At 42.2% G+C, this 193,208-nt stretch carries 146 protein-coding genes and 6 pseudogenes (1 of these 152 cut by a window edge); 82 read left to right on the top strand and 70 right to left on the bottom strand.

The window, feature by feature from the left end; all coding sequences use genetic code 11:
- Nucleotides 1–2,873: pseudogene (gene hrpA, locus D3222_RS02930) on the top strand (ATP-dependent RNA helicase HrpA) (its annotated part extends 889 nt beyond the left edge of the window); the annotation flags it as partial.
- Nucleotides 2,874–3,000: 127 nt separating this feature from the next.
- On the opposite strand, the gene D3222_RS24940 reads toward hrpA, so the two are convergent.
- From D3222_RS24940 to D3222_RS02940, 3 genes are all read right to left on the bottom strand, one after another.
- Nucleotides 3,001–3,138, bottom strand: coding sequence for a hypothetical protein (locus tag D3222_RS24940; RefSeq protein ID WP_157975277.1), 138 nt, complete (start codon nucleotides 3,136–3,138; stop codon nucleotides 3,001–3,003).
- 330 nt (nucleotides 3,139–3,468) lie between these two features.
- Nucleotides 3,469–3,747, bottom strand: a complete 279-nt coding sequence (locus D3222_RS24945; RefSeq protein ID WP_157975278.1) for a hypothetical protein — start codon at nucleotides 3,745–3,747, stop codon at nucleotides 3,469–3,471.
- Nucleotides 3,748–4,309: 562 nt separating this feature from the next.
- Nucleotides 4,310–5,596 (bottom strand): hypothetical protein, encoded by a 1,287-nt coding sequence (locus D3222_RS02940; RefSeq protein WP_118984783.1) that lies wholly within the window; start codon nucleotides 5,594–5,596, stop codon nucleotides 4,310–4,312.
- A gap of 341 nt (nucleotides 5,597–5,937) precedes the next feature.
- Here D3222_RS02940 and D3222_RS02945 point away from each other — a divergent pair, with 341 nt between their 5' ends.
- Complete coding sequence (locus tag D3222_RS02945) at nucleotides 5,938–6,114, top strand: CcdB family protein (RefSeq protein WP_118984784.1); 177 nt, start codon at nucleotides 5,938–5,940, stop codon at nucleotides 6,112–6,114.
- Between the two features lie 247 nt (nucleotides 6,115–6,361).
- Here D3222_RS02945 and D3222_RS02950 read toward each other — a convergent pair whose 3' ends face one another.
- The 4 genes from D3222_RS02950 to D3222_RS02965 all read right to left on the bottom strand — a co-directional run bounded on the left by D3222_RS02950 (nucleotide 6,362) and on the right by D3222_RS02965 (nucleotide 11,405).
- Nucleotides 6,362–7,354, bottom strand: a complete 993-nt coding sequence (locus D3222_RS02950; RefSeq protein WP_118984785.1) for a fimbrial protein — start codon at nucleotides 7,352–7,354, stop codon at nucleotides 6,362–6,364.
- A 19-nt stretch (nucleotides 7,355–7,373) separates the two neighbouring features.
- Nucleotides 7,374–9,914, bottom strand: coding sequence for a fimbria/pilus outer membrane usher protein (locus tag D3222_RS02955; RefSeq protein ID WP_118984918.1), 2,541 nt, complete (start codon nucleotides 9,912–9,914; stop codon nucleotides 7,374–7,376).
- Between the two features lie 37 nt (nucleotides 9,915–9,951).
- Nucleotides 9,952–10,626 carry a fimbrial biogenesis chaperone gene (locus D3222_RS02960; protein WP_118984786.1) on the bottom strand — a complete coding sequence of 225 codons (675 nt, stop codon included), beginning with the start codon at nucleotides 10,624–10,626 and terminating at the stop codon, nucleotides 9,952–9,954.
- A 248-nt stretch (nucleotides 10,627–10,874) separates the two neighbouring features.
- Nucleotides 10,875–11,405, bottom strand: coding sequence for a fimbrial protein (locus D3222_RS02965; RefSeq protein ID WP_118984787.1), 531 nt, complete (start codon nucleotides 11,403–11,405; stop codon nucleotides 10,875–10,877).
- 719 nt (nucleotides 11,406–12,124) lie between these two features.
- Between D3222_RS02965 and D3222_RS02975 the strand changes: the two genes are divergently transcribed.
- A complete protein-coding gene (locus tag D3222_RS02975) occupies nucleotides 12,125–12,967 on the top strand; it encodes an alpha/beta fold hydrolase (protein WP_118984789.1) in 843 nt (280 codons plus the stop codon).
- Between the two features lie 230 nt (nucleotides 12,968–13,197).
- Here the strand turns inward: D3222_RS02975 and D3222_RS02980 are convergent, their stop codons facing one another.
- Nucleotides 13,198–14,589 (bottom strand): amino acid permease, encoded by a 1,392-nt coding sequence (locus D3222_RS02980; RefSeq protein WP_118984790.1) that lies wholly within the window; start codon nucleotides 14,587–14,589, stop codon nucleotides 13,198–13,200.
- Between the two features lie 864 nt (nucleotides 14,590–15,453).
- On the opposite strand from D3222_RS02980, the gene stlD reads away from it, so the two are divergent.
- A complete protein-coding gene (stlD, locus tag D3222_RS02985) occupies nucleotides 15,454–16,611 on the top strand; it encodes a beta-ketosynthase StlD (protein ID WP_118984791.1) in 1,158 nt (385 codons plus the stop codon).
- Between the two features lie 79 nt (nucleotides 16,612–16,690).
- Nucleotides 16,691–16,933 (top strand): stilbene biosynthesis acyl carrier protein StlE, encoded by a 243-nt coding sequence (stlE, locus tag D3222_RS02990; RefSeq protein WP_036775642.1) that lies wholly within the window; start codon nucleotides 16,691–16,693, stop codon nucleotides 16,931–16,933.
- A gap of 200 nt (nucleotides 16,934–17,133) precedes the next feature.
- Here the strand turns inward: stlE and ydgH are convergent, their stop codons facing one another.
- Complete coding sequence (gene ydgH / locus D3222_RS02995; RefSeq protein ID WP_118984792.1) at nucleotides 17,134–18,087, bottom strand: DUF1471 family protein YdgH; 954 nt, start codon at nucleotides 18,085–18,087, stop codon at nucleotides 17,134–17,136.
- 387 nt (nucleotides 18,088–18,474) lie between these two features.
- Between ydgH and pntA the strand changes: the two genes are divergently transcribed.
- Together pntA and pntB are read left to right on the top strand one after the other, a co-directional pair.
- Nucleotides 18,475–20,004 (top strand): Re/Si-specific NAD(P)(+) transhydrogenase subunit alpha, encoded by a 1,530-nt coding sequence (pntA, locus tag D3222_RS03000; protein WP_118984793.1) that lies wholly within the window; start codon nucleotides 18,475–18,477, stop codon nucleotides 20,002–20,004.
- Between the two features lie 10 nt (nucleotides 20,005–20,014).
- Nucleotides 20,015–21,403 (top strand): Re/Si-specific NAD(P)(+) transhydrogenase subunit beta, encoded by a 1,389-nt coding sequence (pntB, locus tag D3222_RS03005; protein WP_118984794.1) that lies wholly within the window; start codon nucleotides 20,015–20,017, stop codon nucleotides 21,401–21,403.
- Between the two features lie 412 nt (nucleotides 21,404–21,815).
- Here the strand turns inward: pntB and D3222_RS03010 are convergent, their stop codons facing one another.
- Nucleotides 21,816–22,841: a HoxN/HupN/NixA family nickel/cobalt transporter gene (locus D3222_RS03010; RefSeq protein WP_118984919.1), complete on the bottom strand. Its 1,026-nt coding sequence runs from the start codon at nucleotides 22,839–22,841 to the stop codon at nucleotides 21,816–21,818.
- A gap of 364 nt (nucleotides 22,842–23,205) precedes the next feature.
- Here D3222_RS03010 and D3222_RS03015 point away from each other — a divergent pair, with 364 nt between their 5' ends.
- The 7 genes from D3222_RS03015 to D3222_RS03045 all read left to right on the top strand — a co-directional run bounded on the left by D3222_RS03015 (nucleotide 23,206) and on the right by D3222_RS03045 (nucleotide 28,794).
- The gene (locus tag D3222_RS03015; protein WP_118984795.1) at nucleotides 23,206–23,508 is read left to right on the top strand and encodes an urease subunit gamma; all 303 of its coding nucleotides are present in this window, start codon (nucleotides 23,206–23,208) and stop codon (nucleotides 23,506–23,508) included.
- A 91-nt stretch (nucleotides 23,509–23,599) separates the two neighbouring features.
- A complete protein-coding gene (locus tag D3222_RS03020) occupies nucleotides 23,600–23,989 on the top strand; it encodes an urease subunit beta (RefSeq protein WP_118984796.1) in 390 nt (129 codons plus the stop codon).
- 84 nt (nucleotides 23,990–24,073) lie between these two features.
- A complete protein-coding gene (locus D3222_RS03025) occupies nucleotides 24,074–25,789 on the top strand; it encodes an urease subunit alpha (protein ID WP_118984797.1) in 1,716 nt (571 codons plus the stop codon).
- A 75-nt stretch (nucleotides 25,790–25,864) separates the two neighbouring features.
- Nucleotides 25,865–26,461 carry an urease accessory protein UreE gene (ureE, locus tag D3222_RS03030; protein ID WP_118984798.1) on the top strand — a complete coding sequence of 199 codons (597 nt, stop codon included), beginning with the start codon at nucleotides 25,865–25,867 and terminating at the stop codon, nucleotides 26,459–26,461.
- Nucleotides 26,458–27,144, top strand: coding sequence for an urease accessory protein UreF (locus tag D3222_RS03035; RefSeq protein WP_118984799.1), 687 nt, complete (start codon nucleotides 26,458–26,460; stop codon nucleotides 27,142–27,144). Before ureE ends, D3222_RS03035 begins: the two co-directional genes overlap by 4 nt.
- 52 nt (nucleotides 27,145–27,196) lie before the next feature.
- Nucleotides 27,197–27,832, top strand: a complete 636-nt coding sequence (gene ureG / locus D3222_RS03040) for an urease accessory protein UreG (RefSeq protein ID WP_011146430.1) — start codon at nucleotides 27,197–27,199, stop codon at nucleotides 27,830–27,832.
- On the top strand, nucleotides 27,829–28,794 hold the full coding sequence (locus D3222_RS03045; RefSeq protein WP_118984800.1) for an urease accessory protein UreD: 966 nt from the start codon (nucleotides 27,829–27,831) through the stop codon (nucleotides 28,792–28,794). The genes ureG and D3222_RS03045 overlap by 4 nt, the downstream gene beginning before the upstream one ends.
- A gap of 64 nt (nucleotides 28,795–28,858) precedes the next feature.
- Here D3222_RS03045 and uspE read toward each other — a convergent pair whose 3' ends face one another.
- From uspE to D3222_RS03065, 4 genes are all read right to left on the bottom strand, one after another.
- Complete coding sequence (uspE, locus tag D3222_RS03050; protein ID WP_118984801.1) at nucleotides 28,859–29,803, bottom strand: universal stress protein UspE; 945 nt, start codon at nucleotides 29,801–29,803, stop codon at nucleotides 28,859–28,861.
- A 159-nt stretch (nucleotides 29,804–29,962) separates the two neighbouring features.
- A complete protein-coding gene (locus tag D3222_RS03055) occupies nucleotides 29,963–30,244 on the bottom strand; it encodes a virulence factor (protein WP_118984802.1) in 282 nt (93 codons plus the stop codon).
- Complete coding sequence (locus D3222_RS03060) at nucleotides 30,245–30,436, bottom strand: DUF5397 family protein (protein WP_118984803.1); 192 nt, start codon at nucleotides 30,434–30,436, stop codon at nucleotides 30,245–30,247.
- Between the two features lie 266 nt (nucleotides 30,437–30,702).
- Nucleotides 30,703–31,458 (bottom strand): FNR family transcription factor, encoded by a 756-nt coding sequence (locus tag D3222_RS03065; RefSeq protein WP_118984804.1) that lies wholly within the window; start codon nucleotides 31,456–31,458, stop codon nucleotides 30,703–30,705.
- Between the two features lie 733 nt (nucleotides 31,459–32,191).
- Here D3222_RS03065 and upp point away from each other — a divergent pair.
- The 19 genes and pseudogenes from upp (at nucleotide 32,192) to D3222_RS03155 (ending at nucleotide 54,552) form a co-directional block, all read left to right on the top strand.
- The gene (upp, locus tag D3222_RS03070; RefSeq protein ID WP_118984805.1) at nucleotides 32,192–32,848 is read left to right on the top strand and encodes a uracil phosphoribosyltransferase; all 657 of its coding nucleotides are present in this window, start codon (nucleotides 32,192–32,194) and stop codon (nucleotides 32,846–32,848) included.
- A 51-nt stretch (nucleotides 32,849–32,899) separates the two neighbouring features.
- The gene (gene pptA / locus D3222_RS03075) at nucleotides 32,900–33,124 is read left to right on the top strand and encodes a tautomerase PptA (protein ID WP_118984806.1); all 225 of its coding nucleotides are present in this window, start codon (nucleotides 32,900–32,902) and stop codon (nucleotides 33,122–33,124) included.
- 39 nt (nucleotides 33,125–33,163) lie between these two features.
- Complete coding sequence (locus D3222_RS03080; RefSeq protein WP_118984807.1) at nucleotides 33,164–33,832, top strand: HAD family hydrolase; 669 nt, start codon at nucleotides 33,164–33,166, stop codon at nucleotides 33,830–33,832.
- A complete protein-coding gene (locus D3222_RS03085) occupies nucleotides 33,829–34,305 on the top strand; it encodes a DMT family transporter (RefSeq protein WP_118984808.1) in 477 nt (158 codons plus the stop codon). The genes D3222_RS03080 and D3222_RS03085 overlap by 4 nt, the downstream gene beginning before the upstream one ends.
- On the top strand, nucleotides 34,305–34,742 hold the full coding sequence (locus D3222_RS03090) for a DMT family transporter (protein ID WP_118984809.1): 438 nt from the start codon (nucleotides 34,305–34,307) through the stop codon (nucleotides 34,740–34,742). The genes D3222_RS03085 and D3222_RS03090 overlap by 1 nt, the downstream gene beginning before the upstream one ends.
- 27 nt (nucleotides 34,743–34,769) lie before the next feature.
- The gene (locus tag D3222_RS03095) at nucleotides 34,770–35,948 is read left to right on the top strand and encodes a questin oxidase family protein (RefSeq protein ID WP_118984810.1); all 1,179 of its coding nucleotides are present in this window, start codon (nucleotides 34,770–34,772) and stop codon (nucleotides 35,946–35,948) included.
- A gap of 499 nt (nucleotides 35,949–36,447) precedes the next feature.
- Nucleotides 36,448–37,689: pseudogene (locus D3222_RS26940) on the top strand (amino acid adenylation domain-containing protein); the annotation flags it as partial.
- A 1,389-nt stretch (nucleotides 37,690–39,078) separates the two neighbouring features.
- Nucleotides 39,079–40,242, top strand: a complete 1,164-nt coding sequence (locus tag D3222_RS26945) for a thioesterase domain-containing protein (RefSeq protein WP_441339091.1) — start codon at nucleotides 39,079–39,081, stop codon at nucleotides 40,240–40,242.
- A gap of 196 nt (nucleotides 40,243–40,438) precedes the next feature.
- A complete protein-coding gene (locus tag D3222_RS03110) occupies nucleotides 40,439–41,374 on the top strand; it encodes a pseudouridine-5'-phosphate glycosidase (protein ID WP_118984812.1) in 936 nt (311 codons plus the stop codon).
- A 322-nt stretch (nucleotides 41,375–41,696) separates the two neighbouring features.
- A complete protein-coding gene (locus D3222_RS26595; RefSeq protein ID WP_369973495.1) occupies nucleotides 41,697–41,747 on the top strand; it encodes a hypothetical protein in 51 nt (16 codons plus the stop codon).
- Nucleotides 41,748–42,115: 368 nt separating this feature from the next.
- Nucleotides 42,116–45,535: a diaminobutyrate--2-oxoglutarate transaminase gene (ectB, locus tag D3222_RS03115; RefSeq protein WP_118984813.1), complete on the top strand. Its 3,420-nt coding sequence runs from the start codon at nucleotides 42,116–42,118 to the stop codon at nucleotides 45,533–45,535.
- 2 nt (nucleotides 45,536–45,537) lie between these two features.
- Nucleotides 45,538–46,656 carry a ThiF family adenylyltransferase gene (locus tag D3222_RS03120; protein WP_118984814.1) on the top strand — a complete coding sequence of 373 codons (1,119 nt, stop codon included), beginning with the start codon at nucleotides 45,538–45,540 and terminating at the stop codon, nucleotides 46,654–46,656.
- 10 nt (nucleotides 46,657–46,666) lie between these two features.
- A complete protein-coding gene (locus tag D3222_RS03125; RefSeq protein WP_157975279.1) occupies nucleotides 46,667–47,674 on the top strand; it encodes a TauD/TfdA family dioxygenase in 1,008 nt (335 codons plus the stop codon).
- 48 nt (nucleotides 47,675–47,722) lie between these two features.
- Nucleotides 47,723–48,163, top strand: a complete 441-nt coding sequence (locus D3222_RS03130) for a GNAT family N-acetyltransferase (RefSeq protein WP_113024496.1) — start codon at nucleotides 47,723–47,725, stop codon at nucleotides 48,161–48,163.
- 35 nt (nucleotides 48,164–48,198) lie between these two features.
- Entirely contained in the window at nucleotides 48,199–49,299 is a 1,101-nt protein-coding gene (locus D3222_RS03135; protein WP_118984816.1) for a CapA family protein, read from the top strand.
- 8 nt (nucleotides 49,300–49,307) lie between these two features.
- Nucleotides 49,308–50,495, top strand: a complete 1,188-nt coding sequence (locus tag D3222_RS03140; RefSeq protein WP_118984817.1) for an ATP-grasp domain-containing protein — start codon at nucleotides 49,308–49,310, stop codon at nucleotides 50,493–50,495.
- Between the two features lie 40 nt (nucleotides 50,496–50,535).
- Nucleotides 50,536–51,798, top strand: a complete 1,263-nt coding sequence (gene purD / locus D3222_RS03145) for a phosphoribosylamine--glycine ligase (protein ID WP_118984818.1) — start codon at nucleotides 50,536–50,538, stop codon at nucleotides 51,796–51,798.
- A gap of 13 nt (nucleotides 51,799–51,811) precedes the next feature.
- On the top strand, nucleotides 51,812–53,206 hold the full coding sequence (locus tag D3222_RS03150) for an MFS transporter (protein WP_157975280.1): 1,395 nt from the start codon (nucleotides 51,812–51,814) through the stop codon (nucleotides 53,204–53,206).
- The gene (locus tag D3222_RS03155; RefSeq protein WP_118984820.1) at nucleotides 53,203–54,552 is read left to right on the top strand and encodes an amidase; all 1,350 of its coding nucleotides are present in this window, start codon (nucleotides 53,203–53,205) and stop codon (nucleotides 54,550–54,552) included. Before D3222_RS03150 ends, D3222_RS03155 begins: the two co-directional genes overlap by 4 nt.
- Nucleotides 54,553–55,054: 502 nt before the next feature.
- On the opposite strand, the gene D3222_RS03160 is transcribed toward D3222_RS03155, so the two are convergent.
- From D3222_RS03160 to hcaR, 3 genes are all read right to left on the bottom strand, one after another.
- Entirely contained in the window at nucleotides 55,055–55,837 is a 783-nt protein-coding gene (locus D3222_RS03160) for a fumarylacetoacetate hydrolase family protein (RefSeq protein WP_118984821.1), read from the bottom strand.
- 66 nt (nucleotides 55,838–55,903) lie between these two features.
- Nucleotides 55,904–56,806, bottom strand: a complete 903-nt coding sequence (locus D3222_RS03165) for an alpha/beta fold hydrolase (RefSeq protein ID WP_232832378.1) — start codon at nucleotides 56,804–56,806, stop codon at nucleotides 55,904–55,906.
- A 113-nt stretch (nucleotides 56,807–56,919) separates the two neighbouring features.
- The gene (gene hcaR, locus D3222_RS03170) at nucleotides 56,920–57,804 is read right to left on the bottom strand and encodes a DNA-binding transcriptional regulator HcaR (protein ID WP_118984822.1); all 885 of its coding nucleotides are present in this window, start codon (nucleotides 57,802–57,804) and stop codon (nucleotides 56,920–56,922) included.
- Between the two features lie 136 nt (nucleotides 57,805–57,940).
- On the opposite strand from hcaR, the gene hcaE reads away from it, so the two are divergent.
- The 8 genes from hcaE (at nucleotide 57,941) to D3222_RS03220 (ending at nucleotide 65,413) form a co-directional block, all read left to right on the top strand.
- On the top strand, nucleotides 57,941–59,302 hold the full coding sequence (hcaE, locus tag D3222_RS03175; protein ID WP_118984823.1) for a 3-phenylpropionate/cinnamic acid dioxygenase subunit alpha: 1,362 nt from the start codon (nucleotides 57,941–57,943) through the stop codon (nucleotides 59,300–59,302).
- Complete coding sequence (hcaF, locus tag D3222_RS03180; protein ID WP_118984824.1) at nucleotides 59,299–59,841, top strand: 3-phenylpropionate/cinnamic acid dioxygenase subunit beta; 543 nt, start codon at nucleotides 59,299–59,301, stop codon at nucleotides 59,839–59,841. The genes hcaE and hcaF overlap by 4 nt, the downstream gene beginning before the upstream one ends.
- On the top strand, nucleotides 59,841–60,158 hold the full coding sequence (gene hcaC / locus D3222_RS03185; RefSeq protein WP_118984825.1) for a 3-phenylpropionate/cinnamic acid dioxygenase ferredoxin subunit: 318 nt from the start codon (nucleotides 59,841–59,843) through the stop codon (nucleotides 60,156–60,158). Before hcaF ends, hcaC begins: the two co-directional genes overlap by 1 nt.
- Nucleotides 60,158–61,000: a 3-phenylpropionate-dihydrodiol/cinnamic acid-dihydrodiol dehydrogenase gene (gene hcaB, locus D3222_RS03190; RefSeq protein WP_118984826.1), complete on the top strand. Its 843-nt coding sequence runs from the start codon at nucleotides 60,158–60,160 to the stop codon at nucleotides 60,998–61,000. The genes hcaC and hcaB overlap by 1 nt, the downstream gene beginning before the upstream one ends.
- On the top strand, nucleotides 60,990–61,943 hold the full coding sequence (locus D3222_RS03195; protein ID WP_118984827.1) for a 3-carboxyethylcatechol 2,3-dioxygenase: 954 nt from the start codon (nucleotides 60,990–60,992) through the stop codon (nucleotides 61,941–61,943). Before hcaB ends, D3222_RS03195 begins: the two co-directional genes overlap by 11 nt.
- Before the next feature lies 1 nt (nucleotide 61,944).
- Nucleotides 61,945–63,114, top strand: coding sequence for a phenylpropionate dioxygenase ferredoxin reductase subunit (hcaD, locus tag D3222_RS03200; RefSeq protein ID WP_118984828.1), 1,170 nt, complete (start codon nucleotides 61,945–61,947; stop codon nucleotides 63,112–63,114).
- A gap of 602 nt (nucleotides 63,115–63,716) precedes the next feature.
- Nucleotides 63,717–64,580 (top strand): hypothetical protein, encoded by an 864-nt coding sequence (locus D3222_RS03210; protein WP_118984830.1) that lies wholly within the window; start codon nucleotides 63,717–63,719, stop codon nucleotides 64,578–64,580.
- Between the two features lie 503 nt (nucleotides 64,581–65,083).
- On the top strand, nucleotides 65,084–65,413 hold the full coding sequence (locus tag D3222_RS03220) for a hypothetical protein (protein ID WP_118984832.1): 330 nt from the start codon (nucleotides 65,084–65,086) through the stop codon (nucleotides 65,411–65,413).
- A 103-nt stretch (nucleotides 65,414–65,516) separates the two neighbouring features.
- Here the strand turns inward: D3222_RS03220 and D3222_RS03225 are convergent.
- Nucleotides 65,517–67,034 (bottom strand): annotated as a pseudogene (locus D3222_RS03225) (ABC transporter substrate-binding protein); the annotation flags it as partial.
- Here D3222_RS03225 and D3222_RS03230 point away from each other — a divergent pair.
- On the top strand, nucleotides 66,999–67,586 hold the full coding sequence (locus D3222_RS03230) for a hypothetical protein (RefSeq protein ID WP_198672731.1): 588 nt from the start codon (nucleotides 66,999–67,001) through the stop codon (nucleotides 67,584–67,586). The pseudogene D3222_RS03225 and the gene D3222_RS03230 overlap by 36 nt on opposite strands.
- Before the next feature lie 51 nt (nucleotides 67,587–67,637).
- On the opposite strand, the gene D3222_RS03235 is transcribed toward D3222_RS03230, so the two are convergent.
- The gene (locus D3222_RS03235) at nucleotides 67,638–68,075 is read right to left on the bottom strand and encodes a hypothetical protein (protein ID WP_118984834.1); all 438 of its coding nucleotides are present in this window, start codon (nucleotides 68,073–68,075) and stop codon (nucleotides 67,638–67,640) included.
- Nucleotides 68,076–68,341: 266 nt separating this feature from the next.
- Here D3222_RS03235 and D3222_RS03240 point away from each other — a divergent pair, with 266 nt between their 5' ends.
- The 6 genes from D3222_RS03240 to D3222_RS03265 all read left to right on the top strand — a co-directional run bounded on the left by D3222_RS03240 (nucleotide 68,342) and on the right by D3222_RS03265 (nucleotide 73,222).
- Nucleotides 68,342–69,595, top strand: coding sequence for a beta-ketoacyl-[acyl-carrier-protein] synthase family protein (locus D3222_RS03240; RefSeq protein WP_232832379.1), 1,254 nt, complete (start codon nucleotides 68,342–68,344; stop codon nucleotides 69,593–69,595).
- 5 nt (nucleotides 69,596–69,600) lie between these two features.
- Nucleotides 69,601–70,377, top strand: coding sequence for a hypothetical protein (locus D3222_RS03245; RefSeq protein WP_118984836.1), 777 nt, complete (start codon nucleotides 69,601–69,603; stop codon nucleotides 70,375–70,377).
- Nucleotides 70,378–70,389: 12 nt separating this feature from the next.
- Nucleotides 70,390–70,635, top strand: a complete 246-nt coding sequence (locus D3222_RS03250) for an acyl carrier protein (protein ID WP_118984837.1) — start codon at nucleotides 70,390–70,392, stop codon at nucleotides 70,633–70,635.
- A gap of 51 nt (nucleotides 70,636–70,686) precedes the next feature.
- On the top strand, nucleotides 70,687–71,247 hold the full coding sequence (locus D3222_RS03255) for a hypothetical protein (protein ID WP_118984838.1): 561 nt from the start codon (nucleotides 70,687–70,689) through the stop codon (nucleotides 71,245–71,247).
- 23 nt (nucleotides 71,248–71,270) lie between these two features.
- On the top strand, nucleotides 71,271–72,281 hold the full coding sequence (locus tag D3222_RS03260; protein WP_118984839.1) for a hypothetical protein: 1,011 nt from the start codon (nucleotides 71,271–71,273) through the stop codon (nucleotides 72,279–72,281).
- 404 nt (nucleotides 72,282–72,685) lie between these two features.
- On the top strand, nucleotides 72,686–73,222 hold the full coding sequence (locus D3222_RS03265) for a hypothetical protein (RefSeq protein ID WP_157975281.1): 537 nt from the start codon (nucleotides 72,686–72,688) through the stop codon (nucleotides 73,220–73,222).
- Between the two features lie 121 nt (nucleotides 73,223–73,343).
- Here D3222_RS03265 and D3222_RS03270 read toward each other — a convergent pair whose 3' ends face one another.
- The gene (locus D3222_RS03270) at nucleotides 73,344–74,585 is read right to left on the bottom strand and encodes an MFS transporter (protein ID WP_232832388.1); all 1,242 of its coding nucleotides are present in this window, start codon (nucleotides 74,583–74,585) and stop codon (nucleotides 73,344–73,346) included.
- A 165-nt stretch (nucleotides 74,586–74,750) separates the two neighbouring features.
- On the opposite strand from D3222_RS03270, the gene D3222_RS03275 reads away from it, so the two are divergent.
- From D3222_RS03275 to bioD, 3 genes are all read left to right on the top strand, one after another.
- Nucleotides 74,751–75,665 carry a LysR family transcriptional regulator gene (locus D3222_RS03275; RefSeq protein WP_118984842.1) on the top strand — a complete coding sequence of 305 codons (915 nt, stop codon included), beginning with the start codon at nucleotides 74,751–74,753 and terminating at the stop codon, nucleotides 75,663–75,665.
- 130 nt (nucleotides 75,666–75,795) lie between these two features.
- Nucleotides 75,796–77,007 (top strand): sugar metabolism global transcriptional regulator Mlc, encoded by a 1,212-nt coding sequence (mlc, locus tag D3222_RS03280; RefSeq protein ID WP_118984843.1) that lies wholly within the window; start codon nucleotides 75,796–75,798, stop codon nucleotides 77,005–77,007.
- 174 nt (nucleotides 77,008–77,181) lie between these two features.
- A complete protein-coding gene (bioD, locus tag D3222_RS03285) occupies nucleotides 77,182–77,874 on the top strand; it encodes a dethiobiotin synthase (RefSeq protein ID WP_118984844.1) in 693 nt (230 codons plus the stop codon).
- Between the two features lie 122 nt (nucleotides 77,875–77,996).
- Here the strand turns inward: bioD and D3222_RS03290 are convergent, their stop codons facing one another.
- From D3222_RS03290 to stlA, 5 genes are all read right to left on the bottom strand, one after another.
- A complete protein-coding gene (locus tag D3222_RS03290; protein ID WP_118984845.1) occupies nucleotides 77,997–79,406 on the bottom strand; it encodes a metallophosphoesterase in 1,410 nt (469 codons plus the stop codon).
- Between the two features lie 367 nt (nucleotides 79,407–79,773).
- Nucleotides 79,774–80,046 (bottom strand): DUF1161 domain-containing protein, encoded by a 273-nt coding sequence (locus D3222_RS03295; protein ID WP_198672734.1) that lies wholly within the window; start codon nucleotides 80,044–80,046, stop codon nucleotides 79,774–79,776.
- Nucleotides 80,047–80,067: 21 nt separating this feature from the next.
- Nucleotides 80,068–80,436: a DUF1283 family protein gene (locus tag D3222_RS03300; protein WP_118984847.1), complete on the bottom strand. Its 369-nt coding sequence runs from the start codon at nucleotides 80,434–80,436 to the stop codon at nucleotides 80,068–80,070.
- A 242-nt stretch (nucleotides 80,437–80,678) separates the two neighbouring features.
- On the bottom strand, nucleotides 80,679–81,428 hold the full coding sequence (ydfG, locus tag D3222_RS03310; RefSeq protein ID WP_118984849.1) for a bifunctional NADP-dependent 3-hydroxy acid dehydrogenase/3-hydroxypropionate dehydrogenase YdfG: 750 nt from the start codon (nucleotides 81,426–81,428) through the stop codon (nucleotides 80,679–80,681).
- Between the two features lie 102 nt (nucleotides 81,429–81,530).
- On the bottom strand, nucleotides 81,531–83,129 hold the full coding sequence (stlA, locus tag D3222_RS03315; RefSeq protein ID WP_118984850.1) for a phenylalanine ammonia-lyase StlA: 1,599 nt from the start codon (nucleotides 83,127–83,129) through the stop codon (nucleotides 81,531–81,533).
- A gap of 402 nt (nucleotides 83,130–83,531) precedes the next feature.
- Here stlA and D3222_RS03320 point away from each other — a divergent pair, with 402 nt between their 5' ends.
- Nucleotides 83,532–85,235, top strand: coding sequence for a glycosyl hydrolase family 18 protein (locus D3222_RS03320; RefSeq protein WP_118984851.1), 1,704 nt, complete (start codon nucleotides 83,532–83,534; stop codon nucleotides 85,233–85,235).
- 119 nt (nucleotides 85,236–85,354) lie between these two features.
- On the opposite strand, the pseudogene D3222_RS03325 reads toward D3222_RS03320, so the two are convergent.
- The 7 genes and pseudogenes from D3222_RS03325 to D3222_RS03355 form a co-directional block, all read right to left on the bottom strand.
- Nucleotides 85,355–85,654 (bottom strand): annotated as a pseudogene (locus tag D3222_RS03325) (FAD-dependent oxidoreductase); the annotation flags it as partial.
- A gap of 168 nt (nucleotides 85,655–85,822) precedes the next feature.
- A complete protein-coding gene (gene attM / locus D3222_RS03330; RefSeq protein ID WP_198672732.1) occupies nucleotides 85,823–86,614 on the bottom strand; it encodes an AttM family quorum-quenching N-acyl homoserine lactonase in 792 nt (263 codons plus the stop codon).
- Between the two features lie 188 nt (nucleotides 86,615–86,802).
- Nucleotides 86,803–87,774, bottom strand: coding sequence for a P1 family peptidase (locus D3222_RS03335; protein WP_118984852.1), 972 nt, complete (start codon nucleotides 87,772–87,774; stop codon nucleotides 86,803–86,805).
- 152 nt (nucleotides 87,775–87,926) lie between these two features.
- Entirely contained in the window at nucleotides 87,927–89,231 is a 1,305-nt protein-coding gene (locus tag D3222_RS03340; protein ID WP_118984853.1) for an FAD-dependent oxidoreductase, read from the bottom strand.
- Nucleotides 89,232–89,233: 2 nt separating this feature from the next.
- A complete protein-coding gene (locus tag D3222_RS03345; protein ID WP_118984854.1) occupies nucleotides 89,234–89,488 on the bottom strand; it encodes a (2Fe-2S)-binding protein in 255 nt (84 codons plus the stop codon).
- Nucleotides 89,485–90,606: an NAD(P)/FAD-dependent oxidoreductase gene (locus D3222_RS03350; protein WP_118984855.1), complete on the bottom strand. Its 1,122-nt coding sequence runs from the start codon at nucleotides 90,604–90,606 to the stop codon at nucleotides 89,485–89,487. The genes D3222_RS03345 and D3222_RS03350 overlap by 4 nt, the downstream gene beginning before the upstream one ends.
- Nucleotides 90,603–91,553, bottom strand: a complete 951-nt coding sequence (locus tag D3222_RS03355; RefSeq protein ID WP_118984856.1) for a 4-hydroxyproline epimerase — start codon at nucleotides 91,551–91,553, stop codon at nucleotides 90,603–90,605. The genes D3222_RS03350 and D3222_RS03355 overlap by 4 nt, the downstream gene beginning before the upstream one ends.
- A gap of 404 nt (nucleotides 91,554–91,957) precedes the next feature.
- On the opposite strand from D3222_RS03355, the gene D3222_RS03360 reads away from it, so the two are divergent.
- The 4 genes from D3222_RS03360 to D3222_RS03375 all read left to right on the top strand — a co-directional run bounded on the left by D3222_RS03360 (nucleotide 91,958) and on the right by D3222_RS03375 (nucleotide 97,209).
- On the top strand, nucleotides 91,958–92,794 hold the full coding sequence (locus tag D3222_RS03360; protein ID WP_118984857.1) for an AraC family transcriptional regulator: 837 nt from the start codon (nucleotides 91,958–91,960) through the stop codon (nucleotides 92,792–92,794).
- Nucleotides 92,795–93,030: 236 nt separating this feature from the next.
- A complete protein-coding gene (locus D3222_RS03365) occupies nucleotides 93,031–93,951 on the top strand; it encodes a dihydrodipicolinate synthase family protein (RefSeq protein WP_118984858.1) in 921 nt (306 codons plus the stop codon).
- 40 nt (nucleotides 93,952–93,991) lie between these two features.
- Nucleotides 93,992–95,575: an aldehyde dehydrogenase (NADP(+)) gene (locus D3222_RS03370; protein WP_118984859.1), complete on the top strand. Its 1,584-nt coding sequence runs from the start codon at nucleotides 93,992–93,994 to the stop codon at nucleotides 95,573–95,575.
- A 32-nt stretch (nucleotides 95,576–95,607) separates the two neighbouring features.
- Nucleotides 95,608–97,209, top strand: a complete 1,602-nt coding sequence (locus D3222_RS03375) for an APC family permease (protein WP_118984860.1) — start codon at nucleotides 95,608–95,610, stop codon at nucleotides 97,207–97,209.
- 54 nt (nucleotides 97,210–97,263) lie between these two features.
- Here the strand turns inward: D3222_RS03375 and D3222_RS03380 are convergent, their stop codons facing one another.
- Complete coding sequence (locus D3222_RS03380) at nucleotides 97,264–97,695, bottom strand: hypothetical protein (RefSeq protein WP_118984861.1); 432 nt, start codon at nucleotides 97,693–97,695, stop codon at nucleotides 97,264–97,266.
- 160 nt (nucleotides 97,696–97,855) lie between these two features.
- Here D3222_RS03380 and D3222_RS03385 point away from each other — a divergent pair, with 160 nt between their 5' ends.
- Nucleotides 97,856–98,098 (top strand): type II toxin-antitoxin system ParD family antitoxin, encoded by a 243-nt coding sequence (locus tag D3222_RS03385; protein WP_118984923.1) that lies wholly within the window; start codon nucleotides 97,856–97,858, stop codon nucleotides 98,096–98,098.
- 262 nt (nucleotides 98,099–98,360) lie between these two features.
- On the opposite strand, the gene D3222_RS03390 is transcribed toward D3222_RS03385, so the two are convergent.
- The gene (locus D3222_RS03390; RefSeq protein ID WP_118984862.1) at nucleotides 98,361–98,813 is read right to left on the bottom strand and encodes a hypothetical protein; all 453 of its coding nucleotides are present in this window, start codon (nucleotides 98,811–98,813) and stop codon (nucleotides 98,361–98,363) included.
- Between the two features lie 281 nt (nucleotides 98,814–99,094).
- Here D3222_RS03390 and D3222_RS03395 point away from each other — a divergent pair, with 281 nt between their 5' ends.
- The 5 genes and pseudogenes from D3222_RS03395 (at nucleotide 99,095) to D3222_RS03420 (ending at nucleotide 102,880) form a co-directional block, all read left to right on the top strand.
- The gene (locus D3222_RS03395) at nucleotides 99,095–99,286 is read left to right on the top strand and encodes a type II toxin-antitoxin system HicB family antitoxin (protein ID WP_232832381.1); all 192 of its coding nucleotides are present in this window, start codon (nucleotides 99,095–99,097) and stop codon (nucleotides 99,284–99,286) included.
- A gap of 103 nt (nucleotides 99,287–99,389) precedes the next feature.
- Nucleotides 99,390–99,601 (top strand): annotated as a pseudogene (locus D3222_RS03400) (recombinase family protein); the annotation flags it as partial.
- Nucleotides 99,602–99,656: 55 nt separating this feature from the next.
- Entirely contained in the window at nucleotides 99,657–100,769 is a 1,113-nt protein-coding gene (locus D3222_RS03405; protein ID WP_118984863.1) for a class II histone deacetylase, read from the top strand.
- An 871-nt stretch (nucleotides 100,770–101,640) separates the two neighbouring features.
- Entirely contained in the window at nucleotides 101,641–101,907 is a 267-nt protein-coding gene (locus tag D3222_RS03410) for an LCI fold-containing protein (RefSeq protein ID WP_118984864.1), read from the top strand.
- Between the two features lie 670 nt (nucleotides 101,908–102,577).
- Nucleotides 102,578–102,880, top strand: a complete 303-nt coding sequence (locus tag D3222_RS03420; protein WP_118984866.1) for a hypothetical protein — start codon at nucleotides 102,578–102,580, stop codon at nucleotides 102,878–102,880.
- Nucleotides 102,881–103,048: 168 nt separating this feature from the next.
- Here D3222_RS03420 and D3222_RS03425 read toward each other — a convergent pair whose 3' ends face one another.
- From D3222_RS03425 to D3222_RS03440, 4 genes and pseudogenes are all read right to left on the bottom strand, one after another.
- Nucleotides 103,049–104,248 (bottom strand): DmpA family aminopeptidase, encoded by a 1,200-nt coding sequence (locus D3222_RS03425; protein ID WP_118984867.1) that lies wholly within the window; start codon nucleotides 104,246–104,248, stop codon nucleotides 103,049–103,051.
- 287 nt (nucleotides 104,249–104,535) lie between these two features.
- On the bottom strand, nucleotides 104,536–105,867 hold the full coding sequence (locus D3222_RS03430) for an aspartate aminotransferase family protein (protein WP_118984868.1): 1,332 nt from the start codon (nucleotides 105,865–105,867) through the stop codon (nucleotides 104,536–104,538).
- Between the two features lie 394 nt (nucleotides 105,868–106,261).
- Nucleotides 106,262–107,386, bottom strand: coding sequence for a hypothetical protein (locus D3222_RS03435; RefSeq protein WP_118984869.1), 1,125 nt, complete (start codon nucleotides 107,384–107,386; stop codon nucleotides 106,262–106,264).
- A gap of 466 nt (nucleotides 107,387–107,852) precedes the next feature.
- A pseudogene (locus D3222_RS03440) lies at nucleotides 107,853–107,981 on the bottom strand (type II toxin-antitoxin system RelE family toxin); the annotation flags it as partial.
- Between the two features lie 157 nt (nucleotides 107,982–108,138).
- Here D3222_RS03440 and D3222_RS03445 point away from each other — a divergent pair.
- Entirely contained in the window at nucleotides 108,139–109,059 is a 921-nt protein-coding gene (locus D3222_RS03445; RefSeq protein ID WP_118984870.1) for an alpha/beta hydrolase, read from the top strand.
- Nucleotides 109,060–109,072: 13 nt separating this feature from the next.
- On the opposite strand, the gene D3222_RS24955 is transcribed toward D3222_RS03445, so the two are convergent.
- The gene (locus D3222_RS24955) at nucleotides 109,073–109,225 is read right to left on the bottom strand and encodes a hypothetical protein (protein ID WP_157975282.1); all 153 of its coding nucleotides are present in this window, start codon (nucleotides 109,223–109,225) and stop codon (nucleotides 109,073–109,075) included.
- Between the two features lie 10 nt (nucleotides 109,226–109,235).
- On the bottom strand, nucleotides 109,236–110,279 hold the full coding sequence (locus D3222_RS03450) for a hypothetical protein (protein ID WP_232832382.1): 1,044 nt from the start codon (nucleotides 110,277–110,279) through the stop codon (nucleotides 109,236–109,238).
- Between the two features lie 552 nt (nucleotides 110,280–110,831).
- Here D3222_RS03450 and D3222_RS26600 point away from each other — a divergent pair.
- A complete protein-coding gene (locus D3222_RS26600; RefSeq protein ID WP_118984872.1) occupies nucleotides 110,832–110,993 on the top strand; it encodes a glycoside hydrolase family 30 beta sandwich domain-containing protein in 162 nt (53 codons plus the stop codon).
- A 41-nt stretch (nucleotides 110,994–111,034) separates the two neighbouring features.
- On the top strand, nucleotides 111,035–112,477 hold the full coding sequence (locus tag D3222_RS03460) for a 6-phospho-beta-glucosidase (RefSeq protein WP_118984873.1): 1,443 nt from the start codon (nucleotides 111,035–111,037) through the stop codon (nucleotides 112,475–112,477).
- Between the two features lie 217 nt (nucleotides 112,478–112,694).
- On the opposite strand, the gene D3222_RS03465 is transcribed toward D3222_RS03460, so the two are convergent.
- From D3222_RS03465 to tssB, 21 genes are all read right to left on the bottom strand, one after another.
- Nucleotides 112,695–113,114 (bottom strand): Exc2 family lipoprotein, encoded by a 420-nt coding sequence (locus D3222_RS03465; RefSeq protein WP_118984874.1) that lies wholly within the window; start codon nucleotides 113,112–113,114, stop codon nucleotides 112,695–112,697.
- 93 nt (nucleotides 113,115–113,207) lie between these two features.
- On the bottom strand, nucleotides 113,208–113,591 hold the full coding sequence (locus tag D3222_RS03470) for a GNAT family N-acetyltransferase (protein ID WP_198672733.1): 384 nt from the start codon (nucleotides 113,589–113,591) through the stop codon (nucleotides 113,208–113,210).
- Between the two features lie 116 nt (nucleotides 113,592–113,707).
- Nucleotides 113,708–113,995, bottom strand: a complete 288-nt coding sequence (locus tag D3222_RS03475; RefSeq protein WP_118984876.1) for a type II toxin-antitoxin system TacA family antitoxin — start codon at nucleotides 113,993–113,995, stop codon at nucleotides 113,708–113,710.
- Nucleotides 113,996–114,130: 135 nt separating this feature from the next.
- The gene (locus D3222_RS03480; protein WP_118984877.1) at nucleotides 114,131–117,745 is read right to left on the bottom strand and encodes a transporter substrate-binding domain-containing protein; all 3,615 of its coding nucleotides are present in this window, start codon (nucleotides 117,743–117,745) and stop codon (nucleotides 114,131–114,133) included.
- A 3-nt stretch (nucleotides 117,746–117,748) separates the two neighbouring features.
- The gene (locus D3222_RS03485; protein ID WP_118984878.1) at nucleotides 117,749–118,375 is read right to left on the bottom strand and encodes a response regulator transcription factor; all 627 of its coding nucleotides are present in this window, start codon (nucleotides 118,373–118,375) and stop codon (nucleotides 117,749–117,751) included.
- A gap of 16 nt (nucleotides 118,376–118,391) precedes the next feature.
- Nucleotides 118,392–119,633 (bottom strand): hypothetical protein, encoded by a 1,242-nt coding sequence (locus D3222_RS03490; RefSeq protein ID WP_118984879.1) that lies wholly within the window; start codon nucleotides 119,631–119,633, stop codon nucleotides 118,392–118,394.
- 69 nt (nucleotides 119,634–119,702) lie between these two features.
- Entirely contained in the window at nucleotides 119,703–122,285 is a 2,583-nt protein-coding gene (gene tssH, locus D3222_RS03495; protein WP_118984880.1) for a type VI secretion system ATPase TssH, read from the bottom strand.
- Entirely contained in the window at nucleotides 122,278–125,787 is a 3,510-nt protein-coding gene (locus tag D3222_RS03500; RefSeq protein WP_118984881.1) for a type VI secretion protein IcmF/TssM N-terminal domain-containing protein, read from the bottom strand. The genes tssH and D3222_RS03500 overlap by 8 nt, the downstream gene beginning before the upstream one ends.
- A gap of 15 nt (nucleotides 125,788–125,802) precedes the next feature.
- Nucleotides 125,803–126,426, bottom strand: coding sequence for a DotU family type IV/VI secretion system protein (locus D3222_RS03505; RefSeq protein ID WP_232832383.1), 624 nt, complete (start codon nucleotides 126,424–126,426; stop codon nucleotides 125,803–125,805).
- Nucleotides 126,423–127,820, bottom strand: a complete 1,398-nt coding sequence (gene tssK / locus D3222_RS03510) for a type VI secretion system baseplate subunit TssK (RefSeq protein WP_118984883.1) — start codon at nucleotides 127,818–127,820, stop codon at nucleotides 126,423–126,425. Before tssK ends, D3222_RS03505 begins: the two co-directional genes overlap by 4 nt.
- A 12-nt stretch (nucleotides 127,821–127,832) precedes the next feature.
- Complete coding sequence (locus D3222_RS03515; RefSeq protein WP_118984884.1) at nucleotides 127,833–128,486, bottom strand: type VI secretion lipoprotein TssJ; 654 nt, start codon at nucleotides 128,484–128,486, stop codon at nucleotides 127,833–127,835.
- Nucleotides 128,487–128,504: 18 nt separating this feature from the next.
- The gene (gene tssA, locus D3222_RS03520; RefSeq protein ID WP_232832384.1) at nucleotides 128,505–129,572 is read right to left on the bottom strand and encodes a type VI secretion system protein TssA; all 1,068 of its coding nucleotides are present in this window, start codon (nucleotides 129,570–129,572) and stop codon (nucleotides 128,505–128,507) included.
- A gap of 13 nt (nucleotides 129,573–129,585) precedes the next feature.
- Nucleotides 129,586–129,885 (bottom strand): PAAR domain-containing protein, encoded by a 300-nt coding sequence (locus tag D3222_RS03525; RefSeq protein WP_173362525.1) that lies wholly within the window; start codon nucleotides 129,883–129,885, stop codon nucleotides 129,586–129,588.
- Nucleotides 129,885–130,481, bottom strand: coding sequence for a DUF6931 family protein (locus D3222_RS03530; RefSeq protein ID WP_118984886.1), 597 nt, complete (start codon nucleotides 130,479–130,481; stop codon nucleotides 129,885–129,887). The genes D3222_RS03525 and D3222_RS03530 overlap by 1 nt, the downstream gene beginning before the upstream one ends.
- A gap of 34 nt (nucleotides 130,482–130,515) precedes the next feature.
- Nucleotides 130,516–132,441 carry a type VI secretion system Vgr family protein gene (locus D3222_RS03535; RefSeq protein ID WP_118984887.1) on the bottom strand — a complete coding sequence of 642 codons (1,926 nt, stop codon included), beginning with the start codon at nucleotides 132,439–132,441 and terminating at the stop codon, nucleotides 130,516–130,518.
- A gap of 24 nt (nucleotides 132,442–132,465) precedes the next feature.
- On the bottom strand, nucleotides 132,466–133,422 hold the full coding sequence (gene tssG, locus D3222_RS03540) for a type VI secretion system baseplate subunit TssG (RefSeq protein WP_118984888.1): 957 nt from the start codon (nucleotides 133,420–133,422) through the stop codon (nucleotides 132,466–132,468).
- The gene (tssF, locus tag D3222_RS03545; protein ID WP_118984889.1) at nucleotides 133,413–135,224 is read right to left on the bottom strand and encodes a type VI secretion system baseplate subunit TssF; all 1,812 of its coding nucleotides are present in this window, start codon (nucleotides 135,222–135,224) and stop codon (nucleotides 133,413–133,415) included. The genes tssG and tssF overlap by 10 nt, the downstream gene beginning before the upstream one ends.
- 4 nt (nucleotides 135,225–135,228) lie before the next feature.
- Nucleotides 135,229–135,672, bottom strand: coding sequence for a type VI secretion system baseplate subunit TssE (tssE, locus tag D3222_RS03550; RefSeq protein WP_118984890.1), 444 nt, complete (start codon nucleotides 135,670–135,672; stop codon nucleotides 135,229–135,231).
- Between the two features lie 44 nt (nucleotides 135,673–135,716).
- A complete protein-coding gene (locus D3222_RS03555) occupies nucleotides 135,717–136,211 on the bottom strand; it encodes an Hcp family type VI secretion system effector (RefSeq protein ID WP_118984891.1) in 495 nt (164 codons plus the stop codon).
- Nucleotides 136,212–136,267: 56 nt separating this feature from the next.
- Nucleotides 136,268–137,749 (bottom strand): type VI secretion system contractile sheath large subunit, encoded by a 1,482-nt coding sequence (tssC, locus tag D3222_RS03560; protein WP_118984924.1) that lies wholly within the window; start codon nucleotides 137,747–137,749, stop codon nucleotides 136,268–136,270.
- Nucleotides 137,750–137,756: 7 nt separating this feature from the next.
- A complete protein-coding gene (gene tssB, locus D3222_RS03565; protein ID WP_118984892.1) occupies nucleotides 137,757–138,308 on the bottom strand; it encodes a type VI secretion system contractile sheath small subunit in 552 nt (183 codons plus the stop codon).
- An 851-nt stretch (nucleotides 138,309–139,159) separates the two neighbouring features.
- On the opposite strand from tssB, the gene D3222_RS03570 reads away from it, so the two are divergent.
- Entirely contained in the window at nucleotides 139,160–139,414 is a 255-nt protein-coding gene (locus D3222_RS03570) for a hypothetical protein (protein WP_049581564.1), read from the top strand.
- Nucleotides 139,415–139,574: 160 nt separating this feature from the next.
- On the opposite strand, the gene D3222_RS03575 is transcribed toward D3222_RS03570, so the two are convergent.
- The 3 genes from D3222_RS03575 to D3222_RS03585 all read right to left on the bottom strand — a co-directional run bounded on the left by D3222_RS03575 (nucleotide 139,575) and on the right by D3222_RS03585 (nucleotide 141,657).
- Nucleotides 139,575–140,564 carry a tail fiber protein gene (locus D3222_RS03575; protein ID WP_118984893.1) on the bottom strand — a complete coding sequence of 330 codons (990 nt, stop codon included), beginning with the start codon at nucleotides 140,562–140,564 and terminating at the stop codon, nucleotides 139,575–139,577.
- A gap of 422 nt (nucleotides 140,565–140,986) precedes the next feature.
- A complete protein-coding gene (locus D3222_RS03580) occupies nucleotides 140,987–141,403 on the bottom strand; it encodes a type II toxin-antitoxin system VapC family toxin (RefSeq protein ID WP_118984925.1) in 417 nt (138 codons plus the stop codon).
- Nucleotides 141,403–141,657, bottom strand: coding sequence for a type II toxin-antitoxin system Phd/YefM family antitoxin (locus tag D3222_RS03585; RefSeq protein ID WP_118984894.1), 255 nt, complete (start codon nucleotides 141,655–141,657; stop codon nucleotides 141,403–141,405). The genes D3222_RS03580 and D3222_RS03585 overlap by 1 nt, the downstream gene beginning before the upstream one ends.
- Before the next feature lie 272 nt (nucleotides 141,658–141,929).
- On the opposite strand from D3222_RS03585, the gene D3222_RS03590 reads away from it, so the two are divergent.
- Complete coding sequence (locus tag D3222_RS03590; protein ID WP_118984895.1) at nucleotides 141,930–142,202, top strand: CopG family ribbon-helix-helix protein; 273 nt, start codon at nucleotides 141,930–141,932, stop codon at nucleotides 142,200–142,202.
- 667 nt (nucleotides 142,203–142,869) lie between these two features.
- Nucleotides 142,870–144,720: a polyurethane esterase gene (locus tag D3222_RS03595; protein WP_118984896.1), complete on the top strand. Its 1,851-nt coding sequence runs from the start codon at nucleotides 142,870–142,872 to the stop codon at nucleotides 144,718–144,720.
- A 105-nt stretch (nucleotides 144,721–144,825) separates the two neighbouring features.
- Here the strand turns inward: D3222_RS03595 and D3222_RS03600 are convergent, their stop codons facing one another.
- Complete coding sequence (locus tag D3222_RS03600) at nucleotides 144,826–145,803, bottom strand: helix-turn-helix domain-containing protein (protein ID WP_118984897.1); 978 nt, start codon at nucleotides 145,801–145,803, stop codon at nucleotides 144,826–144,828.
- Nucleotides 145,804–146,098: 295 nt separating this feature from the next.
- On the opposite strand from D3222_RS03600, the gene D3222_RS03605 reads away from it, so the two are divergent.
- The 10 genes from D3222_RS03605 to D3222_RS03650 all read left to right on the top strand — a co-directional run bounded on the left by D3222_RS03605 (nucleotide 146,099) and on the right by D3222_RS03650 (nucleotide 177,014).
- Nucleotides 146,099–148,105: a TonB-dependent receptor gene (locus tag D3222_RS03605; protein ID WP_118984898.1), complete on the top strand. Its 2,007-nt coding sequence runs from the start codon at nucleotides 146,099–146,101 to the stop codon at nucleotides 148,103–148,105.
- Nucleotides 148,102–149,352, top strand: coding sequence for an MFS transporter (locus D3222_RS03610; protein WP_118984899.1), 1,251 nt, complete (start codon nucleotides 148,102–148,104; stop codon nucleotides 149,350–149,352). Before D3222_RS03605 ends, D3222_RS03610 begins: the two co-directional genes overlap by 4 nt.
- Nucleotides 149,339–151,138, top strand: a complete 1,800-nt coding sequence (locus D3222_RS03615; RefSeq protein ID WP_232832385.1) for an ABC transporter ATP-binding protein — start codon at nucleotides 149,339–149,341, stop codon at nucleotides 151,136–151,138. Before D3222_RS03610 ends, D3222_RS03615 begins: the two co-directional genes overlap by 14 nt.
- The gene (locus tag D3222_RS03620) at nucleotides 151,038–152,891 is read left to right on the top strand and encodes an ABC transporter ATP-binding protein (RefSeq protein WP_232832386.1); all 1,854 of its coding nucleotides are present in this window, start codon (nucleotides 151,038–151,040) and stop codon (nucleotides 152,889–152,891) included. Before D3222_RS03615 ends, D3222_RS03620 begins: the two co-directional genes overlap by 101 nt.
- Nucleotides 152,892–152,938: 47 nt before the next feature.
- On the top strand, nucleotides 152,939–159,106 hold the full coding sequence (locus tag D3222_RS03625) for a non-ribosomal peptide synthetase (RefSeq protein WP_118984901.1): 6,168 nt from the start codon (nucleotides 152,939–152,941) through the stop codon (nucleotides 159,104–159,106).
- Nucleotides 159,106–170,823 carry a non-ribosomal peptide synthetase/type I polyketide synthase gene (locus tag D3222_RS03630; protein WP_118984902.1) on the top strand — a complete coding sequence of 3,906 codons (11,718 nt, stop codon included), beginning with the start codon at nucleotides 159,106–159,108 and terminating at the stop codon, nucleotides 170,821–170,823. The genes D3222_RS03625 and D3222_RS03630 overlap by 1 nt, the downstream gene beginning before the upstream one ends.
- Nucleotides 170,820–171,917: a Gfo/Idh/MocA family oxidoreductase gene (locus D3222_RS03635; RefSeq protein ID WP_118984903.1), complete on the top strand. Its 1,098-nt coding sequence runs from the start codon at nucleotides 170,820–170,822 to the stop codon at nucleotides 171,915–171,917. The genes D3222_RS03630 and D3222_RS03635 overlap by 4 nt, the downstream gene beginning before the upstream one ends.
- Before the next feature lie 26 nt (nucleotides 171,918–171,943).
- Nucleotides 171,944–172,720: a thioesterase II family protein gene (locus tag D3222_RS03640; RefSeq protein ID WP_118984927.1), complete on the top strand. Its 777-nt coding sequence runs from the start codon at nucleotides 171,944–171,946 to the stop codon at nucleotides 172,718–172,720.
- A 35-nt stretch (nucleotides 172,721–172,755) separates the two neighbouring features.
- Nucleotides 172,756–175,653 carry a salicylate synthase gene (locus D3222_RS03645; RefSeq protein ID WP_232832389.1) on the top strand — a complete coding sequence of 966 codons (2,898 nt, stop codon included), beginning with the start codon at nucleotides 172,756–172,758 and terminating at the stop codon, nucleotides 175,651–175,653.
- A 194-nt stretch (nucleotides 175,654–175,847) separates the two neighbouring features.
- A complete protein-coding gene (locus tag D3222_RS03650) occupies nucleotides 175,848–177,014 on the top strand; it encodes a cupin domain-containing protein (protein WP_118984905.1) in 1,167 nt (388 codons plus the stop codon).
- A gap of 277 nt (nucleotides 177,015–177,291) precedes the next feature.
- On the opposite strand, the gene D3222_RS03655 is transcribed toward D3222_RS03650, so the two are convergent.
- The 4 genes from D3222_RS03655 to D3222_RS03675 form a co-directional block, all read right to left on the bottom strand.
- Nucleotides 177,292–177,852, bottom strand: a complete 561-nt coding sequence (locus tag D3222_RS03655; RefSeq protein WP_118984906.1) for a recombinase family protein — start codon at nucleotides 177,850–177,852, stop codon at nucleotides 177,292–177,294.
- 6 nt (nucleotides 177,853–177,858) lie between these two features.
- Nucleotides 177,859–178,839 (bottom strand): virulence protein RhuM/Fic/DOC family protein, encoded by a 981-nt coding sequence (rhuM, locus tag D3222_RS03660; protein ID WP_118984907.1) that lies wholly within the window; start codon nucleotides 178,837–178,839, stop codon nucleotides 177,859–177,861.
- Between the two features lie 523 nt (nucleotides 178,840–179,362).
- A complete protein-coding gene (locus D3222_RS03665) occupies nucleotides 179,363–180,439 on the bottom strand; it encodes a Txp40, insecticidal toxin (previously name A24tox) (protein WP_118984908.1) in 1,077 nt (358 codons plus the stop codon).
- 1,185 nt (nucleotides 180,440–181,624) lie between these two features.
- Entirely contained in the window at nucleotides 181,625–182,566 is a 942-nt protein-coding gene (locus D3222_RS03675; protein WP_157975283.1) for a phosphatidylinositol-specific phospholipase C, read from the bottom strand.
- Nucleotides 182,567–183,313: 747 nt separating this feature from the next.
- On the opposite strand from D3222_RS03675, the gene D3222_RS03680 reads away from it, so the two are divergent.
- From D3222_RS03680 to D3222_RS03695, 4 genes are all read left to right on the top strand, one after another.
- A complete protein-coding gene (locus D3222_RS03680; RefSeq protein ID WP_118984911.1) occupies nucleotides 183,314–186,577 on the top strand; it encodes an aminotransferase class I/II-fold pyridoxal phosphate-dependent enzyme in 3,264 nt (1,087 codons plus the stop codon).
- Between the two features lie 28 nt (nucleotides 186,578–186,605).
- On the top strand, nucleotides 186,606–188,525 hold the full coding sequence (locus tag D3222_RS03685; RefSeq protein WP_118984912.1) for a carbamoyltransferase C-terminal domain-containing protein: 1,920 nt from the start codon (nucleotides 186,606–186,608) through the stop codon (nucleotides 188,523–188,525).
- 150 nt (nucleotides 188,526–188,675) lie between these two features.
- Nucleotides 188,676–190,004 carry a cytochrome P450 gene (locus tag D3222_RS03690; protein WP_118984913.1) on the top strand — a complete coding sequence of 443 codons (1,329 nt, stop codon included), beginning with the start codon at nucleotides 188,676–188,678 and terminating at the stop codon, nucleotides 190,002–190,004.
- Nucleotides 190,001–190,789, top strand: coding sequence for an SDR family NAD(P)-dependent oxidoreductase (locus tag D3222_RS03695; protein ID WP_118984914.1), 789 nt, complete (start codon nucleotides 190,001–190,003; stop codon nucleotides 190,787–190,789). The genes D3222_RS03690 and D3222_RS03695 overlap by 4 nt, the downstream gene beginning before the upstream one ends.
- 243 nt (nucleotides 190,790–191,032) lie before the next feature.
- Here the strand turns inward: D3222_RS03695 and D3222_RS03700 are convergent, their stop codons facing one another.
- Nucleotides 191,033–192,796 carry an acyl-CoA dehydrogenase family protein gene (locus D3222_RS03700; protein ID WP_118984915.1) on the bottom strand — a complete coding sequence of 588 codons (1,764 nt, stop codon included), beginning with the start codon at nucleotides 192,794–192,796 and terminating at the stop codon, nucleotides 191,033–191,035.
- Between the last annotated feature and the right edge of the window lie 412 nt (nucleotides 192,797–193,208).

The raw sequence follows: 193,208 nt of genomic DNA on the forward strand, positions 1-193,208 counted from the left end.
TGACTGTACCGGGAATTAAGTATGTGATTGATACTGGGTATGCACGTATCAGCCGTTACAGTTATCGGACGAAAGTACAGAGGTTGCCGATTGAGCCAATATCACAAGCGTCGGCTAATCAGCGGAAAGGGCGTTGCGGACGTGTGTCTGACGGGATCTGTATCCGGCTGTATTCAGAAGACGATTTCCTTTCTCGGCCAGAGTTTACTGATCCAGAAATCCTACGTACTAACCTGGCATCGGTCATTCTACAAATGACAGCAATTGGTCTTGGGGATGTCAGCGCATTTCCATTTGTGCAACCGCCTGATAAACGTAATATTCAGGATGGTGTTCGGCTTCTGGAGGAGCTTGGGGCTATTGACCAAGGCACTATTGATCAGAGCACAACTGATCAGAGCACAGCGGCTAAGGGTAATTACCGTCTTACATTAATAGGGCGACAGCTTGCTCAGCTCCCAGTTGATCCCCGGTTGGCACGTATGGTATTGGAAGCTCGTCATCATGGTTGTGTGCGTGAAGTGATGGTTATCACTTCTGCGCTATCTATTCAGGACCCAAGAGAGAGGCCACTGGAGAAACAGCAGGCTTCTGATGAGAAACACCGTCGATTTGCCGATAAAGACTCCGATTTTATTGCATTTCTGAAATTATGGGATTTTTTGAAAGAGCAGCAAGAGGCACTCTCTTCGTCGCAATTTCGCAAGCTTTGCCGTCAAGATTATCTTAACTACCTGAGAGTCAGGGAATGGCAGGATATATACACCCAGTTAAGACAGGTTGTAAAAGAAATTGGTCTGTCGATAAATAGTCAGGATGCAGATTACCGCGGTATTCATACTTCATTGCTTTCTGGGCTGTTATCCCATGTCGGCCAAAAAGATACAGATAGACAGGAATATACCGGTGCGCGTAATGCGCGTTTTGCTATTTTTCCTGGTTCTGGTTTATTCAAAAAGCCACCTAAATGGTCAATGGCAGCGGAATTGGTTGAAACCAGTCGTTTGTGGGGGCGTATTGCTGCGCGGATAGAACCTGAATGGGTTGAACCGTTAGCTACACATTTAGTGAAGTATCATTATAGCGAGCCGCACTGGCAAAAATCTCAGGGTGCGGTAATGGCTAGGGAAAAAGTCACTTTATATGGTTTGCCCATTGTGGCTAGTCGTCTGGTTAATTACAGCAAAATTGATCCAATGCTCTGTCGTGAGTTGTTTATTCGTCATGCGCTGGTGGAAGGTGATTGGCAGACGCGGCATGCATTTTTCCGAGCGAATCTGAAATTACGCGAGGAAATTGAAGAGTTAGAACATAAATCCCGTCGTCGTGACATTCTGGTGGATGATGAAACCCTGTTTAGTTTCTATGATCAATGGATACCTCAGAATGTGGTTTCTGCTCGCCATTTTGATCGTTGGTGGATGAAGACAGGTAAAGAGCAACCGGACTTGCTTAACTTTGAAAAGAATATGTTGATCAAAGGTGATGCCGATAAAATCAGTGCGCTGGATTACCCTAATTACTGGTATCAGGATGCATTGAAATTACGGCTTAGTTACCAGTTTGAGCCGGGCACGCAAGCTGATGGTGTGACAGTTCATATTCCGCTGCCGGTGTTGAATCAGGTTAAGGATGAAGGGTTCGATTGGCAGATTCCCGGTATTCGCTATGATCTGGTTGTTGCGCTGATTAAATCATTGCCAAAGCCGGTTCGTCGTAATTTTGTCCCTGCACCAAACTATGCTCAGGCATTTATGGAGCGGGTACCTCAACCACAATCGACCTTGCTAGATAGCTTTGAGAAAGAGTTACGGCGGATGACTGGCGTTACGGTGTCACGTGATGATTGGCAGTTAGAGCAAGTCCCAGAGCATCTCAAAATGACATTCCGAGTGGTAGGTGAGAAGAACCGGACTGTCGCTGAGGGTAAAGATTTATCTGCGCTGAAATTACGTTTGAAAGAGAAAGTTCAGGAGACACTCTCTGCTGTTGCCGATGATGGGATTGAACAGAGTGGGCTGCATATTTGGAGTTTCGGGGAATTACCGGAACGGTATGAGCAGAAACGTGGCGGTTACTCTGTCAAAGCATTTCCCGCGCTGGTGGATGAAAAGGAGAGTATCGGTATCAAATTGTTTGAAACCGAACCGGAGCAACAAATTGCCATGTGGGAAGGTACTCGTCGTCTGTTGTTGCTCAATATTCCTTCACCAATTAAATACTTACATGAGAAATTGCCGAATAAATCCAAATTGGGGCTCTATTTTAACCCTTATGGCAAGGTATTGGATTTGATTGATGATTGTATCTCCTGTGGTGTGGATAAATTGATGGCAGGGAATGGTGGGCCGGCTTGGAATGAACAGGGTTTTATTCAGCTACAGGACAAGGTTCGGGCTGAGTTGAATGATACTGTTGTGGAAATAGCTAGGCAGGTGGAACAGATACTTACCACGATTTTTGCGATCAATAAACGTCTCAAGGGGAGAGTGGATATTTCATTCGCCTTGCCATTATCGGATATCAAAGTGCAGCTTTCTGGTCTGGTTTTCAAAGGATTTGTTACCACTAATGGTTGGAAACGTTTGCCGGATGTCCTGCGTTATCTGCAAGGCATTGAGCGCCGCCTTGAAAAATTGGCGATTGAGCCGCACAGAGATAGAGCGCAAATGGGGCGAGTCGAAAATGTTCAGCAACAGTGGCAACAATGGCTGGCGAAATTATCACTGCAACAGAAACAGTTGCCTGAGGTACAAGAGATTCGTTGGATGATTGAAGAACTGCGGATCAGCTTGTTTGCTCAGCAATTGGGTACGCCATATCCGGTCTCTGATAAGAGAATTTTACAAACGATGGAGCAGATTGCTTTTTGATTAAAGAGGAAGACCATATTCTAAACTGCGTCTCAAGTTTTACATTTGTGGTGTGGTTTTTTTATGGATTGGTAAAGCCACCTATTCTAAAGGTGGCTTTCTACTGAGACTGAAACGAATGAACTGGTTAGCAGGTACTTTCCGTATGTTTGGTTTTGTTAGCTTCAACGAAAGCATTAACCATCGCGGTTTTATTTTTGCGGTTACGCTCGTAGTCAGCCTGAGTTGCCTTCTTCTTGGTTGCTGTAGCACGTTTTAACAACATAATCGCCTCCTCCTAAATCTTCATACTCTAATATTAATCTTGACTGTACCTTTTGTAAAAGTCTTTCATAGGTTCTTTTGTGAGAATCACTGTAGCCACTAAAGTACAAGTAATGAACTTTAGATTCTTCAATATAATCCAGAATGTATGATATTAAGACATTAAAGAAGTAGTTATTTTCATTTCTATTGTAATGAACAGTTTTATCTATTTTATCAAATGGAGTCCTGCCATTTAATTCGTCTATACCCGTTATCTTTCAAGCTGCTGCTTTGTTGGCTGCTTTCACTCACCCCAGTCACATAGTTATCTATGCTCCTGGGGATTCGCTCACTTGCCGCCGCGCTGCAACTCGAAATCTATTAGGTATATAGGGATTGATTCATAAGCTTGATCGAAGAAGATGATAGACACAGCGAATAAAATGTTTGGATTAACATCGTATATTTCAGCAATTTTTTCGGCTCCGACAATATCGTCAGTTAATGGAAAGAATATCAACCGAAAGGTTTGCGGTTTTTTACTGTTAAAAGTGAATTCAATGTCATAACTGCTAACCTTACCGATTCCACCAATGGTTTTATTCTTGAGACTATGATACTTGATCATTCTTTAACACTGTCGCTGTTTTGATAATGGTTTATTATACCAATATTACATTGTCGATATTCTTTCTAATTGTCTAATATGCGAGCGGGTTCCAAATTTTATGTAATTGCGTCATTCAGCTAATTGGGTTTCCACGTTCGGTCACAAATTTATCTGTGACGTATTTGACTTGCCTGAATCTAAACAACGCGTCAATAAAATTTATTGAAAATAATTGTTAATTGTGTCACAAAACGCCATTTTTACTACTAATGATTCATTTCATTCTCATTTATAATGATATTATGGATTTTTTTTAAACAGGGTGTGCAAAATGCCATTCATGGCCATGCTTTTTATGTCAATTATAACGTTTTTCTTCTTAACTATATTAGTTAACTATTTTTTCATATTAGAACGAAATGTAAAAAAAACTATATGGGTATCGTTATTAATGACTATTATTTTCATATTCAGCCTCTTTGCCCCAACAATTCTTTATCAAAATATTTTCTAGTTGACAAATATGTTTCATATGGTCGCGCATTTAATGCGCGACCAATGGCTATTTTATCAACTGTTTTTATTGACCAAGCATGGGCTTAATTTTATTTTCATAAACATCTTTGTTTACATCGAAATTAACTGATTCTGACCATTCTCCAGTGATAACATATGGAGTTCCATTAGGATTCCACTCTTTACCAGTTAAATCTTTCATGTCGTATGGATCGGTAAATTTATCATACAGTTCATAGTTTATTACACCAGACACTCTATATTTATCATCCACATTTTCTGCCTTGACATTTGTCAATTTTCCACGAATAGTTGCGCCTCCAATAGCCCACAATGGGTCAAGGAATGGTACTTTTGATTCCTCAACGAAATCATAATTATTTTCAAAATCAATTCTTTCACCTCTTTGAATTTGTGAAATAAAACGAGATTGAATGCTGCCTTCTGCTCTCTTAAATGCACCTGGTTTCTGCATCAATGCGCGGACTTTATCATGCACACCGATTTCATAGAGTGTGAGTGCTTGGCCGAATTCTCCTGTATAGTGAAAATACATGCCAAATCCACTCATGTTACTATCTCCAGACAATGAGCTTCCAACAATTGTCTTAGTGTATTTTATTGCTAAATTTATTTGATTTAATACACTAATGAGTGAATATTTAGCATTATATAATTCCATTGCTGGTATTACAATGTGTTTATTCCACAAATTGGAAAAGCCTTTAATAGAATCAATATATTGTGCAGATATCTGAGCTGCGTATTGAAAAACTTCCTCTTCTCCCCTGTCAATAAATTTTAGGAAATTCTCTACTACATATCTCCGGGACAATTGCTTTATATTTTCAGTTCTAACAGTTTCTTGTTTTTGAATATATTCTTGTAATTTAGATTGTTGTTCACGTAGGGAGTTAAAGTACAGAATACTATTTTTCATTTCTTGAGCTCTGACGCTGAACTCATCTTCTATATTTGAGCTTTTTAGTATACCTAATATCTTTGCGAACACAAAAGCATCCGATGCAGATGATGAACTATTATCTTCTGCATCATCTAATTCTTTCGCGACAGCTCTTAATTTTTCATTCAGAGTCTTAAGTTGCCCACCATGATTAATTTTATTCGGAACTTCAATAGATGGAACAAAAACATCGGGTGGATTCCAATGATGATTTGGAGGTTGGATTGGGTTATTTGGAAAATATATCCCTGTCTCATGAGTAATACTCCAACCTTTTGGATCCGTACTCGTTGACCAGCCGTTACCATGATGAACAACAGTTCCCGGTCCAAAAACCATCCTATCAGGAATATAACCAGGATTAATAACTGTACCAAAATTAGACATAAAAACCTCTATTATAAATTTTAAAAGTATTTTTGTTAAAGAATGCGATTATTGAATGAAAATAAGTAACCGTCTTCTTATTCATTATTTTATATGTTTTCTAATGACATCTTAAATAATTAATAATATAAGGTTATTATTACAAAACTATAAATAAGAATTGATTTGATTATTGTTTTTCTATAATTAACTATAGGTATTATTTTATTGTTAATACTTGATCAAATTATGATTTAGGTATGAAGAATGGAATAATATATGGAATTTATGCTCAGGGTAATGTTGTGAGTGTTTTTTAATGATAGATAAATCAGTTGATTCTAAATAACGGAAATGATCTTATGCTCTCACGTATTACGCCGGTAGTCGATATCAATGGTGATAAATATTACGTATTTATTCCGGATATTACATTCCTTGACGCCAATAAAATAAAGAAAAAAGATTTTATATGTAATGTTGTAATTTCACGGGGAGAAATTCTATCAGCAATTGATGCTATTATTACTAACGCATAACATGTTAATTAGTGGGAGTAATCTACTGAGTTTTTTTTTCAAATATTTTTCAGATAAAAATAATAAAATAACAGCGCATCAGCCAAGAGATAAACTCTCTATACCTAATAGATTTCGAGTTGCATCGCGACGGCAAGGGAGCGAATCCCCGGGAGCATAGAGAACTATGTGACCGGGGTGAGTGAGTGCAGCCAACAAAGAGGCAGCTTGAAAGATAACGGGTATATAACTGATGCAGATAAACGTATTACTGATAAGTTAATGTCATTGTGGCGGTTACATTTGCTTGTCCGGGAGTAATATGGCGATCAGTCTGAAAATAGCGGGCGTGTAAAGGGATAGATAACTTCCCACCTGAATGGCTATTACCAATATTTATTTGTGAATGAATAATAACAGGTTGATTGTTGTAAAGAATTTGCATACCCACACCGGAAGCAGTTGTATGATTATCATTTTGATCAAGCGCCCATACATGATATAAGTTATTTTTTGCTTTCTTTCCATCAAGCATTAGTTGAATTTGGACATCATCATCACAATCTAAAATAACCTCAAAATCTTTTCCTCCTGCGGTACTGTTAATACCAGAAAAATCACTTTTTTTAATATCGCCCATAGGGACAGTAATATTATTATTTCTCAGTGAGCAGCTTTTGGTAATAATCCGGGTATTTCCTAAGCGGTAAGTGTGCACGATATGGTTATTTACCCGTGCCTGAATTAACTGCTCATTTTTGACAAAACCAGAACCTGTTGTTGGCGCTATTTTTATTAGCTGAATTGTCAGATAACCCCATGTTTTACCACAATACCAACGACCAGAATTATCGCAGCTTACAGGGTTATTAGCGATACGGGGTAACCAGTCGATACCATAGTCGGGTCCCCATGTATTTATTCTGATACCAACACCGGGAACACCGGATTCATAAATAGCATCCTTGTTATAATCTGCACTTTTATAGGATGTATATCCCCATGACGTATTAACGTTTGTATCGCAATAAAAGATATTGCTTTTATTGTCTAATTCATCTGCGCGATATTCATAAATGGTTGTACCAATAGGGTGATCCCTTGGGACATATAAGGTTCCAAAAGAGAGATGAGTGATTTCTGGTTTAAATCCTTCCTCAAACTGGCAGTTAGCGGCAAAACTATAAGGACTGACTATTAAACCAATGAATAAGTTGGTAATAATGATAAAATATTTAAATTTATTGTAAATATTAAACATAGCGTTTTCCTGTGGCTTGTTATTTACAGTGTGCTTCTATTATATAAATACCGGATAAAGGAATTTTTTCTGGTAGTTTGTAATTAACGACACATTCCTGAATATCTTTATATCCCCATTTAACGAATAATCGTCCACTATCGGGTAAACCAGTGAGGTAAACTTGCCCTTCGTGACTGACAATTGCATTGTTTGTTTCATCAAGGTCATGGTGTTTTTCTAACGTGACAACTGCACCAAAAGGAAGAGGATTTTTTTGATAATAGAGATTGATTAGAACTCTGTGACCTATCCGGGTTTTAAAATCGGCCAGGACTAATGCCCCTCGAGTAGGAATAACGGTTTGGGCATTAACGTCAATATCGACATTATCTGCTAATGAATGAGTATCCAGTGCGATCCGATTTTTCCGGTAACTACTGATATAAGGAATAACCGCATAACCATTCCAATCGGTGGCGATACCAGCATTATTTTGGATCTTTATTCCTTGAGCGCCATCAGCCCGGACTAATGCTAATGTATCTCCCAAATGTTGTGAAAGAGTAATACCGTATGGGTGAGCAACAATACCTCCCTGGAGGCCATAATTCAGTTGGTGAGAATGACGATCATAGCTATAACCAGTACTAAATTGACCATAAGCGCCTTTATATTCCGCATGAATATGACCGCCAGCGCCAGTACCGTGATTCGTGTAATTCTGCTGTAAACTATAGATTAAATTATTGTCTTCCAGCGCTGTGCCACTTAAACCCACTTGATGGGAAATATCTTTGTTTTTATTGGTATTAAAATTATAGCTGGTCCAGCTATTCTTTAGCCAGCGATCTAATGGAATCTGTATGCTGAATGAAAAAAGCTGTTCATTTTTATCTGTATCTGGAAGTTGGCTATAGGCATAATTCAGGCTGTAATTAATATTATTATAATTGGTGCTATAACCTGCGTTGATATTACGTTCATAGCCACGTTGCCGCCAATAATTTTGTTGAAAGGCAGACAGATATAAACTGCCAAAATTTCCCAGAGATTGATTAATATGCAGTTGCAATTTACTTCTTTTATTGGTGCGGTAACGCCAGTCACTTTTATTAGCATCATCTATGTCATTGGCTTCTTTGAAATCATAAAAACCACGTGTCGAATAACGATAACCTGCCAGAGTAAAATGAGTTCCTGTTAATGAAAGGTCTTTTGCATATTGAAAACGGTAGGATTGCCCTTTGGTACTTATATTAGAGGGTAAATCGGTGTTAGCGTGAGTGATGTCGAAAGAGAGAGAACCCAATATACCAAAGTTATAACCTGATCCTAAAGCAACGGATTGATAGTCTTTTGAAAAAATCGTACCACCATAGGTAGTGATATTATTAGAAAAACCATAGACTAATGCGCTTTGGGTAAAATTAGGTTCTCGCTCATGATTATTTGATGATTGATATTGGCCCAGTGTTATCGAATATTGCAATCCTCCTTCCCGTAACATAATCGGTATAGTCGAAAAGGACTGAGTAGATCGATATTCCTGACCATCTGCTTCCTTGATAATAACGTCCAAATCTCCACTTGTTGTGGTTGGGAAAAGGTCATTAATGACAAATGGACCCGGTGAAACATAAGTTTGATAAATGATATAGCCGTTTTGCTTGATTGTAACTTGAGCATTACTTTGAGCAATTCCTCGGACACTAGGGGCGAAACCTTGTAAGCTGTCTGGTAACATATTGTCATCAGAAGCTAACTGTAAGCCACGGAATTGAACACCTTCAAAAATATAGGAGGGGGTAAAGCTGTCACCTAGCGTTAATTGTCCTTTTAGTGCGTGAATATCCCGTTGTAAATAGGTGTTAATACTTTTCCAACTCTTATCATGACTGGTATAGGTAGAATAATTGCGTAGACGCCATGCTTGCCAATTAGCACCCGTTCGAAGATTCAGATAATGGGTCTGCGTAGAGTCAGATGGATTATCTTGCCAGGTATTTGAACCACTATAATTATAGTTAATCAGTAATGAAGTTAATCCTTGCTGCCATAATTCAGGCGAAACATAACCTCTTGCCTGATTGTTTAATATTGCTTGTGGAATACTGATATCGAGTCTTTGCTGGCTAAAATTGAAGACGGCGCTTGCTGATGGAATATATTGACTTAAATCAGACAACTCTGTTTCTGGTGGTAAACTGATCAGCTCTGGGAAGTTATCAATTTTTACTCCCATATTCTGTAATTGCTGAATTGTCAGCTTGGGCAACAATTTATTATTTATCGTGACAAAAGTTACGTTCCTGGTATCTATTTTATCTCTATTAAGATAAATATCTACCCAGTAAATACCGGGCGGATAGTCATCTTGCGTGAAAATAGAGAGATCAATATTTTCAGGTGAACCAAAATCAGTACCTATTTCCAGTGCATGAATGTTGAAATAATCTTCAGAATAAGTTTTAGCCGGGTAAAAAAGTACGCCAACAGCTATAAATAGCAATAATAAGAGCCATGAATGTTCAATATTGTATGGTTGCTTATTAATATTATGCTGTGAGCACTTTCCCATAATTAATTTTCTGGCGTAGAGTAATGTAATGGTTTTATTAAATGGTTGTTTTTTCCTCGGCGGTAGCACCACCAAAATCATTAATTGCTTTCCAATTTACCTGTTTTATGTTCTTTATTGGCAGAGGCCAGCTTAGTTGGCTAAAGGGTTTAATCATGCCCGCAGGTTTTATTTCATGTTGATCTACTTTCAGGTAAGAGAATGAAATGAAATAAGGAGTGGGGTTCTCTGCGATCAGTGAATTATTTTCCGTACGGAATTTGAGCTCTTTGTATGCAGTACTTGACTTTTCTGCTAAATTTGCAGGGCGGTAAAACAATTTAAACTTTGACTTAACTGTTATTTGTAATTGATTCTGATCTGATTTTGCAGAGGTAGGAATAGACTTTACATTTAACCAAAAAAGTGATTCCCGATCTTGAGGCAGGTTACTTTCTGTTTTTACAATACGCAGGATATTTTCATGGCCTGCTGCGAGTTTAAAGATGGGAGGAGTAACGATAAAAGGGGTCTTCGTATTGTCATTTTCATCTTGGATCCAAGATTGAATCAGGTAAGGGGCATTTTTTTCCGGGTTATTTATAGAAATAGACGCTTCTTTTTTGTCACTCATGTAAATAACACGGGTTCCACCAATGACGACCCCTGCGATAGCGAAATTTACACTGATAATATATAGAAAAATTATTGTGAATAGGCGTTGATACTGCACGGTAACATCTCCGTTTTATCGTGTTTTTATGCGTTATTTTGTTGGATTTATGGGCATCCATGCCCTGTACTTCTCTATACCCGTTATCTTTCAAGTTGCCTCTTTGTTGGCTGCACTCGCTCACCCCAGTCACATAGTTATCTATGCTCCCGGGGATTCACTCCCTTGCCGTCGCGATCCATCTTGAAATCTATAGGGTATATTAGAAACAAAACGTGAATGAAGTTCTGTTCTAAATTTAGCCTGTCTTAGTTGTAAACAATCGTAAAATTGGCGACTGCATCACCCGAGCCTGGACTAATTACTTGGGTTGTAGCAACGTATTTTGCCATGAACTTCAGTTCTGCTGTTTTTTGATCAGTAAAAGCCTGGGATTTGGAGGCTTTTGCCAAAGGAATCAACGTTGAATTATCTTCTTCATAGATACCAATAGCAACACCATCGGCGACTGCTTGGCCTTTATCATTGGATAAGGCCAGAAGATTGTTATTTCTATTATCTATCTGCCCGTCAAATTTAACTTGCGCATGGGTATATTCTGGTGGGCAATCACTCATCTTAATGCTAAAGGGTGTTGCAGCTGCGGTACTATCTACACCACTAAATGCATTGGAGCTAATTGTTCCCATGTTTACGTTTTGATTTGCAGAATCAGTATCGATTTTACAGGCATTCGCGATGATATTACCTGTAAAGTTGATTTTTCCGTCTGCTGCATTTGCTACAGAAATAAATACAGAAGATGCAAGTAAGGATAAAATAATCAGTTTAGCTTTCATTTAAAATAGATCCTAACCCTGCCGAGCATGGTGTCAGGGCAATAGAAATACTGATTTAATGGGAACTGTATAAACATCAATACAGCGTGTAAATATTTATAGCTTTTACCCGATAACAACGACGATAACTTAAACTGTGTCTTTTTCGGGATAAAGCTGGGTGATCATAGCGATTAATTAGGAAAAATCCAAAGAATGACTCGATAATGTATTGTATTTAAGACTTTTATCTGTATTTGTATCTTAAACAGGATTATTTTTTAATATTAACGTGATTTATTGTATGTAATAAATCATTATGCTAATTAATGAGAATATCTTTTGATTAATAATTAGTTATAAGATGAATTGTGATATAAATCACAATTCATCTATCACGCCTAAGAATTTATTTTTTTGTTCTATTATTTTTATGTTATTTCTTCTCGCTGTCATTTTCTCTTCGAGAGTGTTTATTATGATAGAGATAAGTTATCTGGGCTAAATTACTCTATAGTTTTCTCGTGTGATCTTTCTATTCTATTGTCTATACCCTATGGATTTCAAGATGCATCGCGACGGCAAGGGAGTGAATCCCCGGGAGCATAGATAACTATGTGACCGGGGTGAGCGAGTGCAGCCAACAAAGAGGCAACTTGAAAGATAACGAGTATATAGCAATACCTATTTCAGTTGACGTTATGAACCCTCAACGTAATTAACCCTGTAAGGAAAGAATAATGAAACAGTTCGTCTTTGTATTGGGCCTTTTGTCCATCGTGCTTGCAGTCGCGTGTCCTGCCTCGGCCATGCAAGTAGAGCAAAAAACCGCCAACAATGGTGTGACATTGATCGAATATTCGGTGCGTGGGAAGGGGCCACTGCTCGTGGTGATTGCTTCAACCGGGCGGGGAACGGCGGAATTCTCGCCGCTCGCTGATCGACTGGCGATGCGCGGCTATCGCGTTGCTCTGCCTGAGCCACGTGGAATCTCGGGGTCGACCGGTCCGATGGAAAATGTGACCTTCCACGACTTTGCCGACGATTTTGCGGCGGTGGTTGCGGCGGAGGGAGGTAAGGCAATCGTGGTGGGGCACGCTTATGGCCATTGGATCGCCAAGACGATTGCCTCGGATTATCCCGAAATGACGCGTGGCATAGTACTTCTGGCAGGGGCTGCGAAATCTTGGCCCTCGGAGCTTTCGGATGCGATCATGGTGATTAGTGATCCGAAATCCACCCGAGAGGCGCGGCTGGCGAAACTTAGACTTGCCTTCTTCGCGGAAGGCAATGACCCGACACCTTGGCTTGAGGGTTGGCATTCCGATGTTGTAAAAAGCCAGTCCGCGGCGCGCAAGCTGACCAATCGTAAGGATTGGTGGGCTGGCGGGACGGTGCCAATGCTCGATCTACAGGCTGGTTCCGACCCGTTTCGACCTGAAGCGTCTCGGATAGAGGCGAAGGACGAGTTTGGTAACCGCGTTACTGTCGCAATGATTGAAGGGGCCAGTCATGCGCTACCCGCCGAAAAGCCGATCGAGACGGCGGATGCAATTGCGGATTGGGCTGACAAACTGAAATAATTAAAAACAATACCCGGTCTCTATCAGGGCATTCGTACCGAAAAAATTTAGTGCGAATGCCCCAAGCAGAGGTGATTCCGACCCAATTAAGTTACATTAACAAAATTAGTTACAACATACTAATAAAGATAATAATAAAAAATATGACAGAACAACGAAAAACCAAACAAACTGCTATATGAAAATCCCAAAAGCCATTACAGGAGAATAATGGCTTGGATCTGATGGGATTACTTGATTAACAGCCCAGTGGCAGGGATTGCTATTATCAGCAATGCGGCAATAGTGAGCTTTTCAGCCAGATATAAGCTATTTTTCTGTGGGTTTTGGCGGCGTGCATACAAAAAAACAATAAGACCTGGCGCATAGAGAACAACAGACAATAACAAATTCATCAAACCGGATGCATAAAGCAGCCATATGCCATAAATGCATGCTCCAACAGCAATGAGTAGTAACCCTTTATTGCTACGATCAACAGCGACTTTTAAAAGAAATGCTCCGACAAGGAAATAGGGCACTAAAATCATCTCTGATGCAATTGTCAGCAATGAATTGTAGTTGCTTCCACTTAACCAGATCAAAACGAGAGAGAGTTGTACCGCGCTATTAGTGAACCACAATGAAGATGATGGCGCATTATTGCGGTTTTGTCGGCTAAATACTTTTGGAAAAGAGCCGTGTTGAGAAGCGATAAATGGCACTTCTGCCGCCATGATTGTCCAACTCAGATAGGCACCACAGACGGAGACAATCAATCCGGCAGCAATAATGATTTCACCTGCGGAGCCAACAAGTCCTACCATCAGGTTTGCCATCGATGGATTGCGCATTGCTGCTAACTCAGGTCGTGGTACTAATCCAAGGGAGAGTAGGGTGACCAAGATGTATATTGCTAATGCCGCAACGACAGCTAGCATGGTTGCAATACCAACATCTGTCCGTTTTTTCGCCCTGGCTGAAACCACAACAGCACCTTCAATACCAATAAAAACCCAAAGGGTAATCAACATGGTATCTTTTACTTGTTGCCAGACAGGAACCCCTAGATCGATACCTTTAAAGTCGAAATGAAAGATATCCATTTTGAAGGCTATGGCGGCAAGTATGATGAAAGCACCCAAAGGCAGTAATTTTGCCATTGTCGCCAATTTGTTGATTCCGGCTGCGGTTTGAACGCCACGGAGTACTAACCAATGTACGAACCAAAGTAGAATAGACTCTCCCAATAGGGACTGCCAAGTATTGCCGTCACCAAAGATGACAATGCCTTCTTTATCAGTAAAGAAACTCAGGGCGGCAAAAACGATAACCAGATAAGAAACATTGGCAACGATTGCGCATAACCAATATCCCCAGGCGGAACAGAAGCCTATTAGCTCACCAAAGCCTTCTTTGGCATAAGTGAAAATCCCCCCATCAAGATCCGGACGAAGACGAGAGAGCAATAACAGTGCGGTAGCCAGGAACAGGATACCGACACCTGTTATTCCCCAACCGATCATTAACGCTGCTGGGCTGGCGATTTCAGCCATATTCTGCGGTAAGCTGAAAACACCCGCACCGACCATAGAGCTGAGTACCAGAGCAGTAAGAGCTGTGAGACCTAGTTTCTTTTCCAAAAATATGTTCCTAATATGACATAAACTGCATTATTAACCGGTTCATTATCCTGATCATAAAGATGAACTGGGTATCGGGTTTTTATCGCTTCCAAGCTGTACAGGACGGAGAAACAGACTGATTGAACCTAGAAATAGGGGGGGATTCTACGAAGGGTATGAGCTGGATGCAATGGTTTTCTATGCAAATAACTATAAAATTTATGCATTGTTTGATGGTCAGTTTGGTGATGATTAAGTGTGGTTAGATAGCAATTTATTTTTATAAGTTTCTATGAGTTATTTTTATAATGCTGTTTATTGTACTGAGGTAAATAGGTAATAAGAATGAATTACGATGGTGTTATTACTAATTAAGTAATTTTTATTTTAATTTTTTCGATCAATCTCGAAATTTAATAAAAATGGTTGTGAGGGATAACGTTTTATCTCTAATTTTTATTTTATTATGTAATATTACCGATAAGTAATAATCGTCTCTTGTTTTCATGTCAGATTATTAAATTAATCTATTGAATATGTAGTTTCATAATGTTATGAGTATTTTATCAAATTAAAACATATAGAATGTTTTTTAATTTATTGATTTAATTTAAATATTTATTGATTTTTAATTGACTTTGTTAATTTTATATTTAGGTTAATATATTATTTATTGACTTCTTTATCAGTAACTAGTTAATTCCCTACAATGTGATATAAAACTAATCTTATATAAAAATAGAAAAATCATGTTGACAACGACTGCTTTGATTTATATTGTTTGTGAAAATATTACTCTGCCATTTATTAACTTTTTTTTCTTGTATATGTTTTTAATTTTCAGGAATGATTATATGTACATATACCAAAAAATATTCTCAGATGGTGAGAGGACAGCTGTCATTCAAATTTTTATCTGTTTCCGCGTTTATGCCAGGAAACCCGATAGATAATAATACAATGGAATCTGTCCTTGGTTTTGTTGGTGGTCGTCCATCAAGATCTCGTCATATAGTCCTTCGCAATAATGGTATCAAATATCGCCATTATGCCCTGGATCCAGAGACGGGTGAGACAACTTATACATCTGCTCAATTAGCGGCTGAGGCAATAAAAGGTTTGGTTGATGAACACTTTTCTTTAGATGATATGCAAAGTTTGGCAGCAAGCAGTGGTACTCCTGATCAAATTATACCGGGTCATGGTATCATGGTTCATGGAGAGCTCAAAAATAAACCATGTGAAGTTATCTCAACTGCCGGTGCTTGTGCTTCGGGTATGACAGCGATGAAATATGCTTATTTGTCCGTTCTCTCAGGAGCGACAAGTAATGCGGTTTCAACAACGTCGGAAGTACCTTCCACTGTATTGCATGCCCGCAATTTCCAGAGTGAAAACGAAGCTCGGGTTGCAGAACTGGAACGACGCCCTGAAATCGCTTTTGAAAAAGATTTTCTGCGTTGGATGCTTTCTGATGGCGCCGGCGCTGCTTTACTTGAAAACAAACCTCGACCTGATGGTGTTTCATTGCGAATTGATTGGATAGATATGTACTCTTTTGCTAATGAGCAAGAGACATGTATGTACTCAGGTGGAGAAAAGTTAGCAGATGGCAGTTTAAAAGGCTGGTCACAAATGAGCCAGGCTGATTGGCTTGCCTATTCTGTTTTCTGCATCAAACAAGATGTCAGATATTTAAATGAGAGGGTCGTTAAATACACACTTACCGAACCATTGAGACGGATAGTTGCTGATCGTAACTTATCGGCAGAATCTATTGATTGGTTCTTGCCTCATTACTCATCTGAATATTTCCGCATGAAATTTTCCGCGGGTCTTGATGATATTAATTTTAGTATTGAACAAGAACGTTGGTTTACTAACTTAACAATGAAAGGAAATACCGGATCGGCTTCTATTTATATCATGTTGGATGAGCTTATGAAGTCGGGTAAATTGAAGAAAGATCAGCGTCTGTTATGTTTTATCCCTGAAAGTGCCAGATTCACTGGGGCATTCATGCACCTGACTGTCGTGTAAATATTTAATCTTAGTGTTAATGAAGAATGGGGAAACAACCTGTTTCCCCTTGTAATTGGTACATCTAGGAAAATACAGCGTGGAAAATTTAGAGAATCGTGTCAAGAGTGTTGTTGCAGAACAACTTGGAATACCTGAAACCCAGATTCTTAATACACAAACATTCGAGGAATTAGGTGCCGACTCGTTAGATAATGTTGAACTGATTATGGCTCTGGAAGAGCATTTCGGAATAACTATTGATGATGAAGAAGCGGAAAAAATAGTGACGATACAGAACGCCATTGATTGTATCGATTCGAAGTTGGAATCCGCTAACTAATTTGAAGAACTTTATTATCTTTATAAGTAAAAAAAGCACATATGATTATCATGTGTGCCTTTTTTTGGTTATATACCCTATGGATTTCAAGATGCATCGCGACGGCAAGGGAGCGAATCCCCGGGAGCATAGATAACTATGTGACCGGGGTGAGCGAGTGCAGCCAACAAAGAGGCGACTTGAAAGATGACGGGTATAGATTATTTGAACAGATCTGCACTGATAGTGGAGGTTCCACCACTGGATTGCCATTCACGGGTGATATGATAGTACTTAGCACCTTTAGCCGCGGCGCGTTTAGCAACTTCATAGGAAACATCAGGCATGCTGTTGTAGTAACCTGAAAAGGTGATGGAATCAAAAGGAACCATCTGAGCAGCGCTGATTTTATTTAATTCTTGGATCTTTGTGCCATCAGGAAGAGTTACCGTGTAACGTTCACCTTTAGAATACTGGGTTTCAAAGAAGCGGCCAACAGAATTACTGGTTGAAGTTGAAGAGGCTAAACCAGGAATTTCTACTTTTTTAGCTGATTCACCACCAGCAGCCAATGCAATGCGTCCAGAATCGGAATCTGCCGGGATAACAGCTTCATCAACCTGAATTTGGCGTTTTGGCGCATCATCTTTATAAACATAAGCTGTCACCGTCTGATTACCGCCATCATTGATTGCAACCTGACGAACAATAAAGAAAGCCGCTGCGTCTTTTTTCTTGGCTTCTTTTGCAATGGCTTCATTCAAATCGGGTTCATTGTCGTAAAAGCCGCTAATAGTGACCGTATCGAATGGTTCCAGTGTTATAGCTTCTGCTTTGGGTAATTCTTTGATGCCACGGAACAGACGATATTTAGGTGAATTATCAATTTTCTCTGCATCTTTGTGAAACAGATCAGCCGTAACGCGCAGATTGCCGCTATTATTTAGATCGTCAAGGCTTTGGATATAAAACCCATCTGCACCCATTTTGTCTGCACGACGGGAAACCGCATCGGCAGCTTCATAAATAGCATTAAAAGGGCCTGTAACCGTAATACGTTTAAACGGTTTCAGCTCTGCTGCTTTCTCCGGGGATAACTCCTGAGCTGCTTGAACAGTGGTAATACCCGTTAATGAGAGTACCGCGGCTGCAATGATCGTTGTTTTCAGCTTCATAAAAAATCCTTCCACCTTGCGCATTAAATAGTTGTAACTTGCTGAACATGGTTGTGCATCACATAGCCGATAATTATTACATGTAATAATAGCTAATGTCCCACGAATTTATGCTATCAGTATGAATGAATGCAAGTTTATAGGATAGGGCGTCATAAGTTTTTATCAACATAGCGAATGGTCTAGTTAAAGTTGCGATTTGCACCGGTAATACTACTTAGTTATTTTCTACCCATTAGCGATCGATCATCGATAATATTTTCAATTTGTTATCAAAATATTTGTTGATAGATTTTGCTGATGGCAGTAATAAAGTTAATTTAGTCGCTAAATTGACTGTAACAAGCAATAATCATTATTAATCTTAGGCTTTAGGAAGGGAACATTATGCGTATTGGTGTACCGAAGGAGCGACTTGCCAATGAAGCACGTGTTGCAGCCACACCGAACACTGTGGAACACCTGCTGAAATTGGGATTTAATGTCGTTGTTGAGAGTGGAGCGGGGCATTTAGCCAGCTTTGAGGATAGTGCTTACCAACAAGTAGGTGCTGAAATTACTGATCGTCATAATATTTGGCGTTCAGATATCATTTTAAAGGTTAATGCTCCTGAGGATGACGAAATAGCCTTAATGAAGGAAGGGAGTACGTTGGTGAGTTTTGTCTGGCCGGCACAAAACCCTGAGTTAATGCAGAAGTTATCAGACCGCAAAGTCACGGTGTTGGCTATGGATTCAGTACCGCGTATTTCCAGAGCACAGTCGTTGGATGCGTTGAGTTCCATGGCAAATATTGCTGGTTATCGTGCAATAGTCGAAGCCGCTCACGAATTTGGTCGCTTCTTTACTGGTCAGATCACCGCCGCAGGTAAAGTCCCGCCAGCCAAGGTGATGATTATTGGTGCCGGTGTTGCTGGTTTAGCCGCAGTGGGTGCAGCGGGCAGTCTGGGAGCGGTTGTTCGTGCATTTGATACTCGCCCTGAAGTTAAAGAGCAAATTCAGAGCATGGGAGCAGAGTTTCTGGAGCTGAATTTTGAAGAAGAGGCCGGTAGTGGCGACGGCTATGCAAAAGTTATGTCTGAAGCCTTTATTAAAGCGGAGATGGCGCTTTTTGCTGAACAAGCAAAAGAAGTTGACATTATTGTGACGACGGCGCTTATTCCGGGAAAACCGGCTCCACGTCTTATCACCAAAGAGATGGTTGAATCCATGAAGCCGGGTAGTGTGATTGTTGATCTGGCCGCTCAGACGGGAGGAAACTGTGAATTAACCCAAGCAGATAAATTAGTTGTTACAGCAAATGGTGTGAAAATTATTGGTTACACAGATTTGCCAAGCCGCTTGCCAACACAATCTTCACAACTCTACGGCACTAACCTGGTTAATTTGCTTAAGTTACTGTGCAAAGAAAAAAATGGCGAAATCAATATTGATTTTGACGATGTTGTTATTCGTGGCGTGACAGTCGTCAAAGAGGGCGAAATTACCTGGCCGGCGCCACCCATTCAAGTTTCGGCCCAGCAGCAGGCAAAACCGGCATCAATTAAAGCAGAAAAGCCAGCGGCGAAACCCGTTTCACCTTGGTTGAAATATGGTTTATTGGCATTGGCTGTTATTTTGTTCGGTTGGTTAGCCAATGTTGCACCAAAAGAATTTTTATCCCACTTTACTGTTTTCGCGTTAGCTTGCGTGGTGGGTTATTACGTAGTCTGGAATGTCAGCCATGCTTTACACACACCATTAATGTCGGTAACTAATGCCATTTCGGGGATTATTGTCGTTGGGGCGTTATTGCAAATTGGTGATGGTGGATGGGTAAGTTTCTTCTCATTTATTGCTGTTCTTATTGCCAGCATTAATATCTTCGGTGGCTTTACTGTCACTCAACGTATGCTGAAAATGTTTCGTAAGGACTAAGGGGTAACTAATGTCGAGTGGAGTCGTTACAGCAGCCTATATTGTTGCCGCCATTTTATTTATTTTCAGCCTGGCAGGTTTATCTCGTCATGAGAGTTCTAAACGCGGAAATATTTTTGGTATCACTGGAATGGCAATCGCATTGATTGCGACTATTTTCGGGCCTGACACCGGAAGTGTTGTCTGGGTTATTCTGGCGATGGTGATCGGTGCGGTTATTGGTATTCGTCTGGCAAATAGAATTGAAATGACTGAAATGCCGGAATTGGTTGCCATTCTGCACAGTTTTGTTGGTTTGGCCGCCGTATTGGTTGGTTTTAATAGCTTTATTGCTCACGATAGTTTTGCAGAACCCGTGATGGAAAATATCCATCTGACAGAAGTTTTCCTGGGGGTTTTCATTGGTGCGGTTACCTTCACCGGTTCTGTTGTGGCATTTGGTAAGTTATGTGGAAAAATGTCCTCTAAACCGTTGATGCTGCCAAATCGTCATAAATTAAACCTCGCGGCGCTTGTTATCTCCTTTGTGCTGTTGATTACCTTTGTGAAAACAGAAAGTACGGGTCTGCAAGTGTTCACGTTGTTGCTCATGACAGCAATCGCATTGGCGTTTGGTTGGCATTTGGTTGCTTCCATCGGTGGTGCGGATATGCCAGTAGTGGTTTCAATGTTGAACTCCTATTCGGGTTGGGCCGCCGCCGCGGCGGGTTTCATGTTGAGCAATGATTTGTTGATTGTCACGGGTGCATTGGTGGGCTCTTCGGGGGCGATTCTCTCTTACATCATGTGTAAGGCCATGAATCGGTCTTTTATCAGTGTGATTGCCGGTGGGTTTGGGACTGATGGTTCTTCAACCGGTGATGAGCAGGAGATGGGCGAGTACCGCGAAACCACAGCGGAAGAAGTTGCTGAACTATTGAAAAACTCAACTTCGGTTATCATCACGCCGGGATATGGTATGGCTGTTGCACAGGCGCAGTATCCGGTACATGACATCACCGCTAAACTGCGAGAGAAGGGAATTAACGTCCGCTTTGGTATTCATCCCGTTGCGGGGCGTTTGCCTGGGCATATGAACGTGCTGTTGGCAGAAGCAAAAGTGCCTTACGACGTTGTTTTGGAAATGGATGAAATCAATGATGATTTCTCTGATACCGATACTGTGTTGGTTATTGGCGCCAACGACACCGTTAACCCTGCGGCACAGGAAGATCCCAACAGTCCGATTGCGGGTATGCCCGTTCTGGAAGTCTGGAAAGCACAAAATGTTGTTGTGTTTAAACGCTCTATGAACACAGGTTACGCCGGTGTGCAAAACCCACTGTTCTTTAAAGACAACAGTCAGATGTTGTTCGGTGATGCGAAAGCGAGTGTAGAGGCAATCCTGCGTGCACTGTGATTTTCTATCTTTTTAACGTACAGATTTGATGGATTTATTGTCTCTCAATCGAGATATGATTGAGAGACAGAAGAAATTGGTAGTTTCCAACCGTCAACCCTGTAAATTTATCCTTTGGCGCCAGACTACAGGTGGCATTCAGGGAGCTCTTTATCCTCGCCACGTGCAATAGCGTCTAACCAGTCAGAAAGTTCATTGCCAGTTAAATGCAAGCCGGTAGCTTCCTTCATATTCTAACCAAGCGTTTTCAGCATCACGCAAAAATTGTTGTCTGGATTTCAGAGTATTCGTTTGTTTATGCATAATCTTTCTACAAATGTCACTAATAAAATAAACGTTGTCATTGGGAAGTAAGAATAACAACATTTCAGGATGTAATACATCGCACGATATGTAAGGAGTTTTGCGTTTGTTATTTAATTTCCAGCGTATCGTACCCCCGCCAGCGATAATTCATCACCGATAATGTCCAGAACAGAATGAAAATCCCGACGACCCAAAAACCAACATTGCCCATGTTGTCGTTTAATGCCCCGATAGTGTCCCAGAAAACACCATGCAAATCCCACTGCTCAGCGATAAGTCCAAGCGCTTCCAATCCACCAATGAACAGTGCTACGGCCACGGAAGCCGCGGTGATGGTCATGTTGTAGTAGAGTTTGCGTGTCGGCTGGGAAAACGCCCAACCATAGGCTCCCACCATCACAAAATTATCCAGTGAGTCGATGAGTGCCATACCGCTGGTAAATAGCGCCGGGAATACCATCAATGACCACAGAGGAAGTCCACTGAGAGAACCGGCGGCAGATATACTTAATAGCCCAACTTCGGTCGCGGTGTCGAAACCCAATCCAAACAGAAAACCGACCAAATACATATGCCAGCTTTTGCTTACCAGCCGGAAGACTGTATGAAACAGGCGCGTCATGATTCCCCCTGGCGTTGCTTCCAGTTCAGTCAAATCACTTTTAGCCAGATTTCTGCCACGTTTGATCTCCTGGAACTTCTGATAAACGCTTTTCAATATCAGCAAATTAATCAGTGCTATCGCTAGCAGAAAGCAGGCAGAAACTAAGGTACCAACAATGCCGCCATAGTCATGAACCCAGCCCATTTGATCTTTAAACGCCATAGAGGTTAGAACAATGGCGAAGCAGGCCAGAATAACAATGGTAGAGTGCCCAAGAGAAAAGAAAGCGCCGACAGCAATGGGTGATTTACCCTGTTGCATCAATTTACGGGTGACGTTATCAATTGCCGCGATATGATCAGCGTCGACCGCATGGCGTAGTCCGTAACCGTAAGCCAGCAGGGCTGCCCCCATCATAATCGCATGATGACGGAAAGCGATAAATGCCCAAACCCAAGCAAGTACGTTAGCAGCAATCAGAACAACAAGAAGAGATACAGCACGTTTTTTATCCGTTAAATTATTCATATCTGGAATACCTGTAAATGTAAAACCCACTTTGCGGGTGATTGCTAGAAGCCAAAAAAACAGTAAGTATTTTTTGACTCCATGACCTATAATTTTTTTACTGAGCAGGCACACTAATCAGCTTGTAATATTACTTTGGATAAACTTAAATAAGAGGTAAGAGGACTAACCTGTGTTGAGAAGAATGATCTTAATTGACATATTATGGTCTTTGTGTCAAAACTTTTTTCACTAAAAGATTATCTTGCTCAATATTCAGATAGGGATAGCAACTTTTGAATAAAGTCTGTTGGGAAAAGCGTATTAAGTTATATTTTGGCATAGTGGTATGACCATATGGAATAACCAATGATTAGGGGGCTTTATGCAATTAACACCAAGGGAAATTGAAAAACTCATGGTATATACACTGGCTGATGTCGCATTAAAGCGTAAGTCTCGTGGTTTAAAACTCAATTATCCTGAAGCCGTCGCTATTATTACCGCGGCTGCATTGGAAGGTGCCAGAGAGGGGAAAACACTAGAAGAAGTAATGGATGATTCCCGGCACATTCTGACTAAAGAAGATGTGATGGATGGTGTGGCTGATCTTATTCCACATGTGCAGGTTGAAGCAATATTTACTGATGGCAGCCGCTTAGTCACTGTGCATGATCCCATCCAATGATTGCTGAAACAAATTATAAATAGCAGGAAAAATTATCTAGACAAAATATTAGTTTATGTTTTGGCTCGCGTCTTAACGTGGAGATTTTCCGATGGAAAAAAATAATAAAGAAGATATTACTCCGTTGGGGGGGTATATTCTGGCTAAAGACCCGATCTCCTTTAATGAAGATTGTCCGGTTATTCAATTAAAAGTTCGTAATTCAGGTGATCGTCCTATTCAAGTGGGATCTCATTTCCACTTTTTTGAGGTCAATAAAGCCTTGCAATTTAATCGTGCAGCGGCATTTGGTAAACGACTTAATATCACGGCGACAACCGCAATCCGTTTTGAACCTGGTGATGAAATCGAGGTGTCATTAATCCCGATTGGTGGGAAACAAAACGTTTATGGATTTAATAACTTAGTCGATGGCTGGGCAGGTAAAAGCCAGGTTGCCATTGATGAGCAGGAAGAAAAAACCTGGTTACATGCTGGGTAATAGAATTTGGGTTATAAGGTTATCGAATAAATCCAAGGTAGAGTTGACGAACATCGGAAAATCTTTCGAACAAAGGAATAAACTATGCCAACCATTTCCCGACAGGAATATGTAGGTCTTTTTGGCCCAACGACTGGTGATAAGATTCGTTTGGGTGATACCAATCTATTTATTGAAATTGAGAAAGATCTGCGTGGCTATGGTGATGAATCGGTCTATGGCGGGGGCAAATCGCTGCGTGATGGCATGGGGGCGGATAACCGCATGACCAGCGAAAACGTATTGGATTTGGTGATTACCAGCGTCACTATTTTGGATGCTCGACAAGGAGTCATTAAAGCGGATGTCGGCATAAAAGAGGGACGCATTGTCGGGATAGGTAAAAGTGGTAATCCCAACATGATGAATGGTGTTACCCCCGGTATGGTGGTTGGTGTTAGTACCGATGCTATATCCGGTGAGCATCTTATCCTCACGGCTGCTGGCATTGATACCCATATTCACTTTATTTCTCCTCAACAGGCTGAACATGCTTTATCCAATGGTGTGACGACTTTCTTTGGCGGTGGTGTTGGCCCCACTGATGGCACTAACGGCACGACTGTCACCGCCGGTCCGTGGCATATCCACCGCATGTTGCGTGCTTTTGAAGGTTTACCGGTTAACGTAGGTATTTTGGGAAAGGGCCATGCCGCGGTGGCTATGCCGCTGATTGAGCAGATCAAAGCAGGCGTTGCCGGGCTGAAAGTGCACGAAGACTGGGGCGCAACTCACTCCGCATTGCGTAATGCCTTACGTGTAGCGGATGAAATGGATATCCAAGTCGCAGTGCATACCGATAGCCTGAATGAAGGCGGTTATGTTGAAGATACCATTGATGCTTTTGAAGGTCGCACCATTCATACTTTCCACACCGAAGGCGCCGGTGGCGGGCATGCACCAGATATCATTAAAGTTGCCAGCCAGATGAATGTGTTGCCCAGTTCTACTAATCCCACACTGCCTTACGGCATCAATAGTCAGGCAGAACTGTTTGATATGATTATGGTTTGCCATAACCTTAATCCTAAAGTACCGGCTGATGTTGCATTTTCGGAAAGCCGTGTACGTCCAGAGACCATTGCCGCGGAAAATGTTTTGCACGATATGGGCGTATTGTCGATGTTTTCCAGCGATTCTCAGGCAATGGGACGAGTGGGAGAAAATTGGTTGCGCGTAATGCAAACTGCTCATGCTATGAAAGCAGCGCGTGGCAAGTTGCCGGAAGATGCAGCATATAACGATAATTTCCGTGTATTACGTTACGCCGCCAAAATTACGATTAACCCGGCTATTGCTCAGGGAATAAGTCATGTGCTCGGTTCGGTTGAAGTGGGAAAAATGGCTGATCTTGTGCTGTGGGAGCCCCGTTTTTTTGGCGTAAAACCTAAACTGGTCATCAAGGGCGGTATGATTAATTGGGCGGTGATGGGGGATCCAAATGCTTCACTGCCGACGCCTCAGCCGACATTTTATCGTCCAATGTTTGGTGCATTGGGCAAAACCATTCAGGAAACCTGTGTTACTTTTGTCTCTCAGGCGGCAATGGAACTGGGGGTAAAAGAGAGTCTTGGTTTGGAACGCCAGGTTATGGCGGTGCGCAATTGCCGGGCTATCTCTAAGAAAGACATGGTGCGTAATGCTGAAACACCCACCATTGAAGTGGATGCTGAAACCTTTGCCGTCAAGGTGAATGGTGAATATGCCACGGTAAAACCGGTCAGGACAGTCGCGCTCAATCAGCGCTATTTCTTTAGTTAGTCTATTTTTTGCTGCCGGTCAGAGAATGTTTTTTCTGGCCGGATTAATCGATCCATGCGTTCAGAGGATTATCTTATGATTGTTATTGAACAGATTCTTGGTAATGCCAAAAAGGATGTTTTCTGGCGAGATCGCTTACAAGGGATCTCGCCGGATATCTTGGTGCTTTCGCAATGGGAAGCGCAAAAAAGCCGTTGTCGTAAATCCACCCTTAACGGGTTGGATTTGGGGATTTCCCTTGACCGTCATCAGATATTGTCTGATGGCGACGTTTTATTGTGGGACGAAGCTAAAGGATTGGCGGTTATTGTTCAAATGAGCTTGCGTGATGTGATGGTTATTCACCTAAAATCATTGCTGTCATTAGATTTAGAGACGGTAATGAAAACCAGTTTTGAACTTGGTCATGCTTTAGGTAACCAGCATTGGAAATCAGTGATTAAAAATAACCAGATTTATATTCCGCTGACAGTATCCACTAAGGTCATGGATTCAGTCATGAAAACCCACGGTTTTCATGCATTGCCTTACTCCTTTGTTAAAGGTGAAGAGATATTGCCTTCTCTTAACAACTCAGAGGCTCGCTTGTTATTCGGTGGTGCAGAGGATTCCGCGACCCACGTTCATGTCGATAATACATTTCTGAACCAGCATGTGATCAAACTAAAATGAACGCGCTCCGCTTAATCAGAATCATGCAGTTTGCTGATTCAGTACTGCCTGTTGGCGCATTTTCTTTCTCAAACGGTCTGGAATCAGCCATTCAGAGCAAAATCGTATATGACGTGGCAACGTTAAGCGACTTTACGCGTACAGCGCTGTTACAGGCGGTGAGTAGTGATGGTCGCGCAGTAGTGGCTGCGTGTCAGGCACTGAATGGGGGGCAGCATGATGCCGTTATCTCCCATGATTGGGCAGTATTTAACCGCAAATTAAATGAAGAAAGTCGCACTATGGTCACTCGGATGGGAAAAAAGTTAGCGGAAATGGCAGTTGAAGTCACCGGTGAGTCATTAATTGCATGGTGGTTAGCACAAATAAAGAGCGATATTACCGCAGGTACCTATCCGATTACTTTGGCGGTCGTCATGAGTGCATTGGGCGCTGCTCCACGTGAAGTGATCGTCATGCACCAATATGGCGTTGCAATGACGATACTTAGTGCGGCTATACGTCTGATGCGTGTTACCCATATTGAAATTCAACGTATCTTGTTCTCATTGAATCAAGATATTGAACTGTTTTGTGATGAGGCGGAAAAGGGAGGGATTGAACAGATGACATCTTATGCACCTATGACCGATGTCCTGGCGGCACTGCACGTTAGCGCGTTTACCCGGCTGTTCAGTAACTAGCTTGATCCTGATATTGCTTTTAACCACCTCTTAATCGTATGAGGAAACTCTTGTGAAAAAAATTACCCGAATTGGTATTGGCGGTCCGGTGGGTTCAGGCAAAACTGCCGTTATTGAAGTGATCACTCCTATCTTGATTCAGCGCGGAATAAAACCTCTGATTATCACCAATGATATTGTTACCACTGAGGATGCTAAACAGGTTAAACGTACCTTGAAAGGCATTTTAGATGAAGAAAAGATACTTGGTGTGGAAACCGGTGCTTGCCCTCATACTGCGGTGCGTGAAGATCCCAGTATGAATATTGCTGCGGTAGAGGAGATGGAAGCGCGTTTTCCTGACAGCGACGTTGTGTTGATTGAAAGTGGTGGTGATAATCTGACACTCACTTTTAGTCCAGCGTTGGCGGATTTTTATATTTATGTGATTGATGTTGCTGAAGGGGAGAAAATTCCGCGTAAGAACGGTCCGGGTTTGGTACAGGCCGATATTCTGGTGATCAACAAAATTGATTTGGCGCCTTATGTTGGCGCCAGTCTGGCGGTGATGGAGCATGACACTCAAGTTGTGCGTGGCCAGCGTCCTTATATTCTTACCAATTGCAAAACAGGTGAGGGTGTTGAGACGTTGGTAAATATGATCATGCGTGATTTCCTGTTTACCCATTCATTACAGGCAACACAATGACTGCCACCAGCTTGCCACAAAGTATTGGAGAAGCGTGTCAACAGGCGAATAATCTTGGTATCAACGCACCGGAACTTGCACGATTTCAGGATGAACCGCCCCAGATGGCAAGCGGTGATGTAGGTAAAAGCGGTTATCTACGGTTGGGATTTGCTCGGCGTGGTGATCGTAGCATTTTGGCGCAGATGAAACGCCGGGTTCCTTATTTGGTACAGCGGGCGTTGTATTGGGATGAGGCACTACCACGGATGCCGTGTGTATTTATGATCTCCACGTCGGGATGTATCTTGCAAGGGGATAGATTGGCACTGGACATTCATGTCGCTCCAGAGGCATTTGGTCATGTTACTACCCAATCGGCGACTAAGATTCATTCGATGGTGAATAACTACGCGGCGCAAGTGCAAACTATCCAGATAGAGCAGGGAGGCTATCTGGAAATGATGCCCGATCCGGTAATACCTCACAGTGGTTCTCGGTTTATTACCGCCACTCAGATAACCATTCATCCGACAGCCACCCTGATTTATTCTGAGATGATTATGTCTGGCCGCAAGTATCATCTAGCTGATCAAGGGTTTAAATTTGATGTTTACTCATCACGCATTACGGCAACTGATTTTGATGGCAAAGTATTGTTTACAGAACGTTATGTACTGGAGCCCAAAAAACAACCGTTGAACAGCGTAGGGGTGATGGGGCCGTTCCATGTATTTGGCAATGTGATCTTGCTGACACCTCAAATTCACCACGATCGTATTCTGGCGCGCATAACGCCTCAGTACGATGCTGAAACGGGTATAGCGAGTGGTACCAGTCGTTTACCCAATCAGTGTGGCCTAATCTTTAAGGTATTGGGAAAAGAAACTTATCAAGTTAAAGCGGGTATTCGTCTTTTCTGGCGTATAGCTCGTGAGGAGATCCTTGGTGTTACACTGCCTGAGCCGTTTATCTGGCGATAAAATCTGGGACGAAAATTTGTTTCGGACTTTATCGCCAAATGGATGGTTATCATGCTATTTACTATCACTCTTTAGCGGCTTTAATTGGACATTCAAAACCATCAGGTTTGATTGTCAGAATGTCACATTTAAGATTATCGATCACATGTTCTGCGGTATTTCCCAGAAAAGCCGCAGATAGCCCAGTTCTGCCGAGGATACCAAGAACAATAATGCCCGCATTCATTTCATCACACATTTTGGGAATAACACTCTCCGGTAATCCTTCATGGATATGAGTATATTTTTCATCAAGGCAGAATTTTTGGCGCAATTCTTTCATGGCAATAAGATGCTGGCCACGCAGAGCATGGTTATAAACACTTGGGTCGAAATCGGGTAGTTCAATAGCGATATTCAGCGGTGCAACAGGATAAGCGCTGACCAAATGAATTTCCGGGTTTTTCATTATCTGGTTTGCCAGTTCCTGAGTTTCCCTGACCAGTTTCAGGTTCAGTTCATGGTGGTATGATTCTTCATTAGATAAATTGACCGCGACGACAACGGAGCCTTGGTCCGGCCATATCTGATCTTTTACCATCCATACGGGACATGGGCATTTGCGGAGTAACTGCCAGTCAAGTGGGGTAAAAATCAAAGAGCCTAGCTTGTCATGTTTATGCGTCATTTTCAGAAGTAAATCATGATTACCTGTAATGACCTCCTGGATAATCGCTTCATAAGGTCGATTATGCCATACCACTTTTATTTCAATATCAATACCGGCTTCCAGATAGTAGTACGCTTGTTGTTTAAGCCAGGCAGTGCGTTGGCTGGTAACACCCTTACGCATGGCACTACCTTCTTCTGGGGAGAGTAAGGTGGTCATTTCATAAGAAAGATCATAAATGGGTAAGAAAGCTTTAATCCGGCCACCGTTACGTTGCGCTATATAAACTGCGCGTCTTAATGCCGGTTGATCGTCCTGACTTGGGTCAATTGCAACTAAAAGGTTTTGATAGTTTGCCATAATGGTATCCTCACAGAGGCTAGACAAAACACGCTTCAATATTAAGCTTCAATACTAAAGATAAACCAATATAAGCAAATCGAACAGGTCAGAGGTAGAGTGTTGAAGCTCCAGATTTTGATCTTGCGTCGAGACACGAGCATAGCCAATTAACATAATTCACTGACCTTTAACCACAGGAGTGAAATCAGACCATTGTTCAATTCTGAAAGCGCGAATGTCACGCACTGAGGGAGGAAACCACGATTGGGCCTTGAGAGATTGGATCGCTACAAAAAGCTGGGCCATGTTTTCGTCTTCGCTGACATACAGACTGCCCTGAACGCGTCTAAAACCGTATTGAGCCAGCGTTGCACCGATTTCAGCGTAGGCTTGCGATACTCCTTTAGGGTGGTGTTGTTCGGTGTCAGCAACAACTAAATCGAAGGCAATAGCGTACATTCAAGCGGCCTTGGGGTCATTGTTAACGTGGGCCAGACGATATTCGGTTTTTTCACCCGTTTCTACCAGGACGACTTCTATCATCCAGTCACCATCCTCTAACGGACGGAGCAGTTTCCCTACTTCATATTTTGGCCCAAACGCACCAAAGCTTTTTATCATGCCAACAGGTACAGACGGTGTCGTTATCATGACCGTTCCTCATTATTGAAATTTATTAGTAGTGTAGTATTTTGAGAATATTGTTTCAAGAAAGACTTTCGATAACGCTAACCCTTTGATATTGTGTACTATAAGTTGGCGGTACAGTGTTTTTTCATAAACCCTCATTTTCAAGAACAAGGAGGTCATATGCCACGCCATTCAATGCTGTCCGCCGCCAAGCGGGAAAACTGCCTCCTTTCCATCCTCCTCAAGACGAGGTAGAAAGGAGATTGACGGGTGATCTGGTTTTAACATCAGGTAATTGAAACAGATTTTTTTCCGACTAAGTCGGCCAGTTTATCCATATTTTCAATAGTGATGTATTTACCTTTTACGCCGAGCGTATTGTTTTTCTGGAAGCGCCCAAGCAGACGACTAATAGTTTCAACAGTCAGACCAAGGTAATTACCAATATCACTACGAGTCATGGTTAAACGGAATTCTCTTGGTGAGAAACCACGCTGAGCGAAGCGACGAGAGAGATTATAAATGAATGCGGCTAATCGCTCTTCGGCGTTTTTCTTGGATAACAACAATATCATTTCTTGGTCGCCTTTAATTTCCCCGCTCATCAGGCGCATCATTTGCTGGCGAAGATTAGGCATTTTACCGGACAGATCATCCAGTGTTTCAAACGGAATTTCACAAACCATCGATGTTTCCAGGGCTTGAGCAAAACTTGGATGCTGAGTATTAAGGATGGCGTCAAAACCCACTAAATCCCCTGCGAGATGGAAACCTGTGATCTGTTCATCACCTTCTTCGGTGATGGTGTAGCTTTTAATCGTGCCAGAACGGATAGCATAAAGAGATTTCAACTCATCTCCTGCTTTAAACAAAGTTTGCCCTTTCTGGATAGGTTTCTTACGCTCAATGATATTATCGAGCTGGTCAAGCTCGTGTTCATTCAGGGTGAAAGGGATGCACAGCTGGTTAATGCTGCAATCCTGGCAGTGGATCGCACAACCACCAGACTGGATTCGACGAATAACACGTTTTTCCTGGATCATATGGCATGCTCATTAGAAATTAGAAATATTGATATAGTTCAACTTTAGCATCTGTTGATGATTCTGGTAAGAGCTATAATAGTTTTCTGCGATTTATTCGGGAAAATGTACTATCTTAATATATTGACTATAAGAAATTATTACATTGCGTAAAGTTGATGTTCGGTCATTGCCATAGCAAGACTGTATTCAATATCAGCGGCTTGAATTTGGCAAAGGGTTTCTCGCTTTATCCACCTATGCCAAGCTCTATTTCTCCGTTCTCCATAGCAATTATCTTTTAAAATCTATCCATTTTTTATTTTTCTGACAAGTCAGATTATGGTTCCATATAAAGGTTTATAGAGAAATAAGACAAGTCTGAAAATAAGGCTTGAATTTAAGAGCCTATTTTTGATTTTATTGCTAAATACAACTATTTAAATAATAAAGTAGTAGTATATAAAATATTCTGTAGATTCGGCCTATTGCATTAAGAGAATGGATATGAGAGTTTATCTTTTAATCGATATGTGGATGATCTCAATAGACACATTGATTATCACCAGTTTATTTTAGATCAAGCACAACTGAATAACATTTATTTATATACCTAATAGATTTCGAGTTGCAGCGCGGCGGCAAGTGAATGAATCCCCAGGAGCATAGATAACTATGTGACTGGGGTGAGTGAAAGCAGCCAACAAAGCAGCAGCTTGAAAGATGAAGGGTATAAATATTAATTGGAGTTATAATGGATAATTATAAGAACGTACATGTTTTACCGAAAAGTCAGTATTTGACTTCTTTGCATACAAAAGCGCGTAATCGTAACGCCGAACAATCGGAATTTGTGTTTTATTCTGATCGGATTATTCGATTATTATTAGAGGCAGCATCTGAATTGCTACCCTATACCTCTCATCATATTCAAACCCCAATTGGGGATATTTATAATGGAACCGTTTTAAATACTAAACTTTGTGGTGTGTCGGTAATACGTGCCGGAGAAAGCATAGAAGGTGAATATAGAAAAATGTATCCTGATTCCCCAGCGGGAAAAATTCTTATTCAAAGAGATAAATTGACAAAACTGCCTCATTATTATTATTCGAATTTACCTGATGATATTGCGACGAGAACTATTTTACTTTTCGAGCCTATGTTGGCGACGGGCGGATCATTAGCTAAGGCTATCGATTTATTAAAAGAAAAAGGCGTACCTGAAGATAATATTATTGTTGTTAATTTTCTTTCTTCGCCTGTTGGTCTTAATAGCATCATGACATCATACCCTAAAATTCAACTGGTTACTTCTTCAATTGAAAATGGACTTAATGAAGATGCTTTTATGAATCCAGGCATTGGTGATTTTGGTGATCGATATTTTGGAACGTATAAACCATCGTGAATGCCATATAAAAAATAGAGTAATTCTCTTTTAGAATTGAAAGGATGACATATGCCACATATTAGTATAAAACATTTTCCTGCCCCCCTCTCACAAGAAGATAAAGATATCTTATCTTTAGCATTGACAAAGGTGGTAACAAAGATATTTGGTTGTAGAGAAGAGGTTATTTCCATTTCATTAGAGCCAATCGAACAGGAAAAATGGAATGAAGAGGTTTATTTTCCTGAAATTAAACTCAAAGAAACCTTGTTGATTAAATTGCCAAATTATTAAGTTATTTTTATAACTGAGGATCTTTTAAAGATATTTTTAATGAATAAAATACTTATTTTCGATTTAGACGGTACATTGTTTGATACTTCTCGAGCAATAATAGAAACGTTCAATGCTGTTTTTAAGGTATTTAACATTCCATTAGCAGGAGATGAAAACATTCGCGCTACAATTGGCCTGCCTTTAGAAAAAGCATTTGCAACGCTCTTAAATATATCTATTGAAAAGGCGTTAATTTCTAAAGCTGTTGAACAATATCAATTGCAGTATCGTCGGCGTATTCTGCCAAAAGCAAAGGAATTGTTATTTCCTGGTGTTGAAGATGGATTAATCGCTTTAAACAAAAAAGATGTAAAACTATCGGTAGCGACCAGCAAATTTACCGCAAGTGCGACAGCATTACTTGAGGCTGCGGGAATAGACGCTGTGTTTGACCGGATAATTGGTGCTGATCACGTTTCAAAACCTAAACCTGATCCGGAATCAGGAAAGAAAATTTTGGAATATTACGGTGCTGTACCAGTGATGGCTATTATGGTAGGTGATACCACTCACGATATTTATATGGCAAGGGCAGCTGGCATGCGATCAATAGCAGTGACATATGGTATACATAGTGTCGGTATGTTGGAAGAAGCCAGGCCAACCTGGATTGCTAATTGTTTTGATGACGTACTCCATATTATTGAGGAGAATATACTTAAGTGATTAATACGATAAGAAATATCTTATTGGCAGTTATTGGTGGAAGTCTACTGACGTTGATGATTTACACTAATAGCATATTGTCGGAAAGTACAACACCTTTTTTTGCATCATGGGTAGCTCATGGTATTGGTGCGATTGTTGCTTTGATATTGTTTATTATTGTGGCTAGATTCTTTTCTAAAAAAGAAACAGACGAAAATAAACATAAGAAATCGAATATTCCTATAGGGTTTTATCTTGGTGGTATTCCTGGTGCGCTTACTGTTGTGCTAGCGGCTGTTGCTATTAATGGTGGGTTACCATTATCTAGTACAATTTCATTAGGGTTAGTTGGGCAAATAATTTTTGGTCTGGTTGCTGATCATTTCGGGCTTTTAAGAACAAGAAAAAGAAAGATAGTGATACAAGATTTATACGTTATTCTCTTTGTTCTATTTGGCAGTATGTTAATTCTGTTTGGGGGAAGCAACTAATGTTAAGTTTGATTTTTATTGCCTTTTTAAATGGCATATTTATAGCGGCGACAAGGACGATTAATGGGCAATTAAGTGTCTCGATAGGTTCTTTTGGCGCTTCGCTTTGGAATCATATCGGTGGTTTTCTTCTCTTAACAGTGGTATTAACGCTTTTATCGAGTTGGCAATGGAATGAATGGGATTTTGACGCTATTCCAGCAGCGGCTTATATGGGTGGGGTGTTTGGCGCTCTGTTTGTCGCAGTCAGTAGCTATATTTTCCCTAAATTAGGGGCAATGAATGCCGCCATCCTTGTTATTGCCGGGCAAATGTTATCAGCGGTACTGCTTGATTGGTTATATCAGGGGATTACTCCTGGGTTAGTGAAGATTGTTGGGGTATTGTTTGTGTTAGTAGGAATTTACCTAACTAGAAAAACAACTGAGTCAAAATAATAATAGCATCAACGATAAGGTAAAAAAATGATTAACAAACTACTTAATGATCGTTCATATCATATTGAATTTAACGGTCACCTGACTAACCACGTTAAACATGCTGTGATAGCGCTGCATGGCTTGGGCATCAGTGCGGGTAGAATTAAAGACTATTATGATAATTATGCTAAATTGACGCCCTATGGTATGGGGCTTGAACCCCCTAAAACATTAAAGCATGTGATAGACAGTGCGAATTGGAAATATTTCTTAGGCAAGAGAACAAGTTATTCTTCTTACTGTGATTATTTTGAAGAGGAAATTAAAAAGAAAGGAATTGAACAGGTATTGCAAGAATATATGCCGACGCTTTTGTCTGGATGGGCTGGTGCATTAACTCACGGTACCATTCATTTAGGTTGGGCATTGGATATCGATCATCCTTGGATGATTATTGAAGGGCTTGCTTACATGGCATTCTCCTATGTTCCTTGTCATTCAGAGAGAGCATTTATTGATAGTTCGCTAAACGACAAGAATGCTTTTAATTCTATATTGAGAATGTCAACGCTGTGGGAGGAAAGGAAAGTAGAATTGACCGATTGGGTGAATTCGTTGGTTAATAATGAAAATCTGGCCGATACCGATTTAATACATCCTGAATTAAAGAGATCGGGACTTCAATATCGTATTGCGCGTATCTTAATGCAAGGCCACCCAGAAATATATCGTTTGCCGGTTTGGATTGAGACACAAGATGTAGAAGAAAGTTGGGCTCAGTTATTCTATGTCATCACATTGATTTATCTCGCTAAACCCGGTGATTTTCTGTTTCTTCATTTGGTTACCTCATTGTTTGCAATGAAAAATATCGCTTCACGTTTACCTGCTGAAGAAAGTAAAAATATTATTAAATGTTACTGGGTTGGTATGTTGTGCATTCTGTTTTCAACAACTGATTTATCGAAGCCCGCTAAATTTTCTGCGCTTAATCAGGCTTATTCATTCAAGCAAGACGAAATGACTTATCCTGTCTGGGAACAGGAGTGGTCGCATATTATTGCCAGGGCATTAGAGGAAGAAGAAGAACATAACCAGAAACTGGTTTATGTCATGAATCAATTGTGGAAAAAATATGGTTTAACCCTTTATCGGGCAGCCGCAAATCAATTTACAAACACGCCTTTGCTTCCTCCTTCTTTCGAAGAAGCACCGATTGAATAATAAACTGGCCCTATTGTTTTATTAAAATATTATATTCCAGGGGGTAAAAGGGACGTTGGGGAAAGAAGATAAAAACGCTTTAGAGAGAGATGAGCGTCATCGGAGATTGAGAAAATAGCATGGATGAACGATGACGATAAGAAAAGATGTTCTCTTGTCTCTCAATTAATATTGGAATATTTAAAGAACAATGAATGAATTAATTGATAATTCCGTATCGTGATGAGGTACATTTTGATAGATGTATCTTATCACGAAATCACAAATAAATGATCCGGAACCACCGGAGAGAATTGATTGAATGATTTTAATAAAATATAAGTCATCAATCATGATCAAACAGATACTTAGAATTTCGTAGATAAAATGTCATTTTTAACTACGGCGATATTTATTTTATTATTATATAAAGTTAATGAAAATGTTAGCAAATAATATTACACAAAGTGATTTAATCACTGATGTTTGCCTTAAAGAAGACGCAATAACATTGATGGATATGCTTGAGAATCAACTGAATCACCAGGCAGATGGATATGTTGTTATTGATAAAGAACAATCGCTCAATTACGCTGATTTCTATTTAAAAGTAAAAGAGATTGGATATTGTCTATCAGAAATGAGCTCAAAAAACTCAATGGGTATTGGGCTTTTTTGTGATCCTTCTATAGATTTAATTTGTGGTGCGTGGGGTATTTTATCAGCGAATAAAGCCTATTTGCCTTTATCGCCTGACTATCCGGCTGAACGTCTCAAATATATGATAGAAGATTCTGGTATTGATGTGATTTTTACCCAATCGCATTTAAAAGAGCAGTTGCGGGACATTGCACCAAAATCGGTATTAATTATCACACCGGAAGATGTCGCTCTGACGATAGAAACACGAACAATAGAAGATATTCTCAATACGGCTCGAGTTCCCAACTCAACCAGTCTGGCTTATATTATTTATACTTCTGGTAGTACGGGTAAACCAAAGGGAGTTATGATTGAGCATCACAGTATTGTGAATCAAATGAAATTTCTTGCAAAAGCGTTCAGCTTAGGCAAGCACTCTCGAATTTTGCAGAAAACGCCAATGAGTTTTGATGCTGCTCAATGGGAAATTTTAGCGCCGGCAATAGGCGTCCAAGTGATTATTGGTCCTTTAGGATGTTATCGCGATCCGGATGCGATTATTAAAACAATTCTTCAACATCAAGTGACGACTTTGCAATGTGTTCCTACTTTATTGCAAGCGTTACTAGATAATCCTAATTTTTTGGATTGTTTATCACTGACTCAAGTATTCAGTGGAGGAGAGGCGCTGACAACCAAATTAGCCGCTCAATTTTTGAATAGTTTTACCTACTGTGAATTAATCAATTTATATGGCCCAACAGAATGTACGATTAATTCATCGTATTTCCGGGTGACAAATGAAGCTTTGCCGAATTATCAAACATCTATTTCAATTGGTATCCCTGTAGATAATACAGAATACTACGTTCTTGATGAGAATAGATTACCTGTAGCGGTGGGAGAAATTGGCGAGCTTTATATTGCGGGTGTTCAATTAGCACGTGGTTATTTGCATAAACCAGAAATGACAAAAGATAAATTTATTTGTAATCACCTTGCACTCGGAACTAAACATCCGTGGTTATATCGAACGGGAGATCTGGTGACGAGAGGGAATGATGGTAATACTTATTTTGTTGGTCGGGTTGATAGCCAGGTCAAGTTACGGGGTTATCGTATTGAGCTTGATGAAATACGTCATGCGATTGAAGAACATAGCTGGATAAAGACGGCGGCAATGTTAATTAAGAAAGATGCCAGAACGGGTTTCCAAAATCTCATGGCATGTGTGGAATTGGATGAAAAAGAAGCCGCGCTGATGGACCAAGGTAATAGTAGCTCACATCACAAATCAAAAACCAATAAACTCCAGGTGAAAGCTCAACTTTCTAATTCTGGTTGTCGGAGTGAAGAATTGTGTGAGAATCGTCCTGTAATCTTACTGCCTTATAAAGAAGGAGAGATAAAACAGAGAGAATATGCCTTTGGGCGCAAGACATATCGCTATTTTGAGGGGACAGAAATAACGGTAGAGACACTAAAAACATTGCTGACAACCACTCAGCAGCGTGAAATTTGTTCTTTGCCACTGAGTCATTTAACACTTAAAGATTTCGGCTATGTGTTGCGTTATTTTGGTCAGTTTACCAGTCATCAACGTTTATTGCCAAAATATGCCTATGCTTCACCGGGTGCTCTCTATGCGACTCAAATGTATTTTGAATTGCATCATGTTCTCGGTTTGGATGCAGGGATTTACTATTATCACCCCGTGACTCACGAGTTAATAAAAATTTCGACGTTGAGTCGTCGGCAAAAGCCAACGATAAAAGTACATTTTATTGGAAAGCGTGAAGCCATTGAGCCCGTTTATAAGAACAACATACAAGAAGTTCTGAAAATGGAAGCGGGTCATATGATAGGGCTCTTTGACGACATACTACCGGAAATCGGCTTGGGTATTGGTGAAAGTGAATATCAAGCTGAATGTCCTGATTGGTATGATGGTAATATTCAGGATTATTACCTTGGTGCATTTGAAATATGTCGCTATGAAAATAGATTACCACCATTTGATACCGATCTTTATTTGCAAACACATGCCAATAAAATACCTGAGATGCCCTGTGGTTTATATCACTTTTCTAACGGGGAATTTGTGCGGATAAGTGATGATATTGTTCGGAAAAAGGATGTTATCGCGATTAATCAGCAAGTTTATGATCGTTCCAGTTTTGGTGTGTCAATTATTCCACGTTGTGTCCCTGAATGGCATTATTATATTACACTGGGTCGTCGATTACATGCGTTGCAAAGTAATCAATTGTGTATTGGATTAATGTCATCTGGTTACAGCTCAGAGAGCAATAACGATTTACCTTCGGCGAAAAGGATGCGATCTATTCTTAATGCGCTTGATAGACCTATGGCGGCATTTTATTTCTGTATAGGTGGGTGTGTTAGCCAAGAGCAATATACTTGTGAAGGTATGAAAGAAGATGTTGTTCATATGAAAGGGCCAGTTGAGATCATTAAAGATGATCTTCATCAGCAACTCCCTCAATATATGATTCCAAATAAGGTATTAGTTTTCGATAAATTACCTTTGACGGCCAATGGAAAAGTGGATTATCAATCTTTGTCAAAATCTAAAGCAGTGGAAGATATCTCAACACAGAGACCATTAGTGCCATTACGGACAGAGACTGAATTGAGGCTTGGAAAAATTTGGATGGAAGTGATGAAATGGGATTCAGTCTCTGCACACGATGATTTTTTCGAGAGTGGAGGCAATTCTTTGATGGCCGTAGCTATGGTTAATAAGATCAATGAAGCCTTTAATATTCGTTTTCCGCTACAGATACTTTTTCAATCTCCCAATATAGAAGAGTTGGCTAAGTGGATTGAGCAAGCCGATACTAAAACAATATCAAGATTAATCTTATTGAATCAGGCAAGTCAGGACCCAATTTACTGTTGGCCGGGTTTGGGCGGATATCCTATGAGTTTGAGGCTGCTGGCTAATAAAGTGGTTCCCGACAGGGCATTTTATGGAATACAGGCATATGGGATAAACGAGAGTGAAATACCGTTTTCTTCTATCCAGAGAATGGCAGAGAAAGATATTAAAGAGATAAAGAAAATACAGCCAGAAGGGCCCTATACATTATGGGGATATTCATTTGGTGCCCGGGTAGCATTTGAGGCTGCGTACCAGCTTGAACAAGCCGGAGAAGAAGTTAAGGCGTTGAACTTGTTGGCACCGGGATCGCCTCATCTTCACATGAAGCAAGAGAAATATCATGATAAAGGCGCTGAATTTACTAATCCGGTTTTTGTTCAAATACTTTTTTCTGTATTTGCTCGTTCAATCAGTAGCCCAATGGTTAAAACTTGCTTAGAACAGGTGAATAGTGAAGCGACATTTATTAACTTTATATGTAGTCGTTTTAAAAACCTGGAGCCATCATTAGTAAAACGTATCGTTAGGATTGTGACTTTGACTTATGATTTCAAGTACAGTATTGATGAGCTTTATCACAGATATCTAAAGGCACCTATAACTATTCTCAAGGCGAATAAAGATAATGATTCATTTATCGAAAAATCTGGCGGGTTTTCATCAACACCACCTAAAATAATTAAATTGATATCGGATCACTATCAACTGCTGGAAAATGAAGGTGTGACTGAAATTGAGAAAATAATCTCGCTTTTAAATTGCCGGTAATAAATACAATCCGTGAGATTTAATAAGTAGATGTCAATATATATACCTAATAGATTTCGAGTTGCATCGCGACGGCAAGGGAGCGAATCCCCGGGAGCATAGCAAACTATGTGACCGGGGTGAGTGAGTGCAGCCAACAAAGAGGCAGCTTGAAAGATAACGGGTATAATATCAAGAGAATTAAAAGGTATATAGCATGAATATCAGTCATAGCGTTCCACTTAAATTCAGCCGTGAAGTAAAAGAAGCACTTGAATCAGGAAAACCAGTTGTTGCTCTGGAATCCAATGTGATTACACATGGCTTGGATTACCCTGATAATGTCACAACAGCTAAGCATGTTGAGCAGGCTGTTCGTGAAAGTGGGGCAGTTCCCGCAACGATAGGAATAGATAATGGTGAATTTCTGATTGGGATGTCGGATGAACACATTGAAAAATTTGCTACTGCATCTCATGTTCCAAAGGTCACGAGTCGGGATATTCCGGTCGTATTAGCGAGTGGCGGTATGGGGGCGACAACCGTGGCATCGTCAATACTTGCAGCAGAAATAGCGGGTATTAAATTCTTCTGTTCTGCGGGGATTGGTGGAGTACATCGAGGTGCGGAGACGAGTATGGATATATCAGCAGACTTGACTCAGTTAACGCGTTCCCGTGTTGCCGTGGTCTGTGCTGGCGCAAAAAATATCCTCGATATTGGATTAACATTGGAATTCCTGGAGACATGGAATGTACCCATTATATCCTATCAGTCGGATGATTTTCCTGCATTTTACTGTCGTTCCAGCGGATTCAAAAGTCCACAACGTCTTGATGATCCTGCCGTAATTGCCAAAGCGATTGAAATAAATTGGATGTTGCCGGGAGGAAAAGGGATATTAATTACGACACCAACCAAGCCAGAGGATGCGATAGAGAGTCAAAAGATTGATATGATTATACAAGATGCGGTATTAGAGGCTAAGGAGAATAATATTGTTGGCAATTCTTTGACAAAGTATCTGATGAGAATGATTGACCGAGAAACCAAGGGGATCTCCGCGAAAGCCAATATGGCTGTATTAGTTAATACAGCCAACATTGCGGGGAAGTTGGCGGTGGCCCACACCATTTATAAAAATGGATGTTGATCTTTCCCATTATTTTCATCATCTGGGCGTGTTTATACCCAATGGATTTCAAGATGGATCGCGACGGCAAGGGAGCGAATCCCCGGGAGCATAGATAACTATGTGACCGGGGTGAGTGAGTGCAGCCAACAAAGAGGCAACTTGAAAGATAACGGGTATATTCATTATTTTACTGCCAGAATATCGCTTTAAGTTAGTAAGCCTACCGCCTCTTTTGGGTGGTAGGTATTGAGTGACTCACCTTTTCAGGCGAAATTTACCTTGGCAGATCCCACCCCGAGTAAGTTAATTTTCAACTGATTTATATAACGTAAACCAGTTTATCCAACGATTGGCCGAAGAGCGAGCTGCACAAAGCGTTCTGGCGACATGAGAAACTAGTTCCCTTCAAGTGATCTACTATTTTGAAATCTTAATTTAGATGCATTAGATGATACCTAATAGTAATTATTTCAATCAGAAATCAAATAAGATTGGTACTTATCATATTCTCATAAAAATATTAATTTCATTTTTCAAGGAGTTGAATGTTTATTACTTTATGTGATCAATAATTTATTGAAATACTAGTTAAGATAATTTATGGTTTCATCAATGAAATGTTAAATATTTATTTTCACTGATATTGATTGTATTAAGAAGCTATAAGCACCGCAGTAATTATTCTGTTGCTACTAGTAAAGGACTGTTTGTTATAGAGAGCAGAGATGCGTTTTATTTCAGAAACAGGAGAGAGGCAAGGTGAGTGAACAAAATCAAACTGTAACTTTACCCGGTAAAAGAAATATAGGATTACTTATCGGAGAAGGGCTCTGGGATGACTGGCTAGATATAGATGCGGTGAAAAAACTGGTTAACCACCCGTTACTCATCGCAATGAATGAAGAACGAATCACTCTGTCCGGAATGCGTTATTTCTTGATTCAACATCATCATTATTCACGTAACTTCACTCGCTTTTTGTGTGCTCTGATCAGCCATCTTGATAACTTCAATGATATTCATCATCTGATGGAAAATTTACGTGAAGAGATGGGAATAAATGAAGAGGGAAAAGTCACTCATGCTGAGTTGTTTCAGCGTTCACTGATGGAAACAGGCGCACAGGTCAGTTCTGTTCCTGCGCTTGAAGAAACCTCTCATTTTGCTTCGTGTGTCCTGAATTATTGTCGCTCAGGAGAAATTGCTGATGGTTTAGCTGCACTTTGCTTGGGGGCCGAAGCAATTGTTCCAATGATCTATAAGCCTGTATTGCATGCTCTTACGCACTTAGGTATTTCTGAACGGGGATTAGAATTTTTCAAATTACATATTGAAGAGGACGAAGATCATGCAATTACCATGATGCATATTCTTCACAATATTACAGAAAATAACGAACGATTAGCGAAGCGAGTAAGAGAGGTTGGTAAAAATACGATATTGCTGCGTTGTAGAATGTTTGATGCTGTGTATGAAAATATAAAAAACGAGATATTTCTCACTGAAGACGCGTGCAGAACTTTTGAAAAATACGAATCAAATGTGCGTAGTTACTGCCGTAATTATCCGGCCATATTCACTACGGCAAACAATGCTCTAGTGACTGACAGACAGGGTAAATCATGGATTGATTTTTTATCAGGAGCTGGATCATTAAATTACGGTCACAATAACCCTCTCTTAAAATCTCATATCATTGAATATATTGAAAAAGATGGAATAACGCATTCTCTGGATTTATATACCAATGCAAAACGGGTATTCATTGAAAGCTTTAATCAGCAGATACTGAAACCACGGGGCTTGCAGTATCGTTTTCAGTTTACCGGGCCGACAGGAACCAATGCAGTTGAAGCTGCAATGAAAATCGCACGTAAGGTGACGGGGCGCAGCGACATTGTTGCGTTCACCAATGCGTTTCACGGAATGTCTCTGGGCGCTCTTGCAGCCACAGCCAGAGAGAAAAAACGAAATGCGGCAGGTGTTTCCCTAAACAATATAGTACGCCTTCCTTTCGAAAATTTCCTTGGTCAGAATGACACGTCACTGGACGTTTTGGAGAAAATGCTAGTTTCTCCGGGTTCCGGTATTGACTTGCCAGCAGCAATTATTCTTGAAACTATTCAGGCAGAGGGTGGGGTCAATGTAGCGAGCGTAGAATGGCTGCGGAGTGTAGCAGAGATCGCAGCCGCAAACGATATTTTGCTTATTGTTGATGATATTCAGGCTGGTTGCGGTCGTACAGGCACTTTCTTCAGTTTCGAAGACGCTGGAATAAAACCGGATATCGTCTGCCTTGCAAAGTCTGTTTCAGGATATGGACTTCCCATGTCTCTTGTTTTAATGAAACCGGAACTGGATATATGGCAACCTGGAGAACATAACGGAACTTTCCGTGGTAATAACCTTGCATTTATTGGTGCCACATATGCTCTTGATTACTGGCATGATTCACATTTTTTGCGAAGCCTTAAAAATAAATCGGAAATCGTGCATGAATACCTGCTAGGCCTGCATCAACAATACCCCCAATTGATCAGAACAATCCGAGGAAAAGGAATGTTGTGGGGCTTAGAACTCTTTTCTTCGCAGGCAGCAGAAAATGTCAGAAACCAAGCCACTGAGTTAGGCCTCATTATAGAAACATGTGGTCCGCTGGGACAGGTCATCAAATTACTTCCTCCGCTGACCATCGAAATCAATGTCCTTGAGCAGGGATTATTATTACTTGAAAAATCCCTGAAACAGGTTTCCGTTCGGTTAGGCATGGCGAATAAAATAAACACTTCATTATTGACACCTCATGACACTCTGTTTTATCAGGATGAAGTCTTGATTGAAAAAAAAATACTTAGTCTTAACGAAAATGAAAAATCCTCTTTATTAGAAGCGCAGAAAAACCTAAGCCAGAAACTCGCTGATGGAGGACTAAATTTTGAGGGCAAAAGCTATCCGGTTTCAATTCGCCCTCTTATTTTGTCTGATAACCTAATTCGGCAACTCGCCAGCATCGGTGAGCGTTTTACAGGAATATTTGAAAAATTCGCTCATGCATGGGTGGAAAATGTCTCAATACGTGAATATTTTCCGACTTACAAGAGAAGCGAACATTATTTATTTAATTTGCCAAATCATACCCCTTTGACCAGGATTTTCCGTCTGGATGGTCTTTTCAGTGAAGATGGTACTTATCAGATCTTGGAAACTAATACCGATTGCCCCGGGGGAGTGATCCAGAATGGGGTTGTAGGTGCATTGTGGTCAAAGGTGTCAAACCCTTTACTGAAAGGTATTGAAGCCAGTGCCGATTTTCAGCCCTTTGTCCAAAATCCCGATTTATTTCTTGAGACATTATTGGAAACTCATCGCGAACGTACCGGAGAGCCAGCCAGCAGAGTAGCCATTGTCACTTATAAAGGCCGGTTCAAAAATGAGGTAGCCTGGATGATAAAAGGCCTCAATCGTCTGGGGGTTCCTACCGAGGAAATTGATGCATCTCTGTTACGTCGGCATAACAACAAGGTAATAGATCCGCAGGGTCGTGTTATTGATGTGGCCTATAACAAACTCGATTTGCGCGACTTTATCGATGAACCTGAAGTTAAAGAATATCTTATTGCAACATCTCATGGTGAAGTCACTTTCATCAATCCTCTCATCTGCCAATGGCCGCTCGCAGATAAAGCCATAATGGCTGTCCTAAGTGATCCTCAAATGCTCTTTTTCCTGCCCGAAGAGGAAAGGGCTTTTTGTCTTAAACATATTCCCTGGACACGCATCCTCCGCGCGTGCCAAACAACGTCTCCTCAGGGAGAGCAAATCGATCTAGTAGACTGGGCAATTCAAGAACGAGGGACTCTTGTGCTCAAACCTTCTAACGCAACAAGAGGAGAAGGTTTGTTGGTCGGTCCGTTTACCTCCGCTCAGGAATGGGAAGCGACCTTACGTCTTGCAGAGCAAAGTGATGAAACATGGGTCATTCAACGATACATTCGCGGTCGCGTGATTTCCGCAGTTCATCCTGATATTGGCGTTACAGATTCAATGTGGTCAGGTTTGGATACCTATGTATATGGTGGCCGGTTTGCAGGTTTTCAGGCACGTGCCAGCTTCGATCCGGTCATGAATGTAGGGCGCCGGGGAATTCTTTTGCCGGTAGTGAAAATTAAAGAGGCATAACTATGGCGAGTTCCATTTCACTTAACAATCCACGGCTTCAACCAACGGTGGTTGCTGTTCCGATTAGCAGTAATGTTATTGCAATACATTCCGGTACCCGTCAGGGTGAAGCAAGCAAAATAATTCCAGATCCCGATGGCTGGAAAATAGTTGCGCTTAACCACATGCAAGGAAAATTGAACAGCAATGGTCTCCTTGAAGTACTGAAGCAAAACGGTCATGACGTTGAAGAGTCGGCGTTAACAAAATTGATCGAGGAACTTCAGTCTCACAACCTCGTTCAGGACGAGAAATATTTCGATTATCAGGCTCTCGGTGCTGATCAAAGAGAGCGTTATTCCCGAAATCTCAATGGATTTGCTGCGTTAAGTGACAATGGCATTTCACCCGCTGAGTATCAGCAGAAACTTTTCAAAGGGCATGTGCTACTGTTGGGATGTGGTGGGCTTGGAAGCTGCACGGCAACGGCGCTGGCAATGACTGGCTGCGGTACCATCACTGTCGTTGATTTCGATGATATTGAACTTAGTAACCTCAATAGGCAGCTTTATACCGTTGATGACATAGGGATGCAGAAAGTCGAAGGGTTAAAATCTCGTCTTAATAAGATCAATCCGGACGTCATGGTAAATACAGTATTCAAGCGTATAACCGGTTCAGATGTTGTTAAGGAATTAATTTCTCAATTCAAACCCGATATCGTCGTAGCTGCAATTGACCGACCGGTTATCGCTGCTGACCGTTGGATCAGTGACGCCTGTTTTGCCATGGGAGTTCCGGGTGTTTTCAACAGCGTTTCTGCCGGAATGGGTATGTTCTGGACAAAATTCCCTGACCAGAGCGGTTGTTTCCGCTGCGACGAAAAGTGGTCACGGACTCAGGATCCTGACTATTACTCCATGCGCGCCTGGCGAGAAGAACATGATTTAATCCCTGCGACTTCGGCTTTCAGTTATTCTGCAATGATTGTTGGCGGGATGATGTCTGTGGATATCATCAGGAAACTTGTTGGATGGCCAATGATTTCAGCAGGGAAACTGGTAACCATCTCATTCACAACTCTACAAACGCATGTTGCAGATAAACCGCAACATCCAGATTGTGAACTTTGTGCATATTGAGGACGCCAACATGAACGAATCATATCAGATTATTGATGACGATCCGGCAGTATGGTGCTCAGCGCAGTTGAAAAGCAAGAAAGACGTGCTATTGCCTGTTTCAGATGAACAAATCAAAGCATTCAGGCATCACCTATCCGCTATGGAAGATAGACCCAGCGAAGCGTTAAATGCGTCAGATTTCCGCTTTGAGGAAATAACTATCTTACAGGAGATAATTAATCAGCGTTTGATTGAAGGATGCGGGATTGTGGTAGTGTCAGGCATTCCGAGAGAAATGTTTACTGACTCAACCCTGAGTCATCTATTCTGGGGAATTGGAACAGGTCTTGGACGTCCAGTCGTACAAAACTCACAAGGTCACAGGATAGGGCATGTAAGAAATGAGAAAAATAATCCGAATAATCGAGGCTATATGTCTAATAGGGAGCTTGGGTTTCATTCGGATGCCTTCGAAATTGTTGGGCTTATGTGTTTGAGGGGGGCTGCTTCAGGGGGATTGACTCAAATCGTAAGTGGCCTAGCCATCTACAATCAAATGTTAAGGGAAAAACCAGAACTACTTGACGCCCTTTTTGAAGGATATTATTACGCTACAGCTGAACGCTCTTCTAGTAAACTTCCCTGCACGCCATACAAAATTCCGATTTTCTCAAAAATGTCAGGCAGGGTGAGCTCTATGTGTCTCGGTGCTTATATGCGAGCAGCAGCAAAACTTCAGGGACTAGCTCTCCCTGACGCACTTGATACTGGACTCCACACATTTTATGAAATATGTAACCGCCCAGAGTTCAGACTCGAATTTATGCTTGAGCCTGGCGAAATCCTTTTTCTCAACAACTATACCACACTGCATTCCCGCACGGAGTTTCAGGATGATGTACTCAACCAGCGCCATTTATTAAGGATCTGGATCGAATTATCCGATGGCAGACCTGTGGTGCCTGCACTAACAGCTCGCGGTCGTGATTATGAGCAGTTATTTCTGGAAACGCGTTTGGCGAGTACGGCAACTTAATATAACCAACCGGGCCGATATATCGTCCCAGCCAATCAGGATCAATGCATGAATCGAGATATTCTGGACTCCGGGCACTCCATCAAAAGTTCCGATCAGGGTGATGTTGAAAGCCGGGGGAAAATTAGTCAATTACTTGATATATGGAATGTGGAACAAACCAATATTTCTGACAACCAGCCGCTAGATTTCTATGTCCATGACCAGCAAGGTGAAGTTGTTGGTGGCTTGGTGGGTCGTACCTCTCTGGGTGTGCTTTTCATTAGTTATTTCTTTCTTCCGGAAGAACTGCGTCGGCAGGGACTAGGAAGTACATTGCTGAAACGGGCCGAAAAAAAAGCAACCCTACGTGGATGTCATACGGCGGTGTTGTTTACGATGGCGATTCAGGCACCTGACTTTTATCTGAAGCATGGTTATAGCATTTTTGGTGAGGTGCCCTCTTTCCCGGATGGGAATGCCCGTATTTTTATGCAGAAAAGGCTTTGAGCAACGACCTGCGTTATCAGAAGGATAGAGATTTTATGTCGAGTATTGCTATTGCTTCATTTGGGGATGTGCTCATCAATCGTGAAGATCCCGTTTCTGCTTTTAGCCACCTGACGTCTTTAGTTGAGAATGCCGATATCGTTATCGGCAACTATGAAGGTGTACTGACCGACAAACCTGAGCCAATTCCCGGACGGCGAGGGATGACGATATCATCAGTAAAAAACGCCAAAGGCGTGGCATTGTTCGATGTGCTTTCCCTTGCTAATAATCATGCCATGGATTCTGGATTGCAGGGTCTGACTGACACCTTGAAAGCATTACATTCTGTAGGAGTGCAAACCACCGGGGCCGGTCTGACATTTCAGCAAGCTTGGAAACCTGCTTTAATTGAACGCAGAGGGCTCCGGGTGGCTGTTTTCGGCGTAACGGGCATTTACTATGCCGGAACTGAAGCCGGTAGTTTTCAGGGAGGCGTTGCAGCGTTACGTTCAAGAGATTATTACAGTCCTCCTTTTTCCGGCGCTGTGGTTCCCGGAGCGTTACCCGATATTATGACTGTCATCAATGAAGATGATTGGTCGCATTTTTCATGCTTAGTTAGCAATATCCGTAGCCAAGCTGATTTTATTATTGCAGCGATGCACTGGGGCGATCATACTCGCAAAGACGTTATTACAAGATACGAAAAGGAAATATCAAAACGACTATCACAATGTGGTGTGAACCTAGTGATAGGTCATCATCATCATTCCTTGCGAGGTGTTGAATGGCACAAAAACATGCTGACATGTTTTGGACTGGGAAACCTTATTTTCGATCAACCTCTCTCATGCTCAATAAATGAATGGTCGAAAACCGGTTTTCAGTTGCCTGATCATGCACGATATACCGCAGCCATTCTGACAAGATGTTCACCGAACGAAATTTTATCTGCTCATCTGCTCCCACTTTATATTGAAGCGGATATCCCTGTCCCGGTTCCCCATGGAAGCGATGAATGGCATGCTTTTTTACGCATTATGAGACGTTGTGCTCGGCAGGACATGACTGTCAATCATCTTGTTGATAACGGTACTCAATGGGGCGATTTCACCGTACTGGATATTATCAAACCCATTTCTGACGTTATGTGAGGTAAAGCATGGCAATACTATGCCTCGGAAGAAGCATCAAGATTAACTTTGCAGAATGGTTGGAGGAATGCCGTGATGACTTGTGGCTTATCAGTTCTGCACCACAATTTCCTCTTCAGCACCGTTACCGGTACGTCCGGCAGATCGACAGCCTTGATGACGGTGAAGGTGTTTTATCTATCGTCACAGAATTAGGGCGTCACACCTCATTCAGCCAGATTCTGCCTCATTCGGAATTTGACCTTATCCGAGCTGCACAACTTCGGGAATATTATGGCCTTCCAGGCCAGAACGTTGAAAGTGCCTTGGCGTATCGAGATAAGGTTTTAATGAAAGATTACCTTCAACGTGCAGGCATTGAAGTGGCTCCGTTTAGACGACTTGGCAGTTGGCTGGATGTTCTAACTTTCAGTGAAGAGCATAATTTCCCGGTTGTGATAAAACCGGTGGATGGATGCAGCTCGAAATACGTTAAGGTATGTAGGAGTCTCAGAGAAGTATCCGATTTTTTCCGCGACAGAACCGTTGATGGCTGGATGGTAGAAAAGTTCATCTCTGGAAATATGTATCATGTTAACGGTGTAATTAATGAAGCAGGAGATTCATTCTTTGCTCCCTGCGCTTATATCAATAATGCTCTTGACTACCAGCATGCAGGTATATTTGGCAGCCGTACTATTGATCCTGCTACCCCCTTGGCAGAGCGACTGAACAGTATTACCTATCGAACTATATCAGCGTTGCCTGCTGCGCCTACCCTCGGGTTTCATGCCGAAATATTCCACACCGCCGATGACCGATTAATTTTATGCGAGATCGCGGCCCGTACTGTGGGTTCACTTACGGGGGAGTTAATAGAACACACCTGGGGGATCAATATACATAAAGCTTGGATACAGAGTTGTGCCGGTATCAATGACGTACTGAAAGCCCGGACTGAGCCAACAGAATTCGCAGCATCAATTCGCGTTCCTGTTCGTCCGGCATATCTGATTTCTTTGCCAGATTCAATTCCTTATGACTGGATATCCACACTCTGCTTACCAGGAAGAGTCGGGCAAATTTATCAACAGGCAACAACTTATACAGATGACGTTGTCAGCGCCATCATTAGCGGCAACAGTGATGTACAACTTACTGAACGAATTGAATATTTTGTCGACTGGATTGATGATTTAGTCAGGTGGCAAAACTGATGAGATTCCTTTTAACCCTGTGTTTTGAGAGAAGACTATAATGAAAATCCTTATAGCAGGTTCAGGTGCTGGCGCACAGGCGCTGGCATGGAAATTATTACAGGACTCCGCAGTAGAAAAAGTATGGTTAGCCCCGGGTAATCCGGCTACGTCATGCGCACCCGGAATGGAAAACATTCCTGTGTCTTCAGGAGATGTTGAGGGGCTAGCTAGGGCTGCTTTGGAACTAAAAGCAGACTTTACGCTTATCACACCGACTCAAACTCTGGCAACCGGGGTAGCCGACTACTTTAAATCTCGTGGGTTACCGATCATTGCTCCGACCTGTGAAGCTTCTCGACTTGAATGGTCGAAAGGCTTTTCCAAAGAATTCATGAAAAAATATCAAATACCTACACCTTGCAGCGCAATTTGTGAATCACAGAAACAGGCCCAAAAATTTGCCGACACATTGCCTTTACCTGTGGTTATCAAAGCAGATGGTATGGTACATGGGGGAACGGGTGTAGTGATAGCCCAGGATCGTCAGCATGTTCAAAACACTCTGGAAGAGTTCTTTACAAGAAATGTCGGACCAGTGCTGGTTGAAGAATTCATTGAAGGTGAAGAAGTCTCTTACACCATCCTCTTTGACGGAAAACACTATCTACCACTGGCTGAAAGCCGAGATTACAAAAAGCTGCTTGATGGGGATAAAGGCCCTAACACTGGTGGTATGGGAGCATATTCCCCAGTACTGTCCTCCGCACAGCATGATGCTATCATTACCCAAATTGTAGAACCTTGTCTGTCAGCTCTTAATTCCGAAGGAATCGAATATACAGGATTCCTCTATTTTGGTGTCATGATTGACAAAAAAGGAACGCCGAGCCTTCTTGAAATTAACTGTCGGTTGGGCAATCCAGAGGTCTTCACAATCCTTGAACGACTGGAGAGTCCCCTTCATGAACTATTCATATTGACCCTACAAAAACAGCTGGACAAAGCAAACGTACGCTGGAGTAAGCTTGTTTCTGTTGCCTTACAAATATCGTCTGAAGGTTATCCTTTTACCGAGCGAAAAGGTGATGAGATCACCTTGCCGTTACTCTCAGATACTCATGTCTTTCATTCCTCCGTTGTATCTGATGATGGAAAACTAATAAGTAATGGAGGAAGAGTTATTGCATTAAGTTCAATAGCTCTGACGTTCAACGAGGCTCGAAAAAAGTTGTATGAAACGGCCAAACAAGTCCATTTTGAAGGTATGCATTACCGCACAGATATTGCACTGAATATCAATACTCCTAGTGAATGTAATTAATAGGGGAATGTTTATGGACAACATGAAGCGTAACAGGCGTAATGTTTTGCTCGCAGCTAATATAAGTTACATACTCGTCATTCTGGATTCGTCCATAGTTAATGTAGCTTTACCGACTATTAAAGAGAGCCTTTCACTTGGTGTAACAACGTTACAGTGGGTTGTAAATGCCTACTTGGTTTTATTTGCAAGTTTGTTACTGTCAGGGGGAGTTCTTTGTGATCGTTATGGTTCAAAAAGTGTTTACATTACAGGGCTTGGATTATTCACTCTTGCCTCCGCTTTGTGTGGTATTAGCAGTGAAGCAGCTATTTTATTAACCGGTCGCGTACTTCAGGGGATTTCCGCCGCCATACTCGTACCAGGTTCGCTCGCTTTGATCACTCATACCTATACAGACAAAACAGAAAGAACCCGTGCCATTGCTAGCTGGGCAAGCTGGGGAGGTATTGCTCTGGTGGCGGGGCCTGTCATAGGAGGTTGGCTGACCGAATATCTGTCATGGAGATCGATTTTCCTGGTAAATGTACCGCTCTGCTTGGCAGGCATCTTTCTGGCATTTAGGGTGCAGCCTCCAGAGCATGAACATAAAAGTTTAACCATGGATATAAAAGGACAGCTACTTCTTTTCCTGACAATATTCCTATTTATTGCTGGTGTCATCCGGTTGAATGACACCACTCAAATCAATTTGAACTCAGTTATCTTGTTGTGCTTGTCTTTAATCATTATGATTGCATTCATAGTGGTAGAAAAAAGAAGTAAAGCTCCTATGCTTCCATTGGAGCTATTCAGGCGGCCAAATTTTAGCGCTATTTCATGGATTTTCTTTTCTGGTGCTTTTTCCTTTTTTGGTGCTATGTTTATTCTGACCTTTTGGTTTCAGGATATTCAGCACCTGAGTGCAACACAAACGGGTATGGCCCTGTTACCGCTCTCAATCAGTGTCATATTGGGAAATAAGGTCTCTGGATGGTTTGCACGCCGTTACCAGATGAGCCACATGATGATTGTTGGGGCCATGATAAGATTGGTTGGTTTCAGTGGATTACTGGTTACACAGTTTAACAATGACTATGTTTATCTTTTTGCTCCACTTGTATTGATTGGTTTTGGTGGAGGATTGGGATCGCCAATGTCAACATCTTTGTTTATGCAAAGTACTCCGAAACAGTACACAGGCGTTGCTTCAGGAGTTTCCCGTGCAACTGGTCAGATAGGTTCCGCTTTTGCCGTGGCAGTTTTTGGGCAAATGGTAAATAGTGAAAAACTCTTTATTTTAAACATGAAGTACGCGGTTATTACTATTATCATAGCCACACTGTCCATCTTGATTATCAATTTTCTTTTTGTAAAGAATGACATTGATGAATATCACAGTTCCATAACACTGAAGGCAGATAAATGATGGATGAAATTATCAGTCTTTCAATTAATGAATTAGGAGAAAGAATACGGAACGGCGTGATATCACCTGTTGAGATTTTAGATGAGTACATGAAGCGTATTTTATGCTACGACCATAATCTACACGCCTTTTCAGAAGTCTATGAAGCTGATGCGCGCACCGCAGCAAAATATGCCGAACAGGAAATACGATTAGGAAATTGGCGTGGCCCTCTCCATGGTATTCCTTTTGCAGTTAAGGATTTTTTTGATCTAAAAGGTAAGGTCACTGGAGGAGGCACAAACTGTTTTAGTCAAAAAGCATATGTTACGGCACCAGTGGTAGCTACCCTCTTGAAACAGGGAATGATTCTGACAGGAAAACACAGAGCAGTAGAGCTCGGTATGGGAGCAGCAGGCATCATGGAAAATAGCCCGACGCCACTCAACCCTTGGGGACAATCACAGAAAGTTGCTCCAGGCGGCTCAAGCAACGGTTCCGCTGTAGCAGTGGCAGCCGGTCTGACACCGATTGCTCTTGTAACCGACACAGGTGGATCTGCACGTATACCTGCCGCTTGGTGTGGTGTAAGTGGGTTTCGACCATCTATGGGCAATTTGTCATCATCAGGTATGCTCCCATTAAGCCAGACGATGGATACTGTGGGAATTATTGCCAGACATGCATCTGATATATTCATTGTCTATAATCAGTTGAGTCCAAATTTAGCGTATCATTCATGCATTAATAATCTGAATATTGGCATATTACCGTCAGAAGAAGAACATATTTTAGATAAGGAAACAGGTTTGCATTATGCGTCATTGCTGGAAGTTTTTTCTCAAATGGGTATGGTAACTCAAAAGAAACCTTTCCCATATCCTTTATCGCAGTGCATGAAAGCTAATTCTATAATTACTGCGTTTGAGGCTTGGCAGAATTATGGATATTTGTGTAATTCACAGAACTCCCTCAGCGATACAATTAAAGTAAGATTAGAACGTGGCAAAGAGATAAAGGAGAAAGAGTATTCGGAAGCATTGATATTCTGTCGTCACGTACGGAAGATATTTTCGAATTGGTTTCAGAATGTGGATGCGTTAGTAATTCCTACAACTCCAGAACCTTCTTGGCCTATAGCTGAAAAAGATGAACATCAACCCCCCAATGACTTCACCCGTTTCGTAAACTTTGCTGACTTATGCGGGGTCTCCATTCCAACAGGATTAAATAGTCAGGGATTACCATTTTCATTACAGATCGTATGTAATCGAAAAAAAGAAAAAAACGCTCTTGCTCTTGCAGGGTTGATTGAGTGCCGTATCGGTTTCAGAGACACAGCACTCAAAGTACTACTCAAGACATGATGAATGCTGTCGCTGAAAACGACGAACATAATAGTTAAAAGCAGCAATATGGCGAATTGGGCGAGCTATCCAGTCATGTGCTTCTTGTGCAAGGTGCATATCCATATTCTGAATTTCGCCAGCGGGTATAGCAAGCAACTGTAATTTAGCCGCTCTCTCAATTAGTATTGCTAGGTTAGATAAGTGGCTCAGCACAGCATTTAAGTCTGACCGGTGAGGCAATCAGCCATACAAAACCATAGGTAAGCAGGGAAAACCTTCCGTCTATAATCTCCTGGACAGCCCTTATGGCTACTATTTGTTCAGAGAGCGGGCAATGCAGAGGCTTTCCTTCGGGAGGCGTGTATTACCACGAAGCTTATGAAATTATTGTCTTTAGCTTGAAATGATAATAAGCCATTTACGCCCCTGCCACTAAGTTGCCAGTAACTTTGTTGCCAATAACTTTGGTGGGGGCTTTTTATGACTCCTATTTAGAAACTAAGGCTATAAGGCTAATTTTTCAGGCAAAACTTACCTTGGCAGATCCCACCCCGAGTAAGTTAACTTTCAATTGATCACCAGTATTAACGGGCACCATTGTGGTGAGGGAGCCAGAGAGAATGATCTCTCCACTGAGTAACGCCATATTCAGTGTTCCTAGCATATTCGCTAGCCAGGCAACTGCGTTAGCTGGATGCCCTAATGCAGCGGCACCAATGCCAGTGTCAACCCGTTTACCGTTTTTCTCTAGCGTTATTGTAACGGCAGCTAAATCAATTTCTGATGGCAGACGGGCACCATCGCCAATGACAAATAATCCTGATGAGGCATTATCAGCAACAGTATCTGTGATTTTTATTTTCCAGTCACGGATCCGGGAATCGACAATTTCGATACAGGGCACGACATAATCCGTGGCTCTGAGTACATCTCCTGCTGTAATACCGGGTCCACACAGAGTGTGTTTCAGGATAAAACCAATTTCGCCTTCCGCTTTCGGTGCAATTAATTGCTCAATGGGTACAGTGGCATTGTTTTTGTAATGCATATCTGAGGTGAGAATGCCAAAATCGGGTTGATCGACGCCCAATATATCCATAACTGTTTGACTAGTGATACCAATTTTTTTACCAACAATTCGCGCTCCAGTTGTTTCCAACCGGCAAGCGATAACTTTTTGCTGGATGAGATAGGCGTCGTGTAATGTTAGTTCTGGATATTCATTAGAGATAGGATCGATGGCTTGATGACTCTGCCATGATTGAAACAATTTTTCACCAAGATGGGTTATGACGTTATTCATCTGTTGCTCCTGATCAAACCACAGAAGTGACATTCCAACTGGAATATCACTCGTCTGAAAGGGACATTATTTGTTGCCGTTGAGTAAAAAATCGATATGGAGCCGGTTGAATGTGTCCGGGTCTTCATATTGAGGCCAGTGACCGCATTTTTCCATCACGGCAAAACGGCTATTTTTGATAAGCCCGGCAAGACGCTGACCGACTGAAACCGCAGCAGTCGGATCGTGTGTGGTCCATAGCACCAGGGTTTCAGCCTGGATCTTTGCCAGCTCATCTTCGGTTAAAAGGTTACGCAGGCGGGTATCCATATCTTGCAGGCACATAATGTTTTCCATTGCGGACAACATACCCGGCTGACGATAAATGGCAAAACGGGCTTCAACCAAGTCTTCTGTCACCATTGCAGGATCTTCCATCAGGAATTCAAGACGCTTGCGGGTAGCTTCCCGATCTGGGTTTTTCACTGCATTTAGGCTCAGTGTGCGCAGGCGTTCCATCACATTTGGATCAGCAATCATGCCACCGGCTGTGTTCAACACCAGACGGTGAATATATTGCGGATATTTTGCCGCAAACCGGGCTGCAACCCATCCGCCTAACGATTCGCCAGAAAGGTGAATTTTCTTCAGATTTAATGTCTCAATAAGATCCCGTAGGTGTTCCACATAATCGATAATCTCATAGGAACGGACAGGTTTATCCGTGAAGCCATGCCCCAGCATATCAATTGCCAGTACACGAAAATGGGCAGCATGGGGCAGAATATTGCGCATATAAGCTTCTAAATGACCTGCAATACCATGTAAGAAAATCAGAGTAGGTCCGTTCCCCGCTTCAAGAACACGAGTTTTTATCCCTTTTACATTGAGATGATGTAGATGGATTTCACCGCTGGCAATGGCAGACCAAAGCGAACGTAATTCGGGCTGTATAGGCTTATGTTGAGGATTCGCTGATATTGACATCATGATATCTCCCTTATTTATTTTAAATTAATACGTTATTAATATAACGACAACGGGTAATATTCACTAATACTTAATATGTCTAGTCTGAAAGGCAAAAACGATGATGCTTATTTCTATTCTTGCAGATATTTATTTTCAACAACATCTATTAAGTGCGATAATAATTCTGATGTGTTGTCTTTTCGCCATGCCATTATTAACTCTATTGTGGGAGAATATCCCGATAATGGCCGACAAATAACAGCATCTGTCATGATTCTGGTAATATAGAATGGTACTATTGCACACCCTAAATTTAGACTAACCATGTTTAAAATTAATAGCATATTATTAGCTGTTTGAATAACATTAGGTACGACATTATGTTCAGTAAAATAATTTTCTATAATCTGTTGTAATACGCCAGATTGTGTTGGATCAGGCGTAATAAAATTTTCTCCGTGTAGGTCGTTGACTGAAATTTTCTCACAATATCTTAGCCTGTGATTAGCCGGCATCAGAACCACCAGCGGTTCATTAAGAATGACTTTAAAATCAATATAATCACTCTTTATCGGCGGACGCATGAAAGCGACATCAATGTCACCTTGTAATAATTTCTCTTCTTGTCCTGGATTAAATAAACTAATAAGTTCTACTTTTGCCACAGGATGAACCAAGCGAAATACTGGGATGACTTCAGGTAATACTTTAACTTCTGCTGATGGGACAAATCCAATAGTGAGCACAATTTGTTCTTGTGCCGCTTTGCGTGCCATTTTTTTTGCTTTCTCTGCATTGTCAAGAATAAGCCTGGCTTGTTGGAAAAAAACTTCTCCGGCTTTGGTTAGAGAGACTCTGCGTTTATTTCTCTCTAATAGTGTGGAACCAATATAATCTTCTAAATCTTTTATTTGTTGACTTAACGAAGGTTGTGCGGTGTGCAATCTTTTTGCGGCCTTAGTAAAGTTTAATTCTTCTGCCACTGCAATAAAATAGCGTAAGTGTCTTAATTCCATTGCCGTTTCCTCACATATCGAAAAAAAGTCTTAATTTAAACAAACAATGTATTTCACAAAATATTAATCTATTAATAGCATTCATTTTGCATGTTGGCAAAAAGTCAACATTTCTTTTACTTGAGGATTAAATAATATGACATTGAGCAAAAATTCAGATATCTACCGCCTGATTGATGCCCGTGCCGGTCGTGTAACTCCTCAGATTTATATCGATCCCGAGCTCTATCAATTGGAACTCGAAAGAATATTTGGCCGTTGTTGGCTGTTTCTAGCTCATCAGAGCCAAATCCCCAATCCAGGTGATTTTTTCAATACTTATATGGGAGAGGACAGTGTTGTTGTTGTCCGCCAGAAAAATGGTTCCGTTAAAGCTTTCCTAAATCAATGTCGCCATCGTTCCATGCGGGTTTGTTACGCGGATAGCGGTAATACCCGTGCATTTACTTGCCCTTATCATGGTTGGTCATATGGTGTGGATGGGCAATTAATCGACGTCCCGTTGGAAGCGTGTGCCTATCCCCATGGGCTTTGTAAAGAGCAATGGGGACTTCAGGAAGTGCCGTGTGTGGAAAGTTATAAGGGATTGATTTTTGGTAACTGGGATACGACCGCACCCTCGCTGATTGATTATCTCGGTGATATGGCTTGGTATCTTGATGGTGTGCTTGATCGCCGTGAAGGAGGAACAGAAGTTATTGGCGGTGTGCAAAAGTGGGTGATCAATTGTAACTGGAAATTACCCGCTGAACAGTTTGCCGGCGATCAATACCATGCTTTATTCAGCCACGCCTCCGCCGTACAGGTTTTAGGTGTAAAAGAGGGTGACAGTAACAGAGCATTAGGTGCTGGTCAGACTTCTCGGCCAGTTTGGGAAACGGCAAAAGATGCCGTGCAATTTGCTCAGAATGGTCACGGTTGTGGATTTTTCTTGACCGAAAAACCCGATGCTAACGTTTGGGTTGATGGTACCGTTGCCCGTTACTACCGTGAAACCTATGCCGAGGCAGAGCAGCGGCTGGGAAAAGTCAGGGCACTGCGTCTTGCCGGTCACAACAATATTTTCCCGACCCTTTCCTGGCTTAACGGTACTGCAACCATGCGGGTGTGGCATCCACGCGGACCCGATCAGGTGGAAGTTTGGGCTTTCTGCATCGCGGATAAAGCCGCATCTCCAGAGGTAAAAGCCGCTTTTGAGAATAGCGCTACCCGTGCATTTGGTCCGGCAGGTTTTCTCGAACAGGATGATTCAGAAAATTGGGTGGAAATCCAGAAGGTACTTAGAGGTTACAAAGCCCGTAACAGCACATTGTGTATGGAAATGAGATTGGGACGAGAAAAAGTGCGGGATGATGGAATTCCGGGTGTGACCAATCATATTTTTTCCGAAACCGTTGCCCGTGGCATGTATCAGCGTTGGGCTGACTTACTCACCAGTGAAACCTGGGATGAGATAGAGGAAAAAAGCCGGGTTTATCAGCAGGAGTTGGTCAAATGAAAGAGTTAATTGTCAATCAGGAAAAAAGGGTATCGTCGGAACTGCATTATGAAATAAGTCAGTTCTTGTATTACGAAATGACATTACTGGATGAGTGGAGATTTCGTGATTGGCTTGAGTTGTTATCAGAAAATCTCAGCTATACCATGCGTACCATTGTTAATGCCCAAACCCGCGATCGCCGTAAGAGTATCCAACCGCCAACCACTTGGTTGTTCAATGACAATAAATTTCAGCTTGAACGCCGGATAGCTCGGTTGGAGACCGGGATGGCATGGGCAGAGGAACCCCCATCCCGTACACGTCATCTACTGACAAACTTAGTGATTACTGAAACGGATTTGCCTGACCAATTTCATGTTCAGTCCAATTATTTGCTGTACCGTTCACAAAAAGAGCGAGATGAAGCTTTTTATGTTGGTAAGCGGCTGGATTGTGTTCGCCGTAATCCGAAAACGGATAGCTGGCTGATTTGCAAACGTGAAATTACCTTGGATCAGGCAGTCTTAACTTTCCATAACTTGAGTGTCTTATTCTGATGAGTCAATTATTCGTATGTACTGTTGAAGACTTGCCCGACGGAGAAGCGCGTAAGGTTGAATACACACCGGATATTGCGCTGTTTCACTATGATGGCGAATTCTTTGCTGTTGATGACCGGTGCAGTCATGGTAATGCCTCTATATCCGAAGGGTATTTGGAAGACAATGCGACAGTTGAGTGTCCACTGCATACGGCCAGTTTTTGTCTTAGAACCGGGAAGGCACTTTGCCTTCCTGCTACAGATCCATTGAAGACCTATCCTGTTGTTGTAAAAGACGGAAACATTTATATCACTGTATCGGAGGAGCAATAATGAGTTGGATCAAAGATCAAGTCATTTTATTAACAGGCGGTGGCTCCGGTTTAGGTTTAGCTTTAGTAGAGCGTTTTATTGCCGAAGGCGCCAAAGTGGGTGTTTTGGAGTTATCGGCAGAAAAAGCGGCCGCTTTGGCACACTGTTTTGGTAACGATATCTGTGTTATTCAGGGTGATGTTGCCTCTTTTGAGGACAATGAACGCGCAGTGGCTGAAACTGTTAGGCGTTTTGGCAAACTAGACTGCTTTGTTGGTAACGCGGGCATATGGGATCACAAAATTAGCTTGCTTGACGCCTCACCAGAACAGGTTGGTAAAGGATTTGATGAGCTGATGGGTGTTAACCTGAAAGGGTATATTCTAGGGGCTAAAGCCGCGTTGCCAGCGCTAACAGCATCAGAAGGCAGCATGATTTTTACGTTGTCAAACTCGTCATGGTTTTCTGGTGGTGGTGGGGTGTTGTATACCGCCAGCAAGCACGGTGCGGTCGGCATGATCCGCCAGTTAGCTTATGAATTAGCGCCAGTTATCAGGGTTAATGGTGTTGCGCCTTGTGGTATGCCAAGTGATCTTCGTGGGGCTGCCTCATTATCTCAGCAAGATAGATGTATTACAGATAACCTGTCATTAGAAAGTCTCGGTGCAATTTTGCCTTTGCAATTCATACCTCAGCCAAAAGATTTCACTGGTCCGTATGTCATGCTGGCTTCCCGTGCCAATAACCGCACTTTAACGGGAGTGATGATAACGGCTGATGCCGGATTAAGTATCCGTGGCATTCGCCAAAGTACAGCGGGAGTGATGTCTCCGAACAAGAAGGAGAGTTCAAATGACTGTTAAATTGATTTGTACTTCGCACACGCCTTTGATGGGCTTTGGTTCTCCGCCTGAAACGACTGAAAAGCATGTTCGGCAGGTTTTTCAGCAATTGGCTGAACAGGTAAAAGCCTACGATCCACAATTGATAGTGATTTTCGCTCCAGACCATTTTAATGGTTTTTTTTATGATCTCATGCCGGCATTTTGCGTTGGAGTAAGAGCGAATGCAGTGGGAGATTGGGATATTGGTGAAGGTCCACTCAATGTTCCTGAAAACACCGCGAAGGATTTAATTTCTGCCTTATATGATTCAGGGATTGATGTTGCCCACTCTTGGCGTATGCAGGCCGATCACGGCTTTATTCAACCATTGATGCTGCTTTGTCAGGATTTACAGCGTTATCCAACTATCCCAATATTTATTAACTGTGCAGCTAAACCATTGCCGACATGTCGTCGTGCTGTTGCGTTAGGTCGTGCAGTGGGTCAATTCCTACTCACAACAGATCAGCGGGTATTGCTGCTAGGTTCTGGTGGTTTATCACATGATCCCCCGATACCACAGATGGGGCAAGTGCCACCGGAAGTTGAAGAAGGGTTGATTGCCGGGAGAAATCCGACAAAAGAAGTGCGTCAAAAACGGCAAAGCCGAGTCATTGAGGTTGGAAAATCGTTGGCTCGTGGCGAGAATATCGTTGCTCCGTTGAATCCACGGTGGGATGACGAGTTATTGCGTATTTTTTGTGGTGGCGATATTCAGCGTCTTGCTTCGTTGACAGAGGGAGGAATCGCCATTCAGGGCGGGAAAGGTGGACAGGAAATTCGCTGTTGGATTGCGGCTTTTGCGGCGCTTTCTGTTTATGGCGAATATAAAGCGCAACGGCATTATTACCAACCTATTAAGGAGTGGCTAGCAGGGATGGCAATGGTCAGTGCTCAACCTGTCACTCAGAGAGGAGCATAATATGCGGAATCAGACTTTTATTATCGTTGGAGCAGGGCAAGCGGGAGCTATGGCCGCCGCAACCTTAAGGCAGCAACAGTTTGATGGCGATATTATTTTAATTGGTAAGGAATATCATGCGCCTTACGAGCGGCCAATTTTATCAAAAGACTATTTAATCAACCCAGAGGAAGCGCCGAAATATCTGTTCTCCGAAGATTTTTATCTGAAAAACCAGATAGATCTGCGCATAGGTCAATCGGTCAGCCAGATTATTCCATCGAAACATTGTGTTGTTTTAGAAAATGGCGGCAAGCTCGGGTATGACAAACTCCTGCTCACTATGGGGGCAAGAGCCAGACGATTTCCGCTGCTTGATCAACTGGGTGAAAATATTTATACCTTGAGGACGCTGGATGATGCGCAACGTTTACGCCAGGCAGTGAAAAAAGACAAACGGATTTTGATTGTTGGTGGTGGTGTGATTGGTCTGGAACTGGCGGCAACTTCTTGTGAATTGGGAGCAAACGTGACGGTTATCGAACAGGCGGATAACATCATGGGACGTTGTGCTCCTCCATTATTGCAGGATTATCTTTTGAATCGTCATCGGGAAAAAGGGGTGCAATTTTTCCTTGATACCAACATTGTTTCCGCACAAAAACAAGGGAGTGAATTAGTGCTTATATTGAACACCGGTGAAAAGGTGATCGGAGATATTATTATTTATGGTATCGGCGCTGAATTCAGGGATCAGTTGGCCGCTGATGCTGGTTTGGTGACTAATGGCGGTATCGTCATTGACAGCCGTTGCCAGACTTCTGAACCGGATATTTTTGCCGCCGGGGATGTTTGCCTTCAGAGAGAACCGCTGACAGGTGATCTACAGCGCCGTGAAACCTGGGAAAATGCGAACCGTCAGGCGACTATCGCCGTGCATGCCATGATGGGGTTAGAACCCCCACAGCCGGGTGCGCCGTGGTTCTGGACCGATCAGTGGGGCATTAACATCCAAATGGTTGGCAACATGCAGGCTGAAAAATGGCATATCAAAGGTGATTTGCAATCAGATAAAGCCATTTTGATTGGTACAGAAAATGAAATCTTAGTCGGTGCTGTCGCGATTAATCAGGGAAGAGAAATGCGGAATTTGCGGAAATTACTTGCTAATTCCACGGTTGTTCCGGTGTAGGTAATGGACGGTATTTTATTGACAATGAATCGTTTTATTATTGAATTCGGTGACCATTTGGACGGTCACCAACGAGGGTCATATTGAATCATTTATAATCTTAGTGTCAGATGAATATATGATTTTTAGCCTTCTGACTGACATTATATAACCACGCCAATCGTCGACAACCCAAGAATCTCTAGAACCGCCAGGAATTATAGTAAAATAATTGTCGGACACGCTGAACCGTGCGTAATCAGTGCTCCAGTAATTAATAGCAACTTCAATCGTGTCACATTTCGTATTGTTGGTAACATGAATCATGCCCACCATATTACAACCCCTCACTATTTCAATCTGATTTTATCCAGATTGTTGCAATCATATCCTATATGGTTTTTCCAAATATTAATTAGATAATGTAACTTAGAGATACATATTATGAATGTAATTTATTATTCTTTATAAAATATTTAATTAAGAAATGGAAGTAAGAATTTACTCCGATTGTTTGCTTAGTGGTTAAGTGTTTTTATACGGTATCTGGAGTAATGGAAAAACTGAAATTTCATTGCTAATGAAGTCGTAGAGAAATCACCTTAATTAAGGAGTTCTTAATTATGATAACACATAAATTAGCTATATTTATACTGTGTTTATCTCCCGCCGTATGCTTTTCACAGCCTGATAAATTATCTCCAGGCCCATATGAGTTAATTATTGGAGCAAGACCTTCGACGCCTTATTCACCGATTCAGAATTATAATCGAAACTTAACATGGCAAGGTGCTGGGTATGAATTTACTGTTCCTGTGTCCCGTCATCACATAATCCCATTCAATCTATTAAGAAGCTTCTATAACCGTGTTGTTGAAAATAACCGACTACGTAATATAAGTAGTTTTCTCACAGTATACTCAAATAATTTACGGTTTTATGCTAGTCGTGGCGGTATTGACTGTAATCAATTAGGTAGCGATATTATTGATGCATCAAATTTAGGTTTGGCTCAAGGTAGTGGATGGATAAGAGGTGGTAGTGATAGATTTACTCCAGGTTTTAGTACATTCGAGCAATTTTATGCGTGGTTACCGGGCAACCTTTTCATTGGGCCAAATGATCGCTCAGATGATCCAGGTCCAGGATTTGAGAGTAATGCAGCGGTTGTTATTGGTGAGGCTAATTTCAACTTGGTTTCCAGGTTGTACAGAAATATGATGGATTATGTGTCAATACATGATGAAAGTTTATTAAATGGAATTGCAGCAGATTTATCAAGGCTAGCTCAAATAAGGGGAGTTTATTCATTACAGTCACAAGATTGGGAATATGTGAATGGTAAATATAGATTAAGGAGAGGGGGGAAAGAAAGCTTCATAGATGTAGACAATAGTGATGATGATTATCTGGAATCAACGTGCGATGATTTACGTCCCACACTCGATAAAATTAAAGGAAGGTATACGATTGTAATAGATAATTAAAGCTAAGAATTAGCTAAATTTTACAACTATAAAAAGGTTAATGTTTAATAGGATAAAAAATGAAACAGATAAATCTACTTGTTATTACTTCTGTTATATCACTTTTACTATGTGCGAAATCTTTTGCTGCGGATGATCTAGAGTGTAGCAGTAGAACTGTAAATAGCGGAACCCTTACAGGGACATTTGTTAAGTTGATAGATAAGAAGGATTGGACAACTACAAATTATATAATACAAACTGATAGCGGGAATGGATATTGTGTCCGAGTTGAAGATACAAAAAATATGATACGAAATACAATTATTTCTAGTGCATTTTTCTTGGGATCAAGAGTAACTATATCACTTACTAAGGAGCATACTATAACGGGGATAGCAGTCCATAATTAGGAATGGTCAATATAAATTAAGGAGGGGATTTAAAGAGAGCTTCATAGATACAACCTAAGAATTAACCAAATTTTACAACTATCGAAAAACTAGTGCTTAATGGGATAGAAAATGAAACCAATAAATCTACTTGTTATTGTTTCTGCTATATCACTTTTACTATGTTCAAAAGCTTTTGCTTCGGACGATCTAGAATGTGGTAAAGTGTCTGTAGATAGCGGAACCCTTACAGGGAAATTAGTTAAGTTAATAAATAAAGATGGCTGGGAAACTACAAATTATACATTCCGAACTGACGGAGGGGAAGAATATTGTGTCCGCGATGAGAATCTATATCATCCGATACGAAATAAAATTGTCTCTAATGCATTTTTCTTAGGATCAAGAATAACCGTATCACTTACTAAGTATCATACTATAACTGGAATAGCGATCCATTAGTAGGTTAGGTTTTTCTATATTTACTCTTAAGGATATGACGGTTTCTGAAAAAGATTACGGTTTTTAACCGTAATCTTTATTTTAATATTACAAACATGTCTTATTAATGTTTAATAATATAAAGATCTTTCGATGACATAAGACCGAGTGGGCTAATATAATATCCACCAATATAAGGTTTTATTAATCTGGCGCTAACATAGTAATAAATAGGAATTGCCGGGACATCTCTTGTCAGAATATCTTGTGCTTGCTGGAAATATTCTATGTTGTTTGTTGCTTTGGCTTTACTGATCAGATCATCATAAATATCATTATGATATAATGATGTATTATTAGAACTATTGGTGACAAAATTATTTAAAAACGAAGCAGGGTTATCGTAATCAGCTATCCATGCGTGTCTTACCAAATCAAAATTACCTTGATGCATGGTGTCTAACATTGTTTTCCATTCTTGATTCTGTAAAACCGCATCCACGCCCAGATTTTTCTTCCACATTGAGGTAGCTGCAATAGCAATCCTTTTGTGATCCTCTGATGTATTGTAAAGAAGATTAAATTTCAATGGATTATTTCTGTTATAACCTGCTTCATTCAATAATTGCCGGGCTTTTTCAATTCTTTTTGCCAGCGTCCATGATGCATAATCAGGCTGTTTTAAGTTCATTCCTCCTGTGTTTGGTGGAGTATTATTATAGGCTGGCTTTTGGCCTTGCCCCAAAACTTTATTTGTTATGATGTCTTTGTCTAAAGCCAAATTTAATGCCTGTCTGACTCTAATATCATTAAAAGGGGCTTTTTGGGTGTTGAATTCGTAATAGTAAACCGCTAATTTAGGAGAAATATGGACTTGGCTACCTAACTTGGTTTTTAAAGAATTAAATAGAACCGATGGGATATTTTTTGTGATATCTATTTCTCCTGCCAAGTAACGGTTCACTACCGCAGTTTCTGATGTTACGTTAAGATAGGTGACTTTATTAATCACGGTGTGTTCATTGTCCCAATATTGTGGATTCCTGATGCCAATCACTTTCTCATTGACGATCCATTCAGCGAGTTTGAATGGGCCACTACTGACAAACACATTCGGTTGAGTCCATTTTTCACCATACTTCTCAACCGCTTTTTGGCTGATGGGAACCATAACTGGATGTGCCAGCATATTTAAAAAATAGGATAGTGGGTGCTCTAATGTTACTTCTACCGTTAAATTATCCAATGCTTTTACACCTAATTCATCGGTTTTTTTCTTCCCGATAAGAATATCTTTGGCATTTGCTATATACATGTTTTCAATATAACTGCCATACGGGGATGCCATTTGGGGATCAATTAAACGCCGCCAACTAAAAACCACATCGTGCGCGGTAATAGGTGAGCCGTCAGACCATTTTATTCCTTCTCTTAGATGAAACACCCAGGTTTTATTATCGTTAGTTTCCCAACGAATCGCTAAATTAGGATTTAACTTACCATCATTCCCTATACTAATTAATCCACTAAAAAAGTCGTTGATAATATCAAACTCAACATCGCTTTCAACTTTATGAACATCAAGAGAAGCAGGTTCTGAACCATTATGACGAACAATATTCTGGTTATTCGCAGTAAGGGTAAGGCTAATATCAAGCGTCAGCTAGCGTTGCCGGATAATCAGTTTCTGATGAATATGTTGTTTTTGGCGATACCAGCACGAGCGCTTGCTGAACTGACGCCGGAAAAGAAGAGGTTACTCAATCGTGTGCGTAGCCGCGCGCGCTTTTTTGACAATGTGCGTGAAAACGGTGGTGTGTTAAATTCTGCCGAGGTAGCGAGTTTGCTAGGTGTTAGTAAAGTAACAGTTAAAAAGAAAAAGGACACAAGTAAATTACTGGCCTTGGAATACGATGGTGAGTTTATTTATCCCGCTTTTCAGTTCACCGATGATGAAAGCAAAGGCGAAAAAGGTGTGCTCAGAGGGGTGGCTGAGATCCTGTTTCATCTTGGTCATTTCAGCGGTGTAATGCAGTACGGATTTTTCGTGCAGAAACGTAATGTACTAAATCATCGTTTACCCGAAGGTCAAGAGTTCACTGTCATTGGTTTGCTGAAAGATGGCGTTTCGGATGATGAACTTCAGCAGTTAATCCGTTTAGCTAAGTCGTTTGGCACTCAAGATGCGGCATAGTAAAGAGTGAAAAATAGAGGGGAACGGGCACTATGCCTGCTCCCCCTTTTGTCATATTACGGGAATATCCAGGTCGTTCACCAGGATATCTTCGGCAATTTCTCCTTCATACTCAAATTCCCTGAGCACCTTGAGCTCCTCGGTGCGTATCACGTTTTTACCAGAAGGATTGTCATGCCAAAGCACGATGCAAGGCTCAAGCGTGACGTTAGACACGTAAGCCAGTCCATCTGAGTGCAGTGATAGCGATGTTCTTGGCGAGCTGGCAAGATATAAATTGCCATCTGTGCCGTTCGTTAGCCCGTACCGGGTATGCCCTCCGTCGCGGTTAAAGAATACGCCATTGCCTCCGTGTTCACCCTCTTGTAGCCGGTAAAAAATTGTGCCGACTGAGATGATAATGATACTTTGCGTAATTTTATCGGGGGTGAGGGTGTCGAGCTGCTGTTTTGTCACTGAGTCAGGGCTTACCTCTGATTTTGTTACCACTGAACACTCCTGTATTATTTTTTAGGCTGACTGGTAATGTAATGATATTAAAATAATAATAATATATTTGTTTGTGGATATTTATCATCGGTTTTATTACATGGTGAAATAATATATAAGTTAGTTTTACATGATTCACAAATAACGATTCTATTAGCCATGAGCATTGAAAATACTTATTTATGATTATGGTTATATGTCTTCATTAGCCTATTTTATAGCTAGAAAAATTGATATTCTCAATCCATGTATAAATGGTAACCAATATGCAGAGAGCTCAAAGAGTTGTTATTACAGGTATGGGCACCGTAACACCGATTGGTGAAGATGTTGAATCATGTTGGCAAAGTATTATCGAGAAACAACATCAATTTCACAGAATTGAATTTCCTGATTCGTTCATTAATTCACGTTTCTTTTCTTTCCTTGCACCCAATCCATCACGCTATCAGCTATTACCAAAAAAGTTGACTCATATGCTTTCTGACTGCGGAAAAATGGCGTTGAAAGCGACTTATCAAGCTTTTACCCAAGCATTTGGCGTGAATATATCACCTGTTGAATATTACGATAAATATGAATGTGGGATAATACTTGGCAGTGGTTGGGGGGCTGTCGATAGTGTCGGAGATCATGCCTGCCGGTATAAGGAAGTTAAATTAGCTCATCCTATGAGTAATCTTATCACTATGCCAAGTTCCATGACGGCGGCGTGTTCGATTATGTATGGATTACGTGGTTATCAGAATACCATTATGGCTGCTTGCGCAACGGGTACAATGGCGATAGGTGATGCCTTTGAAATTATTCGCTCGGGGCGGGCAAAATGTATGATTGCCGGAGCCGCTGAATCACTTACTCGAGAATGTAATATTTGGAGTATTGATGTACTGAATGCATTATCGAAAGAACAAACGGACCCAAATCTCGCATGTTGTCCATTTAGTCTTGATCGTTCTGGATTTGTATTGGCCGAAGGAGCGGCGGTGGTTTGCCTGGAAGATTATGATTCGGCCGTCGCGCGTGGTGCAACGATTCTGGCGGAAATTAAGGGTTATGCTCAATATTCAGATGCCGCTAATTTAACTCGGCCGACAGAAGATATTGAACCTAAAATATTATCGATAACCAAAGCCATCGAGCAGGCGCAGATTTCGTCGGAAGATATTGACTATATTAATGCGCATGGTACCTCTACACCGTTAAATGATCTTTATGAAACTCAGGCAATTAAAGCAGCACTAGGCCAATATGCTTATCAGGTACCTATATCAAGCACAAAATCTTATACCGGTCACCTTATTGCCGCCGCCGGTAGTTTTGAAACTATTGTGTGTGTGAAAGCATTGGCTGAAAATTGCTTACCAGCAACATTGAATTTACATCGGGCTGATCCAGATTGCGACCTTAATTATTTACCTAATCAACATTGCTACACTGCTCAACCAGAAGTGGTGCTTAATATCAGTGCAGGTTTTGGGGGGCATAACGCTGCGTTGGTTATCTCTAAGGTAAGGTAACTGATATGTTGATTTTTGAAATAGAAGATATTGAACATTGGTCGAATTTTTCTGGGGATTTTAATCCTATCCATTATTCGGCGAAAAGTGAATCTTTACACAATATGCAGCAACATCCCGTGCAGGGAATGTTGAGTCTGCTTTATGTCAGGCAACAGTTCTCTCAATTAACTTCCGCTTTTACATCTGGAATACTGAATATTGATACGTCATTCCGCCAATATGTTTATACTGCATTACCTCATCAATTGAGAATTGATACTAAAAGCAAAGCGTTTAAATTGGAAAATCCTAGCAAAGAAAGTACGTTGTCCGGCAATACCAGCGTAGAAAATACAATGGAGTCAATTGAAAGTTGGATTGTTCAAGATAACTACCAAAAATTAATGATAACAAGGAAAGAAGTTTGTGAAAAATATGCGGACTTTAGACATTATTTCCCCAGTGTCACATCTATTGGATGGTTTTTGGATGCTCTTGCTTTTCATCTTGTCATTAATTCGACAAGTTTTCTTAATTTTGAGCACTATCATTTTAACCAGTTACAGGATTACCTGAATCAATCTTTTACTTTGCATACCGGGCAAGCGATTAAGATCAGGGAGGACATTGTTAATAGTACAATATTACTATCTTCGCCGGATATCTGTGTTGAATTAAATCCTCCTTTACTGATTAAGAATGGTCCTAAAGATTATATCCGTATTTTTCATTATCGATGTTTCTATGATAAAAAACCTATTTTTGTATCAAAGATTTCAATTATCTCTAAGATTAAATAAAAGGAAAGTAAAATGCCAACACAAAATGATATTTTCACTGAGGTAAAGAATAGAATATTAATGATGAAAGATATAGATGATAAGGATATAACACCAGAATCTTCTTTTGTATCGCTTAAATTTGACAGCCTTGACTATGTGGAAATACAAGTGTTTGTATTGGAAACATATGGCATTATGCTTAAAGCTGAACTTTTTTCAAATCATTCAATTTCAACATTAAATGATCTTACGCATCATGTTAAATCTAAATTATAAGCCGAGTTTTTACTTAATGCTGTTTTTCATCATTAATATTAAGAGGTTATAATGAACATTCTAGAAAAAGGTAAAGTCACTGCTTTATATTCAGGTTATTCGGAGACAGAAGGTTCTTCGTGGGTTGGAAACTTGTGCTGTTTCTCGGTTGATCGAGAACATTTGCCTATTGTCGTGAATGGGCGTCGTTTCTTGATTGAATTTATTATTCCAGATCATTTACTTGACAAAACGGTTAAACCTAGAGTATTCGATTTGGATATCAATAAACAGTTTTTACTACGTCGTGACCATCGTGAGATAAATATTTATCTTTTAGGTGAAGGTAATTTTATGGATAGGACGGTGACAGATAAAAAACTATTCGAATTAAATGAAGATAGTTCACTGTTCCTTAAGACATTACGCTATGCGCTTGGTAAGTATGTTTCTATTAACCCTTCAACCACGCAATTTATCTTTTTTGCACAAGGAAAGTACAGTGAATTTATCATGAATGCCTTGAAGGTATTTGAAGAAGAATTATCAGAATGCTATCGAATCAGAATTATTTCTGAATTGCAAGGGCCATATTATGGCTTTGAACTTGATATTCTTTCTATTACAGCTTAATTCACAATATTATGGAGAATGTTATGGAAAAGAGAATAACAACATTTACTATTGAGAAAACTGATGATAGTTTTTATGCTAATGGACGCCACCAATGTATGGTGAAAATTTCTGTACTTAAACAAGAGTATAGGAATGGTTATTGGGTGAAATTAGCGCTTAGTGATACTGAAAAAAGATCGATTCAGGTGGTAGCATTAAGTGATAGTCTTATATATGACCAATTAGAAATACCTTCTGGATGGACAACGACAGAGACAAGAAATAAATATGATCTTGGGTTATTAAATGGTGTTTATAGTGCCAATGCTTTTATTGACGAATCAGTAACAAATCATGCGGGAGATTGTTGTACAAATGAAAACTATCAGAATAGTGTGAAGAGTGTTCCTGACATTATCTATCGTTATGTTAGTAGTAATAGAACAAATACAGAATACCTAATAGCAAAAATGACATTTGAAGATACGAATGGGGAACGCACACTAACAACGAATATGTCAGTTGGTGATGAGGTTTTTGATAGTAAGATTTTATTAAAAGCTATTGCTCCTTATGCAATTAATACAAATCAATTGCATGAAAATGTAAGTGCATTGTCTAGTGAAAAAGACGAACCGACGAAAGCGGATACTAATTATCAAACCATTGTGCTTTATCGCTGGACATTGCCATACAATTTGAAGATTCTTGAAGGGAATGACATGACTGTTAATGGTATATATGCCCTTGGTAGAGATCCATCAGATTATAGATTCTTGACAAGGGGCAGGGTATTTAAACAAGGAACCTCATATGTAAATGCGCGGGATAATATGAGTGGAGGATGTGTTATGGACCATTCTTATACTGTAACTGTCCCAGATACGCAGCTTGCTGCTGAAGTGCTCCAGGTGGTAGGGTGTTCATGGACGAGTGGTTATTACGATAAACATTATGATATCACAATCATTGATAATTACGGTTGCTTGCATAAATTTAGAATATCCTCGGTTAATATGGGACGTGCGTTAAGCATAGCGAGAATAAGTTAATTTTCCTCAGTAAAGAACCTTTGTCTATGCTGGTAATCGCATGTGTGTTTACCAGCAAATCACGTTGAGACCAAATAATGTCGGCAATATTGAACAGGTACTTAATCTGTCATTCTCGCCACTCGATTTCCTGTTTATTCCCACATGGGAATAATCTTACTGTATATTATTTTAATATTGATATCGGTGCTGATAATAATTTTTTCGTCAGGTGAATATTTTGCACTTGTCCTAAATAAATCTCGGTGTTTTCTTATTGTTTTTTTAGCAATGTGATGAGTGTGAAGTAATTTTGACTATGGAATATTAGCGATAATCCGATTATGGCATTATACTGTAAAAAAGAGATAATAAACAAGATTGGGGATGTTGAGCCAAGTAAATTAATTAAAAAATGAGGCGCAATGATGACTAATATTTATGTAAACAAATATGCTCCAAATGGTATCGTGATGAAATTCCCATTGGCACCCGATAGAAAAATAGAGAAGTGGAATGCGGAGAATTTGAATTTTCGCATTTGTACGCCAGGATTTATATGGTTGGATGGCCGGAATATTTCAGAGTTTCGCCACTTATTTTGTTATCCAAATATTTCAAATCTTTATCTTGCATTCACGTTTAAGGCGAAATTTTTCACTCCACGAAATTTTACGGCAGAAATGTCTAGGGAGAAGCCAACTCACGATTGGTTTTGCAATAATGGGGAATACGTTGAGAACGGTTTTGATAATTTTGGTATATATTCCGATGATACAGGTGCCGGAGAGTACAGCATAAATTTAATTGAACTCTGTTGTTATATTATAAAAGAGGGTGAATTGGGTTATAGTGGTAAGGATTCTATTTTCCCAAATCTATCTCTTTTTGTAAAAAATAAAGTGAGTTCAAATTTCTTAGCGAATTTAATTTCCACGGATTTTCAAGTTATTATTAATTAGTGAATGGTTTTGTTATTTATACCTAATAGATTTAGAGTTGCAGCAGCTTGGAAGATGAAGGGTATAAATGATACTAAGTGCCTATTGGGATAGGCACTTAGTTGGTTTGTGTCAATCTCTATTATCTTGCCTCTGGAAGTTTGGTGAGTTTAAACCCTAAAAGTAGGGCCAAAAAGATAAGAATGGCAATAAATAAAACAACCCCATTCCAACCTAATTGGAGCCAAAATACACCGCCAAAAGTACCAACCACACTTGAACCAAGGTAATAACAAAACAGATAAAGGGAAGACGCTTGTGCTTTGGCTCGGCGAGCACGACGTCCAACCCAACTGCTGGCAACAGCATGTGCGGCAAAGAAACCGAAAGTGAGGATTATCATCCCAATGATAATTGCCATCACAGGTGATAATAAGGTAATAAGCGTACCGATTAGCATCATACTTATCGTCGCGATCAGGACTTTTCCAAGTCCATATTGATGGGTTAATGTACCTACTTTAGATGCGCCGTATGTCCCTGCCAGATAGACAATGGACAACATACCGACAATTGACTGATTAACATGATAGGGCGAATCCAATAAACGATAACTTATATAATTAAATAGGGTAACAAAGCCACCCATGAGTAAAAAGGCTTCAGAAAACAGTAATGGCAATCCTTTATCACGAAAATGTAATCTCAGATTGATTAATAAAGACTTAGGTTTGAGAGAACTTGGCCTAAAATGGCGCGATTCAGGTAACATACGCCAAAACATCATTGCAGCGATTAATGCCAATAAACCTAATACGATGACAGAAACCCGCCATGAGAAATAATCAGTGATAACACCTGATATTAGTCGCCCACTCATGCCACCAATAGCATTACCACTAACATAAAGTCCCATTGATAAAGCAACAAAGTGAGGATGGATTTCCTCACTAAGATAAGTCATTGCAACGGCGGCTACGCCACTGAGAGATAAACCAACCAGAGCACGTACAACCAAAATTCCATGCCAACTGGTTATAAATGCACTGAGTAAAGTGAAAAGTGCGGCGGCAAATAGCGCTGTTACCATCACATTTTTACGGCCAATAGCATCAGACAGAGGGCCTGTGATTAATAGACCCAATGCCAACATTCCGGTTGAAAGGGATAAAGATAAACTACTGGCAGCAGGAGAAACACCAAAATCATCCGACAACATAGGTAGAATCGGTTGAACGAAATAGAGTAGGGCAAATGCAGCTAATCCTACGGTAAAGAGTGACATCGTCACTTTAATATACAGAGGATCATTTTTCTGAATATAATTTTTCTTATTTTGAATATTTTGGACCTGATGATTATCCGGCGTTGGGTTTCCACTGATACTATTATTGCTACTACAACTACTAGGGTTAGTGCTCACATCATTTCCTTACTTAGCTCATTTACTAGCTTATATTTTGATGAAGATCAAGCATATGAATTGCAAAATATTTTGTCTAATATATTAATCATTAATAATAATATGTATTAGATCTCAAAGGTGATTATGGCTATCGAGTTACGGCATTTACGCTACTTTATTGCAGTGGCAGAGGAATTACATTTTGGTCGTGCGGCAGAACGGCTTAATATTTCACAGCCTCCATTAAGTCAACAAATTCAGTTACTTGAAAATAATATCAATGCCAAGTTGTTAGAACGTAATAACCGGAATGTGAGCCTGACGCCAGCAGGTAACATGTTTCTGAAAGAAGCTTATCAGATCCTGGCTCAGGTTGATGCTGCTGCAACAAAAGCAGCAAGAATGCAAAAAGGAGAATTAGGCGAAATATCTATCGGTTTCACCTCTACGACGCCTTTTATGCATAAGGTCACTCTGAGTTTACGGCAATTTCGGGAACGTTACCCGGAAGTCGCTATTCATATGCATCAGATGAATACTAAACAGCAGATTGCGCCATTACTGACTGGACGGATCGACGTTGGCATCATGCGTAATACCCAATTACCCGATAACCTTGAGTATCGGCTATTATTTCGGGAACCTTTTATGCTTGCTGTTTATGATGGACATCCTTTGCTGGAATATGCTCCACAGGGAATAAAGCTCGAAATGTTGGCGGGCTATCCGATGGTGTTTTTTGAGCGCGAAGTAGGGACTGCTTTGTATGATGAAATCATGGCATTACTTGCTCAAGCAGGCGTGACACCGATGATTTCACAGGAAGCAGGCGAAGCAATGACTATTCTTGGGCTGGTTTCTGCTGGATTAGGCGTCAGTGTTGTGACTGAATCTTTTACCCGAATGAAAGTGGATGGTGTCCAGTATGTTCCACTGGCTGATAACCATTCTTGCTCTGAGGTCTGGTTGGTAAATCACAAAAAACGGCCAATATCGGCCGCCGCGGACAGACTGATAAACCTACTCATATCTAATATTCTGAATGGAAAAAATGAGTAGAAATTAGCTAAATTTCGTGCTGAATATCACATATTTATTGAAGGAATCATACTTTTTTCCTAAAACCTCGACATAATCAACCAACAATTATTTTGAAACATGAATTAATTAGAGCGTAAAAGGGTAAATAATGGATGGACAACCAGGGCATATTGATCAGATAAAACAGATTAATATTGGTACTGTTTATCGGTTAATTGATCAATATGGTCCAATTTCCCGTATTGAGCTATCCAAAAAAGCTCAACTTGCTCCAGCCAGTATTACTAAGATTGTCCGTGAATTGGTCAATGCACACTTAGTCATGGAAACGGAATTTTTGGATTTAGGATTCAGAGGTCGCCCAGCGACCGGGCTGAAGCTTGATTCCGAAAGTTGGCATTTCCTGTGTGTCAGTATTAACTTGGGAAGTTTAATATTGGGACTGCGTGATTTAAGTAGCAAGTTAATTGTTGAAGATGTTTTACCATTACCGTCCAACAAGGAAAAACCCTTTTTAGATCGCATTGTTGATGAGATTGATGCATTTTTTAGTCGCTATCAATCTCGTCTTGAGCGTCTGACGGCAATTAGCATGACTGTAAATGCTATTGTTGATCCGGCCAAAGGTTTAATCCACAGTTTCCCTTATTACCAGGTTCAGGAATTGCCAATAGGAGAATATCTGCATCATCGCACCGGATTACCGGTATTTCTTCAACATGAAATAACCGCCTGGACGATAGCTGAATCATTATATGGCACGGCAAAAAATTGTCAGAATATTATCCAAATGGTTATTGATGAACATGTGGGTGTTGGCGTAATTATTGCGGGGCAAACATTGCATGCCGGCAACCGTGGTGTCATGGAGGTAGGGCATATTCAGGCTGAACCTGATGGTGAACGCTGTTATTGTGGGAATTTGGGGTGTCTGGAAACAGTTGTAGGCATCAGCCATATTTTATCCAGAGCAAAACGGCAGTTGGCAATGGTACCCGATTCTTTACTGAACGGTGAACCACTGACCGTTGAGTCATTCTGTCAGGCGGTTAATGACGGTGATACTCTGGCAGTAGATATTATTCGTGATATCGGGGTAAAAGTTGGGCATATTGTCGCAATTATGGTCAATTTATTTAACCCAGAAAAAATTTTGATGGGCTCTCCTCTTAATGCTTCACAACACGTTTTGTATCCGGTGATTAATGAATGTATTCAACAACACGCTTTGCCTGCCTATAGCAAACAGATTGAATTGGTTGCAACAAAATTCAATAATTCAGGCACATTATCCACGGCGGCATCAGTTAAAAAAGCTTTGTATGATGGTTCATTATTGATCAGTTTAATGAAAGGATAATATACTTGATAGCGATTCTCTGGTTGTAATATTAATTTTATATAAATTTTTTCGCTAAATTGACATAACAATTAAACAAAACATTGAGCTAACGCAATCTCCCTTATAGTCGCATCCTCTAGACTTAAGCGCTCATTAACCGGGTTCTATCTGTCATTATGGAAAACAGAATTTATGTTAACGCGCCTATTTGTTACGGGGACAGATACCAACATAGGTAAAACAATTGTTACCCGTGCATTATTACAAGCTTTTAATCGTGATGGAGCAACGGCAGTAGGGTATAAACCTATAGCCACGGAAGGGTATGAAACAGAAGAAGGTATGCGTAATCGAGATGGTGTGATTCTACAAAAATCTTCTCCCGTTCCGCTTAAATATGAAGAAATTAACCCAGTTATCTGGAAAAACAGGTATTGTGAAGGAAATCAGGTTGATTTCAAACAGATGAAAAAAGGATTAAATAATCTTAGTAATAAAGCAGATCGCGTTATTATTGAAGGTAACGGTGGTTGGCGTGTATTACTGGATGATGAAACTTTTTATTTTGATTGGGTGATTCGGGAAAAAATCCCTGTTATTTTAGTTGTTGGTATTCAGCCTGGCTGTGTAAATCACTCAATTTTAACCGCGCAGGCAATAATAAATGATGGATTGCAATTAGTAGGATGGGTAGCTAACAGAATTAATCCTGGTTTATCGCACTATACGAAAGTGATGGATAGGTTACGCCGTCACATTAATGCTCCACAGTTAGGTGAAATTCCTTATATTTTACGTCCGGAAGAAAAGGATCTATCCTGCTATCTGGAGATTTCCGCTATATTAAAACAAGTTGGGGGAAATGAGAGTGGATTTGATATATAGAATCAATATACATAAATATCATGATTGCGATCTGTAAACGATCAATAAGAAAACCTCACTTTTTTGCAAGTGAGGTTTATCATCAATCTAAAATTTTAGTACGCTATAAATAGGCTTGATCTCTATTTACCACAAACACTCGTCATTTTTTTAACAAACTTGGGAATACCATTTATTCCATTATATGCAGATATTTGCATGCATTTTTTGTTGACATTAATGATAAAGAAATCACCTTGAAATAGTGCACCGCTGTCATAGACTCTTGCGCTTACAAATACATAGGAGGTGTATTCTCTAAGGAAATGTGAATGTCCAACAAAAGCCGCCATAACATTATATTTTTCAATCAATGATCTAAATTTCTCTTTTTCAGCGGAACTGCTGTTATCGATAAAATGGTCATATCCATCATGAAAGTTTAAAACGACTGCTTTTCCTCTTTTTTGAGCAGATTTGAGATCGCTTTCCAACCAATCAAGGGATTTTGTAATGTAAACGGTTGGGCTGATATAGTGGTCTAAATCGACACTATAGGTAGGATAATTTTGCAATTGAACGTAATGAATATCACCAAAATCCCATGAATAAGATAAGCTTCCTTTCCATGCTTCATCATCATAATCATAGGAGAAATTATTCAGTTTTTTACTATAATCGCTTATTTTTTCCGCCATATCAAATACAGCGGATCTGGCGCAAGCATTACGACTGAAATCAAGATTTTCTGGATAAGTACAATCATTAACATTATTTGCATAATCATGATTTCCTAATCCCATAAATAATGGAAATTTTATCTTTGATGTATATACTTCATCAAGGCTTCTTCTGGTACTAGCGCGTCCAAACTCGGTAAGATCACCATTAACGATACCAAAAGCAAGATGGTTTTTTTCATAAATATTGTTGATGCTGTTTGCTACTTTTCTATTTAATTCTTCCCACGGTTTTTTGTCGGCATTAGGATCACCTCTTTCAGGATCTAAACGCCACGGCTGAGGATCTGACATCACGGCAATTTTATAATTGCTGCCTATATTTTTTTCAGTAAGATAAATATCAATAGTGATACCTGGATATGAGCCTTTAATCACTTTTTCAAGTTTATACTTATCTGGTCCCTCAGAAAGATGGATATTATGGTTCTGGGAACCCCAATGTGAAAGGCTCCAGTAAACATTTAATTTACCCTCACCATTGGGTAAACGATAAATAACTTCTCCATCAGTGCCACTAAATATTTTACCTTTTGAGGCAAATGAATCGTGGCTATATGCCGGTATTGATGATGATGGCCTTTCAATCCAACTTCCCCAAGGTAAGTCTGTTTTTTCAGCTACTAATGAATGTGATGTATTATTATGCAAGTAAATTTTTACATATTGATCACTGCCATATTGTTCATTAATGCTGTCATTTAAACTCAAAGTTTCTTTTTGATTTTCTGCTGCAATGTGACATCCTGATACAATTAATGCTATAAAAAACACCACGATAAAGCGAATTTTCTTTGTGATAAGATCACCCATAACGTTTCCTATTTTAAATTTCCAATATGATGATTCTCTGAGCAAATAAAATATTTAACTCACCATAATTATTTGGCAAATATTTATATTCCAAAACTTTATAATATTAGATTTAATTATTTAAATTGTCAGTTTTAAAAAAGATAATGGTTTACATAGGAAACTATATTAATGCTATCATTCAGGTCAGCTTGCAGGGGTAGCATTATTAGCGTGTTGTCCACATAGACATAGAGATAACGTGAAAAGGGGCCGAAGGCGTATAGCACCTCGGCCTCTATTCATCTCATCATTCATCAACGGTAAAATATTGGCGTAATATTTTCTCTGAACTTTGCGCATCTTGCTTAAGAAAGATGATGTGGGTTTATTTGGCGGTCAGATGAGCTTGAGATTGGCTTCCTTGCCGGGTATACACAATCTTTTTGGTATTATTTTCACAATGCCCAACGATTTTACTTCCCGCTTGTTCAATGTAGTCATTAGCCACAACTTCCAATGTAAAGCCAGATTCCGGCACACCATTGTTGATAATTTTCTGCGCAATTTGCTCTTTCACGCTTTCGCATGAAGCTTGTGCAGCAAGTGCAAATGGGGATAGGGTAAAGATCAATACACTAAATAAAAGCGCTTTCTTCATCTTCATTATCATCACCTTATATTACGGTCTGATAGGCATACCTGTATTGCTGTCTAAACAACGTTCGGTATTGGGTTCCCAATAAGTATTTATATTGGTACTTTTCATACATGCATCACGAGCATCAATGGCTTTATCGAACTTGTCGAACTCTTTCTCGGCACGTTTATTCACTTTAGTGCGAAGATTCTTTGTTTCATCCCATTGTTCTTTACTTTGGCGGGCAGCCTCTTTACTTAAGGCTGTATCTCCACTGCCATTTACAGTGACACAGGTCCCACCGGAAGTGGAAGTGCAGGTTGCCGCCAATGCTGGCGTTTGCCATAACAATGGAATTGCCAGAGCGATAGCTGGCATAGCTTTTAATATCAAAGAATTACAAATACTCATCTTTTATCCTCTTGAAAGTAGAGTGGGGCCAATTTATCCCCTTCATCTTTCAAGCTGCTGCTTTGTTGGCTGCTTTCACTCACCCCAGTCACATCGTTATCTATGCTCCTGGGGATTCGTTCACTTGCCGCCGCGCTGCAACCCGAAATCTATTAGGTATAGATGGCACAATAAGAAACTATCAGATAGATAAATTATAAGATAGCATTAAGATATTCAACAAATTATCAAGAAGAATGTAATTATTCATTTCTGTGCACACTAAGCCCGGCAAATGACTGGCAAACTGGCATCATTTCTAGTGTATTAATGTTGACATGAGCAGGTAAATTAGCCACCCAAAAAACAGCTTCAGTGACATCTTCAGCGGTTAATGCCTGCGTGCCATCATAGGTTTTATTTACTTTATCATTGTCGCCTTTAAAACGGACTAAAGAAAACTCAGTTCCACCAACTAAACCAGGTTCTATATCAGTGACACGGATATTTTTTCCCTGCAAATCTGCTCGTAAGCTTAAACTAAACTGTTTGACGAAGGCTTTAGTTGCGCCATAAACATTTCCACCGGAATATGGCCAACTTGCAGCGGTAGAACCGATATTAATAATATGCCCATGATTTCTTTCTACCATTCCAGGCAGCAGAATATGGGTCATATTGACAAGCCCTTTGACATTGGTATCAATCATTAATTCCCAGTCATCCAGGTTAGACCGATGAGCGGGTTCTAATCCAAGCGCTAAACCTGCATTATTGACTAAAATATCGATATGGCGGAGTGATTCTGGTAATTGTTCTATAACTTGATTGATAGCTGCCCGATCAGTTACATCAAGTTGAGCAAAGTAAAAGTTATCACCTAGTTCAGCTTTTAATTTTTCTAACCGTTCTTTACGGCGTCCAGTCGCAATAACTTTAGAACCGTTTTGAATGAATTTTCTGGCAATTGATTCACCAAAACCTGAAGTGGCTCCTGTCACAAAAACGATCATACAAAACCCCTTGTTTACTCTCATTGTTTCTATCTCGGTAGTAAATGGGGTTCTGTATTTTTAGTCAAGAGATGGCTGAAAAACTTTTAGTGATTTTTTTTTTTATCCTTCCAGAATCATTTCTGGCAGAGGAAGTTGATCATTAATAATTGCATCCGCAATGCGGATTATATCTTCATCCAACGCACGATCAGTGAGCAAGGGAGGACTGATTTCGCGTACTGCATGGTAAAATTTAGCGGTTTCAGGCGCAATTTCGCTAATATTGCCGCGAAGATAAATGGCCTGACAAACGACCAGAATTGTCATTGAAACAATATTGCGTAATTTCTGCTCCATCTCTAAAACATCTTGAGCGGCATGAAGACCTAAACTGACAATATCTTGATTGTATTGTTCTGTAGCGAGGGTATGAATACCTGATGCAGCACAATCATGGCGAATTGCAGCAACTAAAGCAGTTTGAGAAAGTTGGACTCCTTTAAAACCTTGGTACATGCCGGGTGTCGGACTAAGTGAATTAGGTAATCCACGAGAGAAACGGTTATCCATCATCAGGGCTACAATGGCGTGAAGATGATTGGCGATTAAAGCAATATCCAGTTTTAATGCATCCATGGTTCGGGCAACATATTGTCCCATAAAATTCCCACCGTGTAGAACATCGCCATTTTCTGGATCTATCAATGGGTTATCATTAGCCGAGATAACTTCCCGTTCCAATATCTTTCGAGCGGTAGCTAAAGATTCTGGCACTATACCTAATATTTGTGGTGCACAACGAATTGAATAAACTTCCTGTAAGGTATCATTTAGTCGGGTAATTTCTTGATGATGACAAGCTTTATTGGCTTGTTCTTTAACCCCGGATAATACATTAATCTGAGTTGAACCCGCTAATAAATCACGTAATGCACTTGCCACCGCTTTTTGACCAGGATGATCTTTTACTTGTTGAATTCGCGCATCATAATGTTCATGAGATGCAAGTAATGCTTCAACAGCAAGGGCAATCGCTGAGATTGAGGCTTTAAATAGTTTTTCCAGTTTAATGACGGTAATTGCACTGATACCTGACATTACCCGCGTGCCGTTAATCAGAGCAAGACCTTCCTTTGCTTTTAACGATAGTGGTGTCAACCCTGCACGTTTAATTGCCTCGGCAGCGTCAATTTCCGCTCCCATATAATAAACTTTGCCGATACCACATAATGCTCGTGCAATATAAGATAGAGGGATTAAATCACCGCTGGCACCCACTGAGCCATAGCGAGGAACCAGAGGAACAATGTCATGATTAATATGATCAACAATTGTTTGAGCAACAATTGGCCTGGTGGCGGACCAACTTTTGCAAACAGAAAGTAACATAGTAAATTGCGACGCTTTAATACAAGGTTTGGACATATAGTCCCCAGTGCCAGCAGAAAGAAAAGTTAACAAATTTTGCTGATGCTCTGAAATCTTCTCAAATGGCACAACTAAATTGGCATTCCCGCCAAATCCTGTATTGATTCCATATATAACCTCTCCTGAATTTAATTTCTCCTCTAATTTTTCACGGCCATGCGTCAAAAGATCAGTGATCTCCGTTGATATTTCTACTTTTTTTTGTTTTATCGCAATGTCATAGATATCTTCCAAAGAGATAAGGCCATTTTTATTAATAATAATGGTTGGCTGAACATCTTTAGCTTTCATTTTAATCTCCATATATAAGGATGGTAATAATATTTTGAAGAAACGAACACCCCTAAGGATACAAATTAGTATAGATATAAAATATAAAAAGTAGTCAACTCGAAATAAAATTAAAACAAATGGTTCGTAAAAATTAATTTACAAATCTAATGGAGGAGGTAATTGTAATAATGACAATTAATATATTTGCAATTTGCAATTATTTGTTTTTACCCTTTGATAATAAATGATCGGTAATGTAAATTTCGTTGACATAAATTTGAGTTGACCATTAACAATCAAACAAATAGCAATTATTTGTTTTCCTAAGAATACAGACTAGAATGTAATTCATGTTACCACGTAAATAAAGCAACTGGAGTGTTCATCGAAAAATAAATTGATATCTAGTCGAGGTGATTTATGTCAAAAATAATCCAGACAGATTCTTTTAGTGAACAGTCTTATGAGATAGATAATTTCAATCCATCAACTGAAACGATAAATTTTAGTTACACATCGGGAAGAGCCGCATTACCAGTCTATAATAAATATGATACCCGAAATAAACCTAAAGTTTTTGGTTATTATACAGATTGGTCGCAATATGACGGTAGATTACAAGGAAATCAAGATCCCATTCGTCGAGGTAGAGGAATAGATTTACAGCACCTTTTAGATAATCCTTTTGCTTATGATAAATTAGTTATTGGTTTCTGTGGAATATTAGGTGATGAGGGCGAAAAAAAGCAGCAAATTAAAGAGCAAGCGCCATTATTTGCCCGCACCAATAATGGAGAAGTGACATTCACAGATGCTTGGGGAGATTGCCAATCTTATCAGAATTGTACTTATTCTGGTTGGCAAGATATCCAAATGCCAAGGGATTTTGATCAATCTAAAAGTATGGGCGTATTAGGCGGATTGGCTAAAGTTCAACAAGCTGCAAAAGAGCAAGGCCATGACCTTATTATGTCATTTAGTGTTGGTGGTTGGACCATGAGTAATGGCTTTTATAATATGGTCAGAGACGAAACACTAAAATCCTATTTCTGTTCGAGTCTTGTTGATATATTCCAACGTTTCCCTATGTTTACCGAAATTGATATTGATTGGGAGTATCCCGGCGTTGCTGGAAATGAAGGTAACATGTATGCGCCAGACGATGGCGATTATTATGTTAGTTTAATTAAAGATTTAACTGCTGCTTTTAAAGAAGCAGGGCGTTCAGATATAAAAATAAGTATTGCTTGTTCGGCGGTACCCGAGAAAATGGAAAAATCAAAAATACCTGAATTACTGCAAGTTGGACTATATGGTATTAACGTTATGACCTATGATTTCTTTGGTACTCCGTGGGCTGAAAAGTTGTTACATCACACCAATCTCCGTAATTATCCTGGTGGTGAGAATAGTGTAGAAAAGGCGGTTGAATATTTATTGAATCTTGGTGTGCCTGCATCTGCCATTAATATTGGTTACACCGGCTATTCACGCAATGCTAGAAATACGGTTATTGATAGTGATTCTCCATTATCCGGCAGTTATGATCCTGGCTATGTCCCGAAAAAAGATCCGAAGATTACCACAACCGGTTCGTTTGAATCAGGGACAACGGAATGGTACGACACGATATATAATTATCTGGATTTGGAAGAAAATAGGGGAAGAAATAATTTTGACTTATATACCGATGAAATAGCAGACGCTGATTATCTCTATAATAAGGATAGTAAGTTGTTTATTTCTCTTGATACCCCTCGTTCCGTTAAAGTTAAAGCACAATATGCACTAGAAAAGAATCTTGGGGGAATATTTACATGGACCGCAGATCAGGATCGTGGTTTGTTGGTCAATGCGGCTAGGGAAGGGCTTGGTTGTGAGTTAATCACGAAAAAAATAGACATGACGCCATTCTACTTTAAGGGTGTTAATGTTGAACCGGTTGATCCCGTTAATCCAGATACAGGGAGTGATTACCCTATCTGGGATGCAAATAAGGCATATAATGCCGGCGATAGAGTGAGTTGGAATAATCAAAATTGGGAAGCTAAATGGTGGAATAGGGGCACCGTGCCAGATGGTGCAGGAACATCTGATACTTATCCTTGGGTAAAAATTGCATAATTAATTAAGCCAACAAGCCACCAGTATAATATCTGTACTGGTGGCGGATTGTTTTTGTAATAAGTGTATCTAGAGTAGTGGTATGGAATTCGTTCAGGTATGACAATTTACTCGGAATATTAACGTCGATGTTGATAACCTTGATATGTATTTTTTCTTCTTATGCTTAAATGCCGTTGCTTTAATGGTGGTATTGAAAAATGTATTACAGCGTTTTGAGCGCTGCGCAGTGAAATTCCAACGATCTCATTAGCATATGCGCGCATTTGTTGTTCATAATCTGAAATTGCCTTGACTAACTCTTCCTGCCCGGACGCTACACCGGCAAGCTTCCGCGTGAGTAAAAGTGCGTCTCGCAGCGCTGTGTTCGCTCCTGCGCCTGCCATTGGTGTCATGTTATGGATTGCATCCCCAAGTAATGGTTGCTGTTAATGTGGATGCATTTTTGAATCGATCAATTCAATGATGAATATTTTCTTCAATCTCAAGATTTATTTTTAAATGAACACTAAACTTTAGTCAAATGAGTATCAGGCCAGAAACGTCTACTTTCGAGTTTCTGGCTATTTTGGATTGACGAATTAGAGTTAATCGTAATATTCCGGCGCCTTACGGAATGTTGGCCAGGCATCTGGATCGTGCCCGGTTACCACGATTGCATTTGTACGTTTGGCTAGATGCCGTAGTTTTTGCACCGAACGTACGGTTTCAATAGTAGAGGTGAGAAATCCGGGTAATGCTCGTTCTTCCCAGTGGTCGAGGGTATAAGCGGCATCAATCGTTAACAGCAGGCTGCCACTGTTCGGCAGGGTGACCAGTAGTGATTGGTGTCCTGGCGAATGCCCCGGAGTAAATACCGTTTTTAAAGTGCCATCTCCGTAAACATCAAACATGTCATTGCGTTCCCCATCGAGAAATTCCCACTTTAGTTCTGGGCGATCAAAATCCCTGCGGATGTAGCCACCAGCAGAAAACCAATCCGGGGTGTAGGCGTATTCATATTCACGTTGCTGTACGATATGTGTTGCGTTAGGGAAGCGTCCTATTGCACCTGTGTGATCGAGATGAAGATGGGATTGCACCACATAGCGGATATCTGCGGGATCGATACCCAACTTTTTCACTTGAGCTACACAACCTTCATCTTCACGCATCACCGGCCAGTAGGCTTTGGTGATAGTTCCCCAGTAGCCTTTGGGGTCAGTTGCGGTTTCAACTGCATTACCACCGTCAATTAGCGTATGACCTTTAGGATGAGTCAGTAAAAAAAATGGAATCGGAATTTCATAATCGGCGCCGTTGCCTTGATTCATCTTGATGTAGTGAACCTTACATTTGATGGTTCCGGTTTGCAGCATATACAGGCGAATGTCTGACATAGTGTTAACCTTTTGATTGGATTTGCAGGTAAGGCCGGATCGTGGATGCTAACATATGCCCCAAGTTGATTTTATCGACATCAAGTTTTATATGGGGAGGTCCGTGAGGCTAATGTTCGCTTCCATTGGCACTGGTGGCACTCGGCGCGTTACTGGCGCTTTCCAATGTAACCATAACCTCGTGTTTTCTAATCCGCTAAATCGGCATAACCTCTAATACCAAATTTTGATTTGGCTGATTTCACAGCATCTAAAACTGCGGTAGCCATGACCTCCGCCGCAAGCATACCAACAATATTCACCGATGAATCCACACCACCTGTTGTCGCTGCAAAAATAGTATCCCCGTCACTCATGGTATGAACGGGGTATATTGTCCTCGCAAGGCCATCATGAGCCATCTGGGAAACTTTTTTCATCTGACTTTTATTCATATTGGCGTTACAACAGATTATGCCAATGGTCGTATTTGTCCCCTGAGTGAAATTATTATCTTTATCATTTTTTAAAACGTAGGAAATGAGATCGATAAGATGACCATTTTCATCACATGCACCCGCAACAGTTTTACCATTTTTAGGGTCTCTGATTTCACCGACAGCATTTACAACAACCATTGCGCCAATTGTCAGTCCCCCGGGTAATTTAACCGATGCGGTTCCAAGTCCACCTTTCATGGCTTTGTTAAAACCAGCCATCTTACCTATAGTGGCCCCGGCACCTGCGCCAATATTTCCCGATGGAAAAGGGTTTACAGAAGCGTTTTGTGCTGCAAGATAGCCCATTTTAGCGTCAGGACGAACAGCAGGATCGCCAAAATTTAGATCAAAAATTATTGCGGCAGGAACGATAGGTACGACAGCGACACCGGTATCAAAACCTTTTTTTCTTTCTTCAAGATAGCGCATGACGCCAGAGGCGGAATCTAATCCAAAAGCACTGCCTCCACTTAGTACCACTGCGTTGACTTTCTGAACCGTGTTAATCGGATCTAAAAGCTCGGTTTCCCTTGTTCCCGGTGCAGAACCTCTGACATCAACGCCACAAACAGCTCCGTCGTCGAAAATAATTATGCTACAACCGGTTTGCTCCAGTTCATCTTCAGCATGTCCAACCTTAATACCCGCTACATCCAGGATTGTTCCATTTGTCTTATACATAAATGTCCACACCTTAATCTTTAAAGTAACTCATTACAGGTTTTAATGATTTTCGACGTGAATCATAGCAAAGGTGACCAAACAAACTGTGATTTTTAGCAAAAACTCAGTTTGATAAATAAAAGGGGATATTTATCTATCAGTCAGAAAAATTAATTTTTCCCATTCTTGAAAGGGGGGATCTCTGCTGCCAGCGTTTCGAGACTAACAGGAGATAGTGGAATGCGAGGGGATGGTATTGCCCAATGTTTGATATCGTGGAGAATGGCAGAACAGATTTTTCCCTGACAAGCCCCCATACCGCACCGTGTCGCCATTTTTGCACTATTCCAATCCTGAAATGGTTCAAGCTCGTTTAAACGTACGTCTTCACAACGGCAGATCAATGTATCGGGTGGAAGTGCCCGTGCTATCTCTTCATTCAATTTAAACGTCTGTGCTACCGCTGTTGCAAAATGCTGCCATTTTACTCGTTTTTGCCGCCATTTTTCAGCTAAGGCGCATTTACCACTTGCGGCAAAACCGGCAATAAATCCTTCACAAAGCGCAAGCTCACTGCCACCAATACCTGTGCATTCTCCCGCTGCATATACACCGGGTGTAGTAGTCTGTTGCCACGCATCTACCTGAATATTTCCTTGTTCATCCAGTAAGCAACCAAGCAACTGTGCCAATTCCGTATTGGGCCTTAAACCAAAACCGCAAGCTAAACGCGTACAGGATAATTTCTGCTTCTGCCCTTTATTGCTGATATACACGCCAGTCAACTTGCCTTCCACCGAGGTTTCCACTCCCAACACCATACTGTTTTTGTAATAATTTCTAAGTGGCATGAGAGTGATGGCTTGATGCAACTTGTCTGGCCAGCGGAGCAGTTGCAAACCAAACGAAAATAAGCGGTACAAAGGCGCTTGTTCAATGATACCAACCACGTTCCCTCCCGCTTTTTTTACCGTCTCCGCAACCGCGAGCAAAAGGGGACCACTACCGGCGATAACAACACGCTCACCTATTATGGGAAGACCATTTTTTATCAGTGCTTGTAATCCTCCTGCCCCTGTGACACCCGGTAATGTCCATCCAGGAATGGGAAGTAATTTTTCTTTGGCTCCAGTACAAAGAATGATGCGTTGGTAGTGAACCATTCGGTGCTTACCTACCGTTTCAACAATCACACATTGGCTGTCTACTGCAATCACTTTACAACCCGGTAAATAGACCAAGGCATCTTCTGATAGTACCGATAAATAACGTTTCGCCATCGGTGGTGATGTATGAGGTGATGTATGAAATGGCCCTTGACGCCAAATTTGTCCGCCTGCTCTGGGATTGTCATCAATCAGGATAACGGATTGTTGCCCTTGTACAGCAGCCTGTGCGGTAGCCAATCCCGCCGGTCCTGCGCCAACCACTAGCACATCACAGCGCAATACCGTAGCAGAAGATGATGTTGCCATGTTCAGATCCTCTCGACTTTCATACCCATTTCACAAACTGTCTGGCATGCTACACGGCGGCGACCATTGATCATCAAACGGCATTCCTGGCAGATCCCCATCCCACAAAAAGGCACTCTCAATTGATGTGATACAGATATACGGCAATGCTCATCACCGGTATAAGCTAGCGCCGCCGCAACAGTAATCCCCGTAGGAACTGTGATCAGCTCGTCATCAATAAACAGAGCAATAAAGGGTGGTTTTTTGCGTGTCATGGCAACCTCTGACAGGCCATGGCAGTGAAACGTGCAGGTTGGTAAGGCAATGGATCAATCTCCGTTTTTCTATTCAGCATCAATGCGGAGATGATTTTGGCACTGCCCGGAGCGGTCGTCACACCTAATCCTTCATGGCCTACGGCCAGCCATAGCCATTCATAAGCAGGATGTTGCCCCAATAGCGGTAAACCATCGGGAGTCGCGGCACGAAAGCCAGACCAGCACCGTAAAATATTCATCTGACCAAGCTGAGGTAAAAAATAAAGTGTGCGCTGGAGCATAGAACGGAGTAGGGCGAAATCGATAGTGTGTTTTTCATTATGGAATTGGCGTGAAGAGCCGATTAGAAGCTGACCTGTCGGGCGGGCCTGAACGTTAAAAGCGATTGATGTGCCATCTGAGGCATGTGTACTGGCGCTATATCCTAATTCCACCAATTGATGTGTGATGCAGGTAGGGTAACGATCGGTAATCGCCAATTGTCCTTTTTTAGGGACAATCGGTAATTCAGGTAACAGATGTGTGCTCCACAACCCATTTGCTAGCAATATTCTCGGTGCACAATATTTCTTTCCATCACGTAGCACAACGGTCTGAGGCTCCAAGGTATGCACTTGGCCTTTAATAAACCGAATCTTACAGCTAGTAAGAAACCAGTGTACGACATTCGGTGCATAGACAATCCCATCCCCAGGAACACACAAACCACCGGCAATCCCACTCTTCACCATGGGTTCCATCTGGTGAATCTGTGTTGCTGTCATCGGAGTATTCTCAATTCCATAGGAGGTAAGACGTGCGCTTTTTTCCTCAGCCAGTTCCATTTCATCCTCTGCATCCGCCAGCCAAAGTGTGCCACACCCACGCCATGCACAATTTTCTGGCATATGTGAGGTAAATGTTCGCCATATATTTAATGAGTAACTACTCAGTGCCAATTCAGCGGGGTTATCGTCCATACACACGAGATGCCCCATTCCTGCCTGTGTTGCCCCTTTACCACCATCATCAATCACCGCAACTCTCAAACCGTCCTGTACCAACTGATAAGCACATGCGGCTCCAACGATGCCGGCGCCAACGATAATGACATCCGATATTTGGCGAGGAGTCATACATTGATCCCCCAGACAAAAGGATCGCTTTTGGCAATGATTAATTTATTATCACCGTAAACATGCGCGGTTCCCCGGATCACTGGGGCAATTTTCTGACCAACCCACTGATATTGGGCTTCAAAAACACTACCAATAATGCTGGATTGGCGCCAAATGTCACCCGGCTGCAATTTTCCATCCGCCGCCAAACAGGCTAACTTAGCACTTGTTCCCGTGCCACACGGTGAACGGTCATAGGTTTTCCCCGGACATAACACAAAATTGCGACTATCAGCATCGTTATCAGGAGCGAACAATTCAATATGGTCGATACACTCACCATTTTCGCCAGTGATCCCCGCTTGTTCCAGTGCTTGCCTAACTGCCCAACTGTATTGTGTGAGTTCATCGATATGGAAAGGGGTTAGCAACAGGTCATGCTGACCGATCAGAAAAAACCAATTTCCGCCCCAGGCAATATCTCCATTAACATCACCCACACCTGGCACGTTCACGGTGACATTTTGCTGATAACGATAAGAGGGGACATTATAAACAGACACTGCTCCATCTTTATGGAGTACCGCCTCTACAATCCCAACAGGCGTCTCAATTTTATATTTGCTGGGGGTCAACCAGCCCAGATGAGAGAGCGAAGCAATAAGGCCCATAGTGCCGTGGCCGCACATGCCTAAATACCCCGCGTTATTAAAGAAGATCACTCCCATATCGGCGTCAGGTACAGTAGGCGGACATAAAAGCGCACCTACCAACACATCATTCCCTTTGGGCTCAAGAATGAGAGCTTTGCGCCAGTGATCAAATTCGGCTTCAAAACGTTGACGCTGTTTGGCAATGGTTCCTTTGCCAAGAGATGGAAATCCCTCGATTACTGTGCGGGTGGGTTCTCCACCTGTGTGTGAATCAATGACACGAACAATCTGATAATCATGCTTATCTGCCATAAAACCACCCAATTAACGTATTGTTAATAAAGGGTGGCAGAGTATTTTATTTTCTGCTTGATGAATTTCATCCCGCAATATGCTGAAATCAGCACAATGAAAAAATCACTGAATTATCATAGAGGCACTCCAATAAAATAAAGATAATAAAGAGAAAAATTATAAATAAACCTGATGATGATTTCTGTTTTTACCAGAAAAACAATTTATAAATTAATCTATAAAATCAAATAGATAAATAAGAGTGGTCGGAATAAGTTTCTGTGACAATTATCACATCAACACAAAATAGCTCTTTTGTATATTGCTAATATGTCGAATCTGATATTTATCTTTTTAATCAAGGTAAATAACTAAACACGAGTCAAAAATCCTATTTTAATGGTAATAGACTGGAGATATCGATGATGAATATATACCAGAACAATGAAAAAAATGGCATTGGCACCAATGGTCATGATGCTTGTAATGTTGAGTTTTTATCGGCACTGTGTAGTGGATTAGTTAATCACAAACCCAATAACCTACAAGATATTCTCAATGCGGTTGCCTTAATTACACCATTGCTAAATGCGATTCCTAGCGTGGTTTTCTTTATCAAAGATATCAAAGCACGTTATCTCATTGCGAACCTTACGCTAGCCACACGCTGCGGATTTAAGTCGATCTCTTCGTTACTCGGTAAAACCTCTTCTGAAATCTTTCCTGCTCAGATGGGCAGTTGTTACATCGAACAGGATTTACGTGTATTACATCAAGGGGTAATTATCCAAAACCAACTGGAACTCCATTTTTATCATGGACGCAAAGCAGGTTGGTGTATGACATATAAATTGCCATTGTATAATCAACATAATCAAGTTATTGGTATGGCTGGAATTTCTCATGATCTGATGGAAGTTAAGGAAAATCACCCGGTGTACCAAAAGCTGGCTATCGTTGATGATTATATTCGTGAAAATTTTAATCGAACCATTCGTCTCGAAGAGCTAACTCATTTAACACGTCTCTCGGTTGCTCAATTGGAACGTTACTGTAAACGTATCTTTCACCTGACGCCCCGGCAGATGATCCACAAAATTAGAATTGAAAAAGCGTCTGAATTGCTGGCTACGGAATTACCTATCACAGATGTCGCCTTGCAATGTGGTTATACGGATCACAGCGCATTTACTCGGCAATTTAAGGCGTCAACTGGACTCACTCCCAGTGATTTTCGTCAGTCAATCGGGCTGGCGTAATTTGCCTTTTTACTCATACTTCCGTTCAGCTTTAAGTTTGCCATTCCTATTATGCTAATTTCGTCATTGTTCACTGCGAAAAGTGACAAGCTTCTCTGTAGTGAAATAGCCATCATTCAAGCAAAACCAATGAGTCACATTTTATTAGCAAAATAAAAACAATGATTAACAAAATAAAAACAATTCGCATTTTAAATATCAAGTAAATAAATCAATGACAATCAAAGGATGAGACTATGAGCAAAAAAAGGGTCAGTTGGCATGGTGTTTTCCCAGCAGTGACGACACAATTTAACCCCGATTTTTCCATTAATTTGGATACCACACAGAAGGTAATGACGAACCTGATTAAAGATGGGGTCTCCGGTTTAGTCGTCAATGGTTCTGTGGGGGAAAACACGTCTCTGTCTATGAAGGAGAAGCGTGTTATCGTTGAACTCGCAGTAGATGTTGCTGGTGGGAAAGTTCCTGTTCTTTCGGGTATTGCAGAATTGACAACCGATAATGCGTGTAAAATGGTCTCTGAATGCCGCCAGGCAGGTGCTAATGGGGTGATGATCATGCCACCTCTGATTTATATGCCAACACCGAAAGAAAATAGGGCGTATTTCCGTACAATTGCTGCCTCTACCGATTTACCCATCATGCTATATAACAATCCTCTGCTGTATAAAAATGATATTACGCCGAAAATCCTGACGTCTCTGGCCGATTGCGAAAATATCGTTGCATTTAAAGATTCATCAGGCAATACCCGTCCTTTTAGTGATATTCCCAACGAAACAGGCGATCGCTTCATTCTTTTTGCTGGTTTGGATGACGTCGTTTTAGAGTCAGTCGCAGTGGGCGCGGAAGGTTGGATTTCAGGTATGTCGAATGCTTTTCCACGGGAAGGGGAGACTTTATTCCGTCTGGCTAAACAGAAACGTTATGAAGAAGCTCGGGAATTATATCGCTGGTTTATGCCTCTGTTGCATTTGGATTTCCGTCCTGATTTGGTGCAATGCATCAAGTTGTGTGAAGAAATGGTTGGCCGTGGTAGTGCCATTACTCGTCCACCGCGTTTACCACTCGAACGGGAAACATTGGCGGAAGTCCGCGCCATTGTAGAAAAAGCTCTCGCTAATCGTCCTTCGTTGCCTGATGTCGGTCTCTGAATTGGGCTGTAATCGTTTCTATACCCTTGGAGGAATCGCTATGTTGGTAACACATTCAGGTATGCAGTTTATTGGCGGTCACAGGCAAGCAGAAGGAGAACGCTGTTTGCATAGTCGACGAGCGGTGGATAATTCACCAATAGGTTGTACGTTTTATCAGGCTACACGACATGAGGTCGATCTTGCCGCCCAAGCAGCAGCCGATGCATTTACACGTTATAGCCAAACATCGTTGGAAGAACGTGCCGTTTTTTTAGATAAAGTTGCCGATGAAATTGATGCTCTTGGTAATGACTTCATTGCCCTTGTATCAGAAGAAACGGCTCTGCCTCCAGCCCGGCTTCAAGGTGAACGGTCGAGAACGAGCGGGCAAATGAGGCTGTTTGCTATGCTGTTACGCCGTGGTGATATTCATGCTGCCCGCATTGATACTGCGCAACCTGAGAGAAAACCGCTCCCTAGAGTTGATATTCGCCAGTGCCATATTCCTCTAGGCCCTATTGCGGTTTTCGGTGCCAGTAATTTTCCTTTGGCTTTTTCAACTGCTGGTGGTGACACGGCGTCAGCGTTAGCCGCGGGCTGCTCCGTTATTTTCAAAGCGCATAGCGGCCATATGGCTACTGCCGAAATTATCGCAGAAGCCATTGAACGCGCGATTATCGCCACACAAATGCCCGCAGGTGTATTCAATATGATTTATGGCAATAGCGTGGGGACAGATCTAGTCAAACACCCAATTATTCAGGCCGTTGGCTTTACCGGTTCACTCGCTGGTGGATGCGCACTGTTCGATATAGCGATGCAGCGACCACAACCTATTCCGGTTTTCGCTGAAATGTCGAGTGTCAATCCGGTCATTGTGCTGCCAAACGCCTTAGCACAGCGGGGAAAACAGATTGCCCAAGAATTGGCAAATTCATTCACATTAGGTGGCGGTCAGTTTTGTACTAAGCCAGGAATAATCTTGGGTATTCGTTCGCCAGAATTTAATCAATTTATGACTCAATTGACGCAGGAAATCACTCTTCGTCCGGCACAGTCAATGCTAAACCCAGGCACATTACTCAGCTACCAAAAAGGTATTCATCAACTGGATGATGAACCCTTAATGACCCGGTTAGCCATTGGCGAACATCATGAAAATCAGGCAAGTGCAATGCTGTATCGTGCAGATATTGCTTTGTTGTTGAGTAAAAGTGCCCTGTTACAAGAGGAAGTTTTTGGCCCTGTTGCTATTGTGGTTGAAGCCGAAAACCAGTATCAACTTTTACGCGCAATTGACTGTTTGCAGGGGCAGCTTACCGCGACCTTGATTGGTGAGCACGATGAATTAGCGAATGCGCATGAGCTTAGTCGACGATTACAAAACATAGCGGGCAGGGTGGTTGTAAATGGCTACCCAACAGGCGTTGAAGTATGTGATGCCGTGGTTCATGGCGGGCCTTATCCGGCAACTTCAGATGCGAGAGGGACTTCCGTTGGCACACTGGCCATCTGGCGTTTTCTGCGCCCGGTATGTTTCCAAAACTATCCCGAATCCTTACTTCCACCTGCACTTCAAGACCATAATCCGTTAAATATTTCTCGATTAATCAATGGAGTGATGAGTAGGGAAGTCTTGTAAATCAAATAAGAAACAGAAAAGGGCGAATAATTATGGCGCTATACGAAGCCTCTTCACGGCCAAAATCCGATTCAGGGCAGGGTAAATTTAAGAAACAGTTAACACTCACGGATTTAACCTTCATCGGATTAGGGGCTATTTTTGGTTCTGGCTGGTTATTCGCGGCCAGCCATGTGTCTGTTATTGCCGGGCCAGCAGGGATTTTTTCCTGGGTGATTGGCGGTATCGCCGTGCTTTTACTCGGCATTATTTATTGCGAACTGGGTGCGGCACTGCCGAAATCAGGTGGCATTATCCGTTACCCGGTGTTTTCTCATGGTGAGCTCATGGGATATTTAATGGGTTCGATCACCTTAATTGCGTTTTCCAGCCTAATAGCCATCGAAGTCGTTGCAGCTCGACAATATGCGGCGGCGTGGTTCCCATTTCTCAGTCAGCCGGGTTCTGGTGATCCAACTCTGACAGGCTGGCTGGTTCAATTTATCTTATTAGCATTTTTCTTTTACCTTAACTACAACAGCGTGAAAACCTTTGCGAAATCCAATAATATTATTAGTGTTTTCAAGTTTATCGTTCCGCTGCTCGTCATTATTATCCTGTTTAATTATTTCAATCCGAATAATCTGCAAGTTCACGGATTTTCTCCTTTTGGGGTATCGGGTGTTCAAGCGGCGGTTTCAACGGGTGGTATCATCTTTGCTTATCTTGGCCTAACGCCCATTATTTCCGTTGCTGGTGAAGTGGAAAAACCTCAAAAAACAATTCCTATTGCCCTCATTCTGTCTATTTCAATGTCTACGATCATTTATGTTTTATTACAGTTAGCTTTTCTTGGCGGGATACCTTCTGATCTACTCTTTGGTGGCTGGAACAACATTGGGCAATATTTTTCACTACCGTTTCGTGATATAGCCTTAATCCTCGGTGCGGGGTGGCTCGCTTTTTTGGTGGTATGTGATGCGGTAATCTCTCCAAGTGGTACCGGGAATATTTATATGAATGCCACTCCCCGTGTAGTCTATGGTTGGGCAAAAAGTGGGACGTTATTTAATGTGTTTACCCATATCGATGAAAAATCGGGGATACCACGACCTGCGCTTTGGTTGACATTTATTCTTTCTATTTTTTGGACATTACCTTTTCCTTCATGGGAAAAACTCATCAGTGTTGTTTCTGCGGCGCTAATCTTGAGCTACGCATTAGCGCCAGTAACCGCTTCTGCCTTACGTCGTAATGCCAAAGAGATAAAACGTCCTTTTTATGTTAAAGGGTTTGCGATCATTGGCCCGCTTTCTTTTATTATTTCCGCCTTCATTGTTTACTGGTCTGGTTGGAAAACCGTTTCCTGGCTGCTTGGATTACAGATTATCTTATTTTTCATCTATTTGTTGTTCAAAAATAAAGTCCCTATAGGCAAAGTGAGCCTGCGCCAACAGATAACCTCTGCTTTATGGTTGATCGGTTTCTACAGCGCCATGATTATTATGTCCTATTTAGGCACATTTGGCGGTAAAGGCATTATTCCTGCACCCTGGGATATTATTGCAGTGGCAGTGATCTCTTTAATTGCCTTTTATTGGGGGACCTTTAGTGCTTTACCCAATGCTATTTTACCAACGGAAGATGAGGATTAGTGCTAATTATTAAAGTCTGCCGAAATAAACTCCAGTGTTCGGTTCAGTCGTTTGTTACCAAAATTTCCACCAAGGTTTAGGGGGGATTTTATCTTCTTCTGAAAGAATAAAGTTTCCCTCTTCATCAAGATTATATCCATCCTGATCTTGAACTGAGCCATTTAACTTCTTTGCGATTAAATGTAATTTTTTCAACATATATTCATCAGGGTTTTTTACTGTAACCATTCCATTGGACAGCCAAACCCACTGTGTTATATTTTTATCCGGATGAGCGAACCATACTGCTATGCTGGGATCTGAACAACCAAATTCAGTTCCGTCACTTAAAGTTGTTGTCGCAAAACCATCATGTCTCATTTCAGCATCTTGATTGATATAATCAATCCATTCTTCGAAAGATATGTTTTTGGTTTCGTTATAATTATCTTCAAGTTCAAAAATCTCTGATATAGGAATTCTAGTTACATGAACGTCATAGCCCATTTTTAGAGCTCCTTGGTATGATAGAATGCTATTTTATTATAATTGTATTATCAGTTTTATGAACTTTATAGTCAGCGTTGGGATTAACATAGTCCGCTGGCGATCATTATTATGCCTTGCTATAATTGTATTACTCAGTAATACAGAAAGAGGTGGATTTATGGCACGAGTAACCAGTGTTACCCTCGGTGAGCACTTCAACGGGTTCGTTGGTGAGATGATCCAATCTGGTCGTTATGGCAACACATCCGAAGTTGTCCGCGATGCTTTGCGCCTGATGGAGGCTCGCGAGCAGCGTATTCAGAATGTTCGTGAAATGGTGCTGGCTGGCCTGAATTCCCCCGTCAGCAAAAACAGCATGGATGATATTTTTGTAATGGCAGCGAAAGACTTAAATGTATAAGTTTTCCGAGTTGGCTGATGAAGACATATTTAATATTGTCCGTCACACTATACAGCAGTAAGTTGTTATTCCAAGTTTAAAATGTCACTCCATTTCCATATCAGTTGCACGTAGCGAAAACCTGTTGCCAAACTAAAAATGCTGGCAACAGGTTTATGCAACATAGAACTCACGGGGGGTAAACTCAAAGATTATTCATTCTTTTTTCCCTCTTACTTCGAGGGAAGTACAAAATAAATAAATCCTGACCATAATTTATTACTTAAAGCACCGGCGTAAAAAACCATGGACGATAGCCAGCAGGAGTATCAGAAAGACAAATTCTATGACTCTTACTAATAGAATCATATACAATAATAATATATTCATTGTCTAATGAATATAAGTTAAAACCTTCTCCACCTGCTGCTTTCTTTAGCTCTACTTGTAATTTTGGTTTTGTGGGAGATGGAAACGCGAGCTCAATGCCCATATAACTTTCGTTTCCAACAGTAAAAACATCTCCGCGTACCCAATACAAATCTTTATTCAGTTGAGAAATAGTTGTAATCGCTCCATATATGGGCGTAGAAATACTGAGCACCCATTGAAATTTTGGGTCTGTCACACTTAGCATAGGCTCAGCTGTTAATATAGTTACACCACCGACCACTACTCCAGCTTTCGCATGTCTGGTAGTAGAGACGTCATGGTTAATAATATGATATGCAGCCATTTTTTAAAACCTCCAATTAAAATTAACAATTATATACTAGATCATAAAAAATTTTTTCAAATTCTTATTTTTATATATACCTAAATAATAAACATAATATTTCGATGCTGTTTGTAAAAATAGGGAAAATATAGATGCACAGATTGATTTTACTTCAATGAAATTATTTATTCTGGCATTTTTCCCTCAATGAAAAAGACTGCGTTGACCATTCAGGAAATATATGGCTGTGATATTCTACACATTCCATGGAATGAGTTTAAAGTTGGAAAAAATTAGTTGTGAGAATATTTTTAAAGCATCTTCTTATTATAAAAAAGGGTGATGTACAAGCCAGAACTGTTGCTGACCATCTAAGCAATGAAGATTGCACCGGCGGTAGTTGGGCTTATGTTGATATGGATTTAACTAAATACGATGGAAAAGCCATCAAGCTAAACATTACTATGCCTCAATTGGTGTTACAACCATAGTACGCCTAATGTATATTATGTTAAATAAGTTTGATAAACATGGAAGCAAAAACGAAAACATATCCATTACCCCCTGCTCTGTGGCTGGTCTGGTTTCCAATTTCGAAGTTTGACTGATAAAGAGTCTGGAAGTGATGAACTGAATTTGCTGTGCATGAAAGTCGAAGACGAAGATGTGATTCTAGTCAAAAAACTCGTCAGAGTTTTGACCGTGATACCGCCGATATGGTTCAATTGATAAAAGAATTTGATGAACGAGGCGTTGCCGTAAAATTTCTGGATGATGGTGTCAGTACAGAAAGCGAAATGGGAAAAAATGGTCGCCACTATTTTGATTATATTAATTAATTTAATGTAAAAGGAAGGGATGATGAAACGAAAAACGGGGTTTTTCTTTGATGAACATTGTTTTTGGCATAGTACTGGCGTGCATGTAACGACGTTGCCTGTCGGTGGTTGGGTTCAGCCCCCTTCTGGAACTGTACATGCTGAATCGCCGGAAACAAAAAGGCGGTTGAAAAATTTGATGGATGTATCAGGCTTGAGCCACTCTTTGCACCTTTCTTCGGCATCGACTATTGATGAGCAAACACTACGTAAAATTCATCCGGAAGAGTATCTGAAGCGGTTTAAGCAAGTCAGTGATAATGGTGGAGGAATGCTTGGTATAGAAGCTCCTATGGGACCGGGAAGCTATGAAATTGCTAAGCTTTCAGCCAGCCTTGCTTGTGCTGCGGTGGAAGCAGTGCTTAGCGGTGAGCTTGATAATGCTTACAGCCTTTCTCGACCACCAGGTCATCACTGTTTGCCTGATAAGCCCATGGGATTTTGTTTTCTAGCAAATATCCCATTGGCAATTGAACAGGCAAAAGCACGTTTTGATTTAAAACGAGTTGCGGTCATTGATTGGGATGTTCATCACGGTAATGGTACTCAGCATATTTATTGGGATCGTTCTGATGTTTTGACCATCTCGATACATCAGGATGGTTGTTTCCCTCCAGGATACAGTGGTGAAGAGGATATCGGCGAAGGTGAAGGGACAGGTTATAACCTGAATATCCCATTATTTGCTGGAGCCGGACATAATAGCTATATCTATGCAATGACACAGATAGTACTTCCTGCGCTTGAACGCTTTAAACCTGAACTGATTATTGTTGCCTGTGGCTATGATGCGAATGCGGTGGATCCTTTGGCAAGGATGCAGCTCCATAGTGGAAGTTTTCGAGAGATGACTCAGCTAGTGCAACAGGCCGCAGATAGTTTATGCGACGGAAAACTAGTCGTTGTTCATGAAGGCGGGTATGCGGAGTCTTATGTACCGTTCTGTGGATTGGCTGTACTTGAACAGATGAGCGGCATTCGTACTGAAGTCAAAGATCCAATGTTGGATTTTATACGCTTGCAGCAGCCAAGAGCTGAGTTTGAGCTATTTCAACAACAGCAGCTTGATAAACTTAAAGAAAAATTCGGTCTTTGAGCTTTGTTGCGTAGGTTTGCTCCACATAGTTTGGGAGCAAACCTGTTGTTCTATTTGTTTCAATTTATTCAACACGGAGGATCTATCACCTTACGAACAAATGCTAAGGCTCAATGAAATACTGTTGCCCTCCTTTCCTGCCTTGCTTATTCAGAAATATTATATTTAATAGATATAGCATCTGAGGGCAATAATTATAGAAAGAATTTTTTCACTATGATTATTTTGAAGAAATAATGAGGGAAAATGTTTTCTTTTAATCACATTAAGATCATCCAGAGTCAGGATAGTTGACATTATTACCAGAAAATCCATCCAGTGTGAATGAACAAAATATAAACGCATTTCTTGTTCTCTCAATTGTCAGTGCCGACTTCCCCTTATTTAAGACAGCCCTAGGTTGCTACATTTATACCCTTCATCTTTCAAGCTGCTGCTTTGTTGGCTGCTTTCACTCACCCCAGTCACATAGTTATCTATGCTCCTGGGGATTCATTCACTTGCCGCCGCGCTGCAACTCGAAATCTATTCGGTATATAGATTTCAATCCCTATAAATATGTGAGATAAATCATAAATTCCAGAAAGGTTAAATATACTGATATTCAAGATAGTTTCATGGTAAATTATAGAAAAACAAATTATCATTATATATTAGATTTGCCATTTTTAATTTCTGGTACTATGATGATAAATGGAAGTTAGGTTTCCAACCTAATTCAACCTAGGATTAAAAATATAAGCAGTTTTTGAATTTTAAAATTGTAACATCATCTATGTGGTGATTTATATTTTACATGCATTATCACATATGATTTTGGTAAGTAATACGTTTAAATATGTAAATTCTGAAACTATTTAAGGAGAGTTTTATGTTCAAGAAATTATTAACAGTTGGGGCATTAGCAACAGCATTAATTGGAGGAATTGGGACTGCATCGGCATTCGATGGATATGAATATTGTAGAACTTCGGAAGGATACGATAGTGGGAAGGGGGTAAAAGTTAGATCTGTTGTTCATTCTAGTAACGTTTTTGCTAATGTATTTAAAGAAGGTGGGTATAAATGGTATTTTAAAGCTTCTAAATCTTGTGATAATGGACGATATGTCGCGCTCTATGAAGGTAGAAAAATATAAAATTTTATCAAGAAGCCTTTAATTAGCGGCTTTTTAGAACTTTGAAAAGCCTCGTTGAAAATGAACTGCACCCCAGAAGTTGGACACCAACTAATTAAGGTGCAGTTTTATGAAACAGAAGAATTCCCTTGAATTGAGACTGTCAGTCGTTAGGCATAACGCAATAAATGTCAGAATAATAAAAAAGACTGATGCAGATAGAGTAAGTTCCTTAAAAATAAACCTGCTCATATTTATCCCCGATACCTCCTGGGATAAAAAAATGCTACAGGACATGTTAAAAAACCTGAGATATTCTAATAAAAGAAGATTTTTCTTATGTCATTAATGAGAATAAAACAATTAAGTATAAAAATTTTTCTTGAAACTAATTCTATATAAAACAAAATAAATATACTGATATTTAAGATAGTTTCATGGTAAATTATAGAAAAACAAATTATCATTATATATTAGATTTGCCATTTTTAATTTATGGTACTACGATGATAAATGGAAGTTAGGTTTCCAACCTAATCCAACCTAGGATTAAAAATATAAGCAGTTTTTGAATTTTAAAATTGTAACATCATCGATGTGATGATTTAGGTTTTGCATGCATTATCACATATGATTTTTTAAGTAATATGTTTAAATATGTAAATTCTGAAACTATTTAAGGAGAATTTTTATGTTCAAGAAATTATTAACAGTTGGGGTATTAGCTGCGAGTATTGCATTAACTGGAGGAATTGGAACAGCATTGGCAGCGAGTTGTCCGGGACAGGGCGTAAGCGTAGCAGGGGCAGATAGCTTGGGCTTAAAGTATGCTAGAATTGTTGTTAATCCTTATGACAATTTTGCTAATGTATTTACTCGGTATGAGTCTAGTGTTGGTAAAACGATTACCTGGTATTTTAAAGGGCGTTATGGATCTTGTGATTATAACGGAAGTACCGCTTACGCCGCTTATTATGAAGGCAGAGAAGTTTAAAGTTTTACCAAAAAGCCTCTAATAAGAGGCTTTTCAGGGCATGGATTGCGGTTCAATCGCTTAATTCGATTGCATAGCAATTCAAAATAGCTTTCTGATGAACAGACAATTTTCAATGCTTGTAAAATAAGCACTTCATCGGAACCGGTTTCTTTTTAAATCTAAGCATCAGATTGGGTTTGATCTATATATTTCAGGTGATACTAAAACATTATATTTTTTTAATATCTCTTTAACTCTATCTTTAGGAATAGAATATGAAGTATTACCGTTTCTTCCAACCATTTTTTTGGCGGCGATCATAGCATTAATTATTGCTTCTTCTGTTGCATTTATTGTGGCCTCATACAAAGGATCTAGTTTGTCATTTGACAGCATTTTTATTGTTCTTACATCCTTTCTAGAGAAAGCATCATTATTTGCGGTTGAAAATGCAATAAATATCTCACCACTCGTATTCCTGGCTACCCCACCCACTTTTGCAAGCCCAAGAGATACTCTTTTAGCTATTTTTTCTAATTGGTGAGGAGCTAATGGTGCATCTGTGGCTACCACTGCTATTATAGAGCCGGCATCCTTTATTTTTTTCTTGTCTCCATGATATATCGGGTTGAGATCCTTTATTTCTTTACCAACCGGAATCCCCGAAATAATCAAGTCATCTCTATCGCCAAAGTTGCCTTGAACGAGAACGCCAACAGTATATCCGCCATCTTTCTTATCCAGAATTCTTGATGAAGTACCTGTGCCTCCCTTAAACTTAAAAAGGTTCATTCCAGTTCCGCCCCCGACATTACCCTCTTCTATCGCTCCTGATTTAGCGCTATTCAACGCATGATATACATGTTCTTTTTTTACATGCATACCGTTTATATCATTTAATATTCCATCCCACGTTTCTGCAACCACGGGTAATAACCAAAATAAATCATCTTTTAGTGGTGATGTTAAATTATTATCAATCATCCAGCTAATTGTTGAATCTCTAACAACACCAACACTATGAGTGTTGGTTATTAATATTGGCGTTTCCAGGAAACCACTTTCTTTGACCCATTGATTACCTGTCATATCTCCATTTCCGTTTAAAGAGAATGTACTGGAAAATACCGGGCTAAATTTCTTTCCTCTTGGCAATATAGCTGTTACTCCTGTTCTTATTGGGCCTTTTCCAACTTCTAGCTTTCCATCGCCTTCTATTATGGTTGAATAGCCAACTTCTACACCACTAACATCTGTAATCGCATTATATTTCCCCGTTACTCCAGAGAAAGGAATGCCTAGATCCCTTGCTCTAATCTCATTGGCTAAAGAATTAGAAGCTATCACTGTCGATAGAGATAAAATTATAATATTTAATATTTTCATAACTACTCCTTGTTATACCAAATTAACTCGAAGGTTTAAAATTCAGAACATGAAAATCCAATACGAAAGGGATTTGTTTCTGGCCAATCGGTGTACCCTTTTGCACCATTACCGTAATTATATTATTCAAATTTACAATTTATTGTGATATTCCGCTAATATTTAGCAGGGAGTAAGTTCATGATTGGACGCTTTACGCAGTTGAGTTTCTTATCTTGGATAAGCACCAATACCATGATCATAGTGACGCTCACCTATCAAGTGAGCGTCAAATTTATTCCCCTTCCTTAATCAATGTAATGTAGTACTTCACTAACGGCGTCAAAAAGACGATCCAAATCAGCTCGTTCAGCATTGAACATCGGCCCGAATTGCAGCGTATCACCACCAAAGCGCACGTAAAAGCCCGCTTTCCAAAGTATCATGCTGGCATCAAAAGGACGCACGGCGGCATCACCGTCACGGGCAGCCAACTGAATTGCTCCCACCAGGCCACAGTTGCGAATGTCAGTCACGTTTGGACAGTTTCCGAGAGAGTGAAGAGCGGTTTCGAAATGGGGAGCAAGCTCGGCAGAACGCTGGATAAGATGGTCTTTATCCAGCAGATCCAAGGTTGCCAACCCGGCGGCACAGGCTACCGGATGTGCCGAATAGGTATAACCATGACTAAACTCCACAAGGTGTTCCGGTAGAGGCTGAGACATAAAGGCTTCATAAATTTCACTGCTTGCCACTACGCCGCCCAGAGGAATGGCGCCATTGGTAATTTGTTTGGCGAAGTTAAGCATATCTGGTGTCACACCAAAATATTCAGCACCGGTCCAACGTCCCATGCGGCCAAAGCCGGTAATAACCTCGTCAAAAATCAACAAAATATCATGCTGATCGCAAATTTCACGCAGACGCTGTAGATACCCTTTGGGCGGAATAATCGCACCGGCGGAACCGGACACAGGCTCGACAATAACTGCTGCGATATTGGAGGCATCATGCAGTTCGATCAGTTTGAGCATCTCGTTGGCCAATTCCATGCCGCCGGTTTCCGCCATACCTGGCGTAAACGCCATACCGGTCTGTAATGTATGGGGTAAGTGATCTACATCCATCAACTGTCCGAACATTTTGCGGTTGCTACCAATCCCCCCCAAACTGGTACCCGCAATATTGACACCATGATAACCAAGTGCACGGCCAATCAGTTTGGTTTTCGTGGGCTGGCCTTTTACACGCCAGTAGGCTTGTGCCATTTTGACTGAGGTGTCTAAAGTCTCAGAACCTGAACTGGTGAAAAAGACGTGATTGAGATCACCTGGTGTTAAATTGGCAATTTTTTCTGCTAGTTGAAACGACAAGGGATGGCCGAACTGAAAGCCTGGTGAGTAGTCGAGGGTGCTTAATTGAGCAGCGACAGCTTTCTGAATTTCTGTCCGGGTATGCCCTGCTCCACAGGTCCAAAGACCGGACAGACTGTCGTAAATCCGGCGCCCTTTATCGTCTTTTAGCCATTGCCCTTCGGCAGCAACGATGAGGCGTGGATCGCGTTGGAAACTACGGTTGGCAGTGAATGGCATCCAGTGAGATTTTAGGTTCAACGATTCAGAAAAATAGGTTTCGGACATAGTTAAGTTCCTCTCATAAAAGTAAAATTTGAGTTTAGTTCAATTGCTCTGTTTTCGCCAACAATAACGGTTTCTTATAGATTATAAATATACCTAATAGATTTCGAGTTGCAGCGAGGCGGCAAGTGAACGAATCCCCAGGAGCATAGATAACTATGTGACTGGGGTGAGTGAAAGTCGCCAACAAAGCAGCAGCTTGAAAGATGAAGGGTATAGGTTATTTAAGTTTATTCTGTAAAAACATTGGGCATATTTAACTACGTATTTTAATCTTTTATTTTTATCCGAAAATTCAACTTATTTTCTGTTGTCAAAGTAGAAAAGTAGAATGGATTGAAATATAGGGCGGAAAATCCGCCCTATAAATTATAATAAGATGAAAAAATTCATTTTATCATGTTGAGGTCGTAATCTTATAACTCTGGATGTGATGTTCTTCCTCTTCATAGTCCAAAGCTTTCTTGGTCATATCTAACAGATGTTCATTATGTTTATTACTGCTTAATATGCCCCCTTCTCCCTCTCTTAAGGCATAAATGAACTCAAGACCAGAGTCAACAATCTTTATCTCTTTCAATTCAAAATCGTTTTGATACAAGTAACTCACTATTTTTTGCTGTAAAATCGGCACTAACATCTTGTAAGTAAATCCGGCTACAAGGGTAATAGCTGCACTTATATACCAAAGGGTAGGATCTTCAACATTAGATACTCTTTTTTCCTGCTTAGAGTCATTCTCACTATAATTTTTTTGGACCAGTTCAATTAAAGCAGCATGAGATGCAGTTAAATCAATATGGGCAGAAACTAAATTTTCCACTAATGAATTATCATGGAGTGACGGTGAGGGCTTGCCAGATTTAACTTCCCACTTTCCTTGAGTCGTATAAATAACGGTACACTCCTTTCTTTTATCAAAATCTTCTTCAGTGATCAGTGCGGAATCACTAGATACGTCACTCATTTTGATAAGCTGGTTCTCAACGTATTCTCCAGTTTTAATATAAAATCTTATCTTAGGCTGAATATGGTATGTGTCGTTAGGTGATGGGAGCCAGGAGTAGCCAATAAAACCCTCTCCTGATTCAATACCAAATGTAAGACAGCTATACCACCGATTAATTTCTTGTTCTGTTAGGTCAAAACCGTTTATTTTAATTCCGACTTGGTTAGGTTCAGTTTTCTCACTCAACTTACTTAAAGATGGGTTTATATGTTCGTTGCTAGAATCAAATTCTACCTTCCATATGCTACCTAATTCTATATCTTTAAGAGAATGAGTAGATATTTTTGAGCTAATACCTACTACTTTGTTGTGTGAACTCGCCTTCAATTTAAATTCAAGAGGAATAATAAAGGAGTTTTCGTCTCCCTTTATGTGCTTAGATAATGTCATATAAGTTGATGAGTTAGCAAACACCTTATCACTTACTTCTGATTGTGGTTCACTAAGAAAACACCAAAACTTTTTCTTTTTATCTTGCTGGTTGATGATATAAATCTTGTATTCTGTTGACATAATTTCACCTATAAGTCCGTAAATGAATATTAGGGTTATGTGATTAACTTACATAACAGGTAGAGTAGAACATATAAATAACATGTTCAGGTTATTTATGTTTGCCGTGATAATAATATAAATCTGTCGCAGCAATTAATTATATTGCAAAGATAGAAGCGGTTTCTATAAATTAAAAGCTGCTATAAAAAAGAGTAGTACAGGGAATTTAAAAAACCAATTTTACTTAAATAATATAAATTAATCATGTCGTTATTTATTTTATTACAAGCTGACAAGTTTTGTTATTAAATGGTATGGGACTGGCATTTGGTCTGGGAGGTTAAATTATCAACCATATGATTATATGCAAGATTGTTTCTATTATACATGCGTATGGTTATTGTTGGTGTTGTAATAGTGAACACTTGGTTATATTTTATATATAAGAAATGGCTTATCCATATTCCATATTATTTTGAAGGTGTCAGCAGGTTAGTCTTTTACTTGGTAGTTCATATGCTTCACTCCGTTCGCGCTTACCAACTGCCACCACGGCGATAATCAACACATCATCCATGACCTCATAAACCAAGCGAAAACCAGAAGAGCGTAATACTCACTAACGCTTGCGCTAATATCTGACAGAATTATGTTAGCCATGGAAATATTCCAAAAGACGTGTTAGTAAGTCTTTAGTAGCATTGGAGCTGAGCACGCGACACGAAATGCACCTTATCTCACAATCACCTTTTTACAGAGGAATCATTACTATGCCGCTTGATAAAAATGTTGAAAAATGGCTTGCTTCCATGTCTGAAATCGAAATAGGAGCAAATTCTTCCCTGGAACAATTTCGCATCGTTATTGAGGATACTCTTATCCAACAACAGGGCGAATGGAACGATGCGACATATAATGGCAGCTTTACTGTCCCCGCGGAGGATGGTTTCCCCATTCCTGTTCGCATGTATGTACCCTATGGAAAAGAAAGGATGAGTGATAAACCCGCACTGGTTTATGCTCATGGCGGTGGGTGGTGCGTAGGAAGTCTTGATGCTTGGGATCGTCCTTGCCGTAAGCTGGCGGAATCAACGGGTTGTGTTATCTTCTCGGTAGACTATCGGCTTGCCCCCGAAAATCCTTTTCCGATACCACTAACGGATTTCTATGCAGCTCTATGCTATATCAATGATAATTCAGAAAAATTTGGCATCAATACGCAACAAATAGCGGTCGGTGGTGATAGCGCAGGGGGTAATCTTGCCGTTGCGGCTTGTTTGATATCGCGAAATCAAAAAGGGCCTGTTATTTGCCATCAATTGCTATTCTATCCAGCTTTAGACGCATCAATGGAAACGGATTCATACCATAAATATGGTGAAGGTTATGTATTGACAAAACAGATGATGACATTCTTTTGGCAAGCATACATCAATGAGCACAACAACAGAACAAATCCACTTATCTCGCCTTCTAATTTAACGCATTTTGAAGGGCTGCCAGATGCAACTATTTTGCTTTGCGAATATGATCCGCTAAGAAGTGAAGGAGAATCTTATGCACAGCAATTAAGGGATGCCGGTGTGTCTGTGCAGATTGAAACTATTGAGGGAATGGTACATGGTGCAATGCATATGACTGCGGTAACGCCATCTGTTGAAGTATTCTACAAAAAGTCCCGCTTTTGTTGAAAAGCATCATCTATTATCGGGCCAATTTGATAAAAATTGGCCCCAATGACGCTCTGGAATCATCAGGATACGGGCACTGGTAGTCGCCCATATAACTAGTCATCCCTACAACAGTATCAATATGAACGATAGCCACTTTTGCTTCCGGGGACTTGATTAATGCCATTCTTTAAAACTCAGAACCGACCAATAAAAGGCTCAAGAATCTTAACCGACTCAGCTTCGCTTACATGAGCTGATGTTGCCGTTATAAGTGCTTTATTAAATTCAACTAATTTCAGGCAGGTATTAATACGTTGTGATAAATTTAATTTACTTAAGAGGTTTCGATCTTGCTGATATACAGGCAAGTTAATCTTTGCATTTTGAGCACCTTCACATTTATCATTCTTAAAATACTTAATAATGCTATAGCTGGTGACATCACGAAGAGTATCTGTGGATTTATTATAATTATATGTAGCACCCTTCTCCTTACTGAAATCGTAAATCATGGTAACTAAGGCAATTGAGGGTATTTTCACATCTTGATCGGAAAAAATTTTCTCCCGCCATACTTTTAATATTTTTCCTGAGCGATTAATTATCTCTCTTTTGGGTGTTTTTTTACTGAAAACATTATCAAGTTCGGAATACAGGCTCAGACGTTCTGAACGATACCATTCTAATGTGGCAGCATCTTTTCCATAGTTCAATTCAGAACACCTTTTATCGATAGAGCATAAAGGTGCTGATTTGTTCAGAACATTGAAAAATGCAATATCGATATCTTCTGTACTGTTACTTAAATTTACTACTGGAATCTTGATAGTATAATTATACTTACTACCAAAAACTTCCTTGAATGCATTGACAGCATCATCCTTTAGTTTAACCGGGCTAAGTTTGTCCATAGAGTCGCCACTGTTGTATTTATAAATAAATGCAATGTCAAGATCCGATGGACCAGCCAGAGCCATTCCATAAGCTAAACTTCCCTGAACCTCTATGCCAACCTTTGAAAAAGTACCATACTTGCCCCAATATTTTGCAGAATACAACTTGTCAACAGATGCGCTATACAGCTCGTTCCCAAGTTTATATAGTTGCTCTTCTGTACTTTTTGGTAATGAAATTTTATTTTCAAAGTTAATCATTCTCGTTTCCTGAATTGCTCCTATGGAGAACGAGGAGAAAAAAAATAGTGTGACTGGCAATAAAGAAAAAAATTTATTATTCATATATACTCCTTAAGTTTAGTTAATAACCAGATAGTTTTAAATGGTGGTGGATTTGTTCCTATGCTTCATTGAAAATTTCAATAGGAATTAATTCAGTAGTGATTAATTCAATTCGTTACTTATAATTTTGAATCGCCAATAATATATAAGCAAAGTTTTCAGAGTCTTGCTGCATTGATATATTTATAGAGTGTTGGTTTCAATATCACCATTAATTCACAAATCTGTTCTATGGTATTGGCATTTTTTCCTCATATATCGTTAGTATATCCATCAAAAAAGGGAATTTTCATTATCAAATAACGTGGATTTATTATCATTTAATCTTGGCTTGAGGTTCGGATTAATGCATTTTGGGATAGCTGGTCTATGGAAATGTTGCTGAAACTGGGCTTACCTATGATGGTTAAAGCACTGGAAGGATATAAATTCATAATATGATAGTCACCAAAAGGAATAAATAAAGTGATATATAATCCAGAGTATTATGTCATGCGCCATTTTTCGGGTTTAATTTTACCTGATGCATAACATGTTGAGTTAGAAGGTAATATGTCAGGAAATGCCGTTGCTTTCGAGAATAAGACGGGCTCCCTTGTGGTGAATATAAATAATTCTTATAAAGAAAAGCAAAAAATAAATATTGGTTATAATAATGATATTTGGTCTATTTATTTGGAATCTAACTCGATTAATTCTATTATCTTTAACTAAGAAAGTAGATTTTTGATGAAGATAATAATCAGGAGTTACTTATGAAGAATAAATTTCCTACCGGTTTTTTATGGGGCGGCGCGGTTGCCGCTAACCAAGTTGAAGGTCATTGGGATCAGGATGGCAAAGGAATGAGTATTGCTGATGTTATGACAAAAGGAGAGCACGGTGTTGATCGTGTCATAACTAATGGTATTGAGGAAAATAAAATCTACCCTAATCATCAAGGTGTGAAATTTTATTCACAATATAAAGATGACATTGCATTATTTGCAGAAATGGGATTCAAATGTTTTAGGACATCAATTGCTTGGTCAAGAATTTTTCCTCATGGTGATGAATTACAACCTAACGAGGCAGGATTAAAATTTTACGATGATCTTATTGATGAATTGTTGAAATATAATATTGAACCCATTATTACTTTATCTCACTTTGAAATGCCTTATCACTTGGCTAAGAAATATGGTGGTTGGTATAACCGAAAAGTAATAGACTTTTTTATGAATTTTAGCCTAACGGTTATGGAAAGATATAAAAATAAAGTCAAATACTGGATTACATTTAATGAAATTAATAACCAAATAAACTGGCAATATCCATTATTTGGTTATTGTAATTCAGGCGTGATTTTCCAGGATCACGATAATCCAGAACAGGTCATGTATCAAACCATTCATCATCAATTTGTTGCTAGTGCCAAAGTTGTCAAATTAGGCCATGAAATAAATCCTAATTTTAAAATTGGCTGCATGATCCATATGTCGCCATTATATCCAGCGAGCTGTAAGCCAGAAGATGTTTTATATGCACAACAAGCCATGCGCCAGAAATATATTTTTAGTGATGTTCAACTTCGTGGATATTATCCATCTTATCTTATTAAAGAATGGGAAAGAAAAAAGATAGAACTTCATATTGAAGATGATGATTTAAATTGGTTAAAGGAAGGGTGTGCTGATTATTTAGCGATAAGCTATTATATGAGTAATATCGTCTCTTCATCCACGGAAATGTTAGAAGAAAATAGCCAGTCCCTCTCTTTCTTTGAAAAAGGAAGACATAATCCCTATTTAAAATCTTCTGAATGGGAATGGCAAATTGATCCTATAGGTATTCGATACAGTTTATCTGAGTTATATGAACGTTATCAAAAACCCATTTTTATCGTTGAAAATGGGCTGGGTTCCGTTGATAAATTACCTCAAGATGGTGTTATCAATGATGATTATCGTATTGAATATTTAGCATCACACCTATCTGAAATTAAAAAATCTATTTTATTCGATGGTGTTGATATCCTCGGTTATACTTCATGGGGATGTATCGATTGTGTCTCTTTTTCAACTGGTGAATACCGTAAACGATATGGATTTATTTATGTCAATGTTGATGATAATGGAAATGGGGATTTTTCACGTTATAAGAAAAAGAGTTTTTATTGGTATAAAAAAGTTATAGCAACGGGTGGTGAAGATATGTAATTAAATTAAAAGCTATCCTGTTTTTTGGGATGGCTTATTAATTGTCATCCTTAAACCACCTCTCTAGGCTGTCTCTTATATGGAAGGCGCTTATTGATTCATTCGCAATGATAATATTGCCTCGAAAGATATTGCCGAGGCGGGATTTACAGCAACGGCAAATCAGATTGAGCAATACCCATTACTCCTTGCCTTCATAAGTTCATAGTTAATTTTCTTACTTGTCATAGTAACCCGCCTCGTAAGAATTGATGATTCCGTTAATTAATGCTTTTTTCTTCTTATTTGAAATCTGACTATTGTTGATTTCTTTTGTGTGTACTTTTGGTGAAATGAATATTTCGGACATGCCGATTTCTTGAATTAAATTATCACTCTTAAAATAATTAATTTTTTGCTCAAATTCATGTGAACTGATGTTATTCATTCTATCCTTAACTCCTTCTCGATAAAATTGTTCAAAGAATGGAGTCATAAGCTTAATAGAATTATTTACATGTGTTCCAAAATTAGGGTCAAAATCATCATTAGAGCGATAAACATAATGTCGGGCTTCCCGTTCATAAGGTGGGAGATTTATTGAACAAGAAGATAAAAATAAGAAAATAGGGAAAAAATATAAAGCACGAGCATGCATAAAAAATCCTCAGAAATTTTGCTCTAATAGAAGTTACAAGTCTGGCGAAACGAAAACATACGTTAAAGATGCCTTCTCATCAATAATAGAATGTCACATAGATTTTAACGGTAGGAACAATCGACGGCTTCCTGAACTGAGCAGAGAGAAGCCAAATTGTTCATAGAAGCATTGCGCCTGTTCATCAATGGCATCGACTATCATGGCATAGATGGCGATTTCATTACTGACGGCCAACGTTCGCTTGATAGCATCAACCAGCAGCATCCTGCCTACCCCGTGACCTTGAGCTGCCTGGTTTACAGCTAGCCTGCCAAGTAATGCTGTCGGAACAGGATGCCGGGGAAGTTTACGAGCGAGGGCTTCAGGCAATTGACAGAGTTCAATCGACAGAGTGGAGAGAGTGTAGTAACCCACAATAGTGTTTGGGTATTCCGTGTCAGCCGCTACGAATACTCTGCTGACACGGCGTTTCACATCTTGGCGGGCTTGCTTTTGAATGTAATCATCCAGTGAGGAGACACCGCAGTGGAAGCTGGACCTGTCATGCCTGCTGTCTAGAGGCCCTATGAGTAGATTTAAATAATCATTGGTCATTTATTAATCACGCGCTGATTATGTTCCTCAAAGGCATCTGCCAGTTTTTTGTTGAAGCGAGCCGGTTTGGCCAATGCATTAAAGAAAGCTTCGGAGTCTCGGTTATTCAAATTCATAACTTCGTGCTCATGAATGGTTTTTTCGGCATGTGTCAATGCACTTGTCAATATAAAATTGCTGACAGTCTTGCCTTCGAAGCTTGCGGCGCGTTCCAGTATTTCTTTAGCGCTATGTTTCAGTCGGAGGTTGATACGGTCCTGCTTGGTGTCTATGGCTGTATTCATAGGAAATACCTTCCTTAGGTGTAGATAATATGAGAGCAATGTACGTCAAAATGGTGCCTTTTTCAATTTTTACAATGACAAAAATTACACTTATCTTTTCGAGTCAAGGCTTTTCTTTATAGTTTCATCTAATTTCTAACTACTCTGCAATTCCCCCAATTTCTGCTCAATCTGCTGTTGAAAATATTCCGCACGAGTTAATAAAACGGCGATTGTTTTCACATCACAATGTTCACTTTTTTCGATCCGCAGGCAGACACGTATTCCTTGCTGATATTGCATCAGCGCAAAAGCGCCTTTCATGCGGTGAGCGTGATGCACAACTTTTTCATGGTGTTGCTGGTTTTCCTGTTGTTGCAATTCTGCAATATCTTCCGACATCCCTTGTTGTATTGCACTGAGTAACTGACGCTCTATAGCCACATCTTGTCGAGCCAACGCTTGAATCTCATCGAATTTCAATGTTGCTTCGTCATTAACTTGTCGGTAATAACGGGTCATTTCCGCCAGCAATTTACTTTGCACCAGTGGTTTGATCAATACACCATTCATTCCAGCTTCCAAACAACGAGCCTGTTCGGTAGAAAATGCGTTCGCGGTACATCCCAGAATAATAAATGGCGGTAATTGCCGTAATCGTTCATGTTTTCTCAGTAACTGAGCCAGTTCGTAACCGTTCATCATCGGCATCTGGCAATCTGTCAGCACGATATCGAAATAGCCCTCCTCCACCAGATTCATGGCCTGTTCGCCGCTTTCAGCTAGCGCGATACGATGGCCCGATGGTGCTAACTGTAATGACAACACCTGTAAATTGGCTGGTAGATCATCAACCACTAAAATATTCAAAGATTCATGAAGTTCCGTCTCAATGTTTTCGGTTTTTTCACTTATCGCCTCCTTTTCAATAACAGCGCGCGTAAGCGGTAGCACCACGGTAACCTGTGCACCAACACTGGGCGCACCCGTGATTTTCAGACTGCCACCCATTAATTCAACTAACTGTACAGAAATAGGTAATCCCAATCCCGTACCGGTTTTTCCGCCGTTATCTTGTGTCACCTGTACATAGGGCAGTAAAACCGCTTCATACATGGTTTCTGGAATGCCGCAACCAGTATCAGCAACCACCAGCGTAATTTCATCTTGGTGACTCCCTGGAATAAGCTGATAGCTGGCGCTGATCTGTACACTACCCTGCTCGGTAAATTTAATGGCATTACCCAACAGGTTATTGATGACTTGGGTTACGCGTGTCGCGTCCAGTAGATGATAATATTCAGGCGGCATATCAAACTGATAGGTGAAAAGTAATGCCTTTTCCTTTGCTCGATGGCTAAAAGTTGCCACACAATTTTCCAAAATCGCCTGCAATGATTCCGGCTTGAGATTCAGCACCATCCGCCCTGATTCTATCTTGGAGAAATCCAGCACATCACCGATGATTCCTTGCAAGGATATAGCCGCCTGCCAGGCGATATGTAATGGTGTGGATGGTTGAGTTTGCTGTTTTACCTCCAGATCAAGAATACCGATAATGGCTTGTAGCGGAGTGCGGATTTCATGGCTCATGTGAGCCAGAAAATCTGATTTCTCAAGGCTGGCAAGTTCTGCCTTATCACGTTCCTGGCGTAGTTCCTGCGCCAGCAATTTACGCTCGGTCACATCAAACCAGCCACCAATGATTCCCTGAACAACGCCTTCGGTATTGCTATAACTTTCGAGCCACAAATAAACGTCTTTATCCTGCCCCTGGATAACAATGTTGCGATCAGAAAAATGTACAGGAGCACCTTCCAAACAGCGTAGAAAAATTAGGCTGATTTCTTGCTCATCGGTCGGTTTCAAAAAGCATAGGGAAAAAAGACTACGGCCAATCACTTCAGATCCAATAGAGCCCATTTCATGTCGAAAATAGAGGTTAGCCGCTGTGATGCACATGGTGGGATCGCAGACAAACATTGGCGTAGGCATGTTATTAAAGAGTGTTTCCCAGTACGCCAGCAAATTCTGTAAGTTGCTTTCCGCAGTTTTACGTCGTCTGATCTGGTGTGCAAGATAACTGCCCCAAAAAGCCGAGCTTAACGCAATCACAAGTAATGCCCCTCCCCACAGCTTCACCCAAGGAGAGATTTTATGGTCATCATAAGGCGTGACATTCGCCATGGATAACCACTTCAACCGTAATACCCGCAGTTCATTTGGTGGCAGTGCATCAATGCTTTTATTTAATATGTCAACCAGTTGAGGATAGGCCGGTATGATGGCGTATTGTTCCGGTTGCAACGAGCCTTTAAAGGATTGAATAGAAATATTGGCGCCGTAGCGGCTTGCTTGTAGGTAATCAGCACTAATCAGGCTATCAAAAGTGGCATCTGCTGCTCCGGCCAGCACCATGTCAATACCTTGTGTCACACTGTCAACTTCCACGATGGAAATCTCTGGATATTGCTTCAATAGTGACAAAAGTGCGTTGCCGCGCTGAATCGCCACCCGATGGTGTTTAAGTTGTTCAAACTCATAAGGCGCATTACGCTCACTGCGCGTGATCATCACCCATTCCACGGTACCATAGGGATGACTGAAAGAGAGCCAACGGCGACGTTCGGGCGTGTTGATCATGGAGGTCATTTGCGCTTCGCCATCTTCTAACCGTTTTTTAATGCCTACTGCATCATCTGTTGGGATGAAATTAAAGGTGATGCCACTTTTTTCCCCCAGTAGACGTAAAATGTCTACATCCAGTCCGGTGATTTGACCGTTTTTATCCAGAAAGGAATAAGGCGGTACATTGCGATTCAGTGCCACATTGACGACAGGATTTCTTTTAATCCAGGCTTTTTCTTGCGACGAAAATATTGCTGCGTCGTTATTGTTGCCCAACGCCAGTCCAGAAATCCAACGTTCATAAACTTTATTTCTGATGGCATGAGGAATGGATGTCAAAATCAGATTGACCGCTTCAACCATGCCATCACCGTTGTGACCAAGAAAATCATACCGTTCCCCGAATGAAATATCCCGGCGGTAAGTCAATCCGGTAAACGGACGAAAAGCCAGTAAATAGGCAATCTGGCTTTGTCCATCCAGATAGGCATCCATTTCGCCATCCACGACGGCCTGTATCCCTTCTTGCTGATTTTTTGCTATTAAAATATTGCGGTAATGTTTATGTAATTGCTTAATGACATTCGGATCACTGCTGGGTGCCGCCATAATATTCATTTTGGCAAATGGCATATTGACTTGTTCTTTGCGCATAATCAGGGCAAGTGGTTGTACCAGAATTGGGTAAGTGTCATTTGCTTCATTGCCTGATTGTGATGAGGCGGAATTCGATAACAACTGGATATCTCCACGTTGCAACGCTTTATAAGCTGATTCCCAGTTGCCAAATAGCCGTACTTCCACCGGCCTTTTCAGCACAGTTTCAATCAAGCGCAGATAATCAGCATAAATCCCTTCCAACTTGCCGTCCCAACGATGGATAACCAATGGCGCACCGATACAGCAGAGAATGCCGACTTTTAATGTCGGGAAGCGTGAGGGAAGAACCGCTTGTTCTTTAATGGGCAACGGCAAAAATTCCTGCGACTCTTGCGTGATGTTTGAATAAAACTCCACCGGTAATCCATTGGCAGGCAGTTCTTGCGCATTGCGATACTCGAATAGGTTGAGACTCCAGCCAGATAGCGGTAACAGTAATACCAACGGGGCAAACCATCGCCATTCTTTGCGCCAGCACGTCATGGCTTATAGCCCTAGCCCAATCTGATGCAAATAATTATAAAGTGCGGCTTCATTATCTAACCCTAGCTTTTTCATTGCGCTGATTTTTTGTGCGCTGATCGTCTGCTTAGTACGGTATAAACGCGCGGCAATATCATTCACGCTTAACCCTTGTCCCAACAATTTAATCACTTCCAATTCTTTGCTGGTTAGCGTTTTTACAACTTCCTCGTCCGGTGATTCGAGAAATTGTTCACTTAAATAGGGTTCATAACGTCCGGTTGTACTGTACAACCCTTTTACCAGCTCATGGGATAAACTGTTTTTGTTCAAAATCGCTTTTACTTTGTAATCAATTAATGAAGCAATGATTTTCCGGTCGCTGATCATCGTAATCACCACAATCGGCAAATTCGGATACTGTTCCCGTATTCGGCTAATCATCCTCAGACCGTCGATCTGGTTATTACCCGGCATAATGAAATCCGTAATCAGCATATCCGTTTCTTTTTCCTCCAGCAGAGAGAAAAGCGAAGTGACATCATGGGCTTCCCCCACAATCTGGTAATTCTCCGGCAATGTTGCCAGTATCGTACGTAGTCCTAATAAAAATACCGGATGATCGTCGGCAATAATGACTCGTTTGGGCATGGGTTATTTCTCCAGATTATTTTCTATTGACTATTTCACGTATCGTTCCTTCAATAAAACCGGCGTTTTCTCCCACATGGACGATTAAGGCGATAATGACCAGATTAAATTCGCCTTTGCCATCGGCAATCCGAATTTTTAGTGTCTGTGGTATTTGCGAGACTGAATGTTTAAGCTGTTCGATTTTATGCCGATCTTCCCGATGTACCCAAGCCATCAATTGCGACCAGGAGGCCGGTGCTTTTCCGCGCCGCATCCAGGCAGCATCATTATGATGCCAGTACAGATGTCCTTTGGCGCTTAACCGAAAGCAATTCACCTGTTCTTGATCCAGCATGGCTCTCATTAACAGAAAACGCGCTTTGCGGAGATGTAATACATTGATTATGTTAGATAAAAAACTACAGCATAATAATGCGGGCAAGGTCAATGCTGTACTGTACCAAGCCGCTATCTGCACATTTTGTTGGAGATTGGTTAACGGAGATGAGAATGGCCCAAGACCAAAAATGGTGGCACTCACGATCCCCACCGTACACAGGGATAAAAAGCTGCTTAATACCAGCAGATTACCACTGAGTGCTAGCAGCATCGGCAAACTAAAGGAAAACAGCAGTGCGATCCCTTGCCAGTGAATTTTCCCAGCTTCCGGTGGTGGACTGATGAACAATGCTGTCATGGCAAATAGGGCCACCAGCCATAAGCCATGGATTTTCCAGTTCCCAACTCCATTTTTCTCATGGGTGATGTAGTAGATAACACACAGCGTAAGTGGTAGATAACTCAACACTGAGCCTACGATAATCGGTAATGAAACCGATATGTCGGTAGGATAACCAAAGAGATGAAGTATCCATTTCGCGATAAATCGCTCAATGATTCCACTTAACGAACAGAGTACGGTCAGGCTAATGATGTCCCTTGCCCGCTTCGGCGCCCACATGACACCGTAAAAAAACTGCCAGATCAGCGCTGTTACCACCAGCATCATCACATTGATGCTGGAAAAGATCAGCGATACGTTTACCGGTCTTCCATACCACTGACTGGCAGTTAGCGAAATCAAGGCGCCCGTCATTAACCAGACCGGCCAATACCGTGGCGTCCTGACGCAAAAAATGCCTTGTAACAAGCCTGCCGGAAACCATACCAGTGATGACAGACTCCATGCATCCCGTACCTGTAGGCTTAACAGTGCCAGCGCGAAATTGACCAATGTAAAAATAAACCAGAAGATCACTATCTTTTTCATTTTCATCGGGATCTATTCCGTAACACTGATGTTACATCGTAAGATAATAATAGCAGAGATGTGCTCTTACTACCCTTAGTTGATAATATTAGATGGTAATAGTTTCTTTTGGTCTGAGTGTAACTGTACTTGACCGTCTATAACATCCATCCAGACATCCTGATTGACTGGCACATCACCTAGTAACAATTGATCTGATAACAACGGCAGGACAAACTGTGTTAACAGGTTGTCAATTTCACGGGCACCGCTTTCCGCGATCTGGCACCCTTTAGCGATAAAATCCACCAACGTGTCGCTATAGTGCAATGCACATTGGGTTGATTGACGATAACGTGCGACAACTTTATTCAGTTTATGACGCACAATGGTATGCAGAATTTCGCCATGTACCGGCAGATAAGGAATAACCTGCAAACGGCCTAAAAATGCCGGTGTAAAAATACGTTGCAGCTCTGGTCGGATAATCTCCTGAATATCTTCCAGGGTGGCCGGGCGGTTTTCCCCCTGTTCTTTTACGCCGTGCATTGCCGCCCGCATTACCAAATCTGATGCTGCATTGGTGGTCGGGATAATCAGCGTATTGCGAAAGTTAATCTGTTGCCCCTCGGCATCTTCCATCATGCCTTTATCGAACACCTGAAAGAATAACTCCAGTACATCGGGGTGAGCTTTCTCCACTTCATCAAGTAACACTACGCTATAAGGTTGGCGTCGAACCGCTTCGGTTAATACACCACCCTGTCCATAACCGACGTAACCTGGGGGAGAACCTTTCAGACCAGAAACCGAATGGGCTTCCTGATATTCCGACATGTTAATTGTGATCAAATGATGCTCACCGCCATACAATTCATGCGCCAGCGCTAAGGCAGTTTCGGTTTTCCCCACACCCGAAGGCCCCGCGAGCATAAATACTCCGGTAGGTTTGACCGGGTCCGCCAGTTGTGCTTTAGCAATCCGAATTTGGCGTGCTATCTGGCTGAGTGCATGAGCTTGTCCCATGACCCGTTGGCCGAGACGGGTTTCCAACCGACGCAACACATCACGTTCATTTTCTACCATCCGGCCAAGGGGGATTCCTGTCCAACCGGCAATAATGTCTGCGACACAGGCGGCATCAACACAGTCAAAGACATAAGCGTGCTGATGGTGGCGCTGATGCAGTTCCGCACGTAACACGGGTAGCCGCTCGTCATGTTCTTCACAGGTGAGGATGTCATTGACCAACTGACGTTGAGCGTGATATTCAGGCAAAATTTCTGCCAGTGATGCCTGCAATTCGGTCTGACGCTGTGCCAATTTCTGTAACTGGGTTTCATGTCCACCTTCACGCAGTAGTGCTTCCTGCTCGCTAGCAATGTTTGCCAGCATGGCACGCAGATCTTCAATCGGCGCCGGTTCATCCGTCTGTGAAACTGCAACGCGAGCACAGGCGCTATCCAACAAGCTAACCGATTTATCCGGCAACTGACGTCCAGTGATATAACGGTTGGCTAACGTAACTGCTTCTGTGACCGCTTCTGCAAGCACTTTGACGCCATGATGTTTTTCCATTGCCGGTGTCATGGCGCGTAACATCGCGATTGCCAGCTCTGGCGAAGGTTCTTCAACTTTGATCACTTGAAAACGGCGGGCTAACGCGGCGTCTTTTTCAAAGTACTTCTTATATTCAGACCAGGTGGTTGCCGCAATCGCCCGTAATTCGCCACGTGCCAGCGCAGGTTTCAACAGATTGGCTGCATCGTTTTGTCCGGCTTGGCCGCCTGCGCCAATCAGTGTATGTGCTTCGTCGATAAACAGAATCACTGGTGTAGGATACCCCCTCACCTCATCCAATAATTTTTGCAAGCGGCTTTCAAACTCGCCTTTTACGCTGGCGCCCGCTTGTAACAGCCCCATATCCAACGTAAATAATTCAGCCTGCGCCAAAACTTTCGGGACACGGCCATCAACGATCCGCTGAGCGAGTCCCTCGATCAGCGCGGTTTTGCCGACACCCGCTTCACCAGTTAACAATGGGTTGTTTTGGCGACGGCGTAATAGCACATCAATTAATTGGCGAATCTCCCGCTCACGCCCTAAAACCGGGTCGAGTTTATTGTCACGCGCCGCCTGTGTCAGGTGATGCGTGTATTGCGCCAGTGCGGATTGAGTATTATCCCCGACAGGCGTCGTAATGTGTTGCGATTCCGTATGTGTCTGTGTACGCAACCACTGTTCTATTTCGTCGGTGTTACCCTGTAACGCTTGCTGTAACTCCGAGGTAAGTGAATGGTGCAGTGACGGATTCATGAGCAGTGCCACAATCAATGCCTGAGCGGTAATCTGTGATGCTCCCCAGTGAGTACTGGCGTACATCCAGGTCTGTTCTATCCATTCAGTCAGGCTGGTAGCCAGTACCGGCGGACGATGGTTACCACTGCGTAATAATGTCAGGGACCGTTGGCAGGCATTCAGCAATGTCATGGCCTCAATACCGCCGTGGTGACACACTTGTTGCATCGTCGGAAGCTGTTTTTCAAACAAAGCCAACAGCAAATGTTCAATTTCCACTTCATGATGGGTGCGCCGCACTGCCAGATTAACTGCCTCATCAAGGCATTGACGGGCTTCTACCGTTAATTTACTGACGATCTGTTTAAGATAATTACTCACTTTTCGGTTTCCTTGATTCGTTCCAATAGGTGGTGATCTGTGATGGCAAAGTAGAAAGGGTTCCTTTTGCTACTGTTGGTTCACTTAAATTTAACAACTGGCTATCCAGTCGGTTGCGCTGTTCCAACAACGCCGTCTGTTGTTGCTGATGTTGTTGCCACTGCTGATACAGTATTGAAACCGCTTTGCTTCCGCTGACCTGATAGCGCACAGTGATGTTATTGATACCCAGTGCGCTTAATTCATCGCGCCGCTGTGGGAACGCTTGTGCTGCCAGTGTCAGTTCGCCGCGGGAAAAAGTGTGCATAAATTTCAGCAAACCATCGGGGCCAACGTAACTTTTGCTTAATGTAAAGCGAGGAAAATAGACATCAATTTGTACTTTACCGCATGTTCCTGGGCTCCAATGCAGCGTCATGCTGTCATTGAAATTCATACTCTTAAGCTGCTGTACGCCATCATCACAACTCAACGTCACTGAACTCCCCACTGGCAATACCCTTGCCCCCCGGTTAGCGGTTGCCGGCTGACTGACAATTGTCACTTCCGCCGATGGCTTCTGCTCCTGTTCCGGTTCCTGATGTACCGTCGTCAGTTGCTGTTCGCTTTCCAGTAAGGCGAGTTTCTCTTGTAGGCGACGGCGAATATCCGATGTCGCTGAAAGTAGGTCATTCGGTTGAATGAGGTTATTGATATAGAAAATGAAATCGTCGCTAAACGGAAAGACCACATCTTCTATTTCCTGGCGCTTAATACCTTCTGGACGAATATCCAGCGCATACTCAGCGGTATCCCGTACAAATGCGTTACTGTATTCATACAAACGCGCGTTCAATTCCCGGCCATCAAACAGTTCCTGTCTGCTTAATTTCTCCATCGGCCAAATCACTTTGCTTTCCCACTGGGTTTGCAAGCGACTGGCGGCACTTAAGAAGGCGTAACGTAGTACCAGATGCGCATCACCCTGATAGAGTCGCCATAAGGTTTCATTTGCTCCTGCGTCTTGCTTGCTTTCGGTCTCATGGCGCCACAGGGTGAAACGGTTAAACAATGCGCGTAAACCGTTATCATTCAACTCTCCTTTCTCATTACTTAGCGCATTTTTAACCAATACCTCGGTTTCCATATCACTAAGCAACTCGCGTTGGCTATTTAACTGCACTGCTTGCCGGTAGGTGCGATAGCGCGTCAGCGCAGTGTCATCCAGTCGTACTGAGATCTGCGGTGAAATACCAAGCCATGACATGATGCGCTGGCGTAAAGAGAGGTTACCTAGCGAAACTCGTTGCATCACACTACTTTTTTGCACATAACCATGCAGTTGCCATAAGCGCTGCTGTGCCTGCAACCAGGACTGCTGATCCGCCTTTTCTACCGTGGATAAATCATGTTCTAACTGGGTCAGAAAGGCGATATAGGGACTGCCATATTGACCTGCTGCTAATACCAACGCTTGCCAGTTTTTCTTGCCTCGCACTAATGTTTCTCCCTGAGGCATAGCCTGGGCGAATGCGAACCATTCTGATTGGCGCTGATTTTGATATTGTTGATAGAATGAGCGCTGTAAAGGAGCAAAGAATGCCGGTCTGTTAAGGGCTTGTGCCAGTTCCCCCAAGGTTGCCTGAATATCTTGCTCGCCGGTTTGGGTATAAACACCACGAATACGTGCGTTAATTGTGGCAACATCATCGCTGGCAAGAGGCCAGAAATCAGCCAGCGTCAGCGAATGCGTTCCAGCCGGTTGTTCGTCGGCTAACAGCCATTGCCAGTTATTGCCATCTTCCAGTAGTGTCTGCAATACATTTTGCCACCGATCAAATTCTTGCTGTGCGTTGCCTTGGCGATATTGCGCCAGACGGAGTGCGACGCGTTGTTCTGCTGATAAAGGATCGTTTCCACCACTTAATAGTGAGGCTGAATAAGCAGGCATATGCTGTAACGTTTCCAGCGTAGCGCCATGCGCCATTGCCTGTTCAGTGTTAATGAAACGAGCCCAGTGTAAAGCCAACAGTCGTTTTTGCGGTGCTTCCGCGTGACGAAAACGTGCTAGCAAGTGTGTTGCTACCGATTTCGGGTTGAATACACCAACAGGTGCTTGTTGTTGGTACTGCCGAGCCATCCGTTGTTCCAGTGTATGGTTGACTGGATAAAAAAGCAGAGGTGACAGAGTTTCCTGTAACCAGTACTCAACTTGTTGATAGCGCAAGTAACTCCGTTCAAGGGGGTCTACTTCATGGATATTTTCAAGTTGCGTAACACCACGCCAGGTCGTCATCAGTGCGTTGCCTGCGCCGCATACCAGCATCAAAATCAATAGGCTAACCAATATGCGTTTGGTTAATGTCCGCCAGCCGGTCAGCAGTACGCTATTATTACGTTGATCTTGATTACGTTTAACTTGATCAGGCAGAGATTCTCCCAGCAAACGGTGGCTGAAAACGCCAGCGGTTTGATGTTCGGCGGTAAAAAACAGGCCACGTAGCAGGCCATGCTCCAGATAATGGTCTTGGTCGAACAGTGCATTCAGGTAGCAGCCTAGCGCTGGTTGCAGTTGGGCTATAGTTTCTGGTAATGCTAAGACTTCCGCATTGGGTTGCTGACGTTGCTGATTGAGCAACTTAAGGCGCATCATTTTTAACGTGTTAACAATGGTGTTCATACTCTTATCCAGCATGTCGGTGACATGACCCACCGTGTGGTGCTCGATAAAATCGCCTAGCAATTCAGCACGTTGTTCTACTGACAGTTGGGCGCACCAATGGTCAAATCCCGGCAATGTTTCACTATGAGTAAGGATCAACCAGATTGGCAAACGGCGTTCCAGACGTATCTGTAATGGTTCCAACTGCGCCCGTACCTGACGTGCAGCGATATAGAGCGCTCTATTGTCACTGTTGAGCAACTGTTCCACCGATAAGCAAACGAGTACACCAGCCGGTTTACGCACCTGCGCTATCCAGCGTATCAGCCGCAACCAGGCTTGCCGGTACAGGGATTGACCTTCGGTATAACGGCCGGAAACGACCATGTACATTGCCCGGCGGAAGAACCACCAGCGACAGGTAAAGGTGTTTGTTGCCAGCGACGGCGGATTTTTCCCCGTCATGGGCGCCACGTTGCAGTGTGTTAACAGCTTCTGTTTACCATTGCCCCGTTCCCCTACCACCAGAAACCAGGGTGGAACGGGACCGTTACGGTGTAACAGTGAGCGGAAGCGACGCCAACTTTGTAAATATCCTCCCTGCCACCAGTGCTGATAGAGTAAATATTCCAGACGGTTATTTCCTTTTCGCCAGAATGTATTTATCCAGCGCAATTTATTCATTATTTGCGGCATGAATGCAATTGCTACACGCAGCAATAATAACAGCATGAGTAGGCAAATAAATAATAACAAGCCACCTATTGTCGGCCATGAGAATGCCACCGCAATAGTTAAACTGAGTAATAAAAGGATAACCATCACGCTAAGCCAGCCAATGGCATAAAGTAATTTTTTCATGTTTAATTTCCGAGTTTATCGGCCAATACTTAATAAATAGACAGTGATGAAAATATAAATTAATATAATAGATGATATGAATAATATTAATTTCCTGCGCCATTTATGATTGGAACGCTTATTTTTCAACTTATTATCGTATCTATTCATTAATCGGTGATTTTCTAAAGAGAGATAACCACGCAACGTATCAGGAAGATTATTTAATTCTTGCTGGATAATATTGTGTAATTCCAGATTATCATGTTTGCCATAACGGCCATAAAATCCGGCAAGCAGACAAAAAACATAAACTAATCGAACCTGATAATTATCCGGTACTAACGCAGCAAGGCGATCAAAAAATGTATTTCCGCCCAGTTCGGCATCATAAAGCTCTGCTTGTAACGACGATTGGCGCCAAACGCCCAACTCTTTCTGACCTGCGCACAGAATGGCTTCGTCTGCCCAAACCACCACGGCGAAATTTGCCTCTTCGATATCTTGTGCCCCATAACCCTGCAAACGTGCCCTATTCCGCGCTTGTGTCAACTCAGCTAATACGGTTTGCCGCAGTGTTTCCGCTTGATTCACCTGCTGCTGGATCATGCGCAATACGCAAGTGAATACTGGAATATAACAATCCAATAACTGCATCATGATGCTCTCACTATAACGATTTCTGTTTGTAAATCGTCCGGCGCATCTGCCCAATGCACCGCTACACGTTTACTCTCTTCTACCTGCCGCCACAACGCACCGCGGTTTTCTACCCGGAAATAGCGAGTATTTGTCCGGTTAGGTAAACCATGTGGCGCAATTTCTTGGTAGTACAGACGTACACCGGGCAAAGCACGGTTAATAATGCTGTCGATCTGTTCCGCTGCCGCCAGTTTAATCAGGCGATCATCAGGAATTTCCCGCTCACGATGGGTAAAGCTGTCAGAGCGCAGTACCAAATAGAGCCGTTGCTGTTCATTGACGCCCGTTGCATTGAAAGCAGCATGATAATAACCGTGGCTTTCCTGTTGCAGAGGGATAACGGTGTTCGGTTCCAGCACCAGTGCATTAAGCAAATCGGCAACTGTCCGTTCACAACTATCAAGCGTTAGCGCCAAATCCAGATGCTGATATTTCTCCAGTATTTCTTCCCGCCCGTTCCACTGGCCTAAAAAGGAGCAACGGTCGGTAAAACAGGAAAGTTCGCTGATCAGTTGGCGCAATAAGCCAAAAATCTGTAAGGGATGAACATCTCTCGCCTCCTGAAAATGGTGCAACTGCACGACATAACGCGCCAGAGTCCGTAGTGTCAGCAATAATGTGCTTTTTTCTTGGGTATAAATTTCCCCTTCCAGCGTTTGCGGGCGTTTCAACTCTTCCAATTGATGGACACGCCCGGTTAATTCCTGACAAAGTTGAGCAATACGTTGGCCCAGTTGTGGCACGGCATAGAGCGTTAAACATGGTGGTAGATAGCGGTTATCCAGCGCGATACCGTCACTGGTGCAATGCAGTTGGCCCACCGGTAATAATGTGTAACCCGTTGCCTGAGCAATCTCATCGTGCAAGAAAAAACGTAAGTTATAGGTCAGTTGTTGCACTTCTGCTTCCGGCCCCTCGCCAAAAGCATCCCGCATACGCTGTTCTTGCGGCCATGTTACCCAACGACTGGTGATATTACCGACACTGTTGGCATCTGTGATGCCGGTGACGTTACTCTGATTGTGGCTGAACATACGCAAACCAACGTAAATGCGCTGCGGTTTGTCTCGTACCCGCCAGCAATCCCGCAATGATCGGGCACTGAGTACGCCATTGACATCACAATCCACGTAACAACCATCGGGAAAAATAAACTCGGCATGATGAACACTCAGTATTTCATCACTTAGCGCGGCCAGATTGAATGCGAGTTTCACCACACCAAAAGCATAAGGCTGAGTCAGTAACTGATAACGCCCTTGCCAATATTCATTTCGCAATTCATGGGCTTGAAAGTGTTGAGGCTGTAAATATAATCCTGAATACCAATATATCGGTTTATGTTCAAACATAGTGTTACTTCCTCAACGAACTTCGGTCACGGCTGAATTTTCTGCCGTTTGTCCGGGGAAAATCACCGCATCTCCCGTGTTACCCGCGGAGAAATCACTGCGAATAATGGCATAACGCCCTAGCGTCAGATTAATGTGCATGGGAACAAATTCAGCGCTCCAGGATCTATTCCACCAACCGTGTTGCTCAAGGCGCAGCGGCAGTGATAATACTCGCGTATGAGGACTATCTGGCGCCGGGTAATAACCCGCAATTAATGCGATATAACGCGCTTGTTCCGCTCTGTCGATATGTAAAGATACCGATTGCCCCGGCATCATTACGTAATTATCCAACTGTAATATATGCTCTGTTGCACCGGTGCCGGCAAATAAATTGCGTAATAACACCGGATTAGCCAGTAATTTATCTAATTGTTCACGTTTCTCCGCTTGAGCAATTAATATTGTGCAACTGTTTGATATGTTATTAAAAACATTCAGTTGTGGAACTGCGGTTATTCTTAAGTGAATGGCATTGCTGGCATAAACTGGTTTGGCTTGTTCAATTGCCTGCAAGCGTTTTTCATCGTTGGAAGTAGAATGACTGCAACCATTTGTTAAAAGAAGCATTGTCAATATTAAAAAATGGCGTTTAATGACGCTATGAAAATTCATGTTATTCATTTTGCTCTCTATTTATGATCATTTTATTACGCGCATAATTTCCTGTAGCGCGGAGGTGTTTTCTGACATCATTTCTTCCAGCCATTCGGCCATGCCCATATTTGCCCAGCGTGCTGCTCGTTCGATTAAATAAGGCACTGGGCTGGTAGGTTCATTTTGGCGAAAATAATTGGCGATATTGATCAATTGTCTAATGGCGATAACGCGCATTTCATGGTGCGCCCGACCTTCTGTTAAAAAAGCCGTATTTATGTCATTGGGTGCATTTTCTCCTACCGCTATTTCTTCATTGCTATATTCCTGAGTTAATTCCGGGGTCACCATTTCACGAAACCGTTCGATTAAGGCCAGCAGATCTTGCAATCGCTGCGTACTGGCACTCATGCTGTTACCGGCATCGGGCAATTGCTCCCCCATGATTTTTTGCAGTTCTGCTAATGCCTTATTAACTTGTTCAGCTCGCATCAGCAATTGGTTAAATTGTTCGGCTGGTGTAGTGCGAATACTGCCGTCGCACTCAGCGATACCGAAATAACCATCACTGATCAAGGCACTGCGTAATTCGCTATTAACGGCAACGCGTTGTTCAAAATATTGCACGCGTTGCCAGACGACCAAGCTCAATTTGCCATCATCGGTCAATGTCAGATTGTCCAATTGTTTTACCAATTGCTTATCCAACCAGCTTAACCGGCCAAGACGAGCATCCGCACTGTTTGTCTCTGTATCATCCAGCGGCGGGTAAAGTACCGGCCAAAAAGCCTCCAGTAGATGGGTAAGTAATGTGATACCGCTACTAATACCTTCCAGGCCATACAGTTCCCCTTGCGCTTGGGTTAGCCAGCAGGCTATTTGCAAGTCTTTGCTCTGTTTTTCCAGCACCTCTTGGCATAACGCTGAAACCCGTATCCAATCAGCCTGACGGGTTTCATATCCCCATGCGTCGTCCCGGAGAAAATCATCGTCGGTTTCGCGCGCGGCGTTTATCTGCTCAAAAATAGGTTCGTATTCGATATCGCACCCCGCTGGTTTGTCAGCAGCAATGGGCTGTAAAAAACGTGCGATATCTGTTTGAGCTAAGTTCACAGTGGCTTCCATTTCAAGCAATAATCACTAATGGGTAGCCAGTGGTAATCGTGCCGCCATGTGCGCACAGATCGCCGAGTCTGGCTGCGGGCCGTCCACCGATCAATACTGTTGGGCTGCCCATGACCACGGTATCCGGTGGCCCGACGCACACCAACATTGAGCCCATTGTTGCCGCTGGTAATCCACCAATCAGCACCGTCGGTACACCTGGCGGCATAATCGGTCCGCCTACATGTGGCACCGGAGGTACCGCGGGCGACACCATTGGACAAATATGCATATCACCCACACGGGCGGCTGGCATTGGCATCATTGCTCTCCTGATAATGTGGCTTCATGGTACAGATAATTTTTGCGCCCCTGATCTTGTGACGGTGGCAATTGCCTTAGTTGGCCGTGTGCTAGTTGAAAAAATTGCTCAACGTACCGCATTTGTCGTTCCGGCTGTTCGCCATGAACGTGCAATATCAAGCACAACGTATCGGCTAATGCCGCCAGTGACTGCCCCGGTTGTGGATAGACAGCTTCCAAATCCGGGGTGGTCATGCTGCCTTCACTCCAAAAAACGGAAAGCACCAGACATGAGATTGGGTTATCGAACCCGACTGTTTGTGCCTGTTCGAACAATTCATGACGCAGAGGATCTCCACCATCAACCCGCCAGCGTCGCACTTGTTGCAACAGCAATCGCTGTTCTGGCATCAGATCGCGTTCATAAACGCAGGAGATAAATGTCAGTGCCAGCTCCAGAGCCTGAGTGTAAGGCAACATAAAAATGGTGTAGCACACCGCGTCTTGCCACAACATTTCCTTATTGAGCACCGATAGATTCTGTTCATGTGCCGCGTGTTGTTGTAGTACCAATTCCGCCTGTGGCGAAAGTTGGCAGTGTCGTAATTTAGCCATAACTACAAACTCTTATTATTCATTGATCCTGCTATTAACCAATTTTGGTCAAAGTTCCTTTCACCATGGCAATGCCGGTCGCATCCATCTGAACAATGCCGCCTTTTAGCTGCGCCATTGCACTGCCTTCTACTTTTACCGTGGTTCCGGTTAATTCCGCCATGCCGCTGCTCTTCAACGCCAATTTTCCCGAGCCTTCCACCATGACAGATGGGGCTTTGATGGTGATCCCGGCCGGGGTAATCGATAATTGGCTAGCGCCGACTTTCAGCTCAATGCCCTGATTTGCCGTAATCGTGCATTGCTGACCCACATTGATGGTGGCATTGCCTCTGGATACCGCCAGCTCATAACTGCCTGCGCTCAAAGTTAACGTGTCATTGCCCTTTTTAATTTGGGTGTTGCGTTTTTCTTGGATTTCCCATAACACGTTGCGATCGATCTGCGCCGAAAAATCATTTTTCACTTTCAGGCGCATATCTTTTTGTGAGTGAAGCAAAATAAATTCTTCACCTTTCTTATCTTCGAAACAAAACTGATGTCCTTGTTGCACCGTGCCTTTTGCACTACTGCGCGTCGTAATCCCACTTTGGGTTTTCTGTCCCGGCAGTGTGAATGGTGGCATCTTCACCCCGTTATAAACCGTTCCGGTCACCAGCGGGCTATCCGGATCGCCATCGATGAAACTCACCAATACTTCACTGCCCACGCGTGGCACAAATTGTGCGCCAAACTTTGCGCCATTCCAGAACTGACTGACACGTATCCAGCAGGAGCTGTCATCATTTTTTTTATGTTCTTTATCCCAGTGAAACTGGATTTTGATGCGCCCCTGTTCATCAGTATGGATCTCTTCCGATGTCGGCCCCACCACCAACGCGGACAATACGCCGGAAATGTAGGGCCGCGTAACAGAAGGATGCGGGCGAAATGTTTTATTCGCCGGAAATAAGGTCACTTGAGACGAAAACAGTAATTCGCCTTCCTCCAGGTTGTTCTCGGCTTTTAATCGCTGGTGGCCCACCGCATAACGGCCATCGGCACTGGTGTGCCCTTTCAGGGTAAACTGATGCCCCACTTGTAAACTGGGATAACTGTTAACGGCCCGTGCGTAATAGGACTGTGATTCCCATTGTTCCATGCACAGCGTTGCCTGTACTTCCAGTTGATTACGTTCCTCCTGACGTCGATCATCATAGATAGAAAGCTTGGGATTGGTAGAATAGCCGCTGTTCGCCTTGGCACTGGCACTGATTGCCGCGGCACTTTTAACGTTATAACCATTCATTTCCGCCGTACCTGGAATCATTGTGCGATAAATATGCCAGGCGCGTAGCCCATAACCCTGCTGATCACCCACTTTCGATTGATATGGCAATACCGCTAAGGGCGCGTTAATAAACGTCGAAGGGTGATCCGCTAATACCAGTACGTGCCGCCCCTCTTCATGGCGAAAGAAATAGAAAATCCCCGCTTGTTCCAGTTGACGCGTCACAAAGTCAAAATCTGATTCCTTGTATTGCATACAATATTCAAGCTTCGGATAACGACTTTTTAGCGCCAGTTCAACGTCGTTAAACCCACGTTTACGGAAAATATCACATACCATATCCGGCACACTGATGCGCTGATAGACGCGCAAATTATGGGTTAATGTCAGCATTTTCAACCAGGGTTCAATACGTGCTTGATAACAAAACTGGCCGTCGCTAAAACCTTGTTGCTGCAATTCAGTCAATAGGCCATGCACAATGCGGTGATTCGGCGCTTCACCCAGACGAAATGCCAAAGGCTTACCGATATGAGACTCCAGCTTATCCCAGTCTGCATTGGAATAGAGCTGAGCAGAAAATGAATAAGGCCGCGACAGGTGCTCTTCACCCTCTATTTTGTTCAGTGCCACAATATCTGACAGGCTACCGATAACCTGTAAAAAACGATTCTTTTGCCCTAACAGCATCTTTTTATTACCTGCATTTTTGCTTTAATTTGCATAAGGACCCGTACATTCGGCCAAATAAATACGCTGAATATTGCTCTCGTCGGTATCCCCCATACAACCGTCCCACCCCAACTGACGGCTGCCATTTAATACATTGCCTTGCCCACTATGCTGTACCAACAATTCCAGTGAAAAGGAGAGCAACGGCCCGGCAAATTGCCACACCCATTGTGTCAGTTTGCGATGTTGTTCATTTCCCGGCATAAAAGCGGCGCGGTGCCGAGCGGCAAACGGCCCCAACTGAATATGAAACCCGGATTGAATATCCCAATAAGCGCGACCCAACATCGGGTTATCGCCTAATAAACTGCGGCCAAGACAGCAACAATGCGCCTGTTCAGCATATTGCCAGCGCCCTTTAAAAGGTTGGATGTTGACCGCCATACTAAATTCCCGCTGCAACAGATGTTGCAAATTCACCATTGAGCGGACTGGTGTTGCCAGTAATCCGGCACAAGCTGGATGAGAGCGCTGTATTTTGTTTTCCATCAATTGGCCGGCAACCGCTGGAATGACTGCCGGTAAAGCCCGATGGGTTTGTAACTCTGTATTGATATATAACCGGTATTTCTGCCATGCCTGAAAACGCAGGCTAAGCAGGCGATGAGTAAAAATATCAATAAATGCCTGAGCTGATTCGTCGCCATAGCGGTAACGCCTATCAATCAGCCATTCGGTGTAACGTAACGGTAATGCGCCAAGGGTTCCTAATAGACCAAAGTGATGTACCGCCATGCGATACTGCTCATAACCCTCTTGCGGTGGTAATAGCGACTCGATTTCCCTTTCCGGCGCATCTAATGTCAGTACCGAGCTGAATTGCACCACATCATCAGGGGTGATTGCCGTTTCTCCCCGTCGGCGACAACGTTTGAGCAGGCGACGTACATTTTGATAAAAACGGCCGCCAGCTAAACGCAGCCTATTTTCTATAGCCATGTCAGCCTCCCACTGCGACGTGGCCAACGGCGGGTACTATTATTAACTGTCTCTAGCTGTGTTACGGTCTGCGTAAAGCTGTTAATTGGCGCATACATTGCGATAAAACGCTCTAACAGGCTGCAAAATAGATAAAAATCCACAAATTCCCCGGCTTGTGCCTGAAATGTCAGTGTCACCTCCAGCCCCTGTGCCAGAGAATAGGGATCGGCGGGATTCAGGCGTGCACTCACCGGCGCAATAGCAATCTGCTGTAATTGTGCAATCAACCGTGATATGGCGGGATCGCCAAGCAAGTTGTAGAGTTCTAGCGCCTCTTTTAAGCATTGAACCCCCTGCGGACCACTCAGTAGCATTTGGTTCAAATTGAGTTGTGATACCAACCGCCAGTTTAATGCACTATTGGGTTGTGGACGTACCGGCAATCGAGGACGGATCAATCCCAGAATTTTTACCCCTGGCAACGCGCTTTCTGGTTCGAAATCGCCATCAGGATGACCGTTGCTCAACTGCCGCGGTATATCACGGTTGGTACAGGTCAGGTTCAGGACCACCACATCGGTTTCAGGTTTCAGATGTTCGCCGTTGCTATCAGAAAAACCGATAAACATATTCATCCCCAGATCGTTATGCCTGAGTGAGGGGCGCGGCGTTGCCTGCCAAAATAACGGGAACTGTTCGTCAGACTGTGTATGTTCAATACCAAATAATGATGGCACTGGTTTGGAACTTAATTGTTCCTGTTGACGGCTGACAATCTCGACTTGATTGATGGTATAAACTTCCATACTTTGTGGGCGACGCGCATCCGGTTGAACCAGATATTCATGTTCCGTTTCCAGTGGAATAATCGGTTCCGCCTGGTGAGAAAACAAGTTGATGATAGGGACGCAATTGAGCCGGAAGGTTTCATTGCTGACTTTATCGCTCATACGTTCAATACGGCGCAATGCGGTGCAATCCTTAAGCCGGAAACGATATTGCAACTCGCCTGATAAACTGGTGATCAAACCGGCATCTGGTAACGGAATATCCAGGAATAGGAACTTTTCTGGGAAACTGAAATAATCACGAAATAAGTGATGAACCGGATTTATCAATGGATCATCAGTGCATAAGTTATCTTGCGGATCAAAGCCCACCACCTGAACACCCCGACTATTCAGGTTGAATGTACGCTCGCCCAAACGACATTCCAGTTGCTTAACTTGCGCCGACAACAATTCATACAAACTGTGGGTCAGCACCGGTGCGCCATGTAAGTACAACCGGATATATTTCGCCTGAAAGCTGGCGCCCGGCCACAGGGTAAAACTTAGCGTTAAGATAAAGTCCCGATCATAAGGGTCTGGTATCAGTTCTGCGTGCGTTAAATCTAATGGCAACATCTCCAGCGGATATACAGTGCGGAAACGACAGGTCACATCACCTACCGGTTGAGAAATCAACGGAGTATGCCGCGCTACCGTCATCATTCCGGTCACACCGGATGCTAATGGGTCCTGTTGAAACTGCACCAACGATACCGACGGTACTTGACGTAGAAATTGTGGCGCCAGTACCTCCAACATGGCGTTGCTGAGTTCCGGCATATCTTCATCAATCCGCTGATGGATTTTTGCTGTCAAAAATGCAAAAGATTCCACCAGCCGTTCTACATGTGGATCTTCTGAAACGCCTTCCGCGAACCCAAGACGTTTGGCAATTTTGGGAAAACGCTGAGAGAAAGCAGCGCCATATTGTCTTAAATAACTTAATTCCCGGTTGTAATAAGTCAGTATTTTTTGTGGTAATAACATCATCTTGTTATTTATCCCATGAAATTGAATAGGTATAGGCGGTACTGTTCCATGAGATAGAAAACACCACTTGTTCGTTGAAGAAAATTCCACTTACCCAGAAGATTATATTTTCTGGCGTGTTTTTTTGTAATGTAATCACGACATTTTGCAAACGTGGTTCGAACCAGGAAATAGCTTGGTAAATATTATTGCTTAGTGCATCAATACGTTCATCATCGGAAATATCCACATTAATGACATCGGAAACGCCATAATTTAAAACTGATTTCGGTAACTCACCAAATAAAGGGGAAATTTCAGAAATCGGTCTTGATGAAAATAACATACTCAAATCATAAATCAGGCTTTGTACAACTTCCTGACGTGACCAGACAAGTGTGATATCCCGTTTTTCATCTTGTGGGTAATCATCTTTCAGGCGATGGAGTAATGAAGGTTGAATCATCATATTTTTCCGGTTAGAAATTGCCGGCCTTTGGCCGGCAATAAAAATTACTGTTTCTTGTTCTCGATAAGATCCCAACCTTCTGGACCGACTTTGTTGCCTTTGGTGCCGTCTGGGTTGAGTGGTGTGAATGTCCATTTAATTTTGGAATAGGTGATGGAAATCTGTTCTTGTGGGAATGTACCGCCACGTGTACAGGTTTCATGAATATCAGAGATAATACATTCTTCCATTTCAACTTCCGCGTAAGGGTGCATTTCCCCTTTGAAAATCGTACAGATTTCCAGTTTCACTTTCTTAATCGCGGTACCTTGTGCCACGGCGGACAGTAAGCCAATAGAACTGGTATCCATCACCTTCACACAGTCAATGGTACGGAAATCCGCTGTACCAGCGGTAATTTTACGTTTACCACTGTCTGCAATACGTGCGTGGTTAAACACACCAAAATTGACATGCTCCAGCTCAATCCACTCTTTGTGTTTGCTGTCGGTACTCTCACCTTTAATACTATCAATTTGTAAAAAAATTGAAGAACTCATAATTAACTACTCCAGTTAGTTGTAATAAATAGGATAAATATTAATAAATAGAAAAATTAGGCCATTGATGACGGCGGTAAATCAGCCACCAACCGTAAAGACATACTTAATCCTTCTAATTGGAAATGCGGTCTTAAATAGGCCACCGCCCGATATGTTCCCGGTGAACCGGGAACTTCAACAACATCAACTCTTGCTTCCCGTAATGGGTGACTCGCTTTTATTTCTGCGCCAACGGTATCAGATCCAACAATATATTGGTTGATCCAATTTTGCAGATAAGATTGACATTCTCCACGGGACATAAAACTGCCCACTTTGTCACGCACAATCATTTTCAAATAATGGGCGAAGCGAGAAGTTGTCATAATATATTGCAATTGGATTGATAATTTTGCGTTGGCATTTGCCAAGTCAGAATTATATTTTCTCGGCTTATTCGGTGACTGCACCGAGAAAAATGCGGCATAGTCAGTCCCTTTATAATAAACCAGAGGAATAAACCCTAATTCTGCTAACTCTTTTTCACGGCGATCAGAGATGGCAACCTCGGTCGGGCATTGCAGCATCTTTTCACCAGATACAGAGGAGTAATGATGAGTTGGCAATGCTTCGACCAATCCTCCGCCTTCCACACCGCGAATTGCCGCGCACCAACCATACTGTTCAAATGCAGCCACCATACGCCCCGCCAGTGCATAAGCGGCATTAATCCACAAATAACTGCTGCTATTCCCTTCCTTTACCTGCTCTTCAAAACAGAATTGCTCAACTGGGATGGTTTTTGCTCCGTAAGGCAAACGACCAATCACTCGCGGTAAAGTCAGGCCGACATAACGAGAGTCATCTGATTCCCGGAAGCGTTTCCAGCGCAGATAATCGGATGTGTTAAATAGTTTGGACAAATCACGCGGACGTGGTAGTTCACTAAAATCATTCAGCCCCAACATGCCCGCATTAACTGAACTGATAAACGGCGCATGGGCTGCCGCTGCCACGTGAGAAATCTGCTCCAGTAAGTAAAGATCTTCCGGGCTATTATCAAAGTCAAAATCCCCGACAAACGCTGAATAAGGTTCACCACCAAAGGTACCGTATTCATATTCATACACATTCTTAAACAGCATTGACTGATCGAAATCCGATGCCGATTTAAAATCTTTAATCAAATCGGTTTTCGTCGCGTTCAACATGCGGATCTGAGTATTATCCGTTTCGCTTTGGTCAAGTAATCCTTTGAGCCCTACCCAAGAAGATTCCAGACGTTGAAACTCCGGGTGATGTAATACTAAGCTCAGTTGAGCGGACATCAGCGCATCAATCGCTGCGATACGTTCCTCAATACTGTTTACCAGATCGCCGGAAACCACCAGTGAACCGGAAGTGACTTCGGCCAGAAACTGGTCGAGCTGGCTTTTTACCCGGTCACGATCCGCTTCCCGACGAATGGCTTGGGTGTTATCAATAATTTGATCAAGAAAATCACCGCTTGTTTCCGTCGTTTTCAATTCTTGTTGTTCAACAACGCTCTGTTCCATTCTGTCCTCACTGTGCATTGTTATTTTCCGGGGTATTGCTATTTTCCGGTGTGACGTCATCTGCTCTATTTTCTGTAGCGGCGGTTTCTGCTTCTTCATTTACCTGCGGTAATTTATCCGCATGTTCAGCCAGAATTTCCGCCAGACGGTCACGCAATTTCTCATTGCTCAATGCACGGCCTTTCAGATCACTGAGTTTGCCGCGTACCTCCAGTAAATTGCGTAGCGGTTCTACCTGCTTCGCTAAATTCTCAGGGGCAAAGTCAGCCATTGATTTAAATTGCAAATCGATATTAATAAATCCGCTCTGACCTGGCAGTGCGCTTTCAACCTGTAATTCCAATGAAGGTGATAAACCATCCATCACTGCATTAAAATTATCTTTATCAATATGCATGAAACGACGGTCACGCATGGGAATAGATTGCTCGGCAAATTGCCCAATAACACCAATAACCAAAGGCAATTCTTTTTTCTCGACCGCACCACCTAATTCAACATCATAAGTAATCTGAACTCGGGGCGGTCTGACTTTATCAAGCTTACGTTGAGTATTCATGGAACCTTTTTACCTTTATATATGACAGGAAGTGCAAACTTACGTTAAATCGCACCAAACCTGATTAAATAGCCGAATAATAAGATGAGAAATAAATGGAGAGATCAATTAATACTATTTATAGCAAGTAAATATGCCGTGACGCATTTAATGATATTTAAAGCCCACCGTATTTCGGCGGTTGATAAATTCTCACGGATATTAACTTAATGCAATAGTCTCAGAGTGAAATATAATGCCGGGGATTTTGTGTTATTTTGTAACTGATTGTATTTATGTTGAAAAATCGAGAAAGCACATCGTGGTCAAAATGTATTTTCATACTTGTCTTATTTTTCATTCTGCCGTTTTTAATAATCAGAATCTGACGAGTCAGAAAAATATAAATATGGATGGAATTAGAATTTAATTTGGATTGGATGAAATTTAGAAGAAAAACAAAATACTTTACGAGTTTTTATTGAATCAAAGTGCTGACTGAAAAACAGCGCTTTATTAATATTTGATGATGGTAAAGCCTTAACGCTATTATTCTTGTGTCTTTTTAGGTCAGTTAATGTTTAGTACTAATGAAATATCGATTCGACTTATATTAACCATTAACTTTAATCAAACTCATTGATTATTAGGTTTTCGTTGATGGGCTTGCAGCATTGATTGAGCTGGTCAAAACGCATTATTTATGGCGACCAATGCTCCGTGATCCCAATGATGAAATGGTATTGGAAGCAGCGGTTAATGGCAGCCCTAATGCCATTTTGTGACCTTTAATTTACGCGACTATGGTACTGTACCTAGAACGTTCAATATTGAGGTTCTGACACCGGCCATTGCTATTAGGAGAATGAGAAATGAGTGAAACATCAACCTATCCACTGCGATTACCGAAATCCTTGAGAGAGGAAGTCACAAGAGTGGCAAAGCGTGATCGTACCAGTGTTAACCAGTTTATTGCTATCGCAGTTGCGGAAAAAATTTCTGCTTTGGAAACTGAGCGATTTTTTTCAGACCGTGCCAAAACTGCTGATATGAAAGCATTCAGGGATATCCTGTTCCGGACAGGTGGAGAAGTGCCTCGTTCTGATGATGAACTTGCTCATCAATAACATACCGAACTGGAAAGCTACTTTTTCAGAGCATAGGAACCGTATTCTTGTCCATCAGGGATTTTCAAATATGGCGATAATGCTCAATCCAAATTTGAGTGTGGCTGGAAAATAAGCAAGCTCATCTTACCTGATGAGCTTTTATATTCTTAGGTCATTATTATTCTGCTTTTACGATGTAGTTAAATGCGATATTTCGAGGACGGGTTTCATGGCTCGTTCTGGCTACTCGTGCTGCGTCAAATATAGTTTTATAACCAACGTTATCGTTTTGGGCTCCAAATGGACCACTTACTGCACCTCCATTAGCAAAGACGCCTTCTGTGCTTTCTGCTACTTCACCATCTCCTTTAAATGAACCTTTTAAATCTTGTAGTGCATCATTCTGGTTTGTCAGAAGTACTCTGCCGGCATCTATCCCTCTACCATCATCCCAGCCACGAATAAACTCCCCTCTTAAATCGGGCAATCTGCCATCAGGATAAGCTTCTGCTAACTTTGGGTACTGTGATCTATTAAAAGCTGCACCGCTACAAGTGAAATAGCCAAAGGGTGGATGAGGCAACGGCCAAGGAATAGGAGAACCAACAGGAATTTCACTGGTTGCTTTAATCAGTCGATCTACTTCTTCTCGAGTGTATACTTCCGCACGAGCATATGCCCCCACATCACTTGCGTTCAGATTAATATCCTCAGTCAACGCTTTACCATTTATTTTCCGGCTATTGGAGACTTTGCCATCAATATTTCCACGCAATGAATTGATGATTTCCTGCACCAGCTTTTGTGTCACTGCCAATGTCTCATTATTGCCAGTTTCATTGGTCAATTGAACAACGCCTTTTTGTGTTAATGAGGCATTGGGAATTTCTGCGGTGACTTTTTGCTTTAACGCTTGATTTAATTTGGCGGTAAGTTTAGCTATATCCCCATCATCCAGAACATCATCGCTAGATTGTGTTGCGATAAAGTTAGCCACCACAGAGGCTATTGTTGATGATTGGCGTAATGCCTTATTTAATAAATGTGTAGAGATATTTCCTGGTGGAAACCCTTCCTGCAAACTCTTATCTGTTTCATATTTTTCTTGACTTACCACATTAGCATTATTACTAATGGAAAAAGCTTTAAAATCATTTTTTTGGTTCATATTCCCCTCTTGAATTAAATTATTTTCCATGTGATCAATATATTAAATTATCGTATAGATAACTCTATCCATTGGCGCCAATCATAGTCTAGTTCAGAAAAATAATAATGGAATGTTTTTATAACTTATAGGGATAATTATTTTTGTATAAGACAATGGAATAAACGGGGTAATGTGTGTGAATTATTTTTTCTATTTTTCTGTAAAATAAATCCATAAACTAATAAAGTTAAAGCATGAAAATGTTTTTATTTGGAATAATGACGTAAATAAAATAGGTGAAAATGATTGGATAAATATTTTTCAAATTTGTTAAATGATATTTAAATATTGTATTTTGGTTTTATTTTTAATAAATAAATCAATATTCATGTTTATTTCCTGATTAATATAAACATGAATATTTAAATATTTCATCATCCTTAAATCCAAGGATTTAATATTGGCACGCCGGTCAATTCAAAATCAATCACATTTCGTGTGACGACAGTCATACCATGAACCAGCGCGGTTGCGGCGATAAGTGCATCACGCTCTGAGCATGGATCGGGGACATGCAACCGGGCGCACCGCTGAGCCACAGCCATATCTACTGGCAAGATCCTATCAGTAAATTCCGGGACTACATGGTGGTTGAACCATGAGCGCAATAATGCGCCTTGGGTTATGTCTCGTCGTTCAATCTGTAAGATGCCGGTTTCCAGTTCCATAATGGTAATAGCTGACAGGAAAAGTTCTGTTGTATCAACACTTTCAGCCCATGCAGCCACACCGGCATTAGCCTTACCCACTCGAACTTTCCGAAGTTCGGAGACAATATTAGTATCAAGAACATACATCATGAGAAATTGGCTGGACGGCTATTGATGGCGACACGTGGTGGATTGAATTCAATATCTTCAACTCCGGGCATTGCCAAAGCATCAGCGATGTTTCTACGCTGCTTGGTGATTCGTTGATATTCTTCAATGGTTAGCAGGACATGTGCCGGTTTGCCACGATCTGTGATGAACACTGGACCGCTTTTAGCCGCCTTTTTTGCCCTGCTGACGTCTTGATTAAGCTCCCGACTCGATAAGGTTGTGATTGACATGGTGCGCCTCGATATAACAGTTAATTTATGTAGGTACGTTACTACATAATGCTAAGGGGAGCAAATTTTAGTCATTCCTCCTCTTCTGCCCTCTGGCTCGTGCAGCTTTAAGTCTGGCTTGCGTCCTTTCCCTTTGTTAGATTACGTTCAAGTTCAGCCAATGCCCCAACCAAGTGAAAAACGAAGGTTTTCTTTACCTGGTTGGTAGCAAAGCGGAGATTTCATGATACAGTATTAAAAGGTATTACCTTTTAATATTAAGGTGGAAGAAAATGGCAACCTCAGTAAAACTTGACGATAACTTGAAAAGCCGGATCCAGTATTTGGCAGAAGTGCGACATCGTTCAGCTCATTGGATAATGCGTGAAGCTATACGTGATTATGTAGAGCGTGAAGAAAAACGTGAATCTTTCAAACAGGATGCATTGCGTGCTTGGGAAGCATATCAAGAGAATGGACTACATCTGACGTTTGAAGAAGCGGATGACTGGTTAGCTAAGCTCGAAGCAGGAGAAGATGCGGAGTTACCAGAATGCCACGTTTGATTTGGTCTCCGTCTGCTCTCGCTGATATGTATCCATTAGCCGATTTAAAATAATCCTTTTGTTTGAATGCAACACGTAATATTAATTTAACCACTTGCTTTAAATGAAAAATTAATTATTTAATGAGTTCTTTATTAAGGGGTTTATATTAATAGTGTAATGAAAATTTATTTTCATAAATGGAGAATGAATGTCAATATCATAAATTAATTTATATTGAATCAATATTCAAGAACGTTAAGACATTATATGGAATAACGGGTTTTAATTATCTTTCTTTAATCAATTAAATTAAATAAATCAGCGATAATATTTTCTACCACAATCCACACATCTATATTTTTCAAGAATATTAAATGGAATCAATCTCCCTTTATCATGTCATGTAATATAGTTATCTATTAATTTAGTCACTGATAAAAACTATCAACTATGATAATAGATATGTCAGTGTGTTTATTATCACCCGCGAGACCTCTTAGCATATAGACTCAATTTATTCAATTTAATATTTGTAAAAATATTAAATTTTCATTATGGCTCACTAATTTATAAATTTTTAGATAATTACTCTTTAAATGATCTGCGTCAATCTATACTTACCTAGTTAGTTAATATTTTTAGAACACTTTTTTAACTTTATTTTAACTTAATAAGGATATGCATCATGGGTGTTTTTCAGTACAAAGACTTTGATGACACTACTTCCAAAGAGTTATTTTCCGACGCAAAAACTATCGCCGGGTATGCTTACCATAATCTGGGCAGCGGATTTGCTGAGGGGTATTACAGTTATGGTTTTGGTTTGGGGATGCCATTAACGTTGCTGACCGCACTTCTCGGCAGCACGACATCGCAGGGCGTCACACCTAAATTGCCTTGGAATCCGGACGCGGAAAAACAGGCACAAGATAAACTCAATGACTCAGGATGGTTTACTATCAGTGCCGATGAGTTAGGTTATCAGGGAAAAACGGATGCCCGCGGTACTTTTTTCGGCGAAAAATCAAGTCATTCCACTGCTCAGGCAGAGGTAATGGGAAAATATGATGCTGATGGTAATTTGATTTCTATTGGCATTGCGTTTCGCGGTACGAGTGGTCCTAGAGAGTCAATTATTACCGATACATTTGGCGACGTTATGAATAATGTGCTGGTGGCTTTAGGTAAGAAAGACTATTCGAATGACTACGCGCCAAACGCTTTCGGCCGGCTGCTGGACCATGTAGCCAATTATGCCAAAGCTCACGGTTTGACGGGCAATGACATTGTGGTTAGCGGCCATAGTTTGGGTGGGTTAGCTGTGAATAGTATGGCGGAGTCTAGCGATACGAAATGGGGGGGATTTTACTCTCAGTCGAACTATATCACTTTCGCTTCGCCATCACAGTATGAGAAAGGTAATAAGGTGCTGAACGTGGGATACGAGAATGATCCCGTATTCCGCGTATTAAACGGCACCAGCGTTGATTCATCATCAGCGGGAGTTCACGATACACCAAGGGATTCCGCGACAAATAATATTGTTAATTTTAACGATCACTATGCGTCAAACTGGTGGAATGTGTTGCCCTTCTCCATTGCTAATGCGTCAACCTGGGTTTCGCATGTGACGCCATTTTATCAGAGTGGTATGCAACGTATCATGGAGTCAACGTTCTACGACCTGACGCATAAAGACTCTACTATTGTTGTCAGCAACCTTTCCAATGTCACTCGTGAAAATACCTGGGTGCAGGATTTAAACCGGAATGCTGAGAAACACACGGGTAGTACTTTTATTATCGGTACCGACGGCAACGACCTAATTAAAGGTGGTAAAGGAAACGATTATCTGGAAGGGCGCGACGGCAATGATATCTTCCGTGATGATGGAGGATTTAACATTATTGCCGGTGGGCAAGGTCATAATACCTTTGACTTACAGAAGTCACTAAAAAATGCGGAAATAGCCTATGACCAGGCGGGTACATTGTATATGCGTGATGCACAAGGCGGTATCACCATTGCTACAGATATCTCGGCTATAAGAAGTAAGGAAAGTACCTGGCTGTTTCTGACTAAACAGGTGGATTCTCAAGTCAGAGCCGATGGTTTGTATTCTAGCCGTGGATTGACGAAATACGCCAATTCAGTCACAGGCAACGATGGGAATGATACTCTGACTTCTAAAACCTCCGGTAGCTGGTTGTTCGGTCTGGATGGTGATGATACGTTGATCGGCTTCGGCAACAGAAATGTCTTCGTCGGTGGTGAAGGTAACGATGTCATGAAAAGTCAGGGTAATAACAATACCTTCCTGTTCAGCGGTGATTTTGGACAAGACATTATTTATGGCTACAATAAGACTGATAAACTGGTGTTCCTGGGTACTGAAGGAAGCAGTGATAAAAGTAGTTATCTGGATCATGCTTCTATGGTGGACAATGATCTGGTGTTTACCTTCGGACAAAACTCAGTCACTCTGGTTGGCGTCAGCATGGACAGCTTATCGGTAGATAACATAATACTGGCATAACATATAAATCATGCGATATCCCTATTCATGAAGTGGCCATGTCAAAATGGCCATCTTTTTCTAGAATCAACTGAATAGTCAGCATTACAAAACAGAGATTTTCATTTATTTTCCGACTACGATATTTTCTGTTAATAAAGTGTGACCAACGGCATATTTCGCCTGCCATGCTTTAGGATTGATCAAATAATGTTGCCGGAAGCGTTTAGAAAAATGGCTTGGGCTGGAGTAACCCACCGCAGTGGAAACATCAATGACACTCATGCCTTTTTTCAATAAATCTTCTGCGGTCGTCATGCGGACATTTTCCAGATATTGATGGAAAGTGCGAAAAACAACCGCACGAAATCCCTCTTTTAATTTCCGTTCATTTAAACCCACTGCTTTTGATAATGACTTTATTGTCCAAGGGTAATGATAATCACTGTTAATTATTTTTATGGCATTATAAACGGCGCGACGTTGTAAACCGTTGATCATATTATATTGACAATCATAAATTTTAGACGCCACACAAGCGAGTATTTCTAATGCTTTTGCCTTTAAATAAACCTTTCTGACATTGCCACTTAATTGGCACTCTTCTATTTGATTCACTATCTGCATAAATGGTGGATAGATAGGACATGCCATCATCAATGCATGACTGTGACTGGCGTTCTTCTCAAAACCTGCTGATAATTGAGTAAAAGGGGGTAATTCCTGAGCTTCAATTTCGCTCAATGAAAAACGAATATCGAGAATATGCCATGATCCACGGCCAAAGAAGTTCATGCCTCGCGTCATTTTAGGTGCATGGAAAAATATCATCATTCCCGAATTAATATCTAATGCATCGCCGTTTTCAATCGCCATTTTCCCTCTCCCATTTAAAATGAACGCAATTGACACCGTTGGCGGCCCTTCACAATATTCTGTGACATCCTTGTTGAGTTCAAAGCGCATCCGGTTTATGTGAATGCCGTCAGATAATTCCTCAATCAGTAAAGGTGTATCTGTATTATTTTTCTCTGCATGTGAATGCATGCAATTGCAATGGTCAGCCGTGAAAACTTCTAGTTTTTTACTATAGATTGTCTTCATGAGATCCCCTGTAAAATTAGCATCAGCATCAGTTAAAAATTGTTTCCGTACTTAAAACAGTATTTTTTGTATATTAAAGACATTATATTTTTATTGTATATATATATTCGGATTGTAAATATCACGCAATTTATCATTAATGATAATCATTATCAATAGTACGTAATGCGCTACTTTTGTCCCTATTCCGTTAGCTATGGCTGATTACTATCGATAGTCTCCCGTTATGTTTTTTGTTTTACCACACTTAATTTTTGTAAAACATGATTTAAACAGTGCATAACGAGTTATTTATATGAGAAAAAAATACGCTAAGGCGTCTGTCTTATGTTGTTTGATTTCGCCTATGGCATGGGCGGAACATTCTCCTGGCGCGACAGAAGATGCTTTGATTGTGACGGCCAACAAACGGGAAGAAGCATTAAATAAAGTGGATGGTAGCGTTCTGGTTAAAACGGGTGAAGAACTTGTGCAAGCCGGTATTACCCAAGTACAAGATCTTGAGCGCGTTTTCCCTGGTTTACAAATCCGCTCACGGGGTAATAGAACCTATTCAGCAACCACCATTCGCGGGATTAGTTCGCCGGATTTCTATTCGCCTTCTGTTCGAATTTATGTTGATGGTATCCCTCAGGATCACCAGTTCCTAACACAAGAATTAATCAATGTGGAACGTGTGGAACTATTACGCGGTCCGCAAGGGACTTTATATGGCGGAAATGCGCAAGCGGGTGTTATCAATATCATCACTCGTTCGCCGCAAGAAGGCCCCTGGCTTAATCTTTCCGGTAATTACTCTAAGTTGAAACAAGGCGGTTCTTTCAGCGGATCGATACCGCTTATTGAAGATCTCCTTTATGGTAGTACCAGCCTACGTTGGGTAAAAGAACCTGGGCAAATTGATGCGCCAAATCGCGGCGATAAAAATATTGATTCCAGCAAAACCTGGCTTGGTAGAGGGCAATTGACATTTGCACCGGAAGATTCTTCGTTCAGTGCTGAACTGAGCTTTGCTCATGAAGATCTCGATTCCCATGAAGAGCTTTATTTAACCGACGAACAATTTCGCCGAAAAGAATACGATGGCCCTATCCCCGAGTTAACCCGGCGGGTTAACAGTTATGCATTCAAAGCTGAATATGATTTTGGCGACAGTGTATTAACCAGTGTGACCTCCTATCAGGATCGCGATATTTACCGTGATTTCATCGGGGGTAAATGGAAAGAAAAACACCATGCCACTACGCAAGAACTGCGTTTAAACTCCAATTTCTCAAATGGGATTACCAGCGTTCTTGGCGGCTGGTTTTCAGATGAAAATAATAAACATCATACCAGTGGTTATCCCGGTTACTATGGCAATGCCGCTAACACAATAAAAGCAAAATCGCTGGCGCTGTTTGGTGAAGTGAAATTGCCGTTTGCTGCTCAGTGGGATCTCACCTTGGGCGGTCGTTTGTCCCATGAAAAATCGCAGATAGATTATGCGGGCCGTTCTGGCATGGCGGCGATCGACGCTTTTGATAACCAAGTTTCTAGCAATGAGTTCACACCTAAGGCCGCATTGGGTTGGCAATTGACGCCGGATACCCGTTTCTATTTCTCTGCCACGAAAGGGTACAAACCCGGTGGATTCAATAATATTGTCTACTCCGCCAATGATAGAAAACCCTACGATACTGAAACCTCGGATAATTATGAGCTCGGCTGGCATACCTCGTTCTTTGATAACTCAGTGACATTAGACAGCGCTGTTTATTACATTCGTTCGAAAGATAAACAAATTTATGTTGGTCCGGTAGGTGCGCAATTTATACGTAATGTCGGTAATGCAGAAAGCAAAGGCATTGAGTTGAGTAGCCAGATCAAACCAATGAAAGGGCTCAAATTTTCTCTTGGTGGTAGCGCTGGTAAGTCAAACTTCACTGATGCAACCGATACAGAGAATGGCATAAGTTATAACAATAAACGTCTGCCTTATGCGCCAGATGTCATGCTCAATGCAAGTTTTGACTACTTGATTGATCAAACATTGTTACCCGGTAACCTCTATTTAAATGCCGGTGCTCGTTACTATTCAAAAAGCTACTTTAATGAAGCGAATACCCTTGAACAGGGGGGATACACCCTTTATGACGCTTCATTAAGTTTAGAAATGGCACATGGGGTTAATGTAAAACTCTATGGCGAAAATCTGGGCGATAAAAAGTACCGTGTCTCCAGTTTCACTGTGGGGCCAAATACGCTCAGTATGATGAATAAAGGCTTGAATGTTGGGCTGGATGTGAGTGTCTCACTATGACGCATAATATCTCCCATCCCCGCCATATATCGTTGCTATTGCTAACTTTGGCGGGTGTTTACACCCTCCAAAGTACTATCGGCATGTTAACGTTACAAAGTATGCCAGCGTTTTTGCGCAGCCACGGTGTAACCCCGGATAAAATCGGCTTGCTCTACCTATTGATGTTGCCCTGGGCGTTTAAATTCCTTTGGGCGCCTATTATAGAGCGCTATCGCAAATCTGGTTCGGGGGATACAAACCCTCGTCGTATCATGATTTGCGGTAATCTGTTAATTACCTTGCTTTTTTGTTCAATGTCACTGGCAAAACCTGCCGAACATATGCCGCTGATTATCGTCGGTCTGTTTCTGATCACCATTTGTCTGACCGTGGTGGATACCACCACCGATGGTCACGCTATTGACCGGTTATCACCAAAACACCGCCCTTGGTGCAATGTTATGCAAGTTGGCGGCGGTTATTTGGGTTCTATCATCGGCAGCGGTCTGTTTCTATACCTTGTTTCACTATATGGTTGGCACATTGGCGCCGGGGTGTTAGCCATAGTGATTCTATTGATGTCATTACCTGCCTTATTCTTGCGGGAAACACAGATAGAAAAAGCCCCAACGGTTTTAAAAGCCCCAGTTGCCCCTTCTCTCAAAAATGCACTCCGTCGGGCGCCGGTTAGGCAAGCACTGGTTTTGATATTGCTGTGTATGATCGGTACTCGCCTTTCACTTGGTATGCTTTCACCGTTTTTGATCGATCGCGGTGTGGACTTAACTCAACTCGGTATCATTGCCGCCAGTGGTGGTGCATTAGCTGGATTATCGGGTGTTTTGCTTGGTGGCCTCATTGTACGTAAATTCGGTGCTATCCAGACTTTACTGTCTGTCATGCTGTTTGAATCTATCGTATTAGCCTGTATCTTCTGGCTTGCCCGGCAACCAGAGGCGCCGTTATCCCTGCTTTCAGCCGCATATGTCTTCATCACCTTAATCACCGCCGCTAAATTTGTTGCGCTGTATACCCAGATGATGTCGCTCGCCGCAGGTGCTCAGTCCGGTGTGGATTTTGCGTTGATGCAATCCGCAGATATGGGTATTGCAATTATCTGTTCAGTGTTGGGTGGATTGATTGTGACCAAAGCAGGCTATTCCGCCCTTTTCGTTCTTGCACTTCTCTTCACCTTCATTGCCTTGTTCTGGACATTGCGTAAATTCCATGATTTCCACAAGGAGAGCGTGAATGCGTCATCATGATACTTCTGTTCAGAGTTCGCCGGAGCAGCGTGCGGCTGATGCCGGCGTTATTAAAGAGTTATGGTATATGATGCGTCCATACCGCACGTTGAGTTACGTTGCTATTGCGCTTGCTATTCTTTCCGCCGGCCTGCAAATATTGCCGGCGGCAGTGGCTGGGCTCATCACCCAATCTATCTATGACGGGCAATATGACACGCTATTGAATTATGGCGTTATGTTATTGGGATTCACCTTTGCCGCTATGTTGACCTTTAGTGGTTCAACGTTTTTTGCTCATTTGATTGCCGCTGATGTGCAAGCTGATGTTCGCCACAATATCAGTAGTAAGTTGAAGTCGGTGCCTTTGGGTTTTTTCATGCTGACCGACAGCACCGAAATAAAAAAGATGATGCTAGATGACGTCGAACAGCTTGAAGAGGGTATTGCCCATATCATTCCAGAGATGTCTGCTACTTTGTTTGGCCCATTGATCGCACTGAGCGTCATGCTAGCCATTGATTGGCGGTTAGCCTTGGCGGCATTCGCACCAACTTTGGGTGCCTGCCTGTTATTTGTCTATATTCAGATAAAAGTTCAAACGACAACTCAGCGTTTTTATGCAGCTCAAAACCGTATTGCGTCAACAATGGGTGAAGTTATTAATGCGATTCCGGTGGTCAAAACCTATTCAGGCGGCAAGGTTGCGTTGCAACGCGCCGAGGAAGCGTTTACCGCCCTGACTCGGATTATTGATGTTTGGGTTGAGAAAGTGCAGGTCAAATCCAGCCGGTTTTTCGTGTTATCCAGTGCTAATCTGTTGTTTGTCCTCCCTTTGGCGGTTTGGTTATTGAACCGACAAGAGATCACTTTATTCGAATTCACTTTCTTTATTTTGGCTGCAATGGCATTCGGCAATATCGCCTCATCCATGTTCGCCGTGATGACACGTTTGCAACAGCAAGAGGCGTTGATCACACGCTATCGTTGGTTAATGAATCAGCCTGAACTAGCGCCTTGTACCCAAAGCCAAACACCAGCCGATCACAGCGTCGCTCTGCACAATGTCAGCTTCTCCTACCAAGATGAGCAGGAGAATGCATTAAATAACATTTCATTTTCTATACCGGCGGGTAGTTCATTAGCCTTGGTCGGTGCCAGTGGCTCGGGTAAATCTACTGTAGCGAATCTTATCGCACGTCTTTGGGACCCTCGGCATGGTCAGGTGACTATTGGCGGTGTTGATATCCGTAATATGGATGAACCGACGCTACGCAATAACGTCTCTTTTGTTTTCCAGCGTGTGTTTCTGTTCAACGATACGGTGGCTAATAACATACGACTAGCCCGTCCTAATGCCTTACGGGCCGAAGTTGAAGCGGCTGCTAACGCAGCGCAAGCACATCAATTTATTCAGCAATTACCACAAGGCTACGACACCGTACTGAATGGTGGCGTGAGTTTATCGGTAGGTGAGAAACAGCGTATTGCCGTTGCCGCCGCTATTCTGAAAAATGCGCCAATTCTTGTATTGGACGAAGCGACAGCCTATGCCGATCCAGAATGTGAAAAAGAGATGCAGCAGGCCCTCAATGCCTTATGCCGCAATAAGACAGTGATTGTCATTGCCCATCGTCTACCGACTATCCGTCATCTTGATCGAATAATAGTTTTAGATAAAGGACAGATTATCGAACAAGGAACCCATGAAGAACTGGCCGCGCGGCAAGGGGCATACGCCAGACAGTGGGCTGCTTGGCGGGGAGAAAAAACCGGGACAGGAGCAAATTATCATGGGGCTATTTAATCGTCTCCAGCAACATCTATCACCAAAACTGCAAAGAGTTTGGTTCAAAGGGTTGTTATATAAACAGTTTGATACCGTTGCGATTATGGCTCAACTTGCTATTGCCGCCTGGGCTATTACCCACCTAGGGGAAAGTGACAATCCTATGTTGCCGCTTATCACTTTGGGATTACTGGTTATTTTACTGTTGCTGCGATTTACTTTTATGGCTCGTGCATTACGTAAACTCACTATTGCCGCCTATGGTTTGGGTATAGAAATTCGTCGCGCTCTGCTACAACGCCTTGTCAGTATGTCTATCGCCACGATTCGGGGATTGAGTGCTGGAAAAATAGCGTTGACGTTATCGGAAGATGTGCAATGGCAGGAAAATCAGTCAGCCTATACCACACCGCAAATCGCTTGTCAGATGATGATGCTGACCCTCATCTACCTGGCTTTATTCTGGTTCGATTGGGTGGTTGCCGGTAGTGCATTATTAGTGCTGATGGTTGGGATGTTCATCCTGGGGGCTATCCGTAAAAAACTGAATGAAATATTGCGCTTGCGTGCCACTATGATGGCTGATGTATCCGAAGCTATCGTTGAGTACGCTCAAGGTATGTCCTTTATTCGTGCTGCGGCAGCGATCACGACGGTAGAACAGCGTTTTGACCGAGAAATCGACCAATTACGGGTTGCATTCCGCCGTGGGGTATTCAGAAGTATTCCGCTACTGAGCCTGTTTTACATCATCATTGATACCAGCGTGGTTGTTGGCATTTTGGCTGGCGCTCTGCGCTTTAATTCACCAGAAGTATTAACACTCTCGGAAATGCTTATCACTATTCTGTTGTTGTTTGCCTCGATTACCCCGCTACGTGGGATCATCCCCCTGCTCAATATCACGGCCTTAACGCAAGTAGGTGAAACTCATATTGCAGAGATAGAAGCGGTTGCAACGCAAGCTTCCGGGCCATTAGCCGCGCCAGTCAAATATGATGTTGAAGTTAATAACATCTCGTTTAGTTATCCAGGTACAAATCAACCCGCTATCCAAAATGTGTCGTTTTATGCGCCGCAAGGCAGTATGACCGCTATTGTCGGGCCCAGTGGCAGTGGGAAATCCACACTGGCTTATCTGCTGCTCTCTTTCTATCAATTGGATAAGGGGGAAATCCGGTTGGGTGGGAACGATATCCATCATTACCAAACTCAGGCATTGTATGACACCGTGACTATGGTATTTCAGGAAACTGCACTATTTCAGGATACCGTCGCTAACAATCTCCGGTTGGGTGATCCCAGTGCAACCCAGTTAGAACTGGAGCAAGCTGCTCGCCTTGCCAATATTCACGATACGATTATGGCATTACCGCAAGGGTACGATACACCGCTAGGGGTGGATGGCGGTACGCTGTCTGGTGGCGAGCGTCAGCGCCTTGCCATTGCTCGCGCCATTTTAAAGCAATCTCCGGTTTTATTCCTTGACGAAGCGACGGCTTCTCTCGATCCCGAAAATGAGCAGTTGATACAACAGGCGTTTGATTCCCTTACCCAGAATAAAACGGTCTTTGTTATCGCTCATCGGTTGAGCACGATAACTCGTGCTGACCAAATATTGGTGATGGATCATGGAACCCTTTGTGATAGCGGCACTCACGACGAATTGTTAGGACGTTGTTCACTTTATCAATCCCTTTGGGAAAACCATCTTGGCTCAGAGGAGCACTGGCATCTATACCCTATGGATTTACCCAAATACGCCAAATAAGGTGTAGCCCACCGTTTCGTAACCGTCATTATTTATAGGATATCTTCATGCACACGGATCTTGTCTCTCCAGATTCACTGCGTCAGATCATATCTGGCCTGTTTACTCAAAAAAATACACTGGTGGATGATAACGATGATTTAATTCGCAAGGGGCTGGACTCAATGCAAATGATGGCATTGTTAAACCAGTTGAGGCGGCAAGGATATCGCGTCACCCTTCGTGAACTTTATCAAAAACCCACACTGCATGCCTGGAACCAGCTTCTGCAACGTCATATGCCTGTCACTCACACAGCGCCTAAACCCGACGCCGCTTTGCAACCACTGATTGCAGATGCTCGTCCGTTCCCATTGACCGCAGTACAACATGCTTATTTTGTTGGACGTTCGCCGGAACAGACGTTGGGAGGAGTAGGTTGCCATTTATATCAAGAATTTGACGGTATTGGGCTGGAACCTGAACAACTGGAAGCGGCAATTCATAGGTTGATTCAGCGACATCCGATGTTACGAGTACGGTTTTTGCCAGATGGTCGCCAGCAAGGTATGACCAATGCTTATTGGAAAAAATTAACGGTTCATGACCTGTGCAGCTTGACAGCAGACAAACAGCAACTAGCGCTGAATAATATACGTGAACAACTAAGCCATCGGGTATTACAGGTTGAGCAAGGGGAAACGTTCGATATTCAGCTAAGTTTGTTTGGTGAGAATCAACACCGGTTGCACGCTAATATTGATTTGCTGATCATGGATGCCGCCAGTTTTAGCCTGTTCTTTACTGAACTGGCGGCATTAATTGTTAAACGCAACCTGCCGGTTATCCCTTCTGACTACGATTTTTGCCGCTATTTGGCGCAATATCAGGCGCAATTTGCGCAGGCTCGACAAGAAGCAGAGATATTCTGGCGTAACCGGTTAGATACCCTTCCCCCTGCCCCGCAACTTCCGCTGGCTAAGGAACCTTCCCTAATAAAAAACGTCCGCATTCAGCGCAGATGTTTCTGCTTGGCTCCTGAACATTGGCAACGTTTTAAACAACTTGCTCAACAAAATGGTGTGACGCCAACAATGGCATTGGCGACCGCCTTTGCCGGTTTATTATGTCGCTGGAATCATGCTCCCCGTCTGTTGTTTAACCTGACATTGTTTGATAGAGCACCGTTGCACACCGCGGTTGATAGCCTGCTGGCCGACTTTACTAATATTCTGCTATTAGATATTCCCGCTGATAATTTGCCGTTCTGCCAACTGGCTCAAGATGCGCAGGCAACATTTGCCGAAGCTTACGAACATCGCCACTGGTCTGGTGTAGAAGTTTTACGTGAACTTAAAAAACGCGGCAGCCATCCACATGGTGCGCCAATTGTGTTTACCAGCAATTTAGGCCGACCTTTATATGGTGAAAATACCCGTGATGTTCTGGGAAAACCAAGTTGGGGAATATCACAAACACCTCAGGTATGGCTGGATTTCGTTGCGTTTGAACATGAAAACACGCTGAATATTCAGTGGGATAGTAACGATGAACTCTTCCCTGATGGGTTAATGGATACCTTATTTACCGCCTATCAGAAGTTCATTGGCAACCTAACGGAAAACGCCACGCAGTGGAGTAAAGAATTACCGGATTTGATGCCTGAATCGCAATACCAGCTTCGATATCAGATCAATGACACAACTGAACCTTTGCCGGATGCCCTGCTGCATGAAGGTGTGTTTTTGCAGGCAGAACGTACACCAAATATTGTTGCTTTGGTGACTAATAATAAAGAAATTAGTTATGGTGAATTAAGTTTAGCCGCTCGCCGGTTAGCAACCGTATTGCAAAAAATGTCGGTTATACCGGGAGATCGGGTTGCCATTAGCATGGAAAAAGGTGTCGGACAAATTGTTGCGGTATTGGCGATACTTTATATCGGCGGCGTTTATGTCCCAGTTCCTGTTGATCAGCCCGTAAACCGACGTCGTGCTATCTGCGAAAGTGCTGGAATCCGTGTCGTTATCATTGACCCTGAACAACAATATGATGACTGGTCACAAGAGATACACTGTGTTTCCTGGCATCAGGATGAGCAATGGCCGCCTTTGGCAAATATGGCTAAGCGTGCGATTACTGATCCGGCTTATATCATTTATACCTCTGGTTCAACCGGTATGCCAAAAGGAGTGGTTATCAGCCACCAAAGCGCACTCAATACCTGTTTGGATATCAATCGACGTCATCAGGTCCACAGTAGCGACCGGTTATTGGCACTCTCTGCCCTACATTTCGACCTCTCCGTTTATGACATTTTCGGTATTCTCACTGCGGGAGGCGCGCTGGTATTAATTAATGAAGCACAACGTCGTGACCCGTCAACCTGGGAAATGTTGATCGCGCGTCATAATGTGACGTTGTGGAATAGCGTGCCTGCACTGTTCGATATGTTACTGACCTATTGCGAAGGTATGGAGCTCGATGCACCGAAAGCACTTCGTACCGTGATGTTGTCCGGGGACTGGATCGGCTTGTCACTGCCTGAACGTTACCGTTCATTCAATCCTGATGGTGTTTTGAGTGCAATGGGTGGTGCAACGGAAGCGGCTATTTGGTCAAACGAATATATCGTCAAAGGGGTTGAAACACAGTGGCGCTCCATTCCATATGGCTATCCCCTGGCTAACCAGCGTTACCGTGTCGTAGGTGAGGATGGCCGTGATTGCCCTGACTGGGTTGTCGGTGAACTTTGGATTGGGGGTGCCGGTGTGGCATTAGGCTATTTTAATGATAAAGAGCGTACTTCCGCTCAATTTGTTGTCGATCAAGGGGAACGCTGGTACCGCACCGGTGATCTGGGTTGTTACCATCCTGAAGGCTGGCTTGAATTTCTGGGACGTCGTGATAGCCAGGTAAAAATTGGTGGTTACCGAATTGAGTTGGGAGAAATTGATGCGGCCCTTAATCAAGTAACTGGAATCAGTAAAGGGGTGGCATTAGCCAGTGGCGAAAAAGAGAAGTCGCTGGTGGCGTTCCTTGAATTGGAAGGTGATTCTTTATGCCAACGGGTAAATCGTGCGCCACAGTTACCGACTCGGTATCGTGATCTGTTCCCTGCAACGCACTCAATAACCAGGGATAACAGTGAACCTCAAGTTGCAATGTTCCTGCTGGAACATCTATCTCGTCACGGTATTACGTTTACTTCACCGCAATCACTGGCAGATTGCTTGAAACACTATCGGCCACAACCGGAATACCATGACTGGTTTGCTCGTATGTTGGCATATCTTTGCCAATGCAAAGTACTGGCTGAATCTACACCGCATGTATATCAGGCTGGATGGTTACCTGCTACATCCAATAATGAGGCGATATGCATCCCGGAACGCTGGCATACCGTGCTACGTGATGTTCTTACGGGTCAACAGACGGCGATTGCATTACTTGACGATCCGCAATTCGCACCGGAACAACAATTGTTTATGTTGCCAGAAACCCAGCAATGGTTGGCCGGATTGCAACAGGTCATCGCGGCCCTTTCTCGGCGATTACAGCGCCCTGTGACTTTGATGGAATTTGATGCTCGCAGCGGTCGCTGCGCGCAGTGGTTGGCTGAGCATATTACTGATCAACATCTCTGTTATCTCGGCTTTGAACGTTCTCAGGCATTGGTCAATCAGGCGCAAACACGGTTAAACGGTTATGCTCATGCGTCAGTACAATGTTGGTTTGAACAATGTTGGTCTGAACAAGTTCCTGAGTCGCTGCAACATCAGGCTGATATTATTCTGCTGAATAACGTATTACACCGGGAAGCAGATCCCGCATGTTGTATCAAGGAATTGGTACCGCTTGCTCAACCTGGCGCGTTGATATTAGCAATGGAGTTGCAACAGGCATCGTCTCTCTCCCTGATTACGACTGAATTGCTTTCACCTCAAGGTATTCAATTACGCTCTGCGTCACAGTGGTTATCGCTATTATCACTATTATCGTCACCACAAGTATCGTCACCACAGGTATCGTCACCACAGGTATCGTCACTACAGGCCGAAACGCCAATGACCATCGGTAACCTTAGTGTGTTATTGATGCAAGCAAGTGACAGCGTCACTATTCCTGATCGGAAAAAAATTAAATCGGTGCTGGCACAACATCTGCCGGGATATATGATCCCACGGTGCTTGCATATTATTCCTCGCCTGCCATTGACACCTAACGGAAAAATTGATCGCAAGGCGTTGTCGCAAGCACTACAGACAGCGACAAAAACAGAGACAGCACCACGCCAGAATGAAGTGGTTTTGTTGAATGCGGTGGAACAAACCGTTGCCAGCATTTGGCAACGTTTGTTGAATACAGAGCAACTAGGCTGTGACAGTGAATTTTTCCAACTTGGCGGAGACAGCCTTTTGGCTACACGTTTGGTTGGTGAACTGGCACAACAAGGCTTCAAAGGTGAACTGGGTCATCTTTTCCGTAACCCACAATTGGCTGCATTTGCGGCTACGCTGGTTCCTCTGGCTGAAACCTCATCAGCAGAGTGCGCTCTGCCGAAAGAGCAAAATGAATACCAACCTTTCCCACTCACGGAAGTTCAGCAGGCTTATTTGGTCGGACGCCATCCGGGTTTCGCTTTAAGTGGTGTTGGGGCGCATTTCTTTATTGAATACCGGATAGAACGGTTAGATGTTCAACGTTTAAATCGGGTGCTAAATCGTCTGATCCAGCGTCATCCAATGCTCAGAACCGTGGTTGTCAATGGGCAGCAGCAGGTATTAGAAAATGTCCCGTTGTTCTCCGTCAAACAACATCCATTCACCGACATTACGCAGGCCGACACATTACGTGAACAACTTTCACATCAGGTATTAGATGCCAGTAACTGGCCGGTGTTCGATTTCCAGCTGGCGCAAGACGATGGGATTGTCTCCCGGCTATTTGTCAGTCTGGATAATCTGCTATTAGACGGGTTGAGCATGCGGATATTGCTGGCCGAATTAGAACAGCGCTATCTCGACGAGCAGCATGAATTGCCACCGTTGAAAGTCACATTCCGGGATTGTGTGCTACGTCAGCAGCAAATGCCGATAGATCAGCGTTCACTGCAATATTGGCAGGAGCAAGTGAAAACATTACCACTGGCACCACAGTTGCCACTGTGTATTGCCCCGGAAAGTGTTCAATCACCACGTTTTGTGCGCTATAGCGATCGGTTGTCCGCACATGAATGGGGTCAGTTAAAACAACATGCAACTCCTTATCAGATAACACCTTCTGCTCTATTAATTGCGGCTTATGCAGCGGTTCTTTCTGCGTTCAGTACCAAACCGGAGCTAACGCTCAACCTTACCCTGTTCGATCGTCCACACTGGCATGAAGATATTAATCACATTCTGGGTGATTTCACTTCCCTGTCATTATTGGCCTGGCGCCCGGAGAAAAATTGGTTATCAAGTGCTCGTGGATTGCAACAACAGCTATGGCAGGATTTGGATCACCGTCACATTTCAGCAATTAGAGTGATGCGTGAATTGGCCCAGAGCCGTGGCCCTGATACGGCCATTATGCCGGTTGTTTTCACCAGTGCATTGGGAACACATCAAGGACAATTCCTTTCGCATTCATCGTGGATGAAACCCGTTTGGGGTATTTCCCAAACGCCACAAATCTGGTTGGATCACCAGGTTTATGAATCCGACAATGAACTTTGTCTAAATTGGGATGCTGTCGAAGAATTGTTTGAACCGCGTCAGTTACAAAACATGTTCAATAGCTACATGACGCTATTGCGTACCCTTGCGGCACAGCCAGAAAGTTGGCATGCGGCACTGGAACAACTGATGCCACGCCAGCAATCGATGATGGTTGAAAATACGGCTGTTGCCATTGCGCCATCGCAGCGTTCAGGGGGATATGACCCACAAATATGCGGCGAAATTCAACACCTGTTCTTGTCCGTAACAAATCATCCTATTAACGCACAACAGAACTTTTTTGAGGCAGGAGCCAGCTCGCTACAGCTAATTCAATTGCATGGCAAATTACAACATGCGGGTTTTTATCATCTTGCCGTGACTGATTTATTTGCTTATCCAACACCAGAGACGCTCAGTTTGCGCTGCCGGAAGGATTCTCACGACGGAAATCGCCAGTCGATTACCCCTCGTCAGCGTCAACAACAAAAGCGTCTGCAACAACGGGAAAAACGTCATAAAGGAGCTGCATAATGACTGATTTAACGCCTCACTACGATAATTGCGATCCTATCGCAGTGATTGGCCTTGCCTGCCGCTTTCCGCAGGCGCCAGATAGCGAGACTTTCTGGCATAACCTGCAACGCGGAGTTGAGTGTACTGTTCCACTCTCTCATCAAACATTATTAGATGCAGGTATTCCTCCCGAAGTCATTGAGAGTGAAAACTTTGTCAATCGGGCAGCGGTATTAGAGAAGGCGGAACAATTTGACGCCTCGCTGTTTGGTTATTCACGTCAGGAAGCGGAGATGCTCGATCCTCAACAGCGTCTTTTTCTCCAGACCGCCTGGCATGCTCTTGAACATGCTGGCTATGCGCCACGTCATGTCCCCTTGAAAACGGGTGTTTTTGGTAGTAGCCGAGTCAGTACTTGGCCTTCATGGTCACAATTTTCCATGACCGATGTTGGCAAAGTTAAAGGGCTTCAAGCGTTAATCAGTAACGATAAAGATTATCTTGCGACACGTACCGCTTATAAATTAAACCTAAAAGGCCCGGCACTGACGGTACAAACAGCGTGTTCAAGTTCACTGGTTGCCGTGCATATGGCTTGTGAAAACCTGCGTGCCGGTGAGTGTGACATGGCGTTGGCTGGTGGCGTGGCGGTTTCTTTCCCGCAAGAAAGTGGTTACTTGTATCAGCCGGGCATGATCTTCTCGCCTGATGGGCATTGTCGCCCCTTTGATAGCCAGGCAAATGGTACCTATGGTGGCAATGGCGTAGGTGTTGTCACACTAAAACGCTTGAGTGATGCTCTGCGTGATGGCGATCCCATCATGGCTGTGCTACGTGGCAGTGCCATTAATAATGATGGCAATGAGAAAGTTGGTTTTACAGCCCCGTCGGTTAATGGTCAGCGCTGCGTGATTACCGAAGCACTCCAACTGGCCGATGTTAGCATTGATGATGTTGGCATGATTGAAGCACATGGCACAGGAACTCCCCTTGGCGATCCGATAGAAGTTGACGCGCTACGCAGCATATTTTCTGACCGTAGTGTGGCGGTGGAACCTTGTTATCTTGGCTCAGTGAAAAGCAATATGGGTCATCTTGATACGGCCGCCGGTATTGCTAGCTTGATTAAAGCGGTTCTGTCTGTTTGGCATGGCTATATTCCACCGACGATCAATGTCCAGCAACCCAACCCGGCGTTACAGTTGGAACAGAGTCCATTCAGGCTGGCAACACAAGGGCAGCGCTGGACACAAGCATTACGTACCGCGGGCGTCTCTTCGTTCGGTATCGGTGGTACTAACTGTCATGTTGTGGTGCAGTCATTGCCAGAGGAATTACGTCGTCACCGTGTCCGTCATGCGCGGACTTCGCCTTTATTGCTCTCCGCCGCTTCTGAATCCTCGTTGCGTCAATTGGCGCAACGTTATGCGACTGCACTTAATGATGCACCAGAGCATCATGCGGATCTGGCCTTGACCGCATTACAAGGGCGTGATCTTTCATTACCTTGGCGTTTAGCGTTGACGCTAACGCCACAAAGCGCTGTAAATTTATCCGCTTTTGCCAACAAAGAACCAACACCAAACATTTTCAGTGGGCAAGTCAATAGCGAAAGTAAGCAACTTTGGCAATTTAGCGGCCAAGGTTGTCAATGGTCTGGCATGGGAAAAGCCATGTATGCCAGCTCTCCTGTTTTTTCCGCTATGTTGGATCGTTGTTGTGCAGCATGTGCATCAGAGTTGGCATTGCCATTAAAAGCAGTAATGTTCGGGGAGCATGATGCTGCATTAGCCACCACCGAATATGCACAACCGGCGATTGTGGCGCATCAAATTGCGCTGGCGGCACATTGGCAGGCGCTTGGATTAAAGCCTGATTATGTACTGGGGCATTCGGTTGGCGAATTTGCCGCTGCCGTTGTCGCGGGGGTTTTCACACCTGAACAGGTAATGCCGCTCGTTGCGGTACGAGGCAAACTGATGCAAAGCCGCGCCCAAGAGGGCGCAATGCTGGCGGTTTTTGCCAATGAAGAAGAAGTACTGCCGTTCGTTCATTCGCTGGCATTAGATTTGGCGGTTTGCAATGGCCCACAACACTGGGTTTGGGCCGGTACAGAGACGGAAATTGCTACTTTGGCTCAACGCCTGGAACAACAGCAGATTCGTTGCCAGCGTCTTAACGTTGCCTGTGCGGCACATTCAGCCATGCTTGATGGTGTACTGGAGGCATTTTCTCTGCGTTGTAGCCAGTTGCAACCTGCATTGGGGAAAATTCCGCTGATTTCTACCCTGACAGCCAATATTGCAACGGCTGAACAATTGGGTTCACCAGACTACTGGCGTCACCATATGCGTCAGACCGTACGCTATTACCCGGCTGTTGAATTTGCTCGCCAGCAAGGGGTGGCATTATTTATGGAGATGGGGGCTGATGCACAATTAACCGGCATCGGGCGGCGTGTCAGTCTGCCACAGGAAATCTGGATTGCTAGCGTACAGCGTCAAAGCTCTCCAGAGACAGCTCGGCAAACGGCTCTCATGCAACTTTACTGTGCTGGTGTGCACCTTGACTGGCTGCATCTTTTCTCACTTACTGGGGAAAAATGTCATGCTCCGCTCTATCCATTTGATGAGCAGCATTATCGTTTCCCTGCAATCAAATCTGGGCAATCTACAACCAATACCAATGCTGGACTTGATGTAAATGCTCTGCTCGATCCTACTATTGAGCAAAACCCCGATGCTGCAACACTACGCGAGTTGTATACCGATGCATTGGTATATCAATGTCATGGGCGTGATACTGAACAAGGTTTCAGTGCTATCGATACTATTCGGGCTGGCCGGCTGCAACCTTGTTGGCGCCCTTTGTTGGAACAATTGCTAACTTATTGCGTCCAGCAAGGTTATTACCGGGAAGTTTCTGGGCCAACAGCAAGTAAAATGTACCGTCCTGATGGTCCCTTGCCATATGCCAAACGCAGATTATTAGAGGCACGTTTACTCACTGCTTTCCCGGCTTTGATTTATGCGGGTGAGCGTCTATTCGCCCTGTTAAGCGATCGTTGCGATTTGCCGCGCCAGTTTGTGTCAACACAAGCTGAGACCAACTCGTGGCTGCCCGTACCACAGCCGTGTCCTGATACCCACTATGCCCTACACTGGCGTACCATAAACACCACGGATAACCCAAGGTTTTCAACGGTATATACTCTCCGTTCTTCAACTGTGAATGACGAGATGGTTAAGCATTGGCGTCAGGCGGGTATTCATTTACAGCCAGAAAGCGGAAATATCTTATTACTGCTTACCGGCAGTGATGTAGTTGAATTATGTGATCAGGTTATTACCGAATTAAAACGTGATGAAACGACATCATTAACCGTTGTCACCTGTGGCGCTCAACCGGAAACCACCTTATCACCAGAGAATATCAATCCAGCTCAATACGCTGTCTGGGCATTGCTGCGTGTCGCGGTTGAAGAATATCCCCATCGTCGTATTCAAGCGATTGATATTGCTGATATCAACGATGCTAACGCTTTGTCATTAGCGCTTGGATATTTGAGTGAACATAATCGCTGGTTGAGAGTGCGTGGAAATCAAATCTCGGTGCCGGTTTTACAGCGCCAATCCTTATTGCTTTCCCAACAGTCGATATCGATTCCCCATCAGGGTTGGCATATCGTGACCGGGGGGATGGGAGGAATTGGTCAGATTTCCATCCGTTGGTTGTTGGCTCAAGGTGCACGCAGAATTGCGGTATTTGCCCGCCGTCAACATGCGGATTGGGATGGTTTTGTTCAAGAGTTATCACTGAATACCGAGACTGAGATACGCTGGATTAAAGTTGATGTTACTGATACGCCAGCTTTATTAAATGCAGTGCAAATGCTGGCACAAGAAGAGGATATCGCCGGGGCAATTCATGCGGCGGGTATCGCTGATCACACCCGGTTGGCAGAACTTGAACCTCAACGTCTGTCACGGATGTTATCAGTAAAAGCGCTGAGTGCATCGGCGTTGCAAACTGCTCTTAAACAACATAATGCACACTATCTGTTACTTCATTCTTCTGCCGCATCAATGTTAGGTGCTCAAGGACAAGGTGCTTATGCCGTTGCCAATGCTTATCTGGAATCTTTGGCGCTGACAGCACCGAGTTCGTTGATGGTAAAAGCACTGGTTTGGGGTGTTTGGGGTGGCGTTGGTATGGCCCGCGAGCGGCGCTTAGTGGAAAAATTGGCACAAGATGGCATGTTACCGTTCAGCGTCAATGAAGGTATCTGGCATTTTAATCAATCTCTGCATACCGCATCTCCCTGTTATCTGGCAATACGGTTAGATGAGTATCACCCTGATATTTCGCGGCGTTTACAGGCTGACACTGCTCATATCCATCCGGTGGCAGCCCCTGCTCCTTCACACTCTGTCGATAACACGCTGTATCAGGACAGCGAAGAACGGCTTAATTGGTTGCGTCAACGTATCGCTGCATTGTTACGATTAGAACAGCCTGAGCGTTTGGAGCCACAACAGGACTTATTGCAATTCGGTTTGGATTCCCTACAGTTTTTGGAGCTAAATGCGGTGATCCACCAGCAATTTGGTTTCAGATTAACTGCCGAGTTGGCTTATCGGAATATGACTTTAGAGGGGCTTAATCGGCTCATTGGCGACGCATTACCTGAACAATCAGTAGCCTGTTCTCAGCCTGGGATCATTATTGACAGCGTCCAACGTCACGCTCCATTCCCGTTAACGCCCATACAGCACGCTTACTGGATTGGTCGTACTCAGGCCATTGATTTTGGCGGCGTCGCGTGTCACGTCTTATTTGAATGGGATCTGACACTGGATAGTTTTGATATTCCGCGTTTTGAGAAGGCATGGAATGCTTTAATTCAGCGTCATGGCATGTTGCGCATGATAGTGGATGAAGACGGGCAACAAAGAATTTTGCCTGAAACCCCTTGGTATGCTTTGTCACAAGATGATTTGCGTATGTTGGATGAAACTGCTTGCCAACAGGCACTGGTTCAGCGTCGCCACACACTTTCTTACCAGGTCCCGCCAGCGGAACAGTGGCCACTGTTTGAAGTTTCTGTTTCCTTGCTACCGAATGCGCGTTGCCGCTTACATATGAATTTGGATCTGTTGCAATTTGACGTACAGAGTTTCCGGATCATGATGGACGATTTGCAACGCGCTTACCATCAGCAACCCCTGGCTCCACAGGTGTTTACTTTCCGTGACTATGTGATGGCGGAACAAGCTCAACGGTCAAGTCAAGAGTGGCGGGCATCATGGGCATATTGGCAGGAACAATTGCTTTCGTTGCCTCCGGCGCCAAGATTGCCGCTGAATCCACAACTGCCTCAGCGTAGTCAACCACAATTCACAACTTATGAAGGTCGATTAGCGCAATCTGATTGGCAAATGCTTAAACAACGCTGGCAACAATGGGGCGTGACGCCTTCTGCTGGTCTGCTGACGCTGTTTGCGCATACTCTGGAATGGTACAGCCGCCATCCGTTGTTTACTCTTAACTTAACATTCTTTAACCGGCAGCCTTTCCATCCAGAGGTTCAAGATCTGATTGGTGATTTTACCTCCGTCATGTTGATGGATTTTGACTTACGCAAGACAACTTCCCTGCGTACCAGCATGGAGAAGACACAAGCTTTGCTATGGCAACGGCTGAGCCATAACGATGTCAATGGTGTTGAGGTGTTGCGAGAACTTGGCCGCCAACAAAACGGTGAATCACAGAGCAGACAACCGCTGACGCCGGTGGTTTTCACCAGCATGTTGGGAATGGCACAAGAAGGTGTTGCAATCAAACAATCCATTACTCAGTTACTGGGTGATCCAGTCTTTGTTCTGAGTCAAACCCCACAAGTTTGGCTGGATCATCAGGTCATGGAAGTAGATGGTGATCTGCTGTTTAACTGGTACTGTATGGATGATGTGTTGGAACCGGGGGTTATTGAGGCACTGTTTACCGCTTATAATGCGCTGTTAGTGCAAATTTGCCGCCAGCCTGACTGCATGGAACATTATGATCTTCATATCCCGCCTTCCGGTCATACCTGTTATGACTTCTGGCCGCAACAACCTGAATTGCGTCAAGTCGAACAATATCTGCGTTCTAAACCTGAAATACGGTTAGCAGAGATTCAGCCACGTCAGGACGACACGCAAGGTTATAACGTATGGCTGGTGGCAGAAGACAATTTGCCATTATCGCTACCAGAACCGTTAGCAATAAACACCGATGTGTTACCACTGCCTGAATTAACAGAACAACGGGCGTTTGAACGCTCTTGGCAATACATTGAGCAGCAAGCATTATTTGGTTTGAGCCAGACATTACTGCGCCATAACTTGTTCACCTCTCCACGGCAATGTCACTCTCGCACGGAGATTGAACAACGTTTACAACTTGCGCCACAGTATCAGCGCCTTCTTACCCAATGGTTGTCGTTATTAAACAACCAAGGATTGATTGAAAAAAAGGCTGATGGTTACCGTTGTCTGCAACCGCTTAATCATGTTCCTGCTCCTACGGCAAAACTAGACGATGCCGTATGGTGCCACACGATCAGCCGCTATGTCGCGACATGTATCGAGCAACATGATGCCCTGCTTGCCGGGCGAAGTAATGCGTTGGAACTGCTGTTTGCCGATAAACAGACCACTGCCAGCCTCTATAGTGAGAATCCAGCGTTACGTTGCCTGAATCAAACTGCCGCTGAAATTGTCCGGCAATTGAGTCAGGTATCTGAGCATTTCACTGTACTGGAAGTCGGTGCGGGAACCGGTGCAACCTCAGCGAAGGTGCTTGAACGCAATGCACAATCGATTGAACGCTATCACTTTACCGATGTTTCACCGCTATTTCTGGATGATGCACGTCAGTTGCTTAATCACTATGGCGAAACCGTAAAATTTGCGCTGTTCGATATTAATCAGCGTATTGATTTTAGCCAGCATCCTGAATCCGGTTACGACCTGATTATGGCGGTTAACGTGTTACATGACGCAACTCATCTGCGAAACACCCTACAGCGTCTGTCACGATTACTGAAAACCGGTGGATGGTTGCTGATTATTGAAGCAACGAAACGTGAAAGTGCGATGCAACTTGCTAGTGTTGGGTTTATTGAAGGCATTAATGCCTGGAGTGATGATCGCGGCGATAGTGCATTGATGGAGCTTGCGGACTGGCGTCAGTGTTTGGAGAAATCCGGCTATCGGGTTTCATTGGAATGGCCTGGGCAAGATGGGCCAGAACTGCATCAACAACTGATTCTGGCGCGGGCTGAGCGGCAAGCACGGCTCAATGTCAGTGAAATAGCGGCACAATTTTCCACTTCGCCTTATTCATTGCATGTTCAACAGCAAGAACAATTACCCTTGATCGTGACCGCTAAAGAGAGCGTGGCACAGTCATCAACGCTGGAAACAGGGCAACCGGAAACAGCGGATGACCCGCTCCATGATATAGAACAGCAGGTAATCACGCTCTGGTGTTCACTGCTTCCTCAGCCAATACAGCGCCACAGTGACTTTTTCCAAAGTGGCGGTGACAGCTTAATTGCTACCCGAATGGTAGTGCAATTGCGTCGTCAAGGTTACGAACAGGCAAATCTGCAACAGCTGTTTGAACATCCTAAGTTGAGTGAGTTTTGTCGTACCTTGCGAGTAGTTGAAATAACACCCGCTACACAGGCTGTTCCACTTGAGACTAAGCTAGCATCGGAACAGACGCTTCCACTTACAGCGTTGCAATATGCTTATTGGTTAGGTGAAAGCCAACTGTTTCAGTTTGGTAACGGTATCGCGCATTTCTACGCTGAATTGGCTATCAACGATCTTGATCTGCCACGTTTCACTACTGCCTGGAACCTTGTGGTGAACCACCATGCGCAATTACGTGGCTATGTGAAGGATGGGCAATATCATATTCTGCCGGAAGTTCCCTGCTATACCCCGACGGTAATTGACTGTCGTAACATGATGCCCGCTCAACGCGAGACAAAACTCGCTGATGCCCGCGATACCCTGCGCACTAAAGGTGTTCCTAGCGATAACTGGCCGCTGTTTGATTTGACTCTATATCATACCGATGACCGGGCATGTTTATTGCATTTGACTATCGACCTATTGGTTGCTGATGGGAAAAGTCTGACGTTAATCCTACGCGATTTGCAGCGTGGGTATCAGGAACCTAACTGGCGGCCAGAACCACCGGCAGTGACTATTAATGATTATATTCAAGCACTGGAGGATGAGAAAACGGGGGAAGCCTGGCAACAAAGTCGGCAATATTGGCTTAATCGCTTACCTTATCTGCCTGATGCTCCAGTGTTACCGTTAAAAGATCATCAGTCACAGCAGCTTAATCAACAATGTCTGACGGGATATATCAGCCCGCAACAATGGCAACGTTTGCAACAACGTGCAGCAGAATACCGGGCTTCACCATCACAGGTGATGCTGACGTTATTCACCCATATTCTGGCGATATGGAGCAACAGCGAGCATTTCACCATCAATGTTCTGCATGGCAACCGGCTGCTAATGCCGCAACATTGCGATACGTTGGTCGGAAATCTGTCTACCACGTCATTGTTGGAAGTGGATTTACGCGATAGCACAGGATTCAGTGACGCGGTAAGTCGGATACAGAAACAGTGGTTAGCTGATTTGCAACATTCGCTATTTGACGGCCAACTGGTGCTCAGAGAGAAAAATCAGCACCGTCACAATCTGAATGCCGGTATGCCAATCGTATTTAACGATACAACCGGTACGGCGGGTAAAGGGCCATCAGGGTTGGGAACGCTGAATCTTTTTGGTGCGCAAACACCGCATGTTTATCTCGACTGTATGCTGATTTCCGGCTCAGAGGGTGGCGTTATCATTCAATGGGCAATTTTGCCGCAACTGTTCCAGCCACAAGTTGCAGAAAACATGTTTGCTCATTATCAGGCTAGTATCGCCGCCCTGCTTGAACCCGATTACCAATGGAGGGCCCCACTGCCAGAGTGGCTCCCGGTAAGTGATCGGATTTTGTGCCAAGATAGTAATGCGACAAAGAATGTGTTTCCGCCCCATACGCTCTGTTCGTTAATTGAACAGGCGGTAAATCGCTACCCACAACGTACCGCTGTAGTCGATGCTTATCGTCAAATTGATTACCGCACTTTGTGGTCACAAAGCCTGGCGCTGGCTGCCCATCTGCAAGCACAAGAAAATCAGTATTCGTCTCTGATTGGCGTGGTGATGGAAAAGGGTTGGCAACAGATTGTCGCGGTTATCGCGATTTTATTGGCGGGACGGGCTTATCTGCCTATTGATGCCAGCTACCCACAACAGCGCATCCATCAGTTATTGGCATCGGGTGAAGTGGATACTGTATTGACTCAACCTAATTTTGCTCAACAGATGGATTGGCCTGAGGGTGTACAGGTTATCTCTCTGGATGAAATATTACTTAACCGCTTACCGAAAAATACCGGTGAACAGTGCTTGCTTGCCTGTCCTGAGGATTTGGCTTATGTGATTTTCACATCAGGTTCTACCGGAAAACCAAAAGGCGTGATGATAGACCATCAGGGCGCGGTTAATACTATCCTTGATATTAACCAACGCATTGCCCTCAATGAACACGATAGCGTATTGGCAATATCAGAATTGACATTCGATCTTTCAGTTTATGATCTGTTCGGTACTTTAAGTTGTGGGGCAAAACTGGTTATTCCTTCTCCCGGTGACAGCCGACAACCCGACAAATTACTGGCGTGGTTACAACAAGAATCGGTCACAGTTTGGAATTCTGTTCCGGCATTTGTGCAACTGCTTGAGGAATACGCCAGCGATTATCCCCATTCCTTGGATAGCCTGCGTTGGGTATTGATGAGTGGTGATTGGATACCGACCAGTTTGCCGGAAAGATTATCCACCCTTCACCCTGTATTGAATCTTCTCGGTTTGGGCGGTGCAACCGAAGCCTCAATTTGGTCTATTGCCTATCCTATTGTTCAGGTTGATCCAAACTGGCGTAGCATTCCATACGGAAAACCACTGGCTAATCAGACTTTCCATGTACTCAATGCAACGCTTTCACCCTGCCCGGTTTGGGTAACGGGGGAACTCTATATTGGTGGACAAGGGTTAGCGCTAGGCTACTGGGATGATTTGGAAAAAACCACCCAAGCCTTTATTACTCATCCTCAAACGGGTGAACGGTTGTACCGCACCGGTGATTTAGGGCGCTGGCGGCCAGACGGTAATATTGAATTTTTGGGGCGCAATGATCACCAGATTAAAATTCGGGGCTACCGGATTGAGTTAGGCGAGATCGAACACCGCTTATGCGAGCACCCGGATATACAACAAACGTTAGCGTTTGCACATACTACGTCAACAGGTGCATTGCAACTCGTCGCGGGTGTGCGTTTATCCGACGAAGCACCGCTATCTACAGAGCTTTTACCGGTTCTGCCTCATTGGTTGCAACAAACCTTGCCTGCTTGGATGTGTCCACGGCGCTTTATCATTCTTGATACGATCCCCGTGTTAGACAACGGCAAAATTGACAGACGCGCATTGGCTACCTTGGTTGAGGATGCACAGGAAGTTAATCCAGCATCATCAATTGCTCTCAGTGTGACAGCACACGCTGTATTGAACCTTTGGCAATCAGTATTGGAACAACAAGCTATCAGTGTACATGAGAGTTTCTTTACGCTAGGTGGCGATTCTCTGGCGGCGGTACGGTTAATGGTGAAAATCAATCAGATGTTTAACCGTCAATACCCGCTCAGCCTGCTACAAACTTACGATACCGTACACTCTTTGGCTGAATTTATTGAACATCAGCCAGAAAACCCTTGCCAAGGGGTGATATTGAATCAGGGAAGCGCTGAGCAATCTGCCCTGTTTATCGTCCATCCTATTGGTGGACATCTGCTGGGGTATCGCCATTTGGCGGCCAATTTCGGCGACCAACGCATGATTGGGCTAGCATTTTCGCCAGATAATTTAGATACGGATACGCCTTCCGTGGCGGTGTTGGCGGCTGACTATATTAGTCAAATCCGTGCCTTCCAGCCGCAAGGACCTTATGCCTTGGCAGGATGGTCTTTCGGTGGATTGGTGGCCTATGAAATGGCTCATCAATTACGAGCGGCGGGGGAAAGTGTTTCTCAATGCATCTTGATTGACAGCTTTGCGCCAAATGTGCGGGCCGATTTGACTCTGAATGAAGCATTTTGTCATCGGCATTTCCTGCTCGATTTGCAGGGGCAATTCCCTGGTCTAACTCTGGATGATCATGTTATCGCTGCCGATACGGAGACCTTCCTTAATACGTTGCACGATGCCTTGCCACAATCTGCCCAGATTGATAGCTCGCTGACCGCACTTTATGACGTGTGGCGCCATAACCTGAATGCGTTGCTTGACTACTGTCCACCGCGGACTTCACAGCCTTTCTGGCTTATTCGGGCAGCACGGGCATTGCCTGATTTTATGGATTATCTCGATCCAACCACCATCGCCTCAATCGATCTTGGCTGGCAGGCTTTTGGGCCAGTTCATGTGACACAACTTGCGGGCGATCATTACACCTTATTCCAACATGAACATGTTGGCTCACTGGTTACTTGTCTGAAAGCTATCTTGAATTCAGTATCAACCACTAATTTTGTTAAGGAGAACATATGATAAAGCCACGGCGGGTTCTGATTGTCGGTTCGAAATTTGGCGAATTATATCTTAATGCGTTCCTACAACCTCAGTCTGGTCTGGAATTAGCCGGTATTCTGGCACAGGGCAGTGCTCGCTCGCAGCAACTTGCCTGTGATTTTAATGTGCCCCTATTCCGCTCACTGGATGAACTACCAGAGGATATTGATATTGCCTGCGTGGTAATACGGGCGGAGATTATTGGCGGCAAAGGCGATCAGCTTACTCAGGCACTCTTGGCTCGTGGAATTTCTGTCATTCAGGAACATCCCCTTGATGTCGAAGCCATTAAAAGACATCAATTAATCGCAAGCAAACATGATGCAATATTTTGGGTAAATAGCTTTTATAGCCAATGTGATGCGGGAAGAAGTTGGTTACATGCGGCGCGGCAAATCAGTCACTTATCACAGCAATGTCCGGTAAGTGGTTATTTGACAACCAGTCGCCAATTGCTATTTTCCGCGCTCGATCTGTTGTTACAGGCATGTCACTGTCCGGCACGGATGGAGATAGTCTATGTCGGTCAGCGCAGCAGTGCATTTCATTGCTTTGAACTTAGCTTTGCAGGGACAACAGTAACGTTAAACGTGCAATCCTATCTGGACCCGAGAGATCCCGATATGCACAATCTGGTGATGCATAAAATGACGCTGATCTGGCCTGTCGGTTATCTTACGCAGGAAGCCAGTTACGGGCCGGTTATCTGGACACCCGTCCTTCATGCACCTGATCATCTGAATAACGAACAAAGCCTCTACCTAAATGCCAGTCAGCCGGATGATAACTATCTGTACCAAGCAACATCACAAATTCTTTGTCCGGCAACCAAAAACTGGATGACGGCATTTGAATGTGATGGTGCTAAAGGTGTGGCATTTCTACTCAATACCTTGGGTTCTGTATTGAACGGAGCCCCCTGCCCACCTGCTTTTGCTTACGATTACCAACTGCGGTTAGCCGGTTTATGGCAACAAATTTTGCGCATTATGGGAGAACCTATTACTCAGGATTTATCGTCCCCTGTTTGGATTGAGCCAGCAAAATTGATGTTAACTAAGGAAGAATGTTGATGACGTGGGCACTCCCTACACACCCGATGATTCGTCCGTGCCTGACGACTCACGGCAAACCCAAATACACGCTGTTAATCTGCCCCTTTGCCGGGGGCAGTACCAGCGCATTCCGGCACTGGCCCACACTGGAGAATTTAGATATAGCGGTTTCGCTGGTCATTTACCCCGGACGAGACAGCCGCATGGCGGAAAAGGCTGCCACCAGCATTGCGCCATTGGCGCAATCACTGTCTGACCTGATGGTGTCATTCACCCCCGCACAGAGAGAAAACCTGATACTTGTCGGCCACAGTATGGGGGCACAAGTTGCTTTTGAAACTTGCCAACGCCTTGAGCAACAAAACTGTTCACCCAAAGCGCTGGTACTTTCGGGGTGCCATGCACCTCATCTTCAATCTTGCCGCCAACTTAGCGGATTACCTGATCGTGAGTTTCTTGAACAATTGATTGATATCGGCGGTTGTAGCCCGATTTTGCGAGAAGATCCTGGCTTGCTTGCGCTGTTCTTACCGATGCTACGGGCTGATTTCTTTGCTACGGAACATTATCACCGAGTCATGCAGACTGACGTTGTAAAACTGCAAACACCAACATTGCTGCTTTATGGTAGTGAAGACAAGGAGGCTTCCGCGATAGAAGTTCAACAGTGGCAGCAATGGCTGGCAGACGGAGAGCAACATCTTTCATATCGCTACAAGGAGGTTGTTGGCGACCATTTTTATATTACTCAAGAACCTGAGAGTTTTATTCGTCACATTACGCAATTTATACAATATGTCTATTTACAGGAGTTCGCATAATGGCACCTTTTTCTATTCCAGGGAAAACACTTACTATGACGCCAGACTATCTTTGGAATGGCAAAACGCTGGACCAACAACTTGCCGGGTGGTCTGGTATTTGGGGCGATAAAACAGCGCTGATCTATCAAGAACAACAACTAACTTACCGTGAATTGCACCAATCCGCAGAGAGATTAGCCAGCGGATTATTTCGTCGTGGGATCCGTCGTGGGGATAACGTTATGGTACAACTGCCTAACCGTATCTCCTTTGTCGTTACCTGTTTTGCTCTGTTTAGATTAGGTGCTCATCCGGTGTTATTAATGCCGACACAGCGGACATATGATGTTCATGCCCTTTGCCAGATTGCCCGCCCGGTTGCTTACATTATCCCCGATTGCATCCATGATTTTGACTACCGAAAAATGGCACGAGAAATTGCGGCGTCTTGTCCCGATCTAAAACACATTATTGTTGATGGAGAAGCGGAAGAATTTACCGCATTGGCATCCATTGATGATGAACCGGTAAATATTCCCGGTCCAAGTTATGGTGATATTGCCGTATTGCTGCTTTCGGGCGGAACAACCGGTACACCGAAATTAATTCCACGTACTCACGATGCTTATACCTATGATTTTGTGCTGTCAGCCCGTCTGTGCGCGGTAAATACAGAAAGTGTTTATCTCGCCGTACTGCCCGTGGCACATAATTTCACACTAGGAAGTCCCGGTATTTTGGGTACCCTTTCCCAGGGCGGAAGTGTCCTTCTGAGCGATACCGCCAGTTTTGATGAGGCCATGCCGCTAATCGAGCAACACAAAGTGACCCATCTAGCATTAGTACCGGCTCTGGCTCGGCTCTGGGAACAGGCCCGCGACTGGGAACAAAGCGATCTTTCATCCCTACGCTGTTTGCAAGTGGGTGGTGGCAGGTTGACACCAGAACTAGCGGAACAAGTAATAGCACGCCTTGGGCCTTTGCAGCAGGTGTTTGGTACAGCGGAAGGATTACTTTGTTATACCCGGTTGGATGATCCCTACGAGGTCATCATTAATACCCAAGGGCGTCCGTTATCAGAAGAAGATGAGATCAAAATTGTTGATGCCAATTTGCAACCGGTGGCACCCGGTGAGGTAGGAGAGCTTATTACATATGGTCCCTACACCATTATGGGATATTACCGCGCAGAGCTGCATAATACCGTGGCTTTTACCCCCGATGGATTCTATCGTACCGGCGATCTAGTTCGTATGACCTCAGATGGCAACCTGATCGTTGAGGGCAGAATTAAAGAGCAGATTAATCGCAGTGGTGAGAAAATTTCGACCCAAGAAGTTGAAACTTTGTTGCTGCAACATCCTGACATTGATGATGCCGTTGTCATTTCCGTGCCTGATGAACTGTTGGGTGAACGGATTTGTGCCTGCTTGCCTAAGAATGGCAGTCGACCAGAAACGATGCAGATAGAGTCATTTCTACAACAGAAAGGGGTTCAGCGTCATAAAATCCCTGATCAATGGTTGTTTGTCCCACATTGGCCCCTCACTACCGTGGGAAAAATTGATAAACGCCGCTTGGTACAGATGGCACAAGCGGAACATGGCCGCCCAATGCGGCAATATCATGAGCAAACTGTTGTTATTACCAACACTCCGTTAGATTTGATCACGCATTTGCTTTCAGATGACGAGGCACAACCTTATATGCTCTATGAAGTGAAAGGTGAATGGTCACTGGGGATAGGCTGTGCAGAGACTATCAGTGCGGATGCATCGGGACAATTGATTGATCCACAAGGTAATCGTCATCCATACGATATCAGCACATTGAGCCAAAAGCTTGAACAGGTGCTCAATGCCCTTCCCATTCAGGACTGGCGGGCCTATGGAAGAACTTTATTTGAATTCTCCCATATGACCTATGGGTTGCCATTAGCACAACAAAACGAAGCGTTAATAAAAATCACTATTCCGCAGCATGAATTACGTATAACTCAAGGACAGGTTCTGATACGAACTCTCGAAGAGAGTCAGCTCGCCATATTGAGGGAGAAAATTAGACGGGCTGATCAATTAGGCCCGCCTGTTTTCTCATGTACAGAAGATATGGAAATTATCAATACATCGGACGCGGCGAAACGTTATCAGGATAACGTCGCCAATGCGGTTAAGGACATTGCCTCGGGCCACTACCAAAAAGTGATCCTGTCACGTCGGGTTGAACTTAGCTCGGATATTGACATGCCACACAGTTACTGGTTAGGCCGCCAGGCTAACACGCCTGCCCGCTCTTTCTTCTTACGTGATGAAGATTTCTCTGTTTATGGTTTTAGCCCGGAAACCGTAGTTGAAGCGGATGGTTCAGGTTGGGTCAGCACGCAACCATTGGCTGGAACCAGAGCATTGACACATGATAAAGATCAGGATCGACGGTTGAGAGCAGATTTGCTTTCTGACCCGAAAGAGATCTCCGAACACGCTGTTTCGGCTAAATTGGCATTAGAGGAGCTGGCGCCGATTTGTCAGGCTGACACACTTTGTGTGTCAGAGTTTATGGCGATTCGTGAACGGGGTTCAGTACAACATTTGGCATCTCGGGTAAAAGGATTACTACAAACAGACAAAAATCGTTGGGATGCGTTCATCGCCTTATTCCCGGCGGTAACCGCTTCGGGAATACCGAAGAAACCTTCTTTACAAGCAATTTCACGTTATGAAGGAGAACCACGCCGACTTTATAGCGGTTGTGTCATATTGTTGGATAGCTCAGGAAAACTGGATGCGGCGCTGGTATTACGTTCTCTCTATCAGCATCAAGGGCGCTGTTGGCTCCAGGCGGGCGCCGGGTTAGTCAGAGATTCAAAACCAGAAAGAGAATGGCAGGAAACCTGCGAAAAACTTGACTGCATTATGAAATACGTTCGCCCTTACTCCGGCCAAAAAGAGTAAAAGAATAACAACACTTCAGGGAAAATCAGAGTTACCTCTGATTTTCCCTGGACGACTAATTTTCTACTATGCTTAAGTAAGTCACCTCTGATTTTCCTTCCGTGACAATCATTAATTTAAAAAAAATCAAATGGATAGATATTAGGTTGCAACTATTCTTGCTGGTATCCATTAATTAATTGGAGGCAATAGATATGTTCTCTCGTCGTGATATCTTGAAGGCATCCGCAATTGGCGCGGCTGCCGCTAGCATGGGCGGTATGATTAAAGCTGCTGTTGCTGAGGACCATCAGAATACAGTCACTGTTGGCGATAATAAATCGCCAATAAATGCCAAAAGTGTGTATAAATATAAATTTACCGATAGCAAAAAACGGGTATTGGAAAATGGATGGGCACGGGAAGCCACGGTAGAACAATTCCCGATATCTGAAGGGATTGCTGGTGTTGATATGTTACTTAAACCGGGTGGTGCCCGTGAACTTCATTGGCATGCTGTTGCCGCTGAATGGGCATATATGCTTGAAGGTCATGCACGTATTACCATTATTGATCCGGAGGGTAAAAGTGAAGTAGCCGATTTTGGTCCCGGCGATGTATGGTATTTCCCTAAAGGTCATGGTCATTCCATTCAGGCGCTTGAAGATGGCGCACATTTTATTCTGACTTTTGATGACGGGCACTTCTCCGAATTTGGCACTTTCAGCATTACTGATTGGATAACGCATATGCCGAAAGAGGTGCTTGAGAAAAGTGTCAACATGCCGGCATCCGTTTTTTCTAACATTAAACAGGGTGAAGCTTACATCGTTGGTGGCGCTATACCGCCAAAACTTCCTCTACCTGCTGACGATGGAGGATTGAACGATGCTCCCCTTACCCACCGTTATGAACTCTTGAAAAATAAACCCTTCTTCGAGAACGACTCAGGAAGTATTTATCGGGCATCATCGAAGGAATTTCCCATTTCCACCACGATCACCGGCCTCATAGAGACCATCAAACCTGGCGCAATACGTGAGCTGCATTGGCATCCTAATGCCAACGAGTGGCAATACTACATTTCAGGCAAAGGACGTATGACCGTGTTTAGTTCCCATGGACACGCACAAACCGCAAAATATGGGCCAACCGACGTTGGTTATGTGCCACAGGGATTTGGTCACTATATCGAAAATATTGGCAATGAAGATCTTCAAGTACTGGTTGTGCTAGATAACGGTATCTACCAAGATATTTCGCTCTCTGATTGGTTAGCTAAAACTCCGTCTTATTTGCTGGCGGATAACTTCAACAATAAGCCCTCCGATTGGGTGGACCGTCCTAAGGATAAGTTAGTTATATCACGCCGTAGGACTTGATATATTACACCGTGGTGTATTGAAGAAACCTATACCCGTTATCTTTCAGGAGAGCATAAAAAACCTTGGGGTACTTTATTCATTGAGCGATAAAATGAGCATCTAAACGTGCTTATCAGAGAGCTTGAATGAGTTACCCGGTCTGTCCTACACATTTTTATGCTCTCCTATCAGACTCGTTGAAGGTATAAAAACGGATCAAATCATCCTTGGTTTTCAGGCATAGCAAGCAAATTGGCTCGCTCATTGTCGGAAAGAATTGAGCGGCGCGGCATAGTCAGTTATCCATTTTCAGGTATTGATAGAGTGTTTCGCGGCTGATACCGAACTCCCGCGCCAATTGCGTTTTCTTTTCACCGGCAGCGGCGCGGCGCCGTAGTTCGGCACGGCGATCTGGTTCAAGTACTTTCTTACGCCCTCGGTAAGCCCCACGTTGCTTAGCAAGTGCAATACCTTCGCGTTGTCGCTCGCGGATCAACGCACGTTCGAATTCGGCAAACGCTCCCATGACAGACAACATCAGGTTTGCCATCGGTGAATCTTCCCCGGTAAAACAAAGATGTTCTTTGACAAATTCGATGAGTACACCACGCCGTGTCAGTGCTTGTACAATATAACGCAGATCGTCGAGATTACGCGCTAGTCTATCCATACTATGAATCACTACGGTGTCACCCTCACGTGCGAAACTGATAAGTGACTCCAGTTGCGGGCGTTTCACGTCCTTTCCCGACGCCTTATCGGTAAAAATTCGGTCAACCTGAATCCCTTCCAGTTGTCGTTCCGGGTTTTGGTCGAAAGTGCTTACCCGGATGTAGCCAATGCGCTGTCCTTTCATGCAGATTTACCTTACACCGACCAGCATGTTTTCAATCAAACGGGTCATTGTTTCTTTTTGCGTTGGTGCTGATTCTGCGATAAGCAACGTCAACGCAGCGAGTCCGATGTCGTTTATAACCGGTTGTCCATCTCGTATCAGTGCGTTGTTATTGCTGAGGAAGTCAACAAATAAAAAAGCAGCAGTACGTTTGTTACCATCAGACAAAGGATGATTTTTGATGACGAAATACAGTAGATGTGCCGCTTTACGTTCAATGGTTGGATAAGCAGGCTCACCGAATACGGACTGGTCCAGGTTGCCGAGAATAGCTGCGAGTGCATCACCGCGCTCCAGACCAAAAAGCTCACTGGCCTCATTCCGTGACATAAGATCCGCTTTCAACCCAGCGATGGAACGTCTGACTTCGTCAATAGACGGCATAAGCCCCCCCGTTGTTCCCTTGGGTTCAGCCAATGAACCTTCATCGTAGCGTTGCAATAGCAAGAAGGTTTGAATATAACGGCTGACAATTTCAACCAAACCTTTGCCTGTTTCAACAATGAGACTGGGAGATTGCGCAGTCTTCCTGACTAATGCCAATGCAGCCTCCAGTTCGGCTGCGTTGCGTTCGAAACGGGTGCGATCCAGCGACCATCCTTGTATCAAATGGTCGCGTAAAACACTGGTCGCCCATTGACGAAATAACGTACCCCGTTTCGAATTAACGCGGTAGCCGACAGAAATGATGGCATCAAGATTATAATGTTTTATTTTTCGGGAAACGGATCGATGCCCCTCTTGTTGAACTACCGAGAAATCCTCGGTAGTTGCTATTTCCGTCAATTCACCACTGGCATAAATGTTTTTGAGGTGCAGGCCAATGTTATCAGTCGATGTTGCTAAAATTTCCGCCAGTTGCCGTTGTGTGAGCCAAAGTGTATCGCCTTCTAGCCTTACTGAAACTTTATCCCCATTGCTTGGTTGATAAATGACAAGTTCGCCCATCTCATTGCCTTTTGTGTTCTGAAGTGTCAGGAAAGACTCTATGATCCTCTTCAATAGATGTCAATTAATGCATAATTGGGTTTATTCTGACATGTTTTACTTGGCAAAACTGCCATCAGGATAGGTATGGTTCAAACTGACACTCATGGCTTAGCGTACTATTTTTTGTGCGCCGTGCACAGGCACGGTCTTTCAGTGGGTGCGAATCCCGCCCGGCAATTTTCGTTCCAGCCGGTAGTAATCAGAGCAGTCGTGGCGGTAACAAAGCGGTTGAAGCCTCTGGTGTATAGGATCATTTTAGTGATTCAGCGAGTATGCAGGCCGTAACGTAAGTGAATTCGGTGACCGCCCAGGCGGTCACCGCTAAGGAAAGGTATTATCACCATCTATACCCTTCATCTTTCAAGCTGCTGCTTTGTTGGCTGCACTCACTCACCCCGGTCACATAGTTATCTATGCTCCCGGGGATTCGTTCACTTACCGCCGCGCTGCAACTCGAAATCTATTAGGTATATAAATCAGGCTACACATTTTTATAATGGGTTCCAACACTTTGAATCTCGATTATTTTGTCAGGGTCATTTTTGATGAATGTTACCCTGTGTTCTTGGCTTAGCCTTATACTAAATAAATCCCTACCTTTCAGTTTTTCGAAGTTACTTCCGCTTGCTGTACCAATATTTTTTGCTGCTGTAGCTGGATCATTACCCTTTTGCACCTCTTTTATAAATGAGCTATATTTTTGTTTTGCAGCAGCATCCATATTAGCAAATCCATTCCCAGATTTGTTATCTCTCAGTTTTTGCAAACTAACTCTCCAATTAGACGGTGCTGTTGGGTTCAATGTAGACGTAGACGGTGCTATTGGAGGCAATTTAGGTGGTTTTGTTGGACCGGCCAGATAACCTATTCTTCCATCAGGTAACTTCTGTGGTGGTCGAAAGAAAGGTTTAGAAAGTTTTTTTCTCGCAATATAATTTTCTAATGATTTAGTTTCTAGTCCACTGTAAAAATTTTTTGAAAAAATACTCTTTCCTAGTGATGTTGCAGCAGATAAGATAAATAAAAAATCAATTAATTTAAAAAATCTTGCGGCGTTTGATTGTTGATTTTCCTCCAGTGGGATTTCCTGTGAAGCGAAAAAATATAGTGCTAATAATTTATCTTCATCTAAATAAGCACTTAATGGTTTATTTTCAAGACTAGGAACATCCCAAGTATTTTCAGGATGTTCACCTTCAAAATCCAGTTCGTTCTTGTAAAAACCGTTTGCCATATCTTTAGCGATTTGATCACCATTCTCATCTAATAGTGAAGAGTCAAGATTAGACATATATTCTTGATAAATTCTATCCGCAGTATCTTTATTATTATAATAGTCCTCTGGAAGTTGAGATACATTATGAATACCACTTACAGATAAAGCGTATGCTAATATTATTTTCTTGGCTCGATATTCAATTCCATATGCCGCTGTATGACCTTCATCTGTTTGCTTAAAGTTTAGTATACGTATTATATCTCCTGCTATTTGCTTTTCAATAGGTGGATATCCACTTCTATCATCAGAAGTTAATTGTACTCGTGTATTTTCAGTCATTATATTTTCCCATCATGTTGGTGTTTATTGAAATAAATAATAATATAAATTGCAGCGTTGATTTCCGGCGTTGCCGTTTCTTAACTGCTTTAATTGAAGCATCAGGCTTATTTTCTCTCGATAATATCCTTAAGTATAAAGAATAGTTATTTATATGATTGCTTGACATATAAGTAGCATAGCACCTCTATTGTGTCAAGCACTGATAAATAACTTAATTTTGATTATATTATAGACATGAGTGATTCAATTCTAATTAAATCTTTGTAGCCCGAGCCTGTTTGTCAGGGCTCTTCCCGCGACAATATCCACGAATGAAACAGAATGAGATCTATCTATTTTTTGGGGTGCTGCCGCTAATGATAAGCAAAAAAAATAAAACTGCTTGATGTGGATTTTATGTTAAATAATTTAAGCGATGGTAAATATTTTTCGATTTTTTATAAAAGTGAGTTAATTTTGTAAATAAGATTTACGTTTTTATATATTTATTAGTTATAGCTGGATTCGACTAATAAGCGCAATTTTTCAGAATGGTGGTCAGTTGCACTCATGGAATTCGTATCAAAAATGATGAAAAGCTAATTATATGTTTAATAACTTTATCAAGGAATCTTCCTAATACCATCCAACGATTCTTGACATTCCATAACGGGCTTCTAGTCTTTATACATCATTTGAGTGTCTGACCTAAAACTTGAACATTCCAATCCTGAATGTCGGGATTGGGAGTTAACAATCTAACAAAAATACAGGCCCAACTATGAATCCATTCGATCATGTAGTCCCCATGCGAAAAGAAGAACTACACCATGTTCCCGCTGCACATATTGTCATGAGTATGGCGGCATTTACTTCAATAGAAATGGTGACCTTTACATTGGCACTAACCAGTATCTGGTCGCCATTAAGAATTTCCAGAACCGTTCCCAAAAGCTTAAGGAACGGGTGGCCGAAATCGAAAAAGAAATGGGTGCGAACAATTGAGACGATTGCACCAACTAGGCTCAGTGACCATAATCTAGCCTAATGGGAGCGAAGCTGCAAAATACAACATTTGATTTTTTTAAACGGGTATTTGCAGCTTTACTCCCACTTTGCCATCTACAGCACTTTCAAGGCTGTACTTAGACCTCAGTAATTGATGGCAGCAATTTTAGGTTCACCAACTGAATTTCAATATCGTTAGCTTCCCAAAATTTCATATATTCTGTCAGAATTGCAGCCTTCATAAAGTAGGGAAACCAAATCGCCATTATCCCATCCGCCAACAAAGTCCATCGCTACGATCCCTAGAGTTGGTTTATCGTGGCCCGGGTGTGCAGGCTGGTAGGTGTTAACAAGCCAATCTTTAAGGTGTTTGTGCATATACGTAGCATAATTAATAGTGACATCAAGGCCACTGTATGCACTCGTGTTAGTCAGATATAGAGTATCCCCACTATCCTTCGATGCCTTTTCGAGATGATCCACGACAAAATGATATTTTTCCTCCATCCCTGGGTCATCAAAATGGTCCTCAATATCCATTGATGTCCAGGCGATCCCGGGCAAATCCTTATTCCTTGAGATGACAACAACCTTTCCTCTGACATCACCAAGCTTTGGAATTTGGCTATCGTCATGAAAGAGCGGAGAGTATTTGTCCTTGTAATGCTTGAAAATAGCATCGAATAGTTCGTCTGATGCTGTTGATTGCTCCTGCTTGATACACATCAGAATTGTTTCAGATGGATTAGCTTTAAGAAAATTTTGGCAATCATTGATTACCGAACCGAACACAATGTATTCATTGATAATTCCATGATACGTTTTGAAAATCCATCTGCCCTCATGGCCATCAATGACAAATCCACCATCATTCGTCTTTGCATGACATCGGATATCCAAATAGCGAATTCCTAACTGCAATTGGTCCGATATTGACAAATCCTGGCATTGACCATTCCCCATTATGTCATTATGAGCACAACTTTCATGTGTTCCTGGAATAGTGATATGACTCAAAAGTCGATTGTCATCATGTAATCGTCCCATCCAAGCATTAGGAGCCCATCCTGACAGCGAACTTTCGGTTTGAAGGTCAATATTTAATTTTTCGTCGATATTATTACTGTTATTATCCATATTCATTTCTCACTATATTAACTTAAGTTATCTAAGAGGTATTTAGCGTATGACATAGAGCATAGAGCGATATTATTATTCTCAAGTATAGCTACTATTCTGAAGAAGTTGGAAGCTCACTAATAATAGGCAATTAAGGCAGGTGATTATTGAGAAAATATAGTGATTATATTATAAGGTTAATCATAATGGAATAAACAGACATTACCGTCATTAAAATAATGACCGGAAATCATTTTCTCCTATTATACTTGGCAAATCAAAATGAATATATTGGATTTTATTTTAATTATCTCAATCATGGTATAAATTAGTAATTCAATAAATATATTAGATGTTGTAATCAACAATCTAAAGAAAATATTGAGATCAAAAATCTTTTAAAATAAATTATAGTACAAATATATTTTTGGCTTATTCACCGTCAATCTTAAGGTCATGGTGTAACCGCGATTAATATATATAATATAACCATTATTTATATATTTAAAATAGAAAGATCTATCCCTTTTTCTATTTTAAGGTGCAGTGTTTACGCTGTCTGGACACGTGATGAAAGGAGAAATACGGCCTCCAGTCAAGTAGTTAATGAAGGTGTTCTGACGATTTTAGCGTATCGTTTTCGTTCCACTAGTCCTCAAACTCTTTGCAAGCTTAAATATGTACAACACTTTACATATTCTTAAGTGTCATTCTAAATTAAAGAACATTGAATCATCAACATGGGCTTCACTACAAGGTTAATCAATGAACATCATTTGTCAAATGATTGAAAAAAGAGCATCGGAAAATGCTCACGAGTTAATTTTCAAGTTCCTTTCTGACGGAGAAAGAGAAGAAGAGCAATTAAGCTGGAATAATTTACATCGGGGTCAAAAAAGTATCGCTTATTATTTACAGCAATATTGTCAGCCTGGCGATCGGGTAATAGTTATGTTGCCTTCCGGTCTACTCTTTGTTCAGACAATAGCCGCGTGCTTATACTCAAGTGTGGTCGCGGTACCAGTGAATAGCGCCCGGCCCGAAGGAAGAGGTTGGGATACTATTCTGAAAATAATAATGGATAGTGGTGCCCGATTAGTTATCACGACCTCAAAACAGAGTGAGAAAGTAAAAGAAGTATTTGCAAAAGAAAGCGGCTTTAATGAAGTAAAGGTAATATCAGCAAATGAATTGATAGAAGCCCAGGAAGATGCATCTTACCGTGGCGGATCGAATCTGGCATTGCTCCAGTATACCTCAGGTTCAACCGGTGAGCCTAAAGGCGTCATGGTCGGTTATGAAAATTTAATCAATAATCTGGAGGCAATAAAAAACAGGTTTGCATGTTCAGAAGAGGGCTGTGGCGTCATTTGGCTTCCGCCCTACCATGATATGGGTTTATTAGGTGGTATACTCCAGCCTTTCTATAGCGGTGTTCCAGTTGTACTGATGCCGCCTACTTCAGTAATTCAGCAACCCGCTCTGTGGTTAAAAGCCATTTCAAAATATAAAGCGACCATTTCCGGCGGACCTAACTTTATCTATGAACAAAGTGTTGAAAGAATAAGCGATAAGGATTTGGAGTCTATTGATCTTTCAAATTGGAAGAATGCATTTAGTGGAGCAGAGCCAATCAGAGCAGATATCCTTCAACGTTTTTCCGAACGATTTAGCTCTTATGGTTTTAACAAGGACGCTCTTTATCCCTGTTATGGGTTGGCGGAAAGTACCCTGTATGTTTCAGGGCCCGTAACTAATAACCACGGAATGAAAGTAGAGAATTTTAATTCGAGAGCGTTGAGTGAAGGAAACGTTATTAAAGCCAACAGCGTGAATGGTAACATCACATTGGTCAGCCATGGCAAACCATACGAAAATCAAGAGATTATTATCTGCAAAACTGATATGGCGGACGTATTACCTGAAGGTAAAGTTGGCGAAATTTGGCTGAAAGGGCCTTCCGTAACTTACGGTTACTGGAATAATGAGAATGCCACCCGCAGTGAATTCAATCAGTATACATCAGATAATAAAGGCCCTTATTTGCGAACAGGCGATTTGGGATTTTTATTTGATGGAGATCTATATATTAGTGGCAGGATAAAAGACGTCATTATTATCAGAGGAAAAAATCATTATCCCCAAGATATAGAAAATACGTCACAGATATCTGACACTGCACTTATTTCAGGGGGATGTGTCGCTTTTGCGGATGAAAAAGGGGTTATCGTCATACAAGAAGTAAAAAGAAGCGACATTAAGAAAATCGATGTCAAAGAAATAATGAAGAAAATAAGAGTTAATATTACTAATAACCATGAGGTCTCTGTTAGTAAAATTATTCTTATCCGGCCTGGCGGAATACTCAAGACATCAAGTGGTAAAGTACGTCGCAAGGCCATGCAGGAATTGCTTCTTTCCGGTAAGTTAACTGTAATCGATGAATGGAATGCCCAGTCTGCAAGTCGTGATCAGCAAAATAACCATCAGGATACGAATCGATCCTTCGTTATAAACTGGTTTGACAACTGGTTAATTCGAGAAACGGGAGAAGCACTGCCTGATATGACGGCTGGAGAAATTCATCTCTATAACCTCGGGATCGATTCACTCCAGAAAGCGACTTTGCTTGCCGATTTTTCAGATTTGACCTCTCACCAATTACCTTCAGATATCTTTGAGCGCCATGAATACTTGGTGTCTTTTTTAAATGAATTAGAAGCCATTTACAATTTTATCAGCGGATACAACCAACTGTCGCCTGAGTTGCGCACGCAGATTACGAGTCAGCTAGAAAATGAAGGTGATCATCAGGTATTTGAAGATATTAATGCTATACCCGAAGCGTTCTTTAATCCTGTACATTTGAAAGGCGTAAAAGAAATTGAGGCTCGTCTCGAATCAATGAAAGGCGTTAGTCTCCCCTTCTTTACAACCCATGAAGGAGTGAATGGTTCTCATACAGTAATGAATGAGGAAAACTACCTCAATTTCTCTAACCATAATTATCTTGGCTTGGCTCAACATCCCGAGGTTAAATCAGCCTCCATGGAAGCTATCAATAAATATGGCACCAGCCCTTCCGCGGCAAGGATTGTGGCGGGTCAACGCCCTGTTCATGTTGATCTGGAAGCAGAGATAGCGAAGTTTACCGGTCATGAGGACGCCATTACTTTTGTAAGCAGCAATTTTTGCAATGTGACCGTTATTGGTCATTTAATGCAGCGCGGCGATCTTATTTTGTACGATGAATATAGCCACGACAGCCTTCTCCAGGGCGGAAAATTGTCTCAGGCGGATATGTTGCCGTTTGCGCATAATAATTGGCGAATGGCTGATGAACTTCTTAATAAGAAAAGGAAACATTACAGGAAAGTCATGCTCTTTATAGAAGGTGCTTATAGTATGGATGGCGATATTCCTGATTTGAAGAAATTTGTTGAAATAAAGAAAAAGCATAAAGTATTGTTGATGGTAGATGAATGTCTTTCCATTGGGGTTTTGGGAGAAAGTGGACGGGGTGTTTGCGAGCATTGTGATGTCATGCCATCTGAAATAGATATTTGTATGGGTGGAATTAGTAAAAGCTTTGCAAGCTGTGGTGGTTATATCGCGGGCCAGCGATCCTTTATAACTTATCTACGGTATACGACGCCGGGTTTTGTTTATACCACGGGCATGCCACCGGCTGCCGCCGCATCGGCGCTTACCGCCATTAAAGTGATACAAAAGGAAAAGTACAGAGTTCATGAAGTACAAAAATTATCAAAATATTTCGTTAATAAAGCGAATTCACTTGGTCTAGATACAGGATTAAGTAAAGATACCCCAGTTATCCCTCTTATGATAGGCGCCGAGAATAAATGTATCTATATTTATCAAAAGTTGAGGGAGAATTTAATCAATGTGCAACCTATCTTGCATCCAGCCGTACCTGAGAATAAAGCTCGTTTACGTTTTTTTATTAACTATGGACACACGGTTGAGGACATCAATAAAGTTCTCAATATCATAAAAGAGCACATTTAATTAACTTTCGATATAATGGAAACCAATAATGAGCACGATGATAAAAAAAAGAGAGCATTATAAGAACGCATGTCTCTTTTTAGGGCATAATGCTTCAGCGGTCATATGGAATAATGCCGATGATATGTTTGCCATTGAAGATGAAAAAGAGAATCGCTCAAAAGGTGGAGAATATGTCCCCATCCACACAATATTGAAATTGATGAAATATGATATTGATGAATTGAATGTTATTAATTTCCTTGGCGAGGTTGATTATAACCATACTATAAAGGCTTTATGTGGCAATGATAGAGAAATATTTGAGCAATTCATAAAAAGAGTAAAGCTGTATGAATTGAAAATAAACCATCATGCTACCCATGCGATAAATGGCATCATTGAAGCCTGGGAACATCATAAAGAAAATAATCCACCTAAAAAATATCATATATTGATTACTGATGGTACGGGGGATGATTATGAATCGACATCTCTCTATACCGTGATAATCGATAAAAACAAAGCATTGGCAGATTGCATAAAGACATTACAACGGGTGAAAAGAATTTCCGCAGCAGATCTTTCATGCGGAATATTATTTGCCCGTGTAGTATGCAACGCCGATACAGGTTTTTCGCCGTTGAAAGATGAATATAAGTCACTTGGTTACGAAACGGAAATAACACGCCTGTTAGACGATAATAAACTTAATAAACTCAATCGAATTATCATAAAATTATCCGATGGTTTTTTGTCAAATAAGGAATGCGGTTTGATATCAGCCATTAGAAGTGATATCAAATCTTTCCTACCTGGTGTTAATGATGAAAACTTTTCTAAAAAAAAGGCGTATTACCACGAACGCAATAAAATCCGGCTTGAATGGAGCAGTTCTCGTAAGCCTGTTACCCTATTGGGGATAAAGAAGTCTCCGTCAGAAATTATTTTAGAAAAAAGCGCGCATCAGCATTTTTCACATGGCTTTTCTGTTAAATATATGCAGGAAATGGCCGTGAAGCATGTGAGAATGCCGTTGTGGTTGTTGCGGCACTTAAATGGATTAAGTCAATATGAGATCCGTGTTATTTCTTCCTATATTGCTAACAAATTTTTAGAAACCTATTTGGTAAAATTCATTGCTAGTGAAAAAGTTGAAAACCTGATTGTTGGCGGTGGTGTTCATTTCAATGTCAAACTCAATAATGTTTTACTGAATAGTATAAAGGGAGATATCTGCTGCTCTCCCCTTGCTGGTGATATTGTGCATGCACTGACAGGCGCTGTTATTCTTGATAATACATTATCTAATAGAAGCGTAAATCTGTTATTGCTAAAGCGTGATTTATCTTTGCCGTACAACGGTAAGTATGCAAAGAATATCATTTATACAGATAATCAAGCTGATTTTATTGAAAATACCGCTCACTATGTGAGTAAGGGATATATTGTCAATACAGTAAAGAACTGGGGGGAATTAGGTCCCAGAGCACTTATGTCAAATTCTACACTGTGTTTACCGACTGGTGAGTTGAAACAAGAAATTAACCTTCTTAATGGCCGGGATGACCATATGCCAATGGCCCCTGTATTAAGATCAGAGAACTTGCCGGTTCTCTTTAACATTAAAGAAGTCAACAGAGTAACAGGCTCACTTCATGGCATGATTATTGCGCTAAGTTATAACGATAATATATCGGAAGAAAGATATGAGGGAGTGATGCATAAAATACATGATGGTAGAACCACGGGCAGGCCGCTTGTGGTTAAATCAGACGTTGATATTGAAATGCTACGGAAAGTTGAAAATGAAACTGGCTATGCAGCGTTAATCAACACCTCTTTCAACATTCATGGTTATTCCACAGTGCAGCGGATGCAACATGCGTATCACGACTTCGATTATCAGTGCGGGAAAGCCGAAAAAGCGGGTATCCGTAAGCCTTTTCTTATTATCGGCAATTTTTAATAAAATATATACCTAATAGATTTCGAGTTGTAGCGCGGCGGCAAGTGAATGAATCCCCAGGAGCATAGATAACGATGTGACTGGGGTGAGTGAAAGCAGCCAACAAAGCAGCAGCTTGAAAGATGAAGGGTATAAAAGGAGTGTAAAAGCGTGAACTATAAAGAGATTAAGGAAGTAAAAGGTTTACCTTTACTTGGTTCAATATTGGATTATAAATCGGATGCTTTATCACTATTTCTTAATGCAGCAAGAGAGAATGGAGATATTTGCACAATAAAAATGGGCCCGGAGAGTATAATTTTCATTAACAACCCAGACTGGGTAGCAGAAATATTAGCAAAAAGGATAGATTTTTTTATTAAAAGCCCCAGTTATCGCGAATTAGAGTTATTGCTTGGCCAAGGGATGGTCACTACAGAAGGTGAGGTATGGAAAAAACAACGCGATAATGCCAGGCATGCTTTCACTATATCCAGTTTAAACACGTTGATCGCCCCGATAAAAGATATCGTCACGAACTTTTCTCATAATACTGTTTTAGATGGGCATCGACGTGACATATTCAAAGATATGCTTGATCTTTCCATGAACATTGCCTTGAAAACGCTCTTTGGACAAAGTAGTAGTGATATCAATAGGCACAGCGTTTCAATAGCGCTTGAAAATGCTTCTGATTATGTCATTAAACGTCTTGAGGCGATTATTAAACTGCCGCCTAACATTCCTACGTTTTCTGCATTAAAATTCAGGAAGGAAAAATCCGTACTTGACAGACAAATTGTTGAAATGATTAAAAATCATGACAATCATAGTGGGAAAGGTTGTCTGTTAAACATGATCTTGGAAAATGAAACCGATCATGATGAGATAAAGAATCAATTACTTACCTTTTTTTTAACGTCTTACGAAACGATTGCATCCGCAGCCACCTGGACATTTTATTTCATTTCCCGCTATAAACGCTGGCATAAAATTATTAAAGATGAATATACCCAAGCTGTATTGGAAAAGACCAATGATATTTTCGAATTAAAATATACCAACGCGGTTATTAATGAAAGTATGCGTCTTCTGCCTCCGGTATGGTCTTTTTCCCGGACGGCTAAAGAAAATGTCACTATAGGTGAATATAAGATCGCCGCAGGAAAAATGGTGGTTATTTCCCCTTATTGTTTGCAGAGACATCCAGACTACTGGGAAAAAGCTGACGACTTTATCCCTATGCGTTGGCTCGGTGAACTATACAGCCATAAGCTTAACCGTACTTTTATTCCTTTTGGCGCCGGCCCCAGGATATGTCTGGGTATGAATTATGCTCGCATGGTTTTACCGATTATTATCGGTGAGTTTTGTAAAAGAGGATTTTTCGAAACAAGTTATCAGGGATATCCGGAACTAAAAGCAGGTATTACTATCAGACCTGTGAAGGGTATTAATGGTGTTTGGCGGTGTCTGGCTGATGAGGAGGATATAAAATGAATTTGGCAGGAAAAAATATCTGGGTAATTGGTGCATCCATGGGGATTGGGCATGCCTTAGTTAAAGAGCTTAACTCTTATACGACAAACCTAGTCATTTCTAGCCGGAAAAAAGATTTGCTGAAAAAATTGGCGACGGAAATTAATCTTCCGGAGGAAAATGTTATCCCTTTCGACATTACAAATCATGACGAAGCGAAAGAAGCGGTGCATAAAGTGCTTCAACTGATGGGAAGTATTGACTGTATCATTTTTACTGCTGGCGTCAGTCAACGCTCTTTAATCACAGACACACAGCTCTTTGTCTATGACAAATTGATGAATTTAAATTTTTTATCTATTGTTAACATAGCATTAACTATACTCCCTTCGATGATTGAGAAAAAAAGTGGATATTTTGTGGTTCTCTCCAGTGTGGCGGGTAAGTTTGGTACTCCGAATCGCTCTGGTTATGCAGCATCGAAGAATGCATTACATGGTTTTTTTGAGTCTCTGCGTGCTGAACATATGAAAGACAATATCAGTGTTACACTTGTTTGCCCCGGTTTTATTAATACCGATATTACTATCAGATCTCTCACTGGAAATGGGGAGCCTTATCAACGCATTGATAGTGAACTGGAACACGGTATTCCAGTCGATTTATGCGCCAGAAAAATTGTTAAGGCAATCATTAGCGAAAAAAGAGAGATATACCCCGGAGGTAATAGAGAAGTCATTGGTGTATACCTTAATCGATTTTTTCCACGATTGTTACAGTATATTGTTGCATTAAAGGGAAACTAATATATAGCCTTCATCTTTCAAGCTGCTGCTTTGTTGGCTACTTTCACTCACCCCAGTCACATAGTTGTCTATGCTCCTGGGGATTCGTTCACTTGCCGCCGCGCTGCAACTCGAAATCTATTAGGTATATACCCTTCATCAGGGTATAGTTAATCGCCCTTTCATTAACGGTGACCTTTTAACTGGTCACCGAAATTTTCTATATATTCACGACAATGTCTCGCATTTAGACCTGTTTTATGATTAATTATTTTTTATTTGATGGTGATTATCTGCATACCAGGAGATATAATCATGACTTGATATTGGTGTTTCAATTCCAGCCTTATCCACGCCAAAACTAGAAATATAATCATTGATTCTTTCTGCATGCTTACGTATATATTCGATGCGTCTCTCGTCTATTTTTTGAGATTCCTGTAAATTGATCACTTCACTTTTTAGAAGATTGCTCATGGTACGATGAATCCAGTCGAGAAGATAACCTTCGATGATCATATCAAAATCATCATCATTATTATCGTGGTATGTATCAATAGTTGTCGTCACCACGGATAGAACGGCATATGTCTGGCTTAATTCTAGAAAATCTCCACTATGCTTATTGAGCATGTCTAAGTTTATTTTCTTATTATTATTCACTATTAGTCTATTTAATTTTTTATATAAAAAATTCATATAATCATTCAAAATGGAAAATAGGTTATGCTGGAAAGATGTTTTGTTTATTTCTTTCATCTTATTGAGAATGATCATCCCTCCGGCTTTTAGTGATAATACAAGATTGTCCCCTTCTGAAGTAATTGCACCAAAATTAGATATTAGATAAGGGGATATCTTGTTAAGCGTAAATAATCCCTGGGCACCGCAGCGTTCACGACAATTAATTAATATTTCTTGTGTTCGCCATGTGCATAGGGATTTAGCGGTAATGATTTCAATAAGTAGCTCATCTTTAAATTTAAAGTTTTTAACTGATTCTGATAATATAATTGAAACTTTTCTTATTAATTCTTTTAAGTATAACGCGTGAATAATCGTACTCAGAGTATCCCAGGCAATACCCTCTTTGAAATGAGAATAATTAATTATTGGCATAGCACCTGAATAACCGAATGTTTTTCGTTTATTTCCATATGTGTTGGTTATATGAAGGGCTGATTTGGCTGCTGCAACTGAGCTTACTGCCATGCATAACTTGCCTGAATGTATTCTATCTGTAATTAACGAGAATCTTTCTCTTAATTCTTTAATATGCAATGATATTTTACCATCCTTGGTCAGCGTTATCATATTGCCAGCAAGGAGTCCTTCAAAAGGAATTTCAACATTATTAAATGAGGTGATTGCGTTATCTAAATAAAATCCTGGCTTATCGCCAAGTGGAGTAATTTTAATGCCAGGAGTTAATTTACTATTTACGGATAGTGGCAGAATAAATGGAAAAATACCATATTTCTTTCCTGATACATTTAACTGAGCTAAAATGACAGCTACTTTTGGTAATTTACAAGGTGTGGTATTAGGCATAAATTTATATGCATTTGGGCTAGGTGAATTCAATATGAATACACCTTTTTCCGGGAGATAATTAGCCTGTGTTTCGATTGCGATTAGATCATTCCCATGAGCCAATTCAGTCGCCAGATATACCCCAATAGCACGACCTGAACAAAGTTTTTGGTAGAGATCTTCCACATATGGCGTTTGCACTCCTAAGTTAGCGATAGTACCTATGGTTAAATTAAAATGAATTGACATCATGGAAACCACAGCAGAATCATGTGGGGCTACAAGTTCATGAAGGGCAACTAACTCCTTAAATGATGTCATATGGATATTATTATTTTGAATATATTTAAGCAGTTCTATGAACTTTTTTACTGGTGATGGGTAACTACCACAACTGTTTTTAAGTATTTCTAAAAGGCTATCAGATATCCCTATATCTCCTATGGATAAATAAGATTTTAATTTTGACGCTGAATTGCATAATGATTTATTCATATATCGACGAAACCTTTACTAGAATAACAATATCTGTGTTAACTATCTGTATATTAGTTATCTAATAGTGTAATGGGATACGTCGGAAACATATACTTTTAATTTAAGAAAATTATTAACGGAAGTGACTGTCAATTTCTTAAATCCCATGCTTCATAAACTGACAATAATAGTTTCGTGTGAAAATTACTACAGGTGTTCTATTCTATTCAGACAAGGAAAATAAACCGGCAAAAACAAAAGCTTAAATTGAGTGTTTAGGAATGGCGATATTGGCGTTTGAGATTATCTAACAAGCTCTCAGATCGCAAAAATCGAGCGGCATTCTCTTTAAATAATCTACTATTCGGTAAATATAACTTTGAAAATTTATTCATTTATAAATAGTAAAAATTAATTACATATATAATAA

Source organism: Photorhabdus sp. CRCIA-P01, assembly GCF_003545805.1.
GTDB classification, from domain to species: Bacteria; Pseudomonadota; Gammaproteobacteria; order Enterobacterales; family Enterobacteriaceae; genus Photorhabdus; species Photorhabdus antumapuensis.

What these genes read in the sequence shown, in the direction of transcription:
- D3222_RS24940 (WP_157975277.1), bottom strand. Translation starts at nt 3,138, where the DNA reads ATGTTGTTAAAACGTGCTACAGCAACCAAGAAGAAGGCAACTCAGGCT.
- D3222_RS24945 (WP_157975278.1), bottom strand. Translation starts at nt 3,747, where the DNA reads ATGATCAAGTATCATAGTCTCAAGAATAAAACCATTGGTGGAATCGGT.
- D3222_RS02940 (WP_118984783.1), bottom strand. Translation starts at nt 5,596, where the DNA reads ATGTCTAATTTTGGTACAGTTATTAATCCTGGTTATATTCCTGATAGG.
- D3222_RS02945 (WP_118984784.1), top strand. Translation starts at nt 5,938, where the DNA reads ATGCTCTCACGTATTACGCCGGTAGTCGATATCAATGGTGATAAATAT.
- D3222_RS02950 (WP_118984785.1), bottom strand. Translation starts at nt 7,354, where the DNA reads ATGTTTAATATTTACAATAAATTTAAATATTTTATCATTATTACCAAC.
- D3222_RS02955 (WP_118984918.1), bottom strand. Translation starts at nt 9,914, where the DNA reads ATGGGAAAGTGCTCACAGCATAATATTAATAAGCAACCATACAATATT.
- D3222_RS02965 (WP_118984787.1), bottom strand. Translation starts at nt 11,405, where the DNA reads ATGAAAGCTAAACTGATTATTTTATCCTTACTTGCATCTTCTGTATTT.
- D3222_RS02975 (WP_118984789.1), top strand. Translation starts at nt 12,125, where the DNA reads ATGAAACAGTTCGTCTTTGTATTGGGCCTTTTGTCCATCGTGCTTGCA.
- stlD (WP_118984791.1), top strand. Translation starts at nt 15,454, where the DNA reads ATGGTGAGAGGACAGCTGTCATTCAAATTTTTATCTGTTTCCGCGTTT.
- ydgH (WP_118984792.1), bottom strand. Translation starts at nt 18,087, where the DNA reads ATGAAGCTGAAAACAACGATCATTGCAGCCGCGGTACTCTCATTAACG.
- pntA (WP_118984793.1), top strand. Translation starts at nt 18,475, where the DNA reads ATGCGTATTGGTGTACCGAAGGAGCGACTTGCCAATGAAGCACGTGTT.
- pntB (WP_118984794.1), top strand. Translation starts at nt 20,015, where the DNA reads ATGTCGAGTGGAGTCGTTACAGCAGCCTATATTGTTGCCGCCATTTTA.
- D3222_RS03010 (WP_118984919.1), bottom strand. Translation starts at nt 22,841, where the DNA reads ATGAATAATTTAACGGATAAAAAACGTGCTGTATCTCTTCTTGTTGTT.
- D3222_RS03015 (WP_118984795.1), top strand. Translation starts at nt 23,206, where the DNA reads ATGCAATTAACACCAAGGGAAATTGAAAAACTCATGGTATATACACTG.
- D3222_RS03020 (WP_118984796.1), top strand. Translation starts at nt 23,600, where the DNA reads ATGGAAAAAAATAATAAAGAAGATATTACTCCGTTGGGGGGGTATATT.
- D3222_RS03025 (WP_118984797.1), top strand. Translation starts at nt 24,074, where the DNA reads ATGCCAACCATTTCCCGACAGGAATATGTAGGTCTTTTTGGCCCAACG.
- ureE (WP_118984798.1), top strand. Translation starts at nt 25,865, where the DNA reads ATGATTGTTATTGAACAGATTCTTGGTAATGCCAAAAAGGATGTTTTC.
- D3222_RS03035 (WP_118984799.1), top strand. Translation starts at nt 26,458, where the DNA reads ATGAACGCGCTCCGCTTAATCAGAATCATGCAGTTTGCTGATTCAGTA.
- D3222_RS03045 (WP_118984800.1), top strand. Translation starts at nt 27,829, where the DNA reads ATGACTGCCACCAGCTTGCCACAAAGTATTGGAGAAGCGTGTCAACAG.
- uspE (WP_118984801.1), bottom strand. Translation starts at nt 29,803, where the DNA reads ATGGCAAACTATCAAAACCTTTTAGTTGCAATTGACCCAAGTCAGGAC.
- D3222_RS03055 (WP_118984802.1), bottom strand. Translation starts at nt 30,244, where the DNA reads ATGTACGCTATTGCCTTCGATTTAGTTGTTGCTGACACCGAACAACAC.
- D3222_RS03060 (WP_118984803.1), bottom strand. Translation starts at nt 30,436, where the DNA reads ATGATAACGACACCGTCTGTACCTGTTGGCATGATAAAAAGCTTTGGT.
- D3222_RS03065 (WP_118984804.1), bottom strand. Translation starts at nt 31,458, where the DNA reads ATGATCCAGGAAAAACGTGTTATTCGTCGAATCCAGTCTGGTGGTTGT.
- upp (WP_118984805.1), top strand. Translation starts at nt 32,192, where the DNA reads ATGGATAATTATAAGAACGTACATGTTTTACCGAAAAGTCAGTATTTG.
- pptA (WP_118984806.1), top strand. Translation starts at nt 32,900, where the DNA reads ATGCCACATATTAGTATAAAACATTTTCCTGCCCCCCTCTCACAAGAA.
- D3222_RS03080 (WP_118984807.1), top strand. Translation starts at nt 33,164, where the DNA reads ATGAATAAAATACTTATTTTCGATTTAGACGGTACATTGTTTGATACT.
- D3222_RS03090 (WP_118984809.1), top strand. Translation starts at nt 34,305, where the DNA reads ATGTTAAGTTTGATTTTTATTGCCTTTTTAAATGGCATATTTATAGCG.
- D3222_RS03095 (WP_118984810.1), top strand. Translation starts at nt 34,770, where the DNA reads ATGATTAACAAACTACTTAATGATCGTTCATATCATATTGAATTTAAC.
- D3222_RS26945 (WP_441339091.1), top strand. Translation starts at nt 39,079, where the DNA reads ATGATTCCAAATAAGGTATTAGTTTTCGATAAATTACCTTTGACGGCC.
- D3222_RS03110 (WP_118984812.1), top strand. Translation starts at nt 40,439, where the DNA reads ATGAATATCAGTCATAGCGTTCCACTTAAATTCAGCCGTGAAGTAAAA.
- D3222_RS03120 (WP_118984814.1), top strand. Translation starts at nt 45,538, where the DNA reads ATGGCGAGTTCCATTTCACTTAACAATCCACGGCTTCAACCAACGGTG.
- D3222_RS03125 (WP_157975279.1), top strand. Translation starts at nt 46,667, where the DNA reads ATGAACGAATCATATCAGATTATTGATGACGATCCGGCAGTATGGTGC.
- D3222_RS03130 (WP_113024496.1), top strand. Translation starts at nt 47,723, where the DNA reads ATGAATCGAGATATTCTGGACTCCGGGCACTCCATCAAAAGTTCCGAT.
- D3222_RS03135 (WP_118984816.1), top strand. Translation starts at nt 48,199, where the DNA reads ATGTCGAGTATTGCTATTGCTTCATTTGGGGATGTGCTCATCAATCGT.
- D3222_RS03140 (WP_118984817.1), top strand. Translation starts at nt 49,308, where the DNA reads ATGGCAATACTATGCCTCGGAAGAAGCATCAAGATTAACTTTGCAGAA.
- purD (WP_118984818.1), top strand. Translation starts at nt 50,536, where the DNA reads ATGAAAATCCTTATAGCAGGTTCAGGTGCTGGCGCACAGGCGCTGGCA.
- D3222_RS03150 (WP_157975280.1), top strand. Translation starts at nt 51,812, where the DNA reads ATGGACAACATGAAGCGTAACAGGCGTAATGTTTTGCTCGCAGCTAAT.
- D3222_RS03155 (WP_118984820.1), top strand. Translation starts at nt 53,203, where the DNA reads ATGATGGATGAAATTATCAGTCTTTCAATTAATGAATTAGGAGAAAGA.
- D3222_RS03160 (WP_118984821.1), bottom strand. Translation starts at nt 55,837, where the DNA reads ATGAATAACGTCATAACCCATCTTGGTGAAAAATTGTTTCAATCATGG.
- D3222_RS03165 (WP_232832378.1), bottom strand. Translation starts at nt 56,806, where the DNA reads ATGATGTCAATATCAGCGAATCCTCAACATAAGCCTATACAGCCCGAA.
- hcaR (WP_118984822.1), bottom strand. Translation starts at nt 57,804, where the DNA reads ATGGAATTAAGACACTTACGCTATTTTATTGCAGTGGCAGAAGAATTA.
- hcaE (WP_118984823.1), top strand. Translation starts at nt 57,941, where the DNA reads ATGACATTGAGCAAAAATTCAGATATCTACCGCCTGATTGATGCCCGT.
- hcaF (WP_118984824.1), top strand. Translation starts at nt 59,299, where the DNA reads ATGAAAGAGTTAATTGTCAATCAGGAAAAAAGGGTATCGTCGGAACTG.
- hcaC (WP_118984825.1), top strand. Translation starts at nt 59,841, where the DNA reads ATGAGTCAATTATTCGTATGTACTGTTGAAGACTTGCCCGACGGAGAA.
- hcaB (WP_118984826.1), top strand. Translation starts at nt 60,158, where the DNA reads ATGAGTTGGATCAAAGATCAAGTCATTTTATTAACAGGCGGTGGCTCC.
- D3222_RS03195 (WP_118984827.1), top strand. Translation starts at nt 60,990, where the DNA reads ATGACTGTTAAATTGATTTGTACTTCGCACACGCCTTTGATGGGCTTT.
- hcaD (WP_118984828.1), top strand. Translation starts at nt 61,945, where the DNA reads ATGCGGAATCAGACTTTTATTATCGTTGGAGCAGGGCAAGCGGGAGCT.
- D3222_RS03210 (WP_118984830.1), top strand. Translation starts at nt 63,717, where the DNA reads ATGATAACACATAAATTAGCTATATTTATACTGTGTTTATCTCCCGCC.
- D3222_RS03220 (WP_118984832.1), top strand. Translation starts at nt 65,084, where the DNA reads ATGAAACCAATAAATCTACTTGTTATTGTTTCTGCTATATCACTTTTA.
- D3222_RS03230 (WP_198672731.1), top strand. Translation starts at nt 66,999, where the DNA reads ATGACGAACAATATTCTGGTTATTCGCAGTAAGGGTAAGGCTAATATC.
- D3222_RS03240 (WP_232832379.1), top strand. Translation starts at nt 68,342, where the DNA reads ATGCAGAGAGCTCAAAGAGTTGTTATTACAGGTATGGGCACCGTAACA.
- D3222_RS03245 (WP_118984836.1), top strand. Translation starts at nt 69,601, where the DNA reads ATGTTGATTTTTGAAATAGAAGATATTGAACATTGGTCGAATTTTTCT.
- D3222_RS03250 (WP_118984837.1), top strand. Translation starts at nt 70,390, where the DNA reads ATGCCAACACAAAATGATATTTTCACTGAGGTAAAGAATAGAATATTA.
- D3222_RS03255 (WP_118984838.1), top strand. Translation starts at nt 70,687, where the DNA reads ATGAACATTCTAGAAAAAGGTAAAGTCACTGCTTTATATTCAGGTTAT.
- D3222_RS03260 (WP_118984839.1), top strand. Translation starts at nt 71,271, where the DNA reads ATGGAAAAGAGAATAACAACATTTACTATTGAGAAAACTGATGATAGT.
- D3222_RS03265 (WP_157975281.1), top strand. Translation starts at nt 72,686, where the DNA reads ATGATGACTAATATTTATGTAAACAAATATGCTCCAAATGGTATCGTG.
- D3222_RS03275 (WP_118984842.1), top strand. Translation starts at nt 74,751, where the DNA reads ATGGCTATCGAGTTACGGCATTTACGCTACTTTATTGCAGTGGCAGAG.
- mlc (WP_118984843.1), top strand. Translation starts at nt 75,796, where the DNA reads ATGGATGGACAACCAGGGCATATTGATCAGATAAAACAGATTAATATT.
- bioD (WP_118984844.1), top strand. Translation starts at nt 77,182, where the DNA reads ATGTTAACGCGCCTATTTGTTACGGGGACAGATACCAACATAGGTAAA.
- D3222_RS03290 (WP_118984845.1), bottom strand. Translation starts at nt 79,406, where the DNA reads ATGGGTGATCTTATCACAAAGAAAATTCGCTTTATCGTGGTGTTTTTT.
- D3222_RS03295 (WP_198672734.1), bottom strand. Translation starts at nt 80,046, where the DNA reads ATGAAGAAAGCGCTTTTATTTAGTGTATTGATCTTTACCCTATCCCCA.
- D3222_RS03300 (WP_118984847.1), bottom strand. Translation starts at nt 80,436, where the DNA reads ATGAGTATTTGTAATTCTTTGATATTAAAAGCTATGCCAGCTATCGCT.
- ydfG (WP_118984849.1), bottom strand. Translation starts at nt 81,428, where the DNA reads ATGATCGTTTTTGTGACAGGAGCCACTTCAGGTTTTGGTGAATCAATT.
- stlA (WP_118984850.1), bottom strand. Translation starts at nt 83,129, where the DNA reads ATGAAAGCTAAAGATGTTCAGCCAACCATTATTATTAATAAAAATGGC.
- D3222_RS03320 (WP_118984851.1), top strand. Translation starts at nt 83,532, where the DNA reads ATGTCAAAAATAATCCAGACAGATTCTTTTAGTGAACAGTCTTATGAG.
- attM (WP_198672732.1), bottom strand. Translation starts at nt 86,614, where the DNA reads ATGTCAGACATTCGCCTGTATATGCTGCAAACCGGAACCATCAAATGT.
- D3222_RS03335 (WP_118984852.1), bottom strand. Translation starts at nt 87,774, where the DNA reads ATGTATAAGACAAATGGAACAATCCTGGATGTAGCGGGTATTAAGGTT.
- D3222_RS03340 (WP_118984853.1), bottom strand. Translation starts at nt 89,231, where the DNA reads ATGGCAACATCATCTTCTGCTACGGTATTGCGCTGTGATGTGCTAGTG.
- D3222_RS03345 (WP_118984854.1), bottom strand. Translation starts at nt 89,488, where the DNA reads ATGACACGCAAAAAACCACCCTTTATTGCTCTGTTTATTGATGACGAG.
- D3222_RS03350 (WP_118984855.1), bottom strand. Translation starts at nt 90,606, where the DNA reads ATGACTCCTCGCCAAATATCGGATGTCATTATCGTTGGCGCCGGCATC.
- D3222_RS03355 (WP_118984856.1), bottom strand. Translation starts at nt 91,553, where the DNA reads ATGGCAGATAAGCATGATTATCAGATTGTTCGTGTCATTGATTCACAC.
- D3222_RS03360 (WP_118984857.1), top strand. Translation starts at nt 91,958, where the DNA reads ATGATGAATATATACCAGAACAATGAAAAAAATGGCATTGGCACCAAT.
- D3222_RS03365 (WP_118984858.1), top strand. Translation starts at nt 93,031, where the DNA reads ATGAGCAAAAAAAGGGTCAGTTGGCATGGTGTTTTCCCAGCAGTGACG.
- D3222_RS03370 (WP_118984859.1), top strand. Translation starts at nt 93,992, where the DNA reads ATGTTGGTAACACATTCAGGTATGCAGTTTATTGGCGGTCACAGGCAA.
- D3222_RS03375 (WP_118984860.1), top strand. Translation starts at nt 95,608, where the DNA reads ATGGCGCTATACGAAGCCTCTTCACGGCCAAAATCCGATTCAGGGCAG.
- D3222_RS03380 (WP_118984861.1), bottom strand. Translation starts at nt 97,695, where the DNA reads ATGGGCTATGACGTTCATGTAACTAGAATTCCTATATCAGAGATTTTT.
- D3222_RS03385 (WP_118984923.1), top strand. Translation starts at nt 97,856, where the DNA reads ATGGCACGAGTAACCAGTGTTACCCTCGGTGAGCACTTCAACGGGTTC.
- D3222_RS03390 (WP_118984862.1), bottom strand. Translation starts at nt 98,813, where the DNA reads ATGGCTGCATATCATATTATTAACCATGACGTCTCTACTACCAGACAT.
- D3222_RS03405 (WP_118984863.1), top strand. Translation starts at nt 99,657, where the DNA reads ATGAAACGAAAAACGGGGTTTTTCTTTGATGAACATTGTTTTTGGCAT.
- D3222_RS03410 (WP_118984864.1), top strand. Translation starts at nt 101,641, where the DNA reads ATGTTCAAGAAATTATTAACAGTTGGGGCATTAGCAACAGCATTAATT.
- D3222_RS03420 (WP_118984866.1), top strand. Translation starts at nt 102,578, where the DNA reads ATGTTCAAGAAATTATTAACAGTTGGGGTATTAGCTGCGAGTATTGCA.
- D3222_RS03425 (WP_118984867.1), bottom strand. Translation starts at nt 104,248, where the DNA reads ATGAAAATATTAAATATTATAATTTTATCTCTATCGACAGTGATAGCT.
- D3222_RS03430 (WP_118984868.1), bottom strand. Translation starts at nt 105,867, where the DNA reads ATGTCCGAAACCTATTTTTCTGAATCGTTGAACCTAAAATCTCACTGG.
- D3222_RS03435 (WP_118984869.1), bottom strand. Translation starts at nt 107,386, where the DNA reads ATGTCAACAGAATACAAGATTTATATCATCAACCAGCAAGATAAAAAG.
- D3222_RS03445 (WP_118984870.1), top strand. Translation starts at nt 108,139, where the DNA reads ATGCCGCTTGATAAAAATGTTGAAAAATGGCTTGCTTCCATGTCTGAA.
- D3222_RS24955 (WP_157975282.1), bottom strand. Translation starts at nt 109,225, where the DNA reads ATGGCATTAATCAAGTCCCCGGAAGCAAAAGTGGCTATCGTTCATATT.
- D3222_RS03450 (WP_232832382.1), bottom strand. Translation starts at nt 110,279, where the DNA reads ATGAATAATAAATTTTTTTCTTTATTGCCAGTCACACTATTTTTTTTC.
- D3222_RS26600 (WP_118984872.1), top strand. Translation starts at nt 110,832, where the DNA reads ATGTCAGGAAATGCCGTTGCTTTCGAGAATAAGACGGGCTCCCTTGTG.
- D3222_RS03460 (WP_118984873.1), top strand. Translation starts at nt 111,035, where the DNA reads ATGAAGAATAAATTTCCTACCGGTTTTTTATGGGGCGGCGCGGTTGCC.
- D3222_RS03465 (WP_118984874.1), bottom strand. Translation starts at nt 113,114, where the DNA reads ATGCATGCTCGTGCTTTATATTTTTTCCCTATTTTCTTATTTTTATCT.
- D3222_RS03475 (WP_118984876.1), bottom strand. Translation starts at nt 113,995, where the DNA reads ATGAATACAGCCATAGACACCAAGCAGGACCGTATCAACCTCCGACTG.
- D3222_RS03480 (WP_118984877.1), bottom strand. Translation starts at nt 117,745, where the DNA reads ATGACGTGCTGGCGCAAAGAATGGCGATGGTTTGCCCCGTTGGTATTA.
- D3222_RS03485 (WP_118984878.1), bottom strand. Translation starts at nt 118,375, where the DNA reads ATGCCCAAACGAGTCATTATTGCCGACGATCATCCGGTATTTTTATTA.
- D3222_RS03490 (WP_118984879.1), bottom strand. Translation starts at nt 119,633, where the DNA reads ATGAAAATGAAAAAGATAGTGATCTTCTGGTTTATTTTTACATTGGTC.
- D3222_RS03500 (WP_118984881.1), bottom strand. Translation starts at nt 125,787, where the DNA reads ATGAAAAAATTACTTTATGCCATTGGCTGGCTTAGCGTGATGGTTATC.
- D3222_RS03505 (WP_232832383.1), bottom strand. Translation starts at nt 126,426, where the DNA reads ATGATGCAGTTATTGGATTGTTATATTCCAGTATTCACTTGCGTATTG.
- tssK (WP_118984883.1), bottom strand. Translation starts at nt 127,820, where the DNA reads ATGTTTGAACATAAACCGATATATTGGTATTCAGGATTATATTTACAG.
- D3222_RS03515 (WP_118984884.1), bottom strand. Translation starts at nt 128,486, where the DNA reads ATGAATAACATGAATTTTCATAGCGTCATTAAACGCCATTTTTTAATA.
- D3222_RS03525 (WP_173362525.1), bottom strand. Translation starts at nt 129,885, where the DNA reads ATGCCAATGCCAGCCGCCCGTGTGGGTGATATGCATATTTGTCCAATG.
- D3222_RS03530 (WP_118984886.1), bottom strand. Translation starts at nt 130,481, where the DNA reads ATGGCTAAATTACGACACTGCCAACTTTCGCCACAGGCGGAATTGGTA.
- D3222_RS03535 (WP_118984887.1), bottom strand. Translation starts at nt 132,441, where the DNA reads ATGCTGTTAGGGCAAAAGAATCGTTTTTTACAGGTTATCGGTAGCCTG.
- tssG (WP_118984888.1), bottom strand. Translation starts at nt 133,422, where the DNA reads ATGGCTATAGAAAATAGGCTGCGTTTAGCTGGCGGCCGTTTTTATCAA.
- tssF (WP_118984889.1), bottom strand. Translation starts at nt 135,224, where the DNA reads ATGATGTTATTACCACAAAAAATACTGACTTATTACAACCGGGAATTA.
- tssE (WP_118984890.1), bottom strand. Translation starts at nt 135,672, where the DNA reads ATGATGATTCAACCTTCATTACTCCATCGCCTGAAAGATGATTACCCA.
- D3222_RS03555 (WP_118984891.1), bottom strand. Translation starts at nt 136,211, where the DNA reads ATGAGTTCTTCAATTTTTTTACAAATTGATAGTATTAAAGGTGAGAGT.
- tssC (WP_118984924.1), bottom strand. Translation starts at nt 137,749, where the DNA reads ATGGAACAGAGCGTTGTTGAACAACAAGAATTGAAAACGACGGAAACA.
- tssB (WP_118984892.1), bottom strand. Translation starts at nt 138,308, where the DNA reads ATGAATACTCAACGTAAGCTTGATAAAGTCAGACCGCCCCGAGTTCAG.
- D3222_RS03570 (WP_049581564.1), top strand. Translation starts at nt 139,160, where the DNA reads ATGAGTGAAACATCAACCTATCCACTGCGATTACCGAAATCCTTGAGA.
- D3222_RS03575 (WP_118984893.1), bottom strand. Translation starts at nt 140,564, where the DNA reads ATGAACCAAAAAAATGATTTTAAAGCTTTTTCCATTAGTAATAATGCT.
- D3222_RS03580 (WP_118984925.1), bottom strand. Translation starts at nt 141,403, where the DNA reads ATGTATGTTCTTGATACTAATATTGTCTCCGAACTTCGGAAAGTTCGA.
- D3222_RS03585 (WP_118984894.1), bottom strand. Translation starts at nt 141,657, where the DNA reads ATGTCAATCACAACCTTATCGAGTCGGGAGCTTAATCAAGACGTCAGC.
- D3222_RS03590 (WP_118984895.1), top strand. Translation starts at nt 141,930, where the DNA reads ATGGCAACCTCAGTAAAACTTGACGATAACTTGAAAAGCCGGATCCAG.
- D3222_RS03595 (WP_118984896.1), top strand. Translation starts at nt 142,870, where the DNA reads ATGGGTGTTTTTCAGTACAAAGACTTTGATGACACTACTTCCAAAGAG.
- D3222_RS03600 (WP_118984897.1), bottom strand. Translation starts at nt 145,803, where the DNA reads ATGAAGACAATCTATAGTAAAAAACTAGAAGTTTTCACGGCTGACCAT.
- D3222_RS03605 (WP_118984898.1), top strand. Translation starts at nt 146,099, where the DNA reads ATGAGAAAAAAATACGCTAAGGCGTCTGTCTTATGTTGTTTGATTTCG.
- D3222_RS03610 (WP_118984899.1), top strand. Translation starts at nt 148,102, where the DNA reads ATGACGCATAATATCTCCCATCCCCGCCATATATCGTTGCTATTGCTA.
- D3222_RS03615 (WP_232832385.1), top strand. Translation starts at nt 149,339, where the DNA reads ATGCGTCATCATGATACTTCTGTTCAGAGTTCGCCGGAGCAGCGTGCG.
- D3222_RS03620 (WP_232832386.1), top strand. Translation starts at nt 151,038, where the DNA reads ATGAAGAACTGGCCGCGCGGCAAGGGGCATACGCCAGACAGTGGGCTG.
- D3222_RS03625 (WP_118984901.1), top strand. Translation starts at nt 152,939, where the DNA reads ATGCACACGGATCTTGTCTCTCCAGATTCACTGCGTCAGATCATATCT.
- D3222_RS03630 (WP_118984902.1), top strand. Translation starts at nt 159,106, where the DNA reads ATGACTGATTTAACGCCTCACTACGATAATTGCGATCCTATCGCAGTG.
- D3222_RS03635 (WP_118984903.1), top strand. Translation starts at nt 170,820, where the DNA reads ATGATAAAGCCACGGCGGGTTCTGATTGTCGGTTCGAAATTTGGCGAA.
- D3222_RS03640 (WP_118984927.1), top strand. Translation starts at nt 171,944, where the DNA reads ATGATTCGTCCGTGCCTGACGACTCACGGCAAACCCAAATACACGCTG.
- D3222_RS03645 (WP_232832389.1), top strand. Translation starts at nt 172,756, where the DNA reads ATGACGCCAGACTATCTTTGGAATGGCAAAACGCTGGACCAACAACTT.
- D3222_RS03650 (WP_118984905.1), top strand. Translation starts at nt 175,848, where the DNA reads ATGTTCTCTCGTCGTGATATCTTGAAGGCATCCGCAATTGGCGCGGCT.
- D3222_RS03655 (WP_118984906.1), bottom strand. Translation starts at nt 177,852, where the DNA reads ATGAAAGGACAGCGCATTGGCTACATCCGGGTAAGCACTTTCGACCAA.
- rhuM (WP_118984907.1), bottom strand. Translation starts at nt 178,839, where the DNA reads ATGGGCGAACTTGTCATTTATCAACCAAGCAATGGGGATAAAGTTTCA.
- D3222_RS03665 (WP_118984908.1), bottom strand. Translation starts at nt 180,439, where the DNA reads ATGACTGAAAATACACGAGTACAATTAACTTCTGATGATAGAAGTGGA.
- D3222_RS03675 (WP_157975283.1), bottom strand. Translation starts at nt 182,566, where the DNA reads ATGGATAATAACAGTAATAATATCGACGAAAAATTAAATATTGACCTT.
- D3222_RS03680 (WP_118984911.1), top strand. Translation starts at nt 183,314, where the DNA reads ATGAACATCATTTGTCAAATGATTGAAAAAAGAGCATCGGAAAATGCT.
- D3222_RS03685 (WP_118984912.1), top strand. Translation starts at nt 186,606, where the DNA reads ATGAGCACGATGATAAAAAAAAGAGAGCATTATAAGAACGCATGTCTC.
- D3222_RS03695 (WP_118984914.1), top strand. Translation starts at nt 190,001, where the DNA reads ATGAATTTGGCAGGAAAAAATATCTGGGTAATTGGTGCATCCATGGGG.
- D3222_RS03700 (WP_118984915.1), bottom strand. Translation starts at nt 192,796, where the DNA reads ATGAATAAATCATTATGCAATTCAGCGTCAAAATTAAAATCTTATTTA.